Annotated in this window: 170 protein-coding genes, 4 tRNA genes and 3 pseudogenes (1 of these 177 cut by a window edge); 82 read left to right on the top strand and 95 right to left on the bottom strand. The window is 58.0% G+C overall.

Annotation, left to right across the window (positions count from 1 at the left end; translation table 11 throughout):
• Positions 1 to 844: the 3' portion of an ornithine carbamoyltransferase gene (gene argF / locus QWY83_RS12290; protein ID WP_105234216.1), read on the top strand. 83 nt of this gene lie to the left of the window's left edge; the window shows 844 of its 927 coding nt (coding positions 84-927); the start codon falls outside the window, past its left edge; the stop codon is at positions 842 to 844.
• Between the two features lie 72 nt (positions 845 to 916).
• Here the strand turns inward: argF and QWY83_RS12295 are convergent, their stop codons facing one another.
• Positions 917 to 2398, bottom strand: coding sequence for an inorganic phosphate transporter (locus QWY83_RS12295; protein ID WP_249946923.1), 1482 nt, complete (start codon positions 2396 to 2398; stop codon positions 917 to 919).
• An 83-nt stretch (positions 2399 to 2481) separates the two neighbouring features.
• Positions 2482 to 2943 carry an NUDIX hydrolase gene (locus QWY83_RS12300; protein ID WP_249946924.1) on the bottom strand — a complete coding sequence of 154 codons (462 nt, stop codon included), beginning with the start codon at positions 2941 to 2943 and terminating at the stop codon, positions 2482 to 2484.
• A 93-nt stretch (positions 2944 to 3036) separates the two neighbouring features.
• Between QWY83_RS12300 and gnd the strand changes: the two genes are divergently transcribed.
• Both gnd and hrpB read left to right on the top strand, forming a co-directional pair.
• Positions 3037 to 4440 carry an NADP-dependent phosphogluconate dehydrogenase gene (gnd, locus tag QWY83_RS12305; RefSeq protein WP_249946925.1) on the top strand — a complete coding sequence of 468 codons (1404 nt, stop codon included), beginning with the start codon at positions 3037 to 3039 and terminating at the stop codon, positions 4438 to 4440.
• A gap of 88 nt (positions 4441 to 4528) precedes the next feature.
• Positions 4529 to 6934 (top strand): ATP-dependent helicase HrpB, encoded by a 2406-nt coding sequence (gene hrpB / locus QWY83_RS12310; RefSeq protein ID WP_249946926.1) that lies wholly within the window; start codon positions 4529 to 4531, stop codon positions 6932 to 6934.
• Here the strand turns inward: hrpB and QWY83_RS12315 are convergent.
• The 10 genes from QWY83_RS12315 to coxB all read right to left on the bottom strand — a co-directional run bounded on the left by QWY83_RS12315 (position 6931) and on the right by coxB (position 15933).
• Positions 6931 to 8346, bottom strand: a complete 1416-nt coding sequence (locus QWY83_RS12315) for an FAD-binding oxidoreductase (protein WP_249946927.1) — start codon at positions 8344 to 8346, stop codon at positions 6931 to 6933. The two genes, hrpB and QWY83_RS12315, sit on opposite strands and share 4 nt — an antisense overlap.
• Complete coding sequence (locus tag QWY83_RS12320) at positions 8340 to 8930, bottom strand: GNAT family N-acetyltransferase (RefSeq protein WP_249946928.1); 591 nt, start codon at positions 8928 to 8930, stop codon at positions 8340 to 8342. Before QWY83_RS12320 ends, QWY83_RS12315 begins: the two co-directional genes overlap by 7 nt.
• A complete protein-coding gene (locus tag QWY83_RS12325) occupies positions 8930 to 10195 on the bottom strand; it encodes a M16 family metallopeptidase (RefSeq protein WP_249946929.1) in 1266 nt (421 codons plus the stop codon). Before QWY83_RS12325 ends, QWY83_RS12320 begins: the two co-directional genes overlap by 1 nt.
• Positions 10192 to 11580, bottom strand: coding sequence for a threonine synthase (gene thrC, locus QWY83_RS12330; protein ID WP_249946930.1), 1389 nt, complete (start codon positions 11578 to 11580; stop codon positions 10192 to 10194). Before thrC ends, QWY83_RS12325 begins: the two co-directional genes overlap by 4 nt.
• A 3-nt stretch (positions 11581 to 11583) precedes the next feature.
• Positions 11584 to 12264, bottom strand: a complete 681-nt coding sequence (locus tag QWY83_RS12335) for an SURF1 family protein (protein ID WP_249946931.1) — start codon at positions 12262 to 12264, stop codon at positions 11584 to 11586.
• A gap of 94 nt (positions 12265 to 12358) precedes the next feature.
• Entirely contained in the window at positions 12359 to 13165 is an 807-nt protein-coding gene (locus tag QWY83_RS12340) for a cytochrome c oxidase subunit 3 (protein WP_249946932.1), read from the bottom strand.
• Positions 13166 to 13189: 24 nt separating this feature from the next.
• Positions 13190 to 13786 (bottom strand): cytochrome c oxidase assembly protein, encoded by a 597-nt coding sequence (locus tag QWY83_RS12345; RefSeq protein WP_249946933.1) that lies wholly within the window; start codon positions 13784 to 13786, stop codon positions 13190 to 13192.
• Positions 13783 to 14001 carry a cytochrome c oxidase system small membrane protein gene (locus QWY83_RS12350; RefSeq protein ID WP_105234226.1) on the bottom strand — a complete coding sequence of 73 codons (219 nt, stop codon included), beginning with the start codon at positions 13999 to 14001 and terminating at the stop codon, positions 13783 to 13785. The genes QWY83_RS12345 and QWY83_RS12350 overlap by 4 nt, the downstream gene beginning before the upstream one ends.
• The gene (gene cyoE, locus QWY83_RS12355) at positions 14001 to 14933 is read right to left on the bottom strand and encodes a heme o synthase (protein ID WP_105234227.1); all 933 of its coding nucleotides are present in this window, start codon (positions 14931 to 14933) and stop codon (positions 14001 to 14003) included. Before cyoE ends, QWY83_RS12350 begins: the two co-directional genes overlap by 1 nt.
• A gap of 100 nt (positions 14934 to 15033) precedes the next feature.
• A complete protein-coding gene (coxB, locus tag QWY83_RS12360) occupies positions 15034 to 15933 on the bottom strand; it encodes a cytochrome c oxidase subunit II (RefSeq protein WP_249946934.1) in 900 nt (299 codons plus the stop codon).
• 188 nt (positions 15934 to 16121) lie between these two features.
• Here coxB and tldD point away from each other — a divergent pair, with 188 nt between their 5' ends.
• Positions 16122 to 17546, top strand: coding sequence for a metalloprotease TldD (gene tldD / locus QWY83_RS12365; RefSeq protein WP_249946935.1), 1425 nt, complete (start codon positions 16122 to 16124; stop codon positions 17544 to 17546).
• 245 nt (positions 17547 to 17791) lie between these two features.
• Positions 17792 to 18922 (top strand): DNA-processing protein DprA, encoded by a 1131-nt coding sequence (gene dprA, locus QWY83_RS12370; protein WP_249946936.1) that lies wholly within the window; start codon positions 17792 to 17794, stop codon positions 18920 to 18922.
• Here the strand turns inward: dprA and QWY83_RS12375 are convergent.
• Positions 18919 to 19353 carry a hypothetical protein gene (locus QWY83_RS12375; protein WP_249946937.1) on the bottom strand — a complete coding sequence of 145 codons (435 nt, stop codon included), beginning with the start codon at positions 19351 to 19353 and terminating at the stop codon, positions 18919 to 18921. The two genes, dprA and QWY83_RS12375, sit on opposite strands and share 4 nt — an antisense overlap.
• A 158-nt stretch (positions 19354 to 19511) precedes the next feature.
• Between QWY83_RS12375 and topA the strand changes: the two genes are divergently transcribed.
• The 7 genes from topA (at position 19512) to QWY83_RS12410 (ending at position 27683) form a co-directional block, all read left to right on the top strand.
• Positions 19512 to 22100, top strand: coding sequence for a type I DNA topoisomerase (gene topA / locus QWY83_RS12380; RefSeq protein ID WP_249946938.1), 2589 nt, complete (start codon positions 19512 to 19514; stop codon positions 22098 to 22100).
• 147 nt (positions 22101 to 22247) lie between these two features.
• Positions 22248 to 22952 carry a CoA transferase subunit A gene (locus tag QWY83_RS12385; RefSeq protein WP_105234233.1) on the top strand — a complete coding sequence of 235 codons (705 nt, stop codon included), beginning with the start codon at positions 22248 to 22250 and terminating at the stop codon, positions 22950 to 22952.
• Complete coding sequence (locus QWY83_RS12390; RefSeq protein ID WP_249946939.1) at positions 22952 to 23581, top strand: 3-oxoacid CoA-transferase subunit B; 630 nt, start codon at positions 22952 to 22954, stop codon at positions 23579 to 23581. Before QWY83_RS12385 ends, QWY83_RS12390 begins: the two co-directional genes overlap by 1 nt.
• Before the next feature lie 113 nt (positions 23582 to 23694).
• Positions 23695 to 24687, top strand: coding sequence for a lysylphosphatidylglycerol synthase transmembrane domain-containing protein (locus QWY83_RS12395; protein ID WP_249946940.1), 993 nt, complete (start codon positions 23695 to 23697; stop codon positions 24685 to 24687).
• A gap of 4 nt (positions 24688 to 24691) precedes the next feature.
• Positions 24692 to 25981, top strand: a complete 1290-nt coding sequence (locus QWY83_RS12400) for an FAD-binding oxidoreductase (protein ID WP_249946941.1) — start codon at positions 24692 to 24694, stop codon at positions 25979 to 25981.
• Positions 25978 to 27192, top strand: a complete 1215-nt coding sequence (locus QWY83_RS12405) for a tetratricopeptide repeat protein (RefSeq protein ID WP_249946942.1) — start codon at positions 25978 to 25980, stop codon at positions 27190 to 27192. The genes QWY83_RS12400 and QWY83_RS12405 overlap by 4 nt, the downstream gene beginning before the upstream one ends.
• Positions 27192 to 27683 carry a prepilin peptidase gene (locus tag QWY83_RS12410; RefSeq protein ID WP_249946943.1) on the top strand — a complete coding sequence of 164 codons (492 nt, stop codon included), beginning with the start codon at positions 27192 to 27194 and terminating at the stop codon, positions 27681 to 27683. Before QWY83_RS12405 ends, QWY83_RS12410 begins: the two co-directional genes overlap by 1 nt.
• Here the strand turns inward: QWY83_RS12410 and QWY83_RS12415 are convergent, their stop codons facing one another.
• Entirely contained in the window at positions 27684 to 29285 is a 1602-nt protein-coding gene (locus QWY83_RS12415; RefSeq protein WP_249946944.1) for a hypothetical protein, read from the bottom strand.
• Positions 29286 to 29414: 129 nt separating this feature from the next.
• On the opposite strand from QWY83_RS12415, the gene QWY83_RS12420 reads away from it, so the two are divergent.
• Positions 29415 to 30725 (top strand): DUF8689 domain-containing protein, encoded by a 1311-nt coding sequence (locus QWY83_RS12420; protein WP_249946945.1) that lies wholly within the window; start codon positions 29415 to 29417, stop codon positions 30723 to 30725.
• Positions 30726 to 30731: 6 nt separating this feature from the next.
• Here QWY83_RS12420 and QWY83_RS12425 read toward each other — a convergent pair whose 3' ends face one another.
• Positions 30732 to 31262, bottom strand: coding sequence for an adenine phosphoribosyltransferase (locus QWY83_RS12425; protein WP_249946946.1), 531 nt, complete (start codon positions 31260 to 31262; stop codon positions 30732 to 30734).
• Between the two features lie 31 nt (positions 31263 to 31293).
• Positions 31294 to 32163, bottom strand: coding sequence for an S-methyl-5'-thioadenosine phosphorylase (locus QWY83_RS12430; RefSeq protein WP_249946947.1), 870 nt, complete (start codon positions 32161 to 32163; stop codon positions 31294 to 31296).
• Positions 32164 to 32334: 171 nt separating this feature from the next.
• Here QWY83_RS12430 and QWY83_RS12435 point away from each other — a divergent pair, with 171 nt between their 5' ends.
• Both QWY83_RS12435 and QWY83_RS12440 read left to right on the top strand, forming a co-directional pair.
• A complete protein-coding gene (locus tag QWY83_RS12435) occupies positions 32335 to 33948 on the top strand; it encodes a SulP family inorganic anion transporter (RefSeq protein WP_249946948.1) in 1614 nt (537 codons plus the stop codon).
• Between the two features lie 77 nt (positions 33949 to 34025).
• Positions 34026 to 34649, top strand: a complete 624-nt coding sequence (locus QWY83_RS12440) for a YdeI/OmpD-associated family protein (RefSeq protein ID WP_249946949.1) — start codon at positions 34026 to 34028, stop codon at positions 34647 to 34649.
• Between the two features lie 4 nt (positions 34650 to 34653).
• On the opposite strand, the gene QWY83_RS12445 is transcribed toward QWY83_RS12440, so the two are convergent.
• Positions 34654 to 35262 carry a flavin reductase family protein gene (locus QWY83_RS12445; RefSeq protein WP_249946950.1) on the bottom strand — a complete coding sequence of 203 codons (609 nt, stop codon included), beginning with the start codon at positions 35260 to 35262 and terminating at the stop codon, positions 34654 to 34656.
• Between the two features lie 84 nt (positions 35263 to 35346).
• On the opposite strand from QWY83_RS12445, the pseudogene QWY83_RS12450 reads away from it, so the two are divergent.
• Positions 35347 to 35817 (top strand): annotated as a pseudogene (locus QWY83_RS12450) (GNAT family N-acetyltransferase); the annotation flags it as partial.
• Between the two features lie 336 nt (positions 35818 to 36153).
• Positions 36154 to 36663: pseudogene (locus QWY83_RS14235) on the top strand (EcsC family protein); the annotation flags it as partial.
• Here QWY83_RS14235 and ptsP read toward each other — a convergent pair.
• The 5 genes from ptsP to QWY83_RS12480 all read right to left on the bottom strand — a co-directional run bounded on the left by ptsP (position 36664) and on the right by QWY83_RS12480 (position 43460).
• Positions 36664 to 38907: a phosphoenolpyruvate--protein phosphotransferase gene (gene ptsP / locus QWY83_RS12460; protein ID WP_249946951.1), complete on the bottom strand. Its 2244-nt coding sequence runs from the start codon at positions 38905 to 38907 to the stop codon at positions 36664 to 36666.
• A 186-nt stretch (positions 38908 to 39093) separates the two neighbouring features.
• Positions 39094 to 40350 (bottom strand): aspartate kinase, encoded by a 1257-nt coding sequence (locus tag QWY83_RS12465; RefSeq protein ID WP_105234259.1) that lies wholly within the window; start codon positions 40348 to 40350, stop codon positions 39094 to 39096.
• Between the two features lie 111 nt (positions 40351 to 40461).
• Positions 40462 to 40875, bottom strand: coding sequence for a DUF1178 family protein (locus QWY83_RS12470; protein WP_249946952.1), 414 nt, complete (start codon positions 40873 to 40875; stop codon positions 40462 to 40464).
• Positions 40876 to 40945: 70 nt separating this feature from the next.
• Positions 40946 to 43222 (bottom strand): methyl-accepting chemotaxis protein, encoded by a 2277-nt coding sequence (locus QWY83_RS12475; protein WP_249946953.1) that lies wholly within the window; start codon positions 43220 to 43222, stop codon positions 40946 to 40948.
• Between the two features lie 163 nt (positions 43223 to 43385).
• Positions 43386 to 43460 (bottom strand) — tRNA-Thr (locus QWY83_RS12480).
• Positions 43461 to 43550: 90 nt separating this feature from the next.
• Between QWY83_RS12480 and QWY83_RS12485 the strand changes: the two genes are divergently transcribed.
• The 19 genes from QWY83_RS12485 to QWY83_RS12575 all read left to right on the top strand — a co-directional run bounded on the left by QWY83_RS12485 (position 43551) and on the right by QWY83_RS12575 (position 60310).
• Positions 43551 to 43700: a hypothetical protein gene (locus tag QWY83_RS12485; RefSeq protein ID WP_167668764.1), complete on the top strand. Its 150-nt coding sequence runs from the start codon at positions 43551 to 43553 to the stop codon at positions 43698 to 43700.
• Between the two features lie 7 nt (positions 43701 to 43707).
• Entirely contained in the window at positions 43708 to 44976 is a 1269-nt protein-coding gene (gene murA, locus QWY83_RS12490) for a UDP-N-acetylglucosamine 1-carboxyvinyltransferase (RefSeq protein WP_249946954.1), read from the top strand.
• Positions 44973 to 45452: a DUF2948 family protein gene (locus tag QWY83_RS12495; protein WP_249946955.1), complete on the top strand. Its 480-nt coding sequence runs from the start codon at positions 44973 to 44975 to the stop codon at positions 45450 to 45452. Before murA ends, QWY83_RS12495 begins: the two co-directional genes overlap by 4 nt.
• An 82-nt stretch (positions 45453 to 45534) precedes the next feature.
• Complete coding sequence (gene hisD / locus QWY83_RS12500) at positions 45535 to 46839, top strand: histidinol dehydrogenase (protein WP_249946956.1); 1305 nt, start codon at positions 45535 to 45537, stop codon at positions 46837 to 46839.
• Between the two features lie 11 nt (positions 46840 to 46850).
• Positions 46851 to 47330 carry a UPF0262 family protein gene (locus tag QWY83_RS12505; protein WP_249946957.1) on the top strand — a complete coding sequence of 160 codons (480 nt, stop codon included), beginning with the start codon at positions 46851 to 46853 and terminating at the stop codon, positions 47328 to 47330.
• Entirely contained in the window at positions 47275 to 47805 is a 531-nt protein-coding gene (locus QWY83_RS12510) for an arsenate-mycothiol transferase ArsC (RefSeq protein ID WP_290245999.1), read from the top strand. The genes QWY83_RS12505 and QWY83_RS12510 overlap by 56 nt, the downstream gene beginning before the upstream one ends.
• Before the next feature lie 2 nt (positions 47806 to 47807).
• Complete coding sequence (locus QWY83_RS12515; protein WP_249946958.1) at positions 47808 to 48209, top strand: ketosteroid isomerase-related protein; 402 nt, start codon at positions 47808 to 47810, stop codon at positions 48207 to 48209.
• Positions 48206 to 48793, top strand: a complete 588-nt coding sequence (locus QWY83_RS12520; protein ID WP_249946959.1) for a GNAT family N-acetyltransferase — start codon at positions 48206 to 48208, stop codon at positions 48791 to 48793. Before QWY83_RS12515 ends, QWY83_RS12520 begins: the two co-directional genes overlap by 4 nt.
• Positions 48790 to 49668 carry a carbon-nitrogen hydrolase family protein gene (locus QWY83_RS12525; RefSeq protein WP_249946960.1) on the top strand — a complete coding sequence of 293 codons (879 nt, stop codon included), beginning with the start codon at positions 48790 to 48792 and terminating at the stop codon, positions 49666 to 49668. Before QWY83_RS12520 ends, QWY83_RS12525 begins: the two co-directional genes overlap by 4 nt.
• A gap of 83 nt (positions 49669 to 49751) precedes the next feature.
• Positions 49752 to 49970, top strand: coding sequence for a translation initiation factor IF-1 (gene infA, locus QWY83_RS12530; protein ID WP_067550718.1), 219 nt, complete (start codon positions 49752 to 49754; stop codon positions 49968 to 49970).
• A 23-nt stretch (positions 49971 to 49993) separates the two neighbouring features.
• Entirely contained in the window at positions 49994 to 50572 is a 579-nt protein-coding gene (locus QWY83_RS12535; RefSeq protein WP_290246000.1) for a Maf family protein, read from the top strand.
• The gene (locus tag QWY83_RS12540; protein ID WP_105234270.1) at positions 50569 to 51603 is read left to right on the top strand and encodes a ribonuclease E/G; all 1035 of its coding nucleotides are present in this window, start codon (positions 50569 to 50571) and stop codon (positions 51601 to 51603) included. The genes QWY83_RS12535 and QWY83_RS12540 overlap by 4 nt, the downstream gene beginning before the upstream one ends.
• Positions 51603 to 51779, top strand: a complete 177-nt coding sequence (locus QWY83_RS12545) for a DNA gyrase inhibitor YacG (RefSeq protein ID WP_105234271.1) — start codon at positions 51603 to 51605, stop codon at positions 51777 to 51779. The genes QWY83_RS12540 and QWY83_RS12545 overlap by 1 nt, the downstream gene beginning before the upstream one ends.
• A 420-nt stretch (positions 51780 to 52199) precedes the next feature.
• Positions 52200 to 55037, top strand: a complete 2838-nt coding sequence (locus QWY83_RS12550) for a calcium-binding protein (protein WP_249946962.1) — start codon at positions 52200 to 52202, stop codon at positions 55035 to 55037.
• A 133-nt stretch (positions 55038 to 55170) separates the two neighbouring features.
• Positions 55171 to 55245 (top strand) — tRNA-Phe (locus QWY83_RS12555).
• Positions 55246 to 55595: 350 nt separating this feature from the next.
• Positions 55596 to 57206 (top strand): OpgD/OpgG family glucan biosynthesis protein, encoded by a 1611-nt coding sequence (locus tag QWY83_RS12560; RefSeq protein WP_249946963.1) that lies wholly within the window; start codon positions 55596 to 55598, stop codon positions 57204 to 57206.
• Positions 57191 to 57382: a hypothetical protein gene (locus QWY83_RS12565; RefSeq protein ID WP_249946964.1), complete on the top strand. Its 192-nt coding sequence runs from the start codon at positions 57191 to 57193 to the stop codon at positions 57380 to 57382. The genes QWY83_RS12560 and QWY83_RS12565 overlap by 16 nt, the downstream gene beginning before the upstream one ends.
• Positions 57383 to 57385: 3 nt before the next feature.
• On the top strand, positions 57386 to 59173 hold the full coding sequence (gene mdoH / locus QWY83_RS12570) for a glucans biosynthesis glucosyltransferase MdoH (protein ID WP_249946965.1): 1788 nt from the start codon (positions 57386 to 57388) through the stop codon (positions 59171 to 59173).
• 9 nt (positions 59174 to 59182) lie between these two features.
• Positions 59183 to 60310, top strand: coding sequence for an OpgC family protein (locus tag QWY83_RS12575; protein WP_249946966.1), 1128 nt, complete (start codon positions 59183 to 59185; stop codon positions 60308 to 60310).
• On the opposite strand, the gene QWY83_RS12580 is transcribed toward QWY83_RS12575, so the two are convergent.
• A complete protein-coding gene (locus tag QWY83_RS12580) occupies positions 60297 to 60596 on the bottom strand; it encodes a DUF1330 domain-containing protein (protein ID WP_249946967.1) in 300 nt (99 codons plus the stop codon). The genes QWY83_RS12575 and QWY83_RS12580 overlap by 14 nt on opposite strands.
• A complete protein-coding gene (locus tag QWY83_RS12585) occupies positions 60593 to 61252 on the bottom strand; it encodes an arylesterase (RefSeq protein WP_249946968.1) in 660 nt (219 codons plus the stop codon). The genes QWY83_RS12580 and QWY83_RS12585 overlap by 4 nt, the downstream gene beginning before the upstream one ends.
• Positions 61253 to 61271: 19 nt before the next feature.
• On the opposite strand from QWY83_RS12585, the gene QWY83_RS12590 reads away from it, so the two are divergent.
• From QWY83_RS12590 to QWY83_RS12605, 4 genes are all read left to right on the top strand, one after another.
• Positions 61272 to 61952: an ABC transporter ATP-binding protein gene (locus QWY83_RS12590; RefSeq protein ID WP_105234278.1), complete on the top strand. Its 681-nt coding sequence runs from the start codon at positions 61272 to 61274 to the stop codon at positions 61950 to 61952.
• Positions 61949 to 64471: an ABC transporter permease gene (locus QWY83_RS12595; protein ID WP_249946969.1), complete on the top strand. Its 2523-nt coding sequence runs from the start codon at positions 61949 to 61951 to the stop codon at positions 64469 to 64471. Before QWY83_RS12590 ends, QWY83_RS12595 begins: the two co-directional genes overlap by 4 nt.
• Before the next feature lie 93 nt (positions 64472 to 64564).
• Entirely contained in the window at positions 64565 to 64828 is a 264-nt protein-coding gene (locus tag QWY83_RS12600) for a spike base protein, RCAP_Rcc01079 family (RefSeq protein ID WP_249946970.1), read from the top strand.
• A 2-nt stretch (positions 64829 to 64830) separates the two neighbouring features.
• Positions 64831 to 65742, top strand: coding sequence for a phage head spike fiber domain-containing protein (locus QWY83_RS12605; protein WP_249946971.1), 912 nt, complete (start codon positions 64831 to 64833; stop codon positions 65740 to 65742).
• Here QWY83_RS12605 and QWY83_RS12610 read toward each other — a convergent pair.
• The 10 genes and pseudogenes from QWY83_RS12610 to QWY83_RS12655 all read right to left on the bottom strand — a co-directional run bounded on the left by QWY83_RS12610 (position 65726) and on the right by QWY83_RS12655 (position 76310).
• Positions 65726 to 66595: a glycosyltransferase family 2 protein gene (locus tag QWY83_RS12610; RefSeq protein ID WP_249946972.1), complete on the bottom strand. Its 870-nt coding sequence runs from the start codon at positions 66593 to 66595 to the stop codon at positions 65726 to 65728. The genes QWY83_RS12605 and QWY83_RS12610 overlap by 17 nt on opposite strands.
• Positions 66592 to 67911 carry an O-antigen ligase family protein gene (locus tag QWY83_RS12615; protein WP_249946973.1) on the bottom strand — a complete coding sequence of 440 codons (1320 nt, stop codon included), beginning with the start codon at positions 67909 to 67911 and terminating at the stop codon, positions 66592 to 66594. Before QWY83_RS12615 ends, QWY83_RS12610 begins: the two co-directional genes overlap by 4 nt.
• On the bottom strand, positions 67818 to 68774 hold the full coding sequence (locus QWY83_RS12620; RefSeq protein WP_249946974.1) for a sulfotransferase family protein: 957 nt from the start codon (positions 68772 to 68774) through the stop codon (positions 67818 to 67820). The genes QWY83_RS12615 and QWY83_RS12620 overlap by 94 nt, the downstream gene beginning before the upstream one ends.
• The gene (locus QWY83_RS12625) at positions 68774 to 70051 is read right to left on the bottom strand and encodes a lipopolysaccharide biosynthesis protein (protein ID WP_249946975.1); all 1278 of its coding nucleotides are present in this window, start codon (positions 70049 to 70051) and stop codon (positions 68774 to 68776) included. The genes QWY83_RS12620 and QWY83_RS12625 overlap by 1 nt, the downstream gene beginning before the upstream one ends.
• A complete protein-coding gene (locus tag QWY83_RS12630; protein WP_249946976.1) occupies positions 70041 to 70922 on the bottom strand; it encodes a sulfotransferase domain-containing protein in 882 nt (293 codons plus the stop codon). The genes QWY83_RS12625 and QWY83_RS12630 overlap by 11 nt, the downstream gene beginning before the upstream one ends.
• Positions 70919 to 72088 carry a glycosyltransferase gene (locus tag QWY83_RS12635; protein ID WP_249946977.1) on the bottom strand — a complete coding sequence of 390 codons (1170 nt, stop codon included), beginning with the start codon at positions 72086 to 72088 and terminating at the stop codon, positions 70919 to 70921. The genes QWY83_RS12630 and QWY83_RS12635 overlap by 4 nt, the downstream gene beginning before the upstream one ends.
• 2 nt (positions 72089 to 72090) lie before the next feature.
• Positions 72091 to 72843 (bottom strand): WecB/TagA/CpsF family glycosyltransferase, encoded by a 753-nt coding sequence (locus QWY83_RS12640; protein WP_249946978.1) that lies wholly within the window; start codon positions 72841 to 72843, stop codon positions 72091 to 72093.
• Entirely contained in the window at positions 72836 to 73768 is a 933-nt protein-coding gene (fcl, locus tag QWY83_RS12645; protein WP_290246002.1) for a GDP-L-fucose synthase, read from the bottom strand. Before fcl ends, QWY83_RS12640 begins: the two co-directional genes overlap by 8 nt.
• A gap of 1 nt (position 73769) precedes the next feature.
• Complete coding sequence (gene gmd / locus QWY83_RS12650) at positions 73770 to 74888, bottom strand: GDP-mannose 4,6-dehydratase (protein WP_249946979.1); 1119 nt, start codon at positions 74886 to 74888, stop codon at positions 73770 to 73772.
• Between the two features lie 5 nt (positions 74889 to 74893).
• Positions 74894 to 76310: pseudogene (locus tag QWY83_RS12655) on the bottom strand (mannose-1-phosphate guanylyltransferase/mannose-6-phosphate isomerase).
• Between the two features lie 363 nt (positions 76311 to 76673).
• Between QWY83_RS12655 and putA the strand changes: the two are divergent.
• The gene (gene putA, locus QWY83_RS12660; RefSeq protein WP_249946980.1) at positions 76674 to 80075 is read left to right on the top strand and encodes a bifunctional proline dehydrogenase/L-glutamate gamma-semialdehyde dehydrogenase PutA; all 3402 of its coding nucleotides are present in this window, start codon (positions 76674 to 76676) and stop codon (positions 80073 to 80075) included.
• Between the two features lie 35 nt (positions 80076 to 80110).
• Here the strand turns inward: putA and QWY83_RS12665 are convergent, their stop codons facing one another.
• The 3 genes from QWY83_RS12665 to QWY83_RS12675 are packed head-to-tail and all read right to left on the bottom strand — an operon-like array spanning position 80111 to position 83683.
• A complete protein-coding gene (locus QWY83_RS12665; protein WP_249946981.1) occupies positions 80111 to 81274 on the bottom strand; it encodes a nucleotide sugar dehydrogenase in 1164 nt (387 codons plus the stop codon).
• 1 nt (position 81275) lies between these two features.
• Positions 81276 to 82292, bottom strand: coding sequence for a GDP-mannose 4,6-dehydratase (locus tag QWY83_RS12670; RefSeq protein WP_249946982.1), 1017 nt, complete (start codon positions 82290 to 82292; stop codon positions 81276 to 81278).
• A gap of 2 nt (positions 82293 to 82294) precedes the next feature.
• A complete protein-coding gene (locus QWY83_RS12675; RefSeq protein ID WP_249946983.1) occupies positions 82295 to 83683 on the bottom strand; it encodes a phosphomannomutase in 1389 nt (462 codons plus the stop codon).
• A gap of 154 nt (positions 83684 to 83837) precedes the next feature.
• On the opposite strand from QWY83_RS12675, the gene QWY83_RS12680 reads away from it, so the two are divergent.
• Positions 83838 to 84179 (top strand): cupin domain-containing protein, encoded by a 342-nt coding sequence (locus tag QWY83_RS12680; RefSeq protein WP_067550880.1) that lies wholly within the window; start codon positions 83838 to 83840, stop codon positions 84177 to 84179.
• A 12-nt stretch (positions 84180 to 84191) separates the two neighbouring features.
• On the opposite strand, the gene QWY83_RS12685 is transcribed toward QWY83_RS12680, so the two are convergent.
• Positions 84192 to 84267, bottom strand: a tRNA-Ala gene (locus QWY83_RS12685).
• 87 nt (positions 84268 to 84354) lie between these two features.
• Entirely contained in the window at positions 84355 to 84678 is a 324-nt protein-coding gene (locus tag QWY83_RS12690) for a TIGR02300 family protein (RefSeq protein WP_067550694.1), read from the bottom strand.
• A 107-nt stretch (positions 84679 to 84785) separates the two neighbouring features.
• Between QWY83_RS12690 and QWY83_RS12695 the strand changes: the two genes are divergently transcribed.
• Positions 84786 to 85478, top strand: coding sequence for a M48 family metallopeptidase (locus QWY83_RS12695; protein WP_249946984.1), 693 nt, complete (start codon positions 84786 to 84788; stop codon positions 85476 to 85478).
• Between the two features lie 31 nt (positions 85479 to 85509).
• On the top strand, positions 85510 to 86160 hold the full coding sequence (locus QWY83_RS12700) for a GntR family transcriptional regulator (protein ID WP_105234297.1): 651 nt from the start codon (positions 85510 to 85512) through the stop codon (positions 86158 to 86160).
• Here the strand turns inward: QWY83_RS12700 and QWY83_RS12705 are convergent.
• The 9 genes from QWY83_RS12705 to mdh all read right to left on the bottom strand — a co-directional run bounded on the left by QWY83_RS12705 (position 86157) and on the right by mdh (position 97371).
• Positions 86157 to 87038, bottom strand: a complete 882-nt coding sequence (locus tag QWY83_RS12705; protein ID WP_249946985.1) for a tellurite resistance TerB family protein — start codon at positions 87036 to 87038, stop codon at positions 86157 to 86159. The two genes, QWY83_RS12700 and QWY83_RS12705, sit on opposite strands and share 4 nt — an antisense overlap.
• A gap of 126 nt (positions 87039 to 87164) precedes the next feature.
• The gene (lpdA, locus tag QWY83_RS12710; RefSeq protein WP_067550690.1) at positions 87165 to 88553 is read right to left on the bottom strand and encodes a dihydrolipoyl dehydrogenase; all 1389 of its coding nucleotides are present in this window, start codon (positions 88551 to 88553) and stop codon (positions 87165 to 87167) included.
• A 41-nt stretch (positions 88554 to 88594) separates the two neighbouring features.
• A complete protein-coding gene (locus QWY83_RS12715; protein ID WP_249946986.1) occupies positions 88595 to 89008 on the bottom strand; it encodes an MAPEG family protein in 414 nt (137 codons plus the stop codon).
• 102 nt (positions 89009 to 89110) lie between these two features.
• Positions 89111 to 90301 (bottom strand): 2-oxoglutarate dehydrogenase complex dihydrolipoyllysine-residue succinyltransferase, encoded by a 1191-nt coding sequence (gene odhB / locus QWY83_RS12720; RefSeq protein ID WP_249946987.1) that lies wholly within the window; start codon positions 90299 to 90301, stop codon positions 89111 to 89113.
• Between the two features lie 2 nt (positions 90302 to 90303).
• Positions 90304 to 93273, bottom strand: coding sequence for a 2-oxoglutarate dehydrogenase E1 component (locus QWY83_RS12725; RefSeq protein WP_105234301.1), 2970 nt, complete (start codon positions 93271 to 93273; stop codon positions 90304 to 90306).
• Positions 93274 to 93283: 10 nt separating this feature from the next.
• Complete coding sequence (locus tag QWY83_RS12730; protein ID WP_249946988.1) at positions 93284 to 93979, bottom strand: hypothetical protein; 696 nt, start codon at positions 93977 to 93979, stop codon at positions 93284 to 93286.
• A 101-nt stretch (positions 93980 to 94080) separates the two neighbouring features.
• Complete coding sequence (gene sucD / locus QWY83_RS12735) at positions 94081 to 94965, bottom strand: succinate--CoA ligase subunit alpha (protein ID WP_249946989.1); 885 nt, start codon at positions 94963 to 94965, stop codon at positions 94081 to 94083.
• Between the two features lie 4 nt (positions 94966 to 94969).
• A complete protein-coding gene (gene sucC / locus QWY83_RS12740) occupies positions 94970 to 96166 on the bottom strand; it encodes an ADP-forming succinate--CoA ligase subunit beta (RefSeq protein WP_067550685.1) in 1197 nt (398 codons plus the stop codon).
• A 242-nt stretch (positions 96167 to 96408) separates the two neighbouring features.
• Entirely contained in the window at positions 96409 to 97371 is a 963-nt protein-coding gene (gene mdh, locus QWY83_RS12745; protein ID WP_067550684.1) for a malate dehydrogenase, read from the bottom strand.
• 192 nt (positions 97372 to 97563) lie between these two features.
• Here mdh and QWY83_RS12750 point away from each other — a divergent pair, with 192 nt between their 5' ends.
• The 13 genes from QWY83_RS12750 to QWY83_RS12810 all read left to right on the top strand — a co-directional run bounded on the left by QWY83_RS12750 (position 97564) and on the right by QWY83_RS12810 (position 106089).
• Positions 97564 to 98310 carry a sulfite exporter TauE/SafE family protein gene (locus tag QWY83_RS12750; RefSeq protein ID WP_249946990.1) on the top strand — a complete coding sequence of 249 codons (747 nt, stop codon included), beginning with the start codon at positions 97564 to 97566 and terminating at the stop codon, positions 98308 to 98310.
• A gap of 100 nt (positions 98311 to 98410) precedes the next feature.
• Entirely contained in the window at positions 98411 to 99259 is an 849-nt protein-coding gene (locus QWY83_RS12755; RefSeq protein WP_249946991.1) for an HpcH/HpaI aldolase/citrate lyase family protein, read from the top strand.
• 33 nt (positions 99260 to 99292) lie between these two features.
• Positions 99293 to 99838 (top strand): NnrU family protein, encoded by a 546-nt coding sequence (locus tag QWY83_RS12760; RefSeq protein ID WP_249946992.1) that lies wholly within the window; start codon positions 99293 to 99295, stop codon positions 99836 to 99838.
• A 43-nt stretch (positions 99839 to 99881) separates the two neighbouring features.
• A complete protein-coding gene (locus QWY83_RS12765; protein ID WP_249944565.1) occupies positions 99882 to 100085 on the top strand; it encodes a DUF1737 domain-containing protein in 204 nt (67 codons plus the stop codon).
• Positions 100082 to 101110 carry a MaoC family dehydratase gene (locus tag QWY83_RS12770; RefSeq protein WP_249946993.1) on the top strand — a complete coding sequence of 343 codons (1029 nt, stop codon included), beginning with the start codon at positions 100082 to 100084 and terminating at the stop codon, positions 101108 to 101110. The genes QWY83_RS12765 and QWY83_RS12770 overlap by 4 nt, the downstream gene beginning before the upstream one ends.
• A gap of 246 nt (positions 101111 to 101356) precedes the next feature.
• Entirely contained in the window at positions 101357 to 101749 is a 393-nt protein-coding gene (gene sdhC, locus QWY83_RS12775; RefSeq protein WP_105234308.1) for a succinate dehydrogenase, cytochrome b556 subunit, read from the top strand.
• A gap of 10 nt (positions 101750 to 101759) precedes the next feature.
• The gene (sdhD, locus tag QWY83_RS12780) at positions 101760 to 102131 is read left to right on the top strand and encodes a succinate dehydrogenase, hydrophobic membrane anchor protein (protein WP_067550677.1); all 372 of its coding nucleotides are present in this window, start codon (positions 101760 to 101762) and stop codon (positions 102129 to 102131) included.
• Positions 102132 to 102143: 12 nt separating this feature from the next.
• Positions 102144 to 103949: a succinate dehydrogenase flavoprotein subunit gene (sdhA, locus tag QWY83_RS12785; protein WP_067550676.1), complete on the top strand. Its 1806-nt coding sequence runs from the start codon at positions 102144 to 102146 to the stop codon at positions 103947 to 103949.
• The gene (locus tag QWY83_RS12790; RefSeq protein ID WP_249946994.1) at positions 103949 to 104323 is read left to right on the top strand and encodes a hypothetical protein; all 375 of its coding nucleotides are present in this window, start codon (positions 103949 to 103951) and stop codon (positions 104321 to 104323) included. Before sdhA ends, QWY83_RS12790 begins: the two co-directional genes overlap by 1 nt.
• Positions 104308 to 104586, top strand: coding sequence for a hypothetical protein (locus QWY83_RS12795; protein ID WP_249946995.1), 279 nt, complete (start codon positions 104308 to 104310; stop codon positions 104584 to 104586). Before QWY83_RS12790 ends, QWY83_RS12795 begins: the two co-directional genes overlap by 16 nt.
• Before the next feature lie 17 nt (positions 104587 to 104603).
• Positions 104604 to 104954: a hypothetical protein gene (locus QWY83_RS12800; protein WP_105234311.1), complete on the top strand. Its 351-nt coding sequence runs from the start codon at positions 104604 to 104606 to the stop codon at positions 104952 to 104954.
• A 24-nt stretch (positions 104955 to 104978) separates the two neighbouring features.
• Positions 104979 to 105758 (top strand): succinate dehydrogenase iron-sulfur subunit, encoded by a 780-nt coding sequence (locus QWY83_RS12805; RefSeq protein WP_105234312.1) that lies wholly within the window; start codon positions 104979 to 104981, stop codon positions 105756 to 105758.
• Positions 105759 to 105924: 166 nt separating this feature from the next.
• A complete protein-coding gene (locus tag QWY83_RS12810) occupies positions 105925 to 106089 on the top strand; it encodes a hypothetical protein (RefSeq protein WP_249946996.1) in 165 nt (54 codons plus the stop codon).
• A 53-nt stretch (positions 106090 to 106142) separates the two neighbouring features.
• On the opposite strand, the gene QWY83_RS12815 is transcribed toward QWY83_RS12810, so the two are convergent.
• Positions 106143 to 106496, bottom strand: a complete 354-nt coding sequence (locus QWY83_RS12815; RefSeq protein WP_249946997.1) for a DUF6455 family protein — start codon at positions 106494 to 106496, stop codon at positions 106143 to 106145.
• 117 nt (positions 106497 to 106613) lie between these two features.
• On the opposite strand from QWY83_RS12815, the gene QWY83_RS12820 reads away from it, so the two are divergent.
• A complete protein-coding gene (locus QWY83_RS12820; protein WP_249946998.1) occupies positions 106614 to 107459 on the top strand; it encodes an urea carboxylase-associated family protein in 846 nt (281 codons plus the stop codon).
• A 58-nt stretch (positions 107460 to 107517) separates the two neighbouring features.
• Here QWY83_RS12820 and QWY83_RS12825 read toward each other — a convergent pair whose 3' ends face one another.
• The 10 genes from QWY83_RS12825 to trpS form a co-directional block, all read right to left on the bottom strand.
• Positions 107518 to 108318, bottom strand: coding sequence for a purine-nucleoside phosphorylase (locus QWY83_RS12825; RefSeq protein WP_249946999.1), 801 nt, complete (start codon positions 108316 to 108318; stop codon positions 107518 to 107520).
• Complete coding sequence (locus QWY83_RS12830; protein WP_249947000.1) at positions 108302 to 109288, bottom strand: ABC transporter permease; 987 nt, start codon at positions 109286 to 109288, stop codon at positions 108302 to 108304. The genes QWY83_RS12825 and QWY83_RS12830 overlap by 17 nt, the downstream gene beginning before the upstream one ends.
• Positions 109288 to 110382, bottom strand: a complete 1095-nt coding sequence (locus QWY83_RS12835) for an ABC transporter permease (RefSeq protein WP_105234315.1) — start codon at positions 110380 to 110382, stop codon at positions 109288 to 109290. The genes QWY83_RS12830 and QWY83_RS12835 overlap by 1 nt, the downstream gene beginning before the upstream one ends.
• On the bottom strand, positions 110382 to 111920 hold the full coding sequence (locus QWY83_RS12840) for an ABC transporter ATP-binding protein (RefSeq protein ID WP_249947001.1): 1539 nt from the start codon (positions 111918 to 111920) through the stop codon (positions 110382 to 110384). Before QWY83_RS12840 ends, QWY83_RS12835 begins: the two co-directional genes overlap by 1 nt.
• 75 nt (positions 111921 to 111995) lie before the next feature.
• Positions 111996 to 112991, bottom strand: a complete 996-nt coding sequence (locus QWY83_RS12845; RefSeq protein ID WP_249947002.1) for a BMP family lipoprotein — start codon at positions 112989 to 112991, stop codon at positions 111996 to 111998.
• Between the two features lie 157 nt (positions 112992 to 113148).
• Positions 113149 to 113562: a ribosomal protein S18-alanine N-acetyltransferase gene (gene rimI / locus QWY83_RS12850; protein WP_290246004.1), complete on the bottom strand. Its 414-nt coding sequence runs from the start codon at positions 113560 to 113562 to the stop codon at positions 113149 to 113151.
• Positions 113559 to 114155: a tRNA (adenosine(37)-N6)-threonylcarbamoyltransferase complex dimerization subunit type 1 TsaB gene (gene tsaB / locus QWY83_RS12855; protein WP_249947061.1), complete on the bottom strand. Its 597-nt coding sequence runs from the start codon at positions 114153 to 114155 to the stop codon at positions 113559 to 113561. The genes rimI and tsaB overlap by 4 nt, the downstream gene beginning before the upstream one ends.
• Complete coding sequence (locus QWY83_RS12860; protein ID WP_067550664.1) at positions 114148 to 114708, bottom strand: NifU family protein; 561 nt, start codon at positions 114706 to 114708, stop codon at positions 114148 to 114150. Before QWY83_RS12860 ends, tsaB begins: the two co-directional genes overlap by 8 nt.
• A gap of 78 nt (positions 114709 to 114786) precedes the next feature.
• The gene (locus QWY83_RS12865) at positions 114787 to 115242 is read right to left on the bottom strand and encodes a universal stress protein (RefSeq protein WP_067550662.1); all 456 of its coding nucleotides are present in this window, start codon (positions 115240 to 115242) and stop codon (positions 114787 to 114789) included.
• A 250-nt stretch (positions 115243 to 115492) separates the two neighbouring features.
• Positions 115493 to 116518, bottom strand: coding sequence for a tryptophan--tRNA ligase (gene trpS, locus QWY83_RS12870; RefSeq protein WP_249947004.1), 1026 nt, complete (start codon positions 116516 to 116518; stop codon positions 115493 to 115495).
• Between the two features lie 103 nt (positions 116519 to 116621).
• On the opposite strand from trpS, the gene QWY83_RS12875 reads away from it, so the two are divergent.
• The gene (locus QWY83_RS12875) at positions 116622 to 117347 is read left to right on the top strand and encodes a rhomboid family intramembrane serine protease (RefSeq protein ID WP_249947005.1); all 726 of its coding nucleotides are present in this window, start codon (positions 116622 to 116624) and stop codon (positions 117345 to 117347) included.
• Here QWY83_RS12875 and murJ read toward each other — a convergent pair.
• The 4 genes from murJ to QWY83_RS12895 all read right to left on the bottom strand — a co-directional run bounded on the left by murJ (position 117344) and on the right by QWY83_RS12895 (position 123451).
• Positions 117344 to 118885: a murein biosynthesis integral membrane protein MurJ gene (gene murJ, locus QWY83_RS12880; RefSeq protein ID WP_249947006.1), complete on the bottom strand. Its 1542-nt coding sequence runs from the start codon at positions 118883 to 118885 to the stop codon at positions 117344 to 117346. The two genes, QWY83_RS12875 and murJ, sit on opposite strands and share 4 nt — an antisense overlap.
• 66 nt (positions 118886 to 118951) lie before the next feature.
• Positions 118952 to 119482 carry a hypothetical protein gene (locus QWY83_RS12885; RefSeq protein ID WP_249947007.1) on the bottom strand — a complete coding sequence of 177 codons (531 nt, stop codon included), beginning with the start codon at positions 119480 to 119482 and terminating at the stop codon, positions 118952 to 118954.
• Positions 119482 to 122307 carry a [protein-PII] uridylyltransferase gene (locus tag QWY83_RS12890; protein WP_435404530.1) on the bottom strand — a complete coding sequence of 942 codons (2826 nt, stop codon included), beginning with the start codon at positions 122305 to 122307 and terminating at the stop codon, positions 119482 to 119484. The genes QWY83_RS12885 and QWY83_RS12890 overlap by 1 nt, the downstream gene beginning before the upstream one ends.
• On the bottom strand, positions 122267 to 123451 hold the full coding sequence (locus QWY83_RS12895) for a penicillin-binding protein activator (RefSeq protein ID WP_249947008.1): 1185 nt from the start codon (positions 123449 to 123451) through the stop codon (positions 122267 to 122269). The genes QWY83_RS12890 and QWY83_RS12895 overlap by 41 nt, the downstream gene beginning before the upstream one ends.
• A gap of 100 nt (positions 123452 to 123551) precedes the next feature.
• Between QWY83_RS12895 and rsmI the strand changes: the two genes are divergently transcribed.
• The 4 genes from rsmI to QWY83_RS12915 are packed head-to-tail and all read left to right on the top strand — an operon-like array spanning position 123552 to position 126704.
• On the top strand, positions 123552 to 124412 hold the full coding sequence (rsmI, locus tag QWY83_RS12900; RefSeq protein WP_249947009.1) for a 16S rRNA (cytidine(1402)-2'-O)-methyltransferase: 861 nt from the start codon (positions 123552 to 123554) through the stop codon (positions 124410 to 124412).
• Complete coding sequence (locus QWY83_RS12905) at positions 124412 to 124792, top strand: YraN family protein (RefSeq protein ID WP_105234324.1); 381 nt, start codon at positions 124412 to 124414, stop codon at positions 124790 to 124792. The genes rsmI and QWY83_RS12905 overlap by 1 nt, the downstream gene beginning before the upstream one ends.
• A gap of 60 nt (positions 124793 to 124852) precedes the next feature.
• Positions 124853 to 125794 carry a glutathione synthase gene (gene gshB / locus QWY83_RS12910; protein ID WP_249947010.1) on the top strand — a complete coding sequence of 314 codons (942 nt, stop codon included), beginning with the start codon at positions 124853 to 124855 and terminating at the stop codon, positions 125792 to 125794.
• A gap of 1 nt (position 125795) precedes the next feature.
• Positions 125796 to 126704, top strand: a complete 909-nt coding sequence (locus QWY83_RS12915) for an alpha/beta hydrolase fold domain-containing protein (protein ID WP_249947011.1) — start codon at positions 125796 to 125798, stop codon at positions 126702 to 126704.
• On the opposite strand, the gene QWY83_RS12920 is transcribed toward QWY83_RS12915, so the two are convergent.
• From QWY83_RS12920 to cobU, 4 genes are read right to left on the bottom strand one after another with little or no spacing between them, the layout of a single operon-like run.
• Positions 126674 to 128188, bottom strand: a complete 1515-nt coding sequence (locus QWY83_RS12920) for a YifB family Mg chelatase-like AAA ATPase (protein ID WP_249947063.1) — start codon at positions 128186 to 128188, stop codon at positions 126674 to 126676. The genes QWY83_RS12915 and QWY83_RS12920 overlap by 31 nt on opposite strands.
• 55 nt (positions 128189 to 128243) lie before the next feature.
• Complete coding sequence (locus QWY83_RS12925; protein WP_249947012.1) at positions 128244 to 128924, bottom strand: glutathione S-transferase; 681 nt, start codon at positions 128922 to 128924, stop codon at positions 128244 to 128246.
• A gap of 58 nt (positions 128925 to 128982) precedes the next feature.
• Positions 128983 to 129534 (bottom strand): histidine phosphatase family protein, encoded by a 552-nt coding sequence (locus tag QWY83_RS12930; protein ID WP_249947013.1) that lies wholly within the window; start codon positions 129532 to 129534, stop codon positions 128983 to 128985.
• Positions 129531 to 130055: a bifunctional adenosylcobinamide kinase/adenosylcobinamide-phosphate guanylyltransferase gene (gene cobU, locus QWY83_RS12935; RefSeq protein WP_249947014.1), complete on the bottom strand. Its 525-nt coding sequence runs from the start codon at positions 130053 to 130055 to the stop codon at positions 129531 to 129533. The genes QWY83_RS12930 and cobU overlap by 4 nt, the downstream gene beginning before the upstream one ends.
• 83 nt (positions 130056 to 130138) lie before the next feature.
• Between cobU and QWY83_RS12940 the strand changes: the two genes are divergently transcribed.
• From QWY83_RS12940 to QWY83_RS12970, 7 genes are all read left to right on the top strand, one after another.
• Positions 130139 to 131017 (top strand): RNA polymerase factor sigma-32, encoded by an 879-nt coding sequence (locus QWY83_RS12940; protein WP_249947015.1) that lies wholly within the window; start codon positions 130139 to 130141, stop codon positions 131015 to 131017.
• 26 nt (positions 131018 to 131043) lie between these two features.
• Positions 131044 to 131763, top strand: coding sequence for a ChaN family lipoprotein (locus QWY83_RS12945; protein WP_249947016.1), 720 nt, complete (start codon positions 131044 to 131046; stop codon positions 131761 to 131763).
• Positions 131764 to 131819: 56 nt separating this feature from the next.
• Positions 131820 to 133010 carry a bifunctional phosphopantothenoylcysteine decarboxylase/phosphopantothenate--cysteine ligase CoaBC gene (gene coaBC, locus QWY83_RS12950; protein WP_249947017.1) on the top strand — a complete coding sequence of 397 codons (1191 nt, stop codon included), beginning with the start codon at positions 131820 to 131822 and terminating at the stop codon, positions 133008 to 133010.
• Positions 133011 to 133015: 5 nt separating this feature from the next.
• Entirely contained in the window at positions 133016 to 133477 is a 462-nt protein-coding gene (gene dut / locus QWY83_RS12955) for a dUTP diphosphatase (protein WP_249947064.1), read from the top strand.
• Positions 133474 to 134520, top strand: coding sequence for a HesA/MoeB/ThiF family protein (locus QWY83_RS12960; protein WP_249947018.1), 1047 nt, complete (start codon positions 133474 to 133476; stop codon positions 134518 to 134520). Before dut ends, QWY83_RS12960 begins: the two co-directional genes overlap by 4 nt.
• A gap of 66 nt (positions 134521 to 134586) precedes the next feature.
• Entirely contained in the window at positions 134587 to 136608 is a 2022-nt protein-coding gene (locus QWY83_RS12965; RefSeq protein ID WP_249947019.1) for a M3 family metallopeptidase, read from the top strand.
• Positions 136608 to 137702 (top strand): alpha/beta hydrolase, encoded by a 1095-nt coding sequence (locus tag QWY83_RS12970; RefSeq protein WP_249947020.1) that lies wholly within the window; start codon positions 136608 to 136610, stop codon positions 137700 to 137702. The genes QWY83_RS12965 and QWY83_RS12970 overlap by 1 nt, the downstream gene beginning before the upstream one ends.
• Here the strand turns inward: QWY83_RS12970 and QWY83_RS12975 are convergent.
• A complete protein-coding gene (locus tag QWY83_RS12975; protein WP_249947021.1) occupies positions 137699 to 138607 on the bottom strand; it encodes a cation diffusion facilitator family transporter in 909 nt (302 codons plus the stop codon). The genes QWY83_RS12970 and QWY83_RS12975 overlap by 4 nt on opposite strands.
• A 30-nt stretch (positions 138608 to 138637) precedes the next feature.
• The gene (locus tag QWY83_RS12980) at positions 138638 to 139171 is read right to left on the bottom strand and encodes an SH3 domain-containing protein (protein WP_249947022.1); all 534 of its coding nucleotides are present in this window, start codon (positions 139169 to 139171) and stop codon (positions 138638 to 138640) included.
• A 116-nt stretch (positions 139172 to 139287) separates the two neighbouring features.
• Between QWY83_RS12980 and QWY83_RS12985 the strand changes: the two genes are divergently transcribed.
• Positions 139288 to 140274 carry a 2-hydroxyacid dehydrogenase gene (locus QWY83_RS12985; protein ID WP_249947023.1) on the top strand — a complete coding sequence of 329 codons (987 nt, stop codon included), beginning with the start codon at positions 139288 to 139290 and terminating at the stop codon, positions 140272 to 140274.
• Between the two features lie 67 nt (positions 140275 to 140341).
• Positions 140342 to 140803 carry a pyridoxamine 5'-phosphate oxidase family protein gene (locus QWY83_RS12990; protein ID WP_249947024.1) on the top strand — a complete coding sequence of 154 codons (462 nt, stop codon included), beginning with the start codon at positions 140342 to 140344 and terminating at the stop codon, positions 140801 to 140803.
• Here the strand turns inward: QWY83_RS12990 and panB are convergent.
• Positions 140800 to 141612 (bottom strand): 3-methyl-2-oxobutanoate hydroxymethyltransferase, encoded by an 813-nt coding sequence (panB, locus tag QWY83_RS12995; protein ID WP_249947025.1) that lies wholly within the window; start codon positions 141610 to 141612, stop codon positions 140800 to 140802. The two genes, QWY83_RS12990 and panB, sit on opposite strands and share 4 nt — an antisense overlap.
• Complete coding sequence (gene panC, locus QWY83_RS13000) at positions 141609 to 142466, bottom strand: pantoate--beta-alanine ligase (protein WP_249947026.1); 858 nt, start codon at positions 142464 to 142466, stop codon at positions 141609 to 141611. Before panC ends, panB begins: the two co-directional genes overlap by 4 nt.
• Positions 142467 to 142667: 201 nt before the next feature.
• Here panC and QWY83_RS13005 point away from each other — a divergent pair, with 201 nt between their 5' ends.
• Together QWY83_RS13005 and QWY83_RS13010 are read left to right on the top strand one after the other, a co-directional pair.
• Positions 142668 to 143102, top strand: a complete 435-nt coding sequence (locus QWY83_RS13005; protein ID WP_249947027.1) for an EF-hand domain-containing protein — start codon at positions 142668 to 142670, stop codon at positions 143100 to 143102.
• A gap of 158 nt (positions 143103 to 143260) precedes the next feature.
• Positions 143261 to 145765 carry a GcvT family protein gene (locus QWY83_RS13010; RefSeq protein ID WP_249947028.1) on the top strand — a complete coding sequence of 835 codons (2505 nt, stop codon included), beginning with the start codon at positions 143261 to 143263 and terminating at the stop codon, positions 145763 to 145765.
• Positions 145766 to 145822: 57 nt separating this feature from the next.
• On the opposite strand, the gene QWY83_RS13015 is transcribed toward QWY83_RS13010, so the two are convergent.
• The 8 genes from QWY83_RS13015 to xdhA form a co-directional block, all read right to left on the bottom strand.
• Positions 145823 to 146893 (bottom strand): NAD(P)/FAD-dependent oxidoreductase, encoded by a 1071-nt coding sequence (locus tag QWY83_RS13015; RefSeq protein ID WP_249947029.1) that lies wholly within the window; start codon positions 146891 to 146893, stop codon positions 145823 to 145825.
• 99 nt (positions 146894 to 146992) lie between these two features.
• Positions 146993 to 148075: a BMP family ABC transporter substrate-binding protein gene (locus QWY83_RS13020; RefSeq protein ID WP_249947030.1), complete on the bottom strand. Its 1083-nt coding sequence runs from the start codon at positions 148073 to 148075 to the stop codon at positions 146993 to 146995.
• A 55-nt stretch (positions 148076 to 148130) separates the two neighbouring features.
• Positions 148131 to 149036: an ABC transporter permease gene (locus QWY83_RS13025; RefSeq protein ID WP_249947031.1), complete on the bottom strand. Its 906-nt coding sequence runs from the start codon at positions 149034 to 149036 to the stop codon at positions 148131 to 148133.
• Complete coding sequence (locus QWY83_RS13030; RefSeq protein WP_105234348.1) at positions 149036 to 150121, bottom strand: ABC transporter permease; 1086 nt, start codon at positions 150119 to 150121, stop codon at positions 149036 to 149038. Before QWY83_RS13030 ends, QWY83_RS13025 begins: the two co-directional genes overlap by 1 nt.
• Positions 150108 to 151625, bottom strand: a complete 1518-nt coding sequence (locus QWY83_RS13035) for an ABC transporter ATP-binding protein (RefSeq protein WP_249947032.1) — start codon at positions 151623 to 151625, stop codon at positions 150108 to 150110. The genes QWY83_RS13030 and QWY83_RS13035 overlap by 14 nt, the downstream gene beginning before the upstream one ends.
• On the bottom strand, positions 151622 to 152548 hold the full coding sequence (gene xdhC / locus QWY83_RS13040) for a xanthine dehydrogenase accessory protein XdhC (RefSeq protein WP_249947033.1): 927 nt from the start codon (positions 152546 to 152548) through the stop codon (positions 151622 to 151624). The genes QWY83_RS13035 and xdhC overlap by 4 nt, the downstream gene beginning before the upstream one ends.
• Entirely contained in the window at positions 152545 to 154881 is a 2337-nt protein-coding gene (xdhB, locus tag QWY83_RS13045) for a xanthine dehydrogenase molybdopterin binding subunit (RefSeq protein WP_249947034.1), read from the bottom strand. The genes xdhC and xdhB overlap by 4 nt, the downstream gene beginning before the upstream one ends.
• Positions 154878 to 156236: a xanthine dehydrogenase small subunit gene (gene xdhA / locus QWY83_RS13050; protein WP_249947065.1), complete on the bottom strand. Its 1359-nt coding sequence runs from the start codon at positions 156234 to 156236 to the stop codon at positions 154878 to 154880. The genes xdhB and xdhA overlap by 4 nt, the downstream gene beginning before the upstream one ends.
• 229 nt (positions 156237 to 156465) lie before the next feature.
• On the opposite strand from xdhA, the gene dnaE reads away from it, so the two are divergent.
• Positions 156466 to 159966 carry a DNA polymerase III subunit alpha gene (gene dnaE, locus QWY83_RS13055; RefSeq protein ID WP_249947035.1) on the top strand — a complete coding sequence of 1167 codons (3501 nt, stop codon included), beginning with the start codon at positions 156466 to 156468 and terminating at the stop codon, positions 159964 to 159966.
• An 85-nt stretch (positions 159967 to 160051) separates the two neighbouring features.
• A complete protein-coding gene (locus QWY83_RS13060) occupies positions 160052 to 160906 on the top strand; it encodes a hypothetical protein (RefSeq protein ID WP_249947036.1) in 855 nt (284 codons plus the stop codon).
• Here the strand turns inward: QWY83_RS13060 and QWY83_RS13065 are convergent, their stop codons facing one another.
• The gene (locus QWY83_RS13065) at positions 160907 to 161110 is read right to left on the bottom strand and encodes a SlyX family protein (protein ID WP_105234354.1); all 204 of its coding nucleotides are present in this window, start codon (positions 161108 to 161110) and stop codon (positions 160907 to 160909) included.
• Positions 161111 to 161224: 114 nt separating this feature from the next.
• Here QWY83_RS13065 and hisS point away from each other — a divergent pair, with 114 nt between their 5' ends.
• From hisS to hisG, 3 genes are read left to right on the top strand one after another with little or no spacing between them, the layout of a single operon-like run.
• Complete coding sequence (gene hisS, locus QWY83_RS13070; RefSeq protein ID WP_249947037.1) at positions 161225 to 162721, top strand: histidine--tRNA ligase; 1497 nt, start codon at positions 161225 to 161227, stop codon at positions 162719 to 162721.
• Complete coding sequence (locus QWY83_RS13075) at positions 162718 to 163803, top strand: ATP phosphoribosyltransferase regulatory subunit (protein ID WP_249947038.1); 1086 nt, start codon at positions 162718 to 162720, stop codon at positions 163801 to 163803. Before hisS ends, QWY83_RS13075 begins: the two co-directional genes overlap by 4 nt.
• Positions 163800 to 164492 carry an ATP phosphoribosyltransferase gene (hisG, locus tag QWY83_RS13080; protein ID WP_249947039.1) on the top strand — a complete coding sequence of 231 codons (693 nt, stop codon included), beginning with the start codon at positions 163800 to 163802 and terminating at the stop codon, positions 164490 to 164492. The genes QWY83_RS13075 and hisG overlap by 4 nt, the downstream gene beginning before the upstream one ends.
• A gap of 6 nt (positions 164493 to 164498) precedes the next feature.
• Here hisG and QWY83_RS13085 read toward each other — a convergent pair whose 3' ends face one another.
• Positions 164499 to 164930: a DUF1489 family protein gene (locus QWY83_RS13085; RefSeq protein WP_105234358.1), complete on the bottom strand. Its 432-nt coding sequence runs from the start codon at positions 164928 to 164930 to the stop codon at positions 164499 to 164501.
• A gap of 137 nt (positions 164931 to 165067) precedes the next feature.
• Here QWY83_RS13085 and QWY83_RS13090 point away from each other — a divergent pair, with 137 nt between their 5' ends.
• Positions 165068 to 167350, top strand: a complete 2283-nt coding sequence (locus QWY83_RS13090; protein WP_249947040.1) for an adenosylcobalamin-dependent ribonucleoside-diphosphate reductase — start codon at positions 165068 to 165070, stop codon at positions 167348 to 167350.
• 62 nt (positions 167351 to 167412) lie between these two features.
• On the opposite strand, the gene rsgA is transcribed toward QWY83_RS13090, so the two are convergent.
• From rsgA to deoC, 3 genes are all read right to left on the bottom strand, one after another.
• On the bottom strand, positions 167413 to 168447 hold the full coding sequence (rsgA, locus tag QWY83_RS13095; protein ID WP_249947041.1) for a ribosome small subunit-dependent GTPase A: 1035 nt from the start codon (positions 168445 to 168447) through the stop codon (positions 167413 to 167415).
• A gap of 79 nt (positions 168448 to 168526) precedes the next feature.
• Positions 168527 to 170884 (bottom strand): aldehyde dehydrogenase family protein, encoded by a 2358-nt coding sequence (locus QWY83_RS13100; RefSeq protein ID WP_249947042.1) that lies wholly within the window; start codon positions 170882 to 170884, stop codon positions 168527 to 168529.
• 10 nt (positions 170885 to 170894) lie between these two features.
• On the bottom strand, positions 170895 to 171890 hold the full coding sequence (gene deoC / locus QWY83_RS13105) for a deoxyribose-phosphate aldolase (RefSeq protein ID WP_435404534.1): 996 nt from the start codon (positions 171888 to 171890) through the stop codon (positions 170895 to 170897).
• Positions 171891 to 172194: 304 nt separating this feature from the next.
• Between deoC and QWY83_RS13110 the strand changes: the two genes are divergently transcribed.
• A complete protein-coding gene (locus QWY83_RS13110) occupies positions 172195 to 172773 on the top strand; it encodes a YceI family protein (protein ID WP_249947043.1) in 579 nt (192 codons plus the stop codon).
• A 53-nt stretch (positions 172774 to 172826) separates the two neighbouring features.
• On the opposite strand, the gene QWY83_RS13115 is transcribed toward QWY83_RS13110, so the two are convergent.
• From QWY83_RS13115 to QWY83_RS13135, 5 genes are all read right to left on the bottom strand, one after another.
• Positions 172827 to 174005 carry a cytochrome b/b6 domain-containing protein gene (locus tag QWY83_RS13115; RefSeq protein WP_249947044.1) on the bottom strand — a complete coding sequence of 393 codons (1179 nt, stop codon included), beginning with the start codon at positions 174003 to 174005 and terminating at the stop codon, positions 172827 to 172829.
• 256 nt (positions 174006 to 174261) lie between these two features.
• Positions 174262 to 174336 (bottom strand) — tRNA-Gln (locus QWY83_RS13120).
• 204 nt (positions 174337 to 174540) lie between these two features.
• Positions 174541 to 176235 (bottom strand): KpsE/RkpR family capsule polysaccharide export protein, encoded by a 1695-nt coding sequence (locus QWY83_RS13125; protein WP_249947045.1) that lies wholly within the window; start codon positions 176233 to 176235, stop codon positions 174541 to 174543.
• Complete coding sequence (locus QWY83_RS13130) at positions 176210 to 176872, bottom strand: ABC transporter ATP-binding protein (RefSeq protein ID WP_249947046.1); 663 nt, start codon at positions 176870 to 176872, stop codon at positions 176210 to 176212. The genes QWY83_RS13125 and QWY83_RS13130 overlap by 26 nt, the downstream gene beginning before the upstream one ends.
• A gap of 152 nt (positions 176873 to 177024) precedes the next feature.
• The gene (locus tag QWY83_RS13135; protein WP_249947047.1) at positions 177025 to 178284 is read right to left on the bottom strand and encodes a Na+/H+ antiporter NhaA; all 1260 of its coding nucleotides are present in this window, start codon (positions 178282 to 178284) and stop codon (positions 177025 to 177027) included.
• A 284-nt stretch (positions 178285 to 178568) separates the two neighbouring features.
• Here QWY83_RS13135 and QWY83_RS13140 point away from each other — a divergent pair, with 284 nt between their 5' ends.
• On the top strand, positions 178569 to 179351 hold the full coding sequence (locus QWY83_RS13140; protein WP_105236280.1) for an SseB family protein: 783 nt from the start codon (positions 178569 to 178571) through the stop codon (positions 179349 to 179351).
• Here the strand turns inward: QWY83_RS13140 and QWY83_RS13145 are convergent.
• From QWY83_RS13145 to QWY83_RS13170, 6 genes are read right to left on the bottom strand one after another with little or no spacing between them, the layout of a single operon-like run.
• Complete coding sequence (locus QWY83_RS13145; protein WP_249947048.1) at positions 179348 to 180271, bottom strand: 2-hydroxyacid dehydrogenase; 924 nt, start codon at positions 180269 to 180271, stop codon at positions 179348 to 179350. The two genes, QWY83_RS13140 and QWY83_RS13145, sit on opposite strands and share 4 nt — an antisense overlap.
• A complete protein-coding gene (gene rodA, locus QWY83_RS13150; RefSeq protein ID WP_249947049.1) occupies positions 180271 to 181410 on the bottom strand; it encodes a rod shape-determining protein RodA in 1140 nt (379 codons plus the stop codon). Before rodA ends, QWY83_RS13145 begins: the two co-directional genes overlap by 1 nt.
• Before the next feature lies 1 nt (position 181411).
• Complete coding sequence (gene mrdA / locus QWY83_RS13155; RefSeq protein WP_249947050.1) at positions 181412 to 183355, bottom strand: penicillin-binding protein 2; 1944 nt, start codon at positions 183353 to 183355, stop codon at positions 181412 to 181414.
• Positions 183352 to 183891: a rod shape-determining protein MreD gene (locus QWY83_RS13160; RefSeq protein WP_249947051.1), complete on the bottom strand. Its 540-nt coding sequence runs from the start codon at positions 183889 to 183891 to the stop codon at positions 183352 to 183354. Before QWY83_RS13160 ends, mrdA begins: the two co-directional genes overlap by 4 nt.
• Complete coding sequence (gene mreC, locus QWY83_RS13165) at positions 183884 to 184792, bottom strand: rod shape-determining protein MreC (RefSeq protein ID WP_249947052.1); 909 nt, start codon at positions 184790 to 184792, stop codon at positions 183884 to 183886. Before mreC ends, QWY83_RS13160 begins: the two co-directional genes overlap by 8 nt.
• Positions 184793 to 184795: 3 nt before the next feature.
• Positions 184796 to 185833 (bottom strand): rod shape-determining protein, encoded by a 1038-nt coding sequence (locus QWY83_RS13170; RefSeq protein ID WP_067550596.1) that lies wholly within the window; start codon positions 185831 to 185833, stop codon positions 184796 to 184798.
• Between the last annotated feature and the right edge of the window lie 482 nt (positions 185834 to 186315).

Genomic DNA, 186315 nt, shown 5'->3' on the forward strand with positions numbered 1-186315 from the left:
TCGTAACGGACGCCCAAAAGGGTCGGCTGACGACGATAAACCGCTCGACGGTCGCATGGTCGCGCTGATCTTTGAAAAGCCGTCGACCCGTACTCGCGTGTCGTTCGATGTGGGTGTGCGCCAGATGGGCGGTCAAACGATGGTGCTGTCTGGTGCGGATATGCAGTTGGGCCATGGTGAAACGATTGCAGACACCGCGCGGGTTCTGTCGCGCTACGTTGACATGATCATGATCCGCACGTTCGAAGAGCAAACTCTGCTTGAGATGGCGGAATACGCGACCGTGCCTGTGATCAACGGTCTGACCAACCGCACCCACCCCTGCCAGATCATGGCTGACATCCAGACGTTTGAAGAACACCGCGGTTCTATCGCGGGCAAAAAGGTCGTCTGGTCGGGTGACGGCAACAACGTTTGCGCGTCCTTTATCCATGCGGCTGGTCAGTTCGGGTTTGATCTGACCTTCACGGGTCCGTCCTCGCTCGACCCCGAAGCGGTGTTTGTCGAAGAGGCCCGCGCCAAAGGTGCGAACATTGTGATTGAGCGCGATCCGATGAAAGCGGTTGAAGGTGCGGATCTGGTTGTCACCGATACTTGGGTGTCGATGCATGACCCCGTATCTGCACGCGAGCGCCGTCATAACCAGCTGCGGGGCTATCAGGTGAACGAACAGCTGATGGCAGCGGCAAAGCCTGACGCGCTGTTCATGCACTGCTTGCCTGCGCACCGCGATGATGAGGCGACCAGCGCCGTGATGGATGGTCCGCATTCGGTGATCTTTGACGAGGCAGAAAACCGTCTGCACGCACAGAAAGCAGTGATGCGTTGGTGCTTGGGTCTCTGATCTAGTCGTGAGTTCGAAATGAAAAAGGCGGACCTGAGGGTCCGCCTTTTGTGTTTGGTTTGATGGCCTTGATTAGCTGCCAAAGATTCCGTTGAGCACGTAGAACACAACAGCCGACAGGCCAGCCGCTGCGGGCACGGTAATCACCCAAGCCGCGACAATGGTCATAAAGTGGCTACGACGCACCAGTTTACGGCGGCGACGCTCTTCGGGGGCGAGGCGTTTTGCTTCTGGCCTATCGAGGTTCAGCTTACGCGCGCGGCGGCTGTGATCCCATTCGCGATAGAAGCCCACACCGAACACACCACCAACCGCGATGTGGGTCGACGACACAGGCAGACCCAGCCAGCTCGCAACGATCACGGTGATCGCAGCAGAGAGAGCCACACAGTATGCGCGCATCGGGTTCAGTTTCGTGATCTGAGAGCCAACCATGCGAATGAGCTTGGGGCCAAAGGTGACGAGGCCGAACGAAATGCCCAACGCACCGATCACCATAACCCAGATCGGAATGTGCACTTTGCCAGCGATTTCACCGAACTCTTGGGTGTGAACGATTGCGGCCAGCGGACCAACAGCGTTCGCCACGTCGTTCGCACCGTGTGCGAAGGATAGAAGCGCCGCAGAGATGACCAGCGGCAGACCGAACAGCACCTTGAGCGACTTATTACGGTTCTCGAGGCCTTGGGATTTCTTGCGGATGTAAGGCGACGACAGAAGGTATGTCGCAACACCCACAGCCAGACCGATCAGCAGAGCCGGCCCGAGGTCGATGGAGATCAGCTTTTTCAGGCCCTTCACCGCGAGGTAAACCGCAAAGACGCCAGCCATGATGCCGATCAGAACAGGCACCCAACGGCGTGCCGCTGCGATTTTGTCCTCACGATAGATGATGAAGGTTTTGATGAACCACAGGAACAACGCAGCAATCGCGCCGCCCAGCACAGGCGAAATCACCCAGCTCGCCGCAATTTGGCCCATCGACGTCCAGTTCACGGTGGCCAGACCTGCCGCCGCAATACCAGCGCCCATTACGCCGCCAACAACAGAGTGGGTCGTGGACACAGGCGCGCCGATCCAAGTCGCAAGGTTCACCCAGAGTGCGGAGGACACCAGCGCGGCCATCATCGCCCAGATGAACATCATCGAGCTGTCAAAGCCCGCAGGATCGATAATCCCCTTGGAAATCGTCGAGACAACGTCACCACCAGCGAGCAGTGCGCCCGCGCTTTCGCAGAGGGCCGCGATGACAATCGCGCCGCCCATGGTCAGCGCATTCGCGCCCACCGCAGGCCCCATGTTGTTCGCAACGTCGTTCGCCCCGATGTTGAGCGCCATGTAAGCGCCAAAGACCGCAGCAGCCACGACCACAGCCGATCCAGACCCTAGGCCGAACACGAATGCCGCGGCAAAGCCAGCCAGCACCATAAAGGTCAGACCGAGCCCGAAGCCGATCATGGGACGCGACACATAGAGTGTCGCCGTTTCGAGCGTCGAAATCCGGTTAAGATCGCGATCGAGGGTTTTCCAGCTCGACTTGTCTTCTGAGGTCATCAGATTGGCCCGTCATAAAAGTGTTACAATTGGCAAGTCGGGTAAGGATTACCCGATACGATTGCAACCATTTCTTTGCAGCACTATCCGTTAAGGGTTCGCAAAAATTCGGCCATATCGGCGTCTTCAACGAAGTCTGCGGCGCGGTCAAAAGGCACCCATTTGCGCTTGCGCTTGTCCTTCTCGGGAAATTTGTTGGCCAGTTTTTCGACCTCTATCGCGTAGACATAGACGCGGCAGTCCCGCTCTATCCCGTTATCGACCGTCTTTTTCCCGTCATAGGTGCCGACAGGTTCCTTTGCAGCGCGCGCGTTTTTGACGCCCGCCTCTTCCCATGCTTCCTGTAGCGCGGTCTGCGAACCGCTCATCCCGTCGATGGGCCAACCTTTCGGCAGAATCCAACGACCATTGGACGATGTGACCAAAAGCACCTCATCACCAGACTTGGTTTCACGCATGCACAGCGCCGCAATCTGAACCAACGCGGGGCGGTTCAGCATTGGGGACACGACTTCGGTCCAGGCTGTGCGCAAAAAGGGTACCATATATCCGCCTAGGGACGTTTATATTTCGTTGGCTAAGCCTTATCAGAGCACCCAGAGAGAGGCAAACAACGAACCCGAAAAGGACGTTTTTAAATGACTCAACTTGCCAACCTTGGCCTCTATGGTCTCGGAACAATGGGCAGCGCTCTTGCGCTCAATATCCTCGACAACGGATTTGCGCTCCATGTTGCCAACCGTTCCGCCGATGTCACCGCTGAATTTGTTGCCGAAGCGGGCGATCTCGCTGCAAAATTGACCTCGCACGCGAGCCTTGCGGATATGGCGCGTAACATGCCTGCGCCCCGTGCGATCATCTTGATGGTTCCTGCGGGCAATCCCGTCGAATCTTCGATCGAAGAACTTTGTGATCTGCTCGAACCGGGTGACACGATCATCGACGCAGGAAACACCGATTTCCACGACACCCGTCGCCGCACCGCTCTGGTCGAAGGCCGTGGCCTAACCTTTATCGGTATGGGTGTTTCGGGCGGAGAAGAAGGTGCCCGTCATGGTCCGTCGATCATGGTCGGCGGCACACCCCAAGCATGGGCTGGCATCCGCCCCGTCATTGAGGCCATCGCGGCAAAGTTCAACGGCGAGGCTTGTGCCGATCACCTTGGTCCTGATGGTGCAGGGCACTTTGTCAAAACCGTGCACAATGGCATCGAATACGCCGACATGCAGATGATCTCTGAACTCTACGGGATCATGCGCTACGGTCAGGGCATGTCGCCTGCTGAGATCGGCGCACGTTTTGAATCGTGGGACACTGGCGCTCTGCAATCCTATCTGGTGGAAATCACGGGTAAGGTTCTTCAGGCCGTTGATAGCAAAACGGGCGCACCCGCGGTTGACGTGATCCTTGACCGCGCTGGTCAAAAGGGCACAGGCCGCTGGACCCTAATCGAAGCGCTCCGCCTCGGCCAATCCGCCTCCGCTATCGAAGCTGCTGTCGCGGCGCGGTCGTGGTCGTCGGAAAAACAAACCCGCATCGACGGTGAAGCGATCCTTTCGGGCACCCGCACAGCTGTTGACCTGTCAGAGCAAGACTACGCCGATGCGCTCCTTGCGGCACGTATCATCGCCTACGCTCAAGGTTTCCGCCTCTTGGCCGCCGCATCTGAGGAATACAACTGGTCGCTCGACTTCGCTCGTATCTCCGAGATCTGGCGTGCAGGCTGCATCATTCGTTCGGCTCTGCTCGATGATATTTCCGCGGCCTTCCGTGGTGAAATGCCCAAAGGACAGCTGGTCTTTGCGCCTGCCTTTGCGGAACGCTTGAAGGCTACTGTGCCAGCGCTTCGCCGCGTGGTCGCCGCGGCGGTCCTGAACGGCCACCCAGTGCCTGCATGCGCGTCTGCGCTTTCGTTCATCGACACCCTGTCGATGGCACGTGGAACCACCGACCTCATTCAAGCCCAGCGTGACTTCTTTGGTATGCACGGGTTTGAACGCATTGATGGCGGCGCTGGCCACCACGGCCCTTGGTGGGACTGATCGTCCTGCCTTTGTGCTGTAAATATCTCGGGGGTTAGGGGGCAGAGCCCCCTTGCGCCGCGCCAGCGGCGCCCCCTAAACACCTAACATGACACTTCCCATCGACTCCGCCCTGCCTGACCTGATCGACGCGCTTCGCGTCGAAGGCCGCGCCGTGCTACAGGCACCCCCGGGGGCGGGTAAAACCACGCGGGTGCCATTGGCGCTGCTTGAGGCGAATGTCACCGATGGCAAGATCATCATGCTTGAACCGCGTCGTCTTGCAGCCCGCGCAGCGGCCGAACGTTTGGCGGAACAGCTTGGTGAAAAGACGGGCCAGACGGTCGGTTACCGTATGCGCGGCGATAGCAAGGCGGGCAGTAGTATCGAAGTCGTCACCGAAGGTATCCTGACCCGCATGATTCAATCCGATCCTGAGCTTTCGGGTATTGGCGCGATCATCTTTGACGAATTTCACGAACGCAGCCTGAACGCTGACCTTGGCCTCGCGCTGACGTGGGAAATTCGGCAAGCCCTGCGCGACGACCTGATCTTGGTCGTTATGTCCGCGACGCTGGATGCCGAACCCGTCGCGCGGTTGTTGGACAACGCGCCGATGATCACCTCAGAAGGGCGCGCATATCCCGTCGATCTAGTCTATTTGGAACGTCCGCTCGATAAAACCCGCCGTCTTGAAATGGCAACTGCGGACCTGATCGTTGACGCTGTGGCCCAGACCGAAGGTGGGGTTTTGGTGTTCCTTCCTGGTGAGGGCGAAATCCGTCGTACTGAGGCCGCGTTGCAGGGGCGTTTGCCCAAAGGGTGTGAGGTGCGACCGCTCTATGGTGCGCTGCCCTTCGCCCAGCAACGCGCCGCGATCGCACCTGTCTTAAGCGAGAGAAAGGTTGTTCTTTCGACTTCCATCGCAGAAACCTCGCTGACGATTGAGGATATTCGCGTTGTCGTCGATGCGGGTCGTGCGCGGCGGTCGCGCTATGATCCGTCGTCTGGGATGGCGCGGCTTGTCACTGAACGCGTGTCCAAGGCCGAAGCGACCCAGCGTGCAGGCCGTGCGGGCCGCGTCGCTGCGGGCACCTGTTACCGCCTCTGGACCAAAGGCGAAGACGGAGCATTGCAGGCCTTTCCTCCAGCAGAGATCGAAGCGACCGATCTGGCGGGTCTTGCCTTGGAAATGGCGCTGTGGGGCGCGGCTGATCTGCCGTTCCTCACCCCTCCGCCCGAAGGCACCTTGGCCGAGGCGCAGGCGCTCTTGCATCAACTCGGCGCGTTGGACGCTAACGGTCGGATCACCGATCACGGCAGGCTCATCGCCGCGATGCCGTTGCACCCACGGCTCGCCCATATGCTGGCAGTTGCGGGTAAACAAGCAGCGCCCTTAGCCGCGCTTTTGGCGGACCGCGATCCGATGATTGGCGGGCAAACGGACCTCATGTTGCGACTTCGTGCCATCCGAACCGGCGAAGGCAACGTGAACCGCAGCGTGCTGGATCGGATCAAGGTTGAGGCGAAACGCTTTGCCCAAATGGCTGAGGAAAAGCCCACGTTGTCACCCGCAGAGATGGCAGCCTTGGCCTATCCTGATCGTGTCGGCCTACGTCGGTCGGGCGATGCGCCGCGCTATATCCTGTCGGGCGGCAAGGGGGCGGTGATGCCCGATGGCGATGGCCTCGCTGGGCAACGATTGATCGTCGCAACCGACCTCGACGGGAACCCGCGCGAGGCCAAAATCCGTCAGGCCTTGGCCATTTCAGAGAGTGAACTCCGTGGCCTCTTTTCGGATCAGATCGCATGGACGGATGTGTGCGAATGGTCCAAACGGGATCGTCGGGTGAAAACGCGCCGCGTTGAGATGTTTGGCGCGCTCCCCCTCGATGATCGGCAGTGGTCCGAGGCCAGCGAAGACGCGATTGCCCGTGCGATGCTGGACGGCGTGCGTGACCTCGGCTTGCGGTTGGATGGGGCTGCGGCGCGGCTTTGTGCGCGGGTCGAATTGGTGCGTGCGGGCGGCGCTGACTTGCCTGCGATGGACGCTGATAGCCTCATGGCTGGGCTAGAGGATTGGTTGCTGCCGCACCTAAACGGCGTCCGCTCTGCCGAGGATTGGAAGCGGTTCAATCCGCATGACGCCCTGCGCGGCATGCTGTCGTGGGACCAGTTGCAGGTCTTGGATCAGGCGGCCCCATCGCATTTTGAAACGCCGCTGGGGCGAAAGATCCCGATTGATTATGACGGGGAATATCCGCAGATCACCTTGCGTTTGCAGGAAATGTTTGGGGTGACGCGCCATCCGACCGTCGGGAAAACGCCGCTGCGTGTCACGCTGCTCTCGCCGGGTCAAAAGCCTGTGCAGGTTACGATGGATATTCCGGGGTTCTGGGCCAATTCCTATGCCGACGTGCGCAAAGACATGCGCGGCCAATATCCCAAACACCCGTGGCCCGAAGATCCCACAACGGCTGACCCTACCTTGCGGGCCAAACCGCGCGCCCGTTAATCCTGAGCGCGCAGAACCGCACCGGGGTTCATAATGCCCTGCGGATCGAGCGCGTCTTTGATCGCACGCATCATCGAGAGCTTCATCGGGTCGGAGTATTTCTCAAGGTCGTCCACCTTGAGCCGTCCAATCCCGTGTTCTGCACTGACCGAACCGTCGAATTTGTGAACCATGTCGTGGACGGTCGTTTTTATCGCGCCGCGCAGGTTTTCATAATCCGCGCGGGTTCGGCCTTGGGTTGGGAAAACGTTGAAGTGCAGGTTACCGTCGCCCAAATGGCCAAAGCAGTTGATGCGGAAATCACCGACCTGCGCGAGGGCAGCGGTGGCCTCAACGATGTAGTCAGGGATTTTCGACAGCGGCACAGAGATGTCATGCGATGAGATCGACCCGATGCGGCGGTTCGCTTCGGGGATGTTTTCGCGGATTACCCAAAACGCCTGACGCTGGGCCTCGGACTGGGCAATCACGCCGTCACTGACAAGATCGGCCTCGGATGCAGCGACAAACAGCGTCTCAAGCGCCTCTTGTGGCTGGAACCCAGCTGGCAAACCTAGGTCGATGAGGACGAACCATTCTGGCGTCTCGGCAAAGGGTTTCGCGACCTCTGGGCCGACCTCATCCAAAAACGCGATGCCCTGTTTGCTCATCAGTTCAAAGGCAGAGATGCCTTCGCCGATTTGCGCCTGCGCCAGTGCCAATAGGTCGAGAGCCGCCGCAGGCGACGGTACAACCATCAGCGCGGTGCCATGTGTCGCGGGTCGCGGCGACAGTTTCAGCGCGGCACCTGTGATGATGCCAAGGCTCCCCTCGGACCCGATCATCAGGTCGCGCAAGTCATAGCCTGTGTTGTCTTTGCGCAGACGGGTTAGGCCGTTCCAGACCTCTCCGCTCGCCGTTACGACCTCAAGGCCTAGGACCTGAGCGCGAGCGTTTCCGTAACGCAGAACGTTCAACCCGCCTGCGTTGGTGCCAAGCAGCCCGCCAATCCGTGCTGATCCTTCAGAGGCGAGCGAGAGTGGGAACAGGCGTTCTACGCCCTCTGCGGCCGCCTGAACGTCCGCCAAAATGCAGCCCGCGTCGCAGACGAGCACGTTTTCGGTCGGGTAGATGTCACGAATGCGGTTCATCCGCTCAAGGCTGAGGATAACAGGCACGGGGCCGTCTTCCATCAGCTGGCCGCCGACCAAACCAGTGCCGCCAGAGTAGGGGACAATGCCAATCTTATGCGCGGCGCAGAGTTTGACGACCTCAGAGACCTCTGCTGTGCTGGACGGCGCAACAACGACACCCGTCCCCATGAACCGCCCGCGCGGTTCACGCAGGTAGGGGGCCGTATCGTCCTTATTCTGCAGATCAGGGATGGCAGATTTTAGGAGGGAAACAAAAGTATCGTCAGCAGAGTTCAGCATTGGCCTAAATTTGCCTTACCGCGGCGATCCGCGCGGAGGTTTGCGTAAAGGACGTGGTTGCGCCAGCGTCCGTTAATCTCGAGGTAGCTCTGCGCGACGCCTTCGTATTTGTAACCGCAGCTTTCGAGCAGGCGGCGCGAAGGCGTGTTTTGGGGCAAACAGCCCGCTTCGATCCGGCTCAGGTCTAGTTCGACAAAGGCGTAATGCACCAGCGCATCAATCGCTTCGCGCATGTAGCCGTTGCGGGCATAGCGTTGGCCGATCCAATAGCCTGCGGTGCCCGCTTGGGCAGGGCCGCGACGGATATTGTCGAGGGTAATTGCCCCGAGGAGCGCTTGATCCTCACGGCGAATGAGGAACAGCGGAACGGCGGTGCCATTGGCGAGCGACCGTTGGGACCAATACACACGGTTGGTAAAGGCCTTGCGGCTCAGGTGGTCCTTGGACCATTCAGGTTCCCACGGGGTCAGAAACTCGCGGCTCTCTTGCCGAAGGTCCGCCCACTGGCGCCAGTCGCCATGATCTGGCAGCCGCAATGTCATGCGGTCTGTTTCCAGCCTGACCTTGCGACGCCGCCCCAGCATTATGCAACGAGCCTTGATTTCATAGTGTCCAGATCTGGTGCATTTTGACCAGGACCATAGATCGCCATCGCCATCTCTGCCTCACCCGCCATCTTGCCCGCAAACTCGCGAACCTCCTGTACGGATACATTGTCGATCATCGCAACGGTTTCTTCGAGGTCGATGATGCGGCCCTTGGAATAGAGCATATGGACCAGACGTTCGGCACGGTTCGACGGTGTTTCCAGCCCCATCAACAGACCCGCCTTCATTTGCGCACGGGCACGAGCGACTTCGGCTTCGGACATGTCGTCAGCAGCACGCTTCATCTCGTCCATCGTGATTTGCGTCAGTTGGGCGATGTCGTCAGAAGATGTGCCGGCGTAAATCGTCATCATGCCCGTGTCGGCATAGGCGCCTGTTTGAGCAAAGATTGAATAGCAGAGACCACGGTTTTCGCGGATTTCTTGGAACAGACGGCTGGAAATACCGCCGCCCAGAGCCGACGAGTAAATCTGTGCGGTAAAGATGTCCCGACCGAGATAATCTGGACCTTCAAAGCCCAATGTGAAATGGACCTGCTCTAACGCTTTCAACTCGCGCTTTTCGCCGCTGCGGAAGGTGGCTGGAACCACGGTCTGGAGGTTCGGGCGCGATTTCATGCCGCCAAAGATCGCTTCGGCCTGTTTAACGATCGCATCATGGTCCACGGCCCCAGCAGCCGACAGGATCATACGGTCGGGCGCGTAGTGTTCATCCATGAACCCTTGCAGATCATGGTTTTGAAACGCCGACACACGTTCAGACGGACCTAGGATGGTGCGTCCAAGCGGCTGATCGGGATAGGCGGCCTCTTGCAGCCAATCAAAAACGATATCGTCAGGCGTGTCGTAGGACAGACCGATTTCTTGGAGGATCACGCCGCGTTCGACATCCACGTCATGCGGATTGAACACAGGGTTCATCAGAATATCGCCGATAATGTCGAGCCCAAGCGTCACGTCCTCTTCGAGGACGCGCGCGTAATAGGCCGTCATTTCGCGGCTGGTGTAGGCGTTGATATAGCCGCCTACGTCTTCGATCTGTTCGGCAATCTGCAATGCGGTGCGGTTCGTCGTTCCCTTGAATGCCATATGTTCAAGGAAATGCGCGATGCCGTTCTGTTCGATCCGTTCGTGGCGTCCACCTGCCAAAACCCAAACGCCGATAGAGGCGGATTTTAGGCTGGGCATGGCTTCGGTTACGATACGGAAGCCGTTGGATAGTGTGTGAGTGCGGATGGTCAACGCGCGCGACGCTCCCGAATGATAGCTTGCAGGGCGTCCATGTCGTTGGCGACGCGTGTGACCCGTTCATCACGGTCATACAGGTCTGCCATGCGCGGGGGAAGAGGCGGGCGAATGCCGCTCGCTTTTTCCACTGCGTCTGGGAACTTTGCAGGGTGTGCGGTCGCCAGTGTGATCATCGGGGTCGCGCCGAGGAAATCCTCGGCCACTTTCACGCCAACAGCCGAGTGCGGGCAGAGAAGTTCACCCGATGCTTTGATCTGCGCACCGATGGTTTCGAGGGTTTCATCCTCGGATGCGCGGCCAGAGTTGAAGGTGTCCTTGAGCATGTCATAGGCGCCTTGGGAGATGGTGAATTCCCCTTTGTCCTTGAGGTCAGCCATCGCCTGAGCGGTCACAGCACCGTCGCGGCCATAGGCATCGAACAGCGCGCGTTCAAAGTTGGACGAGACCTGAATATCCATCGAAGGGCTGATCGAAGGGGTCACGCCCTCTTTCTTTTGAACGCCAGTTGCCAGTGTGCGGTGCAGGATGTCGTTCTGGTTGGTCGCTACGACCAGACGGTCGATCGGCAGGCCCATCTTCTTAGCGATATAGCCCGCGAAGATGTCACCGAAGTTGCCTGTCGGCACGGTGAAGGACACCTTGCGATGCGGTGCGCCGAGGCTCACTGCGGAGGAGAAGTAGTAAACGACCTGTGCCAGAACGCGACCCCAGTTGATCGAGTTTACACCAGCGAGGTGAACCTCATCGCGGAAATCAAAGTCGTTAAACATGTCCTTCAGCGCGGCCTGACAATCGTCAAAGTCGCCATCAACCGCCAGCGCGTGAACATTCGATTCCGATGGGGTGGTCATCTGACGGCGCTGCACCTCGGATACGCGGCCATGGGGGAACAGGATGAACACATCGACGTTGTCCAGACCACGGAATGCTTCAATTGCGGCAGAGCCTGTATCGCCCGAAGTCGCGCCAACGATAGTGATCCGTTTGCCCGAACGGGCCAGCGCGAATTGCATCATCTGACCGATCAGCTGCATCGCGAAGTCTTTGAACGCGAGGGTCGGGCCGTGGAACAGTTCCAGAAGGAAGTGGTTCGGCGCCAATTGCACCAGCGGTGCGCGGGCGTCGTGACCAAACCCAGCATAGGCTTTTTCGATCAGACCTTTGAACTCTTCGTCGGTGAAGGTGTCGGCCACAAACGGCTTCATCACGGCAAAGGCGATCTCTTCATAGGATTTGCCAGCCAGCGCAGCGATCTCGTCCTTGGTCATCGTTGGGACGGTTTCAGGGACATAGAGGCCGCCATCACGGGCAAGGCCAGTCATCATCGCCTCTTCGAACGTAAGGGCGGGGGCCTGTCCACGGGTCGAGATATAGCGCATCGGTCAGTCCTTCTTAGAATCTTTGGAGGAGCGGTAGAGGAAATACCCAGTCATTACAGCCCAAACAAAGGCCAACAGGAACCAAGTAATTGCATATTCGCGGTGATCATTTTTGATCCCCGCTGTGTTTACGGGAACGATGGTCACACGAGGGTCAGGCGCGGTCGTGGTGCGCAGGGCGACCATCAGGGGCTCGGTCCCCAATGCCTCTGCCATCGCAGCCGTGTCGCGGGCGAACCAGATATTCGCGTTAAGGTCAGGTGCAGGGGAGGTCGCCGCCGCATCGTCAGGCCAGAACAAGTTGCCCGTGATGATCTGTTCGGTCAGCACTGGTGCAATGGATTTTGCGTCCAGCGGCATTACGCCCATGTCGACCATGATTCGACGGTCATCATTAGTGACCCATGCCGAAATCACGCGGTATCCCGTGCCCGCAGCAGAGCCAGACGACAGAACATGCAGCTCTTGGCCGGTTGGCGTGCCCGTCAGCGTCACAGCGATATACTCGCCGTCGGCTTCGGTCGCGGTGGCGGGCAGGGGGATCGCAGGGGCCGCGATGCGGCTCTCCATCTCAGCGAGGAGTTCTTGTTTCCAGTCGAGCCGTTGCATCTGCCATGTGCCGAGCGACAGCAGGACGGCCAAGCCACCCAAACCAAAGGTCAACAAAAAGAGAATTCGACGCATCCGAACGTCCTTTGTAAACGAAACCGCGCGAGGCAGTCCCCGCGCGGTCATTGTCCTGTCATGGGCGGCGGGTCAAGTCCCGCCTGCGCAAACCTTAGGCTTGGCCCCAGATGTAGACTGCTGCGAAGAGGAACAGCCATACAACGTCAACGAAGTGCCAGTACCAAGCGGCTGCTTCGAAGCCGACGTGCGATTCAGGCGAGAAGTGTCCACGAGTTGCACGGATCAAGCAGACGGTAAGGAAGATCGTACCGATGACGACGTGGAAACCGTGGAAGCCAGTTGCCATGAAGAAGGTGTTGTAGAACACGTCACCCGACAGCGACCAGCCCATGTGCACGATCAGTTCGTAGTATTCATATACCTGAAGAATGGTGAAGAATACGCCGAGGATGATACCGATGGTGAGACCCTGAACGAGGTCTTTGCGGTTGTTTTCGTGCACCAGCGCGTGGTGTGCCCAAGTCACAGCAGCACCCGAGCAGAGCAGGATCAGAGTGTTGATCAGCGGCAGGTGGAATGCATCAACTGGAACGATGGACGGCTCTACGTAGGAGGTGCCTGCGTAGGTGAACATCGGGTACATTTGGGTTTTGAAGAACGCCCAGAACCATGCAGCGAAGAACATCACTTCGGACATGATGAACAGGATCACGCCGTAGCGCAGACCAATGCGAACAACCGCGGTGTGGTCGCCAGCTTTGTTCTCTTTCACGGTGTCAGCCCACCATGCGCCTGCGGAGTAGAGCGACGCAACGAGGCCGATCAGGAACATCCAAGGCATGTCGTTTGCCATCCACATGACGGCGCCGAACAGCATGATGAAGGCCGCTACAGCCGAAGTGAACGGCCAGATCGACGGCGGAAGAATGTGGTAGTCGTGGTTCTTAGCGTGAGCCATGTCAGTGTTCCCTGCGGCTGGTCTTTAGTTAAGTTTGGTGTCGGCGGGTGCCGTATCGGACAGTGCTGCCGTATCTTGGTCCGGCAGCGGGATTTCAAAGAATGTATAGCTGAGCGTGATTGTATGCACGTATTTTGCGTCCCGATCGTCAACGATCGCGGGGTCTACAAAAAAGCTCACGGGCATGACCACGGTTTCACCTGGCTGCAAAACCTGTTCGGTAAAGCAGAAACATTCGATCTTATCAAAGAAACCACCTGCCTCGTAGGGGACGACGTTATAGGTCGCCTGACCCGCAACGGGGCGGTTCGAGGTGTTGGTTGCTTCGTAATAGGCAAGAGCGGTTTGGCCGATTTTTACGGTCATTTCGCGCTGAACGGGTTTGAACGACCACGGCAATGATGGATCGGTCGAGCTGTCGAAGCGGATTTTCATCTCGCGGTCGAGGATCACATCGCTTGCGGTTTCGACGACATTGGTCGCGCCTCCAAAGCCAGTGACCTTACAGAACCAGCTGTAAAACGGAACCGACGCCCAAGACAACGCACCCATGACGACCACAACTGTCACCAGCTGGAGCACCGTGCGTTTAGCGCCTTGAATGTTTGGGAATAATTTCACTGACCAGCCTCCGTTGTGGCGGGGGTGTCCATCGGCAGAAGAGCCGGGCGCAAAACGTGGTCGTTGCTTTCGAACTTACGAGCGTCGCCCAGTTCGAGAACCTTCACAACGGTCAGGCCAAAGACCAAGCCAACGAATGCCAGCAGCACGATCAGTAGGCCGTAGTTGCGGCCTTTGCGGCGTGTGTGAAGTTCGTGTTCAACGCGGATAGTCATTAGAAGCCACCGATCCCTTGTGTGCGCAGAGCTGCATCAATCATCAGGGCTGCAAAATGGAGGAACAAATAGGCGAGCGATACTTTGAACGCCGAACGCTCGGCGGCAAAGCTGTCTGCCTCTGCAGCCTCTTCGTCACGGCGCCATACGGCGTAGCATGCCTTGAGGAACCACAGGTTCATGATGATCGCGGTTGCGAGATAAACCCACCCGCCGATCGAAGTGAATACGATAGCCATCGACACAGGGATCAGCGCAATCATGTAACCCATGATGTGGTTGCGGGTGACGCGGCGACCGTGTGTTTCGGTCAGCATAGGCACACCAGCGCGGCCGTAGTCGGATTTAACAAAGATCGCCAGCGACCAGAAGTGCGGCGGGGTCCACATAAAGATCAGCGCGACCATCAGAACCGATTCGATGGTGATGCCACCAGTCGCGACCGCCCAGCCGATCATCGGCGGCAGCGCGCCAGACAGGCCACCGATCACGATGTTCTGCGGTGTCGAGCGTTTCAGCCAGATCGTGTAGACGACGGCATAAAAGAAGATCGTGAACGCCAGCAGACCAGCCGCCAGCCAATTCGACGCCAGACCCAAGAGCACAACCGAAAACCCGCTGAGTGCAAGGCCGATGGCCAATGCTTCTTCGGGCTGAACGCGGCCCGAGGGGATCGGGCGGTTCGAGGTGCGCTTCATGATACGGTCGATGTCAGCATCCCACCACATGTTCAGCGCCGCCGAAGCGCCGCCGCCCACTGCGATGCACAAGATACCAACAAAAGCGATGAAGGGGTGCACAGGCACAGGAGCCACGATCAGACCAACCAGCGCGGTAAACACCACGAGCGACATCACGCGTGGCTTCAGCAAAGCGATGTAATCGCCCATGCTGGCTTCGCGGGTGGTCTCTGGCAAGCTGGCGTCGGTCATTCGCGGCTCTTCTTACGAGGTGCTGGGGTGAAGCGAAGGGCGGGAAATCCCGCCCGTTCGTGTTCTGTAGTCGGCAGGGTCAGGCCCTGCCACTCGGCGATTAGGCCGGGTATTCTTCTTTCGCTGCAGCCAGCCATTCGTCGTAGGCTTCTTGGCTGACAACTTTCAGAGTGATCGGCATGTAAGCGTGGTCTTTGCCGCAGATTTCCGAACATTGACCGAAGTAGATGCCTTCAACTTCAGGTGCGAACCACAGCTGTGCCAGACGACCAGGAACAGCGTCCTGTTTTACGCCCATTGCCGGCAGAGCGAAGGAGTGGATCACGTCCGCGCCAGTCACTTGCATTACGATAGTTGCACCAACCGGAACAACGATTGCGGTATCGGTAGCCAGAGCAAAGAGCGACGGATCGTAGCCGAAATTCTCCATCAGCGCATCCATAGCTTCGTCGCGAACGAACGGAGCGATTTCCGGACCTTCGTAGCCCATCGGAACCGAAGACGGGTGACCGATCATGTAGCTGTCGAACGCAACGCCATCATCAACGTATTCGTAAGACCAGTACCACTGGTTGCCGGTGACTTTGATGGTGATGTCACCTTCAGGGAATTCCTGCTGCTTGAACAGGATCGGCAGCGAGAACGCACCGATGAACACCAGAATAACGATCGGAACAACGGTCCAAGCGATTTCGAGCGGCGAGTTGTGGGTGAAGGTCGCTGGTGTCGGGTTTGCGCGGCGGTTGTAGCGCACAATCACGATAGCCAGCAGAGCCACGACGAACAGGGTGATAACGGTGATGATCGAAAGGATCATACCGTCGAGCCACTGTAGGTCACGTGCGAGTTCGGACGCAGCAGGCTGGAAGCCCATGCCACCTGGTGTCGGCGCACCGATTACTTCAAGTTGTTGGTTCACTTCCTGCGCTTTCGCAGCAACGCCAGCCAGTGCAAGGCCAGCGGCAGCGGAAAGCTTGGAGACAAAATTGGTCAATCGCATCTTTAACCCTGTGCTTTTAGGGGCACTGATGCCCCTCCCCTTAGTGTGGTACCCAAGAGAACAATCTCCGGAATCCCATTGTATCCAGCGTTGCATGTCCCATATCCTGCGACACAACTCAAGAACCACAAGGGCGGCATATTGTCCTTTTTTGACCTATGTCAAAGATAATATCACGAAAGCTAAATATGAAAACCGATCACTTCCGCCCCTTTGAAACCTCTCTGGATCAGGATCAAGCCCTTGTTTTGTTGCGTGAAGCGACTGCTGGGGCCGACGATGGAGAGCTTTTTCTCGAACGGCGTCGTGCGGAAGTTCTGACTTTAGACGATGGTCGCATCAAAACAGCCAGCTACGATTCTTCCGAGGGTTTCGGCCTCCGCGCCGTGCGGGGAGAGACGGCAGGTTACGCGCATTCGACAACAATCGACGAATCTTCGCTGAAAAGAGCGGTCGCGACGGCCCGCCTTGCGGTTGGCGTTGGGGGAGGCACTTTGGCGGTCGGCCCAAAGCCCACCAACGTTAAATTATATAGTGACGTTGATCCCATCGCGCAGGCGACCTTTCCGGCGAAGATCGACGTGCTGAACGAAATTGATGCCTTTGCGCGTGATTTGGATAGTCGGGTAGTCCAAGTGACCGCATCCCTTGCTGCCTCGCTGCAAGAGGTCGTGATTCTGCGGCCCGAGGGCACTATCGTTACCGACATTCGCCCCATGAGCCGCGTAAACGTCTCTGTCATCGTCGAGGATGCGAACGGGCGCCGCGAATCTGGGGGCCACGGTGGTGGTGGCCGCGAAGGGCTGATCGGTCTGATCTCTCGCGATCACTGGGAACCCGCCGTGCGCGAGGCGCTGCGCGTTGCTCTGGTGAACCTAGAGGCCGAAGCAGCCCCTGCGGGCGTGATGGATGTCGTCCTCGGGCCGGGTTGGCCGGGGGTTCTACTCCACGAGGCTGTCGGTCATGGCCTTGAAGGTGATTTTAACCGCAAAGGCACCAGCGCGTTTTCGGGACGTGTTGGCCAGCAGGTCGCGGCCAAAGGCGTCACCGTTCTGGATGACGGCACCATTCCGGGTCGTCGCGGGTCGATCACCGTCGATGACGAAGGTACGCCGTCTGGCAAAAACGTCCTGATCGAGGACGGTATCCTCGTCGGCTACATGCAGGACCGTCAAAACGCGCGATTGATGGGCGTAGAGGCAACAGGAAACGGGCGTCGTGAAAGCTTTGCCCACCTGCCGATGCCGCGCATGACCAACACTTATATGTTAGGTGGCGACGCTGACCCCGCAGCGATCCTCGCCGATCTAAAGGACGGCATTTATGCTGTGGGCTTTGGCGGCGGTCAGGTGGATATCACCAACGGTAAGTTCGTGTTCTCTTGCACCGAAGCCTACCGCGTTAAAAACGGTGTGGTCGGCGCCCCTGTTAAAGGTGCGACCCTGATCGGCGATGGTCCGACCGCGATGGGCCAAATTCGCGCGATTGGTAACGACATGGCCCTAGACCCTGGTATCGGCAACTGCGGTAAGGCAGGTCAATGGGTTCCCGTAGGTGTAGGACAACCAACGCTGATGATCGGCGGCCTAACGGTCGGCGGTGCGTCGTCTTAATGTGCGCGGTCCGAAGTCGAGAAGAGGGGTGTGGGAACGTGCTCATTTCGGTATCGGCGCGCGCGACACCTTTGGTGGGTGTTTTTACGTGGTAGGGCGAATGCCCTCGGTCGTTTTGCCGCTGAAATATTGGATAACTTTGTGCCTGAAATTCCCCGAGGCATTTAGGCCCGAATAATTCCGCTCCATTTACGGCTTCTTAAGGTTGCGAGCGTATTCCGATCCTGCAGCAGATGGAGCACAGGATGACCGGAACCCCACGTTCTTCCACTCACCCCCCACTCCCACCCACCATGGAAGCCGACCGGTTTAACCGTCTCCGTCTGCTGCGATCTCGACGGGTCGGTGTTGCGACATTTCACCGACTGATCGCGGAGCATGGTTCGGCACAGGTTGCGTTAGAGGTTTTGCCAGAAGTCGCGCGCGCGGCAGGTGTCACCGATTACGCGATCTGTCCCGAAGGCGTCATTCATGCCGAACTCAAGGCCGCCCGCGCTGTCAAAGCACGGATGCTGTGCCTCGGCGATCCAGACTATCCCGCGTCACTGGCTACATTAGATGACGCCCCGCCGATCCTCTGGGCGGTTGGCGATACGTCCCTTTTGACCCGCCCGATGGTCGCGCTGGTTGGTGCCCGCAATGCGTCCTCATTGGGCACGCGGATGGCACGGAAACTCGCGGCGGACTTATCGTCGGCAGGCTATGTCGTCGTGTCAGGCCTCGCCCGCGGTGTGGATGCCGCCGCGCATCATGCCGCGATTGAGGCGGGCACCGTTGCCGTATTGGGTGGCGGCGTCGATGTCATCTATCCCAACGAAAACGCCGAACTGTTTCATGCCATCGGCGCCAAAGGTCTGCGCCTGTCCGAACAACCGATTGGCCTGCAACCCCAAGCCCGTCATTTCCCTGCACGCAATCGCATTATCTCTGGCCTCAGTCGCGCCGTTGTCGTGGTTGAAGCGGCTGCGAAGTCGGGCAGTCTGATCACTGCTGAAAACGCTTTGGCCCAAGGGCGAGAGGTCTTTGCCGTTCCGGGGCATCCGTTTGATGGGCGGGCAGGGGGCTGCAACGCGCTGATCCGCGATGGTGCGACGTTGATCCGTGGGGCCGAGGACGTGATCGCGGGTCTGACGCCATTGGTGGAAGAAGCGCCCGAATTGCCTCTCGCCCCGATCCCGCAGCCCCAGCGCAGTTTTGAAGACAGCAAGGCCCTGCACAAGCAAATCTTATCCCGCCTCGGGCCATCGCCAATCGCAGAGGATCAGTTGATCAGGGACATGAAGTCCGCGCCAAACCTAATTGCACCCGCACTGATCGCTCTCGAACTAGACGGGGCGATCCAACGACATGTTGGCGGGCTGTTGTCGCGCCTTTAGTTGCAACCGTAGTCCAACAGGTCGCCCCACCCCGCGCAAATGTCCTTGCGTTGCCACCAAACGTCCGTCGCAAACGCGGCCCAGTCGTAGACCTGCCAGCCCGCTCCGCTGCGTTCATAGAACACATTTATATCTGTGTGGTCGTTCACGCCGAACATGATGTCTTTGGCTGCGGGCGCTCGTGTCAGGTCAATTTGCCCACCGCCCGGTCGCTGTGCCGTCAGCCACGCATAGGCGTGATCGCCTTGAACAAGGAGGTCATGCACCACGAACTCAACAGGTGCGCCAAACACGGACTCCGCATAGGGGCGGGCGGTGTTCATCAGTTCGGATCTGAGGTTAGTTCCACGTTCAGGAGTAAAGACCTGCTCGGCCATCGCGCCAATCGGAAGAGCGACAAGCGCAGCCATCGTGACGAATTTGAAAGTCATCAAAATACCCTCCTAACCAATCAGACCTTAGTTTGAAGTTATTTTGACAGTGTCGCTATGACCTTGATCAAGGGTGAGAAATGGGTGCATTGACATTCCACTGCGATAGCACACATGTTGCCGCGCCATACGCAAAAGCCTTTTCTTACGGAGTTCCCATGCCAGTTGTTGTTGTCGAATCCCCGGCTAAAGCCAAGACAATCAACAAATATCTTGGATCGGACTACACGGTTTTGGCATCCTACGGTCACGTCCGCGACCTGCCTCCGAAAGACGGCTCTGTCGACACCGACGCCAATTTCGAGATGAAATGGGAAGTCGCGAATGACAGCAAAAAGCACGTTAAGGCGATTGCCGACGCGCTCAAGGACGACGACGTTCTTATTCTCGCAACCGACCCTGATCGCGAAGGCGAAGCCATCAGCTGGCACCTGCAAGAGACCCTGACCACGCGTCGCGCGATTAAGAAATCGACGACGGTGAGCCGCGTGACATTCAACGCGATCACCAAGAATGCTGTGACCGAGGCGATGAAAAATCCGCGTCAGGTCGACACCCATCTGGTTGAGGCCTATCTGGCCCGCCGTGCGCTGGACTACCTCGTTGGGTTTAACCTCTCGCCGGTTCTGTGGCGCAAGCTCCCCGGTTCTAAATCGGCAGGCCGCGTGCAGTCCGTATGTCTGCGCCTGATCGTTGAACGCGAGATGGAGATTGAGGCCTTCAATCCCCAAGAATACTGGACAGTTAAGGCTGTTCTTGCGAACCCGCGCGGTCAACAGTTTGAGGCGCGTCTGACATCGTTCGCAGGCAAAAAGCTCGACAAATTCGATATTTCGACGGCTGCGCAGGCTGAACTGGCTGCCGCTGCGATTTCGAGCCGCGATCTGACGGTTCAGTCGGTTGAGGCAAAGCCTGCCAACCGTAACCCGTCCCCGCCGTTCATGACCTCGACGCTCCAGCAGGAAGCCTCGCGTAAGTTCGGTATGGGTGCTCGCCAAGCGATGAGCGCGGCCCAGCGTTTGTATGAGGCAGGTCTGATCACCTACATGCGTACCGACGGTATCGACATGGCACCTGAGGCGGTCATGGCCGCGCGTGATGCGATCAAAGAAAAGTTCGGCGAAAAATACCTGCCGTCCAGCCCGCGCATGTATAAAAACAAGGCGAAAAACGCGCAGGAAGCGCACGAATGTATCCGCCCGACGGATATGTTTATGTCGCCTGAAAAGGTCAAAATCTCGGATGCGGATCAGCAGAAGCTCTACGATCTGATCTATAAACGCACCATTGCGAGCCAGATGGCGGCCGCGCAAATGGAACGCACCACGGTCGATATTGCTTCGGCTGATGGTCAGGTCATCCTGCGTGCCACGGGTCAGGTCGTTCTGTTCGAAGGCTTCATCGCCGTCTACGAAGAAGGTCGCGACGACAGCGTTGTGGATGACGACGACAAACGTCTGCCGCTCCTCGCTGCTGGCGACAAAACCGATAAGAAAGAAGTTCTGCCAGAGCAGCACTTCACCCAGCCGCCGCCGCGCTACACCGAGGCGACTTTGGTTAAGAAGATGGAAGAGCTGGGGATTGGTCGCCCGTCCACTTATGCCTCTATCGTGACCACGATTCAGGACCGCGATTATGTGACCAAGGATAAAGGCCGCCTGATCCCGCAGGACAAAGGCCGTTTGGTCACCGTCTTCCTGTCGAACTACTTTAAAAAGTATGTGGAGTATGACTTCACAGCGAGCCTTGAGAACGAACTCGACGAGGTGTCGGCGGGCGAGGTGGATTACCACGACCTGCTGAAACGTTTCTGGAAGGATTTCTCGGCTGCGATCGCAGAAACGTCCGAACTTCGGATCACCGAGGTGCTCGATAAGATCAACGAGGTTCTCGAACCGCATCTCTTCCCAGCCAAAGAGGACGGCAGCGATCCGCGTGCTTGCCCGAACTGTGGCGCTGGGCGACTGTCCATGCGGACGGCGCGGTCTGGTGGTGCGTTCATCGGCTGTTCGAATTACCCTGAATGCCGCTTTACCCGTCCGTTCGGCCCTCCGGGGATGGAGCAAACGGGTATCGGTCCTGATGGCAAACTGCTAGGTCACGATGATGGCGATCCGATCTCGCTCCGCGATGGTCGATATGGTCCCTATGTACAACGTGGCGAAGCCTCTGAGGATTTCCCGAAGCCCCCGCGTGCAAGTCTGCCCAAAGGCTGGACGACTGACTCAATCGATCTTGATAAGGCGCTGATGCTGCTGAACCTGCCGCGTGAAATCGGCCCGCACCCCGAAGATGGTGTTGTGGTCGAGGCAGGCATCGGTCGCTTTGGTCCGTTTGTGAAACACGGCACGACCTATGCGAACCTCAAAGAGGTCGATGAGGTCTTTGACATCGGTATGAACCGCGCCGTCGAAGTGCTCGCCCTGAAAAAGGCGGGTCGTGGTGGCCGCGAAGCCGCGAAACCGCTCAAAGAACTGGGTGATCACCCAGATGGTGGTGCTATGGCGGTTATGTCGGGGCGTTATGGTCCCTACATCAAATGGGAAAAAGTCAACGCGACCCTGCCCAAAGATGTAGACCCAGAGTCGGTGACGGTCGAACAAGCGATTGAGCTGGTAAACGAAAAAGCCGCGAAGTCTGGCAAGAAACGCAAAGCCCCCGCAAAAAAGGCAGCAGCGAAAAAGCCCGCCGCCAAGAAGGCCTCAGCGAAAAAAGCGCCAGTGAAAAAAGCAGCGAGCGACGAATGACATAGAACGGCGGGCCAAGGCTCGCCGCTTTCTTTTGCAGGTGCAGAAAAAACCACGGGACAGCGGCGATTTTTTCAGTAATCTAACCGCCATGATGAGGGAGGCTCTTTGCCGAGAGTGGCCCATACGGACCCAGAGGGGGAGAGAATGAAGAAGATTTACGGTAGTGCAGCAGAGGCCCTTGATGGGCTTTTGTTTGACGGGATGTTTATCGCGGCGGGTGGTTTCGGCCTGTGCGGTATCCCCGAACTTTTGCTGGACGCGATCAAAGACGCAGGCACCAAGGACCTTACCTTTGCATCGAACAACGCAGGCGTAGATGAGTTCGGGATCGGCATCCTGTTGCAGACCAAACAGGTTAAGAAAATGATCTCGTCCTATGTGGGCGAAAACGCCGAATTCATGCGCCAGTATCTGTCGGGCGAGTTGGAGTTGGAGTTCAACCCGCAAGGTACATTGGCCGAACGTATGCGCGCTGGTGGCGCTGGTATCCCCGGTTTCTACACGAAAACTGGCGTGGGCACCGTGATCGCGGAAGGCAAAGAGCACAAAGACTTCAATGGCCAAACCTACATCTTGGAAGAAGGCATCTTTGCCGACCTCGCCATCGTGAAGGCATGGAAAGCGGATACAACGGGCAACCTGATTTTCCGCAAAACTGCGCGGAACTTTAACGTGCCAGCCGCGACCTGCGGTAAAATCTGCGTCGCAGAGGTCGAAGAAATCGTGCCAGCAGGGACGCTCGATCCAGATGCGATCCACCTGCCGGGCATTTACGTCCATCGCATCATCGAGGGCGCACACGAAAAACGTATCGAACAGCGCACCACCCGCAAGAAGGAGTCCGCATAATGCCGTGGGATCGTAACCAGATGGCGGCGCGGGCCGCGCAAGAACTTCAAGACGGTTGGTATGTGAACCTCGGCATCGGTATCCCGACGCTCGTTGCAAACTACATTCCCGAAGGCGTTGAAGTGACGCTGCAGTCCGAAAACGGGATGCTCGGCATGGGGCCGTTCCCGTTTGAAGGCGAAGAAGACGCTGACCTGATCAACGCAGGTAAACAGACGATCACCGAACTGCCGCACACGGCCTATTTCGACTCGGCGCAGTCGTTTGCAATGATCCGTGGCGGCAAAATCGCGATGGCAATCCTTGGTGCGATGGAAGTGGCAGAGAACGGCGACCTCGCCAACTGGATGATCCCAGGCAAGCTGGTCAAAGGCATGGGCGGCGCGATGGACCTCGTTGCGGGTGTTGGTCGAGTTGTTGTCGTGATGGATCACACCAATAAACATGGTGAATCCAAGGTTCTGAAAGCGTGCACCCTGCCGCTGACGGGCAAGAGCGTGGTTGATCGTATCATCTCGAACCTCGGGGTTCTGGACGTGGTCGAAGGCGGCCTGAAGATCGTCGAACTCGCCGATGGTGTCACCGAAGAAGAGCTTCGGGCCGCGACCGAGGCGACGATTGTAGACTAAGGGAATGGGCGCCTTCGGGCGCCCTTCTTCTTTCGCGTGTGTTAATTGTTTCGAAAATTGCCTTGGGTTTCATAATTCGGCCCCAATCGGTTGCTATTTTGTGACCAATGACAATGAGCAGCACAAATAGATTGCCAGACACAGGCTCTACCACGCACCGCCGTTGGCGCGACATCGCGCTGCTGGCGGGGTTGTTTGGTTTTGTCATTGCAGGTTTGGCTGGGTTGGCTCTTGCGACGGGATGGGAAGAAACGATTGCCCAGTTGTCGCGTCTGTCTTTGCTGCAATTCGTTGTTCTCTTGGGGCTGAGCCTTGTGAACTACGTGTTTCGCGGCAGCCGCTGGCACGTGATGGCGCGTAAAATTGGCCTTCCGACGACATTAGCCCAAGACCTCCGTCACTTCATCGGTGGGTTCGCAATGTCCGTGACCCCCGGTCGGGTTGGCGAGCTGATCCGTATGCGGTGGATCAAGCGTGAAACGGATTGGGCGGTTGAGCGGACCGCGCCGCTGGTGCTGATGGATCGCGCGGGCGATTTGGCCGCAATGGCGATCATTCTGGCGCTGGGCCTGTCCTTTGGCACGGGTGGCATCGCGTTTGGTCTGCCTGTGGCTATCGCCGCGCTGTTGGTCGCATTTATCGCGACGCGTCCACGGCTCCTCGCTGGGGCGGCTGGATTTGCTTACCGACTAACAGGGTTTTTTCCGCGCCTGATGGTGCGCGTGCGGCGTGCGGCAGGTTCGCTTTCTGCGTTTTCCGATCCCAAAACGGTGATCATTACCTTGGCTCTAGGCCTGACGGGCTGGATTGCCGAAGGATATGCGTTCCACCTTCTTCTCGTGTGGATGGGCGCTGATATCGGGTTCTGGATGGCTGTAACGATTTTCACCTTCTCGACCCTCGCGGGCGGGCTGACGGGCGCACCGGGTGGCGTCGGTGGGGCCGAGGCCGCGATGGTCGCGCTCTTGTCGATGCAGGGCGTGCCGCTTGAAACGTCACTGCCCGCGACGGCAATTATTCGTGTGACGACCCTTTGGTTTGCGATTGGGTTGGGGCTATTGGTGTTCCCATTTGCTGAACGACATTCTTTAAAACAGGCACTTTGATACGATGCTTTGGAAGACAACGACTTATTCTGGTTGGGGCCGCGCCCTGACTGCTGATGGCGAACTTGCACGCCCTGAACGTCGGGCTGCGGTCACAGCCCAAGGCCCAGCGATTGGCAACCGCCGCAGTTATGGTGATGCGGCGCTGAACGATAACGGTCGGGCGACGGACATGACGCGGCTGGATCGGATCATCGGATTCGACGGTGACATCGTTCATGTCGAGGCGGGCTGCACCATCGCCAATTTGGCACGGATTTTCGCACCCAAGGGCTATCTGCCCGCCGTGATGCCCGGCACAGGGTTTGCGACAGTCGGTGGATCCATTGGCATGGATGTGCACGGTAAGAACCACCATAACGAAGGATCGTTTGGCCAGCATGTGACTGAAATTACGCTGCTCGGCGCTGATGGGGTGCGGGTCATTACCCCAGCCGATGAGGTGATGTGGAAGGCCACGATTGGCGGTTTGGGGCAAACGGGTGTGATCCTGTCAGCAAAGCTTCGGTTGAAGCCGATCACTGGCGGCCAAATGCGCGTTACCGAACGCCGTGTGCAAAACTGGGACCAGCACATCGAGATGCTGGACGCGAGCACGGCGACCTATTGCGTGGGTTGGATTGATGCAACGGCCAAGGGTGATGCTCTGGGTCGCGGCATCGTCGAAGAGGCTGAGGTTGGCGGCGGTGACTATTCCGCTCCGAAAGGGGCGAAAAAGGTGCCCTTTGATGCGCCGAATTTTGCGCTGTCATCGCCGATCGTAAAGGCCTTCAACGAAGCCTATTACCGCCGTGTCCCAGCTGAGGGTCGCACCGTTGATCGCAGCATTGAGGATTTCTTTTTCCCGCTCGACAAAATCCACGATTGGAACCGTCTCTATGGCAAACGTGGCTTTCACCAGTTCCAATGCGTTGTGCCCTTGGCTCAAGTGGATGCGCTGAAGTCCATGCTGAGCGCGATTGCGTCTTCTGGGCTGGCCTCTCCACTAGCTGTTTTGAAACGCATGGGCGCGGGGCGGGGCGGTTATATGTCCTTCCCGATGGAGGGCTATACGCTCGCCGTTGATTTCCCCGCACGTGATGCGGCTGCTGAACTGATTGCGGAACTAATCAGCCTGACGGATACGGCTGGTGGTCGGGTTTATCTGGCCAAAGATAGCCTCGCATCAGGAACTTTCATCAAATCCATGTATCCAGAACATTCGGAGTGGATGGAGGCTGTGAACGAAGCCGATCCTGATCACCGTTTTGAAACCGACATGACCCGCCGATTGAACCTACGAGGTGCAAAATGACCGATACTTGGATCATCTTGGGCGCGACATCCGCCATCGCCCGCGCCTTTATTCGTAAGCAAGCCGAAGCTGGCGCTGCGTTCATTCTATGCGGACGTGACATCGTTGATATGGAGGCGACCGCTGCGGACGCGACGGTGCGTGGTGCGCCTGAGGCGACTTTCATGCCGATTGATATGCGCGATGCGGCAACCTTTGACGCTGTGATTGAGGCGGCCAAGGGCCTCGAAGGTACGATCAATTGCGCGGTGTTCGTTGGTTCAATGCCCGGTCAGGCCGAAATTGACTCTGATCCGTCCTTGATAGATGGCGTTGTCACCGACAGCTTCACGGGTCCTGCGCGGTTCCTCACCCTGCTGGCTCCTGTGATGGAGGCGCGCGAACAAGGCGTTGTCGTCGGGATCAGCTCTGTTGCGGGTGATCGTGGGCGTTTGAACAATTACGTCTACGGCGCGGCCAAGGCTGGCTTTACGACCTACTTGTACGACGTGATGCTGACCGTCGGCGACCCGAATGAGGCCGTCGCCTATTTCCAACGCGCCAATGCCAATGACCCCGGTCGGATCGATTTCCTGCGCGGTTTGGCAAAGTCACTGGTCCGTGCAGGCCGTCCAGAGGATGCTGTGACCGCTTGGAAAGCTGTGATGGAGCATGCAGAGGTCACATCAGAAGATAAGGTCGGGTATGCCGATGCGTTGATCCGTGCGGATCAATGGTCCGAGGCGGAGAAGGTTCTTGATGCGATCCCGCCGACCTATGAGACGTTTGAGCGGTATCGGCTCGAAGCGATGGTTGCGGATAGCAATCAGGAATGGAACCGCGCCGATAGTTTCTATGAAACCGCCGTGGGCCTGACGACCCGTCCCGCGGGCGCGCTGAACAACTGGGGCTTTTCCAAGCTGACCCGTGGCGATTATGCTGGCGCGGAACGTTTGTTCGCGGATGCGCTGCGTCATGACCCGACGATGTTCACCGCGAAAAATAACCTCGTTCTGGCTCGTGGTGCCCAGCGGAATTACGATCTGCCTGTCATCCAGATGTCGCAGACAGAGCGGGCGCAGCTCTTGCACACGCTTGCGCTGTCGGCTGTTCGTCAGGGTGACGTGACGATGGCCAAGGGCCTGTTGCGCGAAGCGATTGATACCCATCCCCAACACTTCGAAGCGGCTGTTCGGGCGCTTCGGGCGCTAGAAGATAACGTAGTGAACTGATGATCCTAACCGCTTCTCAGGCGCTGTGGCTTTTGCCGCCCGTTTTGCCAATCTGCCTCTATGTCGCGTGGAATGACATGCGGGCGATGAAGATCCCCAACTGGTCTGTCATCGCGTTGGTTGGTGTGTTTGCTGTGTTCGGCCTCATTGCCTTTGGCGTCCAAGACTGGGCGTGGCGCTGGTCGCACCTCGCTGTGATGTTGGTCATTGGGATTGTCGCGAATGCAGCGGGCGCGATGGGGGCAGGGGACGCAAAGTTCATCGCCGCCGCCGCCCCGTTCGTGGCCTTTAGCGACGCGGTGATGGTTATGTATATTCTGGCGGGCTGCACGCTTGCTGGGTTTGTCGTCCACCGCATCGCCCGTCACAGCCCCATTCGCCGCATGGTGCCCGATTGGGAAAGCTGGACAACGGGTAAACGGTTCCCGATGGGATTGCCGCTTGGGACCACGCTGATTTGCTACATCGCGTGGCCCATCGTTTTCGGCTGATTAGCCTTTTTCGAACAACACATAGAGCGGTGTGCGGCGCACTTCGGTGAGGGTTTCGTCCGCGCCTGCCTCAGCGATTTCCGTCAGGATCAGTTCACGGGCTTCGACCGACAGTGGGCAGAGCGGCACGATCAGATACTCGGCATCGGCAAACCCGCTTAGCCCGCCATAATACCAAGGCGCACCGCCCGTGAGCGGTTCGAACCCTCCGTAGAGCCAGAACGAATTCAACAAGTCGGCAGCGAACAGTTTCGCCCCCTGATATCCAGCTTCGGTTAGATCAGCGGATACATCGGTGAAATAGGCCGTGATCCCACTGTCGAGCGCACAAATCCCGAAGGTTTCCCCTTTGAATGAAACGGGTTCGTCACGGCCCGATTGTTCCTGCCATGTCGCGTAGGGCTGGCCTTCGGTATCCAAAGCAACGGTCGCATCAACTCGGATCGCACGGGCGGTCAGGGTATAGAGGTCCGCGTTGTCAGAGGTGCCCGAGATTAGAGGTGTAAAGCGTTCAACATCCGCGTTGAAATGCCGAAACGGGCTGTAGGCGAGGTTCAGGAAGGATGGCGTTGCGAATGCAATCGACATGAGCGCAATGCCTGTGATCGTGGCGCGTTCGTCGCCTTGGTCGGGGCGATGGGCGAGGAGGATGAACGCCATCAGCAACAGCCACTGAGGATCGTTGCCGAAGTTCTGATAGGTCACGTAAATGAACCCAGGTATCAGCAAGAGGAGGCCCATCCCTGCGGCGTTAGCCCCAGCACGGCGAAGGAAAATCACCCCAGCAATCGCGGCGATGGTTCCCCCTTCGTAGGCGGGTGCGGCGAGGATAGAGGTCAAAGGTAGACCCGGCGCGGCGCGATTGGCCGATCCCGCCACGGTCTGCAAATCCGCAATATAGGCCAGCCAGAACCCGATCCCCATCCAAGCGGTGAGGATCGCGACGACACCCAACCCTGTCAGGATCGCGATGCCAAAGGCCCGCAGTTGACCCGTCATCAACAGGGCTATGACGATCACAGGGGCGAAGGCGACGAAGTAGGTCACTTTGATCATCGCCATCACGCTGAGCATCAAACCGATGATGATGCCGTCGAACAGGCTGTTGCGGGCGTATTGCGGCACAAAGAGCGCGGCAGGGATCGCGACATAGGCCGCAGTCCATGCCCAACGATTGTAGTGCATAGAGATTGAGACGCCGCTCTCTGCCTCGCCATGGACGAGGGCGAGGATCAACACCATCACGACAAAACCATAAGGTGCCGCGAGAAGTCGCGGGAAACGCGAGATTGCGACCCAGAAGGTGGGCAACACGAACGCCAAGGCCATGAGGACTTGCGCCCAAAGGACAGACATTCCAATGCCGAACCCGTTTGCCTTGAACAGGGCGATGGGCGCAAAGGCCAAGGCGCCGATGGGGGTCATGAAATCGATATGGGGCAATTGCCCAGCGGCCATACGCGACACGATCTCCACCATGTGGAGCGTGTCACCCTCGTGTTTGCCGAGGTAAAACCCGCCCTTTGCGATGGCCATGCCACCTAAAGCGAGGATCGCTGCCATCAATACGATAAAGACCGAAGTCCGGTTTGCCTGTCTCATGCCCATCTCTTTCAATGGTTTGTCCATTTTTTGGCCACAATACCCCGTCATGTATTTCTCACAAGGATTACAAGCGCCAGTTGACTGGATCAGATCAGGCAGCGCGGCCCATACGACACAGGCACGACGATGAATATGCAAGTGAACGCTGTCATGGCACCACCCGCCCCCAAGTCATTGGAGGGGATGCAACTGCCTATTGTCATGATGCGCGACATCATGATCAAGTCGATGTTCCGCACTAATATGACTATCGTTTCTGACATTGCGCGGGTCATTTGTCTGCCGATCCCAGTGACGCAGGAACTGATCGAAATCGCGCGTTCTCAACGGCTTATCGAAACCCTCGGGATGCTGAGCCCCAATTCGGCGGGCGAGTTGAGCTACCAATTGACCGACGCGGGCAAGGCGCGGGCGTTAGAGGCGCTGACCCAATCGGAATACTACGGCGCCATGCCCGTTCCGATGGCCGTCTATGCCGAACAGGTGAAACGCCAATCGATCCGTAACCTGCAAATGACCCGTGATCGTCTGACTTCGGCGATGGGGCATCTGATCCTACCGCCGAAACTGATCGGCGAATTGGGACCTGCGATTTCTGCGGGCCGTTCGATTCTCATGTATGGCCCTCCGGGGAACGGTAAGTCGTCGATCTCGAACGGGATCAGGGACGCGCTGGGCGATAAGATCTATGTGCCGCGTGCGATTGAATACGCGGGGCAGGTAATCACCGTTTATGACCCCATCGTGCATTCCGCCGCCGAAGAGGATTTGGACGATCCGAACGCGATCCGCCGCACGTCGGGTAAATTCGACACGCGGTATGTCAAATGTGAACGCCCCACGGTTATCACGGGCGGTGAACTGTCGCTCGACATGCTGAACCTCGTTTATAACCCCGTGGCGCGGACCTATCAGGCGCCGCTTCAGCTCAAGGCGACAGGTGGTGTGTTCATCGTTGACGACCTTGGCCGTCAGGAAGACCCACCGCAAAAGCTGGTGAACCGCTGGATCGTTCCGCTTGAGGAAAACCGCGATATTCTGGCGCTGCAATCGGGTGAGAAGTTCGAGGTGCCGTTCGATACACTCGTGATCTTTTCGACCAACTTCCACCCGAACGAAATCTTTGACCAAGCGGCGCTGCGGCGGATTTTCTACAAGATTAAGATCGACGGGCCGAACAAACAGGACTTCCTCAAAATCTTTGCCATGATCGCAAAGAAAAAGGGGATGCCGCTGGATGAGGCGTCATTGGTTCACCTGTTGAAAAACAAATACCCGACGATCGAAAATACCTATGCGAACTACCAACCGGGTTTCTTGATCGACCAGATTATTTCGATCTGCGAATTCGAAGGCCTGCACTATCACATGACCCCTGAACTGGTTGACCGCGCATGGGCCAACCTGTTCGTAAAGGACGAAGTGATCGTGAAATAAGGGGCGTTACGCCCCTTCAAAGTCGCAAATCGTGTGCACGTCGAGGCCCATATCGGTCAAAACCTTGCGCCCGCCAAGTTCGGGAAGGTCGACAACAAAGGCGCAAGATACGACCTGCGCGCCGAGCTGTTCGACCAATTTGATCCCCGCAACGGCGGTGCCACCCGTGGCCAGAAGGTCATCCACAATCAGCACGCGTTCGCCTGCTTCCAGTGCGTCCTCATGGATCTCAACCGTCGCTTCGCCGTATTCGAGTTTGTAATCCTGCGAGAGCGTTTTACCCGGCAGTTTACCCTTTTTCCGCACGGGCACGAACCCAACGCCAAGCTGGTGCGCGACCGCACCGCCGAGGATAAACCCACGCGCCTCAAGCCCGATCACCTTATCGATCTTCTGGCCGACATAGGGCTCTAATAGCTGATCAATCGCCAACCGCAGACCACGCGGATCGCTAAACAGCGTCGTCACGTCACGGAACATAATGCCCTCGTGCGGGAAGTCGGGAATGGTGCGGATGTAATCCTTAACGGTTTTCATATCGGCCTCTGACTGATTGCGCCTTTGGGTATCAACTCAACACGCGGGCCGCAATCGTCCGTAGCTTTTCGACCATCATCGGATCGCGTTTCTCTGGGGCGGTCATGATCGCAAATTCGAGTGCGGTATCGCATCCGCAAGGGCAGGGTGCGCGGTCGGGGCCGAGTTGGGCGGGCAGGCCAGCCACCGTTTCGCGAGCCTTGGCTGAATTGCCGTGCAGCGTGCGGATGATGTCCGAGATTTCGACCGCGCCGTGGTCAGGGTGCCAGCTATCGTAATCGGTGATCATCGCGATAGAGGCATAGCAAAGCTCTGCTTCGCGGGCGAGCTTGGCTTCGGGCATGTTGGTCATGCCGATCACATCGCAGCCCCATTGGCGGTAAAGGTGGCTTTCGGCCATCGTTGAGAACTGGGGCCCCTCCATCGCGAGGTAGGTGCCGCCACGGTGAACAGTCGTGCCTGTCGCACGGGCGGCAGCTTCGGCTGCGTCCATGAGGCGGGAACAGGTCGGGTGCGCGACGCTGACATGTGCCACAAGGCCCGGACCGAAAAAGGTTTTCTCGCGGGCAAAGGTGCGGTCGATGAACTGATCGACGATCACGAAATCACCGGGGGCCATGTCTTCGCGGAAGGACCCGCAGGCCGAGACGCTAAAGACATCTGTCACGCCGAGCATTTTCAGCGCAGCGATATTGGCGCGGTAGTTCACGGTCGATGGGGTCTGAACGTGGCCGCGTCCGTGGCGAGGTAGGAACACCATCTCGATCCCATTGAGAGTGCCTGTCAGCAGATCATCCGACGGCATCCCCCACGGCGTTTCCACCGTCACCCAGTCGCGGTTTTCCAATCCGTCGATGTCGTAAACGCCCGATCCGCCGATGATCCCGATCTTTGTCTGCATGACCCACCTTTTGCAATCTATGGTTGTTATGCTGCCTCGCAGAGTGGCGTTCCGCAAGCCCAAAGCCAGTGCCGCCATCGCAACACATGGGCGCCGAACGCGCGAGCGGGTTCACTTTCAGGCGCTAACAGGTTAGGGCGGCGGCAAGCGAACAGGAATAGGAAAACCAAAATGCCCCGTGCAAGACTGGCGGCTGTGGCCGGAAAACTCGCGATTGCCGATAAGGGCGATCTGACCCCGAACCAGCTCAAGACCGAAGTGCTGTCGGGCCTGACCGTTGCTTTGGCATTGGTGCCCGAAGCGGTCGCCTTTGCTTTCGTGGCGGGGGTTCACCCGTTGGTTGGCCTTTATGCGGCGTTTATCATTGGTTTGGTAACGGCGCTGATCGGTGGCCGTCCGGGTATGATTTCGGGCGCAACGGGTGCGTTGGCTGTAGTGATGGTCGCGCTGGTGGCTGAGCACGGCGTTGAATACCTCTTTGCCACTGTTGTTCTGATGGGGATCATCCAACTGATTGTTGGAGTAATGCATTGGGGCAAGTTCATCCGCCTCGTTCCGCACCCTGTTATGTTGGGCTTTGTGAACGGTCTGGCAATTGTGATCTTCCTTGCGCAGATGAGCCAGTTTCAGGTTCCGGGTAGTGCTGAGGCCGCAGGTCACGGTATGTCGGGTGGTGAATGGCTGTCGGGCATTCAGCTTTACATGATGCTGGGCCTTGTGGCTCTGACGATGGCGATCATCTGGGGTATTCCTAAGGTGACGAACATCATTCCCGCTCCGTTGGCGGGGATCGGCATCACCGCGATCATCGTGATTGCCTTTGGCATCGATGTGCCGCGCGTTGGTGACATGGCAGAGATCAAGGGCGGTCTGCCGATGTTCCATTTCCCGCAGGTGCCGATGACCTTTGAGACGCTCAAAATCATCCTGCCGTATTCTGTCATTCTGGCCGCGATTGGTCTGATCGAGAGCCTCCTGACGCTGAACCTTGTTGGTGAACTCACTGGCAAACGTGGTGGCGCATCGCAGGAGTGTATCGCGCAGGGCACCGCGAACTTTATCGCTGGTTTCTTTGGCACGATGGGCGGTTGCGCGATGATCGGTCAATCGATGATCAACGTGAAATCTGGTGGCCGCACCCGCGTGGCGGCGATCACTGCGGCGCTGTTCCTTTTGGCGTTCATCGTTGTGGCCTCTCCGCTCATTGAACAAATCCCGCTGGCGGCGCTGGTTGGTGTGATGTTCATGGTGGTGATCGGCACCTTTGCGTGGAACTCGTTCAAGATCCTGTTCCGCGTGCCGCTGACGGATGCCTTTGTGATAGTCCTCGTGACAGTTGTGACGGTTTGGACCGACCTCGCGACGGCTGTTGTGGTTGGTGTGATCGTGTCGGCACTGGCCTACGCATGGAACAACGCACGCCGTATCCACGCGAAAACCTATACCACGCCCGAAGGGGCGAAGGTCTATCAGGTCCAAGGCCCACTGTTCTTTGGCTCGACCGATGGCTTTATCGAGTTGTTCGACTTTGCTGGCGACCCGAGCCTTGTGATCGTGGACTTCAACGACAGCCGCGTGGCGGACCAATCTGCGTTGCAGGCGATTGAAACCGTTGCTGCGAAATACGAGCAGGCGGGTAAGAAAATCCAACTGCGTCACCTGAGCCGCGATTGCCACAAGCTTTTGACCAAAGCGGGGCACTTGATGGTCGATAGCGACGATGACCCAGATTACGAGATTGCCGTGGACTATGGTGTCCGCACTGGCATCTTGGGTGGACATTGATTTAGGGGCCTTCGGGCCCCTTTTCATTTCTCAGCGCTGAGGAGTGGATGTATCGTGGTTCCATAGGGGGGGGCGCCATGATGATCACTGACGTTGAGGATTTCTTTACCAAAGGCTGCGGTCGCTGTGCCCGCTTTGAGACGCCAGATTGCTCGACCCAAATTTGGGGCGATGGTGTGCGGCAACTGCGCGAGATATGTTTAAACGCAGGGCTGACAGAAACGGTGAAATGGGGTCATGCCTGTTATACGCATGCTGGCCGAAACATCGTGATCATCGGGGCGTTCCGCGACAATTTCCGTTTGAACTTTTTCAACGCGGGTCTGCTGAAGGACCCTGAGGGTGTTCTGGAAAAGCAGGGTGCAGAGACAAAGACACCCGACATGTTGCGCTTTACCGCGGCTGATCAGGTGGCAGCCAAAGCTGCAATCGCGGCGGCCTATATCGCCGAGGCGATGGGCTACGCAGAGGCGGGCATCAAGGAGAAGAAAACGACGACAGAGTTGGAGCTGCCAGAAGAATTGGCCAATGCTCTCGACGCTGATCCCGAAATGGCCGAAGCCTTTGCCGCACTGACACCGGGGCGGCGGCGCAGCTACGTGATGAACCTAAACGCTGCCAAGCAAACGGCGACTCGCATCAATCGGATCGCCAAGTTTCGAGAGGGTATTCTGGCGGGCAAGGGGCTGAACGAACGTTAGGCGATTATGCCTTATCGTCGGGCCGCGTGAGCGAAAAGACCTCTTTGACGATCGCATAATCGCGGTAGCCAAGGCGGGCGAGCGGCTGGAAACGGGTCACATCGAATACGCCATCGACAAGGCAGTCATCGCGCATGTGCACGCCGATGACCTCACCAAAGATCGCGGTGCTTTCGTCCCCTTCGAGCTTTACGATCTGGGTGAGGCGGCATTCGAGCGAGGCAGGCGCATTGGCGACACGTGCGCAAGCGATCTTGTCACACTCGGCTTTATCAATGCCAGCGAATTCGAACTCATCGACGTCGGCTGCATGGCTGCCCGAGGTCGCATTCATCGCGTCGCGCATCGCGTATTCAACGATGTTCACACAGAAGACACCTGTTTCGCGGATATTGGCGAGGCTGTCCTTGCCGTCGCGATCAACCTTTGTGCCGCTGGAGGAGAACATGACTTGGGGCGGCGTGTAGGCGACGGCGTTAAAGAACGAATATGGGGCCAAATTGTCGACGCCATCCGCGCCACGGCTCGAAATCCAGCCAATCGGACGGGGAGAGACAATCGCGTTGAACGGATTATGCGGCAGGCCGTGGCCATCGGCCGGACGATAGAACATAGTAAAAGGACCCTTATCTGGTTTGCGGCAGAGGTAGCGTCATGCTAGGGCGGCTTCCAGACTTTATGCGGAAAAAAGCTCGGAATGATCCAACTGACTTTGGAAACAGCGCAGGATTGGTGGGAAGTTGAGGCACTGTATGACCTCTGCTTTGCTCCTGGTCGGACGGCACTCTCGTCGTATCGGCTTCGCGATGGTGTTGATCCGATTGCGCAGCTTTGTTTCACCGCACGGGATCAGGACGGAATTCTCGCGGGTGTGATCCGCAACTGGCCTGTCTATGTGGGTGATCGGTTGGCGATCCTCCTCGGTCCTGTGGCCGTTCACCCGACCCGTCAAGGCGAAGGTGTCGGTGGCGCGCTCATGCGTAAGACCCTGAACCGCGCCTTTGACCTGGGATGGTCGCGGGTGATGCTGGTGGGCGATTATCCCTATTACAAACGGTTCGGTTTCTTCCACCTAGAAGGCGTCGAGATGCCGCCGCCGACAAACCCTGACCGCGTTCTGGGCTATAACCTTTGTCCGTCGGCATGGACGGGTGTTACGGGCAAAGTTCTGCCCGCCCCTGATTGTAATCCCGGTGGTCGTCCCCATTTAGAGGACATGATCACGAAAAGCCCGCCTCGACTGATTAACCCGACCAACCCTCTTGATGCTGCTGGGCGTGAGAGGGTGCGGGCCTTAGCGCAGCGTCAGGCATCTGCAAACGGTATGTTGATGCAGGTGATCACCTATGTGGGTGGTCAGGTCGAGGACGGCATGAAAATGCTGCCCGCCGCGTTCCGAACCAAAATCGAAGGGGCCGCGCGCACTGCACTAGAGCGCAGTTTCCATCTGGCCAAAGCATCGCGGCAAGGTCCGTTAGAGCGGGCCGTTGCAGGCGACCGCATGCACAAGGTAATCGGCGCGATTTCAGGCGCATTGGGTGGTGTTGGTGGCGTACCGACCGCGATTGCAGAGATACCTGTTGCGACGACGATTATCTTCCGTGCCGTGCAGGGCGTGGCGCAAACCTATGGTGAAGATATCGACAGCGACGAAACCCGCGCAGAGTGTTTGCGCGTGTTCAGCGCGGGTGGTCCTGATGCCGATGACGACGGGATTGATACGAGTTTCATCGGGGCGCGCGTGGCCCTAACAGGACCTGCAATCCATTCCTTGATCGCGAAGGTTGCCCCTAAATTTGCGGCTGTGTTAACGCAAAAGCTCGCCACGCAAGCGGTACCTGTTCTGGGCGCGGCTGCGGGGGCGGGAACCAATTTGGCCTTTGTGAACTACTACACCGAAATGGCGCATGTTCACTTTGGGCTGCGGCAGTTGGCGCGGGAATTCGACCCCGATCAAGTGATCGAGGCCTTCCATGCGGAAACGGTTAAAGGGCGATCTGTCGCGAAACGCTGATCAGCTCTGCTTGGACAGCCATTCGCCGATCGCCTCGCGGACCGATTGTTCCCCACGGGCGCGGGAATCGGCAATGACGCCGCGTGCTTCGTTCAAGTTCACACGGCGCAGCAGATGTTTCACGGGACCGATCGAGGCTGGTCGCATCGACAGGGTGCGTAGACCAATCGCAGCAAGGCAGACCGCTTCGATCGGGCGGCCAGCATCTTCACCACAAAACGACACGGGTTTGCCTGCCTTGGCACAGCGTTCTACGACCAGTTCGAGGAACGACAAGAAGCTGACGTTTAGCGTGTCATAGCGGCGGCGGACGCGTTCGTTTTCACGGTCAGCGGCAAAGAAGAACTGCTTGAGGTCGTTCCCGCCAATCGACAAGAAATCCACCTCTTCAAAGAAAGCGTCAGGCGCAAAGGCAAGGCTGGGGGTCTCCAGCATCGCGCCCACTTCGATCTTGGACGGCAGCGGGTGGCCTAGGATGCGTTCGCGGTCCAAGGCTTTGTTCATCTCGGCCTTCGCGTCGCGGAATTCCTGTAGCTGCGCCACAAAGGGGAACATAATGGTCAGCGGACGACCGTGTGCAGCGCGGATCAGCGCCTGTAGCTGCATCCGCAAAACCCCCGGTTTGTCGAGGCCCACGCGGATCGCACGCCAGCCCATCGCGGGGTTCGGTTCGTCCTGCGCCTGCATGTAGGGCAGAACCTTGTCCGACCCGATGTCGAGCGTGCGGAACGCAACGCGTTTGTTGTTCGCAGCATCTATGACGCGAGAATAGAGCGCCGAAAGCTCTGCACGTTTCGGCATCTGATTACGGATCAGGAACTGGAGCTCTGTGCGAAATAGCCCCACGCCTTCGGCCCCCGATGAGGGCAGCGACGGTAGGTCGGCCATAAGGCCTGCGTTCATATGCAAGTTCACGGTCGTACCGCAAAGTGCAGTCGCAGGCAGGTCGCGGATCGAAGCGTAGCGTTCTTGGGCCAAGGCTTGCATCGCGATTTTATCGCGGAAAGCGTTGTGCACGTTTTCATCCGGCCGCAGGTGTACGATCCCTTGGTCGCCATCAACGAGGATCGGATCGCCGTTGAGTGCCTCAGCGGTGATGTTTTTTGCGTGAATGACAAGCGGGATCGCCCATGCGCGGGCCACGATGGCCGCGTGCGACCCGACGGAGCCTTCTTCAAGAACGATACCGCGCAGACCCTTGCCGTATTCCAGCAATTCACCCGGCCCGATGTTGCGCGCTACGAGAACGGCATTCTCTGGCATCGCGGCGCCGGTCTCTTTGCCTTGGCCCGTCAGGATGCGGAGCAGGCGGTTCGACAGATCGTCGAGGTCATGTAGACGGTCGCGCAGGTAAGCGTCGCCCGCGCTATTCATCCGACTGCGGGCAAGGGATTGTTCTTTTTCGACGGCAGCTTCGGCAGATAGGCCGCTCTGAACGTCTTCTTCCATGCGGCGCATCCAGCTGCGGGAGTTCGCAAACATGCGATACGCTTCGAGCACCTGAACCTGTTCGGTGTTCACAGTCGTTGTCGTGTTCAGCATGTCATCGACAGAAACACGCAGCGTATCAACGGCTTCGCGCAGGCGTGCCAGTTCGCTGTCGGGGTCATCGGCGACAGGGTTCGTCACAACAACGCGCGGTTCGTGCAGGTAAACGTGGCCGTCGGTTGCGCCTTCTTGACCCGTGGTGCCACGGAACAGAACGGGCTGTTGGTGACGGGCAGTCATGGCCGAACCTTCGCCCACAAATGCGCCCAGCTCTGCCATTTCGGCGAGAACCATTGCGACAACTTCAAGCGCGTAAACCTCGTCTGCGGAAAATTCGCGAGCTTCTCTGGACTGCACGACCAGAACGCCCAAGGCGCTGCCAAGTCGCTGGATCGGCACACCGCAGAAGGACGAATATCGTTCTTCGCCCGTTTCCGGCATATAGCGGAACCCTTTGGCGGCGGGCGCGTCGGCGGTGTTGATTACGCTGCGGGTGCGAGCAACGCGGCCCACCAGACCTTCGCCCAAACGCATCCGTGTTTGGTGGACAGCGGCCGCGTCCAGACCTTCGGTCGCGCAAAGTTCGAGCGTTTCAGAATCACGGAATAGGTAAATCGAGCACACCTGTGTCTGCATCGAGGATGCGATCAGGTGCACGATTTTATCCAGTCGAGCCTGCCCTGCGGCATCCTCGGCCATGGTGTCGCGCAAGCGGCCCAGCAGCTTGCGGCTGTCGCTTTCGATCCTGTGTCCCATCGGTCCATCCGTTTTTGTTACGCCCATCTATAAGCGACCTCTGTAAGGAATGGGAGTGGACAAAAGGTGTCACGGCAAACTCTTGCTATCGCAGCATTTTTTCGCAGCTGCAGCATGGGGTATTTGCACAAGAAAAAGGCCGCCAGTGGAAACCCACGACGGCCCATCGTAAGGATTTAGGCTGGTTTAGCCTTTGTCGAGCTCGAACGCATCGTGGAGCGCTTGAACAGCGAGTTCCATGTATTTGCGGTCGATCAGGACAGAGATTTTGATTTCCGAGGTGGCGATAACTTTGATGTTGATGCCTTCTTTGGACAGGACTTCGAACATCTTAGCAGCCACGCCAGCGTGGGACCGCATGCCGATGCCAACAACCGAAACCTTTGCTACTTCGGTGTCTGCTTCGAGACGGTCAAAGTTGATCAGACCTTTTTCTTTGGCATCGTTCAGCGCCTTTTCTGCACGCATCTTTTGTTCGATGGGGCAGGAGAAGGTCATGTCGGTTACGCCGCCAGCATGGCCCTGATAGTTTTGTTCAGAGATGTTCTGAACGATCATATCGACGTTCACGCCTGCTTCGGACAGGGGCCCAAAGATTGCGGCAGCGATACCCGGTTTGTCCTCGATGGTAACGAGGGTCATTTTCGCTTCTTCGCGGGAATAGGCGACACCGGAAACGACGTTGGATTCCATGATTTGCTCCTCTGCGCAGACCAGCGTGCCTGCGTCATCTGACGGTTCTTCGAACGAGCTCAGCACGCGCAGTTTTACATTGTAGCGCATGGCCAATTCGACCGAACGGGTTTGCAGAACCTTCGCACCAAGCGAGGCCAGTTCCAGCATTTCTTCAAAAGCGATTTTATCGAGCTTACGTGCCTTCGACGTGATGCGCGGGTCGGTGGTGTAGACCCCGTCAACGTCGGTGTAGATGTCACAACGTTCAGCTTCGAATGCAGCGGCAAAGGCAACAGCGGTGGTGTCAGAGCCACCACGGCCAAGGGTGGTGATGCGGCCTTCGGGCGAGATGCCTTGGAAGCCAGCGACCACGGCAACCTTCATGCCCTCGTCGAACTTTTTATTGATGTTCTCGCTTGGGATCTCTTCGATCCGCGCAGCGCCGTGCGCGCTGGTGGTTTTGACCGGAACCTGCCAGCCCTGCCAGCTGCGCGCTGGAATACCCATTTCCTGAAGGCGCAGCGCCATCAGACCTGCGGTGACGTTCTCACCAGAGGAGACAATCGCATCGTATTCACGCGCGTCATAGAGCGGCGAGGTTTCATTCACCCAGCCAACCAGTTCGTTTGTCTTACCCGACATTGCCGAAACGATGACGATTACGTCATAGCCTTTGGCAACCTCGAGAGAGACACGTTTAGCGGCGCGGGCGATGCGGTCGAGGTTGGCGACCGAAGTCCCACCGAATTTCATGACAAGCGTCGGCATGGCTGTCCCTTGCAAAATATCGCGATCCCCTTAGCTGGCATTGCGATAAAGGGCAATTGTCCAAACGTAAGGATGCGTCATTTTTGTAACAAAAGACGGCGGTAAATTGGGCTAGTTCGTCTGTTTGCGCGGGGTGAAAGGGAGGGGCGCAACGGGAATGCCCTCTTCGAGGAGTTTGATCGCCTCTTCGGGCTTCGTTTCGCCGTAGATGTTGCGCTTTGGCGCGTCGCCCTCGTGCATTTTGCGGGCTTCAGACGCAAAGCTCATCCCGACGTAGTCAGAGTTATCTTCGACCTCTTTGCGCAGTTTCGCAATCGCCTCTTCTTCGGGGGATGCTGTCGTGGTCAGCGGACGGTCGTGATCTGTCCGAACTGACGGCGCCATGAGGGATTTGGTCACTTTCGCTGATCCACACTGCGTGCAGGCGACCAGTCCGGAGGAGTGAAGCGTGTCAAACGCCTCTCCGGATTTGAACCAGCTTTCAAAGCTGTGGCCTTGGTCGCACTTCAGTGCGTAGCGGATCATGATGAACCCTCAGTTTCGCGACTATCATTCAGAATTAGCGCGTCTTGATCGTCTGGAAAAGGGGCGCGCGTCAGAAGGTGCCGTAACCGCGTTCGTCGTTGTCGGCGTCAATGACCACGAATGGCGCAGGTTTGGCCGGCGCATTTGCGGTTTCCACTTCTGCCACGGGCGTTGATTCGGATTCTTCGGCGTTGTGGTTTTTCTCAGGAACATATGCGGGTTTAGGGGCTTGTGTTTCCTCAACCTCAACAGGGGTCACGTCGATGGGTTCGATGTGGTCCTCTTTGTCCAGTTTGAACTTGCTGAGTTCTTCCAGAAGCGCCTCGTTGGTCATGGTCAACTGCGTCGCGGTCGATGCGAACGCATCGGCCTGCTGGCTCGTAACGCGTGTGATCCGTGCAATATCGAGGATCGCGTCGTTAATCAGATCAACGCCGCGCGACTGTTCGGCGCTTGCGGCGGAAATCGTGGTTACCAGATCGGACACATGCGCAATGTTTTCCGCGATTTGGTCAAAGGACGCGCGGGTTTCCTCCGAAATAGCAACGCCTTCGCGCACGCGCTCAGAGCTGCCTTCAATCAATTCGCTGGTCTCGCGTGCGGCCTTGGCCGAACGACCTGCGAGGTTGCGCACCTCTTGGGCGACGACAGCAAAACCACGGCCATGCTGACCTGCGCGGGCAGCCTCAACTGCCGCGTTGAGCGCGAGCAGGTTCGTTTGAAACGCGATTTCGTCGATAACTTTGATGATCTTCGCGATGTCTTGGCTCGACGCGTTAATTGCATCCATCGCATCGACCATCCGCGACACCTTGAGCGTGCCCTGTTCAACAACAGCCGAGGTGCTTTCTACGAGTTCCTCAGCCGCTTTGGCCGACTCCGCGTTGGTTTTCACTTGGCTTGCGGTCTGTTCGACCGAGCTGGACAGCTCTTCGACCGCGGAGGATTGGATGTCTGCGTTGTTGGCAAGGGACTGCGCGGCCGTTTCGAGGTCACGCGCAGATAAGGTCAGTTCATCCATACCGTTGCGGAACTTCTTCATCGTATCAGCGATGAACTTGATCAATCGGTCGAACCCGCTGGCCGCCTCGCCCATTTCGTCATCCCGTTCGACGACCATCATACGTTTGGTTAGATCGCGTTCGTCTGCCATACGGCTCATTCGTCGTGATACCCAAATGATCGGGCGCACGGTCGCGCGACCCATCATCCCACTGATGATGCCGACCACGATAATGATGCCGACGACGAGTGCTGCAATGATGTTCGTCAGAGAGGTCGCGTCAGCCAAAATCATGTCGTGGTTTACGGTGATCACGAGGCCGTAGGAGGTATCACCGATCTCAACCGGGCCGTATGACGACATGAGCGACACGCCTTCGGCGCTATCGAATACCATCTGGCCTGTTTCACCATTTATAGCGTTGGCAATGTTGGGAGAATTGCGCGACAGGCGCAGGTGATGACCTTGGCGTAGACCAGAGGGAAGAAGGCCAGACAGGATCACGGCGTTGCCGTCTGGGTTCACAAGAACGATCTGTGCGTCAACGCTCAGGCCGTTTTTTTGGCGCATGGCCTTTTGGATTGGTGTCTCTGGAACAGCAAAAATAAGCGCGCCGAGTGTGTTCCCAAAATCATCAACGACAGGTGCGCCCATGAACGCGTTCACAGCGCCGCCCGACAAATTGTAGATGCCGAATTCCGAAGTCAGGATCGGTGTGCCATCGGAAAAGGCTCCGTTCCCCGTGTTGTGCGTGGTTGTGAGATCCATCGAAAGGAGGTCCCGCGCCATCGCTGCGACATCCGTATTTGCGATTTTTGGGTCAGAGATGTTGAGCGCAAAATCGTCGCGTTTCGCAAAGGTATAAACAATGTTCCCATCAGGATCGACCAAGAGGAGGTCGTCGATCGTCATTTCAGTAGCGACCACGTTGAACCAACGATGTAGGTTCGTGTGGAGCGTCGTATAGTGACTGCCGTCACCTGCGTTCAGCAGTTTTGACCGATCATTCATCAAAATGTTCGGGTTGTTGGTCGTGTAGATGTCGCGGATCGTCGTCAGGTTCGCCTCTAGGCCGTCATTCGCAGATAGCGCCCGCGAGAAACCACGAAGGGCTGAGGCGATAGAGATGTCATCAGCGAGAAGGTGCAGCGCACCGCGATAGCTGTCCATCTGAGCCATAATCGCGTCAGAAATGACCTGTTGGCTGGCTGTCAGGTTTTCAATCGCGGCTTTTTCCATCGTCGCGTTCATGCGGTTCGTTGCCAGAATGCCAACGAAGCTCGCAGAGACTGCACTGAAAAATACGAACGCGAGTGGAAGTTTCCACGAAAGAGACAGTTTCATACCGACCGGCCTATTAACTCATCGACCGATTACACGGCCTTCCACTGTGGGTTACGGCCCAAGGGAAAAAGGTTTTAGGAAAAAATGCCGTTCGAACCTGCGACATCGCGACAAACGGAAAACGACCACGCTCTGGCGTATCTTATTGGAATGTCGAGGGGGATGGTGCTGCAGGGGAGGATTGAACTCCCGACCTCTCCCTTACCAAGGGAGTGCTCTACCACTGAGCTACTGCAGCGTCTTTTCGGTGCGGGGGAATTAGCTGCAAAAGATTCCATACGCAACCCCTCTCTGGACGGTTTTTTTATCAGCGGGTATCAGAAGGGTCATGAGTGAGAAAACAGGCAATAAAATTGGTGATCCTAAGGTGCAAACCCGTGAGGATCGGTTAAAAGCTGCGTTGAAAGCTAATATGGCGAAGCGCAAGGCACAGGCACGTGCGCGCGCGACCGCAACAGATATTTCTGAGGAAGAGTAGGGGCATTATGGATTCGATTCTGGTTACGGGCGGTAAACCGCTGCGCGGTGAAATCGCGATTGCGGGCGCAAAGAACGCCGCGCTGACGCTGATGCCCGCAACTTTGCTCAGTGACGAACCCCTCACGCTGACTAATACGCCGCGCCTGTCTGACATCAAAACGATGACCGCTCTGCTGCAGTCGTTGGGCGCTGAAGTCTCTGCTCTGGCGGATGGTAAGGTCATGGCGATGTCGTCACATGGTCTGAACTCGACCCGCGCGGATTATGAAATCGTTCGTAAAATGCGGGCGTCAAACCTTGTTCTTGGGCCGCTCTTGGCGCGTGAAGGTCATGCGATTGTATCGCTTCCGGGTGGCTGCGCGATTGGCGCGCGTCCGATGGATATTCATATCGCCGCGTTCGAGGCGATGGGCGCGACCATTGATCTAAAAGACGGCTATCTGCACGCAACAACCCAAGGCGGGTTGAAAGGCGGCGTTGTAAAACTGCGCTTTGCCTCTGTTGGTGCGACCGAAAACGTTCTCATGGCCGCGACCTTGGCCAAGGGCACAACGATCATTGAAAACGCAGCGCGTGAGCCAGAGATCGTAGACCTTGCGACCTGTCTACGGGCAATGGGCGCCCAGATCGAAGGCGACGGCACCAGCCGTATCGAAATTCAAGGCGTCGATCGCCTGCACGGTGCAACCCATCCTGTTGTCACCGATCGTATCGAGCTCGGCACCTATATGCTCGCCCCTGTGATTGCGGGTGGTGAGGTCGAATGTCTGGGCGGGAAACTGTCGCTCGTCGAATCATTCGTTGAAAAACTGACCGAGGCGGGAATCACTGTTGAGGAAACCGATCGCGGCCTCAAAGTGCGCTGTGACGGTGGTCGTCCGAAAGCGGTGAATGTTACGACAGAGCCGTTCCCAGGCTTCCCCACCGACCTTCAGGCGCAGATGATGGCGATGCTTTGCTTTGCTGATGGCACATCGGTGCTCGAAGAGAAGATCTTTGAAAACCGCTTTATGCACGCGCCTGAACTGATCCGTATGGGTGCAAAGATCGATGTTCATGGCGGCACCGCGACCGTTCATGGCGTCGATAAGATGAAGGGCGCACCTGTGATGGCAACCGACCTTCGCGCGTCGGTTTCGCTGATCCTCGCGGGTCTGGCCGCGGAAGGTGAGACGCAAGTGAACCGCGTGTACCACCTCGACCGAGGCTACGAGCACGTTGAGGAAAAACTGGGTGCCGTTGGTGCGCAGATCGAAAGGATCAAAGGCCAGTGACCCAAGATGCTCGGTTCGAAGATGGTGCCGACGCACCGCTGCGGCTAAAGGCGCTGGACGCGGACGACCTCGCTGTTGTGTCGTCACTCGTTCAGGATTCGGTGTTTCCATCATCGGAAATGTTTTGGAAATCCAAAGAGCGCCGCTTTGCCCTTCTGTTGAACCGTTTCCGTTGGGAAGATGCGGATAAGGCGCAGACCCGCAATCGCGCCTTTGAACGGGTCCAATCCGTTCTGGCGATTGAGGATGTCACCGCTGTTCGGTCCCAAGGGGTGCCGCGCGGTGATGCGGATACGGTGCTGTCGTTGTTGTCCATTAGCTTTGAAGCGGGCGAAGATGGGACAGGCACTGTTATTCTGACCCTCGCGGGCGATGGCGCCATTGCGCTGTCGGTCGAAGCGCTGGAAGTCGTCCTACGCGATGTCACCCGTCCTTATGTTGCGCCGTCTCATAAGGCTCCGCAGCACCCTGAATAATGGCTTATGCCTAAAATGACGCGGCCCCGATGATTGAAGGGGTCGTGATGGGGCGCTATCAAGCCTCAGAAGGAGACCGCCCATGCCGCATTTTCTGGACACCACTGACGCAGGTTTCGAACAGGACTTTGTAGCCCTGTTGGGGATGAAGCGTGAAGACAGCCCTGATGTGGATGCCGTCGTGGCGGGTATCATCGCCGATGTTCGGGCACGTGGTGACGCGGCTGTTCTGGAACTTACCGCGAAATTCGACCGCATGGAATTGACCGCTGATCAATTGCGGTTCTCGGACGCTGAGATCGAGGCGGAATGTGCAAAGGTTTCGGACGAAGATCGCGCTGCGCTCGAACTCGCGGCGGAACGTATTCGGGCCTATCACGAACGTCAGATGCCTGCAGATGCTCTGTGGGTGGACGAGGTTGGTGCGCAACTTGGCTGGCGCTGGACCGCGGTTGAGGCTGCTGGGCTTTATGTCCCAGGTGGTCTCGCGTCTTATCCGTCGTCCGTTCTGATGAACGCGATCCCTGCCAAAGTAGCGGGCGTCGATCGTTTGGCGATTGTGGTGCCGACACCTGACGGCGTGACGAACCCGCTTGTTTTGCTGGCTGCGCGTATCGCTGGCGTGGACGAGATCTACCGTGTTGGCGGCGCACAAGCGATTGCGGCATTGGCCTATGGCACCGAAACCATCGCGCCCGTGGATAAGATCACAGGGCCGGGCAACGCCTTTGTCGCGGCGGCAAAACGTCGTGTGTTCGGCAAGGTCGGCATTGATATGATCGCTGGCCCGTCCGAAATCCTCGTGATCGCGGATAAAGACAATGATCCCGACTGGATCGCGGTTGATCTGATGTCTCAGGCTGAACACGACGAAAGCGCGCAATCGCTTTTGATTACGGATGACGCTGATTTCGGTCGCGCCGTCGCTGCCGCCGTCCAGAAACGACTCGAGACGCTTGAACGTCGCGAAATCGCTGGCGCAAGCTGGCGTGATTTTGGCGCGGTGATTGTTGTGCGTGACATGGAAGAGGCTGTGCGCCTCTCGGATCGGATCGCGCCCGAACACCTCGAGATTTGCACCGCTGATGCTGAGGCGCTGTCGGAAAAGATTCGCCATGCTGGCGCTATCTTCATCGGTTCCTTCACGCCCGAGGCTATTGGCGACTACATCGGCGGGCCAAACCACGTGCTGCCTACGGCGCGTTCGGCCCGTTTTTCGTCGGGTTTGTCGGTCATGGACTTCGTAAAACGCACCACTTTGTCACGAATGACGCCTGAGGCACTTTTGGCTATTGGCCCCGCGGCGGAACGTCTGGCACAGTCGGAAAGTCTGGAAGCGCACGGATTGTCGGTCCGCGCTCGTCTGGACCGTTTGAACAAGGGATAGGGCATCGCGGAATGTCAAAGATCATTCACATTGAGCTGGACGACAGCAATCTGCCGCCGCCCACACCTGAGGTCGAACAGGAACGCCGCGTGGCGATGTTTGATCTTCTCGAAGAGAACAGCTTTGACCTCGTGTCGCGGGACGACCGTCCTGCGCCTGAGGGGCCGTATAAGCTGTTCCTCTCGGTGCGCGAACGCCGTCTTGTGTTCGAGATTAAGACCGAAGCGAACGACCCCGCAGGTGAATTCCACCTCAGCCTTGGGCCGTTCCGTCAGGTGGTCAAAGATTACTTCATGATCTGCGAAAGCTATTTCGATGCGGTGAAAACCGCTGCGCCGAGCCAGATTGAAACGATCGATATGGCGCGCCGTGGTATCCACAACGAAGGCGCCAACGTTCTGCAAGAACGTCTAGAGGGCAAGGCGGTCGTGGATCATGACACCGCGCGTCGCCTGTTCACTCTCATCTGCGTTCTGCATTTCGGGGGCTGATTTGGACGAGGGCGGTAAGACATATCAGCCTCTCCCGCAGTCGGTTCTGTTCTGCTGCGATCATAATTCGGTCCGGTCGCCTATGGCCGAAGGATTGATGAAGAAATTCTACGGCACGGGATGTTACGTGCAGTCCGTGGGCGTAAAGAGCGATCTCGAAATCGACGGCTTTACCATCGCCGTCTGCCAAGAGGTCGGCGTAGAGCTATCCCGCCACCGTGCGCGGTCTTTTGACGAGCTAAAACAATGGGGCGATGACCTGTCGTCGTTCGACCTTGTTGTTGCGTTGTCGCCTGCGAGCCAACGTCAGGCTCTTGAAATGACGCGGTTTTTCCATCTCGATGTTGAATATTGGCCGATCCTCGATCCGACGGGGTTGGGGACCACACGGGATGAAAAGCTCGAGAGTTATCGCAAAACACGTGACCAGATAATTGCCCGCCTGCATGACAGATGGGGCCCGTCAAAGGAGTGACCATGGACGCCAAAGCCGTTCTTCAACGTTATTTTGATGCTTTCAATGCAGGCGATAAGGCTGGCATGTTGGCTGAGTTGTCGGATGACGTGGCCCACCACGTAAACGAGGGCGAAGTGCGCGTTGGCAAAGAGCTGTTCAGCGCATTTTGTGACCACATGGACCGCTGCTATCGCGAATGTCTGACAGATATCGTGATCTTCGGCTCTGCTGACGGCACCCGCGCCGCGGCTGAATTCACGGTGAACGGCGAATATCTCTCGACCGACGAAGGTCTGCCTGAAGCTACGGGTCAGAAATACGTCCTGCCTGCCGGGTCGTTCATGTCACTGAAAGACGGCAAAATTTGCCGCGTCACTACCTACTACAACCTCGCAGATTGGATCCGTCAGGTCAGCGCATGACACTGACCTATCAGGTTCTAGACGGGGACGCGGTCGCGGCGGCGCTGGATGATCTAGCGCGGCTTCGGATTGATGTGTTTGCCGATTGGCCTTACCTCTATGCAGGGTCGCTCGATTACGAGCGGGACTATGTCGCGACCTATCGCGATGCGCAAAACGCCATTCTGGTCGCAGCCAAGGATGGGGACCGCATCGTTGGCGCGGCAACGGGCACCCCAATGGAAGATCACGCGAGCGATTTCGCGGCGCCCTTTGCGGCGACAGGTATCCCGCTGACCGACATCTTTTACTGCGCCGAATCGGTGTTGCTGGCTGACTATCGGGGGCAGGGCGCTGGACATGTGTTCTTTGACATGCGGGAGGCAAAGGCGAAGGCTCTGGGTCGCCGTTACGTGGCGTTCTGTTCGGTGATGCGGCCAGAGGATCACCCTGCGCGGCCTGCGGACTATCGACCCTTGGATGGGTTTTGGGGGAAACGCGGATACGAAAAACTCGACGGGGTCGTTGCGCGGTTCAAATGGACCGACCACGGTGATGTCGAACAATCGGAAAAGCCGCTTCAATTCTGGATTAAAGCCCTATGAAAATCGCTACTTCTGCCTACCGCCCCGAATGGCACGCGACGTGGTCATCGCTTGAGACGAAGCTGACGGGCTGGGTGTCTGCCGCTGCGGGGCAGGGCGCTGAACTGCTCGTGTTCCCCGAATATGGCGGGTGCGAAGCGGCCCTGATCGGGACCCCAAACGACTGTTCGCCTGCGCAATGGGCGGGGCGAATGGCGGATGCGGCTGAGGATTGGATCGCGCTGCATTCCGATCTGGCAGCGCAGTTTGGCGTTCATATCCTCGCGGGATCGCTCTGCGTTCGGGATGGCGAGCGGATGGTGAATAGGTCTTATTTGCTTGGCCCATCGGGGGATGCGGTGTTTCAGGATAAGCTGATCCTGACACCCTATGAACGCCGTGAAATGCAATTGTCGGTCGGGGAAACGGTAAAGCTGTTCGATACCGCCTTGGGCCGATTGGGTATCTTGATCTGCTATGACAGTGAATTCCCGCTGCAGGCCCGCGCGATGTGCGAAGGTGGCGCGGATATGATCCTGGTGCCCTCCGCGACCGATCTGTCGGCAGGCCAAACACGTGTGCGCCAGTCGTGCCGTGCGCGTGCGATCGAAAATCAATGCCTGATCGTGCAATCGCCCGTTTTGGGTCCTGTGTCGGATTGCGACGTGTTGGATACGGGAACAGGTCGTGCCGCGCTCTTCTGCTCACCCGATCATGGTTTGCCGAGCAATGGGATCATCGCCCAAGGTGACACGGACGAGGCGGCATGGGTTATCGCAGAGGTCGATCCTGCGGCCATCGCGGCCCCTCGGGTTTCGGGGCAGGTCGGCAACTTTAGCCATTGGACCGAACAGGATTCGCGGCTTCAAAACCTCACCTTGGCGACCCTCGCCTGATTTGCGCTTGAATTATTGGTAAATCGGGCGCATTTAACCGCCGTTCCGCTCATGATGGCGGATTTTGCAATTACGGAGATCACATGGCCAAGGAAGAACTGCTCGAATTCCCCGGTGTCGTGAAGGAACTCCTGCCGAACGCGACATTCCTGGTCGAGCTTGAAAACGGCCATACGATCATCGCACACACGGCAGGTAAACTTCGCAAGAACCGCATCCGCGTCCTCGCGGGCGACAAGGTTCAGGTGGAAATGACCCCCTACGACCTGACAAAAGGTCGGATTAACTATCGTTTTCGGTGAGCACGGTTTCACCGACATCCGGTTTGCAGCTTATCTTGGGCTCCGGTTCGCCGCGGCGACTGGAGCTTTTGGCGCAGATCGGGGTAACGCCATTTGCGGTGCGCCCGCCTGACGTGGACGAAGATCCGCGTAAGGGCGAACAGCCGCGCGACTACGTTAATCGTATTGCCGCTGATAAGGCCGCTGCCGTGCCCTGTGGCGCGGACGAGGTTGTGCTCTGCGCCGATACGACGGTTGCGCTGGGTCGCCGCATCATGGGTAAACCTGTGGACGAGGCTGAGGCGGCTGCGTTCCTCTTTGCCCTCTCAGGTCGACGTCACCGCGTGATCACTGCCGTTGCGGTGAAGCGCGGCGATAAGATTTGGCAGACGGATGTTGTCACTACCGTGGCGATGAAGCGTCTCTCTAATCCCGAAGTGAATGCCTACCTCGCCTCTGGCGATTGGAAGGGCAAAGCGGGCGGATATGCGATCCAAGGGCCCGCGGGCGCCTTTACCCCGTGGATCAACGGGTCGTTTACGGGCGTCGTCGGCCTTCCGCTGGCTGAAACAGCTGGTTTGCTGACCGCTGCGGGCTTTCCTTTATACGGAGTAGAACAATGAAGGGACGTTCGATCCTTCTAGACCACGTCGGTGAGCGCGAAGCTGCCGCACTGATGGTAGATGGCAAACTCGAAGATCTGCTGATCGACGATGATAGCCAGCCGCGCCCCGGTGCGATTTTCCGCGCGATCTGTGATCGTCCGCTCAAGGGGCAGGGCGGTATGATGCTGCGCTTGCCTGAGGGTGAGACGGCGTTCCTGCGTCAGAGCAAGGGTCTGCGTCCTGGTCAGCCGATGCTGGTTCAGGTCACGGGCTACACCGAGGCGGGTAAGGCCGTTCCTGTGACCGACCGTGTTCTGTTCAAAAGCCGCTATGCGATCGTCACACCGGGCAAGCCGGGCGTGAACGTCAGCCGTTCCATCGACGACGAAGAAGACCGCGCCCGTATCAGTGCTATTGGCCACGCCGTTATGGAAGGGATCGAACACGGTCTGATCCTGCGGTCGTCCTGCGCTGGTGCCGATGACGACGATATCGCCGAAGACATCGCAGCGATGGCTGATCTGGCGAACGCCGTTCTGAATGACCTTGAAGGCACGGAGCCTGAAGCTCTGACCGAAGGGGATGGTCCGCATGTCCTCGCGTGGCGTGAATGGGTGTCTGCGGCTGAGGTCGTAACCGACGAAGGCTGTTTCGAAGATCACGGCGTCATGGATCAGATCGAAGCGCTGAAATCGCCGTTCATCGATCTGGGCGAGGGCCACATGTATGTCGAAGCGACCCGAGCCTTGGTGGCGGTCGATGTGAATACGGGTGGCGATACCTCGCCTGCTGCGGCGCTCAAGGCGAACTTGGCTGCGAGCCGTATGTTGCCGCGTGCGTTGCGTCTGCGTGGCCTTGGTGGCCAGCTTGCCGTCGATTTCGCGCCGATCTCAAAGGCGCATCGGAAACAGGTCGAACAGTCCTTGCGCGCGTCGTTCCGCAATGATGCCATTGAGACGAGCCTTGTGGGTTGGACGACGATGGGCCTGTTTGAATTGCAGCGCAAACGCGAACGTCTGCCTTTGGCTGCGATCCTGCGGGGGCTGTAATGGCCTGTCCGATTTGCGCGAAAGAGACGGATCAGAAGTACCGCCCGTTCTGTTCCAAGCGGTGCGCGGACATCGATTTGGCTAAGTGGTTGTCGGGTTCTTACGCCATTCCATCTGCCGAACCGATCGATGAGTCAGATATCCCAGAAGATGAAATGCCCCCACTGCGGCATTAGTCGCAATTGGAGAAAAGTGACGAAATAGGCCGTCATTTGGGCGGCCTTTTCATTTTCAGCCGAGGCGAATCGGAAAGCAAACTTCTGATTAAAGTTGTTTTAGATTCTAAAATCGTCATTTTTAGAATTTTAAACAACTTAAAGATGATTTCTGGGTGTATTCGACGGTTTATGTTTGCGCCTGAAGGTGGCAAAATTTTTTATCTCTAAAAATACATGAAGTATACGAATGAATATTTTTGACTCTTATTAAGGGGCAGAAATGTGGAATTTGGTCAGCTCACTCTCCTGTCGTGACCGTTGGTTAGACCTCTGTTTCCTTAAGTATCACTGCTTTTCCCGCGATGATTGAGTTGAGGCGCACAAGCGTCCTCAGAGTTCGGGTGCCGTTCTCTTCATCTCGCATCGGTTGGGTTTGTCGTGGCTATCGTACAGCAAATGATCATCGGAAATGACGGATACGCATCTGACGTATTATCATCCGAGATGTTCGGCATTAATGCGCTGTTTACCAAAGACGGAACCATTGATGGCGGTCAATACGATACTTTTGTCGACCAACTGGGCACGACGTCTTTTCGTTTTCCAGGCGGCACAGTTACCGAAAAACTTTTCGAACCAGATAATGCGACCTCGCAGCAATTCTGGTCTTTGACCGCTCCAGCCAACCTCGAAGATGATTTTGTCACCGCAAAAGAATTCGTCGCTTACGCCGCTGACAAAGGCGCAACAATCGACTGGGTTCTGCCGACCGAGCATTTCTATTCCGCGGCCACTGACGCCGCTGGCAACCATTTGCCAGACGAGGCTGCGGTTGATGGCTTGCTTGCGCACATCGATGCCCTGATCCACGGACTCTACGGCGAGGTCAAACTCGACACCGTCACCATCGGTAACGAATACTGGGTGAACAACGGCGCCCGTGAGACCCCTGCCGAATATGGCAAGATGGTCAACGTGATGGCCAAAAAGCTGGACGATCTGTTTGAACAGTATCGTGTGGAAATTGGTGATCCTGATTGGGTTGCTCCCAAAATTGCGATGCAGACTGCATTGCCTTGGGATCGCGACGATATTCCTCAGATCATCGGTGAGATGGACATGGAGGCCCGTGCCGCCATCGACGTGATCGAAACTCACTACTACCCCGATGACTACGCAGAGATCCAATCCAGCGGCAGCGTCTTTGATCGTCTCGACGACATTGCCTACGCAAAAGGGTTTGGCGACGTTGAATACTACGTTTCGGAATGGAACGTTCAGAACCGCGTCGGCAACGAATTCGGGATGGAGCAGGCGTCGAACATCATCGAAATGTTCGAGGACATGGCGGTTCACGGTGTTGATCAGGCGTCTGTTTGGGGCACGACTTACAAGTCGCTCTACACCCGCCTTGGCCGCATCTATAACGACGCAGACGCACCTGGTGGCACAGCAAGCGAACTGACCCCTGCAGGCGAAGTGATGCGGATGATGTCGCGCAGCCTCGTTGATACGCAGGTGATCGACGTGTCGTATCCGCAGCGGTTCTTTAGCGATATCGGCGACGATACTGCGCAGGATCAGGTGGACATCAATGCTTTTGGCAATGACGAAAAGGTCGTCATCTTCCTCGCATCGCGGTCCGCTGATGGCATCGATATCGAATTGAACGTCGGTGACCTCGTCAGCGATTACGATCATCTGTGGGTTCAGCAGTTGTCGACCATCGATAACCCGTTCTCGAGCACCTTGGACGAAGGCGATCCGCTGTCCTACCTGTCGCGCCCGTTCACCGAAACCTTTATGGGTGACGAAGTGACAGCAAGCGATGGTGACATTCATCTGTCCCTCGACGGTTATGACATCGTTAAGCTGGAATTCTCGATCGGCACTGGCGTTGATATGTGGGGCAACGATGCGAAAGTTGACCGCTACGCCGACTACTCTGACCGTCTGATCGGCACCGACCACGCTGACACTATTGCTGGCAACCTCGGCGATGACACGCTGATGGGCGAAGCTGGCCGTGACACCATTTTCGGTGGCGAAGGCAACGACACCATCGACGGTGGCGCTGGCGATGACACGCTAGTCACGGGTGAAGGCAATGACATCGTCACCACAGGTGAAGGCACAGATACCGTCATCACAGGGGCAGGCGAAAACGACGTCACCATCGAGGGCGAAGGTGCACATCTGTTCATCGACACCACGGGCGATACCGTTGTGACGGGCTTTGATGCGACTGCAGGTCATACGCTCAGCTTCATGGGCGCTTACGAAACCGTTGATGACCTAATGAACGCGGTCTCCATTCAGGACGACGACCTGATCTTCTTGCATGCTGATGGCGGCACCACTGAGCTGCTTGGCGCTGCTGGGCAGTTGGGTGACCTGACCAATTCGCTCGTTGATTTTACCGATCCCGAAGGTGTTGCTGCAACGCTCGACCGGGTTGAGAACATGCGTGGCGATACCGAATTCGCAGACTTCCTGACGACGGCATCGCCCGAGGACGTAGCGGATTACCTGTCGGGTCTTAGCGCAGACGAACTATCGGACCTCTTGGAAACCACCGACGTCAATGCGCTGCTTGAAAACATTCCAGCAGAGAACCTCCCGCTGCTTTTGAATGCCTTCGATCAGGCCGACCTTGATGCGTTCCTCGAGGACGCTGATCCGGTAGCGTTGCTCGATCACCTCGAAAATGCGGGCGATGCAGCTGACGCTATGTTGGCAGCATTCGACCCTGATATTCTCGACGACTACCTGATGCGGATCGCTGACGCGTTCCCGCTTGATGAAAGTGTAGATCTCGAGCTTGATACCAAAGCGTTGCTGGCCGATGAATATGAAGCTAACGCGACTGTCATTCCGTCTGTCGACGAAATCATCCAAGCGATGAACCAGCCGATCGAGGAAGAAGACACCACGCCTTACAGCGGCGAAGACGTGTCCGACATGACCTTGGACGGTGGCGCTGGCTCGTGCTTTGTTGCAACGGCTGCTTACGGCGACACTTACCACCCAGATGTGAACTACCTGCGCCGTGTTCGGGACGAAATCCTCGTTCACAACAGATTCGGTCGGGCCTTTATCTGGACCTACTGGCGCGTTGGTCCGATTCTCGCAAAGATGCTGATGCCGCATCCGCATCTGCGCGGTTTCGCACGTGGTGCTCTGGCTCGGGTGATCGGTTACATGCGTGATCGCGATGTCGTTGCCCGTTACAGCAAAGGCTTCCGCAGTTCCTATCACCTCTCGGGTAGGGGCTAGAAAGAGGAATACCCTCTTTCCGCGAAAATTCGGAAAACAAATTCAAAATCGGTCAAAATGCCTCTGGACACCCCCGCGCTACCTGTCTAGAACGCCGCTACCCAGCGAGGAACAGAGTTTCTTGCTAACCGGTGCCCGGGTAGCTCAGGGGTAGAGCAGTGGATTGAAAATCCTCGTGTCGGTGGTTCAAATCCGCCCCTGGGCACCATTTAAAACCCTCTCAGGCAATTCGATGCGCTCTTTGACAAAGTAGCTGTTTCTGACTTTTAGTCGGCTCCATCGCGTTTCAACTGTTTTGGCCCCTCAAATCGCGCTGACCGCCCATGCACGTGTGGGCTGATCTGCGTTGGCTGCATTGCGGCTATGTTGTGTTTGCAATTGCAGCAACCAGAGGTGCGAAAACCTGCTTATTTCGCAGTCGATTTCAGGCGGTAACACGCTTGTGCCACAGGTTTGTTACATTGCCTCTTGCGGAGAATCTGGGCGAGGCACTAATTGGGAGCTTGAAAAACGCTGGCGACCTTGATTCCGGCAAAACTATTGAGATATAAAACGAAAATGGCCTCCTTGCGCCCGACTGATGCGTCTGTTTCGCGTCGTGATCTCTTGGCTCTTGTTGCTGGGCTTGTTCCTGCAACCATCCTCGGGATGCCTGTTCCTGCAAATGCCCAAGAGGCGGATGCTGTTGAGGGGAATTCTGTTGCTGCTGTGCAGCAATTTTCGTTCGATCTATTGTCCGAACAGATGCGAGAGCTCTCGCGTGGCGTGTATGAACCCCATCCTGTGACCGAAGGTTTCATCGACGGGTTGAATTACGACGGTTATCGAAAAATCCGGTTCAACGACAAGGCGGCGCGTTGGCAGGACAGCGGGTCTGATTTCCGACTCGCAGCGTTTCACATGGGGTGGCTGTTCCCTGAACCCGTTCGCATTTTCGAAGTTGCTGACGGTGTCGCGACCGAAATGGTCTTTTCGACCGATGATTTCGAATATCTAAACGATCTGAAGGACCGCGTTCCCGATCACTATGCTTTGCCTGGTGTGGCTGGGTTCCGTTTGAATGCGCAACTGAATCGCCCCGATAAATGGGATGAAGTCGCCGCGTTCTTGGGGGCGTCCTATTTCCGCGCGTTGGGTCGCGGGTCGGCTTATGGACTGTCGGCGCGAGGTTTGGCGCTCAACACCGGCACCCAAAAGGGAGAAGAATTCCCACGGTTCTCACGATTCTATATGGAGCGTGATCCGAACGGTGGTCCGGCCCTCACGATCTATGCCGCGCTAGAGAGCCCGAGTGTCACGGGTGCGTATCGTTTTGTCATTGAACCGGGCGCTGAAACGCTCATGGATGTGACCTGCCGTCTGTATTTCCGTCAGGACGTGGTCGAATTGGGCATTGCGCCGATGACCTCAATGTTCTTGTTTTCGGAAAAGAACCGTGCGGGCTGGGATGACTATCGTCCGAACGTCCACGACAGCGATGGCCTGCGGATCGAGCGTGCGGATGGCAATGTTATCTGGCGTCCGTTGAACAACCCGCCACGCCTGACGGGTTCGTATTTCAGCGAAATCGCCCCACGTAGTTTTGGCCTGCATCAACGCGACCGCGATTTCGCGAGCTATCAGGACGTTGGTGCGCGGTATGAACGGCGTCCGTCTTTGAACGTGGAGCCAATTGGCGACTGGGGCAAAGGCCATGTTCGGCTCGTTGAAATCCCGTCTGATCTAGAGGCGAATGACAATATCGTTGCCTATTGGATCCCCGAAGATCGCGCTGTTGCTGGCGACCATCGTGAATATTCCTATCGTTTGCGTTGGGGTGATTTGGCCCAAGACGCTGGATCGGATTTGGCTTGGGTGTTTGAAACCCGTTCGGGCCATGGCGGCATTTCGGGTGTCGAAGCCGAAAAGGGCACGCGCAAATTTGTGATCGATTTCAAAGGTGGCCTTATGGCTGCGCTGGATGGCGAGGCAGAGATTGAGCCCGTGCTGAACGCCACAGGCGGCGAAATCTATGGCCATACCCTCGAGAAAATCAGCGGAACGGATATTTGGCGGCTGGTGATCGATGTGCGCGCTAATGCGGACGCCGTCGTAGAGCTTTCCGCCTATGTGAACGGGTTTGACCAACGTCTGACCGAAGTGTGGCTCTATCAATGGATCAACGCATAATGGATCGATCGACAGGACACTTTGCACCCTCGGAAGAGCGTTTGATGAGCGCGGCAGGCACCTTGCCCGACGCGCCGATGGCGATGCCTGAACAAGACCTCTCTGCGCCGATCACAGTCTCGGTTCGGGGCTGGTTGCGGGCCTTGACGCTCTTGCCGTCGCGGGCTGGTCAGTAATCGATGGCACATCCCATGGGGGCAGCCGTTCGGGTGATGATCATCCGAACCATTGTGCTGTTGGCGGCTATTCTAGCGGCCTACGGTGGGTTTTCTCTGTTCTTTGAATTTGGTGCCGCAGACGGGATCGATGTGATGGATTTCGTCCGTTCGGGATTGATTTTCGCGTCGACGTTCTGGCTGGCATGGGGCGCGTTTACTGCGATTGCGGGATTGTTCAGCCAACCCAAACCTCCCGCGCGTCATGCCGGTTATTTCACGGAACGCACCGCCGTTGTCATTCCCGTCTATAACGAAGACCCCGTTGCCACCTATGCCCGCGTCGCGGCGATGATGGCGTCGATTGATCAAACGGGGCATGGCGATCAGTTCCACTTTGCCATTCTGTCGGACACGCGGGATGAAGCGATTGCGGCGCGGGAACGTCATTGGTTTGAGCGTCTGTTGAATGAGACTGATGGAGATGGGCGGCTGTTCTATCGCCGTCGCGTGAAAAACACAGGTCGCAAGGCGGGCAATATCGAGGACTTCATCAAACGCTCTGGGTCTGCCTATGACTTCATGATCATCCTCGACGCGGATAGCCTGATGGAAGGCGATACCATGGTCGAAATGGTGCGCCGTATGATCGCGACACCCGATCTGGGTCTTTTGCAAACACTGCCCAATATCATCCACGCGCGGTCCCGTTTTGGCCGCGTGATGCAGTTTGCGGCGACGTTTTATTCCCCCGTATTTGCCCGCGGCTTGGCCTTGATGCAGGGGCGCACGGGTCCGTTCTGGGGACACAATGCCATCGTGCGCACCCGCGCCTTTGCTCAATGTTGCGCTCTGCCTGAATTGGCGGGGCGTCCTCCGTTTGGCGGGCATATCTTGTCGCATGACTATGTAGAGGCCGCACTTCTGGCCCGCGGTGGGTGGGTTGTGCGGGTCGATGATGATCTGGCCGGTAGTTATGAAGAAGGCCCCGAAAACATTGTCGATTTCGCGAAACGGGATCGCCGTTGGTGCCAAGGCAACCTGCAACACAGTCGCCTTTTGCTGGCCCGTGGTCTGAAACCATGGAGCCGATTTGTCTTTCTCCAAGGTATCCTCGCCTATATCGCGCCCGTCTTTTGGCTGGCGTTTTTGACGGCCTCCATCGCGGCCCCGTTGTTCGCGCCGCCGATTGACTACTTCCCCATCGAAAACTGGCCTTTTCCTGTTTTGCCCGTGTCGCAAGTATCCAAGGCGCTGAGCCTCATGGTCGGTGTCGTAGGGTTGTTGTTCCTGCCCAAGGTGCTGATCGCGATCAAGGCTGGGTTCGATGGACGGGTCGTGGGCTTTGGCGGGATGCTGCGAGCTGCTGCGTCGACATTGGCCGAAGTGGCGCTCTCGACCCTCACTGCACCGATCTTTTTAATGTACCAGACCCGCTCGGTGAGCCAAGTTTTGCGTGGCGCGGACGGCGGTTGGCCCGCGCAGAGCCGTGGTGATGGAAGCCTATCGTTCGGCGATGCGTGGTCCGCGAGCTACTGGATCGTCCTCACGGGCGCCGCCGTCATTGGTGCGGCGCAGATGTTGTCGCCTGCCTTAGTTCCGTGGTTGCTTCCAGTTGCTCTGCCGATGGTGATCTCGCCCTTGTTGATCGCGTGGCTGTCGCGCCCCGGTTTTTCGACTCTCTTTACCACCCCAACAGAAATCGCAGCAGCGCCAATTATGGCGCTACAGGCCGATGTCCTGTCGCGGTGGTCACCATCCGCAAACGCAGAGGCCGATGCCTCTGCCGATGCTGTTCCTTTCGCCGAATAAGGCCCCGTTATGACCCCTGTAAAACAACGCGATCCGCGCCTCGATGTGTTCCGTGGCCTCTGCCTTGTGATGATTTTCATCAACCACGTTCCCGGCAACGTGCTCGAAGCCTTTACCAACCGAAACTTCGGGTTCTCTGACGCGGCCGAAGGGTTTGTGTTCATGTCGGGTGTGGCTGCGGGCCTCGCTTATTCGCTGGATTTCAAAGACAACTCGATGCGGCTTTGGACTGGGCTCGCGCGGTTGTGGCGTCGCGCGTGGACGCTTTATCAGGTGCATATTTTGACGACCTTTGCTGCGGTTGCTGCAGCGGCCTCGGTTGCGCTGTGGATGGGGAATGGTGAGATCCTGTTCATCAACGCGATGAAGCACTTGTGGTATAACCCGCTGGAAACCTCTGTCGGGTTGATCCTGATGACCCACCAGTTTGGCTATGTGAACATTCTGCCGCTTTATCTCGTGCTGCTTTTTGTCTCGCCGATTGCGTTCTATTTCGCGTGGCGTGCGCCGCGGACCGTTCTACTGGTGTCCATCGCGCTGTGGTTCTCGGCGGCGATGTGGCGGATCAATTTGCCGAACTTTCCGATGCAGGGCGGCTGGTTTTTTAACCCGTTCTCATGGCAACTGATCTTTGTGGTCGGCCTGTTGACGGGGGTCTATTACAAACAGGGGAAACGCTTTGTGCCCGTCACATGGTGGCTCTTGTTGCCTGCGATTTTCCTGTTGATCGTTGGCGTGCTCACAGTCCAAGTCCCACCGTTCTCAAAGGTCTTTGGCCAAACGATGTGGCTCGCCAAAGAAACATTCCACCTGCCGTGGTTCATCACCGCGTTCGACAAAACATTCCTCAGCGTCCCGCGCCTCTTGCACATCTTGGCGCTGGCCTATGTGCTGTCTGCCTTTGGCGGTGTGCGTTGGCTCACAGGGACCAAGGCGATGGCGCCTTTCGCGCTCTTGGGCCGTCAGGCGCTGCCTGTGTTCGCCTTGGGATCAGTCCTGTGCATCTGGTTGCAGGGCGTTGGTCGCGTGCTGGGCGATAATGTGTGGACCGATCTGATGCTGGTCGGTGGGGGCCTCGTGGCGCAATTCGCGTTGGCGGCGGCGCGTCAGTATTGGCCGAAACCTACGACGGCATAACGCCTTCAACGATGACCAAGTCCACCTCTGCCCCCGCGTCTCGTTGGGCGACGGTGGATTGGTAGGCCTCGCCGAAATAGCAGGTCTTCGCCGCTTCGAGGGACGGGAACTCCACGACGACTGTCTGGGGCCTCGCGTTCCCTGCGCCCGTGATCTGTTCCCCTGCCAACACACGGATCACACCACCGCCCTCAGCAATTGCGGGTGCGGCGGCCTGACGGTAGGCGGCGTAGAGGTCGGGGTCAGTGACGGTGACATGCGCCACCCAATAGGCTTTGGCGGTCATTGGGTTTGCTCGATCAGTTGCAGGACGTAGGGGCCGATTGCATCGACGATGATCTCGACGCCTTGGGCATTGGGGTGAACACCATCCGATTGGATCAGATCACGCGCAGCGGTCAGGTCGCCATCGGGATAGAGTGCGCTCAGGAAACTGGGATAGAACAGCACCCCGTGCTGCGCCGCGAGGTCGGGGTAGAGTGTGTCAAAGGCCAGTTTATAGTCTGGGCCGTAGTTGTTCGGTGCTTCCATCCCGATCAAGAGAACGGGGACGCCTGCATCCTTTGCGGCGGTCAAAATCCCGTCGATATTGGCGCGGCTCACCTCTGGGGGAATTCCTCGGAGCAGGTCGTTGCCACCTAGTGCTACAATCATCGCATCCACATCGGGCGTTAGGGTCCAGGCAACACGGCTGAGCCCGCCTGCAGTCGTATCCCCAGACACACCTGCGTTCAGCACAGACACATCCGCGCCTTGTTCAATCAACCAGCCCTCTAGCTGCGGAACAAAGCCGTCCTCGGGAATCAGCCCGTAGCCTTGGGTTAGACTATCACCAAGTGCTGCAATCGTAATCGTTTCGGCCTGAACAGCGCCTGTGCCGATCACAATTGCCGCAGCGATGTTGCAGGCACGGCGAAGCGCTCCATATCTATAGGAAAGCATTGAACGGAAAGCCCTCTTTATGACCAAACCAGCGTTGTCCCTTTTAGATGTATCCCTGTCATTGATGGGCAATGCTGGACCAGTGGATATTTTGCACGACATTACGCTGGACGTGGCGCAGGGGGAAACCTTGGGGCTTGTCGGGCCAAGCGGGTCGGGCAAATCATCGCTCCTCATGTTGATGGGCGGGCTAGAGACCGCCACGGGGGGGCGGATCACGGCGCTGGGCACGGATATCACCCGTATGGGCGAAGACCCTCTGGCGCGGTTCCGCAGAGATAATATGGGGGTTGTATTCCAATCCTTCCACCTCATTCCCACAATGACCGCCTTGGAAAACGTCGCGACCCCACTGGAGTTGGCGGGTGTCAGTGATGCCTTTGAACGCGCCGAGGCGGAACTGGCGGCGGTTGGTTTGGCGTCTCGGGCAGACCATTACCCCTCGCAAATGTCGGGTGGTGAACAGCAGCGCGTGGCACTGGCTCGTGCGTCCGTTTCGCGGCCCAAGCTGCTGTTGGCCGACGAACCAACGGGCAATCTGGATGAAACCAACGGCGCTGCGATTATTGACCTGTTGTTTGGGCTTCGTGATCGGCATGGGGCGACGCTTGTGATGGTAACGCACTCGAACGACCTTGCGGCGCGGTGCGATCGCGTGGTGCGCCTTCGGGATGGTCGTATCGACGGGTCCGCCGCATGAGCCTGTCATTATCCTATCGGTTCGCCCGCCGTGAACTGCGCGGTGGTCTGCGGGGGTTCCGCATTTTCCTTGCGTGTCTGGCGCTGGGCGTCATGGCGATTGCCGCTGTTGGCACGGTCCGGTCCTCAATCACCGCAGGGTTAGAGCGTGAAAGCGCGGCACTCTTGGGTGGGGACGCCGAGGTCGGGCTGACCTACCGTTTCGCCTCTGAGGAAGAGCGCGCGTGGATGGAGAGTATCGCGGACACCGTGTCAGAAACGGTCGATTTCCGATCCATGCTCGTTGTGACACGAGACACGGTCGAACGTGGTCTGACGCAGGTCATGGCCGTGGACTCAGCTTACCCCTTGATCGGTTCCGTGACGTTGGACCCTGCGATGCCACTGGATACGGCGCTTGCGGGTGTGGATGGCACGCCTGGTATCGTAGTTGAACGTGTGCTGGCCGAACGGATGGGCGTGGTGACGGGTGACACTGTCCGCCTCGGCACCCAAGATTTCGTGCTCACCGCGATCCTCGCGAAATATCCCGACAACGCGGCTGGTGGGTTTGGGCTTGGGCCGCGGTCGATTGTGTTGACGCGTGACCTCGCGAACTCTGGCCTCTTGGCGGCGGGGACATTGATGGACACGAACTACCGCCTCAAACTGCCTGAGGGAACCGACCTCGCCGCGCTGGAACAGGTGGCCCAAGAGCGTTTCCGTGACACTGGGATGCGGTGGCGCGATAGCCGTGATGGGGCGCGGGGCGTAGAACGCTTTGTCGATCGGCTCGGGTCGTTCTTGGTCTTGGTGGGTTTGTCGGGCTTGGCTGTGGGCGGGGTCGGTGTGTCGGCTGCCGTGCGGTCCTACCTGACGGGCAAGACCGAAGTCATCGCGACCCTGAAAACCCTTGGCGCTACACGTCGGGTGATCTTTCAAACCTACTTTATCCAGATCGGCATTCTGACGTTGTTCGGCGTTGGCTTGGGCATCCTCATGGGGGCTATGATCCCGCTCTTGTTCGCGCCCATGATCGCGGCGCAACTGCCCATCCCTGTTGAATTTGCCGTCTATCCCCGCCCCCTGATCGAAGCGGGCATCTACGGCCTGATCACGGCAGCACTCTTTACCCTCTGGCCGTTGGCGCGATCCGAAGAAGTCCGCGCCGCGACACTGTTCCGCGATGCGAGCGACGCGGGCACGACCCTTCCTGCCGCCCGCTATATCGCGATCACGGCGCTCTTGATTGCGCTGCTCATTGGGTTGGCGATTTGGTTCACGGGCACCGTGCGTTTGACCATCTGGACCGCAGGCGGGATTGCCTTTGCCCTGGGGTTGTTGGTTCTATCGGCCCAAGGCGTCCGCGCCTTAGCCCGCAGGTTCCGCCGTGCCGCGCGGGGGCGTCCGACCCTTCGACTGGCACTGGCTTCCATCGGTGCCAAAGGGGGAGAGGCGACGTCGGTCGTGTTGTCCCTCGGTCTTGGTTTGTCGGTTCTGGCAGCGGTCGGCCAAATCGACGGCAACCTTCGCGCGGCGATCTCGGATGAATTGCCCGATGTCGCGCCTTCCTATTTCTTTGTCGACATCCAGCCCGATCAGATCGACGGATTTCGCGCGCGTTTAGACGCCGATCCAGCGGTCAAAGACTATGAGGCCGCACCGATGCTGCGCGGGATCGTGACCCGCATCAACGGGGTTAAAGCAACGGATGTGGTCGATCACTGGGTTGTTCGTGGTGACCGTGGGCTAACCTATGGCGATACGCCACCCGATGGCACGACCGTGACCGAAGGCACATGGTGGCCTGAGGGTTACGATGGTCCACCGCAGGTCAGCTTTGCCGCCGAAGAAGCTGCTGAGATGGGCCTTACCCTCGGGGATGAGGTGACTGTGAACATTCTTGGTCGTGACATCACCGCGACCATCACCAGCTTCCGCGAAGTGGACTTTAGCAATGCGGGCATGGGCTTTGTCATGACGCTGAACCCCGCGGCCATTGCGGGTGCGCCGCATAGCTGGATCAGCACCGTCTACGCCCAACCCGAAGCTGAGGCAGCGATCCTGCGTGACCTCGCCAATAGCTATCCCAACATAACCGCGATCCGTGTGCGCGATGCTATTGATCAAGTCATGGTCGTTGTCGCGGGCATCGCTGCGGCCACGCGATATGGTGCGCTTGCTACGCTGGTCACGGGGTTCCTCGTGCTAATCGGCGCTGCGGCCTCGGGCGAACGGGCGCGGGTGTTTGAATCGGCGGTCCTGAAAACGCTCGGCGCGGATCGACGGTTGATCCTACGTAGCTTCGCGCTCCGCTCGGTCCTATTGGGATTGGCGGCTGGGGTGGTCGCGTTGATCGCGGGGATCGCTGGCGGTTGGGCCGTGACGACCTTTGTGATGGAGACGAGCTTTGCCCCCATCTGGTCCAACGCCGTGCTGATTGTTCTGGGCGGTATGGGCACCACGTTGTTGGCGGGGCTGGCCTTTGCCCTGCGCCCCTTAGCGGCGAAACCTGCACGGGTGTTGCGTGCCCGCGAATGACCCAGCGTACGGTCGATTGAACAGGGATTAACGCGGCATTGCTATTGTGTCTGTCAACAGGGCGAATTTGCCCGCTGACAGAACGGAGTAACCATGTCGAACCCATTTCAGAACCGCACGTTGTCCCTCTCTGGTCCAGCGCGAGACATCGTGCCAATGACGCCTGCCGATGGTGTCGAATTGGCGGACGTTGCGGTCGCGCTTTACGTCGAAACGGGCGGTGTGCTGGTCGTGAAAACCGTCGCTGACACGCTGCGCACAGTGACGGTTGGTCATAAATCCATCCTCCCCGTGGGGATCAAAGAGGTCCATGCGACGGGAACTACGGCCACGGGCATCCACGGCTATGTGGTATGATCATGCTGGGATTTTCGATCGCTGAATTGGGGCAGCGCCCTGCAATTGCGGGTAATGGTCTTATCGTGCTGTCGTTTCTGACCGAAAGCCTCCCCGCGGGCGTTGCGCTTTCGCGTGCGTCCTCGGGCACGCGTATCAACCCTGCCGGAGCGCTCGAGGTTGTGGGCAATGACCAACCACGTTTCGACTATGATCCCCAAACGCTCGCCCCACGGGGACTGTTGGTTGAACCCGCGTCAACCAACCTTGTCCACGGGTCAGAGCCGAACCTCACCGATTGGGCCGATCTTGTGTCAACATCGACGCCACTATCGCTGAATGCGTTAGGGTATTTTTCTGGTATGTCGGTCGCTGGCAGCGGGGCAAAGTGGCATCGGCTTCAGGCAGATACGGACGGCTGGTCTGCGGGCCAGAACCTCCGTGTGCGTGTCTGGTATATGGCTGGCACGTCGGGCGCGATGTTCCTTTCATTGCGGAACGTGGATGCGGGCGTCGATAGCTCGCTGTCTGGCACAGTCGGCACCTTGGGTGTGCATAGCGCTGCTGCGGGGGCGATTACTGATATCGTCAATGCTGCGCTTGGGGGCGGGGTCTATACCGTGTCCTACACCTTTACCCCGAACGCGGGTAGCACCTCTGGCAAGTTTGGCATTGGGCCGTTTAGCGCGACCGCAGGCGAAACCGTCGTCGCATTGGGTGTTCAGGTCGAGATCGGGACAGGCACGAGCTATGTCCCAACCTCCCGCGCTGCTGAAAGTGTCACGCTCAATGGTTGGAACGGGATATATGACATTGTGCTGACCTATGACGGCGGTGGCGTCGAAACCCGCAACGGAGTGACGGTGGCAACTGGCTATGACCTCGCCCCGACGGCGCGTCGTATTCAGAATGTAACGCTTACGCCGATAGCTTGAACCTAAGGTGGCGGGTGATGAGTTGGACATAGGGAATGGCCCACGCCAACGGCCACAGTAGCCCGCCATGTCGACGCATGAACAACAGCCAATCAGGGGGATAAAGTCCCCGAAAAGAGTTCTGGTGCGCTAGGCGATCCCGCAGGCTCAGGCTGGGGTCGTCGCGCCACCGTTGCGCGGCGGGGTTCGGGTCGCACTGGGCCAAATACCCAGGCGCGAGCCAAACGCTCCCCCCCGCATCGCGCAGCCGCATCCCGTAATCCACATCGCCCCACGCATGGAAAAACCGAGGCTCTAAGTTTCCAACCGCATCAACGGCAGCCTTGCTGACGAGGGCGCAATTGCCTGCCATCGTGGTGACTTCGCACGGATGGTTTTGGTCAGGGCCAACGTGCTGCAATCGTAAAATCGGCCCCTTTCGCCGTTGAAAACCACCATAGGTGAGCTCCCCCGTTTGCGGATCGCAGGTCGATCCAAAGACGGCTGTTTTGTCTTTTCCCTGTTCTGCAAGCAGCCGCGTAGTCTCAAGCAACCGAAGGATCGCATCATTGTTCAGATCAGTGTCATCGTTGAGCCAAAGCATGTAGTCGAACGATTGCTCTAATGCTCCCTCAAACGCCCGCCGCATTCCACCGTTCCAATAGAGATCACCCGTGCCATCAATGACATGCACCTGTGGAAAGGCCCCACGCACCGCATCGCCTGTGCCATCGCTGCTGCCATCATCGACCAGAAACACATTCAGCGCAAACGTCGTCCCAGCGCCGTCTTGTTTGAACAGTGCCTCAAGCGCGGCGAGCGTTTTGGCGCGACGGTTAAAACAGGTTAAAAGGACGGCGATGGTAGGGATCATGGTGCAACGGACCTCGAGTTAAAGGATGAACGCGACAGAACACCCGCCATGACCGCGAACCCCATCCACAAAAAACCACCCATCTTGGGTTGGAGCCAAACGGGGTTAAACGCCATCACAATGACCAGCATCACGACGAGACTGTAGCTAAACAGCGCGACCAGTCGCTCCGAAGTCATGAGTCTGAGGCGGAAGATGCTGAAAACAAACGATAGAACGGGCAGCGCCAGCGCGAGCATCCCGACCGTGCCGCCAAAAGCGAGGAGGTCGAGGAGGTCACTGTGGCTCGGGATGATCAGGTTTTGCCGCTGAACTGGCACGAGCGGGGATCCATGAAACATCGCCCCAAAGACTGGCGCATCGAGGAATTCCTGCCAGCGTATTGCGTAGGTGTAGAGCCTGACTGATCGACTGCCCGACGGCAGGTGATCAACGAACATCGGAAGGCAAGTTAGAAAAATGCCGACACCGATCAGTGCATAAATTATGCTGAGAAATCGCAACACGACAGAGCGGTTCGGGGTTTGGCTCACCCAACGGATCGGGATCAAAAGCAGGATGCCGATGGTGGCAAAGGCCGTCAGGAAGCCCGTGATTTTAAAGGTACAAAACTGCCCCAAAATCAGCGTAGCCATGATGATCACCCTTAGAATAGGGCGATCTGCCAAGCCAATCGCAGCAACAATTGTCGCTACGCCAATGAGGAAAACCTCTTCATGGAAAATATGGTTAATGCCCGACCGCTGTGTCAGAAACGGGCCGACGGTTTGCCAGTAGAATAGCTGCGCCGACATCAGGAGGCCGATGACAATCACAGGCCACGTCAGTTTGCGCATGAACCAATCGAGGTCCTCAGGCACGCTCGCCATCATGCGGATTGGAATATAGCTCAGTGCTGAGAGGGCGAGGCGCAGAAAGCTGTCGGCGGTATTGCCCGTCACATAGCTCGTTGACGCGCCGCCGAGGGTGATCATGGTGATCAAAACAGCAAAGGCGATGTCTTGCCAAATGATGCCCCCGACGGGGCGGAAGCCTTGGGCCAGATAGGCCGCACCGCCGAAAATCGCGATGAGTGCAGGCAGGAACTGAAACGTCAGCGGCAGGCCCAGACCGCTATCCGTCGGGTCCACTGCCATAGCGAGCAAAAACAGAACTGAGGTATAAATCAGCCGCGCCCCAAGTCCGACTGAAGGGGCGTGATCCTGTGTTAGGGCAGCCTGCATCAATCGACCTCCGTCACGGGCTGGCCCGCGAACAGTCGGCGCAATTGTCGCCCGATCAAGGGCAGCACGAACACCGCCCGCAGCATCCCCCATGGCATCAACAACAGGTCCGTGCCGAGATACCTGAAAACACCCGTGCAGGTCTTCAGCTCCGATTTCAGCGTGTCGATATCATAGCCCATCACGGCCAAGCCATCCCGCCCGATCCGATCCAGATACCGCCGCGCCCACCACCGGCGCAGCGGGTTGCAATACATCGCCTTCCATCGATCATCCGCCGCGACCTGCTTCATCCCGCCCGTCGGATCCCCCATGCGCCCCGAGAGCGTGACGTCGGTGTTTTCGCTCGAGTTCGCGCTGGCGATGCCAAGGTGATCACAGACCGCAGCCGTCGCTGCATCGAGGTTCGCGGAGGCTTCCTCGTACCGGATCGTCAGCGCGGAATCGTTGGCCCGTGCAAAGTCGATGAGGCGGGGGAGGGCGATGTCTAAATCCTGTTTGAACCGAAACAGGTTCCATCGACCCTTGCTCCACGTCGTCATCATAGACGCAGCGATGGCCAGCGGATTGCGCCACAAGATGATCACGGGGGCATCAGGGAACAACGCGGTAACGGCTTTGGGTGCCAAAGCGTAGCGCGGCGTTTTATCTAGGAAGAAGAGCGCCTGATCGTCAGGGCAGAGACGGTCATAGATCACCTGCGCTGCGCTGCGCATGGCGTCATTCCAATCGTCCACCCCGTTGGGGAGCGCCGCCGTGAGGTCCTCAATCGCCATGCGATAGGTGGAATACTCATAGGTTGCGACGGCTTCGTCGATCGCGGTGGGTGGGATCAGGCCGAAAAGAAACCACGGCTCTGATAGTGTCGCGATGTTCGGATGCCGCCCCAAGGCCCGCTGCAACATGGTGGACCCAGATCGCGGAAGGGAGAGCAGAAATACCGGTTTCACAGCCATCAGAACAGCTCCTTACCAAAGCGCAGGGTGGGGTATGTCTTGATCCCCATGCGGGTCGCGCAATACCAAACCGCCAGTAGGTTCTGGACGATCACCGTCACGCTGGCCCCAATGGCGACGCCCCATAGTGGATCGATTTGTCCGAGGATGAGTGACACGCTGATGCCCAAGACGCTCGTGACGATCGCAAAGATCATGGCGACCCGCTGCCCGTTTGTGACGGTCATCAACAGCATCGGCGATCCCGTCGTGGCATTGACGGCTTGCCCGACCAAAAGGATGAGGAATGCTGGCCAAGCGGCGGCAAAGGCATCCCCGAAAATGAGGCTTGGGACAGACGGGCCAGCTACTGCCAAACCGCTCATCGCGGTAAGCGAAATTGCCATAATCACCGTCGCTGACTGGCGCAAAAGCCTTTCGAGCGGAACCGTTTCACCGGCCTTCCGGAGATGTGCGATCTGTGGTCCGATGGCCATGTTAACGGCCATGAGCGGCAGCGCCAGCAACCGCATGACGCGCAAGGCAGCCTCGAACAATGCGACCGCTTCCGTGTCGCCCAATGTGCCTGCGATCCACAGGTGTGCCTCTGACAGGGCCGTATTCGCGATGACGATAATCGCGAGCGGCAGGCTGGTTTTAGCCACGGGTGCAAAGTCGATCCCTCGCATTTTCGGCAGCGCCCGCAAGGCAGGGACAAGGCTGGCGAAGGACAACGGAACACAGAGCGCAGCAGCAATCGCCGTGATCCACACGATCTGCGTTAAGTCGGGGGTTTGTCCGAGGAAGAAGGCCAAAGCGCAGGCGATGAACAGCATAAGGTTGAACGAAAACACTTCGTGCAGGCCAAAGTCGATCATACGTCCGAAGGCGCGTAGTGTATGGGCAATGGCTTGGGTTGTTGCGCGGGCGATAATCCAAATAAGCAGGATCGCCATGTAGGGCACGGCCCCGTCTGACATCGGGACTAAAGGCGCGAACAGGATCGCAACGCCGCAAATAACGCTGATCGAGAGGATAAGGAACAGCCCGCTACCCCGTATGACAGGCCAACCACGGTCAGACCCCGACAGCATTGGCACCGTACTTTGGTTAAACCCTCCGAGCGCAATCAAGGCCGCCACTTGAGCAAAGCTCGTCAAAAGAAAATACGTGCCGAGGCTCTCGATGGGCAGAACGCGCGCCAAAAGCACATTGATCCCAAAGCCGAGCACCATGGTGCCGACGCGGGCAATGGCGAGGATCATGCTGCCTTTTATGGCTGTTTTCTCAGTCGTCATATCCCGCCCGTCGCATCAGAGCAGGGTTGAGAGAGGCCTCAACTCGCGCGATTTGGCTTGGCGTCAGCCGATCCCGCCATCCATCGATCCGTCCCCCGCGAAAGGTTGGTGAGGACGGGTCAAAGACTTGGCTCACCTTTGCCCAGAGATCATCGGTCATAGGGAGTTTCAGATGCGCGGCAATGGCCTGAAAACACGCCGATTGTGCGTCGGTGGTGCCGCCCCCTTGGGGTCCAACGAGGTCTTCGAATTTGATGATCAGGGTGCCGACATGTTGGTCCCAATTTAGCACGCTCTCGAACGCGTCATTTAGCGATTTGACAGCCAGTCCTGGCGGATTGGCGTATCCGCCGTAAATGGTGAAATTGACGCGTTCGTCCTCGGTCAGGGTCTCGTAAAAGGGGCGCAAATAATGGTTCCAGTTCCGCGCATCCAAGACATAGGGGATCATCGAGGCCGCCACCGCGCGAGGGTCACGCAGAATGGTGATGGCCTTCGTCTGAGTGACGTCAAAGGCCTCCATTGCGGCGGGGCTGAAAGGCACATGTGCTTTGCCAAAAGAGGTTAGCGGACGGTTTCGGAGCCAGCTTTCGAACACGGAGCGGGGAACGAAATAGGGCGAAAAGACCCCGACGGGAACGTCCGTGGGATGCACGCTCTGATCGCGCTGTCCGTAGCCGCGCAGCCTTCCCCAACGCCCTGCAGTTCGACGGTCGAGGAAGGGTGGCGGTGTGAGACCGATCTTATCTGTCGCCCGTTCGAGAACGGTTCGCCCATTTTCGCGCGCCGCGCCACCCAAGACCATGAGCGCCTTTTCCAGCAGATGCGTCCCGCTCTTGGGGAGCGAATTGATCAGAATGTTCTGTGTCATGCCGCGCCCCCGATCTGTTCGAAGACCGAAAGCAGAGTTTCGCGGAATCGCTCATGGCGGCGGCTGGCCCATTTGGGGTCGATCTCCGTTGGGGTGGAGGTCATCGCTTCGGTCAGGGCCGCCGCAAATTCGACGCCGGTCTGAGCGGCTCGGACATGCGATGGCGCGTCATCGATCCCGCGCAAGGCCAAGGGCGTGACGACCATCGGGACGCCAACCGAAATGCCTTCGATGGTTTTGAGTTGAATGCCCGATCCCATCACCGTCGGGACAGCGAGTGCTCGGCAAGCGCGCATGAACTGCCCCGCGTCGGGAACGCGCCCCAGTTTCTTCACGCGGGGATCGTTGGTTGGCAACGTCTCCGAACCACTGCCCGCAATGGCGACGGTCAGGTTGTTCGGCAGATGGGGTAAGACGTTGGAGAGAAACCACAGGATACCTTGGCGGTTTACGTCCCACTGCCAGCTTCCGATGAGGCCGATGTCATAGGCTTTCGGCTGCACGGGCTGGGTCAGGTCGAACGCTTGTCCAGGCAGGTCGATGACGGTGATCTTGTCGGCGGGGACGCCCAAACGGGCAAGGCCATCGCGGTCCGCGTTGGATAGGGTGACCGTGGCGCTGCATTCGGCCCCCAGAGTCGCCTCTTTGGCCATGAGTAACTGTGCCTCACGGCCATATATCGCTCGTTTTGCCGTCGAACCGTTCTGCGCGATATCATTATAGAGCGAATGTTCCAAATTGTGCGCGATGAACAGTTTGCGAGCGGGCAGGTCGGGTAATTCCGCGACCCAACCCATATGCGCGTGGTCGATGATTAGGACGTCGGCCCCGTCACCCAGCGCGTTTCGCAACGCGCGGACATAGGCGGTGCTTTTGAACTTGGTCTGGGTAAAAGGTGCATGGGTGAGGAACGCCTGTGCCAGCCATATAAAACGGCGCCAACCAGCATCGGCCATCTCGATAAACCACGGCCCAGCAGAATAGACCGATGGATCGGGGGGCAGCGGGCCGCGACCCACCCGTTCATATCCAACGACCCTGACCTCGGCGCCATTGTCGTGCAGAACGTCGATGAATTCCTGCGAACAAATCTCACCGCCATTGGCCCGCTCATCGGGTAGGACGGTGGTGGCGAAAACAACGCGTAACCCTGACAGACTGGACATTGTTATGCTGTCCCTATGTTTGTGGTCAGGACGCGAAACACGAATTTCGGGGCGAGGATGAGATACCGCCGCCACAGCCTGCGAGGTTCCTGAAGCAGTCGGAACGACCATTCCAATCCAACGCGTTGCATCCACTTTGGGGCACGTTCAACGGCACCAGAATGGAAATCGAACGCGGCCCCCACTCCGATCATCGTTGCGTTGATGCGCCCAAGGTGTTCCGCCATCCAGATGTCTTGCTTTGGCGACGAAATCCCGACCCAAACGACGTCGGCACCGCTGTTGTGGATTTGCGCAATGATCCTCGCGTCTTCGGTCGGCGTCAGAGGGCGAAAGGGCGGGCAATAGGTTCCGACGATCTGGGCGCCTTTGGCTGTAAACCTCTGCGCAAGCAACTCAGCGATCCTGTCTTTGCCACCGTAAAAAAAATGTTTCAGGTCATGATAGGCGGGATCGGTGAGTAGTTTTTCCATGAGGTCAGGGCCGCAGGTACGGCTGACCGCATGGCCTTTGATCCGCCCAAGAAGCGCGACAGGTGCGCCATCGGGCACGTTCATCGCCGCGTTTTTCGCAATCGCCAGCAGGTCAGGTGTCTCTGCCATGACCATGAGGCTCGCCACATCGCGGCAGCCGACATAGCGGGACTGCCCACCCTTCCATCCATGAATGCGGTCAGCGGCGGATTGGAGGTTTGTCGCGGTGATTGGCACGCCGAGGACGTCATAGATCACATCGTTTGAAGCGACCCTAGCCATTGGCGATCCAATCCGCGTAGGTCTGCGCGATCCCTTCTTTGAGATCACGCACGTTGTTCCAGCCCAACGCATGCAGGCGGGAACTGTCCATCAGTTTGCGTGGGGTGCCGTCGGGCTTTGTGGTGTCCCACGTCAGGGCCTCGTCATAGCCGACGACCTCTGCGATGGTTTCGGCTAGTTCTTTGATCGTGACCTCAACGCCAGACCCCACGTTGATGTGGTCGTTGCCCGAATAGTTGCGCAGCAGGAACACCAGCGCGTCAGCCAGATCATCACAATGCAGGAACTCGCGAAGCGGAGTGCCCGTGCCCCAAACGACGACCTCTTTGTCGCCACGCTCTTTGGCCTCGTGGAACTTGCGCAATAGCGCAGGAAGGACGTGGCTGGTCGCTAGATCGTAGGTGTCGCCCGGACCGTAGAGGTTCGTGGGCATGGCCGAAATCCAGTCGCGGCCATGTTGTTTGTGGTAGGCTTGAACCAGTTTGAGGCCCGCGATTTTCGCAATCGCATACCATTCGTTCGTCGGCTCCAATACACCCGTGAGGAGGCTGGCCTCTTGGATCGGTTGATCCGCAAACTTTGGGTAAATGCAGGAAGAGCCGAGGAACAGAAGGCGCTCCACATCGGCCTCGTGGGCGGCATGGAGGATGTTCGCCTCGATCATCAGGTTCTCGTAGAGGAAATCCACGGGATAGCTGGCGTTCGCGTGGATGCCGCCGACCTTCGCGGCAGCGAGCACGATTGCGTCGGGTTTTGTCGCTTTCATCCAATCGTGGACGGCCTTTTGGTCCACCAGATCGACTACGTCACGACCTGCGGTGATGACCTTGCAGCCCTCGGACCCCAGACGCCGCACGACCGCGCCGCCGACCATGCCGCGGTGCCCCGCGACCCAGATACGTTTGCCCGTCAGATCGTAGGTCATGTCAGCCCTCCAGTGCTACAGGCAGTTCGAGCCCGTATTCCCTGAGTAGTTGCAGACGCCGCGCGGATTTGTGATCCTCAGCGACCATCTCTGCGCACATCTGTTGGGCGGTGATTTCGGGCACCCAGCCGAGCACTTTCTTGGCCTTGGTCGGATCACCCAATAGCGTTTCAACTTCTGCGGGGCGGAAGTAGCGCGGGTCGATACGCATGATCACGTCACCCACTTTCAGCGCGGGGGCCAAGTCGCCGTTGATCCCTGTCACAGTCGCGACCTCATCGACGCCTTTGCCTGTGAACTCGACCGAAATGCCCAGCTCTGCGGCGGTCCACGTGATGAATTCGCGTACCGAATACTGAACGCCTGTCGCGATCACGAAATCCTCTGGCGTCTCCTGTTGCAGCATCATCCACTGCATCCGCACGTAGTCTTTGGCGTGGCCCCAATCGCGCAGGCTGTCGATGTTGCCCATGTAGAGGCAATCTTCGAGGCCGAGCGCGATATTCGCCAATCCGCGGGTGATCTTGCGGGTCACAAATGTCTCACCACGACGCGGGGATTCATGGTTAAAGAGGATGCCGTTGCAGGCATACATGCCGTAGCTTTCGCGGTAGTTCACGGCGATCCAATAGGCATACATTTTCGCCACCGCGTAGGGCGAACGCGGGTAAAACGGTGTCGTCTCGCGCTGCGGGGTTTCTTGGACGAGGCCGAAGAGTTCAGAGGTCGAGGCCTGATAGAACCGCGTCTTTTTCTCGAGGCCTAGGAAACGGATCGCTTCGAGGATACGCAGCGTGCCCATGGCGTCGACATCCGCAGTATATTCAGGTGCTTCGAACGACACAGCCACATGGGACTGTGCGCCCAAGTTATAGATCTCATCGGGCTCAATATCGCGGATCAGGCGGGTCAGGTTCGACGTGTCCGTCAGATCGCCATAGTGCAGTTTGAAGCGCGCATTGTCGGTGTGTCGATCCTCGTAAATGTGGTCGACGCGCTGGGTGTTAAAGGATGATGCACGGCGTTTGATCCCGTGAACTTCATAGCCTTTAGACAATAGGAATTCCGCTAGGTAACTGCCGTCTTGGCCAGTTACCCCCGTAATAAGAGCTTTTTTCATGAAGGTTAGCCTTTCGCTCCTTGTCCGCGAGCATAGACATCTTCGTATCGAATGATGTCATCTTCACCGAGGTAGGCACCCGTCTGGACCTCGATTAGGACCATCGGGACTTTGCCGGGATTTCTCATGCGATGTACCGCGCCGAGGGGGATGTAGACGGATTCATTTTCCGTCACCAATTGGACCTTGTCGTCGATGGTGACCTCGGCGGTGCCCGTCACGACAATCCAGTGTTCGGCACGGTGGTGGTGGCTCTGCAGGGACAGCGCCGCACCGGGGTGCACATGAATGCGTTTGACCTGAAAACGGTCACTGATGGCGAGGCTTTCGAACCAGCCCCAAGGGCGGTGATCTTTGGGGAAGGTGGTCGCTTGCGTCGAGCCTTTGGCCTTGAGCACGTCGACGGCTTTTTTCACATCTTGGGCGCGGGACATGTCGGCGATCAAAACCGCATCGTTCATCGCGATGGCCATTACGTTTTTCAGGCCGATGCCCACGACCTCTAGTCGGTCGCTGTCAGACCGCAATAGGCTGTCGGCGCAATCAATCGCGAGAGGTGACGACGCCGTTGGTATCCGCGTCGCTTTCCCGCCAGACGGCATCCCAGCCGCCCAAATCGGACCAGCCACCGTCAAAGGGCACGACCGACAGGTTGTCGGCCTTTTCCATAACGGCGTAGTCGATGGAGATGTCTTTGGCACCCGCCCAAGCCTCAGGCCCGAGGCGGCAGAAGCCGAGGTCGACATGACCCGTTTCAATCGCTGCCGTTACGGGGGCCATCAGGTCGGGGGCATGGGTTTCAAAGGCTGCGATGATGTCGCGGGCGCGGAAGAGGAATATACCTGCGTTCCAGAGGAACGACCCCTCGGCCAACATCTGTGCGGCGCGTTGGGCGTCTGGTTTTTCGACAAACCGTTTGAGCGCAACGGGTTGGCCGTCCGATGGGGTCGATAGTTCCAGATAGCCGTAGGCGGTTTCAGGATGGGTCGGGGTGATCCCAAAGGTCACGAGTTGACCGCTGTCAACGGCGCTGAGGCCAGCCTCAATCGCGGCTTTGAACGCCTTGGTATCAGGAATAATGTGGTCAGACGGGGCGACCAGCAGGACCGCATCAGGGTCTTTGCGCGCGACATAGAGGGCCGCGGCGAGGACCGCAGGCGCAGTGTTGCGGCCTTCGGGTTCGATCATAATCGCGCCGGGGTCGATGCCGACCTCTTGCAACTGCTCGGTCACGATGAACCTGAAATCGGAGTTGGTGATTACGATTGGCGCTGCGAAATCGGTGCCTGTCATGCGGAGGGCTGAACCTTGAAACAGGGTTTTGTCACCAACGAGCGGCACGAACTGCTTTGGATAGGACTTACGGGACAACGGCCAGAGCCGTGTGCCAGAACCGCCGCAAAGTATAATCGGTGTAATCATTTTCTATCCAAAAGCGTCGCAATTGGGCCGTGGTAGGGCCGTGGGGTAAATGTAGCAAGTGAACCGAAGTAAGTGCGGGGAAATTCCAAACATTTTCATAAAAATGTGCGGAACCTTCGCAGAGTATTTTGGGAAATGGTTAAAAATTCGAGAAGAAATAAGCAGTGATTTGAAAGACTCGGCGGCCAGATTTCAAATGGGAAAATTCACTGTCATAAGTGGACTGAAAGGGGTCATGATTTGAAAGTTGATAAATTTGCAGGTCAAAAGATTGCAAATTAGCATCAATACAGTCAAAAGACCCATTTCAAAATTCGCGGCAAAACAGGATTATAGCTGAAACTTCCATTCTAGGTGACAGCAATGCCTGCACGGCCCATGACCGCGTTCACACGCTCTATGAAATTCGCTCCCGAAGCTGACCTGCTTCAATCGCTGATCCAGCAGGCCGATTTGTCGGCAGAGACGCGCACCAAAATCTCGGCGCGTGCGGCGGGCTTGGTTCGGAATATCCGCACCTCTGCGGACCCGAGCCTGATGGAGCACTTCCTGTCCGAATACGGATTATCGACCCGCGAGGGCGTCGCGCTTATGTGCTTGGCCGAAGCCATGTTGCGCGTGCCAGATGCGGACACCATCGACGCACTGATCGAGGATAAGATCGCGCCGTCGGATTGGGGTAAACACTTGGGTGAAGCGTCATCGTCGCTGGTGAACGCTTCGACTTGGGCGCTGATGCTGACGGGCCGCGTGCTCGACGATGAAAAGCCGGGGATGGCTGGTGTTCTACGTGGCGCGATCAAACGTCTGGGCGAACCTGTGATCCGCACCGCCGTTGGGCGTGCGATGAAGGAAATGGGACGCCAGTTCGTTCTGGGCGAAACCATCGCAAAGGCGCTCGACCGCGCGGCAAAGCTAGAGGCGCAAGGCTACACCTACAGCTACGATATGCTGGGCGAGGCGGCGCGGACTGCAGAGGATGCCCGCCGTTATGCGATCGCCTATTCCAACGCTATCGATGGGATCGCGGCGTCGTGCACCAAAGGCAGTGTTGAAGCGAACCCTGGGATTTCGATCAAACTCTCCGCGCTTCACCCGCGTTACGAGGTCGCCCACGAGGACCGCGTGATTGCCGAACTGGTGCCCGTGGTTCTGGAACTTGCGCAAAAGGCCAAAGCGGCAGGGATGGGGTTCAACATCGACGCCGAAGAACAGGATCGTCTGGTTCTGTCGCTCAAGGTGATTGAGGCTGTTCTGTCCGACGAAAGCCTCGCGGGTTGGGACGGGTTTGGTGTTGTGGTTCAGGCATACGGTAAGCGGGCAGGGGCGGCGCTGGATTGGCTTTATGAAACCGCAACACGCCTCGACCGTCGGATCATGGTGCGCCTTGTAAAGGGTGCCTATTGGGACACGGAAATGAAACTGGCGCAGGTGCAAGGCCTCGACGGGTTTTCGCTGTTCACCTCGAAGGTTGCGACCGATGTGAGCTATATTTCCAACGCGAAAAAGCTGTTTGATTACACCGATCGCATCTACCCACAGTTCGCGACACATAACGCCCATACCGTTGCCGCTATTCTGGAGATGGCAGAGGGTCGTCCGTTCGAATTCCAGCGCCTTCATGGCATGGGCGAACGTCTGCATGACATCGTGCTCAAGGATACCAAAGGTCGCTGCCGCATTTATGCGCCTGTCGGCGCACATCGTGACCTGCTCGCTTACCTCGTGCGTCGCTTGCTCGAAAACGGTGCGAACTCGTCGTTCGTGCACCAGATCGTGGACGAGGCCGTTTCGCCCGAATTGATCGCGACCGACCCGTTTGAAGCGGTCAAGACAGCGACGGCCCCAACAGGCCTTGTCCTCCCGTCCGAGATTTTCGGCGCTGGTCGCACAAACTCCAAGGGTTGGGATTTGAGCGATGAACAAACGCTGGCAGAGGTCTTTGCCGCGCGCGATGTGGCCTTGCCCAACGCTGGCCCAATCACGGTATCGCCAGCCACAGGCGTGGAGGTTCCCGTGATCAATCCTGCAACGGGTGAAACCATCGCGACCGTGGTCGAGGCTGACAGCGCAACCGTTGAACGCGCCATTGCGGATGCAAAGGTGTGGTATGCGCCTGTTGCTGAACGTGCGGCGGTCTTGCGCAAGGCGGCTGACCTTTACGAGGAAAACTACGGTCTGATCTTTGCGGCCCTTGCCCAAGAGGCAGGCAAGACGTTGCTCGATGCTGTTGGTGAAGTGCGCGAGGCGGTCGATTTCTTGCGTTACTACGCGGATCAGGCCGAAGAGGCAGATCATTTCCCGCGGGGCATCTTTACCGCGATCAGCCCGTGGAACTTCCCCTTGGCGATTTTCACGGGCCAGATCGCGGCAGCGCTGGCTGTCGGGAACGCGGTCTTGGCGAAACCAGCAGAGCAAACGCCTGTTGTTGCCACCATCGCCGTGCGCCTGATGATCGAAGCAGGTGTTCCCGCCTCTGCGCTGCAATTGCTGCCGGGGCAGGGCGGCACAGTTGGTGCTGCGCTGACATCGGACAAACGGATTGCGGGTGTGGTGTTCACAGGCTCGACCGACACGGCGTTGATCATCCGCAAGTCCATGGCGAAGCATATGTCGCCGTCTGCGCCGCTGATCGCGGAAACAGGTGGTCTGAATGCGATGATCGTCGACTCGACCGCGCTGCCTGAACAGGCGGTGCGCGATGTCGTGGCCTCGGCCTTCCAATCGGCGGGTCAGCGGTGTTCCGCCCTGCGCTGCCTCTACATCCAAGAGGACGTCGCCCCGCATGTGATCGACATGATTAAGGGCGCGATGGACGAGCTGGTTGTTGGTAATCCGTGGAGCCTGAACACTGACGTCGGCCCAGTCATCGATCAAGACGCTTATTCAGAAATCGGCGCCTATATCGACGCCGCCAATGGGTCCGTCCTGCATCAACTGCCCGTGCCCAATGCTGGGAACTTCATCGCGCCGACCATGATCAAGTTGAACGGGATCGAAGATCTAGAGCGCGAGATTTTCGGACCAGTGCTGCATGTCGCGACCTTTAAGGGGGCGAACCTGCAAAAGGTGATTGATGCGGTGAACGCAAAGGGCTTTGGCCTGACCTTTGGTCTGCACACCCGCATTGATAATCGCGTCCAAGAAGTCGCGGACGGTATCCATGTCGGGAACCTCTATGTGAACCGTAACCAGATCGGTGCAGTCGTCGGTAGCCAGCCGTTTGGCGGTGAGGGGCTGTCGGGCACTGGGCCAAAAGCTGGCGGTCCGCAGTACCTCTATCGATTTGCGGCACCGAAATCGGCAGCAAAGGGCGCGGATTGGGAAACGGCTGCGGACCTGTCGGATACCCAAGACGCAATCAACGCGGCCAAGTCTAATGGCATCATTCGTCAGATCGAACTCCCCGGTCCAACGGGTGAGGCCAACACGCTCTCTATCCTGCCGCGTGGCCCGATCCTCTGTATGGGTCCAGGGGTAGAGGCTGTAGCGGCACAGGTCGCAGCGGTCGAAGCCTTGGGCGGTGTTGCGATCGCGGTGCAAGGTGAACTGGCGCCCTCTGCCCTCGCCACGCTGAACGGGTTCCACGGTGCGATCTGGTGGGGCAACGGTGCGCGCCCCTATGTGGAGGCACTGGCGCGTCGTAAGGGGCCGATCATTCCGCTGATCACGGATATGCCTGACCTTGGTCATGTGACGCACGAACGGCACCTGTGCATCGACACAACAGCCGCAGGGGGCAACGCGGCCCTGCTCGCTGGATAAACGAAAACGCCCGCCACATTCGGCGGGCGTTTCTCTTAGTCCTCGCCAAAGAGGTCGCGGGTAAAGACCTTATCCGCGACATCCCGAATATCGTCGGTCATGCGGTTGGCGATGATCACATCGCATTGGTCTTTGAAGGCGTTCAGGTCGTGGATAACCTCTGACCCAAAGAAATCAGGCGCGTCGAGGACGGGCTCGTAGACCACGACTTTGATCCCTTTGGCCTTCACCCGTTTCATGATGCCTTGCACCGACGACTGGCGGTAATTGTCCGAGCCCGCTTTCATGACGGGGCGATAGACGCCAACCTGTTTCGGCTTCATCTCAATGATACGGTCAGACAGGTAGTCTTTGCGCGTGCGGTTCGCGTCCACAATCGCAGCAATGAGGTTCTGCGGCACCTCAGAGTAGTTTGCGAGGAGCTGCTTGGTATCCTTGGGCAGACAGTAGCCGCCGTAGCCAAAGGACGGGTTGTTATAGTGGCTGCCGATGCGGGGATCGAGGCTTACGCCTTCGATAACCTGACGGCTGTCCATGCCGCGCGACAGGGCATAGCTGTCGAGTTCGTTAAAGAACGCGACGCGCATGGCGAGGTAGGTATTGGCAAAGAGTTTGATCGCTTCGGCCTCGGACGGGTCGGTGAAAAGAACCTCAACGTCTTTGGTGATTGCCCCTTCAAGCAGAACATCGGCAAAGCGGCGGGCGCGGTCCGAGCGTTCGCCAACGATGATCCGGCTGGGGTGCAGGTTGTCATAGAGGGCGCGGCCTTCGCGCAGGAATTCGGGCGAAAAGATCACTTGATCCGTGTTCAGTTCTTCGCGAACCCGTTCGACAAAGCCCACGGGGATCGTCGATTTAACGACAATCGTTGCCTTGGGGTTCTGTGCAATAACGGCACGGATGATATCCTCGACCGAGGAGGTGTCAAAGTAGTTATTTTGCGGATCATAGTTCGTGGGCGTCGCGACGATCACAAACTCTGCATCGCGGTAGGCATCGGTGCTGGTCGTCGCAGAGAGGCGCAGGTCGCCGCGCGACAGATACTCTTCCATCTCTTTGTCAACGATGGGGCATTTGCCACCGTTCACCATTTGCACGCGGTTTTCCGAAATATCGACTGCGGTCACCTCATTGTTCTGCGACAAAAGCACAGCGTTCGAGAGGCCCACATAGCCCAGTCCTGCAACGGCAATCTTCATCTTAGACCTCGTAGTAATCGCGATACCAATCGACAAAGGCTTGCACCCCGTCGCGGACATTCGTTTGTGGTTTGTAACCCGTCAGCGTCTGCAAAAGCGAGGCATCGGCCCACGTCGCGGGCACGTCGCCCGCCTGCATTGGCATCATGTTGCGGGTTGCGGTTTTGCCTGTCGCCTCTTCGATCGCGGCGATGAAATCGGTCAATTGCACACTGTCAGAGTTGCCAATGTTCACCACGCGCCACGGGGCCACAGGGGAAAGGCTGTCGCCCTCGGGCACCTTGTCCAGACGTTTGGGAACTGCGTCAATCAGTAGGCGGATGCCTTCGACGAGGTCGGTCACATAGGTGAAGTCGCGCTTCATATCGCCGTGGTTATAAACGTCGATCGGATCACCATTCAGAATCGCCTTTGTGAATTTGAACAGTGCCATATCGGGGCGTCCCCACGGGCCGTAGACGGTAAAGAAGCGGAACATCGTAACGGGCAGGTGGTAGAGGTGCGCATAGGAATGTGCCATCGCCTCTGTCGCCTTTTTCGTAGCGGCGTAGAAGGACATCTGATGGTCCGCTTTGACCGTTTCCTGATAAGGCATCACCGTGTTCGCACCATAGGCCGACGAGGTCGAGGCCAGCAGCATGTGTGCGGGTGGATAGGCGCGGGCGGCCTCTAGAATTTCAAAGGTGCCGACGATGTTGCTTTCCAGATAGGCACGCGGATTGTCGATCGAATACCGCACGCCTGCCTGTGCTGCGAGGTGGATGATGACGTCAGGGGTTTCCTCGGCAAAGAGGGACATCATCAGGCCCGGCGCTTCGATATTGTCGTTGATGACGCGGAAATTCGGGTTCTGTAGCAGGATCGACTGGCGGCGCTGTTTCAACGCGACATCGTAGTAGTCCGACAGGTTGTCGATGCCGACAACACGGAACCCATCGTCGAGCAGCTTTTGGCAAAGGTGAAACCCGATAAAGCCCGAAGAGCCCGTTACCAGTGCGGTTCGTTGTTGCGTCGTCATCCTTACAAAACCTCTGCGGCCACGCGGGCCATATATGTCTCAACCAGTTCGACCGCGTCTGCGGCGCTCTGGGATTGTGCGTAAACGCGGAATTCGGGGGCATTGCCCGATGGGCGAAGGTGCACGACCTGACCGTTGTCAAAGTTCACCCGCAGGCCGTCGGTTAGATCAACGCTGTTGATGCTGCCTGAGGGCGCGAAAAAGGTCGCGCGCACGGTTGCATCTTCGATCAGGGACGAGAGGAATACGGCCGCCTTATCGCGGTTGATCTCTTGCACGCGGTCGGCCGCGGTAAAGCATGGCGGAAGTTCGGCAACGCAGTCAGCCAAGGATTTGCCAGCCAAGTTGGCCGAGGCAAGCGGGGCGATAATCGGTAAAAGGCTATCGCGGGTCATAAGCGGGGGCAGCGGGCCTTTGAGGATCGCCTCGAACCCGATCAGGAACCCGCCGTTCGCCTCAAATCCGACCACATGATTGGCCGGGTTCTTTTGCGCCTCTTCCATTGCGGCGATCACATAGGGCGATCCGATACGGGTCAGGTGGACCGATCCAAACTCTGGCAGACGGCGCACCATGTCGTTCGATGACACGGGGGTGCAGATCGTATCCGCAGCAAGCATCAGCGCGGTCATCACGCCCAGCACATCGCCGACAATGACTTGACCGTTTGCATCCGTGACCATCGGGCGGTCTGCATCGCCATCTGTCGACACAATCGCATCGAGCCCATGTTCGCGGCAGAGCGTTTCGAGCATGGTACGCGTCTCGGGATCGACGGCTTCGGTATCGACGGGGATGAATACTTCGGACCGACCAAAGCGCACTACAGTCGCGCCCAAGGCAGTCAGCACATCCGCCATTATGTCACGCGCGACAGAGGAATGTTCATAGACGCCGATGGTCAGCCCAGCGAGGCTCTCAGCGCCAAAAGCGGTCACGTAGCGGGCGATATAGGGGGTAGTCGCGTCGATCTGGTCGAGCGCGCCATTGCCCGCTGCGGGAGCCTGTTTCGCGGCATAGGCTGCACTGATTGCGGCCTCGTCCTCTTTGCTTATCTCACCTGACGGGACGTAGAACTTTAGCCCGTTGCGATCGGCGGGGATGTGGCTGCCTGTTACCATCACGGCTGCCGCGCCTGCGGACATTGCGGCCAAGGCCAGTGCGGGGGTTGGTACTGCACCGCAATCCACCGCACGAATGCCGACGGCACGAGCGGCAGCGATCACTTGGCCCGCGATGTCAGGTGACGATGGTCGCAGGTCCCGACCAACAAAGAGCGCACCGCCATGAGGGCAGACCGACAAAAACGCCTGTACATAGGCTGTTACCAGCTCGGGGGTGAGTTCAGTGACAAGTCCACGCAAGCCACTGGTGCCAAAAGAGGGTGCCATCCGATAGTCCAAGATCAACGTTATAAAATATGGCGCGACCCTAGCGTTCAGGGACGATCATGCAACCTATAACGGCAAGCCACGGGCTTTGTTCAGAAAGATGTGGCAATCACGCATGGGTTCGGATTTGATCGCGGCAAAAGAGGGGACCCCCATGACGCTACTTCAATCCATCACCCAATCCGCCGCTGATCCTGTCGAGAGCCGCCCAGACCCGTCCAAGGTCATCGCAGGCGATCCAGTCTTTACCTCGTGGGACATCGAAGATCGCGACGGTATCTATGCGGGGATTTGGCAGGCGACACCGGGGGTTTGGAAGGTGTCTTATGACGAATGGGAATACTGCCGCATCCTTGCGGGACACTCGATCCTGCGCGGGGATGATGGATCAGAGAAAACCGTTAAAGCGGGCGATAGCTTTATCATCCGACCAGGGTTTTCAGGCACGTGGGAAGTCGTTGAAACAACGGTCAAAGACTACGTGATCAAGGTGTAAAGGGGGGGGATTTGGTGGAGCCTAGCGGGATCGAACCGCTGACCTCCTGCATGCCATGCAGGCGCTCTCCCAGCTGAGCTAAGGCCCCATCAATGTAGGCATTTCTGCCGTGCTGCGCTGATTATGCGCTGGCTCGGGCGGGTGCAAGTGCAAATTTCGCCCGAGCCGGAATTTTTTAGTCTTCGTCGTCGCCTGCAGCAACGTCGCCCAGATCGTCGAACGACACGGTATCGTCGTCGTCTTCGTCGAGCACATCATCGCCCAGATCTACGTCTTCGTCGTCATCATCGTCGAGGATCAGATCATCATCCGCGTCTTCGACCTTCATTTTCTTGGTCTGCGCGTCTTCTGCGTCCGCAATCATGGTGCGGGTTTTCGACGAGTCGATATTGACGACCTCGCCCGTGTAGGGGCTAACGATCGGGTTTTTGTTTAGGTCGTAAAAACGCTTGCCTGTGGTTGGGCAAATCCGTTTTGTTCCCCATTCTTCATTGGGCATGGCTATCCCTTCAATCTGTCACGCTCTTGCGGTGGAATGATGCCACCTGCCATAAGCCATCCATGGTGTCAAAGGCTTTGACACCGGTTTACATCAGGAACAGGCATATGAGCCGTATAACGCTTGCTGGCAACCCCCCGATTTCGGTGAATCTGCGCCGTTCTGCACGTGCGCGGCGAATTTCGCTGCGAATCTCGCGGTTGGATGGTCGCGTGACGCTGACAATGCCGACCCGCGTGGATGAACGCGAAGGAATCGCCTTTGTGCGTGAACGGGAGCTTTGGCTGCGGTCACATCTGGACAAGATGGGAGAAGAGCGCACCGTTGGGATCGACGGAACGGTTCTGTTTCGCGGGGATGAGGTGCCCGTTGTGGGCACCACCGGCAAACGGGTGCGGTTCACGGGCGAGGTGTTGGAGGTGCCCAACGATCCAGATCGGGCAGGGACGCGCGTTCTGGCCTTTTTGAAACATCAGGCCCGCGATGCCTTGGCCGAGGCGTCAGATCGCTATGCAGCCCGTCTGGGGCGCAGCTACGGGCGACTGAGCCTACGGGACACACGGTCGCGCTGGGGGTCGTGCACCTCTGCGGGTGATCTGATGTATAGCTGGCGGTTGATTATGGCCCCTCCAGAGGTGCTCGATTACGTAGCGGCGCATGAGGTCGCGCATTTGGTCGAAATGAACCATTCTCAATCGTTCTGGGATGTCGTGGCCGATATTTACCCCGACTATGAGGACCCCCGTCACTGGCTGAAAACCGAAGGGCAGGTTCTGCATCGGGTGCGGTTCAGCGATTGACGAGCGCAATTTTTGTGATCACAAACGACACATGATACCGTCTAGCCGCCCCACTGATCCCTCTGCCGCTGCCCATGAACGGGTGTATCGCACCTTGCGTATGCAGGTCATGCACGGAGAGATCATGCCGGGGGCTTCGTTGACCCTGCGCGGCATTGGCAAACAGTTCGACGTGTCCATGACCCCCGCCCGCGAGGCCGTCCGTCGGTTGGTCGCGGAAGGCGCGTTGTTCTTGTCCTCATCGGGGCGCGTATCAACGCCAGAACTGTCCAATGAACGGATCGAGGAATTGGCGGCCCTGCGTGCGATGCTTGAACCCGAACTGGCGAGTCGCGCTTTGCCACGTGCGCACTTTGCTCTGATCGAACGGCTTGAGACGATCAATCAGGCGGTCAGTCAGATGGTCGCGCGGCATGATGCGATTGGCTACATCCGCATGAACCTAGAGTTCCACCGCACGCTCTATCTACGGGCACAAGCACCTGCGATGTTGATGATGACGGAGACGGTATGGCTCCAGATGGGGCCAACGATGCGGGCGCTCTATGGGCGTCTAAACCGCAAAGAGCCGCCACCACATCACCGTCTGATCCTATCAGCGCTCAAGGCAGGCGACGAACCAGGGCTGCGGCTTGCCGTGCGGGCCGACGTGACCCAAGGTCTACGGCTCCTTAGGGGTTAGGCTGTCGCGGGCTGACCCGTACCTGCGTGCGCGATTTTCTGGATCAGATCACGCATCACCTGTGCTGAAACCTGCAAGAGGGTCGCGATGCGGGCGATGGCGTCATATTCGACCTGCTCGACCTTACCGTCTGCAAAGGCGATGCGCATTGCGGCCTCCATCACGATATGGCGGTCGTTTTCGCTTAGGTCCGCACCGATGGCCGAAACCGCGTCGCTGTCTTGGGCGGTGTAGTTGAGCATCTCGATGATCTGTTTCGGCGTATAAACGCAACCTGTGAGAGCGCTTAGCGTCTGGGAAATCTGTTTGATCTCGCGTTGGTCATAGTCACCATCGCAGGTCGCGACATAGCACATCGCGGCCAAGGCATGGACGGCGGTTTCGTCGTTATAGCGGGACTTACGCGACCCGCGTTTGCTGGTCATGACCTGCAAACCACCCCTGGAAGCGATGAGTTTCGTGAGCAAGCCAACGCCGATGATGAACGCGATCAGACCATAGAACCCATAGTTGCGCAGTTTGATATCAGCAGGGGTTTCAGGCACAAGCGGCACGTCGGCGGGGATCAGGCCAGCGGCCTTGCCCATGATCATTTGTTGGAGCGTGAGTTCGAAATAGCTATCGGCCTCGCAACGGTTTTCGGCGAGGACATAGCCCTGAACCTCAAAGGTCATTTGGGCCGACAAAAGAACGATGCCTTCACCAAGATAGCAAAGCGACATCGGATTGCCGTTGGGATCAACTTGATCGGTTTCGGCGACGAATTGCAGGCTCTCGCCAAAGCCTGTGTTCGGAATGGAATATCGTTTGGCCTCTGCCTGTGATGGCATAAGGGCTAGGGTCAATAGGACCGAAAACAGGGTTATCATTCCGCGCATATCGCAGGCTCCTCGTTACAACTTGAGGACATTTGTGCCTGTGAATTGGGGCGGAGTTTGGACGGGATCGGGGAATTTCAGGAGCGCAAATGAAAAGGGCGACCCGAGGGCCGCCCTTTGGAAGTCTTAGCTGTGGATCGGGCCGTCGCCGCAAGCCAGTGCCGCCTCGCGGACCGCCTCTGAGTAGGTCGGGTGCGCGTGGCAGGTGCGTGCCAGATCTTCGGCAGCTGCGCCGAATTCCATCGCAACGCAGATCTCGTGGATCAGGTCGCCTGCTGCTGGTCCAATGATGTGCGCACCGAGGATACGGTCAGTTGCCTTGTCCGCGAGGATTTTGACGAAACCGTCGCCCATAAAGACAGCCTTTGCGCGACCGTTGCCCATGAACGAGAACTTGCCGACCTTATATGCGCGACCTTCGGCTTTGAGCTGCTCTTCGGTTTTACCAACCGAAGCGACCTCGGGTGCGGTGTAGATCACGCCCGGGATCACGTCGTAGTTCACGTGACCGGCCTGACCTGCGATAACCTCGGCAACAGCCATGCCTTCGTCTTCGGCTTTGTGCGCCAGCATCGGGCCTTCGATTGCGTCGCCGATGGCGTAAACACCCGGGATGTTGGTCGCGTAGTGGCCATTGGTTGCGATCTGACCGCGCTGGGTCATCTCTACGCCCAGAGCGTCGAGGCCGAGGCCTGCGGTGTAGGGGCGGCGACCTGTGGCGACCAGAACGACTTCGGCGTCGATGCTGTGTTCGCTGTCGTCTTTACGCAGTTTGTAGGTGACGGTGTTCTTGCCTTTGCCTTTGGCAACACCCTGAACCGCAGCGCCCATGACAAAGTTGAGGCCTTGTTTCGCGAGCATCTTTTGGAAGGTCTTCTGAACGTCGCCGTCCATACCTGGGGTGATCACGTCGAGGAATTCCACGACCGTCACATCAGCGCCGAGGCGTTTGTAAACCGATCCGAGTTCGAGGCCGATGACGCCAGCGCCGATTACAACCATCGATTTTGGGATGGATTTCAGCGCCAATGCGCCGGTCGAGGTCACAACGGTTTCCTCGTCAACTTCGATACCCGGTAGGGCAGAAGGTTCGGAGCCTGTTGCGATGATGATGTTCTTCGCCTCATGAATATCGTCGCCGACTTTCACTTTGCCAGCTTCGGGGATAGAGGCCCAACCTTTGATCCAATCAACCTTGTTCTTTTTGAACAGGAACTCGATGCCTTTGGTGTTGCCGTCGATCACGCCTTGTTTGTAATCGAGCATCGCTGCCCAATCGACCTTGGGTTTCGCGACCTTGAGGCCCATTTTGCCAAAGTTCTCTTCGGCTTCGTGCAGCGAGTGCGACGCGTGCAGAAGGGCCTTGGACGGGATGCAGCCTACGTTCAAGCAGGTGCCGCCGAGGGTGTCACGACCTTCGACAACTGCGGTCTTCAGCCCCAGCTGGGCGCAACGGATTGCGCAGACATAGCCACCAGGGCCGGCGCCGATTACGATAACGTCATAGCTGGACATAGCAGTCTCCTGTTCAGTAGCCACAAGTGTGGCAAGCGTAGTCAAAAGAGAATGGCAGATGCAATCATTGCCATTGTTGCGAGAAATCCGACCATCCAAATCAGGCTACGCCAAGGGCGCCAGCCGAAATAGTAAGCCGGAACGTAGAGAACGCGGGCCGCGAGGTAGGTCCAAGCGCAGGCCGCGGAAAATCCGGTTGTTTTGTCCCCCAGCACGACCACAAGGACCGCGATGGTGAACATGATCAGCGCCTCGAAGTGGTTGTTCATGGCGCGGAAGAGGCGGCCCGTTTTGGTGCTGACCATCTCGACTAAGGGTTTGGTCAAACGGTCAGGGTCACGGGGGCTTGTTGTGACACCAGCGCCGAGTTCGAGGTTTGCACGGATCGACATCCAGCCAAACTGTAGGCCTTGCAGCAAAGCGGCATATGCGAGGGCTTCGAGTTCGGGGGTCATGAGTTCAATCGGTGCCTTTTGTTGAGAGGCCGGGGGGCTGTCTGCCCCCCGGACCCCCCGAGAGTTGTTAGTGCAAGGTGAAAGAGGCGGGGCCTCTTTGCCTTACAGGTCCATCAACAGACGGCGCGGATCTTCGAGGGCTTCCTTCACGCGAACGAGGAAGGTTACAGCGCCTTTGCCGTCAACGATGCGGTGATCGTAGGACAGAGCCAGATACATCATCGGGCGGATAACGACCTGACCGTTGATGGCCATCGGACGGTCCTGAATTTTGTGCATGCCGAGGATACCGGACTGCGGGGGGTTCAGGATGGGCGAGGACATCAGCGAGCCGTAGACGCCGCCGTTGGAGATGGTGAAGGTGCCGCCCTGCATTTCGGCCATGGACAGTTTGCCGTCACGTGCACGCGCGCCTTTGTCAGCGATCGCTTTTTCGATGTCAGCAAAGGACATCTGATCCGCGTCGTTGATAACCGGAACAACGAGGCCAGTCGGGGTGCCTGCAGCGATACCCATGTTTACGTAGTTTTTGTAAACGATGTCGGTGCCGTCGATTTCAGCGTTCACTTCCGGCACTTCTTTCAGAGCGTGCACGCAAGCTTTGGTGAAGAAGGACATGAAGCCGAGTTTGACTTTGTGCTTCTTCTCGAACTGGTCTTTGTACTGGTTCCGCAGAGCCATCACTTCGGTCATGTCCACCTCGTTGTAGGTGGTGAGCATGGCGGCGGTGTTTTGCGACTCTTTCAGGCGGCGCGCGATGGTCTGGCGCAGCTTGGTCATTTTTACGCGCTCTTCGCGAGCAGCGTTTGCTTCAGAGCGTGGAGCAGCAGGTGCGGCAGGAGCCGCTGCTTTAGGTGCGTTCAGAGCGTTCAGAACGTCCTCTTTCATCACGCGGCCGTCTTTGCCTGTGCCAGCAACAGAGCCAGCGGCCATGTTGTTTTCAGCCATCAGTTTCTTTGCAGACGGTGCGTCCTCAACATCTTTGCCAGCAGGTGCAGCAGCAGCGGCAGGAGCCGCAGCAGGAGCCGCCGCTTGCGGTGCAGGTGCAGCGCCTTCGCCTTCGTTGATGTGGGCGAGGAGGGCGTCAACGCCAACGGTGTCGCCTTCGTTTGCGACGATATCACCCATCACGCCAGCTGCCGGAGACGGCACTTCGACGGTGACCTTATCGGTTTCCAGCTCGCACAGCATTTCGTCAACGGCGACCGCATCACCCGGTTTTTTGAACCAAGTTGCGACGGTGGCTTCGGTGACGCTTTCGCCCAGAGTGGGCACGCGGACTTCGATGCTCATGGTTATTTTCCTTCGATGGTCAGCGCCTCGTTAACGAGGGCTTCTTGTTGGGCTTTGTGTTGGCTGGCGAGGCCCGTTGCGGGCGATGCCGATGGAGCGCGACCAGCGTAGACTGGACGCTTGTGTTTCGCTTTGATGCGGGTGAGGACCCATTCGATGTTGGGTTCAACAAAGGTCCATGCACCTTGGTTGCGCGGCTCTTCCTGACACCAAACCATTTCGGCGTCTTTAAAGCGCTCAAGCTCTTTCATCATCGACTGTGCTGGGAACGGGTAGAACTGTTCCAGACGCAGGATGTAGACATCGTCGATGCCGCGTGCGTCACGCTCTTCGAGGAGGTCGTAATAGACCTTGCCCGAACACATTACGACACGCTTGATCTTGTCGTCAGAGACGAGGTTCGCTGTCGAACGACCGGTTTTCTTTTCGGTGTCCGCATCGTCCCACAGAACGCGGTGGAACGACGAACCTTCGGCAAAGTCAGCCATATCCGAGACGCAGAGTTTGTGGCGCAGAAGCGATTTCGGCGTCATCAGAACCAGCGGCTTACGGAAGTTGCGGTGCAATTGGCGACGCAGGATGTGGAAGTAGTTCGCTGGGGTCGAGCAGTTTGCAACGATCCAGTTGTCACCACCACAGAGCTGCAAGAAGCGCTCGAGGCGTGCGGAAGAGTGTTCCGGACCTTGGCCTTCGAAGCCGTGCGGCAGGAGCATCACGAGACCCGACATCCGGAGCCACTTCGATTCACCCGAACAGATGAACTGGTCGAACATGATCTGCGCGCCGTTTGCGAAGTCGCCGAACTGGGCTTCCCACATGGTCAGAGCGTTCGGTTCAGCCAGCGAGTAGCCGTATTCGAAGCCCAGAACCGCGTATTCGGACAGCATGGAGTCGATCACTTCGTACTGAGCCTGACCCTCGCGGATGTGGTTCAGCGGGTAGTAACGATCTTCGGTCTGCTGGTCGATGAAGGCCGAGTGACGCTGCGAGAAGGTGCCGCGTGTTGCGTCCTGACCCGACAGACGAACGGGATAGCCTTCGAGCTGGAGCGAACCAAAGGCCAGCGCCTCTGCGGTTGCCCAGTCAAAGCCAGTGCCGCTGTCGAACATCGCCTTTTTCGCTTCGAGCTGGCGACCAACGGTTTTGTGTAGGTTGAAGCCCTCAGGAACGGTAGTCAGAGCCTTACCAACTTCTTTCAGGGTCGCTTCTTTCACCGCGGTTTTGCCACGCTGATATTTGCCCTGTTTCTGACGGTCCATATGCGACCAACGGCCATCGAGCCAGTCAGCCTTGTTCGGTTTGTATTCGCGGCCTGCTTCGAACTCTTCGTTCAGAAGGGCTTGGAACTGGGCCTTCATATCCTCGATCTCGCCTTCGGGGATCAGGCCGTCTTTGACCAGACGCTCTGTGTAAAGCTGGAGCGTGGTTTTGTGCTTTTTGATGCGGTTGTACATCGCCGGGTTGGTGAACATCGGCTCGTCGCCTTCGTTGTGACCAAAGCGGCGGTAGCAGAAGATGTCGATGACAACGTCTTTGTGGAACTTCTGACGGAATTCGGTCGCAACTTTCGCAGCGTGAACAACAGCCTCTGGGTCGTCACCGTTCACGTGGAAAATCGGAGCCTCAACCACCAGTGCGTTGTCGGTCGGATAGGGCGACGAACGCGAGAAGTGCGGCGCAGTGGTGAAACCGATCTGGTTGTTCACAACGATGTGGATGGTGCCGCCGGTGCGGTGACCGCGCAGACCCGACAGGGCGAAACATTCAGCCACGACGCCCTGACCTGCGAATGCAGCGTCACCGTGCAGAAGGATCGGCAGAACCGAGTGACGGGTCTGGTCGTTCATCTGGTCGGTTTTCGCGCGTGCCTTACCCAGAACAACGGGGTTAACCGCCTCAAGGTGGGACGGGTTCGCGGTCAGCGAGAGGTGCACTTCGTTGCCGTCGAACGAACGGTCGGACGATGCGCCGAGGTGGTATTTCACGTCGCCCGAGCCATCAACGTCTTCGGGTTTGAACGAACCACCTTGGAATTCGTTAAAGATCGCGCGGTAAGGTTTGGACATCACGTTTGCCAGAACCGACAGACGACCACGGTGTGGCATACCGATGACGATTTCCTTCACACCCAGCGCGCCCCCGCGCTTGATGATCTGTTCCATCGCTGGGATGAGGCTTTCGCCGCCGTCCAGACCAAAGCGTTTGGTGCCCATGTATTTTACATGGAGGAACTTCTCAAAGCCTTCGGCTTCGACCAGTTTGTTCAGGATCGCCTTACGGCCATTCTGGGTAAAGGTGATCTCTTTGCCGAAACCTTCGATCCGCTCTTTCAGCCAGCCCGCCTGTTCGGGATCGGAGATGTGCATGTATTGCAGGGCAAAGGTGCCGCAATAGGTGCGGCGCACGATTGCCATGATTTCGTTCATGGTCGCAACTTCGAGACCCAGAACGTTGTCGATAAAGATCGGACGATCCATGTCCGCAGGCGTGAAGCCGTAGGATTTCGGATCAAGTTCCGGATGCGGAACGGTGTCGCGCATGCCCAGCGGATCGAGGTCAGCGATCAAGTGGCCACGGATACGATAGGCGCGGATGATCATCAGCGCACGGATCGAGTCCAGAACCGCGAGGCGAACTTGATCTTCGGTGATCGACGCGCCTTTTTCGGCGGCTTTCGCTTTGATCTTGTCCCCAGCCGCTTTGGCGTCTGCAGGCCACTGGCCATCCAGCGCAGCGGTCAGGTCGTCGTTCGGAACCGGCGGCCAGTCATGGCGGGTCCACGATGCACCAGCGGCTTCGGCTTTTGCCTCAGACGGAGTGTCGCCAAGCGATGCGAAGAAATCGCGCCAGCTTTCGTCGACTGCATTTGGGTTGTCAGCATAACGAGCGTAGAGCTGCTCAATATACTCCGCATTGTGGCCTTGCAGGAAGGAAGATGCGTGGAACACGTCGTTCGGGGATTGATCGTTCATAGTTTGAACCTCAGTTCGAGGGGGCGGGAATGGTCAGGCGCGTCAACACAGCGTTCGACGCGGCAAGGGGCGGGACTGGCTCTGTTTCGGGAACCAGTTGAATGACGTAGATAGCGGCTTCGGAGCCGTCCGCTTGAAGGCCCGAAAGGGTCATCATGCGGTAGCCATCGGTTACGGTGACTTCGTGATCGTCGTCTTGATCGGCACCGTCAAAGAAGTTGTCGGTCAGGCGACTGTCAGGGAGTGCGATCGCGCACTCGACCATCAGATCGCCATTGTCGGCACGGTAACCAGCCAGCAAAAGCGTAGCGCCTTCTTGTTCGAGGATCGCACGGCCTTCGGTCAGGGTGTTCGCATCGGGCAGGGCGGTGGACGCACGATAGGCCATGATCCCAGCCCAATCCGACGGCTGTTCGGGCACGTTGATCGGCAAGAACGCATCAGTCAGGCGAGCAATCGCCCCAACGCGGTCAGCCACATCAATCCAACCCTCAGAGGCGAGGCCATCGACGTAGGACACCTTACCATCACGCGTTTCGTAGCACGTGTCGAACGGAGGAGAGAGGCGATCGGGATCGTTCGACGCGCCATAGGCAAAGGCGCTGACGAGGATCAGACCAAGCGCGGCAATCAGCATCACAAACACACGAGGTGCGAGCGTTTCGCGCGAGGTCGAAAAATCGAAAATGGGGCGAAGGCGGCACATATCAGCAGCCTCCGCCAATAGCTTTGCCCGAAAATGCGCGACGAGCGGCCAGCACGAGGCTGACCGCTGCGTTTTGCATATGACGAGCACGCGGGCGCATCTTAGCCCTTGATCGCTTTCAGCACAGCTTCACCGAGCGTTGCAGGGCTGTCTGCAACGATGATGCCTGCCGACTTCATAGCTTCGATCTTGGATTCTGCGTCACCTTTGCCGCCAGCGACGATTGCGCCAGCGTGACCCATGCGACGGCCCGGAGGGGCTGTGCGGCCAGCGATGAAGCCAGCGGTCGGTTTCCAACGGCCTTTTTTGCGCTGCTCAGCGAGGAATTCAGCTGCTTCCTCTTCTGCAGAACCACCGATTTCACCGATCATGATGATCGACTGGGTTTCCGGATCGTCGAGGAACATGTCCAGCACGTCAATGTGCTCTGTGCCTTTGATCGGGTCGCCGCCGATACCAACAGCGGTCGACTGGCCGAGGCCGATGTCCGCAGTCTGTTTCACAGCTTCGTAGGTCAGGGTGCCCGAACGGGACACAACGCCAACCGAACCACGCTTGTGGATGTGACCCGGCATAATGCCGATCTTGCATGCGTCAGGGGTGATGATACCTGGGCAGTTCGGGCCGATCAGGCGCGACTTGGAGTCGATCAGCGCGCGTTTTACCTTCATCATGTCGAGCACCGGAATGCCCTCGGTGATGCAGACGATCAGTTCCATTTCAGCGTCGATCGCTTCGAGGATCGAGTCTGCTGCGAACGGTGGCGGAACGTAGATTACGGTCGCGTTTGCTTCGGTTTTTGCTTTCGCCTCGTGAACCGAGTCAAAAACTGGCAGGCCGAGGTGCTCTTGACCGCCTTTACCGGGGGTCACACCACCAACCATTTTGGTGCCGTATGCGATTGCCTGTTCCGAGTGGAACGTGCCCTGCGAGCCGGTGAAGCCCTGGCAGATCACTTTGGTATTTTCGTTTACAAGGATTGCCATTGTTTTAGCCTTTCACCGCTTTCACGATTTTCTCTGCGCCGTCAGACAGGTTGTCAGCAGCGATAACGTCGAGGCCAGAGTTGTTGATGATCTCTTTGCCTTTTTCGACGTTGGTGCCTTCGAGACGAACAACCAGCGGAACCTTCAGGCCAACTTCTTTAACAGCAGCGATAACGCCCTCTGCGATCACGTCGCAGCGCATGATGCCGCCGAAGATGTTGACGAGGATGCCTTTGACGTTCGGGTCAGAGGTGATGATTTTGAACGCTTCGGTCACTTTCTCTTTGGTCGCGCCGCCACCTACGTCGAGGAAGTTAGCTGGCTCTGCGCCGTAGAGTTTGATGATGTCCATGGTCGCCATAGCGAGACCAGCACCGTTCACCATGCAGCCGATTTCACCGTCGAGAGCGATGTAGTTCAGGTCGAATTTCGACGCTTCCAGCTCTTTCGGGTCTTCTTCGGTGGTGTCGCGCAGTTCTGCGATGTCAGGCTGGCGGTAGATCGCGTTGCCGTCGAAGCCAACTTTGGCGTCCAGCAGTTTCAGGCTGCCCGAACCTTCGAGAACGATGAGCGGGTTGATTTCCAGCATCTCCATGTCTTTCTCGATGAAAGCTTTGTAGAGGATGCCCATCAGCTTAACGCATTCTTTGACCTGAGTGCCCGAGAGGCCCAGAGCGAAAGCGATGCGACGGCCGTGGTAAGGCTGGTAGCCAGTTGCCGGATCAACAGAGAACGAGAGGATCTTCTCAGGGGTCGACGCTGCAACCTCTTCGATGTCCATGCCGCCTTCGGTCGAGCAAACGAACGAAACGCGCGAGGTCTGACGGTCAATCAGCAGTGCGAGGTACAGTTCGCGCTCAATGTCGGAACCGTCTTCGATGTAGATGCGGTTCACCTGTTTGCCAGCCGGACCGGTCTGGTGGGTGACGAGGGTCTTGCCCAGCATCTGTTTTGCCATTTCGGCAGCTTCTTCGACGGAGAAAGCGAGGCGAACGCCACCCTTTTCACCGGCTTCAGGCTCTACGAATTTGCCTTTGCCGCGGCCACCTGCGTGGATTTGCGACTTAACAACCCAGAGCGGGCCGTCGAGTTCGCCAGCTGCAGTTTTCGCATCTTCTGCTTTCAGAACGGGGCGACCGTCGGAGACGGGAGCGCCGTAGCTGCGCAGAAGCGCCTTGGCTTGGTATTCATGAATGTTCATCGAGTGTCCCTCGCTGTGCTTCGGTTTGTACCGTCTAAGCACATGATTACGGTGCAAAGAACGTTTATTTTTAGTGTGAGCGGTAAAATCCGACATTTGTGATCACAGGTTTTAAGGGTGTGATCACAAATGTTGCGTTGCGGCATTCGCCATGCATGTTAAGGCGGATTCGACTGTGAAGAGTCGCAAATAGAAAAAGGGCGGCCCGAAGACCGCCCTGTGCAATTCAGATGTCGTGTCGATTAGGACAGCGACGGGTCGATTGCTTTACATGCTTCGATCAGACCTTTGACCGCATCAACCGACTTGTCGAACATCTCTTGCTCTTCTTTGTTGAGCTTGATGTCGATGACGCGTTCGATGCCGTTGCCGCCGATTACGGTCGGAACGCCAACGTACATACCTTTAACGCCGATTTCGCCGTCACAGTATGCTGCGCAAGGCAGAACGCGCTTCTGGTCTTTGAGGTAAGCTTCAGCCATTTCGATAGCCGAAGTTGCCGGTGCGTAGAATGCGGAGCCAGTTTTCAGCAGGCCAACGATCTCTGCGCCGCCGTCACGGGTGCGCTGAACGATTGCGTCCAGTTTGTCCTGAGTGGTCCAGCCCATCTCTACCAGATCCGGGAGCGGGATACCGCCAACGGTCGAGTAACGAACCGAAGGAACCATGGTGTCGCCGTGGCCGCCGAGAACGAATGCAGTAACGTCTTTCATGGAGACGTTGAATTCGGTCGCGAGGAAGTGGCTGAAACGAGCCGAGTCAAGAACGCCAGCCATGCCGACGACTTTCTTGGTGGGCAGGCCCGAGAACTGCTGCAGAGCCCAAACCATCGCGTCGAGCGGGTTGGTGATGCAGATTACAAATGCGTCCGGTGCGTGGGCTTTGATGCCTTCGCCAACCGATTTCATAACTTTGAGGTTGATGCCCAGCAGGTCGTCACGGGACATGCCCGGTTTGCGGGGAACACCAGCAGTTACGATAACAACGTCTGCGCCAGCGATGTCAGCGTAGTCGTTCGAGCCTTTGAAAGAGCCGTCAAAGCCTTCCGACGGGCCGGATTCAGCGATGTCGAGGGCTTTGCCCTGCGGGGTGCCTTCTGCGATGTCGAAGAGAACAACATCACCGAGTTCCTTGATCGCTGCGAGGTGGGCGAGGGTGCCACCGATCTGGCCAGCGCCGATAAGGGCAATCTTGGGTCGAGCCATTTTTCCGTCCTTGATAGGGGTTGTGGTCGGCGCAAGGGGTAGTCTTTTGGAACGCCGCAATCAAGAGTGCTGCGATGCGGCAAAGGGTTTCGCCTGTTGTTAAAAGGATGTTTGCGCTAAAAATCGGCACACAATGGTATGCCGTGTCCGATTTTCGAAGGGAATCACACGGGTGATTCTAGGGAAAACAGCATGGATGGGACTCTTTTTTGGGTTTTGGCGACTCTTTCGGCGATTTCCGTCGGGATGAGTAAGGGCGGTTTGCCTGTCGTCAGCAACCTCGCCGTTCCGCTGCTTGCCCTCGTTATCGATCCCGTGGTTGCGGCTGGTCTCTTGCTGCCCGTCTATATTGTCTCGGATGTGGTTGGTGTCTGGACCTATCGGCATGAATTTAACAAACGGGTCATCGTGATCATCTGTGCTGGGGCCACTGTTGGGGTCGCGATTGGTGGTTTGACGGCCAGCATCACGCCCAAAGGGTGGGTGACGATCCTCGTGGGTTTGATCGGCTTAGTTTTCGCCCTCAACCTTATTTGGCGCCGTAATCGCGAGGTTCCGGCAAAGGCACCCCATACGCCATCGGGCCTATTTTGGGGCGTCCTGACGGGCTTTACCAGCTTTGTGAGCCACGCAGGTGGGCCGCCCTATCAGGTTTGGGTTCTGCCGCAGAAACTGTCGAAGCTCGCCTTTGCAGGCACGTCGACCATCGCCTTTGCCTACATCAATTGGATTAAGATGATCCCCTACGTGATGCTCGGGCAGGTGAACTTTAGCAGCCTAAAAATTGCGGCGTACCTCATGGTGCCTGCTGCGATCTCTGTTCTGATTGGTGCGCGTTTGGTGCGGATCCTCCCCGATGCGGCGTTTTTCAAAATCGTAACGGGCGCGCTTTTGCTGATTTCGGTAAAGCTGCTGTGGGACGGGTTCGGGCAGATTTAACCGTCTCATCCCAAAGTATCGCTGCGATGCGGCAAAAAGCCTGTTGAATGAATCGAATGAATGAGGTCATCTTTGCGCAACTTTATTGCGAGGAAGAATCATGACCGACCGTCCGTTCCGTTCAGCTCTTTATATCCCTGGCTCGAAAGAGCGTGCTTTGGAAAAGGCGCGGGGGCTTCCTGTCGACGCAATCCTCTTTGACCTTGAGGACGCTGTTGCGCCTGATGAAAAGGTAAATGCACGCCACACTTTGAAAGAGGCGCTTTATCAGGGCGGCTACGGCAACAAATATCGTGTCGTGCGGATTAACGGTCTGGATACCGAATGGGGCAAAGACGACGCTGCTGAAACGCTCGAGATGGAGTGTGATGCGGTTCTGCTGCCCAAGGTGAATTCGACCGCCGATGTTGACGCGCTGGCCGCGATCATCGGGGATAAGAAAATCTGGGCAATGATGGAAACCCCGCTGGGCATCATCAACGCGGCCTCTATCGCAGCACACCCGTCGATCGAAGGGTTCGTGCTAGGGACCAATGACCTCGCCAAAGACCTTAACACCCGCAAAGCTGAACGTCGTGAACCGCTGCTTTATGCGCTGCAAGCTGCGCTATTGGCGGCGAAGGCCTATGGCGTGATCACCATTGATGGCGTCTACAACGCGTTCAAAGATGACGAAGGCCTAAAGGTCGAGTGCGAACAGGGCCGTGACATGGGCTATGACGGCAAATCGCTCATCCACCCTGCACAGGTCGAAATCACCAATGCTGCCTTTGCCCCGACCGAAGCCGAGATTGAACTGGCTCAGCGTCAGATCGCGGCCTTTGAAGAAGCTGAGGCGCAGGGGCTTGGTGTTGCGGTTGTTGATGGCAAGATCGTTGAAAACCTGCATATTGTGACGGCGCGGGCAACTCTTGCCAAAGCTGCGGCAATCGCCGCGTTGGATAGTTAATTCGGGCGGAGCGTTCCGCCCAAAGGGGGCGGAATGATTCTACTGATATTGGGCGTATTGCTATGGAGCGGCGCACATCTCTTCAAACGACTGGCACCCGAACAGCGGGCGGCTATGGGCGACAAGGGGCGCGGTCCGATCGCGATCCTGCTCTTTGTGTCGGTCGGTTTGATGATCGTTGGCTATCGGATGTGGTGGGCCGATCTGGCCTACGCGCCACCCGCGTGGGGCAAACATGCAAACAACACGCTGATGCTGGTGTCGATGTATCTCTTTGCGGCATCGGGCATGAAAACTGCCATCGCGCGCAAGATGCGTCACCCGATGCTGATCGGCGTGATTTTGTGGTCGGTCGCGCACCTTCTCGCCAATGGCGACTGGGCCTCGGTCGTTCTGTTTGGCGGCATGTTGATCTGGGCGGTGGTGTCCATCGTGCTGATCAACGCACAGAACCCCGTTTGGGAAAAACCCGCTCCTGCGCCCAAGGGCAAAGAGATCGGCGCAGCGTTCGGGTCACTCTTGGTCTACGGCGTGATCGCCTATATCCATATCCTGCTGGGCTATATGCCCTTCGGTTAACGCCGCTTCCTATCGGGTCGCGGCCAGCACAGGACGCGACCCAATGATTGCCTATCGTTTTCTCTCCGAGGATGACACCTCGGCTTTCTGCCACAAGGTGACCGAAGCCCTCTCCAAGGGTTGGAGCCTGCATGGCGATCCCACGTATTCCTTTGATGCGGCCCGCGGCGTGATGCGCTGTGGTCAAGCCGTCGTGAAAGACGTGGACGCCGACTATTCCCCAGACATGAAGTTAGGACAGCTATGACCAAAACCAATTCAGGCCGCTTCTTCGAAGACTACAAAGTCGGCGATGTGATCCGTCATGCGGTGCCTCGCACCGTGGCCGAAGGCGAACGCGCACTCTATCACGCGCTCTATCCTGCACGTCACGCGCTGTATTCGTCGGACGCTTTTGCTGCGGATTGCGGTCTGGATGGGTCGCCCTTGGATGATCTGATCGCGTTCCATGTGGTGTTCGGCAAAACCGTGCCTGACGTGTCGCTGAACGCGGTTGCGAACCTTGGTTATGCCGAAGGACGCTGGCTGGTTCCTGTCTATCCGGGCGATACGCTGCGCTCTGAATCCCAAGTGATCGGGGTTAAGGAAAATTCTAACGGGAAAACGGGCGTCGTCTATGTGCGCACGCGCGGGTTCAACCAAAACGACGAGGTTGTGCTGGAGTATGTTCGCTGGGTCATGGTCCGCAAAGGCAACCTCGATGCGCCAGCGCCCGAAGCTGTTCTACCCGACCTGAAAAAGGTTCTGTCGGTTGAGGATCTGGTCGTTCCCGAAGGTCTGACCTTTGACGACTATGACTTTGGCCTCGCTGGTGAAGCACACCGTTGGGGTGATTATGAGATCGGCGAAGTGATCGACCACGTTGATGGTGTGACCATCGAAGAAGCCGAGCACATGATAGCAACGCGTCTGTGGCAGAACACGGCCAAGGTCCACTTTGACCTGACCTTCCGCCCCGAAGGTCGCCTGATCTACGGCGGCCACGTGATTTCGATGGCGCGGGCCTTGTCGTTCAATGGTCTGGCGAACGCGCAGATGATCGTTGGTCTGAACGGTGGCGCTCACGCGAACCCGTGTTTCGCGGGGACAACGGTTAAGGCGTGGTCCGAAGTTCTGGATAAGACAGAGACCGATGTGCCGGGCGTTGGTGCTATTCGCTTGCGGTTGGTTGCGACCAGCGACGGGTCGGTGGGTCAGTTGAAGGGGGAGGATGGTAAATATCTTCCAGGTGTGCTCCTTGACCTCGACTATTGGGCGCTGATGCCGATCTAAAACGCAAAACAGGGGCGTGACGCGAGTCGCGCCTTTGTTTCTTTATAGTTTCTGTCGGGAATTAGTTTTGTGATCACAGGTTAAAATTACGTGATCACAAACCGTTCTGTTAACGCTAAAACAGACATTTTTTGGGGTATCACCCTGATTGGATAGCGTGACAGAGCGGGAATTATACGTCAGAACAGACAGCGATGGCCCGTGTGCGCCTGCGTGCATGGCTGCCCAAATCCAAAGGGGACCCACATGGCTGAAAAATCCAAGGGCGTTGAACGTCCGCTTTCGCCTTTCATGATCGGCCCGTACTACCGGCCACAGTTGACTTCGATGACGTCGATCCTGACGCGCATCACCGGTAACGCACTGATCGTTTCGACGCTTCTGGTCGTTTGGTGGCTGTTCGCCGCTGCGACGTCGGAAAGCTACTTTAACTTTGCAAACGCTATCCTGACCTCGTTCGTGGGTGACGTTGTGATGACCCTCTCGGCGCTGGGCATCTGGTACCACTTCCTCGCTGGTCTGCGTCACCTCTATTTTGATGCGGGTCACGGGATGGACATCCCGACCGCTGAAAAGTTGGGCTGGGCCTGCATCATCGGGTCAGTCGTTCTGACCATCCTGACCATCGTGATCGTGTAAGGAGAACGGGATGCGTTATCTCACCGACCGTAAACGTGCCGTTGGCAAAGGCGCTTCGGGCACTGGCACCGAGCATCACCGCTACATGCAAGTGAGCGCTGTTGGCCTCGCGCTGATCGTGCCGACCTTCCTCTATATTTTTGGCCATGCGCTGGGCAGCGACTATGCGACTGTTCAAGCAACCTTTGCTCGTCCGATCCCTGCGATCCTAACGGGCCTCGTTCTGGTTTTCGGCCTGAAACACTTTAACGCTGGTTTCCAGATGATGATCGAAGACTACGCCCGCGGCACCGCTCGCAAGGCGTCAGTTATTTTCATGACCGCCTTCACTTATGCTCTGATGGCAACGGGCCTGTTCGCGCTCGCGAAGCTGGCTCTGTAAGGAATACGACCGATGGCATCATACGAATACGAAGTTCACGAATACGACGTGGTAGTTGTCGGCGCTGGCGGCGCTGGCCTCCGCGCGACCCTCGGCATGGCCGAACAAGGTCTGCGCACTGCGTGTATCTCTAAAGTTTTCCCGACCCGTTCGCACACTGTTGCGGCGCAGGGCGGTATCGCGGCATCGCTGGGCAACATGGGTCCGGACAGCTGGCAGTGGCACATGTTTGACACTGTTAAGGGCTCTGATTGGCTCGGTGATACCGATGCGATGGAATACCTCGCACGCGAAGCCCCCAAAGCGGTTTACGAGCTGGAGCACTACGGCGTTCCGTTCTCGCGCACCGAAGAAGGCAAAATCTACCAGCGTCCGTTCGGTGGCCACACCACTGAATTCGGTGACGGCCCACCCGTTCAGCGCACCTGTGCTGCGGCTGACCGCACCGGTCACGCGATCCTGCACACGCTCTACGGCCAATCGCTGAAGAACAACGCAGAGTTCTACATCGAATACTTTGCGATCGACCTCATCATGTCCGAAGACGGTCAGTGCACTGGCGTTGTGTGCTGGAAGCTCGACGACGGCACGTTCCACGTCTTCAATGCAAAGATGGTCGTTCTGGCGACGGGTGGCTATGGCCGCGCATACTTCTCGGCGACCTCGGCGCACACCTGTACGGGTGACGGCGGCGGCATGGTGGCTCGCGCTGGTTTGGCTCTGCAGGATATGGAATTCGTTCAGTTCCACCCGACAGGTATCTACGGCTCTGGCTGTCTGATCACCGAAGGTGCACGTGGCGAAGGCGGTTACCTGACCAACTCCGAAGGCGAGCGTTTCATGGAGCGTTATGCGCCCCAGTACAAAGACCTCGCACCGCGTGACTACGTATCCCGTTCCATGACCATGGAAATCCGCGAAGGCCGTGGCGTAGGTAAAGATGGCGATCACATCCACCTGCACCTCAATCACCTTCCTGCGGCGGCTCTGGCAGAACGTCTGCCGGGTATCTCCGAGTCCGCGAAAATCTTTGCTGGTGTTGACGTGACCAAAGAGCCGATCCCGGTTCTGCCGACAGTTCACTACAACATGGGCGGTATTCCGACCAACTATTGGGGCGAAGTGCTGAACCCGACCGCGAAAGACCCGAACGCTGTTGTTCCGGGCCTGATGGCTGTTGGTGAAGCTGGCTGTGCTTCGGTTCACGGTGCAAACCGTCTGGGGTCGAACTCTCTGATCGACCTCGTTGTGTTTGGCCGTGCGGCTGCGATCCGCGCTGGTAAGGTTGTGAACCCAGACAGCGCGAACCCGACCCTGAACCAAGCGTCCATCGACAAAGCGTTCGATCGTTTCGACGGTCTGCGTCACGCGAAGGGCAATATGGCAACTGCGGAACTGCGTCTCGAGATGCAGAAAACCATGCAGTCGGATGCAGCTGTGTTCCGTACCGCTGAAACCATGAAAGAAGGCGTCGAGAAGATGACCGCCATCGCTGCGAAAATGGATGACCTATCGGTCACCGACCGCAGCTTGGTCTGGAACTCTGACCTGATGGAAACGCTCGAGCTGGCGAACCTTATGCCGAACGCTCTGGCAACCATCCATGGCGCTGAGGCACGTAAGGAATCCCGCGGTGCGCACGCACACGAGGACTTCCCGACCCGTGACGACGAAAACTGGCGTGTGCACACCATTTCCCGCGTTGATGGGAACAAGGTGGACCTGACATATCGTCCGGTTGTCGTCGATCCGCTCACCACTGAAGCGGAAGGCGGTATCAGCCTCAAGAAGATCGCGCCGAAAGCACGGACGTTCTAATGCGGTTCGCGTTTGTTGCATTGGCTGTTGTCGCAGGCCCGTTGCTCGCTGGTTGTGGCGAGCAGGTCCTGTCGATGACGCCAGCGACCTCGGTCGCGGAATGCCAAGCGCAATACGACGCGGCCTTGAACCGTCCGAACTATTCGTCGTCTGGCGCTGGTGCCCTGTTTGGCCGTTCGGTTTCGCGGGGTATCCTCGAGGGCGCGTTTAACCAATGTGTTGCGCGTGTTGGCGGGACCGTCTCGGCTACACCCGAAGCGGTCTGGATCGTCGATGCGCCGCAAACGTCGACTGTGCCTGTCGCGTCGTCCACCACCTGTTTGCCAGGTGGGGCGGCCTTGCAAGGGGGGGTAGGATATTGCGTGCTGCGTTGATCCTCGGCCTTCTGGCCTTGTCTGCCTGTGGTCCGATGTCGCCCGAAAAGGCGGCGGAAAGATGCGAAGAGCGGGCGCGTATGGCGCAAGGTCCTACCGGACATCTGACGCTTGGCGTAAACTCGTCCACAGGGGGCTATGTTGGTGGGTCAATCGGGGTTTCGTCCGATTACCTACGCGGTGCCGATCCGATGTTGGTCTACGAACGTTGTGTCGTTGACCTCACTGGACAGGACCCAATCCGACAGCCGGACCTGCGTTAATGAAAAGGATGACAGGCATGAAACGGATTATCGCATTAGGGACCATCGTTGCCGCTCTGGCAGGATGCACCACTGACAACATGGCAGAGATGACGGCAGAGGCAAAAACTGACGCCGCTCGCGCTGTTGTGGTTCCCATTGTGATGAACACCGAACTGCCCGGAGGTCACACGATCCCCGAATCCATCGCCACGGCTATGACCACCTGCATCATCGAGAACTCGACCGATGTAGAACTGACGGCTCTTGCCGCAGCGGCCGTAACCGGACCTACCGCAGACACCAATTACATGGTGTCCAATATTCTCAGCCGTTCCTCCACGACCGCCTGTGCGTCTCGCGCACTAACGGGCGGCGCGGGGGCATGACCTTAATCGCAGGAGCCTAAACCCATGGTTCAACTTACGCTTCCCAAGAACAGCCGCCTCACCGTCGGCAAAACCTGGCCCAAGCCCGAAGGTGCAACGAACCTCCGGTCGTTCCAGATTTACCGCTGGAACCCTGACGACGGGAAAAACCCGCGCATTGATACCTATTTCGTCGATATGGACGATTGTGGTCCGATGGTTCTGGACGGCCTGATCTACATTAAGAACAAGATCGACCCGACCCTGACGTTCCGCCGTTCGTGCCGTGAAGGTATCTGTGGCTCTTGCGCGATGAACATCGACGGGATCAACACGCTGGCCTGTATCTACGGTCTGGATGAGATCAAGGGCGACGTTAAGATCAACCCGCTGCCGCACATGCCAGTGGTCAAGGACCTTATTCCTGACCTCACCCACTTCTACGCACAGCACGCGTCGATCATGCCGTGGCTGGAAACCAAAACCAACCGTCCGGCAAAAGAATGGCGCCAGTCGATCGAAGATCGCAAGAAACTCGACGGTCTGTATGAGTGCGTTATGTGCGCGTCCTGCTCGACCTCCTGCCCGAGCTACTGGTGGAACTCAGACAAATACCTCGGACCTGCTGCGCTGCTCCACGCATATCGCTGGATCATCGACAGCCGTGATGAGGCAACCGGCGAGCGTCTGGACGAGTTGGAAGATCCGTTCAAACTCTACCGCTGCCACACCATCATGAACTGCGCAAAAACCTGTCCGAAGGGTCTTAACCCTGCGAAGGCAATTGCGAGCATCAAGAAGATGTTGGTCGATCGCCAAGGCTAATTGCCAGTGATTGCACGCTAAAGGTGAGGGCCCTGCCATGTGCAGGGCCTTTTACGTTTCTGCCATGCAGCGTAATCATGCTGCATATGCAGAAAGATAAGTTAATATTCGTTCGTATAGTGCTATGATGTGGTCAGGGCGGAGTATCGAGTGATTGGAGCCTATGATGAACATCGCCATTCGAAATCCAGAGGCTGCTGCAAAAATCGTTCTATCGACTGACGCGATGGAGCAGTGGATTGAATATTACACTTACGAAAAACCTACGAAGATCAAAGCTGTGCGGAATTTACCTGTATTGGATCAAATGTTCGCATATTACGACGCATGATCCAGCCATGACTTTAGACTAAAAAGCCCCGGATGATCCGGGGCCTTATTATTTTATCCGTTGCGGTGTGCGCGATAGGTGCTCGCGTTCGGGCAGAAGGCCATATCTTCGGCAGAGGCTCCATTGGCCAGAGCGGATTTGCAGGCGCCGTTTTCGCCGCAATAGGCGCAGCGACGCGCAACTTCGACTTGTTCACCAGAGGCGCGTAGGCTGTCTACCTTGACATCAAAAAGCCCAGCCATCGCTTCCATTCGCTCAACCTGCTCGGCTGGCATGTTTGCGATCTTTCGCATTTCACCACGTGTGAGGTGCAGTTCGTTCACCGCGTTCAAATCTGGGTTAATGGCATCTTGTTCGATGCGCGCCTGTTCACGGACGTGATCAACAATTTTGGATACGTAAGACATTGGGAGGCACTCCAAATTGGGAACTGGGGCCATTTGAATCCAAAGCGGGGGAATAAACTTGATTGGGATCAAATTGGGCGGGATATTGAGGGTCGATCACTCAGATAGGTTCAAAACGTGTCAAATATCCCAGAAGATGCAGAAAAACGGCGCGCTATCGCTCCGGTAATCTGTTACCCGACCGAAACTTTGCCACGCCCAGCGATGGATTTGTATCGCACGGCGCTCGACTCGGCTGTCGAAGGGCCCGTGGTCATCGTGCCGCCCCGCGATGCAGCGACGATCCGCGTGCCTGCTGGGTCGTTCCTGCGCATCGGCTGCCCTGAAGGGCCTCAGGTCGGTGATTTGAACCTGTTTAACGCGCAGAATCTGGACGAGCGGTTCTATTCTGGGAAAACGCGCGCACTCCACGGTACGCATGTGACCGAAGGCGACCAGCTCTGGTCCTGTTTCCCCTATCTGCGTCCCATTGCGACCGTCGTAGTGGACAGCCTTGCATGGTATGGCGCGGATGAATTTGGTGGGCGTGTGCATGACGTGATCGGCACGCGGTGCGACCCCTACACGGGCCGTGCCTTGGGCGGGGATCACTACCATTACTGCTGTCATTCAAACCTGACGCGTGCCCTAGCAGACGATCAGGGCGTGAGCCTGACCGAGGCCGAACCGCGTGTGCACGATGTGCTGAACGTGTTCATGTGCACAGGCTTTACCCGCGATACGGGCCAGTATTTCATGAAGGCCAGCCCTGTGCGCAAAGGCGACCACCTCGATCTCTTTGCGGAGGTCGATCTGCTGGCCGTGCTGAGTGCATGCCCTGGTGGGGATTGTGGATCGGAGCATTCGTCCGATACAGCGGCCTGTTACCCCCTCTCAATGCAGGTTTTGACGCCAGCTGATGGGGCATTGGAGGGATGGGTGCCGCCGCAGGTCAATTCCTATGATCGGTCCCACGGTCGGTAAGGGTCGCGTGGGGGCGCTGCCCCCACACCCCCGAGATATTTAAAGCACAAAGGCTGGATCAAAGGTCGCGCAGGAAACGGCGGAGGACTTTTTCCAGTTTGGCGGCGCCAAGAGGGGCCATCGCCTTGGTATGTTCGTGGCTGATCGCCTCATCGCTCATGCCTGCGGCCATATTGGTGATGGTCGAGATGGCCGCAGCACGAAGGCCGAGGAAGCGCGCGAGGATGACCTCGGGCACGGTGGACATGCCAACGGCGTCAGCGCCCAGGGTGCGGATCGCACGGATTTCGGCGGGTGTTTCAAACGAAGGGCCAGAATACCATGCATAGATGCCCTGATGCAGGCTGACCTCTTCGTAGGCGGCTGCAAAGAGGAGCTTTTCACGTAAGTCAGGCTCGTAGGCGTCCATCATCGGAACAAAGCGTTTGTCCGAGGGTTCACCGATCAGCGGATTGAGGCCAGAGAAATTGATATGATCCGTCAGCGCCATGATCGAGCCCGTCGGCATATCGGGGCGGAGCGACCCTGCGGCATTGGTCGCGATGACCGTATCAGCGCCGAGTTCGCAGAGGACCTCTAGCGGGATGCGCATTTCATCGGGTTTGCCGCGTTCGTAATAGTGCGCCCGACCACCAAAGACCGCGACGCGCACGCCTTCGAGCGTGCCGATCACGAGGTTTGGGTTGTGGCCCGACACGCCCGCGTGGGGGAACCCCGGTAGTTCGGAGTAGGGGATCGCCACGCCTTCGACCGCGCCAGCGAGGTGGCCTAGGCCAGAGCCGAGGATTAGCCCCAGTTTGACGGGTTCTTTGCCTGCGTGATCGCGGATGATTTTCAGTAGTTTAGCGTTCTTTGACATAGGCTTCTCCGCCCGCGCGCGGCGGGATAGCTTTGCCGACGAAACCAGCAAGCACGATAACGGTTAGGACGTAGGGCAGGGCGTCGAGGACTTGGGTCTGGACGCGGATACCAATGGCCCGTTCGAGGATATCAGGGCGAATGGCGAGGGCCTGCAGGTAGCCAAAGAGCATCGTTGCACCCAAGGCCTGCCACGGACGCCATTTCGCAAAGATCAGCGCGGCGAGGGCGATGTAGCCACGTCCAGCGGTCATCTCACGGACAAAGCCCGCCTGAAGCCCAGTGGACAGGTAAGCGCCCGCAAGTCCGCAGAGCACGCCGCAGATAATCACAGCCGAATAGCGCATGCGATAAACAGAGATACCTGCCGTATCCACCGCGCCCGGATTTTCGCCAACAGCACGGAGGCGCAGGCCGAAGCGGGTGCGATAAAGGGTCCACCAGACGAAGGGCACGATCAGGATGCAGAGGTAAACGATGATCGTGTGACCCGACAGAAGTTCGGAATAGACCTTCATCGGGAGGTCAGCTTTGGCGATGTCGCGGATGCGGGTCAATGCGCCTGGGAATTGGATCGATTCAAAACGGGCTGCACCCGAAAGTGAGGGCGTGCGGCCACCTTCGCCGAACCATGCTTGGGCCGCGACGACGGTGATGCCAGAAGCGAAGAAGTTGATCGCAACGCCAGAAATCAGCTGGTTTCCACGGAAGGTGATCGAGGCGAGCCCGTGCAGGAGCGACAAGATCACCGAGGCCAAAACACCAGCGATGAGGCCCAGCCAAACGCTGCCTGTGGTGAAGGATACGCCAGCCGCGAGGAAGGCCGCGATCAGCATTTTCCCCTCAAGGCCAATGTCGAAAATCCCTGCCCGTTCAGAGTAGAGACCCGCAAGGCAAGCCAGCAGCAACGGTACGCCGAGGCGCACAGTGCCGTCCAGAACCGCAATGTCGAAAAACGCGAGAAGGTCCATCAGTTTGCCCCCTTACGGCCAAATGCCACGAAGAGTTTTTCGATCGGCATGCGCACCATATTGTCGAGCGCGCCTGTGAATAGGATGACGAGTGCTTGGATCACGGTGACCATTTCGCGCGGGATGCGTAGTTCGGCCGACAGCTCTGCGCCGCCTTGGTAGAGGATGCCGAATAGGATCGCGGCGATCAGGATGCCAACGGGGTGGTTGCGGCCCATTAGGGCAACCGCGATGCCGATGAAACCCGCGCCCTCAACCGCGTTGAGAACCAGACGTTCCGCTTCGCCCATGACGTTGTTGATGGCCATCATGCCCGCCAGACCGCCAGAAATGAGCATTGCGATCATGATGATCTTTGTCGGTTTAATGCCCGCATATTTTGCAGCTGTTTCGCTTTGCCCAAAGGCGCGGGTTTCATAGCCGAGCTTGGTTTTCCAAATCAGCGCCCAAACGAACACGCAGGCCAGAAGCGCGATGATCAGGGCAAAGTTCGCAGGGCCACGGTCAGAGAAACTGATGCCAACCGCGCCGAGGATGGCCGAGAGGTTTGGCAGATGCATCGCCTCAGCAAACGATGGGGTTGCGGGTTCCATGCCGCCGGCCTTGATCGGGCCATTCAGGAGGAAGTTCAGCAGCGGGTAGGCCATGTAGTTGAACATGATCGTGGTGATCACGATGTGGCTACCGCGTTTTGCTTGAAGGTAGGCAGGAATTGCCGCCCAAGCCGCGCCAAAGACCGCCGCAGCAACGCCGCCGCCAATCAGTGCGAGTGTCCAATGCGGCCAAGGGATGTAGAGGCAAGCGAGCGCTGCACCGAGGCCGCCGATATAGGCCTGACCTTCTCCGCCGATGTTGAACATGCGTGCGTGATAGGCAACCGCCACGGCAAGGCCCGTGAAGATAAAGTTGGTCGCGTAGTAGAGCGTGTAGGACACATTCGCGCTATTGCCCAACGCGCCTTTGACCATGATGCCGAGCGCATCAATCGGGTTGTGCCCGATCGCCAAAATCACGATGGCAGAGATGATCGCGGCCAAGACCAGCGACAATACAGGGACAAGGACCACATCGGCCCAGTTCGGCATCTTTTGCATCAGGCGGCATCCCCTTGAACACCAGCCATTAGCAGGCCGAGTTCCTGAACATTGGTGTCTTGCGGCAGGCGTTCGCCCATGATCCGTCCGTCAAACATCACAGCGATCCGATCAGAGAGCGACATGATCTCGTCCAGCTCGACTGACACGAGGAGGATCGCTTTGCCTTGGTCGCGTAAGGCGACGATTTGTTTATGAATGAATTCGATTGCGCCGATGTCGACGCCACGGGTTGGCTGACCGATCAGAAGCACATCTGGATTGCGTTCGATCTCACGCGCCACAACGATTTTTTGTTGGTTGCCACCAGAAAAGTTCTTGGCGGCCAAAAGCGGGTTGGGTGGGCGGACGTCAAAACGTTCCATCTTTTCGGCGGTATCTGCCTTGATTGCAGCGTGATCCATAAACAGCGCGTTTTTCTGGTAACGCGGATCGCTGTGGTAGCCGAATGCCGTGTTTTCCCAAGCGGAGAAGTTCATCACCAGACCTTCGCGCTGACGATCCTCTGGCACGTGGGCGATGCCACGTTTGCGGCGGCTTTGTCCGTCGGAGTATTTCCCGGTTAGGTCAATTGGTTGGCCGTTCACTGTGATGGTGCCAGTGCCCTTTTCGTAGCCGCCCAGCACTTCGAGCAGTTCGGACTGACCGTTCCCCGCAACGCCCGCGATGCCGAGGATTTCCCCGGCGCGGATGTTGAACGATACGTTTTTGACACGATGGACGCCCTGCGCGTCGGTGATGTTTAGGTTCTGCACGTCCAGGATCACGTCACCCGGTTTTGCAGGGACCTTATCTACCTGAAGCAGAACCTTGCGGCCGACCATCAGCTCAGCCAACTGGGCGGGATCGGTCTCAGCGGTTTTGACGGTCGCGGTCATTTCCCCGCGACGCATGACCGAAACCGTGTCTGTAATCTCCATGATTTCCCGCAGCTTATGGGTAATCAGAATGATCGTTTTGCCCTCTTCACGAAGACGGCCAAGGATACGGAATAGTTGGTCCGCCTCAGCAGGGGTCAGAACGCCCGTCGGTTCGTCGAGGATCAGAATGTCGGCCTGACGGTAGAGCGCCTTGAGGATCTCAACACGTTGCTGCATCCCGACGCCGATCTCTTCGATAATCGCATCTGGGTCCACGTGGAGTTCGTATTCTTCGGACAGCTGCTTTAGCTCTTTGCGCGCTTTGGTCAGCGACGGGCGCAGCAAAAAACCGTCCTCAACGCCCAAGATGACGTTTTCGAGGACGGTGAAATTCTCAACCAGTTTAAAGTGCTGGAACACCATCCCGATACCTGCCGCAATTGCCGCTTGACTGTCTGGGATGTCGGTCTTTTGCCCGTTGATGAATACCTCGCCCGCGTCCGCCTTGTAGAACCCATAAAGAATCGACATGAGCGTGGATTTCCCCGCGCCGTTTTCCCCAATGATCCCATGGATCGTGCCGGGCATAACGCGAATGGAAATGTCTTTGTTTGCCTGAACTGGCCCAAAGGCCTTGGAAATTCCGACGAGTTCGATGGCAGGTGCGGGTGCGGTCATTCTCTGTCCCTCGGGCAGATAGAAAAGCCGCGCCGGATAATAACGGCGCGGCCCAATATGCGTGGATCGTTCGACTTAGAAGTCGAGGACTGGGCAGGTTTCGTCCGACATGTAGTCGTGAACAACCAGCTCGCCCGATGCGATCTGAGCCGATGCCGCGTCAACAGCGGCTTTCATTTCGTCGGTGATCAGGTCAGCGTTGTTTTCGTCGAGCGCATAACCAACGCCACCGTTCGACAGACCCATCACGTTGAAGCCTGCCTCGAGGTCAGCGCCTGCTTTGAAGGCGTCATAAACTGCGTTATCAACGCGCTTCATCATCGAGGTCAGAACCGAACCCGGGTGCATGTAGTTCTGGTTGGAGTCGACGCCGATCGAATAGACGCCTTGGTCCGCTGCTGTTTGCAGAACGCCAACGCCAGTGCCGCCAGCCGCAGCGTAGATCACGTCAGCGCCTTGGCTGATCTGTGCGAGGGTGAGTTCCGAACCTTTTACCGGATCGTTCCATGCAGCAGGGGTGGTGCCGGTCATGTTTGCGATGACGGTCGCGTCAGGGTTCACAGCCAGCGCGCCTTGAGCGTAGCCACATGCGAATTTGCGGATGAGCGGGATGTCCATGCCGCCGATAAAGCCAACAGTGCCGTCCTCAGACGCCATCGCAGCCAGCATGCCAACGAGGTACGAACCTTCGTGTTCGTTGAACACAACCGACTGAACGTTCGGCGCATCAACAACCATGTCGATGATCGAGAACTTCAGGTCAGGGTATTCAGGTGCAACAGCTGCGAGTGGGGTTGCCCAAGAGAAGCCAGCCATGACAATCGGGTTGTTGCCGTCTTCGGCAAAACGACGGATCGCCTGTTCACGCTGTGCGTCCGAGGTGATTTCGAATTCAGCAAAGCTGCCGCCGGTTTCTTCGGCCCAGCGGGTTGCGCCGCCGAATGCTGCTTCGTTGAAGGATTTGTCGAATTTGCCGCCAAGGTCAAAAATGATTGCCGGATCGGCCAGCGCAGCGCCTGCGGACAGAGCAAGGGCAGCAGATGCGCCGAGGAATTTTGTGACGAGGGTCATTTAGTATCTCCCAACTGGTTTTGCCCCGGAGCCGCAGCGGCCCGCGTGGGCGGACATCTCTCGTGTCTGCTGGAATTAGGGCTGTTTACGCTCTGGGGGTCAACCGGATTCTAACGTCACTTGGTGTCGCTTTGATCAGATGATCAATAATTTAGCGTTATGAGAGCGGTAATTGGAGCAAAAGCGCATCAATCCGCGCACCTTCGGGTGTTCTGTAGTAATCTTTACGAAATCCCGAATCGACAAAACCGACAGAGCGGTAAAGCCCGATGGCTGTTGCGTTATTCGCTGCAACCTCAAGAAACATATTTTCTGCGCCGCGCTCTTTTGCCGTGTGGAGTGCGAGTTCCAGCAGTCCGCGCCCTTCGCCAGTGCCGCGCGCAGAAGGTGCCACGCAGATCGTCAATAGTTCCGCCTCGTCCAGAACAACGCGGATCACGGCAAAACCGTTCTCTGACGTGATACATGTCGTAAACCTGTCGTCCATCATCCCCCGGAGTTCATCCGCTGACCACGGTCGTGGCGTCGAAAAACACTCCGCGTGAATTTGGGCGAGCGCGTCGGCGTTCACGGAAGGATCACCGGTGCAGGGTCGCGCGGGGGGGCTGCATCCGCCGCCCGCACATAGAGCGGCGCAGGGCGTGGTTGGGTCTGGCCCAAACGCCCTGCCGCGACGCGGGCAATGTTTGCAACGTGATCGGCGGCACTCAGCACAGGCGCGATAGGCCCATCGATGGGATGATCCGCAACTACGATCATTTCGGGCGCTTGTGGACCATCAACGGTGAAATGCTGGAGGTATGCGCTGCCCCGTGGGGCGTCGATCAGTGCTGTGATGGGGAGGGGCAGGCCATGCGTCAGCGCCTCAAACCCATTCACCCCAATCGCGGGGATCGATAGGCCGAGGGCCAGACCACGCGCCGCTGACACGGAAATGCGGATGCCCGTAAAATTACCAGGCCCAGTGCCGACACCGATCGCATCCAGATCGGACCACGTGAGCCCCGCGTCTGACAGAACCTCGGTCAACATCGGCATCAAATGCTCTGCCTGACCCTTGGCCATTTCGTCGATGCGGGTGGTGATCGTGTCACCCTGTAACAAAGCGGCGGCGCAATGCGCCGCCGATGTATCAAATGCCAGTATCGTTGGTGACTTAGGCAGCAACGGGGCGCACCTCGAGCACTTCGGGAATGTAGTGGCGCAGCAGGTTCTCAATGCCCATTTTCAGGGTCAGGGTCGAAGACGGGCACCCCGCGCAGGCACCCTGCATGTGCAGGTAAACGATGCCGCGATCAAAGCCATGGAACGTGATGTCGCCGCCGTCTTGAGCCACCGCAGGACGCACACGGGTGTCGAGCAGTTCTTTGATCTGATTGACGATATCGGTGTCTTCTTCGCTATGGTTGTCCGCGTGACCGCCAGAGCCTTCGCCGCTCATCACAGCAGCGCCAGATTGGAAATGCTCCATGATCGCGCCAAGGATCGCTGGCTTGATATGGTCCCATTCAACGCTGTCGGATTTGGTCACGGTCACAAAGTCAGTGCCAAAGAACACACCGCTTACGCCGTCGATTCCGAAAATACGGGAAGCAAGCGGGGATTGAGCAGCCGCGTCAGCGGTCGGGAAATCGGCGGTGCCAACTTCGAGAACGGCCTGACCAGGCAGGAATTTCAGTGTCGCCGGGTTCGGCGTGGATTCGGTCTGGATAAACATGGAAGCCAACCTTTTCTGTCGGACTTACATATCTGCCCTCAGGGCATCGAAGTCAAGGTTTAGAATGGTTCTAAACTCTTATGTGATCGCTTCGAGCTTTTCTTTGCTCAAATCACCGGGCACGACGGTGATCGGAATCGGCAGGCTCCCAGATTGGCGCGAAAGCTGCGTCACCAATGGGCCCGGTCCCTTTTTGTCATTCCCCGCGCCGAGGACGAGAACGCCGATGGATTGGTCCTCTTCGATCACCGACAAGATTTCGGTCACGGCTTCGCCTTCGCGGATGATCAGCTCGGGATCGACGCCCTGTTTGTCGCGCATCCATTTCGCAAAGACCTCAAAATGGGCGACAATCCGTTCGCGCGCTTCTTCGCGCATGATCTCGCCCACACCGATCCAGTGATTGAATTCTTCGGGTGCGATGATCGACAGGATCGCAACCCCTGCGCCTGTATGAGAGGCACGCATCGCGGCAAAGCGCATCGCGTTCAAGCATTCACGGCTATCGTCCAAAACGACAAGAAACTTACGCATCGGGTCCCCCTTTGGCGGGATATTGACGCAATGGCTGGGGCGAGGCAACGACTATCGCTGATCCAGATAAGAGGCGCGTCCAGCTGGGGAGAACTGGACGCGCGCAACTTTACCGACTGGGACGTGTCGGTTGACACCATGCGGCCAGGACAAATGACGCACGGTTGAACTCAGGATGGGGTGAGTTCGATTCAATAATGTGACGTTGGGTCAACGTTGATGTCGCCGTAGCGACACCAACTGTGGGTTGTTACCCGCGCAAAAGACCGACGATATCGTAGGTCTGTTTCAGGATCGGCTGCGCGATTTCGCGTGCGCGATCAGCACCGCGGGTCAAAATGCGGTCGATTTCTGCGGGATCGTCCATCAGGCGTTTCATCTCGGTCGAAATCGGCGCGAGCTTTTCAACGGCCAAATCAGCAAGGGCAGGTTTGAACTTGCCCCAACCTTCGCCACCGAACTCTGCAATCACTTGTTCGTTGGTTTGGTCGTTCAGTGCAGCGTAGATGTTAACCAAGTTCCGCGCCTCTGGGCGATCTGCCAGACCTTCGACGGTTTCTGGCAGAGCCTCGGCATCGCTTTTGGCTTTCTTGAACTTCTTCGCGATGGTGTCGGCATCATCGGTCATGTTGATGCGTTCCATATCGCTCTCGCCCGACTTGGACATCTTTTTCGACCCGTCGCGCAGGTTCATGACGCGCATGGCGGGGCCTTCGATGACGGGGGTGGTTTCAGGGAAGAAATCCACCTTGAAGTCGTGGTTGAACTTTTTCGCGATGTCGCGGGTCAGTTCGACGTGCTGCTTTTGGTCCTCGCCCACGGGAACGTGGGTCGCGTGGTAGAGCAGGATGTCAGCCGCCATCAGCGACGGATAGGCATAAAGGCCAAGCGACGCTTTTTCCGCGTCTTTGCCCGAACCCGCCTTGTCCTTGAACTGGGTCATGCGGTTCATCCAGCCGACGCGGGCCACACAGTTGAAAATCCAGCCGAGCTCGGCATGGCCAGACACTTGAGCCTGATTGAAGAGGATCGACTGTTCAGGATCGATCCCAGAGGCGAGGTAGCCAGCAGCCACTTCGCGTGTCGCATTTGCCAATTCTTTGGGGTCTTGCCAGACGGTGATCGCGTGGAGGTCCACCACGCAATAGATCGTCTCGAACTGGCCGCCCTGCATATCTACAAACCGCTTGATCGCGCCGAGATAGTTGCCAAGGGTCAACCCGCCCGAGGGTTTGATGCCAGAGAACACACGCGGTGTGAATTTGGTATCGGTCATCGTCAAACCTTCCGGGGCTGGATTAAAAGTCGGCGAAGGCTTACCGAGGGGGGCAAGTCCCGTCAATGCGAAGCGGGCAGATAGAGGCAAGGAAGACAGAGATATGGAACGCGAAAGCCTGTTGAACGACATTCCGAACACCGCTGCTGTGCTGGCGTTGTTGATCGCTGGCGTGGAAATCCTGATGCAACTGGCGGGGTCGGGGGTCTTAGCGGGGGCGGCTGGGATCGGTTGGCGGGCGGATACGGTCACCGATTTCGGGTTCTTCCCCGCCGTTCAACACGAGATGTTTGCGCGTGGCCTGTTCGTTCCTGAATTCCTCTGGCGTTACGTGACCTATCCATTCATCCATTCGGGTTTCACCCACGCATTTTTCGCCATGGCGATCGTATTGGCCTTGGGCAAATTTGTCGGCGAACGCTGGCACTGGGCGTCGATGCTGTCGGTGTTCGTCGTTCCCAGCATCGTGGCCGCGATGGTGTTTGGCCTTGTGGCCCCTGAAAACTGGCCGCTCTATGGCGCCTATCCTCCGATCTACGGGCTGATCGGCGCGTTTTCCTACATGATGTGGATGCGGCTCGGTCAAACGGGACAAAACCGTTGGCGGGCGTTTTCCATGATCGGCATGCTTTTGATCATTCAGGTCATGTGGGGCCTGATGCTCAAGATTTTTGCCGTTTTGGGCATGGGTGGAGATGCCACGCCGATGGTGTTCTACGTTGGCGTGGCCGATATGGCTGGGTTCTTTGCGGGGCTTTTGTTGTCGCCGCTCGTTGGTCCGGGCGGATGGGCAGCATTCGTCAACCGCATCCGCCAGCGCAGCGATTAACCACGTTTCATCGCGCGTTTGAACTCTGACAGTTTGAACGCGCCGATCATTTGGCCGCTGATGAAATAGGCGGCCATGCCGATCCCGATTAGCACAAAGAGCGCGAGATACCGCCAGAGCGGCAGGCCAAGCGCAGGCGTCAGCACCACGGCAGCGCCCCAAAGCACAACGCCCATCATCACCGACGCTAGGCAAATCCGCCCAAAACGGCTCTTGAACCGATCGTCAAAGGTGGCGGCTTCGCCCATGTTGCGGGACTTTACCCAGAGGAAAACGACAGTCGCCCAGCCAGACAAGGTGGTGCCAATGGCCGCTGCGATAAAGCCGATGTAGGGCATCAGGCCAATCGCGACGGTGGCATTCACGATCAGGGATACCAGCGCGATATAGAACGGACGGCGGGTGTCTTCGCGTGCAAAGAACAACGGCTGCAGCGCCTTTTGCATCACGAACCCGGGCAGGCCGAGGCCATAGACCGCCACCGCAATCGCCGTTGCCATCGTGTCATCGGTGCCAAACGCGCCGCGTTGGTAGAGCACTTGAACCAGCGGGATCGGGATCACCATCAAAGCGACCGCCGCAGGGATCGTCAGCGCCAGAGACATCTCGCACGCGCGGTTGAACGCATCACGCCCGCCTTCGGTGTCACCAGCGCGCAAACGACGGGATAGGTCGGGCAAAAGAACCACGCCAATCGCGATGCCGACGACGCCCAAGGGCAGTTGATAGAGCCGGTCCGCATAAGACAGCCACGCCACAGCGCCGTCGTAGAAACTCGCGACCTGACGACCGACCAGCAGGTTGATCTGCACCACACCACCCGCCAGCGCTGCAGGGGCAGCGATAATGGCGAGCCGCTTTAGGTCTGGCGTCATCTTGGGACGGCTGAATGTCAGCGTAAATCCCGCCTTCTTTGCAGCAACCCAAACCAGTGCCATTTGCCCGATCCCAGCAAAGGGAACGGTCCACGCCAATGTGTCCCCAATCGGCCACCCCATGATGGTCGCGAGGATCATCGCACTGACGAAAAAAATGTTCAGGAATACGGGCGCGGCGGCGGCAGCGGTGAACCGACCGATAGAGTTCAAAACACCCGACAACAGTGCGGCGAGGGAAATGAACAGGATATAGGGGAATGCGATCCGACCGTAGAGAACCGCGAGGTCAAACCGCTCGTCCCCTTGAAACCCAGAGGCCATCGCCAGCACGAGCCACGGCATCGCGACCATCGCAATCACGGTAAAGACGATCAGAACGCTCGCCAGACCTGTAAACGCGTCATTGGCAAACTTCGCCGCGTCCTCGTCGCCTTCGACCTTTTTGGAGAACATCGGCACAAAGGCCATGTTGAACGCCCCTTCGGCAAAGAACCGACGGAACACGTTGGGCAGGGAAAACGCGATCAGAAACGCCTCAGCCACGGGGCCTGTGCCCAGATAGGCCGCGATCATAATGTCCCGCGCGAACCCCAAAACACGAGAGAGCAGGGTCCACAGTCCAACCGTCAGAAAGCCAGAAACAAGGCGAATGGGTTTCATTTAGAAGTCCAAAAGTAAAATTCCCCGCCTTCTAGCATGAATGCCGATTGGAATGTCAGGCCAATCTTAGTGAGGAATGACAATCTTAATCTCGGTGCGCACGAGCGACCAGTTTTCGACAATAGCGGTGAGGTCGGTGGGGCGCTCAACTCGGCTTATCATAATGCCCCAGCGCCTCGGGTCGTTGAGACTGTACTGGGCCCAAAATTTGAATAGATCGAAGCTATCTAGTTCCGCTTTCGGGTCGAAGGTGAGTTGCGGAAACGCCTTTGCCAGATAGTCCGCAACTGCCAATTCGAATTGTTCTCGGTCCTCATTATTAAAAAGGTTTTCACCCTCGAACACAGCGCAGCGCGAGTGCTGAACCTCTGCAAAGGTTTTCGACGCGCCGTCCCAGATCATCTCAGGCGGTGCTTTACCTTCGAACGCCTCTCGTGCAGCCTCGGATACGAAATTCCCATCATATGCGGATCGGCAGACACGATCAAAATGCGCGATCATGGCCTCGACGCGATGTGCGCTTTGATACGCAGATCGCGCCACCATCCCGATCGCTAGCCCCACGGCGACTACCGCGAGGGTTTTCGCATATCGCATCAGCTTACCTTCGCCCGCTCCACGCCCTGAACGATTGCTTCGCGCAATTTCTTCTCAAGCGCTTGCCTACGGCTCTCTTGGTGGAATTTCAGGCCGAACATATCTTTGACGTAGAAGGTATCGACAACCTGTTCGCCGTAGGTCGCGATCACGGCAGAAGCGATGTAGACGTTGTTCGCAGCAAGCGTGCGTGTGAGGTCGTGTAAGAGGCCCGCGCGGTCACGGGTATCCACCTCGATGATCGTGTAGAGGTCCGATCCTTCGTTATCAAAGGTGATATGGGTCTGAACGCGGAAGGCCTGCTCGCGCTTCTTGATCTTGTCTTTGTCCTTGAGCGCCTCGCGGGTGATTACCTCACCTTTGAGGGTGCGTTCGATCATCTGGCGCAGGCGCGGCATGCGAGCCTTTTCATAGGGATGCCCCTCGGCATCCTGAATCCAGAAAATCGCGGTCGCATAGCCGTCTTTGGACGTATAGGTGCGCGCATCCACAACGTTCGCCCCAACAAGTGCCAGCGCACCTGTCATGCGGCTGAACAGACCTGGATGGTCGGCCATTGCGAAACAAGCGCGCGTCGCGTCACGATCGTGGTCCAGCTCCATATCGATGCGGATTTCCACATCCGAAATGTCGTGCAGCAGTTTCGCAAAGATAACTTGAGCCGAGGCGGGCAGGCCCTGCCAATAGGGACCATAGTGACGCCCGAGTTCCGTGCGAACATCCTTGGCATCCCAATCGGTCAATGCCTCGCGCAGCGCTTTCTTGGCTTCGTTTTCGCGGGCGTCGCGGTTGATTTCTTCCATCCCGCTTTCCAGCGCGATTTTGGTCAACTGGTGAAGATCACGCAGAAGCATGGCCTTCCAGTTGTTCCACGTTCCCGGACCAACGCCGCGAATATCGCAAACGGTCAGAACGGTCAGCAGGTCGAGCCGTTTGACCGACTTCACCGCCTTTGCGAAATCGCGCACGGTGCGCGGCTCTGACAGGTCCCGCTTTTGCGCGGTGTCGGACATCAAGAGGTGATACCGAACGAGCCATTCGACAGTCTCGGACTCCTCTTTGGTCAGACCCAGACGCGGACAGATCTTGCGGGCCATCTGTGCGCCGAGGATCGAGTGATCTTCGGGACGACCCTTGCCGATGTCATGGAGCAGAAGCGCGACATAGATAACCTTGCGGTTCACGCCTTCCTTCAGGATGCCAGAGGCGACGGGCAGTTCTTCGACCAGTTCCCCGCGTTCGATCTGCGCGAGGTGGCTGATACATTGGATGATGTGCTCGTCCACGGTGTAGCTGTGATACATGTTGAATTGCATCATTGCGACGATCGGTGCGAACTCGGGTAGGAAGGCGGCCAGAACGCCCAGTTCGTTCATCCGACGCAACGCCCGTTCGGGGTTCCCGTGTTTCAGCATAAGGTCGAGGAAGATGCGGATCGCCTCTTTGTCGTCGCGCACGCTGTCGTCGATCAAATCAAGGTTCGCCGCCAACAGGCGCATGGCCTCTGGGTGCAGCAAGGTGCCGGTGCGGAGCGCTTCTTCAAAGATGCGCAGCATGTTCACCTTATCGGCAAAAAATGCCTTTTCATCCGCGACCGTCAGGCGGTTCTGTTTGATCGCATAAGGCGGACGTGCCTTGCGACGGCGGGTCAGCAGCCGCTGCAACATCGGCTCTGGTTTTGCGTGCTGGGCCTCTAGCGCGGTCAAAAAGATGCGGGTCAATTCACCCACGCGCGTGGCGTGGCGGAAATAATCCTGCATAAAGTGCTCAACGCCCCGCCGACCTGCGCTGTCGTGGTATCCCATGCGCGATGCCACTTCGACCTGCAGGTCAAAGGTTAACTGATCCATCGCCCGCGCGGAAATCAAATGCAGGTGGCATCGGACAGCCCAGAGGAATTCCTCGGCCTGAAGGAAGGTCGTATATTCCTCAGGAGTAAATACGCCGCGATCCACCAGTTCTGCCGTGGTCTGCACCTTGTTCACGTATTTCGCGATCCAGAACAATGACTGCAAATCGCGAAGGCCGCCTTTGCCCTCTTTGACGTTTGGCTCAACCACATATCGCTGACCGCCCTGCTTGCGGTGGCGTTCAGCGCGTTCTTCTAGCTTGGCTTCAACGAAATCGGTGGCCGTGGTGGAAAACAGTTCGCTCCAGAGTTTGTCGTTGAGCGACTTTGCGAGATCTTCGTCACCGTCGAGGAACCGAAACTCCACCAGCGAGGTGCGGATGGTGTAATCCTCGCGGGCAAGCCTGAGACAGTCCTTGATCGTGCGGCTCGCGTGGCCGACCTTCAGCCGCAAATCCCACAGCATATAGAGCATGGATTCAATCAAGCTCTCCGCCCAAGGGGTGATCTTGTAGGGCGTGACGAACAGCAGATCGACGTCCGAATGAGGCGCCATTTCACCCCGTCCGTAGCCACCCACCGCAACAATAGCGAGCCGTTCTCCATCGGTGGGAGAGTTCAGCTTGTGCAGCCGAGTGCGCGCGACGTCATAGACGGTCTTCACCAGATAGTCGGTGAGCATCGTGTAGGACCGCGTCACTGGACGGGCGTCAAATGGGCGTTCCACGAATGCAGCCTCAATTGCAGCCACGCCTTTTTTGCGGGCCGCGATCAGGACGTCAACCACCGCCTTACGGATCGCCATCGCGTCCGTGAGGTCAGCCAATTTCGCGTCGATCTCTGCCTGAACGGCAAGTTCGTCAAAGATGTCTACCGCAGCGCAAATCAGCCCTATGGCAGAGGTTTCATCGGGGGCCTGAGTGAGGAGGGTCGGCTCAGAAGCCGAGTCCCGCAAAGCTTCTTGGGGCAGGTTCAAGGATTACCACCTGATTATTCTGAATTTGAGCGATCGCAAGCGCACGCTGGTTTGTGCCGTTGGGCAGCAGGCGGAACACGCCCTGTGTGCCTTGGAACCCTTGCGATTGAGTGAGGCCAGCAACCGAAAGGGCTTCGGGGTTGCCTTGGGCAAGGAGCGCGCCGATGGCGGCGATCCCGTCAAAGGCCAGACCTGCTAGCGGATGTGGATTTTGCCCATAGGCCGCGGCGTAACGCGATTCAAAGAGGGAAATCATCTGCGTGTCAGGTATCGCGAAAATACCACCCTGAAGACCCGGCAGAGCAAGCGCCTGAGGGGTCACATCCCAACGGGTCAGGCCGATGTATTGGGTGACAGTTGGATCAATTCCTTGTTCTGGCAGTGCAGTTGCGATCAGCGGTAGGTCAGCATTGACGCCGCCTGTCAAAAAGACCGCCTGCGATCCCGAGCTGCGGATCGAATTGGCAATCGGGCCAGCCGCCGAAATAATACCCTGCTGGGTCATCGGGTAGCTCTGCACGCTGCCCACAGTTTTGCCACCGTTGCGAACCGCATTGGCAATCGCATCACGGCCAACGGCGCCTTGAAGGTCGTCGCCGTGTACGATGCTGAAATTCTGGATACCTTTGGTACCCGCATAGGACACGAGACGGTTTGCGGTGTTGTCAAAGGTCGGCCCGAGGACAAACACGTTGTTGCCTGCGATGGACGAGTTGTTCGAAAACGCCAGAACGTTCACGCCACGATTGGCAACCGCGATACCCGCCGCGTTCGCCGCTTCGGCGTAAAGGGGCCCGAGGATGATCTTCGCGCCATCATTCACGGCCTGCGTCGCAACAGTCGCCGCCTGTTCAGGTGACGCGCCCGTGTTGTAGACGCGCAGGTCAATTTGCACGCCCTGAAGGTCCGCAATGGCCATCCGCGCCGCATTCTCGAGGTTCGATGCAAGGAAGCTATCCGATTCGACGCCTGACCCACCGGGCACCAAAAGCGCCACTGTGACAGGTTTTGTCGGATCGACACGCATTCCACCACCCACTCCGTTCGAGACGGGGATCGGCTCACAGGCAGCAACCCAAGCGATGGAAAACAAAACGAAAATCCGTGCGGCCACCTGTTTGGCGGTGCGAGCAAATGCGAACATGAATATCTTACTCCTCTTGCATCGGGCGCCATGGATACGGCAGACCGATAGGACAAATCTCCTGGGCGTATCATAGGCCCCACAACCAGAGGGTCCAGCGATGAATCACCGCAACACGCCGTTAACCGCAGGTCTGTATCTGGTGGCAACACCTATCGGCTCTGCCCGCGATATCACTCTGCGATCGCTCGATATTTTGGCCTCCTGTGACCTGATCGTGGCCGAGGATACCCGAACCGCCCGTAAATTGCTCGATATCCATGGCGTGCCGCTCAACGGTCGGCGCATGATCGCCTATCATGACCACTCTGGTGACAACTCTGTCCAAGGCATCGTAAAGCTCATCGCCGAAGGAAAATCGGTAGCCTATGTATCCGAGGCTGGAACGCCTCTCGTCGCTGACCCAGGGTTCGAACTGGGCCGCGAAGTCATCGCCCAAGGCCTAACCGTGACCGCAGCCCCCGGTGCCTCGGCCGTATTGGCAGCGCTGACTGTCTCTGGTCTGCCGACCGATCGGTTCATGTTCGCGGGGTTCCTGCCCGCCGCGCGCGCCCAACGCCAAACCGAAATCGCCGCGTTGCGGGACATGCCGTTAACCATGATTTTTTATGAGAGTCCGAAACGGATTCAAGAAATGTTAGAAGATTTGAGGGAGATTCTGGGGGGATCGCGGGATGTCGCGGTCTGTCGGGAACTGACCAAAAAGTTTGAAGAAGTGACGCGCGGCACGCTGGATGAGGTGATCGACGTCTACGATGGGCGCAGCGTCAAAGGTGAATTGGTGGTTCTGGTCGGACGGGCTGGTGCCACCGATGTTGAAGAGATGGATGTGGAAACGGCTTTGCGTCAGGCAATGGAAACCATGCGCGTTAAAGATGCCGCTACAGCGGTGGCGGGCGCGCTGGGCCTACCGAAACGGCAGGTTTACCAAATTGCGCTGGGCCTTTCGAAGGAGGACTAATGGGCGTGGCTCTGCGGAAATCGGAACGTGGTCAGCGGGCGTATCATGCGGGCCTTGCCGCCGAAGGGATCGTCGAACGGGACTATTTGCGTCGCGGGCAGACCATTGCAGCGCGGCGGTGGCGCGGTCGGTATGGCGAAATTGATCTGATTTGTCGTGACGGGGATCGGATCGTTTTTGTCGAGGTTAAACAGAGCAAATCCCACGATCAGGCGGTGTCGCACATCACCCGTCGGCAAATGCAACGGATCTGCGCTAGTGCCACGGATTATGTGACAGGCGAACCCAAGGGGCAGCTGACACCAATGCGAATTGATGTGGCGTTGGTTGATGGAACTGGTGCGATAAAGGTGATCGAGAACGCATCAATGATGTGGTAGCCATTGAAGGGCGGGACGGTCTGCGCCATGTATGTGTCAACAGATACGAAAGGCCCAACCATGTCTCTAAAAGTTGCCATTCAAATGGACCCGATCGGTGCGATCAATATCGATGGGGACAGCACCTTCCGTCTCGCAGAAGAGGCACAGGCGCGGGGCCATTCGTTATTTTACTACACGCCTGACAAACTCGCTTGGCAAGAAGGGCGGGTAACAGCGCGTGGTTGGTCGTTGACGGTTCAACGGGTGAAGGGCGATCATTTTACCTTGGGCGAAGAGCAAGAGGTCGATTTGTCGGACTTCGACGTGGTCTGGCTGCGTCAGGACCCTCCGTTCGATATGGGGTATATCACCACGACCCATCTTTTGGACATGATCCACCCCAAAACACTGGTCGTGAATGATCCGTTTTGGGTGCGCAATTATCCAGAGAAGCTCTTGGTCCTGCAGTTCCCAGAACTGACACCGCCGACCGCGATTGCGCGTGACCTGCAAACGCTACGTAATTTCCGTGAAAAGCACGGCGATATCATTCTCAAGCCGCTCTACGGGAATGGCGGCGCGGGCGTGTTCAAGCTTTCTGCTGGCGACGGCAACCTTGCGTCGCTTTGGGAAATGTTCACGGGCATCAACAATGAGCCTTTGATCGTGCAGAAATTCCTGCCGGCCGTGTCGAAGGGGGATAAGCGCGTAATCCTTGTCGATGGTGAACCTGTCGGCGCGATCAACCGCGTTCCGCAAAAAGGTGAGACACGGTCGAACATGCATGTCGGCGGACGCGCTGAGAAGGTTGAACTGACCGACCGTGATCGCGAAATTTGCGCCGCCATCGGTCCGCTACTAAAAGAAAAGGGTCAGGTCTTTGTCGGTATCGACGTGATCGGCGATTGGTTGACCGAGATTAACGTGACCTCGCCGACGGGCATTCAAGAACTCGAGCGGTTCGATGGCGTGAATATCGCCGAGAAGGTTTGGCAGGCGATCGAGGCGCGGAGAGCCTAATATGTCGGTTCGACTGTGGCTTTACACGGCGATCAGCCGCCGGATCGTAAAGCCACTGTTCCGTCTATCCGACGACCCCATTCGCGACGCAGCAAAGCTGGACCGTTTGGGCGCTTTGGCGGGGCAATATGTGCCATATTCCCTTCGGTTAGAGCGCAGCCTTGGTGGGCGGTCGGCAAATTGGGTGTCGGGGCGCGGTGCCGACGGCGAACGCCTGATCCTCTATTTTCATGGCGGCGGGTATTTCGCGGGATCGGCGGACACACACGGCCCCATCATGGCGCGGTTGTCACACTATGCGGGCGTGCCCGTCGTCATGCCCAAATACCGACTTTCCTCTGCTGCGCCGTTCCCAGCGGCATTCGACGACGCAATTGCCGCTTGGGATGACCTCGTGGCGCGCGGCTATGACCCCAGCAAAATCGTCATTGGCGGGGACAGCGCAGGCGGTGGGCTAGCCTTGGCTCTTTTGTCGGTGCTCTGCGAGAGAGGCGAACGCTCTGCGGGGATCTTTACCATGTCGCCTTGGACGGATTTGACCCTTTCGGGAGCGTCCGTGGCCCAAAACGCAGCGGCTGATGCGATTATTCCAGCCGATTGGATGGGCGAGGCTGCGCGTATGTATCACGCCGAAACGTCCTCCGATGATCCAAGGATTTCGCCGCTTTTCGCGAATTTCGATGCCCCGCCACCTGCGTTCTTCCAAGTCGGCAGTCCCGAAGTTCTCGCCGATGATACATATCGGATGGCAGAGGTGTTACGGGCTGCGGGCGGAGAGGTTGAGGTTCAGACATGGCACGATGCGCCGCATGTTTGGCATCTGGGTGAATATTGGGTGCCAGAGGCGCGTGCCGCCCTTCGTGATATTGCCAATTTTGTTCAGACCTCTTTCGAGAGGGCGAGCCGATAGCTGACCGCTTCGGCGATATGCGGGTGTCGCACGGAGGACGATCCGTCAAGGTCTGCAATCGTCCGCGCAACCCTTAGGACTCGGTGGTAGCCTCGTGCCGTCAGTCCGAATTTTTCCGCCACTCGGGTTAGAAGGTCGCGCCCCTCTGCATCGGGCGTAGCGACCTCTTCGAGGATCGCGCCTTCGGCCTCAGCGTTGGTGCGTAACCCGTCAATCCCTTGATACCTTTGGGTTTGTAGGTTTCGCGCCGATTGCACGCGTGCCGCGACACTGGCCGAACTTTCGCCCGTCGCGGGCAGGTCGAGATCGGTGAAGGATACAGGCGGTACCTCGACGCGCAGGTCGAACCGATCCATCAGCGGGCCAGAAATTCGCGCGAGGTAATCGGCTCCGCAGGCAGGTGCCCGTGAACAGGCGCGGGCGGGATCTGACATAAACCCGCATTTGCACGGGTTGGCCGCCGCGACCAGCATGAACCGACAGGGATAGCGGATATGGGCGTTGGCACGGGCCACGACGACCTCGCCCGTCTCAATGGGCTGGCGGAGCGTTTCGAGTACTTGGCGGTTAAACTCTGGAAACTCATCCATGAACAAAACGCCATTGTGGGCGAGGCTGATTTCGCCGGGTTTCGCACCTTTCCCGCCGCCAACAATCGCGGGCATGGAGGCCGTGTGGTGCGGTTCGCGGAATGGTCGCGTGCGGCTGATCCCACCTTCGTCCAAGAGACCAGAGAGCGAATGGATCATCGATGTCTCTAACGCCTCGGCTGCCGTGAGGGGCGGCAGTATCCCCGGAATGCGGGCCGAGAGCATGGATTTTCCTGATCCAGGTGGGCCGAGAAGAAATAGGTGGTGCCGTCCTGCCGCAGCGATTTCCAATGCCCGCTTGGCGCGTTCCTGCCCCTTCACATCGCGCAAATCGCGGGCCGTTGGGGCGTGGCTGACCTCACCGGGGAGGGCAGGGGGCAAAACCGCCTTGCCCGTGTAGTGACGGATCACGTCGAGCAGAGTTTTGGCCCCGAACACAGGTGTCGCGCCGACCCATGCGGCCTCTGCGGCTGATGCCGTCGGGCATAGCAGAACACGGTCCTCTTCGGCAGCGGCGAGAGCGGCGGGCAGCGTGCCGATCACAGGCACCAGCGTCCCGTCGAGCGACAATTCCCCGAGCGCGACCGTTTCTAAAGCCTTGTCTTTTGGAACGATCTCGAGCGCGGCAAGCAATGCCAGCGCGATGGGAAGGTCGAAATGCGACCCTTCTTTCGGCATGTCGGCAGGGGACATGTTGACGGTGATTTTGCACGACGGCAGGGCGATCGACATCGCCTCTAATGCGGCGCGAATGCGTTCGCGGGCCTCTGACACGGCCTTGTCTGGCAGACCCACGATGGAAAACGACGGCAAACCCGCCATGGTGGCGCATTGCACCTCGACCATGCGGGCCTCGATCCCTTCGAACGCAACTGTGTAGGTCGATGCGACCATGAAAAACCCCGTTAACCAACTCATTCTGGTTAACGGGGCAGGCGTTTAAGTTTGGTTAAAACGGCCAGTCTTTGCGCGGAAGGTTCATTTCATAGGGGAAGGTCTCGTGATTTTCCTTCAACGCTTCAGCCCGCCAGCGCAGGAACGCGGGATCGTTGAGGTGATTTTCCACATAGGCCTTGGCGGCGTCCGATACGGGCAGACCGTAGCCCGTGATCCGCATCGCAACAGGGGCGTAGAACACATCGGCGAGCGAATATTCACCGAACAGCCACGGACCCTTTGCCCCATGACGTTCGCGGGCCATGGCCCAAAGGTATTCGATCCGCTCAAGGTTCTTCAGAACGGGTTCAGGAGCGACAAAGCCGTCCCACACGTGGCTGATCTGCATGTTACAGACATCGCGCAACGCGCCAAATCCCGAATGCATTTCGCAGACCAAGTTGCGGGCCAATGCGCGTGCCGCAGGATCGGTTGGCCATAGCCCCGCATCGGGGTGCCGTTCGGCCAGCGTCTCTGCCATCGATAGGCTGTCGGACAGGATATAGCCCTCGGGCGTTTTCGCGGCAGGCACGGTGCGTGCTGGGGCCAGTTCGGCCATGTCTTGGGCCAATGTGCCCGCGTACAGCCCCATCATATGTTCACGATAGGGCAGTCCGAATTTTTCAAACATAAGCCAGCCACGGAGGGACCAGCTGCTAAAAAGGCGATCGCCAATATAAAGATCATACATCATGAGTGGATGCTAAGTCGGGTCGCGTGACAACGCTATCGCTGTTTTGTGCGTGCCATCATCACGGTTTGTGATTGATCCGTTCTGCTGACCACGGAGCGGTCGTGATCTCGGTCACAGAGAGGTTGTCGATCCGATGGCCGAATGCCTCGTAGGGGGTGATCGACAGGGCGCGTTGGACTTGGGTCAGGATCATCCCGAAGTGCCCCACCACGATCAGATCTGGCAGGCCGAGCGCGAGATAACCATCGATGGCTGTGCTAACCCGCGCAGCGACCGCGTTCCAGCTTTCTCCATTCGGGGGCGCAATATTACCTGGCGTTTCCCAATAGGCGCGCATCAGCGGATCATCCGAAAACGTCGCCATTTCCCAATCGCCAAAGTGAATTTCTCGCAAAGCAGCGTCATGGGGCAACCGAGGGCGATGGGCTTGGATCGCATCCGCGGTGCTGACCGCGCGGGATAAGTCAGACGATACAACGGGCGCATCGGGCAGGTGATCCGACAGGCGGGCGATGGCATCAACATCGGACAGATCAGCGGGCAGATCTGTCCAGCCCACCATCGCCTTCGCATGGGTGGGCCCATGCCGAACGAGCCAGAGCCGCGTCATTTCAACACCATCGGCAACCCAGCCGCCACAAACACCACATGATCCGCCGCCGCAGCGATCTGCTGGTTCATTGCGCCGTGGAGATTGCGGAACCGCCGCCCCATGCTCGTCTCTGGCACAATGCCAAGACCCAGCTCGTTTGACACCACCACAACAGGGGCAGGGCAACGGCGGCAGGCTTCGATAAATTCGGGGATCATGGCGTCAATATCCGCCTCCCCCAGCATCAGATTCGTCAGCCAAAGCGTCGCGCAATCGATCAGAACCACGCCGCTCGCGCTCACATTATCGAGAGCCTTTGACATGTTTATTGGTTCTTCGATGGTCGTCCAGCCATCTCCGCGCTGCACTTTGTGCTGCTCCACCTTGGCGCGCATTTCGTCGTCATAAACCTGCGAAGTCGCAATGTAGAAGCGTTCTAAGCCAGATTCAAAAATCAACTTTTCCGCGTATTTGGACTTACCCGAGGCCGCGCCACCGAACACAAGTGTTAGTTTTTGTAAGGTGAGTTGTGCAGGCATCTGTGATCCATTTCGCAGTGTTGTGCGTAAGCATTGGTAACGATGACAGAAGTCACACACAACAGCTGGCGGGAGATGAGATTATGGCTCTGGATACCACGTCTAACTTTAACATGACACGCCGCGCGATGAACGCGGAGCTTTTGGATGCTGAAACCGAAGCTCAACTGGCCTACGCGTGGCGCGATCACCGCGATGAAGAAGCGCTCCACCGTTTGACCACCGCCTACATGCGGTTGGCGATCTCGATGGCGGGGAAATTCCGCCGGTATGGTGCGCCAATGCCGGACCTGATCCAAGAGGCCAGCCTTGGCCTGATGAAAGCCGCTGAAAAATTTGATCCCGACCGTGGAGTTCGTTTTTCGACCTATGCTGTTTGGTGGATCAAAGCTTCGATCCAAGATTTCGTGATGCGCAACTGGTCGATGGTTCGCACAGGATCGACCAGCAGCCAGAAATCCCTGTTCTTTAACATGCGCCGCGTTCAGGCCCGTCTCGAACGCGAAGCCACCGCCGAAGGGATCACCCTCAGCAAGGGCGATCTGCACCTCGCGATTGCGACCGAGCTTGGCGTGCCGGTGCATGACGTCGAGATGATGGATGGCCGTCTTTCGGGATCTGACTTCTCGCTCGATGCGACGCAATCGTCCGAAGATGAGGGGCGGTCATGGGTTGATACGCTCGTCGATGACAGCGAGCAGGCGGCGGAACGGGTCGAGGCCTCGCACGATCAGGAAACCCTGCGTCAATGGCTGACGACTGCGCTGATGGCACTGAACGATCGTGAACGCTTCATCGTGCGCGAACGCAAACTGCGGGACGAGCCGCGCACGTTGGAGAGCCTCGGTGACGAACTTGGCCTGTCCAAAGAGCGTATTCGCCAGCTAGAGGCCGCGGCGTTCAACAAAATGCGCAAGAGCCTTGAAGGTCAGTCGAAGGAAGTGTTGAACTTCCTCGCATGAGAACTGCCCTTGCCCTGATGTTATGGATGGCTGCGCCTGCCATGGCGCAAGACATCCATATCTTGGGCGAGGTGCATGACAATCCCCTGCATCATATCGAACAAGCCAACCAAATCGCAGCCATCGCGCCCTCTGCGATCGTTTTCGAAATGCTGACGCCTGATCAGGCGGCAGTGGTGAACTCCAGCGATCGCCACGATCCCAACCTCGGCGCGATCATCGGGTGGGAAGAGGCGGGCTGGCCTGATTTCGCTATCTACGCGCCGATCTTTGCGGCGAGCGATGCGCCTGTTTATGGTGCGGCGCTCCCTCGGGACACAGTGATCGCGGCGATAAGATCGTCGGCCGCTGAGGTCTTTGGCGAGGGCGCGGAACGCTATGGCCTTACCATGCTGTCCGACGATCTGCGTGCCGTGATGGAGGCCGAACAGGCACAAGCCCATTGCGATGCTCTACCCGCGGAAATGCTCCCAGGAATGGTAGAGGCGCAGCGGCTTCGTGACGCTCATTTTGCCCGTGTGACCTTAACGGCCTATGACGAAACTGGTGGACCTGTGGTTCTGATCACGGGCAACGGACATGCCCGCATCGACCGCGCCGTGCCATCCTACATCGCCCGCGTTCGACCAGAGTTGTCGGTTCATGCGCTGGGCTTGCTGGAAGCAGCCGAGGATGACGCGCCCTTTGACACCGTGATCGTCACTGCCCCCGCAGAACGTGACGACCCATGTGCGGCGTTCCAGTGATTGTTCTTTTCGTTGCCGCTGGTTAGGGTTCCACCAATCGTTCAAAGGGGGCCGTGATGCTGGCTGGCAAACATATCCTACTGATCATCGGCGGCGGCATTGCAGCCTTTAAGTCGCTCGATCTGATCCGGCGTCTGCGCGAACAAGGGGCAGAGGTCACGCCCGTGCTGACCAAAGCAGGGGCAGAGTTCGTGACCCCGCTCTCCGTATCTGGCCTTGCCGCTCGCAAAGTCTATCAGGATTTGTTCGATCTGACCGATGAGGCCGAGATGGGTCATATCGAATTGTCCCGCGCTGCGGACCTCGTTGTTGTGGCCCCTGCAACGGCCGACCTCTTGGCGAAAATGGCGGGCGGTCACGCCAATGATCTGGCGTCGACGCTGTTGATGGCGACCGACAAACCTGTGCTGGTCGCCCCCTCAATGAACGTGCGGATGTGGGAACACGCCGCCACCCAGCGCAATGTCGCGACGCTCAAGGGCGATGGCATGCTGTTCGTTGGCCCGACCGAAGGCAACATGGCATGTGGCGAGTTTGGCTTTGGCCGCTTGGCTGAAGTGCCAGAGATCATCGCCGCCATTGACGCGGCTCTCTCTGACGGACCGCTCAAGGGTAAGCGTATCCTCGTGACCTCAGGCCCCACGCACGAACCCATCGACCCCGTGCGCTACATCGCCAATCGGTCGTCAGGTGCCCAAGGCACGGCTGTGGCGCGCGCATTGGCGCAATTAGGTGCAGATGTTGTATTTGTGACAGGTCCAGCCGATGTGCCGCCGCCTGCGGGCGTAAATGTCGTGAAAGTGCAAACCGCCGCGCAGATGCTAGAGGCTGTTCTGGCCGCTTTGCCCGTCGATGTGGCGGTGTTTGCGGCGGCTGTGGCGGATTGGCGGGTTGCCTCAGCCTCTGGGTCGAAGATCAAAAAAGTGAACGGCGCACTGCCCGTTTTGGAGTTCGCAGAGAACCCCGATATCCTCGCAACCGTGAGCCAGATGACCGATGGCCGCCCGCCTTTGGTCGTTGGGTTTGCCGCTGAAACAGACGACGTGATCGCCCACGCAACGGCCAAGCGGGCCCGCAAAGGGTGCGATTGGATCGTGGCCAATGATGTGTCTCCTGAGACGGGGATCATGGGGGGCACCGAGAACGCCGTGACGCTAATCACTGAAACTTCCGCCGAAGATTGGCCGCGCATGGGCAAGGACGCCGTTGCGCAACGGCTCGCTCAGCGGATCGCGGAGGCGCTATGACCACCATGCCGAATATTGTGATCGAATGGCTCGACGGGGCTGATACCGACATCGCGTTGCCATCCTACGAAACGGCGGGGGCGGCGGGTGCGGACGTGCGGGCAAACTTTGCCCCGAATGGGCGCGAAGGCGTCACCATCGAGGCGGGCGCTCGAGCGCTCATCCCCTGCGGGTTTCGGATGGAAATCCCCGCTGGCTATGAGGTGCAGGTGCGTCCACGCTCCGGCCTCGCACTCAAACACGGTATCACATTGCCGAATACGCCGGGCACCATCGACAGCGACTATCGCGGGCCTGTTGGGGTGATCATCCTCAACGCGGGGACCGAACCATTCCACATCGCCCACGGTGACCGCATCGCTCAGTTTGTGGTCGCACCTGTGGTTCAGGGGCAGTTCACGCTCGGCTCTGGCCTGTCCACAACGGCGCGTGGCGAAGGCGGCTTTGGCTCGACGGGGTGTAAATGATCACCGTTTTTGCGATGATTTCTGTCATGTGGGGCATTGGTTGGGCGATGAAAGTTCCCCACCGTGTGCGTTGGGGCATGACGGGCGTTCTGATGGCGGCGGTGCTTTTGGCGAACATCGTTTTGCCCGCTGGTAATCCATTGCGCCAAGCGACTGGTGGCGATGCGCGTCTTTGGGCGCTCATCATCGGCGCGGGTGTTGTGATCTATATTTACCGCCTCGGCCTCGGTTGGATTAAAACCAAGGTCGCCGCTAAGGAACCAGTTGTCACCACCCCGACCAAGACATTTTCGGACAGCGAACTCGATCGCTACGCCCGCCACATGATGCTTCGTGAAATCGGTGGGACGGGGCAGAAACGGTTGAAGCAAGCGAAGGTGCTGGTGATCGGCGCAGGGGGCCTCGGGTCGCCCGCGTTGATGTATCTCGCTGCGGCGGGGGTCGGCACAATCGGTGTCGTGGATGATGACACCGTCGATAACTCCAACCTCCAACGCCAAGTGATCCACACCGATGCCCGTATCGGCCAGCCGAAGGTGCATTCTGCCGCAACGGCGATCAAAGCACTGAACCCGTGGATCGAAGTGCGTCCCTATGCGCGGCGATTGGACGAGGACACGGCAGAGGCTCTGTTCGCCGAATATGATCTGATCCTCGACGGAACCGATAACTTTGCCACGCGCTACATGGTGAACCGCATCGCGGTCAAATTGGGGAAACCGCTGATTGCCGCTGCGATGACGCAATGGGAAGGTCAAATTTCGGTCTACGATCCCGCAAATGGTGGCCCCTGTTTCCAATGCGTCTTTCCAGAGGCTCCAGCCGCAGGGTTGGTTCCGTCTTGCGCAGAGGCGGGCGTTCTCGGCCCTCTCCCGGGGGTGATAGGGTCGTTGATGGCGGCAGAAGCGGTCAAGCTGATCACAGGCGCGGGCGAAACTCTGCGCGGTCGGTTGATGATGTATGATGCACTCTACGCTGATAGCCGCATGATGAAGACCAAATCGCGGGCAGATTGCCCCGTTTGCGGAACATCCCACGACTAGCGTGTGAATGGCTCTGGCGGTTCCCCTTGGACGGACCTAGACTCTGCCCAAGTATAGGAGAACCCGATGACAAACCCGCTGCTAAACGATTGGTCCACCCCCTTTGGCTTGCCGCCCTTTGACGCGATTTCCGACGATGACTTCGCGCCTGCGGTTGATGCTGCCTTGGCCGAGGCGCGGGCGAATTATGCAGCGATTGTGTCTGAGCCAGAGATCACCTTTGCCAATACGGTTGAGGCGATGGAGCGCACGACAGCCACGCTCGACCGTGTGATGGGGGCGTTTTACGCGCTCGCTGGTGCCGATGCGAACCCCGCGCGCGAGGCATTGATGCGGGAATTTGCGCCGAAAATGTCGGCCTTCTGGTCCGAAGTCACCACCAACGAGGCGCTCTTTGCCCGCGTGGAAACCCTATGGGAGCAGCGGGACGATTTGGGTCTGAACGACGAACAGGCGCGTCTGCTCTATCTGTCGTATCGTGGGTTTGTCCGCGCAGGGTCCAAGCTCAAGGGCGCAGAGGCCGACCGTCTGACCGAAGTGAAATCGCGTCTCTCTGTTTTGGGCACGCAGTTCACCCAGAACCTTTTGGCCGACGAACGGTCGTGGTTCATGCCGCTGGCTGAAACCGACCTGAACGGACTGCCTGACTATGTGGTGTCGGCCCTGCGCGCCGCTGGCAAAGACAAGGGCCAGAACGGCCCCGTCGTTACCCTGTCCCGCTCTGTCATCGTGCCGTTCTTGCAAACCTGCCCGAACCGCGATCTGCGCCGCAAATCCTATGAGGCTTGGACCGCTCGTGGCGCCAATGGTGGCGAAACGGATAACCGTGCGATTGCGGCCGAAATTCTGGCCCTCCGGTCTGAACGCGCCAAACTGCTCGGCTACGAGGACTTCGCCCATTACAAACTCGAAACCGAAATGGCGGGCACGCCTGACGCGGTGCGCGGTTTGTTGATGGATGTCTGGGGCCCCGCGAAATCCCGCGCCGAAGCGGATGCGCAAATTCTCGAAAACATGCTCCACAATGACGGTCACCAAGGCCCGCTCGAGGCATGGGACTGGCACTATTATTCCGCCATTCGTCGCAAGGCCGAGCATGATCTCGATGAGGCCGATGTCAAACCATATTTCCAACTCGACCGCATGATTGATGCCGCCTTTGCCTGCGCCAATCGCCTGTTCGGCCTAGAGTTCAAACCGACAGAAGGGCCGCAGTATCATCCCGACGTGCGTCTGTTCGAGGTGACACGCAATGGCGAACATATCGCGCTCTTTATGGGCGACTACTTTGCCCGTGGGTCCAAACGCTCTGGCGCGTGGTGTTCCGCGATGCGCAGTCAGAATAAACTCGACGGTGATGTGCGCCCCATTGTGATCAACGTTTGCAACTTTGCCAAACCAGCTGAGGGGCAGCCCGCGCTGTTGTCCTATGACGATGCCCGCACCCTATTCCACGAATTCGGCCACGCGCTGCACCAAATGCTGTCGAATGTGACCTACGATTCCATGTCGGGCACATCCGTAGCCCGCGATTTCGTCGAACTGCCCAGCCAACTTTATGAACACTGGCTCGACGTGCCAGAGGTGCTGGCCGAATTTGCGGTCAACGCGGCAGGAGAGTCGATGCCTGCGGAACTTCTGCAAAAGGTGCTGGGCGCTGCGACCTATGACATGGGATTCCAGACGGTCGAATATGTGGCTTCTGCCATTGTGGACCTCGAATTCCACCTCGGCACCCCGCCCGCTGATCCGATGCAGAAACAGGCCGAAGTGCTAGAGGCTATCGGCATGCCCCGTGCGATCCGTATGCGCCACGCCACCCCGCATTTCGCCCACGTGTTCAGCGGCGACGGCTATTCCAGCGGCTACTACAGCTACATGTGGTCCGAGGTCATGGATGCCGATGCGTTTGCCGCGTTCGAGGAAAAAGGCGATGCCTTTGACCCTGAAACCGCTAAAGCGCTTGAGGCGCATATCCTCTCGGTCGGGGGAACTGTGGATGCGGCAGAACTTTACACCCGTTTCCGTGGACGGCTTCCGGGTGTTGAAGCGCTGCTTCAAGGCCGTGGTTTGCTCGAAGTCGCGTGATGCTCCGCCGCATTTGGCTCAGTTTTGTAATGCTCTGCCTCGTCGCGGCCTGTTCAGGTCGCCCGGGGCCAGAGGTGCTGACCCCGATCCCCGACGTTGCGGACGGGGCCAAGGTGATCCGTATCTACGCGGTCACCACACGCACAGCGGACGAGGCGCCACTGCTTGGGTTCGACAACACGCCGAGCTTTGAACTCGCCTATCGCTATTACGATATTTCGGTGCCGCCGCACCGTCGGGCAGGGCAGGTGACATGGCCCAGCCGTACGCCCGATCCGTCCAAGCAATTCGTTGTCGTCGACAGCGGAATTATGGAGCGGCCAGATTTCCTGAGCGAGGTCATCGCCCGCAACCGATCCAATGGGTCTGGTGAGGTCGGTATTTTTGTCCACGGCTTTAACCAGCGGTATCAAGAGGCGCTGTTCCGCCTTGCCCAATTGACTGCGGATGCGGGCGGTAACAACGCACCGATCCTCTTTGCATGGCCGTCGAACGGGCGACCGCTCGAATATATCGGCGACCGTCAGGCCGCGATTTTCTCGCGCGAGCCGTTGGCCGAACTGATGGACGATATCGTTAAACGGAACGGTAAAACGTTGATCTTTGCCCACTCCATGGGTGGTTTCCTCACGATGGAGGCGATGCGGACGCTCAAGCTCGAAGGCAAGCAATCGACATTGGATAAGTTGTCGGTGGTTCTCGCTGCGCCCGATGTCGATCTGTTCCTCTTCCGTCGCCAGATGGAGGTCATCGGCGAAATGCGCGAACCCTTGTCAGTCCTCGTGTCACCTGATGATCGCGCCTTATTGCTGTCATCCCGCGTTGGCGGCGGTCGGCCTCGGCTCGGGGCATTGGACGTGAGCGATCCAGAGGTGGCCTCGGTCGCTGAGGATTTTAACATTCGGATTATCGACGTGAGTTCCGTGGAATCTGATCCGCTGCGTCATAGCCGCTACATCAACCTCGCCACGCTCTATACCGCCCTCGAAGGGCAGGCGAGCGGACGCACCGACCTCGCGACGGCAGGGACATTCGTGTTCGATGCGATTGGTCAGGGGCTTTTGCTGCCTGTGAACGTGCTAACGCGGAATTAGGAATAGCGCGCGTCGTCGGGGTGGGGTTCGACCCCGACGGGGTCCTTGTGGATCAGAACGTCTGCATTGGTGTGCTTTGCAACAATGGCACGACGAAGCGCGGCACCGATGCTATGCGCCTCTTCCAGCGTCTGCGATCCGTCCAATTCGATATGAAGGTTCACGAAAACGCGGCTCCCTGCTTGGCGGGTTTTGAGGTCGTGAAACCCGTGAACCCCGTCGAAGTTACCCGCGATGTCCGCGATAGAGGCGATGATTTCGTCATCTGCTGCACGGTCCATTAGGGCGTCCCATGCGCCTTTGCCGATCTTTAGCGCGCCGTGGAACATGATCAACGCCGCGACGATCGCCACAGCGCTATCCACCCAGCCCCAGCCGAAATTCGCATTGAGCCAAAGCGCCACAATCGCGCCAATCCCAGGGATCAAATCGCCAATGTAATGGAGGCTATCGGCGGCGACCACGCGGCTCCCTGTTTTGCGGGCGACGTAGCGCTGCCATGCGACCAGCATCAGGGTCAGCACGATCGACAGCGCCATCACGACAACGCCTGCTGACTCCGAGGAGATATGAGCCGAGTCAGGTTGGGACAATCGCAACACCGCAGCGCCCAAAATGGCGGCGGCAGAGACGATGATGAAAAGGGACTGACCCAGCGCGGCGAGGTCTTCGGCAGAGGTATGCCCAAAGGTGTGATCGTCGTCTGCGGGTTTGGCTGCATAGGCGATAGCCGCCAAGCCACCCATCGACATCAACAAATCCAACGCACTGTCCGCCAGCGTTGCCGCAATGGACAACGCCCCTGTCGCCCAGAGCGCCCACATCTTTGCAAGCACCAGCGTAATCGCGACGATGACTGAAAACACACCCGCAGAGAGGTTCAGCTTGTTACCAGAAGTCGTCATGCGGGCCCCCCTTGCGTTAGGCCGTCCTGTTTAGTCGAGCACTTCGTCCGCGCCAACACCCCAAATCGCCGATTTCGGTGCCCAGCCTTTATAACCAGCGGTGCTCAACTGGCACCAGTTCAGGGTGCATTCTTCGATCCGCGCGACGACGCCCGCTTCGAGGATCGCTTCTTGGGGGCTGGATTCGTCTTGGCGTGCGTAGAGCGGCTGCATGTCGGTGTCGATGATCACCGTCCGCACGCCAGACAGCATGATATAGTGGACCCAACCGCCCAATCCGTCACGATCGACCACACGACGCCAGTTTTCATATTCGGCAGTCACCTGCAGCGGCATGTCGCGGCGCGCAAAGACCCAATCGATGCGGTGAGAGGTTGATGGCCCACGGCGCACGTTGGCCTCATTCGCCTTGAGCGACACAAAACGGGGCAAAGGCAAACCCGTCACGGGACCCGTGCGAAGCTCTGTCTGATCCTCTGCGGTTTCGTTTTTTTCTGCGATGGCAGGCAAAACACCACCGATGAGTGCGATAACCACCGTAAGGGACCGCAGAAAAGAACGCATCTTACCACCTGTTTGCCTGTTTAGACGCGATGGGCGTTTGGCCGCTCTTGTATCGCGTCGATCATACGGGCAATCTGCCACTAAGAACGCCTGAAGGAAAGTCACGGAGGGGGCAAATGGCCGGTAAACAACTGAGTGTTGTCGTCACGCGACGGTTGCCCGATGTCGTTGAGACCCGCATGAAAGAGCTATTCGATGCGCGTCTGCGGGATGACGATACCCGCATGACCCGTGAAGAGCTCTTGGCCTTGGTCCCTCAGGCGGATGTTCTGGTCCCCACATTGACTGATAAGATCGACGCAGACGTCATGGATGCCTCCAACGGTCGGCTGCGTTTGATTGCGAACTATGGGGCAGGGGTCGATCATATCGATGTTGAGGCGGCCCGTGATCGTGGGATTATGGTCACGAACACGCCGGGCGTGATGACCGAAGATACCGCAGATATGACGATGGCGCTGATCCTCTCGGTCGTGCGCCGCATCCCCGAAGGCATGACCAAAATGCAAGAAGGGGATTGGACGGGCTGGTCACCGACGGCCATGCTTGGCGGTCGGATTGCGGGACGGAAACTCGGTATCCTCGGAATGGGGCGGATCGGGCAGGCGGTGGCCCGCCGGGCTGCGGCTTTTGGTATGTCAGTGCATTACCACAACCGTCGCCGTCTGCGTCCGGAAACGGAACAGGCGCTGAATGCGACGTGGTGGGATAGCCTCGACCAGATGGTCGCGCGGATGGACATCATCTCGATCAACTGTCCGCATACGCCGGGGACGTTCCATTTGATGAACGCCCGCCGTCTGAAACTGATGAAGCCGTCAGCGGTGATTGTGAACACGTCGCGCGGTGAAGTGATCGACGAAAACGCGCTGACACGGATGCTGCGCACGGGTGAAATCGCGGGCGCTGGCCTCGATGTGTTTGAACACGGGACCGAAGTGAACCCACGTCTGCGTAAGCTGCCGAATGTGGTGCTCTTGCCGCATATGGGGTCGGCCACGGTTGAGGGGCGTATCGAGATGGGCGAGCGGGTGATCCTTAACGCGCATACCTTTGCCGATGGGCACCGTCCGCCGGATCAGGTTCTTCCGTGGATGGTGTAACCTCTCTTTACCTACCGTGAATTTGGATTAGCTTCGTTGAACATGGTCCTTTGAGAGGAGGAGCACGATGTTCACCGGAGAAGTGCGTCAGGCTGTCGATCGGTCTGTCCTATGTTGGCTCGCCACCGTTGATGCGGACGGCCAGCCTAACGTCAGCCCCAAAGAAATATTCTGCGCCATCGATGACGTGACCTTGCTGATCGCAGAGATCGCAAGTCCGATATCACGCCGAAATATCGCCGAAAATTCAAAGGTCTGCGTCAGCTTTATCGATGTGTTCCGCCAAAAGGGCTACAAGGTCGTTGGGGACGCGCGGTTGATCCTGCCCGAGGAGCCAGAGTTCGACGCCATCGGCGGCCCGATCAAAGCGATGATCGGAACAGCGTTCCCATTGCGCGGGTTGATCCGTGTGGATGCCGTCCGCGTGTCACCCATAGTAGCGCCCAGCTACCAGCACTACCCCGATAGAACCGAGGCAGAGCAGGTGCGGCAGGCGTTCAAGACCTATGGCGTGAGAGCCGTGGATTAACGGTAAACCTCGTCCTCGGTCGGGAAGGCACGGGATTTCACGTCCTCTGCATAGCGTCGCACCGAATCTTCGATCATCGGGCCGAGCTGGCCGTAGACCTTAACGAACTTTGGCGTCCACGGGTTCAGACCCAGCATATCTTCGAGCACTAGGATCTGCCCGTCACAATCAGCCGAAGCGCCAATGCCGATGGTCGGAATATCGATTTGTTTGGTGATCTTCGCGGCGAGCGGCTCGACCATGCCTTCCAGCACGACGGCAAATGCACCAGCCTCGGTCACAGCGCGGGCGTCCTCTTCGTGGAGCGGCCAGCTGTCTTCCTCACGGCCTTGGGTTTTGAACCCGCCCATGACATGCGACGACTGCGGTGTGAGGCCGATATGCGCCATCACGGGAATGCCGCGCTCAATGAGGAACCGAATGGTCTCTGCCATCCGTTTGCCGCCCTCAAGTTTCACCGCGCCACAGCCTGTCTCTTTCATGATTTTGGCCGCATTGCGGAATGCCATGTTCGGGCTTTCCTCATAGGTGCCAAAGGGCATATCCACGACGATCAGCGCCCGTTTGGTGCCGCGCACAACAGCCTTGCCGTGCATGATCATCAGATCAAGAGGCACGCCCACCGTCGATTCCATCCCATGCATCACCATGCCAAGGCTATCGCCCACCAGAATGAAATCTGCGAACTTATCGACGATCGCCGCTGTATGCGCGTGATACGAGGTCAGCGACACAATCGGCTCACCGCCTTTGCGACGTGCGATTTGCGGCACGGTGATACGGCGGATGGTTTCAGTTTGGGTGCTCATAGGGTGATCTCCCTCTGGTCAATAAGCAGGACAGGGTCGTCTACGGGGCCAAAAGCGGCCGAAATCATGATCCCGATGGTGCCCGATGGGCGACCGGAAACGGGGGCGAGCGTGAGGGCCTGCACGATGTCCACATGCGGATCGCGGGCCCGAGGTTCGGTTTCGATGGTATCACGGATCGTCTGGGCAATCGCCTCTACCGTCGCGCCAGTTCGGGCGGCGGTTTCTGCGGCGATCAACGAACGGTTCAGGACAACGGCGGCGCTGCGATCTTCTGGCGTGAGACGGACGTTGCGGGACGACATGGCCAGCCCATCTGCCTCGCGCACGGTGGGGACACCGCAGACCTCTGTCGGGACATCCAGATCACGCGCCATGCGGCGGATGACCTGCAATTGCTGGTAGTCCTTTTCGCCAAAATAGGCCCGATCCGCGCCGACGATATTGAAGAGTTTTGTCACCACCGTGCAGACCCCGCGATAGTGACCAGGGCGCACCAGCCCGTGCAGCATATTGGCGAGCTTTGTCGTCTCAACGATGGTTTCGGCCCCATCAGGATACATGATTTCGACCGTCGGCATAAAGACGGCAGCTACGCCCGCAGCCTCGAGCATCGCGCAATCGGCCTCTTCGGTGCGGGGGTATTTGTCGAGGTCAGCTTGCTGTCCGAACTGCGTCGGGTTCACGAAAATCGATGTAATCACGGCGTCGTTTTCAGCCTTCGCCGCAGCGACCAATGACATGTGTCCAGCGTGCAGCGCACCCATCGTCGGAACAAAGCCAACGGTCTGCCCAGATAGGCGCAAATCACGAACGACAGCGCGGACCTCTGCAATGGTTCGACAGATAATCATGTCCCCTCCCAAGGTGTGCTGCGAATGTGTAGCCCCCCTGCCGAACTGCGGCAAGCGGCGGAGAGGGGGAATAACGCTAACGGTGACCCAAGGTCGGACAGTTATTCACTTTTCCTGCGACAACCTGTCCGTGTTTAGGGGCTAGTAATCCCGAATTAAAAACTCCAAATATAAAACATAACAAAATCAGGATATGATAATATGAAAGCCGCAACCCTTGGATTTGTCCTTTTCGCTGGAACAGCAACCGCCGCATTCGCCCAAGGGCCGATGGCAGAGTTCATGAACGAATGGGATGTGGACGCATCTGGCGCTGTCACCATCGAAGATTTCCATGCCCGTCGCGGTGATCAGTTTTACATGTTCGACCTGAACGAAGACGGCAGCATCGACGCCGAAGAACAAGCCAACATGGACGCAACTGTCGCCTCTGCGATGGAAGCAAATCACGGTGGTGGTCATGGTGCGGGTGGTCCGGGGGCGAAAATTCACGCAACGATGACAGCCGAATATGCCGATACCAACGGCGATGGCGCGATCAGCGCAGAGGAGTGGACCGCTGCGACCGAACGCCTCTTTGCAGAACTCGACACCTCGGGTGATGGCGAACTTTCACCCGCAGATTTTGGTCACTGAGTTACTTCCCTTTGTCAGTGATCGACGCGCCGTTCCTGTGATCAGGGGCGGCGCTTTGTTTTCGGGCTGTCGGTTTTGGACAGTCGTATGTCGTCTGGTTCCGTTATGGCCTGCGAGTTTCGGGCAAAAGTGACGCCAAGTCCAAATGGAGTCGCCAAATGAAAACCCATGTTCGTGCCCTAGTCGTCGGCGGTGGTGCCGTCGGTACCTCGATTGCTTACCACCTTGCCAAAGCTGGCTGGGAAGATGTCATGCTCTTGGAGCGTGACGAACTGACCTCAGGCTCGACATGGCACGCTGCCGGTCTGCTGCCGCTGTTCAACATGTCGTTTGCGACGACTCACATCCACAAATACTCGGTAGATTTCTATAAATCGCTTGAGGCGGAAACTGGCCTGAACGCTGGTTTCTCGATCTGCGGCAACCTGCGTATGGCCCAGACCCAAGAGCGTATGGACGAATACATGCTCTATTCGTCTGTTGCGGAAACCGCAGACGTTTACCACGAATTCCTCACCCCGAATGAGATCAAAGAGCGGTGGCCGCTGGTCCGCACTGACGACCTCAAGGGCGCGCTGTTCCACCCGCAAGACGGTTACATCAACCCTGCTGACGTCACCATGGCGATGGCAAAGGGTGCCCGTCAGCGCGGCGTGATCATCGAACGTAAGTGGCAGGTTGACGGCTACAAATGGACCGGCGACCACTGGGAAGTAACGGTCACCAAAATGGGTGAGCGCGGCGGCAACCTCGTTGCGACCGAAGAAACCACAGTGATCCACGCAGATCACGTTGTGACCGCAACGGGCAACCACGCACAGCGCACTGCGAAACTCTTGGGCATCAAAATCCCTGCGATCCCTGTTGAACACCAGTTCATCGTGACCGAGCCCGATCCGGCGCTGGTTGAATACCGTGCAAACGGTGGTGCAGAGCACCCAGTTCTGCGTGACGCTGACGCGAAATGGTATGTCCGCGAAGAGCGCGGCGGCTGGATCCTCGGCCCATATGAGCGCGGCGCACCTGCACGTTTCCAATACGGCGTTCCAGATAGCTTCCGTGCGGACCTCTTCCCGCTCGACCTTGAGCGTATCGAAGAAGAATACATGGCGATGATCCACCGTATTCCGACCTCCGAGACTGTTGGTCTCAAGGACGACTTCAACGGTCCGATCTGCTACACGCCGGATGGCAACCCGCTCGTTGGTCCAGCTCCGGGTCTGCGCAACATGTGGCTGGCTGAAGGTTTCTCCTTCGGTATCACTGCTGCAGGCGGCACCGGCTACTACCTCGCTCAGATGATGGTAAACGGCGAAGCCGAGATCGACATGGCGTCGCTCGACCCGAAACGCTACGGCTCGTGGATGACCACCGATTACGCGGTGAAAAAGAACGAAGAGTGCTACGAGCACGTCTTTATTCTCCACCATCCAGACGAAGAGCGCGAAGCTGCACGTCCGCTGCGCACCTCGCCTGTCTACGACCGCCAGAAAAAGCTCGGCGCGCAGTTTGGCCAAGTCAACGGATGGGAACGCCCGAACTACTACGGCCCTGTTGATGCACCGTCGTCGTTTGATCACGACAGCCGCAGCTTCCGCCGTGGCACTTGGTGGGAATACGCAGTTGCCGAAGCCAAGGCCGTTCGCGAAACCGCTGGTCTTATCGACGCAACCGCATTCACCAAACACATCGTCAAAGGCCCAGGTGCGACGGCGTTCCTCGATTGGTTCACCACCAACAAACTGCCGAAGGTTGGTCGTATCAACCTGACCTACGCACTAACCGAAGCTGGCACCACCCGCACCGAATACACCATCGTTCGTCTGTCTGAGGACGAATACTATCTGGTGTCCGCAGGTGCATGGACCGACTACGATGCGGACTACCTGAAGAAATGCATCGAAGACAAAGAAGCCGAGTTTGGCCGTATCGAGATGCAGAACGTGACCACTCAGTGGGGCGTGTTCGCAATCGCAGGTCCGAAGTCGCGCGACATCCTGAAAGAAGTCATCAAAGACGTCGATCCAGATACCGCGCTGTCGAACAAACGCTTCCCTTGGCTGTCGGCTTGTCAGATCGAACTGGGCATGTGCCCTGTGAATGCGATCCGCGTCGCTTACACGGGTGAGCTGGGTTGGGAACTTCACCACCCGATCGAAATGCAGAACTATCTGTGGGACCTTCTGATGCCTGCAATGGAGAAGCATGGCGGTAAATTGGTTGGTGCCCGTGCACAGAACTGGCTCCGTCAGGAGAAATCCTACCGCGCATTCGGCACCGAACTGGGCCGTGATGCGACCCCGATCGAAGCTGACCTGCCCCGCTTTGTTGACCTTGGTAAAGAGTTCAACGGCAAAGCAGCGATGGAAAAAATCGGCGTTCGCTCGAAATGCGTCACTCTGCTGATCGACGGTCCGGCTGATGCTGATCCGTGGGGTAAAGAAGCGCTGCGCGATCTGGACGGCAACTACGCTGGTCGTCTGACCTCGGGCGGTTATTCGGTGGCCTTCGGCAAACAAATCGGCATGGGCTATGTGAAGCCTGCGCTGGCCGAAGTTGGCACGAAGCTCAAGGTTAAGATCATGGGCGAGCTGTGGGATGCGACAATCGTCGAGGACAGCCCCTACGATCCGACAAACGCAAATATCCGCATCGACGGATAACGAAAAAAGGGCGGTCCAAATGGCCGCCCTTTCAATTTGTTGACAGTTGTCAACTAGTTAACGGAATCTTACTGGTGATAGGGCAGGGATGTGTTCCGCCCCGATGATGGGATCGCGACCTGTCACGAGGGCTTCGACCAGATCACGGACGGCAGGGGCGGTGATGAACCCATAGCCACCTTGCCCGCCGCACCAAAAGAACGTCTCGTCCAGGGGGTCAGGCCCCACGACCAAAACGCGGTCTGGCGAGAAGGTCCGCAGACCCGCCCAGTTTGCGATCAGGCGCGTGACCTCCATTGTGACGTTTTCTTCGAACCGCGCGAGCCCTTCGGCGAGGACCATATCGTCGGCCCATGCGTCATGGGGTTCGGTCGGGTCTTCTTCGGCAGGTGACACGATCAGGGCACCGGCGTCGGGTTTCATATACCAACCCTCGCCCGCACCAAAGATCATCGGCCATGTCGCTGGGTCCATGCCATCGGGGGCAGGGATGCGGGCCATCGAACGGCGAAGCGGGGTGAAACCAATTGTGGCAAGGCCCGCCATTTCCGCGATCTTATCGACCCAAGCGCCAGCGGCGTTGACGATGTGTTTCGCGGTGAACTCGGTCCCGCCTGCGGTCACTGACCAGCCGTCAGCGGTGCGGGTGATTGCGGTGACAGGATGGCGGGTGAGGACTTGGCCACCGTTGGCGCGGATGTCCTTTGCGTAGGTTTGCATCAACAGATCGGTGTCGATGTCATAGACGGCCTCGAGGTAAGCAGCCCGCGTGATCGCATCAGTGTCGAGGATCGGGCAGAGGGCCTTGGCTTCGTCCAATGTGACCTCAGTGAGGCCCATGTGGGCGACGTCCTCTTCGAAGTCGGCTTCTTGCCCTGCAAGGCTGACAACCATCACACCACGGGGGGACAGAGTGCCCGCGTCCTTTAGCCCGTCATAAGACGCACGGCCCAAGGCTTGAACGGCGGGTTTGCCGTAGCTCGGTTCATAGAGCGCGGCAGAGCGGCCAGAGGTGTGGTGGCCCAATGTGTCTTCGGCCTCTAGCAGAACGACCGATCCGTGAGGCGCTAAACCTGCGCCCGCAGATAGCCCTGCAATGCCGCCGCCAATAACCAGATAGTCGATCATCAAACTCTCCTGCCGTTGTCGGATGCGACCCTGCCACGGAGTGCTGGAACGAAAAAGGGGGCGCCTGAGCGCCCCCTCAAATTCAGGAAAATCGCCTGATTAGGACGGGATATCGCCTTCGATTCCTTCGACGAAGAAGAACATACCAGCCAAATCGCCGTCATTGGCGATCTCGCCTTCAGCGAGCCAAGCCGAACCGTCTTGTTTGTTGATCGGGCCAGTGAACGGGTGGTAGGTGCCCGCTGCGATCGCGTCGCGCATGGCTTCTGCTTCTGCTTTGGCTTCTGCCGGAACAGCGTCAGAGATTTCACCGATGCCGACCATGCCAGCGCCGATACCGTCCCAAGTGTTCACGGACGACCATGTGCCGTCGATGACGGCCTGAACGCGCTCGATGTAGTAGGGCGACCAGTTGTCGATGATCGACGAGATGCGTGGCATCGGGCCGTATTCAGCCATGTCAGCAGCCTGACCGAAGGTGTAAACGCCGCCAGCTTCTTTTGCAGCCTGATGCGGTGCGGTGGAGTCGGTGTGCTGAAGAACAACGTCACAGCCCTGTTCGATCAGAGCTTTTGCAGCGTCTGCTTCTTTCGCAGGGTTCAGCCATTCGAAGATCCAGATGACTTTGAATTCGACGTCAGGGTTAACCTTCTTCGCGTGCAGGTAAGCCGAGTTGATACCGCGGATAACTTCTGGAATCGGAACCGACGCGATGTAGCCGATTTTGTTCGACTTGGTGACGCGACCAGCGAGGGTGCCTTGGATCGCGCGGCCTTCGTAGAAACGAGCCGAGTAAACGGACACGTTGTCAGCTTGCTTGTAGCCAGTTGCGTGTTCGAATTTCACATCAGGGAAGTTCGCGGCGACGTTGATGGTCGGGTCCATGAAGCCGAACGAGGTGGTAAAGATGATGTCCGCACCGCCGAGAGCCATCTGTGTGATAGCGCGCTCTGCGTCAGGGCCTTCTGGGACGTTCTCTTGGTAAACGAAGTCTACCGCGTCGCCGAAGTGGTGAACCATTTCCATAGCGGAGTGGTGGTGGTGCTGTGTCCAGCCGCCGTCATTGATCGGGCCGACGTAGATAAAGCCAACTTTGGTTTTGTCCTGCGCGCGAGCCGGAAGGCCGAGTGCTGCAGCCATTGCTGCACCAGCACCAGTAGCAAGGAGCGTTCTGCGTTTCATATTGTATTCTCCCAATTGGACCAGAGAGCAGACTCTGGCGGTTAGTTTTCGTCCCTCAGGTCGAGGGGTGGAAAGATTTGCCCAGCGATGCGGGCGCACGTCCTGCGCGGATCATCACGAGGACGACGATAGTCGCGAGGTATGGTGCCATCGACAGATATTCTACAGGAATTTTCAAGCCCTCAGCCTGCAAGTTAAGCTGAAGGACAGTCACACCGCCAAAAAGATAGGCACCTGCGATCAAACGCCACGGCTTCCAGCTGGCAAAGACGACGATGGCGAGCGCGATCCAGCCCGCACCAGCGGTGATACCGTCGATCCACTGGGGCACGCGCACGAGGCTGATGTAGGCGCCCGCGAGGCCCGCACAGGCGCCGCCGAACATGATGGCGAGGACGCGGACGGCGCGAACGTTATATCCCAGCGCATGGGCGGCATCGTGGTTTTCGCCAACGGCACGCAGGATCAGACCTGCGCGAGAGTATTTGAGAAAGGCCCAGACGCCGGCGACGATGGCGACGCTGAGGTAGACCATCACATCGTGCTGGAACAGGATCGGGCCGATCACAGGAATATCAGCGAGCAGCGGGATGTGAAGCTTGGAAACGGTGAGGTCGGGTGAGCCTTTCGAGCCTTGACCGATCAGCGATGACAGGCCCAGACCGAACATCGTCAGGCCCAGCCCCGTTGCCACCTGATTGGTCAGCAGGAACTGGGTCAACACGGCAAAGATCAGCGACAAAGCCGCGCCCGCCGCTGCAGCGCCGACGAAACCGAGGTAGGGGTTCCCGCTGGAATGGCCCGCGATATAGCCGCAGACCGCGCCGACGATCATCATGCCCTCAACGCCGAGGTTCAGGACGCCAGAGCGTTCGACGACCAATTCGCCAATTGCGGCCAAGAGGATCGGGGTCGACGCAACCATCAGCGCCGCAAGTAGGAGGATCGGGTTGATATCCATTAGCGCACCTCTGCCTTGCCGATTTTGAAACGGTAGTTGGTCAGAACGTCCACGGCCAAGAGGCAGAACAGCAGCATCCCTTGGAACGTCAGGATCGCGGCTGAGGGGAGGTTCAGTTGTGCTTCGGCGGCTTGGCCCCCGATATAGGTCAGCGCCATCAACAGCCCTGCGAGCAGGATGCCGATGGGGTTCAGACGACCGAGGAAGGCCACGATAATCGCGGTAAAGCCATAGTAGGACGGGAACGACCCGAGGATTTGACCCGAGGGGCCAGCGACCTCGAACAAACCTGCAAGGCCTGCCATTGCGCCAGAAAGGCCGAGGCAGACAATGATCAGCTTGTTCGCGTTCACGCCAGCAAAGCCAGCCGCACGGGGGCTTTGCCCTGCGAGGCGGACGTTAAAGCCGAATTGGTGACGGGTGAACATGACATAGGCCACGACCACGGCAAAGACGGCGGTCAATGCGCCCCAGTGGAAACCCGTCCCGCTGATCAGGTCGAGGTTTGCGGCGGCGGGATATTGGCGCAGGTTGCGGCTGCCCGGCATGCCGTAGCCTTCGGGGTTGCGTAAAAGGCCTATTGAGAAGGCCTTGATCAACACTTCGGCCACATAGACCAGCATGAGCGATACAAGGATTTCGTTGGTTTTGAAAAACACACGAAGGAGCGCGGGGATCATCGCCCAGAGGAACCCACCCAAGGCCCCCGCGACAATCATCAGCGGGAACAGAACCCAGCGGGTGTCATAAGGGTAGACCGCCAGCGCCACGCCAGCGCCGCAGATTGCACCGATGATGTATTGGCCCTCGGCACCGATGTTCCAGATGCCTGCACGGAATCCGAACGATAGGCCCACGGCGATCAGCACAAGGGGTGCTGCCTTTTTCACCACCTCGGGGCGGTAGAAATGCGCGAACTGGCCAAAGACCGGGTCCCAGAAGATGGTTTTGATCGCGATGACGGGGTCTTTGCCCAATATCGCGAAGAGCCCCATCCCGAGGATGATGGTCAGCACCACAGCGAGGAGTGGCGCGCCATAGGACCAGTTTTTCGACGGCTGTGGCCGTTTCTCAAGCCTCAACATGAGCGGCCTCCATATCATGTGCGCCACCGAGCATTAGACCGATCCTCTCCATCGTGAGGCCAGCGGTAGGCACGGCGGGGGACAGGGTGCCTTCGTTCAGGGCAGCAAAACGGTCAGCGATTTCCAAAATCTCATCGAGGTCTTGGGAGATAACGACCACCGCAGAGCCTTCGCCCGCGAGGTCCAAGAGCGCCTGACGGATCGCAGCGGCGGCAGAGGCATCAACGCCCCATGTCGGCTGGTTCACGACCAGAACGCGCGGCTTTTGTAGAATTTCCCGCCCGATCACGAATTTCTGGAGGTTGCCGCCAGAGAGTGCACGGGCAGCCGTTTCTGGACCAGGGGTCCGCACGTCAAAGCCTTCGATTACAGAGAGGGCAAAGTCGCGGGCGCTCGGCCAATCAAGGAAGCCGTTTTTCGAAAGGCCTAGCCGCGTTTTCGCGGTCATGAGCGCGTTTTCTGTGAGCGTCATATCGGGGGCAGCGGCGTGACCGTTGCGTTCCTCGGGCGCGGCGCAGAGGCCGATTTTGCGGCGGGTGTTAGGGTCGAGGTCGCCAATGGCCTGACCGTCGAGCGCCACCATCGCAGCGTCGACAGGCATTTCACCAGAGAGCGCCGCGACGAGTTCGTCCTGACCGTTGCCTGCAACACCACCGATGCCGAGGACTTCACCTGATTTCACAGAAACGCAGACGTTTTTCAGGGCGGTGCCGAATTGATGCGGGGCGGGGGCGGTCAGGCCCTCGATCACCAGAACATCGTCGCCCAGTGCTTCGCCATCGCGTTTCGGCGTCATCAGCGTGGTGCCGACCATCAGTTCCGCCATATCGCGGCTGGTGGTTTCGCGGGGATCGCAGGTGCCGACGACCTTGCCCAGACGCAGAACGGTCGCGTGTTCGCAGAGCGCACGGATTTCTTCGAGCTTGTGCGAGATGTAGAGGATCGACGTTCCCTCGGACGCCAAAAGGCGGAGAGTGCCAAAGAGAATCTCTACCTCCTGAGGGGTCAGAACGCTGGTCGGTTCGTCCATGATCAGGAGTTTCGGGTCTTGGAGCAGGCAGCGAATGATCTCGACCCGCTGACGTTCACCCGCCGACAGATCACCGACGATGCGGTCGGGCGACAGGGGCAGGCCGTAGTTTTCCGATACCTCGCGGATGCGCTGGGCGAGCTCGCGTTGTTTCGGCGGATTCTCCATACCGAGGGCGATGTTTTCCGCGACGGTCAATGCATCAAACAGGGAAAAATGCTGGAAAACCATAGCGATACCAGCGGCGCGTGCGGCGCGGGGATCAGTTGGGGTAAAGGGCGCACCCTCTAGCGTCATGGTGCCAGCATCGGGGCGAACGAGGCCGTAGATCGTTTTGACGAGCGTCGATTTGCCCGCGCCATTCTCACCGAGGAGCGCGTGGATTTGGCCTTTGCCAATGGCAAAACTGATGTCGCTGTTGGCGACGACGCCTGGATAGGCTTTGGTCAATCCCTGTAGGTCGAGAAGCGTCACGTTGTCCCCGTTTCTTTGTCTTGGTCGCTATCTGCCCGCGCAAGCAGGCGTGTGGCAACCCCCAAGGCAATCGCCTGTGGGTGTTTTCCTAACGTCGGATCGCCTATTGGGCAGGCAATGCGCGAAATTTGTGCAGGTGAATGACCCAATGATGTCAGTCTGTTACGGAAGCGTGCCCATTTTGTGGCCGACCCGATGAGCCCAAGCGCAGAAAATCCGCGCGACAAAAGCGCATGGCATAGGTCGAGGTCGATTTGGTGACTGTGGGTCAGGATGATGTGCTCTGCCGATTTTGGGGCGTGGGCGGCTAGGACGGGTGGTTCTGCTGCGATGACCTCTGTCACGCCTGCGGGGATTGTGTAGGGGAACCGATCACGCGCAATGTCGATCCACGTGATCGACAGGTCGGGCAGCGGCGCGAGGACATTGACCAGCGCTCGTCCAACATGGCCAGCGCCCCAGACCCAGAGGTCACGAGTTTGGACAGGGGCGGTTTCAATCAGCCAGCCGTCGATGATCAGGGGCACCAGTTGTGGTGGCATGGTGGTCAGCCGATTGGCGATTTTCGCGGGCAACGTCGATGCGGGGCGAAGGGGTCGCGCGTAGGGCAAGCTGCTGGGGAGCGACTGCGCGTCAAAAACCTCAGTCACCAAGGTCACGGAACCCCCGCAGCATTGCCCCAGTTCAGGGCCAAGCGGGTAAGTCCGTTCGCTGATCCCGCCGCGCCCGATCATAGCGCGGGCGTCGCGCACCGCGTCCCATTCCAGCCGACCACCGCCGATGGTGCCGTCTTGCCTATCTTGCCAAACGACCATCGAGGTTCCTGCCTCACGCGGCACCGACCCCGCCGTGCGTGTCACGAGCACGCGGGCAAAGGGGCCACGCTCTGCGCAGTTGCGCAGATATGTCAGGTCGAACGTCACGCCTGCACCCGTTTCACGGCCATGAGGATACGCTCTGGTGTGGCGGGAGCGTCGAGGTCGGGATAGCGATCCCCGCAGGCGGCAACAGCATCCGAGAGCGCAAGGAAGGCCGAGATGCCCAGCATGAACGGCGGTTCACCCACGGCTTTGGACCTGTAGATCGTGGCTTCGGGGTTTTCGCCGTCGACGAGGTCTACGTTGAACACAGGCGGGCGGTCGGAACAGGCAGGGATTTTGTAGGTCGAGGGCGCGTGGGTGCGCAGCCGACCATGGTCATCCCAAACCAGTTCTTCGGTGGTGAGCCAACCTGCACCTTGGACATAGCCGCCCTCGACTTGGCCCTTGTCCAGCGCGGGGTTCAGCGATGCGCCGACATCGTGCAGAACGTCCGCCCGCAGGATACGGTTTTCACCTGTCAGCGTGTCGATGACGACTTCGGTCACAGAGGCACCGTGGGCAAAGTAAAAGAACGGTCGCCCTTTGCCAGCCTCGCGGTCCCACGAGAGGTCGGGGGTTTTGTAGAACCCTGTGGCGGATAGTCCGACGCGGGCCTGATAGCACCGCATCGCGGCCTCAGCGAAGGTGATGGAGTGGCCGCCCCACGTGACCATACCGTCCGCGAATGTGACGGACGCGCCTTGGCCCAAGAACTCTGCCATGCGGGTGCGGATGGCATCGCAGGCGGCGAGGACCGCCATGCCGTTGAGGTCGGACCCAGAGGAGGCAGCGGTGGCCGAGGTGTTGGGCACCTTCGCGGTATCGGTCGCGGTGATTTTGACGGTTTCCGTTGAGACGCCAAACCGCGCGGCGGCGACTTGGGCAATTTTCTGGAACAACCCCTGACCCATCTCTGTCCCGCCGTGGTTCAGCATGATGGAGCCGTCTTGGTAGACGTGGACCAATGCGCCCGCTTGGTTCAAGTGGGTGAGGGTGAAGGAGATGCCGAACTTCACTGGGCTAAACGCGATGCCACGTTTCAGGATAGGAGAGTTCGCATTCCACGCGGCGATCTGCGCCTTGCGGTTTTTATAGTCGGACGTTTCGAGCAGCCGTTCCGTCATGGAGTGGAGGAGAAAATCTTTGACCTCCATCCCATAGGGCGTGGTGTTCGGCTCTGGCCGATGGGTTTCGGGTGAAAACTCGGCCCCAAAGGGTTTGCCTGTGCCAATCGCTTTGGCTTCGGCCCCTTTGGCTGGGGCGTAGTAATTCAGGCGGCGCACATCTACGGGGTCCATGTCGAGGTCATGGGCGATGTGGTCCATCACGCGTTCAATGCCCAGAACACCCTGCGGACCACCAAAGCCACGAAACGCAGTTGCGGACTGCATATTGGTTTTCAGGCGATAGGATGTGATGGTCGCGTGAGGCAGCAGATAGGCGTTGTCTGAATGGAGCATCGCACGGTCAGCGACTGGTCCCGTTAAATCCTGTGCCCAACCACCGCGGGTGATCTGGGTGAAGGCGATCCCTTTGATCCGACCCTTGTCGTCAAAGCCGACCTCATAGCCGATCCGAAAATCATGGCGTTTGCCCGTGATCACCATATCGTCGTCGCGGTCGTAGCGCATTTTACAAGCGCGGCCTGATAGACGGGCTGCAACGGCTGTGGCAACGGCGAGCGCGTTGCCTTGGCTTTCTTTGCCGCCAAAGCCGCCGCCCATACGACGACATTCCACGCGGACCGCATGCATCGGCACGCCCAGCGCGTCGGCGACCTTGTGTTGGATTTCGGTCGGGTGCTGGGTCGAACTGTGAACGACCATGTCCCCGTTATCTTGGGGGAGGGCGAGGGCCGCTTGACCCTCAAGGTAGAAATGTTCCTGCCCACCCATGTCGAACTGACCAGTCAGGCGGCGGGGGGCATTTTCAATCGCGGCCTTCGCATCGCCCTTGGACCACGTGCGCGGCCCACCTTCAAAGAAGCTACCAGCCGCCATCGCGTCTTCGACCGAGAGGATCGGTTTTTCTTCTGCGATTTCGATTTTTGCGAGACGGGCCGCTTTGCGGGCGTTCAGGTGGCTATCGGCGACGACCATGAAAATCGGTTGGCCGACGTAGTGAACCTGACCAACAGCGAGCAAGGGTTCGTCATGGATCGACGGGCTGACATCGTTTGAAAACGGCAGGTCATCAGCGGTGAGGACGGTGACGACACCTGTGGCTGATTTAACGGCTGAAAGGTCGAGCGAGGTGATCGTTCCGCGTGCTTTGGGCGACTGACCAAAGGCAATATGCAAGCAATCACGCGGTGTGGGGATGTCGTCGATATACCGCGCAGAGCCAGTGACATGGAGCGGACCGCTATCGTGGGGGAGGGGTTGGCGAACGGTCATACCTCTACCTCCAACACGTTTGTGGGTAGGCCAAAAGACTGCGCGAAATAACGGCGCAGCATGCCTCTGGCGGCCTCTAGTCGGTAGGCGGCGGAGGCGCGCATATCGGACATTGGGCTGTAATCGATGGCAAGCGCATCGCAGGCGGCGTCCAATGTGGCCTCGGTCCACGGTTGCCCGATCAGTGTAGACATCGTCGCGCTGGCCAGTTTCGGCGTTCCCGCCATCCCGCCAAAGGCGATGCGTGCGGCTGTTACGGTGCCATCGGTGACGGTGATGTTAAAGCAACCGCAGACGGCAGAGATGTCTTGGTTGAACCGTTTAGAGAGCTTGTAACACCGCAGGTCTGGGGCGGATTTCGGGATCGTTACGGCCTCGACGAATTCGCCAGCTGCGCGGTCCTGTTTGCCGTAGTCGATAAAGAAGTCTTCGATGGGCAGGTCGCGGCGGGTGTCGCCTTTGCGCAGGTGCAGTGTTGCGCCCAGCGCGATGAGGGCAGGCGGGTTGTCACCGATCGGCGACCCGTTGGCGATATTGCCGCCGATTGTGGCGGCGTTGCGGACCTGTTCGGACCCATAGCGGCGGATCATTTCTGCGTAGCTGGGGTGGTGTTCGGCCACGAGGGCGCGAACATCTGTCATTGATACACCGGCGCCGAAGCGGATCGCGGTGTCAGTGACCTCTATGGTTTTCAGGTCGTCGCATTGATTGAGGAAAATCACCTGATCCAGATCGCGGAGCTGTTTGGTCACCCACAGCCCCACATCCGTTGCCCCCGCCACGAGCGTCGCGTCAGGATTGGCGAGGTAAAGCGCGGCGAGGTCGTCGCTGGTTTTCGGCGCAGGGCCTGACGGCTTCTGTGCTGCGACCCATTCTGCGTCCTGTTTCAACCATTCTGGCAGGGCGGCACCCTCGGCGGAACGGGCGGCGCGGATGATTGGGGCATAGCCTGTGCAGCGGCAGAGGTTGCCCGCAAGAACGGTGTCGTGATCGGTGCGACCTTGGGCGTGGCCCGCGACCATGGAAGCGACAAACCCCGGTGTGCAGAACCCGCATTGGCTGCCATGTTGATCAACCAAAGCCTGCTGAACGGCGTGCAGGCCGTCTTTACCGATGCCCTCGACCGTGCGGACAGCTTTGCCGTTTAGTTGGGGCAGGAACAGGATACAGGCGTTCAGGGCACGCACAGAGGTGCCATCCTGCACGACGACCGTGCAGGCACCACAATCGCCTTCGTTACAGCCTTCTTTGGTTCCTGAGAGACTGCGATCTTCGCGCAGCCAATCGAGTAGGGTCCGTGTCGCGGGTTGCGAGACAAGGACTGTCTCTCCGTTGAGAAGAAACGATACCTCCATAGGGTCTTGACCTGCCGCCTTACCAAAGGTCCAGAGAATGTCATTGGGCATCGATGCGGCGTAGAGGCCCACTCTCTTTATCCCTCTGATCAAAGCGATGCTTTCCGCAGTTGGCAAGAATTTTGTGTCGAAACCTGCCGTCCTTTGCGTCAGTTGCCCAAAAAATGCGCGGTGAAATTGCGTGCATTTGATGCTTTTACATCCCCAACGCTGGCCATATCCTAGCCACATGACCAGCCAGCCACGATTCATCCATCTTCGCGTTCACACGGAATATTCGCTCCTTGAAGGGGCGGTGCGGGTGAAGAAACTGTCGGGCATGGCGGCGGATATGAACATGCCCGCGGTCGCTGTGACAGATACCAATAACATGTTCTGCGCGTTGGAGTTTTCCGAATACGCCAGCGGTGCAGGTATCCAGCCGATTATCGGCTGTCAGGTCGATCTGGCTTATACCACGCCCGAACCGGGAAAGCGTCCCGATGATCCAGCGCCGATTGTGCTGCTGGCCCAGTCAGAGCGCGGGTATGAAAACCTGATGAAACTGAACAGCGTTCTCTATGTGGACGCTGGTGGGCGGTTGCCGCAGGTCGAGGTCGCGGACCTTGAACGATATTCCGAAGGGCTGATTTGTTTGTCTGGTGGACCTGATGGTCCGATTGGGCGTCTTTTGCGGGCAGGTCAGCGTGGGAAGGCTGAGGCGTTGCTGTCGCAAATGAAAGAGATTTACCCCGATCGGCTGTATGTCGAACTCCAGCGCCACCCCCAAGAGGACGGCCTCCCCGAGGCAGAGCAATTGTCAGAGCGCGGTCATATTGAAATGGCCTATGCGATGGAATTGCCGCTCGTCGCGACCAACGATGTCTATTTCCCGAAGCCCGACATTTACGAAGCCCATGACGCGCTGATCTGTATCGCCCAGGGGGCTTATGTCGATCAGGCCGAACCGCGTCGGCGCCTGACCCCGCAGCACTATTTCAAATCGCCCGAAGAGATGGCGACCCTCTTTGCCGATCTTCCCGAGGCACTGGAAAACACGGTCGAGATCGCGAAACGCTGTGCGTTCAAGGCCTACAAACGCAACCCGATCTTGCCGAAGTTTGCCGATGATGAGGTCGTTGAACTGCGTCGTCAGGCCAATGAGGGTTTGCAGGCACGATTGGCGGTTATTCCTCATGCGGTGACGGTTGAAGAATACCAAGCGCGGCTCGATTTCGAGTTGGATATCATCGAGGGGATGGGGTTCCCTGGCTACTTCCTGATTGTTGCGGACTTTATCAAGTGGTCCAAGGATAACGGCATCCCCGTCGGTCCGGGCCGTGGTTCGGGTGCGGGCTCTCTTGTGGCTTATGCGCTGACGATCACCGACCTTGATCCGCTGCGCTACAGCCTTCTGTTCGAACGCTTCCTCAACCCCGAACGTGTGTCGATGCCTGACTTCGACATCGACTTCTGCATGGACCGTCGCGAAGAAACGATCCGTTATGTGCAGCAGAAATACGGTCGTGACAAAGTCGGGCAGATCATCACCTTTGGTGCGCTTCTGTCTAAGGCTGCAGTGCGCGACGTTGGGCGGGTTTTGCAGATGCCCTACGGGCAGGTGGATCGTCTGTCCAAGATGATCCCTGTCGAGGGTGTGAAACCTGTCAGCATTGAACAGGCCCTGATCCAAGAAGAACGTCTGCGCGAAGAAGCCCGCAACGAAGAAGTCGTTGATCGGCTTTTGACCTACGGGACCAAAATCGAAGGCCTGTTGCGGAACGCATCGACCCACGCGGCAGGTGTCGTGATCGGGGACCGTCCGTTGGATGCCTTGGTGCCGCTCTATCAGGATCCGCGCTCTGACATGCCTGCGACCCAGTTCAACATGAAATGGGTTGAACAGGCGGGCCTCGTAAAGTTCGACTTCTTGGGCCTAAAGACCCTGACCGTCATTCAGTCTGCGATGGATTTGATCTTTAAATCGGGTCGCCCGCTTCATGTCGCGGCGGATGGCACGCAGCTTTATGAACCTGCCGAAGGGGCAAAGAACGAGATCAACGCAATCCCGCTTGAGGATGAAAAGACCTACAAGCTCTATTCGGCGGCGAAAACGGTTGCGGTGTTCCAGGTGGAATCCACGGGCATGATGGACGCCCTGAAACGGATGAAGCCGACCTGTATCGAGGACATTGTTGCGCTTGTGGCGCTCTATCGTCCGGGTCCGATGGAGAACATTCCCGTTTATTGCGATGTGAAACACGGTCGCAAAGAACTCGAGTCGATCCACCCGACCATTGACCACATCCTCGCCGAAACGCAGGGCATCATCGTTTATCAGGAACAGGTGATGCAGATCGCGCAGGTCATGGCGGGTTACTCGCTTGGCGGCGCGGACTTGCTTCGCCGTGCGATGGGTAAAAAGATCAAAGAGGCGATGGACGCCGAACGCCCGAAATTCGAAGAGGGCGCGGCGAAGAACGGTGTCGACAAAAAGAAGGCATCGGAAGTTTTCGACCTTCTCGAAAAATTCGCGAACTACGGCTTTAACAAATCCCACGCGGCGGCCTATGCGGTGGTGTCTTATCAGACAGCATGGCTCAAGGCGAACCATCCGGTCGAGTTTATGGCCGGTGTGATGAACTGCGATATTCACCTGACCGACAAGCTGTCGATCTATTTCCAAGAGGTGAAAAAGGGGCTTGGGATCGATTACATCCCGCCCTGCGTGAACCGCAGTCTCGCGACGTTTGACGTGGTCGATCAAAAACTCGTCTATGCGCTGGGTGCGTTGAAAAACGTCGGCGCGGATGCAATGCGGCTGGTGGTCGAGGGACGCGGTGATAAACCCTTTGCGACGCTGTTTGATTTCGCGCGGCGGTGTGACCTGAAGCGGATCGGGAAACGTCCGTTGGAAATGCTCGCACGGGCAGGGGCGTTCGATCAGTTGGACAGCAACCGCAAGCGGGTCTTTGACAGCCTAGAGGCCTTGGTCGGTTATTCGGCCGCTATTCAGGATCAAAAGACATCGAACCAAGTGTCGCTCTTTGGTGAGGCGGGCGACGATCTGCCAGAGCCACGATTGGCGAATACGCCCGACTGGCTGCCTGCGGTGCGACTGGCCGAAGAATATAAGGCGATTGGTTTTTATCTGTCGGGTCACCCGCTGGATGACTACATGACGGCGCTGAAACGCAATCAGGTTCTGTCGCTCGACGATGTCATGGCGAAGGCTGAACACGGTGCCTGCGTTGTCAAAATGGCGGGTCACGTGGCGGGGCGTCAGGAACGTAAATCCGCACGAGGCAATCGTTTTGCCTTTGCGCAATTGTCCGATCCGACGGGGGCTTATGAGGTCACGATTTTCTCGGATACGCTGGATGTGTGCCGCGATCATTTGGAGACGGGCAATAAGGTCGTTCTGACGGTCGAGGCGACGATGGAGTCCGATCAGCTGAAGCTTTTGGCGCGGTCGATTGTGCCGATTGATACGGTGGTTTCTGATCTGACATCGTCGGCGTTGCGGGTCTATGTGAACGAACCTCAGGCGGTGTCGGCGATTTCGACCGTGCTTGAGGGTGCAAAGACGCAAAAACTGCGTGGTGCCCGTGGGCCTGTGATCTTAACGCTGATGACCTCGGGTGACCTTGCCGAAATTGACATCGATCTGAGCGAAGATTTCCCGATCAACCCAGAGATCAAAGGTGCCTTGCGGTCCTTGGATGGGGTCATGGATGTGGTCGAGGCCTAGGCGCACTTTTGCCCGCGGCTAAGGTCGCGGGTGGACCATCGGGGGTATCGTGTTAAAACGCGGGACCACTCGGAAGGGACCCGCCATGTTGAACCGCCTTTTTGCTATCGCCTCTGTCGGGCTGTTGGCGGGCTGTATGTCCCCGCTGGATAAGGTGGGTCGTCTGGATGAGGTCGAACTGGCCACCGATGCGCCCGAGGCAGCAATTGCCGCTGAAGCTGATGTCACAGTCGCCGAAGATATCGAGGAAAAACGCGGGTTTTTCGGGCGGATATTTGCGGGCAATGCTGATGCACCTGACGAGGCTGTTGTGGTGGATGACACCCCAGAGGCCGAAGTCGAATTGGCCGCGGTTGAAGTAACTGAGCCAGTCGATGACCTTGATCCCGAAACTCCTGCGGCTCGTGGCGGTTTCTTTGGCCGCATGTTCGCGCGGAATTCGGATGAGGCTGAAGCACCAGCAGAGCCAGCCGATGCGGTGCCGATCGGGACGTTCCTTCCATATGGTGTGATCGCGCCTGTCTGCGGGATTGCGACCTCTGACATGGGGCAGAAGGTGGAATCGGTCGCGGGTTACACGGTTTATGACGCGGGCGGAGACACGTCGGTTCCGCGCACGCATTACATCACAGGTTTTGCGGATGGCTGCGCACGGCAGGTGACGGCGGCGGTTGTGATGTTCGGCGATGTGGGCACGCATGAAATGGTGCGTTACCTGACACCTGAATCGACGCTCCCCTATACGGACACCGACAGCACCTATGAGGCGATCAAATCATCGGTTTGCCGCGTCGGGCATGGCAAACCTTGCGGCGCGCAACTGGACGCGCTGGGTCGGAATACTGTGTTTATGACGGTGTATGAGACCTTCGGGACCAATCCCGAATGGACCAATATCCTGCTGCATAACGGTGATGTCGCCGCAATCGACGAACACTGATTACCAGTGAGGCGGACGTTGATCGGCCAGAGGGACGCCGTCGCCTGAGGCGGCTTCGCGTTCGGCCTCACGCTCCATCAGCAGGCCAACGCGGCGCATCACGAGAGCAAGTTCGCGTTCCTGACGGGCCACAACATCCGACAGATCGTCGACGGTGCGGGTCAGGTGAGCGATTTTTTCTTCGAGGTCGGTAATATTTGTCATATCGCCGAGATAGCACGTCTGATGTGACCCCGCCAGTAACCTGCAACCTTCGCGTTGCCCTTAGGCCATTGGCGGGTTAAACGCAGACCCGATAGCCGACCCTCGAGGAATAAGATGGCCAAGGTAAAGAAACAGCCCCGCCCAAAGGCAGAAACGCCCAAAGGTTTCCGTGATTACTTCGGTGCAGAAGTCACCGAGCGGAGCCATATGCTCGGTCAGATTGCCGAAGTGTATCATCGCTACGGGTTTGAGGCGCTGGAAACCTCGGCTGTTGAGACCGTTGAGGCGCTTGGTAAATTCTTGCCTGACGTGGATCGCCCAAACGAGGGTGTGTTCGCATGGCAAGAGGATGAAAAGGACTGGGTCGCGCTGCGCTATGACCTGACCGCGCCGTTGGCGCGTGTGGCCGCGCAATATCGCAATGACCTGCCGTCGCCCTATCGCCGTTATGCGATGGGTCCCGTTTGGCGCAATGAAAAGCCGGGTCCGGGTCGGTTCCGTCAGTTTTATCAGTGCGATGCGGATACCGTTGGATCGCCGACCGTTGCCGCAGACGCAGAGATTTGCGCGATGCTGTCCGACACGCTGGAAACCGTGGGTATTCCGCGTGGTGACTACATCGTGCGCGTGAATAACCGCAAAGTTCTGAACGGCGTGATGGAAGTCGCAGGCGTTTTGGACCCGACCGATCCCGATAAGTTCGTTGATGAACGTGGCATCGTTTTGCGCGCCATCGATAAGTTCGACAAATTCGGCGAGGAGGGCGTGCGCCTTCTGATCGGCAAAGGCCGAATGGATGACTCTGGCGACTTTACCAAGGGTGCTGGTCTGTCGGACGAACAGGCCGATATCGTCATGGGCTTTATGAATGCACGTCGCGAAAGCGGTGCTGCAACGGCTGCGCGTCTGCGCGAGTTGGTTGGCGCGTCCGTCGTCGGCAACGACGGTGTGAACGAGCTTGAGTATATGGCAGAGCTTTTGGATGCGCAGGGCTATGGATCGGATCGTATCCTGATCGACCCGTCGGTGGTGCGTGGCCTAGGTTACTACACTGGTCCTGTGTTCGAGGCTGAACTGACCTTTGAAATCCTCGACGAAAAAGGACGTCCGCGTCAGTTCGGGTCCGTATCTGGCGGTGGTCGTTACGATGACCTCGTGAAAAGGTTCACGGGTCAAGAAGTCCCTGCAACGGGTGTCTCCATCGGTGTTGATCGCTTGCTGGCAGCGCTGCGCGCCAAAGGGCGGATGAGCAATGAGGCCATCGGTCCCGTTGTTGTGACCGTGATGGATAAGGACCGCATGGCGGATTATCAGGCGATGGTCGCGGAACTGCGCAACGCGGGTATTCGGTCCGAAGTTTATCTGGGTAACCCCAAGAACTTTGGCAACCAGCTGAAATACGCGGACAAACGCAGTTCTCCGATCGCTGTGATCGAGGGTGGTTCTGAAAAAGAGAACGGCGTTGTGCAGATCAAGGACCTGATCCTTGGTGCGCAGATTGCGCAGAACGCAACGCTCGACGAATGGAAAGAACGCCCGAGCCAGTACGAAGTGCCGCGTGGTGATCTGGTGGCGAAAGTGCGTGAGATTTTGGAAAGCCAGAAGAAATGACAGGCTTGATCCAAGCAAACGCCGAAGCGCGCCGTATTCGTGCGCTGTTTGAGGCGCAGGGCGCGCAGGTCGTTGAGACGGATATCCTCCAGCCCGCTGAGACCCTGTTGGACCTCTACGGCGAAGACATCCGTGCCCGCGCCTATGTGACTTACGACGGGTTGCGCGGTGAGATGATGCTGCGCCCTGACTTTACGGTTCCTGTGGTGCAGTGGCACATGGAAACCAATGCCGAACCTGCCCGCTATACCTATTCGGGCAAAGTGTTCCGTATGCAGGAAGACGATACATCGCGACCGAACGAATATGTTCAGGTTGGCTATGAGGTCTTTGACGGCAAGGCGCCCAATCATGCGGACGCTGAGGTCTTTACCCTGATTTCCAAAGCGCTTGAGGGTTTGCCTGTCCGCGCTGCGACAGGCGATCTGGGAATTTTGATGGCTGCGGTGCGTGGGCTTTCGACGACGGATGCCCGCAAGGCTGCTCTTTTGCGTCATATCTGGCGTCCGCGTCGGTTCCGTGCGCTTCTCGATCGGTTTGGTGGAAAAACCCCTGTGCCCGCGTCGCGCACTGCGCTGTTGGCCAGCGCTGATCCGTTCAAAGGGATCGACACCAGCCACGGCGTTCGGACCCGTGCCGAGGTTGAGGCCCGCATAGAAGCGCTCCGCGAAGATGCAGCGGCGGCTCCGATTGCGTCGGAACAGATTGCTCTGCTGGACGAAATCCTGAGCCTGCGGGAAACATCCCCGAATGTTCTGAGCCACCTGCGCGATATCGCGGTCGATATGCCGTCGATTGGTCCTGCGGTTCAGCGGTTTAGCCAACGGCTTGAGGCGCTGTCGAAGGCAGGGATCAACGTTGATGCCCTCGATTTCGAAGGCAACTTTGGTCGGACCACTCTCGAATATTACGACGGGTTCGTGTTTGGCTTTTATGCGGATAAACGCCCTGATCTGCCACCTGTGGCGTCGGGTGGGCGGTATGATGCGCTGACCCATGTTCTGGGTCGTGGCCGTGCCGTGCCTGCGGTCGGCGGGGTGATCCGTCCTGAACTCGTTCTCGCGCTGAGGGATACGCTATGACGATCAAGCTCGGTGTGCCGTCCAAAGGGCGGTTGATGGATAAGACCTTTGACTGGTTCGAAGAGCGTGGACTGACGCTCAAGAAAACAGGGTCGGAACGTGAATATTCTGGTGCGGTCGAGGGCATCGACGGCGTTGAGCTGGTGCTCTTGTCAGCGGGCGAAATTCCGCGTGAATTGACCGCTGGGCGTATCCACTTGGGCGTCACAGGATCGGACCTCGTTCGGGAAAAAGTGCCGAGCTGGGAAACCCGTGTCACGGAACTGGCGGGCATGGGATTCGGTGGCGCTGATCTGATCATCGCGGTTCCGACCTCGTGGGTCGATGTAGAGACGCTCGACGATCTCGATGCTGCGGCGGCTCAGTTCCGTCGGACCCATGGGTATCGTTTGCGGATCGCGACCAAATATCACCGCCTCGTGCGGGAATTCCTGCGTGAACACGGCGTTGCCGATTATCAGTTGGTCGACAGCCAAGGCGCGACCGAAGGCACCGTTCGCAATGAAACCGCCGAAGCCGTGGCGGACATCACGTCGACGGGTGAAACGCTGCGGGCGAATAACCTAAAGATCCTGTCGGATTCGCTAGTTCACTCGTCACAGGCGACTTTGTTCAAATCGCGCTCTGCGGATTGGTCGAATGAAGATCGCTTGGTTCTTTCGCAGCTCGAAGACCTACTGGGTATCTAAGCGGTCCTACCGAACACCAATTTCGGCCAGTGCGGCAGAGAGGGACGGGGGCAGATCGGCCTCGCCCTCTTTGGCGCGGCCCAGATCGGCGGGGGCGTCCTCGGGTTTTAGATAGCGCCAGCCTTGGAACGCACGTTTCTGGGTGGGTTCAACGCGGACCAGTTCGGGATCAAGCACGATCGCGCAGCGGCGGATGCCGTCGTGCCCAGTGACCTCATCCAAACGCAGAATCGTTTGGCGGCAGAGGATCACCCCTTTAATCACCCAATAGATCGATCCGCCGTTCAGAACCTCGTCCTCACGTTTCGGCCACATGCGAGTCACATGGCGCGGCAATCCGTCAGAGGTCCGTGCAGCAACGGTTTTCTGCCAATCAGCAAGGTCTGAAACGCCTTCTGTGCCGACCGATAGCTTGATTAAGTGGGTGAATTTGGTCATAACTTATGGTCTCCGAAGCGTAGTTAGATAGAGCAAATAAACCTGTGGGCAAGGCAATATTTTGTGTTGCCTCACGGGTGTCATCACAATATCTATGCGGTCCAGCCACTTATGAATGCCGACAGAGGATTGACCGAATGACTCGTTTCGCCGCCCCAATTGCCGAACAAATCTGGGATATGAAGTACCGTTTCAAGGATGCCGACGGCAAACCTTTGGATGGCACTGTTGAAGATTCGTGGCGTCGAATTGCGCGTGCTTTGGCGGCTGTCGAAAAAGACCCCAAAAAATGGGAAGATAAGTTCTACGGCGCTCTGGAAGATTTCAAATACCTGCCTGCTGGCCGCATCACCGCTGGTGCGGGCACCGCGCGCTCGGTTACTCTGTTCAACTGCTTTGTTATGGGCACTGTGCCAGATTCGATGGGCGGCATTTTCGACATGCTCAAAGAAGCGGCGCTGACCATGCAGCAGGGTGGCGGCATCGGCTACGACTTCTCGACGATTCGTCCCAAAGGCGCGCTGGTCAAAGGTGTGGCGGCTGATGCGTCTGGTCCGCTGTCGTTCATGGATGTTTGGGATGCGATGTGCCGCACCATCATGTCCGCGGGTTCGCGCCGTGGTGCGATGATGGCGACGATGCGCTGCGACCACCCTGATATCGAACAGTTCATCACTGCGAAATCCGACCCTGCACGTCTGCGCATGTTCAACATGTCGGTTCTCGTCACCGATCCGTTCATGGAAGCGGTTAAGGCGGATAAATCGTGGGAACTGATCTACGACGGTAAGGTCTACAAGACCGTCAACGCGCGTGATCTGTGGAACACCATCATGCAGTCGACCTACGATTACGCTGAACCCGGCGTGATCTTTATCGACCGCATCAATGAGATGAATAACCTATCCTACTGCGAAACCATCGCAGCGACGAACCCCTGTGGTGAACAGCCGCTGCCGCCGTATGGCGCATGTCTGCTCGGTTCGATCAACATGGCGCGTCTGGTTGAGAACGCGTTCGAAAAAGACGCTCGTTTGAATGTTGAGCAGCTCGACGACCTTGTGGCGACCGCTGTGCGCATGATGGACAACGTTGTGGATGCGTCGCGCTTCCCACTTGAGGCGCAGGCCCAAGAAGCGGCGGCAAAGCGTCGTATCGGTCTGGGCGTAACGGGTCTGGCTGACGCGCTGCTGATGGTCGGTCTGGAATACGGCACCGAAGAAGCCGCCGCGCAAACCGAAGCATGGATGAAACAGATCGCTCGTGCGTCCTACCTCGCATCTGTTGAACTGGCCAAAGAGAAGGGCGCGTTCCCGCTCTTTGACAAAGACAAATACCTCGCGTCTGGTTCGCTCAAGATCATGGATCAGGACGTGAAAGACGCCATCGCAGAGCATGGTATCCGCAACGCGCTGCTGACCTCGATCGCGCCGACAGGCACCATCTCGCTCTATGCTGGTAACGTATCGTCGGGCATCGAACCTGTGTTTGCTTACGCTTACACTCGCAAGGTTCTGCAAAAAGACGGTTCGCGCACCGAAGAAGAAGTCGTCGATTACGCGGTCAAACTCTACCGCGATAAATTCGGCGCAGACGCAGAACTGCCGAGCTATTTTGTGAACGCTCAGACGCTCGCGCCTCTGGCTCACGTGCGGATGCAGGCGGCTGCGCAGAAATGGATCGACTCGTCGATTTCGAAAACCATCAACTGCCCCGAAGACATCGACTTTGACTCGTTCAAAGAAGTCTACATGGAAGCTTACGAGACAGGCTGTAAGGGCTGCACCACCTACCGTCCAAACGACGTGACGGGTTCCGTTCTGTCGGTGTCTGAATCGTCGGACAAAACTCCGTCCGAGGCGCCAGAGACCACTTCGACCGATGCGGAAGTCATCTACATGTCCGAGCCGCTGGACCGTCCTGCTGCGCTGGAAGGTAACACCTACAAGGTCAAATGGCCGGATAGCGAGCATGCGATCTATATCACCGTCAATGACGTTGTGATCGCAGGCCACCGCCGTCCGTTCGAGGTCTTCATTAACTCCAAAAACATGGAACACTTTGCATGGACCGTTGCACTGACCCGCATGGTGTCAGCTGTGTTCCGTCGCGGTGGTGATGTGTCCTTTGTGGTCGAAGAGCTGAAGGCTGTATTCGACCCACGTGGTGGCGCATGGATGAAGGGCAAATACGTTCCGTCGATCCTCGCGGCGATCGGTGGTGTGCTGGAACAGCACATGGTGGCGATTGGCTTTATCGAAGGCGAAGGCAAGCACCTCAAGGTCGATCCCCAAGCCGAAGTTATGGTCGTCGGCGAAGCCCCGCGCGGCAAACCCTGCCCATCCTGCGGTGAATACGGCATGAAGATGGAAAGCGGCTGCGCCTCGTGCACGTCGTGCGGATATTCCAAGTGCGGCTGATCTGCGCTATGTAGAAATAACGAAAGGGCGGCTGTAAGAGCCGCCCTTTTTCGTTGTGCTGACTACCGCCTGCGCCCCGACGGTTTGGTGACCTTTTTTCCGCGCGGGCCAGTTTGGACAGGCGTGTTGCTGCGGTTTTCATCTTGGAGCTTGTGCCAGCGGTCTAGGCGCGCCGCGTCGATTTCGCCGCGGGCGACGGCGGCTTGGACGGCGCAGCCTGGTTCGTGGGCGTGGGTGCAATTGCGGAAGCGGCAATTGTCGGCTTGCTCTACGATTTCGGCAAAGAGCACGTCGAGGCCGACAGACAGATCGCTGACGTGCAGGGTGCGCATGCCCGGAGTGTCGATCACCCAGCCGCCGCCCTCAATGGAATGGAGCGACCGCGAGGTCGTTGTATGGCGTCCCTTGGCATCGGATTCGCGGATGCCACCCGTGGCTTGGGCCTCATCAGGGGCTTTATTAGCGAGGGTGTTCAAGAGCGTCGATTTGCCAACGCCAGATGATCCGATCAGGGCAACCGTTTGGCCCGCACCGCACCACGGCGCGAGGACTTTGGCTGCTTCAGGGGATTTGCCGTTGACGGTGACAACGGTCAGGTCGCGTTGGATGGCTGCGGCCTCGGTCTTGTATCGGTCGAGTTCGGTGGTTTGGTCGGCCTTTGTCAGAACGATGACGGGGGTTGTACCTGCTTCGTTCGAAAGGGCCAGATACCGCTCTAACCGCGCTGGGTTAAAGTCGTCGTTGCAGGAGGTGACGATAAACAGCGTGTCCACGTTTGCGGCGATCAGCTGGTGATCGCGGCCCCCTTCGGTGCGGCGTTGAAGTAGGGAATGACGGTCAAGGCGACGCACCAAAAGCGAGGTATCAGGTTCGACCAAGACCCAATCGCCGACCGCGAAATCAGTCGTTCGGACATTGTGGCCCAGAACCAGACGTGTGGAATCCCGCCCTGTCGTAGCGGTCATTCGGCTGCGGTGGACGGTCGCGACGCGCATTGGCACGAGGCTAGCCTCGTCGTCGGACACTTGGTCGACATAAAACGAGGTCCACCCAAGGGCGGTCAAACGATCAGACTGAGGTTCAGATGCAATAGTCACGGGCACTGCATGGCTAGAATTGCCGAGTGTTGCAAGTGTTTGGTGCAGCCCCATTGATCAAAGGGCTGCACCTGTGGGGTTATTCGCCGTAGGGCACCCAGATATTTTTGACTTGGGTCGCACGGGCGAGGAATTTGCGCCCTTGCCCTGCAGGTGATGCGAAATCACGGGTGCCTGCGACTTCGGTCCACGTTTGTTTGAGGTTGCCGGTCGAGGCCTTTTCGACCATGGCGCAGCCGTCGGCCGTTCCGAAATACCACATCGCGGCGACTTCATCGTGTTGGGCAAGCGTTTTGGAGAGTTCCTCACGCGGGCCAGTGACGATGTTGACGACGCCAGCGGGTACGTCAGAGGTTTCGAGGATCTGGTAGAAATCTGTCGCGACAAGTGGTTGCGTCTGCGATGGCACGGCGACCACGGCGTTGCCAGTTGCGATGGCGGGCAACACGGTTGAGATAAACCCGAGCAGTGGATGACGGTCGGGGCAAGCGATCCCGATGACCCCCAAGGGTTCATTCATTGCCAATGTGACCATGCGCGACTGTGTTGAGTGAACCGCGCCGTCGAATTTATCGGCCTGAGCCGCATACCAGAAACAACGGCGAATTGCGGCCTCGACCTCTGCCTGTGCGGTGCCTTTGTTGGCACCGAAGGACTGGAGGCGGTCCGCGAATTCACCCGCGCGGGCGGAGAGGTTTTCACCGATGTAATAGAGGACCTGCGCCCGATTGTGGCCTGTCGCCTTGCCCCAGCCAGAGGCTTTGGCGGCGGCCTCAACGGCGTTACGGATGTCCTTGCGGCTGCCAAGAGGGGCGAGGCCAACGGGGCTTTTCGGGCCAGATACGGTGTAGGAATAGCCGCTGTCCGGGCGTGCTTGTTTCCCACCGATGTAGAGCTTGGCTGTGCGGTCAATTTCGGCGGTCGTCGATAGGCCAACGGCTGCGTCCAATGCGGCGGGTGCGGGTTCCGCTTTGCCTGATTTGACCGACGCGGGTTTAAGGTAGGATAGCATCCCCTCGCGCCCCCCTTCGCGGCCAAACCCGCTTTCGCGGTAGCCGCCAAAGCCAGCTGCCGCGTCAAAGATGTTTGTCGCATTGATCCAGACAACGCCCGCTTTGACCTTCGACGTGATATCGAGGCAGAGATTGATGTTCTCCGACCAGATCGACGCCGCGAGGCCGTAGCGCGTGTTGTTCGCCAATGCGATGGCATCATCGACCGTGCGGAAGGTGGTGAGCGTGACCACGGGGCCAAAGATTTCTTCCTCCCACAGGATCGACGCGGGTTCGACATCGGTCGCGAGGGTCGGGGGGTAGAAACAGCCCTGCGGTGCGGCGATCTGGTGTAGAACAGCACCTGCGTCTTGACCCATTTGGACTAAATCGCGAATGCGGTCTGCCTGAACGGGATGCACAATCGCGCCGACATCTGTGTTTTTGTCGAGCGGATCACCAACGCGCAGCTTTGCCATGCGGGTTTTCAAAAGGGCCGTAAAGCGCGGGGCAACGGCCTCTGCCACGAGGATGCGGGAGCCTGCACAGCAGACCTGACCTTGGTTAAACCAGATGGCATCGACGACGCCTTCGACGGCAGCATCGAGGTCGGCATCGGCAAAGACGATAAACGGGGATTTACCGCCAAGCTCGAGGGTCAGCGCCTTGCCCGATCCAGCGATCTGGTCACGTATGATGCGGCCAACTTCGGTCGATCCCGTAAAGGCAACCTTTTGGATGTCCTTATGGCCGACAATGGCAGCACCCGTCGCGCCATCACCTGTCACGATGTTCAGCACGCCTTTGGGCAGGCCGCATTCGGCGGCAATCTGGGCAAAGGCCAGCGCAGTTAGCGGCGTGTATTCGGCGGGTTTCAGAACGACGGTGTTCCCTGCGGCCAAGGCAGGCGCGATTTTCCATGCGAGCATCAGCAGTGGGAAGTTCCACGGGATTACCTGACCGCAAACGCCAACGGCATCCATGTTCGGGAATTCGTCTGCCAGAATTTCAGCCCAGCCCGCATGGTGGTAGAAATGACGAGCGACCAGCGGGATGTCGATATCGCGGCTTTCGCGGATCGGTTTGCCGTTGTCGATGGTTTCCAAGACGGAGAGGAACCGTGCGTGTTGCTGGATGTGACGTGCCAAGGCGTAGAGGTGTTTGGCGCGTTCATGGCCCGACAGTTTCGCCCACTTTGGTTGGGCCTTGTTCGCGGCGGCAACGGCCTTGTCCACGTCGGCACTGGTGCCTTGGGTCACGTGGGCAATGACATCACCCGTTGCGGGGTCGGTCACGGCAAAGGTTTCGCCTACGGGCGTAAACGCGCCATCAATGAAATGGCCAAAGCCAGCCTTATGAGCGTCGAGCCATTTGCGAACGATGGATGCGTCCTCTGGAGCAGTGCCGTAGTCGAGGTCGGAAAGCAGCGGTGTAATATCGGTCATCTGAACTCTCTTACGCGGTGGCGTGGCGGTTGGCGGCGGAATAGCGGCCTGTGACGAAGTGTTCGATCTGGCGTTCAATGTCGCCCAGCATGGAGGACGCGCCAAAGCGGAACAGATCAGGGTTTAGCCAGTCGCGGCCCATTTCCTCTTTCATTAGGATTTGCCATGCGATGGCTTCTTTGGCGGATTTGATGCCGCCCGCAGGTTTGAACCCGATTTTGAACCCAGTCTCGGCGCCGTAGTCGCGAAGCGCGCGCACCATAGTGAGTGAGACGGGCAGGGTGGCGTTCACGCCCTCTTTGCCAGTGGAGGTCTTAATGAAATCGGCACCCGCCTGCATCGCGACCATCGAGGCCGCATAGACATTGCGGAGCGTGCGCAGTTCACCCGTGGCAAGGATCGCCTTCATATGTGCAGGACCGCAGGCCTCACGCATCGCGGCGATTTCGTCATAGAGTTCCGACCAGTTTTCTTTGAGCGCGAGTTCGCGGGAAATCACGATGTCGATTTCCTCGGCGCCTTCTTCGACCGCATAACGGATTTCAGCTAGGCGGAGGTTTAGCGGCGTGAGACCCGCAGGAAAACCAGTGGCGACGGAGGCAACAGGGATACCCGTGCCAGCGAGCGCCTCAACCGCGTGACGCACCATCGTGGGGTAGACACAGACAGCGCCTGTCGTCAGGCGCATGCCTTCCATCCCTATGGCGGTCTTAAGCTGGGGGGACAATGGCTGGGCGGCCTTTGCACACAACCTGCGCACACGTTCGCGCGTATCGTCACCAGCGAGGGTCGTCAGGTCGATCATGCGGATCGCATTCACGAGCCATGCAGCTTGATGCGCTTTCTTGACCGACCGGCGCGTCGTGAGGGACGCTGCGCGGCGTTCTGTGGCGCTCAGGTTGACGGCGTGTCCGTCGAACATGGACACATCGAGAGGGCAGCCCGCGTTTCGGTTGAACGCATGGGCCGTTTCGGTCGTTGCGGGCACTTGATGCGCGGCCTGCATGGTGGTGGCGCCTTGGCGGGCGTCTACAGTCATAGAAAGCTCCAAAACCTCTGGGCAATGTCAGGATGGTAGCCTGAATTGCGCGATGCATCCACAGGACAGACCAGACCACACGCGAAATTAAAAGTATTTTTTGATCGAAGAGTAAAATGTCGTTGGCCTGCCCTTACGTCATTAGCAAGTCACTTTGGCGCGACGGGCTGTTCGCCAAAACACAGACCCTGTTCCGCCACTGTGAATTGCCGAACCAAATGTTTCGGTTAAGTGTCCAGATCAGTCCTCACACAACTCAAGAGAGTGTATTATGAAAAAGTTCCTCCTTACGTCTGCTGCGGTCTTTGGCCTTGCCACTGCTGTGGCTGCAGAGCCTGTAAATTACGTTCTGGACGCATCGCACAGCCAGATCGTTTTCTCCTATAACCACCTCGGCTTCTCGACCACGACTGGCATGTTCTCTGGCTTTGACGGCGCGATCTCGTTCGACGCAGAAAACCCTGCGGCATCGTCTGTGACCGTAGAAGTCAAAGCTGACAGCCTGATCACTGGCTGGAACGAGCGCGACGCACACTTCCTGTCTGACGATTTCTTTGGCGCGGGCGCTGCTCCGCTGATCACCTTTGCCTCGACTGGCATCGAAGTGACTGGCGAAAACACCGGCCTCATCACTGGCGACCTGACCGTGAACGGTATCACCAAATCAGTCGTTCTGGACGCAACCATGACCCAGATGGGCGACCATCCGATGGCGAACCTACCGTGGGTTGGTTTCAACGCGACCACTACTGTTCTGCGTTCTGACTTTGATATGGGAATGTTCGCGCCTTACGTCAGCGACGAAGTGGCAATCGAGATTTCGATCGAAGCCATGGTTCCGGCTGAATAATCCGAACCAAAGTGAATGCGAAAGCCGCCGGAGCGATCCGGCGGCTTTTTTGTTTAGCGGGTTCGCGTCACGGTGAGGGCCACATCGACCATGACGCCAAAGCCAACCGTCGATTCATCCGTGTAGCCAGACCCCATCCCGAAATCGCGGCGATCCAGCGATGCTGTGCCTGTCATTGATGCGGCATCACCGTCGCGGTCGAGCGTGAAGTCCAGAACCACAGGGACGGTTTGACCGACCAGCGTTAGCGTCCCGCTCGCACGATGAGAGGCTCCTTCGATCTGTTCGATCTCAGCCGCAAAGACGGCAGTGGTATAGCTGGAGGTGTCAAAGAACTCCGCTCCTTTTGCTTGATCAGTGACCGTCCCGAGGGTGAGCGATGTGGTGTCAATAATGACCTCAACCTCACCGGACCCCGTGTCGTCATACAGGATCGATGCCGTCCAAGCGCCGAACTGGCCTGTCACAGGCGCCCCCATTTGAGCGACCGTAAACGTCAAAGTCCCGCTCTCTACCTGCCAATTTGCATCTGACGCAGTTTCGACAGCAATCGTTGTCGAGCCGTGCTCATGAGCAGGTTGGGTCAAAATAGGCACTGCAATGATGGCGGCCCAGAGGATCGCTGCGGGAACCATCGGAGCCAAATGGCTGCCTGATGATGCCTGCGAACCTGCAACCTTGCCTTTTGTCATCCGGGCCAGAGTGTCATCTCGGTCGATAATCGCGTGTTTCAGCGCACCTGCGATATGCGCGCCGACGGTAAGGTAGATGACAATCGCGGACAGCCCGTGAATGGACCCTGCAATATGGGCGACGGATTCGGACTTTGGAACGAACGGGAGGTCTTGCCCAAACGGCCACCAAATTGGCGCAAAGCCCGTCTCGGCCGAGTGCATAACCCAACCAGACAAAGGCATCACGAAAATCGCACCATAGAGCGCCCAATGTACGACTTCGGCCACAAAGGTTTCGGCTTTGCGTTCGGGATGCAAGGGTACGGGCTTGGGCTGGGTGAGGGCCCAGATTACGCGCAGGACTGCGAGGAGCAGAACCGCAATGCCGATGGTTTTATGAGTGGAATACAGGGTTTGCAGGAACCCCGCGGTCTCTGCGTTGCGTTCAATCGCATCCCCGATCAACCCCAGCCCAATGTCGGTAATGATTAAAAGGGCGATAGACCAATGAAAAAAACGGGCCAGCGCCCCGTAGCTACTAGACGTGTTGGAAACCATGATGTGAACGATCTGTTGGAATAAGATGCGCGCAGGTTATCGTATTCGCCCGATTAAATCTTCGCACCGCTTTCCACAGGGTCTGTGCAAAATGATCGAAAGTGGGGCAGCTGCCGTGCTGCTAGGATCAAGTCATAGAATCCTGATCACAAGAAAAGGTGTATTTGACGCATGTGTCGCGCCAAAGTGCGGCTGAAAAACGGCTGCGGACTCGCAGTGCCAATTTCTTATAGGTGTCAGTGACTTAGGAGGAAACTGGCTGGGGTGGTAGGATTCGAACCTACGGTGCGCGGTACCAAAAACCGGTGCCTTACCACTTGGCTACACCCCAGCAGCGAGGGGGGTATTACAAGCTGCTGCGGGGCGGTTCAAGGGGGGAGCGGCAAAAAACTGTTACTCTTTATGCATTCTTTTTAGGCCGTTGGAAAACAGGGGTGTTCGTGCGTGTTTTCGAGCCTTTGGTGACACGCTCAATACGAAAACGTCCCGCCGAAGGGGCGGGACGTTCGTGGTCAGAGCGAGTCGGACACAGAATCTACGACGAAACCTGTTCGCGGAGGATCGAAGCCGTCAGCGAGAACATCAGGTAAATCCCTGCAAAGATCAGGAAGGAGACCAAGGTGTTCTCAAAGGCTTTGGGGTAGGTCGGATCATCGGGCGCGATCGGCACAACGCCGAGGGACAGATAGCGCACCTGACGGTTGGCCTCGAGCCGTGCCGTTTCCATCATGGTGAGGGCTTGCTGCACCAATGCGATCTGGAACTGGTAATTTTCTTCGGCGGCACGCAGTTCCGTTGTTTTGGACGCAAGTGAATTCCCGGAGCCTGTTGTTTCGGTCAACTGGAGACGCAAGTCTTCGATTGAGGTTTCAAGGCTCGCGATTTCGCTGTTTACGGCGTTTACGCGCGCTTCGTTCGGGCGGGCGACGGACTGCAAGGAGGCGAGTTCGAGGATCTTATCCTGCCGTCTGGTCTGAAGCTGCCCGATCTGGTTCATGACGAGCTGCGCCTCGCTATCGGGGCTGAAGGTTTCGAGGTCTTCCTGAATGGTCAGGAGTGCCTCAAGCGCTTCTTTGCGGCGGGCCTCGGCCTCTTCATAGCTGGCGTTTGCACCGGACATCTGGTCCTCGCGCATGCGCTGCGTCAGTTGGTCGACCTGTTCCTCGGCGTAGGAAATAAGCGCCTCAGAGAAACGCTGGCTGGTCTGCGGGTCGGCCGCGACCATCTCCATCTTAACGATGCCCTCGGTCGGGTCATAGCCGATGGTCAAGAGGCGCTGATACAGCTTGTAGGCGGCCTCGTTGCTGGCGTCTGGGTCAAGGCGCTGAATCGGGTCGATGTGATCTTGGCTAAAGTGGGCTTTGAATCCCTCTTCCTCGTCTAGGCGGACCATCGCGGCGCGGGACGTGAGGTAGGATTGCACGGCAATCGCATCTGCCTGAGTGGCGAGCGACGTGCCTTGGAACAGGCCAGAGAGGCCACCAGCGGCACCGCCTGCGGGTTGGGACTGCTGGATCACGAATTCAGACTTCGTCGCATACATCGGGGTCGCGATGACGAAGTAATAATAGCCCGCCAGCAGCGTCGGCAGCAGGACAAAGATCGCGAGCCGCGAGAAGAGCGACACCAACCGTTGGCGGCGGCGGCGAATAAGGTCCTGCTGGATGCGCATAATCTCGCTGGCGCGACGCTCTGCAGCGGCAGCGGGATCAGGTGCGGTCAGGGCGCGTCCCTGTTGAATGGTCTGCGGCAGTTGCATTTTGCCACCAGCCGCGAGAGCGGTTCCCGTGGGAGGCTTCGTACCGCCCCCATTCCCGCCACCGTTCGGCGCGACGAGTTCGAGAATGCTCGACCGTTCAAAGGGATCAATGCCGTTTTGGCGCAATTGGCGGACGGCATCGAAATCGGAGGTTACGGCAAGGCCGTGTTTCTGCGCCACGCGCCGCGCCATGCGCAACTGACGACCTGTGAGGCCCTCTTTGCGGATCGTGTCAATCTCTGCTTCGGCAGAGGCGACAGCGGGGCTGTCGATATTGGCATCAACGGGCGGCGTCGGCTGCTCTTGCGCCTGTTCAGGTTGCGGGGCGCGTGCCTGTTGTGGGCGCTGCACTTGCGGACGCGGCTGTGGCTGCTGCGGTGGCGTTGGGCGGGCCGCTTGCGGTTTGTCGTCGGTTGCCTTGGGATCGGTGGTCCGCAGGCGGAATTTACTGGCCTTGGGTTTCATAGTCATAAAGCTGTTTTGCCTCTTCCAAGGTATCGAACATATGTAGGTGACCGTCCATTAAGACGGCTGCCGATTTGGCGAACCGTTCTAGCGTGGCGGCTTGGTGGGACACGATGACCACCGTTGTTGTTTCCAACCGTTCTCTTAATATTTCGCCCGCTTTGCGGTTAAATTCTTGGTCGGTTGTCGAAGGCATACCTTCGTCGATCAGATACATATCAAAATCGAGCGCCAACATCAGCGCAAAAGACAACCGTGCGCGCATACCTTGGCTGTAGGTGCCAACGGGCATGTCAAAGTATTCTTTGATGTCGCAGAGCCAGCGGCAGAAGGCTTCGATGTAGTCGGGGTCGAGCCCGTAGAGACGCGCGATGCAGCGGGTGTTCTCTTTGCCCGTGTGGCGCGTGACGAGGCCGCCCATAAAGCCCAGCGGGAATGAAATGCGGCACTTGCGGTGGATTTCACCCTCATCGGGTTTTTCCAAGCCAGACATCATGTTGATCAGCGTGGTTTTACCCGTGCCGTTCGGTGCCAAAATGCCAAGAGAGTTGCCGAGTTCCACACGAAACGACGCGCGATCAAGGATGACCTTGCGCTGTTTTCCTGTCCAAAAGGACTTGCTCACGTTTACGAATTCAAGCATCGCGATCCGCTCTGCCCTGCTCGGGCGCCCATTGTTGGGTCATGGTTGTGCCAAACTGTTTGGCAATTTTCCCCTCATTATGTCGGATCGGAGAGGAAAAATACAATGATTTCGCGGCCCGCCTCAAATTGTGAAGGCGGGCCGCGATGAGGTTAGTTTACTTTTTGAACGCGGGTCAGTTTGCCAGCGACGATCGAAATTGCGGCAGCAAAGAAGCTGAACAGCGCGCCCATTTTAGCGGCGTCCTGAACTGGGCCAGCATCGAAGGCAACCGAGGCCACGAACAGAGCCACGGTAAAGCCAATCGCAGCCACACAGCCGACGACAAACAGGTCGATGATCCGCATGCCTTCGGGCAGGCCGAGGCGAAGCGGTTTCGCCGCAATCCAGCCCATGATCATCACGCCGAGGGGTTTGCCGATCAGCAGACCAGCAAGCACGAGCCAAGTCGGTTCAGAGATCGATTTGAACTCCACACCAGCGTTCAAGAGGCCGAAGAACAGCAGGATGATTTCAACCGGATACTTCAACGCGTGTTCGATGTCGTTGAGCAGGTCATGCAGGTGGGTTTCGGCTTCGGAGAAGATACCAAAAGCGCGGTCTGCATGAGGAATCGTCGGAACGATCGGCAGGAGGCCAAGCGCAGGGTGGATGCCCGACTCTTGGAAACCATACCAGCTCAGAGCTGCCGCAATCGCGTAGGGCCAGAACGACAGTTTTTTACGCACCCAAGTGGAGTTAGGGCGGGCTTGATTACCGCGGTCCAGATAGCGCGGCAGCCAGTTTGCGAGGACAAAGACCGCGATGGCAGCGCCGAACGAGAGCAGCAGCCAAACCGGGGCCAGATCGCCCGATGGGTAGAAGATCGCGAGGATCAACAGGCCAACCGCATCGTCCGCGATTGCCAAAAGAAGCAGGAAGCGAACAGCAGGGTGGCCAGCGCCGAACACCAGACGACCAACGAGGTACGAAAACGCGATGTCGGTTGCGGTTGGGATCGCCCAACCTTTGGACACGGCATCATAGGTTTCAGAGCCGAGGAATGCTGCGAGGCCGAGGTAAACAGCCACCGGACCAAGCACGCCGCCAGCGGTCGCGATCAGCGGAGTTGCCGCTTTTTTACCACGCAGCGAGCCGTTTTCGAGGATAATCGCTTCCCAGACTTCCTTTGCCGCGATGGCAAAGAACAGCGCCATAAGGACGTCATTGACCAGATAGTGGAGCGTCAGCGTGCGTGTGACATGGCCGTGGCCGTCATCATGCAGGTGACCGATAAAGAAGTCGTCGATGAGGACGAATTCGACAAAATGGTGATAGCTTTCGGGGTTCGTGTTCGCCCATGCGAGAGCGGCAAGCGCCCCGATGATTAGCAGGAGCGAGTATTGCGTAAGAAAGTTCCAGACGCGGTACATGCAGCTTTCCTCGTTATTTAGATGACGTGCGATTACCGTAACTTGACGTCAATCACAACGATGCGGTGTAGCTCTATACCGCCTTTGGCCCCTGTTGTGTCCATTTGCGCTAAGGCTTTTCGGCAAATCTGAGCAATTGCGGCCATAATGGTGAAAATTATCGGTTTGCCTAGTTTGTATCGTGGAATTTGCCCTATTCGCCGCAGCCGACCCTTGCCCTTGGGCACGCGGCGCAATAGGCCAAAACCCGAGATGCGGACCGCAAACTGACGAGGTGTTCCATGATGACAGAGCTTGATACTGCCCACGCTGCGATGGATGCCGATCCCGACAATGATGCGGCGCGTCTGCGGTTTTACGAGCGCCTTGCCGATACCGAGATGTTCCTTTTGCTGGCGTCAGAGCCAGAAGGGGATGACGATATAAACCCCGAAGTGATCGAAGCCGACGATGTACAATATGTCCTCGTTTTTGATCGCGAAGAACGTCTTGCTGATTTCGCCGAGCGTGCTGCGAGCTATGCGGCTGTGTCGGGGCGCGGTCTTGCGCAGATGTTGGTCGGGCAGGGTGTCGGCATGGGGGTGAACCTTGGTCAGCCGTCGTCGATCCTGATCCCGCCTGCGGCGATCGACTGGCTGATCGAAACGCTGGGAAATGCACCAGAAGAAGCTCAAGCGCGTCCTGTTGAAATCACCGCGCCCAAAGGGTTGCCCGAGTCTGTCGTGACAGGTTTGGATCGTAAACTCGCGACGGCTGGGGGATTGGCCGAGGTCGCATATCTTTCGGGCGTGACCTATGACACCGGCGCACGTGGTCATATCCTGACTTATGTGGGCGCTGTCGAAGGTGCAGAACCTGCCTTGGCCCGTGCCGTTGCCGAAGCGCTGACGTTTTCGGGTGTGGACGCTGGTATGATCGACGTGACCTTTGTGCCTGCGGATAGCGATTTCGTCGCGCGACTGGAACGCGTTGGCTTGCGGTTTGATTTACCGAAGCCAGAGGTTCCACAAGCCATCCCGGGTTCTAACCCCGGTATGGATCCAGCGCGTCCGCCAAAACTGCGTTAATAGCCGCGGGTCCGATCGACGAGGTTTAGCAGTGGCTCGCCTGCTTCGGCACGGCGCAGGTTTTCGGCGATTTGTTCAACGGCCGTTTCGGGCCGTGTTTCGCTAGCGATATGGGGCGTGACTGTGACATTGGGGTGCGCCCAATAGGCGTGATCTGCGGGGAGCGGTTCGACACGGAACACATCCAACGTGGCGTGTCCGATTTGCCCAGAATTGAGTGCGGCCAGTAGCGCCTCATCATCGATTAGCGCCCCCCGACCGGGATTGATCACAAAGGCGCCTTTGGCCATTGCGGCCATTGCGTCCGCGTTCAGGATGTTTTCGGTCTGCGATGTGAGAGGCAGCAGGAGAACCGCGATCTGCGCGTCCTTGAGCGCCTCAGCGGGTGACCCCGATAGGCAGCGTACACCGTCGATGGATTTTGGTGTTCTGCTCCATCCTGTGATGGGAAACCCAAGCTGCACCAATGCCTTAGCGCAGGCTGCACCTAGTTCACCTAAGCCAAGAATCGTGACAGGCCGATCCTTTGACAGCGGCGGTGCCACGGGCGCCCATTCGCCGTTTTGGTTTTTGATCTGCTGATCCATACCCAGATGGTGACGCAAAACATGGCCTATCACCCATTCGATCATGCCTTGGGTCAATCCAGTATCGACCAATCGGCACAGCGGCTGAGACAGGGTGGCATTGGGGGCGATTGTTTCGACGCCTGCCCAAAGGCTTAATACCGCTTTGCAGCGCGTGAAGGGTGTAAAGTCAGTCAGCGTCGGATTGGGCGCGAAGATGATGTAGTCGACCTGTTCGGCGGGAATATCCGTGCCAAGGTTGATGGCGATCCCTTTGGTCGCGCAGGCCTCGATCAGCAGATCGTGGTATGTGTCCCAAAGCTGCGGGCGGGCGGAAAAGAGAACGTTGATCATTATCGTGCCTTATGGACGTGCGCGCTTTGGATGAGGCCAAAACCGACCAAGAGCACTAACATTGCCGAACCACCGTAGCTGACCATCGGCAAAGGCACACCTACGACCGGCGCCATGCCCATCACCATCGACATATTCACCGCGAAATAGAGGAAGAACGTCATCGTGATGCCCAAGGTCAGCAACGATCCGAACCTGTCGCGGTTTTGAAGGGCCGAGAAAATGCAGATCAATATCAGCGCAACGTAGAGGGTTAAGAGGGTCGTCGCCCCGATGAAGCCAAACTCTTCTGCCAAGGTGGTAAAGATAAAGTCGGTATGCTTTTCAGGCAGGAAGTTCAGGCGCGATTGTGTGCCTTGCATGAACCCGCGACCTGTCCACCCGCCGGAGCCAAGCGCAATCTTTGCCTGAGTGATGTGATAGCCGGCGCCCAGCGGATCACTGGATGGGTCGAGGAAGGTCTCAATTCGGCGGTATTGGTAGTCTTTTAGCAATTGCCACGACTGACCTTTGGACACCATCACAGCCCAAACCACGCCGACCCCACTCGCGATAACGCCTGCGAAATAGGCCCAGTGGACGCCCGCAAGGAACATGATCGTGCCGCCGCCAATCATCACGAGAAGTGCTGTCCCAAGGTCGGGCTGTTTCAACACCAGCGCCGTGGGGATCATGATGATCATCACGGGTATAAAGACCCAAAGAGGGTGGGATTTGCGGTTCAGTGGCAGCCAGTCGTAATAGGAAGCGAGGAACATCACGACGGTGATCTTTGCCAGTTCCGACGGTTGAAGAACCATAAAGCCGAGGTTGATCCAGCGCTGGGCCCCCATGCGGACTTCGCCGAAAAGCTCAACTGCGATCAAGAGAAGGACAGAAACGATATAGCCGACCGCAGAGACGTTTCGCCAAAACCAGATCGGGATCATTGCGATCCCCAACATCACCGCCATACCCAAGGCAAAGCGTTTCAGTTGCGGTTCGAGCCATGGATTTATGGAACCGCCAGCGACGGAATAGAGCATAATGAAGCCCGCGCTTGAGATTGCGCAGAGCAACAGAATGATCGGCCAGTTTAGAAATAGGAGCTTTCTGAACCCCGTCGGAACCGATTTGACGTTATATTCGAGGTAGCTCATGTCAGGCCCTATCGTTGCCTTGAATGGCCCCCGGTTGAACGCGGTTTTGGATGGCGCGTTGCTGTTCCGAAATGCGACCTCGCACGTTTGACGGATATGCCTCTAATGGGGGCTGCCCTTCGTAGAGGGCTTGAAGCATCACATCGCGCGCAATTGGCGCAGCGGCAGCAGACCCGCCGCCACCGTGTTCGACAACGACCGCAACCGCGTATTTGGGATCATCCACGGGGGCAAAGCCCACAAACAGCGCGTGGTCGCGGCGTTCCCATGGTAGGTCGGCGTTGCTCGTCACGCCACGCGCACGTTCTTCTGCGGTAATGCGGCGCACCTGACTGGTGCCCGTCTTTCCGCCCATGCGTTTATCCGACACGTTGATCCGCGACCCATAGGCCGTGCCACGGTTGTTGTTTGACACCGCATCCATCGCAGCGCGAATACGGCGGAGGTAGTTTTCGTTGAGGCCAATGGTGTCGTCGCTCTGCTTTGGCGTCTCGACACCGTCTATCGTGTGGATCAGGCGCGGTGTGATGGTGCGTCCTGTCGCAATCCGTGCGGACATAATCGCCAGCTGAAGCGGCGAAGCGAGGACATAGCCCTGACCGATCGACGCGTTGACCGTGTCGCCAATTCGCCAATCCTCACCGCGAACGGTGGCTTTCCATTCTTTGTCAGGAGCAAGCCCTTCGGCCACTGCCGACAAGGGGAGGTCATGACGAACGCCGAGGCCAAACCGCCGTGCCATCGCCGAAATTTTATCAATGCCGACGCGCTGTGAGACCTCGTAATAGTAGCAGTCACAGGACTGTTTGAGGCTGTCATGTAAGTTGACGTTGCCGTGTCCGCCACTTTTCCAGCAGTGGAAACGGTTGCCAGAGACTTCGGTGTAGCCACGGCAAAGGATCGTTTCTTCGGGGTCCAACACGCCGTCTTCGAGTGCTGCAAGCGCGGTGATCATCTTGAATGTGGAACCCGGCGGGTAGGTGCCTTGCACGGCTTTGGCCGCGAGAGGGCGGAACGGATTTTCGTTCAACGCGTTCCATTCGGCCACAGAGATACCGCGCACAAAAAGGTTCGGATCGAACGATGGCGATGACACGACAGCGCGCAGATCACCGTTTTCAAGGTCGATGACAACGGCACCTGCGGATTCGCCCTCTAGGCGGGCTTCGACGTAGGTTTGCAAGGCGCTGTCGATGGTCAACTGAAGGTCCGCACCGGGCTGACCCTCTTCGCGTGACAGTTCGCGCATAACGCGGCCGATGGCATTCACCTCGATTTGGCGGGTGCCAGCCGATCCACGCAGGACTTCTTCCATCTTTGCTTCGACGCCCGTTTTACCGATTTGGAATTTGGGTATCTGGAGGAGAGGATCGGGGTTTTCGATGCGGCTGAGGTCGTAATCCGAAACAGGACCCACGTAGCCAATCACATGGGCGAGGTCAGCGCCTTGGGAATAATAGCGGCTCAGGCCAACCTCGGTCGTAACACCGGGTAGGGCAGGGGCGTTTACGGTGACGCGGGTGATATCGTCCCACGTCAGGCGGTCGGCGATAGTGACGGGCACAAAGGCAGATCGGTTGCTCATCTCTTTGAGAGCTTCTGCACGCGCAGTGTCGGACAATGGGATGAGCTGTGACAGACGGTCTAGCACTTCTTCGACGTCGCCCGCATCCTCGCGGGTCATCGTGATGCGGTAGTTCTGTTCGTTCCCTGCGAGCAACACGCCATGGCGGTCATAGATCAAACCGCGAGCGGGAGGTAAGAGCTTGATGTTAATGCGGTTTTCATCGGCCAGTAGGCGGAATGTCTCTGCCTGTTCGATCTGCATGGACCGTAGTTTCAACGCCAACAAACCTGCTGTCGCAAGCTGCAACCCACCCACGACCAAAGTGCGGCGGCCAATGCCCCGCTGGCTCTGCGCAGTGTCCTTTGGTGGGCGTTTCACAGGCGTCTCCCCAAATCGTCAACTTCGCCCATCGCGGGACGGCTAATCCCGAAAGCGAGGTAAGATAAGAGCACCACAACAGGATAAACCAAAATCGTGATGGTCAGTTGGGTTAATGTCAGCATCAACGGGGCTTGCTGCAAGAGTAAGATGGTCAAAATAACGCGATAGCCCACGTAGAGGCCCACGAGCGTTCCTGTGACGAGCAGCCATTCAAACGGAAAGGCCAAGGCTCGCAGGTCGGCGGCACGATTGCGCAAAATCTCGGTGCTGATCACGATCAATGCGGCCCAAAGCCCCGGTGGGCGGTCGAGCAGGATATCGGCGCTGAAATGAACCAGCGCGATCAAGGCAACAGGGGTCAGGTCTGGACGCCGGATCACCCATGCCAGAGTGAAGGCCACCAGAATATCAGGTGCCGCGATGCGGTCAGGCACCATGTTCAGAGGCAAAATCTGGGCGAAGAGAAATGTGAACGACAGACCGACAAAAAGGGCGCGTCCAGCCCAACGACGTGTTGCCTGGACCTCAGCCATCTGAGGGCGCTTCCGTGGTTTCGGGCGATGCCGCTTCTGCGGCATTAGGGGCCAAAAGATTGCCTGGGTCGTCGATGCGTTCCCGTGGCTGGCTGCGCAGCACACGCAGGAATTCGAGCCGTTCGTAGTCCGCCGATAGACGCACCCGAAGTCGGTTATCGGTGCCGAGGGCAACTTGACCAATCAGCAGGTCGGCAGGGAATACGCCGCCATCCCCAGAGGAAACGACGCGATCGCCGGGGCGAACTTGATCTGGGGCCTCAAGGAATTCGATGGGCGGGTTACGGGTGTTGTCGCCCATCAGGATCGCCCGCTGACCAGAGCCTTGGATGATGATCGGAACGCGGCTTGATGTATCGGTCAGCAACAGGACGCGCGAGGTTTCTTGACCCACACCAGAGATGCGGCCAACGAGCCCGATCCCATCCATCACGGCCCAACCGTCGGTGATCCCGTCCCGCGCCCCGACGTTCAAAAGTACGGACTGTCTGAACGGCGAACCGCTGTCCGCTAATACGATACCCGTGATGTAAGTTAGCTGCGGGTCGAGTTGGACGTTGTTCAAATCCAACAGCTTTGCGTTCTCTTGTTCAAGCTGCAGCGCCGCTTCGCGCCATGCTTTCATCTGCTGCAGTTCGCGCCGCAAATCTGCGTTCTGTTCAACAAGACGTTGATAGGATTGGAAATCAGATATGATGCGGGTCAACCCAGTGACGGGGGTCATCACCCAATCCATCGGAGGAATAACACGGTCAAGCACGGCAGAGCGGAACCGCTCAACGCGCGGACTATCAATCCGCCATACCAAAAAGATCGCGAGGAAAAGGATAACCAGCACGGCCACCAACAGCCGCCGAAGCGGAGCTGAATAGGTATCTTCGCGCTGGTTCTCCCGTGCCACGGCTTAGCTGTCGTAGTCGATCACGTGGCGGAGTTGTTTTTCGTACTCCAGCGCCTTGCCGGTGCCCAAAGCCACGCAGTTCAGCGATTCATCTGCGACCGAAATGGCCAGACCAGTTTGTTCGCGCAGAGCGAGGTCCAACTGACCCAACAGTGCGCCACCACCCGTGAGCATCACACCACGGTCCACAATATCTGCTGCCAGATCGGGCGGCGTTGCTTCGAGTGCGGTCATAACCGCTTCGGTGATTTGCTGAACGGGTTCAGCAAGAGCCTCAGCAACCTGCGCTTGGCTGATCTCGGTTTCTTTCGGAACGCCATTCAGCAGGTCACGACCGCGAATGTGCATAGAGGTTCCACGACCGTCGTCAGGCATACGTGCTGTGCCGATGGAGGTCTTAATGCGTTCAGCCGTCGCTTCACCTATCAAGAGGTTATGCTGGCGACGCAGGTAGTTGATGATCGCTTCGTCCATGCGGTCACCGCCGACACGTACTGAACGTGCGTAAACGATGTCACCCAAGGACAGAACCGCAACCTCGGTCGTGCCGCCGCCGATATCGACGACCATGTTACCAGTCGGATCGGTGATCGGCATGCCTGCACCAATAGCCGCTGCAATAGGTTCTGCGATCAGACCAGCGCGACGTGCGCCAGCAGAGAGAACCGATTGACGGATCGCGCGCTTCTCAACGGGTGTCGCCCCGTGAGGAACACAGACGATGATCTTTGGCTTTGAGAAGGTCGTGCGCTTGTGAACTTTGCGGATGAAATGTTTGATCATTTCTTCTGCAGTGTCGAAGTCCGCGATAACACCATCGCGCATCGGACGGATTGCTTCGATCGAACCAGGAGTACGGCCCAGCATCAGCTTTGCATCTTCGCCAACTGCGAGAACCTTCTTCACGCCGTCTTTGACGTGGTAGGCGACCACCGAAGGTTCCGACAGGACGATGCCCTTGCCTTTTACGTAAACAAGAGTGTTCGCCGTGCCGAGGTCAATGGCCATATCTGACGAAAACAAACCTCCGAAACTAGCCATATGCCGTCTTCCCGTAATTAAAATGCATGAAGCCAAGCGAGTCTCTGCAGGGCCGACCGCTTTATAGGGGCGAAGCGCTCTATGCGAAAGAGGGTGTCCACCTCCCACAAGCGCGATTCTGCTTGCCTGAGACTCGGGTGGGGTAGGGCGATTCAGAGAGACGCCGAAATACAGAGTTCTGAGGGGGCATATATATAAAGTATAAGGGGACGGAAAATTGGGCCTGAAATTGGCGGGATTCGGGGCGTTTTTCCGGGCGAAGAGCGGCAGTCGAATAAAAGTGCTCGCCTAAGCGTCTTAAAAATAAGGGGCTTCGATAAAAATTACAAAGAAAGTGCGTTTTCTGTAAAAAACCGCTTGCGGCTTCTTAGTGATAACCTTAGAACCCCCTTCACCGGCGGCGCTGAGGCGCGGTTGGGGCGGACGGAACGGTCGGAAGGCTGGGAAGTTTGGAAAAAATTAGAGGTATTTCGGGCGAGGCG

It is taken from the genome of Marivivens donghaensis (assembly GCF_030410045.1).
GTDB lineage: Bacteria > Pseudomonadota > Alphaproteobacteria > Rhodobacterales > Rhodobacteraceae > Marivivens > Marivivens donghaensis.

Excerpts from the sequence above, each read along its gene's own strand:
- QWY83_RS12295 (WP_249946923.1), bottom strand. The coding sequence starts at position 2,398 with ATGACCTCAGAAGACAAGTCGAGCTGGAAAACCCTCGATCGCGATCTT.
- QWY83_RS12300 (WP_249946924.1), bottom strand. The coding sequence starts at position 2,943 with ATGGTACCCTTTTTGCGCACAGCCTGGACCGAAGTCGTGTCCCCAATG.
- gnd (WP_249946925.1), top strand. The coding sequence starts at position 3,037 with ATGACTCAACTTGCCAACCTTGGCCTCTATGGTCTCGGAACAATGGGC.
- hrpB (WP_249946926.1), top strand. The coding sequence starts at position 4,529 with ATGACACTTCCCATCGACTCCGCCCTGCCTGACCTGATCGACGCGCTT.
- QWY83_RS12315 (WP_249946927.1), bottom strand. The coding sequence starts at position 8,346 with ATGCTGAACTCTGCTGACGATACTTTTGTTTCCCTCCTAAAATCTGCC.
- QWY83_RS12320 (WP_249946928.1), bottom strand. The coding sequence starts at position 8,930 with ATGCTGGGGCGGCGTCGCAAGGTCAGGCTGGAAACAGACCGCATGACA.
- thrC (WP_249946930.1), bottom strand. The coding sequence starts at position 11,580 with ATGCGCTATATCTCGACCCGTGGACAGGCCCCCGCCCTTACGTTCGAA.
- QWY83_RS12335 (WP_249946931.1), bottom strand. The coding sequence starts at position 12,264 with ATGCGTCGAATTCTCTTTTTGTTGACCTTTGGTTTGGGTGGCTTGGCC.
- QWY83_RS12340 (WP_249946932.1), bottom strand. The coding sequence starts at position 13,165 with ATGGCTCACGCTAAGAACCACGACTACCACATTCTTCCGCCGTCGATC.
- QWY83_RS12350 (WP_105234226.1), bottom strand. The coding sequence starts at position 14,001 with ATGACTATCCGCGTTGAACACGAACTTCACACACGCCGCAAAGGCCGC.
- cyoE (WP_105234227.1), bottom strand. The coding sequence starts at position 14,933 with ATGACCGACGCCAGCTTGCCAGAGACCACCCGCGAAGCCAGCATGGGC.
- coxB (WP_249946934.1), bottom strand. The coding sequence starts at position 15,933 with ATGCGATTGACCAATTTTGTCTCCAAGCTTTCCGCTGCCGCTGGCCTT.
- tldD (WP_249946935.1), top strand. The coding sequence starts at position 16,122 with ATGAAAACCGATCACTTCCGCCCCTTTGAAACCTCTCTGGATCAGGAT.
- dprA (WP_249946936.1), top strand. The coding sequence starts at position 17,792 with ATGACCGGAACCCCACGTTCTTCCACTCACCCCCCACTCCCACCCACC.
- QWY83_RS12375 (WP_249946937.1), bottom strand. The coding sequence starts at position 19,353 with ATGACTTTCAAATTCGTCACGATGGCTGCGCTTGTCGCTCTTCCGATT.
- topA (WP_249946938.1), top strand. The coding sequence starts at position 19,512 with ATGCCAGTTGTTGTTGTCGAATCCCCGGCTAAAGCCAAGACAATCAAC.
- QWY83_RS12385 (WP_105234233.1), top strand. The coding sequence starts at position 22,248 with ATGAAGAAGATTTACGGTAGTGCAGCAGAGGCCCTTGATGGGCTTTTG.
- QWY83_RS12390 (WP_249946939.1), top strand. The coding sequence starts at position 22,952 with ATGCCGTGGGATCGTAACCAGATGGCGGCGCGGGCCGCGCAAGAACTT.
- QWY83_RS12395 (WP_249946940.1), top strand. The coding sequence starts at position 23,695 with ATGAGCAGCACAAATAGATTGCCAGACACAGGCTCTACCACGCACCGC.
- QWY83_RS12400 (WP_249946941.1), top strand. The coding sequence starts at position 24,692 with ATGCTTTGGAAGACAACGACTTATTCTGGTTGGGGCCGCGCCCTGACT.
- QWY83_RS12405 (WP_249946942.1), top strand. The coding sequence starts at position 25,978 with ATGACCGATACTTGGATCATCTTGGGCGCGACATCCGCCATCGCCCGC.
- QWY83_RS12410 (WP_249946943.1), top strand. The coding sequence starts at position 27,192 with ATGATCCTAACCGCTTCTCAGGCGCTGTGGCTTTTGCCGCCCGTTTTG.
- QWY83_RS12415 (WP_249946944.1), bottom strand. The coding sequence starts at position 29,285 with ATGAGACAGGCAAACCGGACTTCGGTCTTTATCGTATTGATGGCAGCG.
- QWY83_RS12420 (WP_249946945.1), top strand. The coding sequence starts at position 29,415 with ATGAATATGCAAGTGAACGCTGTCATGGCACCACCCGCCCCCAAGTCA.
- QWY83_RS12425 (WP_249946946.1), bottom strand. The coding sequence starts at position 31,262 with ATGAAAACCGTTAAGGATTACATCCGCACCATTCCCGACTTCCCGCAC.
- QWY83_RS12430 (WP_249946947.1), bottom strand. The coding sequence starts at position 32,163 with ATGCAGACAAAGATCGGGATCATCGGCGGATCGGGCGTTTACGACATC.
- QWY83_RS12435 (WP_249946948.1), top strand. The coding sequence starts at position 32,335 with ATGCCCCGTGCAAGACTGGCGGCTGTGGCCGGAAAACTCGCGATTGCC.
- QWY83_RS12440 (WP_249946949.1), top strand. The coding sequence starts at position 34,026 with ATGATGATCACTGACGTTGAGGATTTCTTTACCAAAGGCTGCGGTCGC.
- QWY83_RS12445 (WP_249946950.1), bottom strand. The coding sequence starts at position 35,262 with ATGTTCTATCGTCCGGCCGATGGCCACGGCCTGCCGCATAATCCGTTC.
- ptsP (WP_249946951.1), bottom strand. The coding sequence starts at position 38,907 with ATGGGACACAGGATCGAAAGCGACAGCCGCAAGCTGCTGGGCCGCTTG.
- QWY83_RS12465 (WP_105234259.1), bottom strand. The coding sequence starts at position 40,350 with ATGCCGACGCTTGTCATGAAATTCGGTGGGACTTCGGTCGCCAACCTC.
- QWY83_RS12470 (WP_249946952.1), bottom strand. The coding sequence starts at position 40,875 with ATGATCCGCTACGCACTGAAGTGCGACCAAGGCCACAGCTTTGAAAGC.
- QWY83_RS12475 (WP_249946953.1), bottom strand. The coding sequence starts at position 43,222 with ATGAAACTGTCTCTTTCGTGGAAACTTCCACTCGCGTTCGTATTTTTC.
- QWY83_RS12485 (WP_167668764.1), top strand. The coding sequence starts at position 43,551 with ATGAGTGAGAAAACAGGCAATAAAATTGGTGATCCTAAGGTGCAAACC.
- murA (WP_249946954.1), top strand. The coding sequence starts at position 43,708 with ATGGATTCGATTCTGGTTACGGGCGGTAAACCGCTGCGCGGTGAAATC.
- hisD (WP_249946956.1), top strand. The coding sequence starts at position 45,535 with ATGCCGCATTTTCTGGACACCACTGACGCAGGTTTCGAACAGGACTTT.
- QWY83_RS12505 (WP_249946957.1), top strand. The coding sequence starts at position 46,851 with ATGTCAAAGATCATTCACATTGAGCTGGACGACAGCAATCTGCCGCCG.
- QWY83_RS12510 (WP_290245999.1), top strand. The coding sequence starts at position 47,275 with ATGACACCGCGCGTCGCCTGTTCACTCTCATCTGCGTTCTGCATTTCG.
- QWY83_RS12515 (WP_249946958.1), top strand. The coding sequence starts at position 47,808 with ATGGACGCCAAAGCCGTTCTTCAACGTTATTTTGATGCTTTCAATGCA.
- QWY83_RS12520 (WP_249946959.1), top strand. The coding sequence starts at position 48,206 with ATGACACTGACCTATCAGGTTCTAGACGGGGACGCGGTCGCGGCGGCG.
- QWY83_RS12525 (WP_249946960.1), top strand. The coding sequence starts at position 48,790 with ATGAAAATCGCTACTTCTGCCTACCGCCCCGAATGGCACGCGACGTGG.
- infA (WP_067550718.1), top strand. The coding sequence starts at position 49,752 with ATGGCCAAGGAAGAACTGCTCGAATTCCCCGGTGTCGTGAAGGAACTC.
- QWY83_RS12540 (WP_105234270.1), top strand. The coding sequence starts at position 50,569 with ATGAAGGGACGTTCGATCCTTCTAGACCACGTCGGTGAGCGCGAAGCT.
- QWY83_RS12545 (WP_105234271.1), top strand. The coding sequence starts at position 51,603 with ATGGCCTGTCCGATTTGCGCGAAAGAGACGGATCAGAAGTACCGCCCG.
- QWY83_RS12560 (WP_249946963.1), top strand. The coding sequence starts at position 55,596 with ATGGCCTCCTTGCGCCCGACTGATGCGTCTGTTTCGCGTCGTGATCTC.
- QWY83_RS12565 (WP_249946964.1), top strand. The coding sequence starts at position 57,191 with ATGGATCAACGCATAATGGATCGATCGACAGGACACTTTGCACCCTCG.
- mdoH (WP_249946965.1), top strand. The coding sequence starts at position 57,386 with ATGGCACATCCCATGGGGGCAGCCGTTCGGGTGATGATCATCCGAACC.
- QWY83_RS12575 (WP_249946966.1), top strand. The coding sequence starts at position 59,183 with ATGACCCCTGTAAAACAACGCGATCCGCGCCTCGATGTGTTCCGTGGC.
- QWY83_RS12580 (WP_249946967.1), bottom strand. The coding sequence starts at position 60,596 with ATGACCGCCAAAGCCTATTGGGTGGCGCATGTCACCGTCACTGACCCC.
- QWY83_RS12585 (WP_249946968.1), bottom strand. The coding sequence starts at position 61,252 with ATGCTTTCCTATAGATATGGAGCGCTTCGCCGTGCCTGCAACATCGCT.
- QWY83_RS12590 (WP_105234278.1), top strand. The coding sequence starts at position 61,272 with ATGACCAAACCAGCGTTGTCCCTTTTAGATGTATCCCTGTCATTGATG.
- QWY83_RS12595 (WP_249946969.1), top strand. The coding sequence starts at position 61,949 with ATGAGCCTGTCATTATCCTATCGGTTCGCCCGCCGTGAACTGCGCGGT.
- QWY83_RS12600 (WP_249946970.1), top strand. The coding sequence starts at position 64,565 with ATGTCGAACCCATTTCAGAACCGCACGTTGTCCCTCTCTGGTCCAGCG.
- QWY83_RS12605 (WP_249946971.1), top strand. The coding sequence starts at position 64,831 with ATGCTGGGATTTTCGATCGCTGAATTGGGGCAGCGCCCTGCAATTGCG.
- QWY83_RS12610 (WP_249946972.1), bottom strand. The coding sequence starts at position 66,595 with ATGATCCCTACCATCGCCGTCCTTTTAACCTGTTTTAACCGTCGCGCC.
- QWY83_RS12615 (WP_249946973.1), bottom strand. The coding sequence starts at position 67,911 with ATGGGGGATGCTGCGGGCGGTGTTCGTGCTGCCCTTGATCGGGCGACA.
- QWY83_RS12620 (WP_249946974.1), bottom strand. The coding sequence starts at position 68,774 with ATGGCTGTGAAACCGGTATTTCTGCTCTCCCTTCCGCGATCTGGGTCC.
- QWY83_RS12625 (WP_249946975.1), bottom strand. The coding sequence starts at position 70,051 with ATGACGACTGAGAAAACAGCCATAAAAGGCAGCATGATCCTCGCCATT.
- QWY83_RS12630 (WP_249946976.1), bottom strand. The coding sequence starts at position 70,922 with ATGACACAGAACATTCTGATCAATTCGCTCCCCAAGAGCGGGACGCAT.
- QWY83_RS12635 (WP_249946977.1), bottom strand. The coding sequence starts at position 72,088 with ATGTCCAGTCTGTCAGGGTTACGCGTTGTTTTCGCCACCACCGTCCTA.
- QWY83_RS12640 (WP_249946978.1), bottom strand. The coding sequence starts at position 72,843 with ATGGCTAGGGTCGCTTCAAACGATGTGATCTATGACGTCCTCGGCGTG.
- fcl (WP_290246002.1), bottom strand. The coding sequence starts at position 73,768 with ATGACCTACGATCTGACGGGCAAACGTATCTGGGTCGCGGGGCACCGC.
- gmd (WP_249946979.1), bottom strand. The coding sequence starts at position 74,888 with ATGAAAAAAGCTCTTATTACGGGGGTAACTGGCCAAGACGGCAGTTAC.
- putA (WP_249946980.1), top strand. The coding sequence starts at position 76,674 with ATGCCTGCACGGCCCATGACCGCGTTCACACGCTCTATGAAATTCGCT.
- QWY83_RS12665 (WP_249946981.1), bottom strand. The coding sequence starts at position 81,274 with ATGAAGATTGCCGTTGCAGGACTGGGCTATGTGGGCCTCTCGAACGCT.
- QWY83_RS12670 (WP_249946982.1), bottom strand. The coding sequence starts at position 82,292 with ATGACGACGCAACAACGAACCGCACTGGTAACGGGCTCTTCGGGCTTT.
- QWY83_RS12675 (WP_249946983.1), bottom strand. The coding sequence starts at position 83,683 with ATGGCACCCTCTTTTGGCACCAGTGGCTTGCGTGGACTTGTCACTGAA.
- QWY83_RS12680 (WP_067550880.1), top strand. The coding sequence starts at position 83,838 with ATGACGCTACTTCAATCCATCACCCAATCCGCCGCTGATCCTGTCGAG.
- QWY83_RS12690 (WP_067550694.1), bottom strand. The coding sequence starts at position 84,678 with ATGCCCAATGAAGAATGGGGAACAAAACGGATTTGCCCAACCACAGGC.
- QWY83_RS12695 (WP_249946984.1), top strand. The coding sequence starts at position 84,786 with ATGAGCCGTATAACGCTTGCTGGCAACCCCCCGATTTCGGTGAATCTG.
- QWY83_RS12700 (WP_105234297.1), top strand. The coding sequence starts at position 85,510 with ATGATACCGTCTAGCCGCCCCACTGATCCCTCTGCCGCTGCCCATGAA.
- QWY83_RS12705 (WP_249946985.1), bottom strand. The coding sequence starts at position 87,038 with ATGCGCGGAATGATAACCCTGTTTTCGGTCCTATTGACCCTAGCCCTT.
- lpdA (WP_067550690.1), bottom strand. The coding sequence starts at position 88,553 with ATGTCCAGCTATGACGTTATCGTAATCGGCGCCGGCCCTGGTGGCTAT.
- QWY83_RS12715 (WP_249946986.1), bottom strand. The coding sequence starts at position 89,008 with ATGACCCCCGAACTCGAAGCCCTCGCATATGCCGCTTTGCTGCAAGGC.
- odhB (WP_249946987.1), bottom strand. The coding sequence starts at position 90,301 with ATGAGCATCGAAGTCCGCGTGCCCACTCTGGGCGAAAGCGTCACCGAA.
- QWY83_RS12725 (WP_105234301.1), bottom strand. The coding sequence starts at position 93,273 with ATGAACGATCAATCCCCGAACGACGTGTTCCACGCATCTTCCTTCCTG.
- QWY83_RS12730 (WP_249946988.1), bottom strand. The coding sequence starts at position 93,979 with ATGTGCCGCCTTCGCCCCATTTTCGATTTTTCGACCTCGCGCGAAACG.
- sucD (WP_249946989.1), bottom strand. The coding sequence starts at position 94,965 with ATGGCAATCCTTGTAAACGAAAATACCAAAGTGATCTGCCAGGGCTTC.
- sucC (WP_067550685.1), bottom strand. The coding sequence starts at position 96,166 with ATGAACATTCATGAATACCAAGCCAAGGCGCTTCTGCGCAGCTACGGC.
- mdh (WP_067550684.1), bottom strand. The coding sequence starts at position 97,371 with ATGGCTCGACCCAAGATTGCCCTTATCGGCGCTGGCCAGATCGGTGGC.
- QWY83_RS12750 (WP_249946990.1), top strand. The coding sequence starts at position 97,564 with ATGGATGGGACTCTTTTTTGGGTTTTGGCGACTCTTTCGGCGATTTCC.
- QWY83_RS12755 (WP_249946991.1), top strand. The coding sequence starts at position 98,411 with ATGACCGACCGTCCGTTCCGTTCAGCTCTTTATATCCCTGGCTCGAAA.
- QWY83_RS12760 (WP_249946992.1), top strand. The coding sequence starts at position 99,293 with ATGATTCTACTGATATTGGGCGTATTGCTATGGAGCGGCGCACATCTC.
- QWY83_RS12765 (WP_249944565.1), top strand. The coding sequence starts at position 99,882 with ATGATTGCCTATCGTTTTCTCTCCGAGGATGACACCTCGGCTTTCTGC.
- QWY83_RS12770 (WP_249946993.1), top strand. The coding sequence starts at position 100,082 with ATGACCAAAACCAATTCAGGCCGCTTCTTCGAAGACTACAAAGTCGGC.
- sdhC (WP_105234308.1), top strand. The coding sequence starts at position 101,357 with ATGGCTGAAAAATCCAAGGGCGTTGAACGTCCGCTTTCGCCTTTCATG.
- sdhD (WP_067550677.1), top strand. The coding sequence starts at position 101,760 with ATGCGTTATCTCACCGACCGTAAACGTGCCGTTGGCAAAGGCGCTTCG.
- sdhA (WP_067550676.1), top strand. The coding sequence starts at position 102,144 with ATGGCATCATACGAATACGAAGTTCACGAATACGACGTGGTAGTTGTC.
- QWY83_RS12790 (WP_249946994.1), top strand. The coding sequence starts at position 103,949 with ATGCGGTTCGCGTTTGTTGCATTGGCTGTTGTCGCAGGCCCGTTGCTC.
- QWY83_RS12800 (WP_105234311.1), top strand. The coding sequence starts at position 104,604 with ATGAAACGGATTATCGCATTAGGGACCATCGTTGCCGCTCTGGCAGGA.
- QWY83_RS12805 (WP_105234312.1), top strand. The coding sequence starts at position 104,979 with ATGGTTCAACTTACGCTTCCCAAGAACAGCCGCCTCACCGTCGGCAAA.
- QWY83_RS12810 (WP_249946996.1), top strand. The coding sequence starts at position 105,925 with ATGAACATCGCCATTCGAAATCCAGAGGCTGCTGCAAAAATCGTTCTA.
- QWY83_RS12815 (WP_249946997.1), bottom strand. The coding sequence starts at position 106,496 with ATGTCTTACGTATCCAAAATTGTTGATCACGTCCGTGAACAGGCGCGC.
- QWY83_RS12825 (WP_249946999.1), bottom strand. The coding sequence starts at position 108,318 with ATGTCAAAGAACGCTAAACTACTGAAAATCATCCGCGATCACGCAGGC.
- QWY83_RS12830 (WP_249947000.1), bottom strand. The coding sequence starts at position 109,288 with ATGGACCTTCTCGCGTTTTTCGACATTGCGGTTCTGGACGGCACTGTG.
- QWY83_RS12835 (WP_105234315.1), bottom strand. The coding sequence starts at position 110,382 with ATGCAAAAGATGCCGAACTGGGCCGATGTGGTCCTTGTCCCTGTATTG.
- QWY83_RS12840 (WP_249947001.1), bottom strand. The coding sequence starts at position 111,920 with ATGACCGCACCCGCACCTGCCATCGAACTCGTCGGAATTTCCAAGGCC.
- QWY83_RS12845 (WP_249947002.1), bottom strand. The coding sequence starts at position 112,991 with ATGACCCTCGTCACAAAATTCCTCGGCGCATCTGCTGCCCTTGCTCTG.
- QWY83_RS12860 (WP_067550664.1), bottom strand. The coding sequence starts at position 114,708 with ATGTTTATCCAGACCGAATCCACGCCGAACCCGGCGACACTGAAATTC.
- QWY83_RS12865 (WP_067550662.1), bottom strand. The coding sequence starts at position 115,242 with ATGCGTAAGTTTCTTGTCGTTTTGGACGATAGCCGTGAATGCTTGAAC.
- trpS (WP_249947004.1), bottom strand. The coding sequence starts at position 116,518 with ATGACCGATACCAAATTCACACCGCGTGTGTTCTCTGGCATCAAACCC.
- QWY83_RS12875 (WP_249947005.1), top strand. The coding sequence starts at position 116,622 with ATGGAACGCGAAAGCCTGTTGAACGACATTCCGAACACCGCTGCTGTG.
- murJ (WP_249947006.1), bottom strand. The coding sequence starts at position 118,885 with ATGAAACCCATTCGCCTTGTTTCTGGCTTTCTGACGGTTGGACTGTGG.
- QWY83_RS12885 (WP_249947007.1), bottom strand. The coding sequence starts at position 119,482 with ATGCGATATGCGAAAACCCTCGCGGTAGTCGCCGTGGGGCTAGCGATC.
- QWY83_RS12895 (WP_249947008.1), bottom strand. The coding sequence starts at position 123,451 with ATGTTCGCATTTGCTCGCACCGCCAAACAGGTGGCCGCACGGATTTTC.
- rsmI (WP_249947009.1), top strand. The coding sequence starts at position 123,552 with ATGAATCACCGCAACACGCCGTTAACCGCAGGTCTGTATCTGGTGGCA.
- QWY83_RS12905 (WP_105234324.1), top strand. The coding sequence starts at position 124,412 with ATGGGCGTGGCTCTGCGGAAATCGGAACGTGGTCAGCGGGCGTATCAT.
- gshB (WP_249947010.1), top strand. The coding sequence starts at position 124,853 with ATGTCTCTAAAAGTTGCCATTCAAATGGACCCGATCGGTGCGATCAAT.
- QWY83_RS12915 (WP_249947011.1), top strand. The coding sequence starts at position 125,796 with ATGTCGGTTCGACTGTGGCTTTACACGGCGATCAGCCGCCGGATCGTA.
- QWY83_RS12920 (WP_249947063.1), bottom strand. The coding sequence starts at position 128,188 with ATGGTCGCATCGACCTACACAGTTGCGTTCGAAGGGATCGAGGCCCGC.
- QWY83_RS12925 (WP_249947012.1), bottom strand. The coding sequence starts at position 128,924 with ATGATGTATGATCTTTATATTGGCGATCGCCTTTTTAGCAGCTGGTCC.
- QWY83_RS12930 (WP_249947013.1), bottom strand. The coding sequence starts at position 129,534 with ATGACGCGGCTCTGGCTCGTTCGGCATGGGCCCACCCATGCGAAGGCG.
- cobU (WP_249947014.1), bottom strand. The coding sequence starts at position 130,055 with ATGCCTGCACAACTCACCTTACAAAAACTAACACTTGTGTTCGGTGGC.
- QWY83_RS12940 (WP_249947015.1), top strand. The coding sequence starts at position 130,139 with ATGGCTCTGGATACCACGTCTAACTTTAACATGACACGCCGCGCGATG.
- QWY83_RS12945 (WP_249947016.1), top strand. The coding sequence starts at position 131,044 with ATGGCTGCGCCTGCCATGGCGCAAGACATCCATATCTTGGGCGAGGTG.
- coaBC (WP_249947017.1), top strand. The coding sequence starts at position 131,820 with ATGCTGGCTGGCAAACATATCCTACTGATCATCGGCGGCGGCATTGCA.
- dut (WP_249947064.1), top strand. The coding sequence starts at position 133,016 with ATGCCGAATATTGTGATCGAATGGCTCGACGGGGCTGATACCGACATC.
- QWY83_RS12960 (WP_249947018.1), top strand. The coding sequence starts at position 133,474 with ATGATCACCGTTTTTGCGATGATTTCTGTCATGTGGGGCATTGGTTGG.
- QWY83_RS12965 (WP_249947019.1), top strand. The coding sequence starts at position 134,587 with ATGACAAACCCGCTGCTAAACGATTGGTCCACCCCCTTTGGCTTGCCG.
- QWY83_RS12970 (WP_249947020.1), top strand. The coding sequence starts at position 136,608 with ATGCTCCGCCGCATTTGGCTCAGTTTTGTAATGCTCTGCCTCGTCGCG.
- QWY83_RS12975 (WP_249947021.1), bottom strand. The coding sequence starts at position 138,607 with ATGACGACTTCTGGTAACAAGCTGAACCTCTCTGCGGGTGTGTTTTCA.
- QWY83_RS12980 (WP_249947022.1), bottom strand. The coding sequence starts at position 139,171 with ATGCGTTCTTTTCTGCGGTCCCTTACGGTGGTTATCGCACTCATCGGT.
- QWY83_RS12985 (WP_249947023.1), top strand. The coding sequence starts at position 139,288 with ATGGCCGGTAAACAACTGAGTGTTGTCGTCACGCGACGGTTGCCCGAT.
- QWY83_RS12990 (WP_249947024.1), top strand. The coding sequence starts at position 140,342 with ATGTTCACCGGAGAAGTGCGTCAGGCTGTCGATCGGTCTGTCCTATGT.
- panB (WP_249947025.1), bottom strand. The coding sequence starts at position 141,612 with ATGAGCACCCAAACTGAAACCATCCGCCGTATCACCGTGCCGCAAATC.
- panC (WP_249947026.1), bottom strand. The coding sequence starts at position 142,466 with ATGATTATCTGTCGAACCATTGCAGAGGTCCGCGCTGTCGTTCGTGAT.
- QWY83_RS13005 (WP_249947027.1), top strand. The coding sequence starts at position 142,668 with ATGAAAGCCGCAACCCTTGGATTTGTCCTTTTCGCTGGAACAGCAACC.
- QWY83_RS13010 (WP_249947028.1), top strand. The coding sequence starts at position 143,261 with ATGAAAACCCATGTTCGTGCCCTAGTCGTCGGCGGTGGTGCCGTCGGT.
- QWY83_RS13015 (WP_249947029.1), bottom strand. The coding sequence starts at position 146,893 with ATGATCGACTATCTGGTTATTGGCGGCGGCATTGCAGGGCTATCTGCG.
- QWY83_RS13020 (WP_249947030.1), bottom strand. The coding sequence starts at position 148,075 with ATGAAACGCAGAACGCTCCTTGCTACTGGTGCTGGTGCAGCAATGGCT.
- QWY83_RS13025 (WP_249947031.1), bottom strand. The coding sequence starts at position 149,036 with ATGGATATCAACCCGATCCTCCTACTTGCGGCGCTGATGGTTGCGTCG.
- QWY83_RS13030 (WP_105234348.1), bottom strand. The coding sequence starts at position 150,121 with ATGTTGAGGCTTGAGAAACGGCCACAGCCGTCGAAAAACTGGTCCTAT.
- xdhB (WP_249947034.1), bottom strand. The coding sequence starts at position 154,881 with ATGACCGTTCGCCAACCCCTCCCCCACGATAGCGGTCCGCTCCATGTC.
- xdhA (WP_249947065.1), bottom strand. The coding sequence starts at position 156,236 with ATGGAGGTATCGTTTCTTCTCAACGGAGAGACAGTCCTTGTCTCGCAA.
- dnaE (WP_249947035.1), top strand. The coding sequence starts at position 156,466 with ATGACCAGCCAGCCACGATTCATCCATCTTCGCGTTCACACGGAATAT.
- QWY83_RS13060 (WP_249947036.1), top strand. The coding sequence starts at position 160,052 with ATGTTGAACCGCCTTTTTGCTATCGCCTCTGTCGGGCTGTTGGCGGGC.
- QWY83_RS13065 (WP_105234354.1), bottom strand. The coding sequence starts at position 161,110 with ATGACAAATATTACCGACCTCGAAGAAAAAATCGCTCACCTGACCCGC.
- hisS (WP_249947037.1), top strand. The coding sequence starts at position 161,225 with ATGGCCAAGGTAAAGAAACAGCCCCGCCCAAAGGCAGAAACGCCCAAA.
- QWY83_RS13075 (WP_249947038.1), top strand. The coding sequence starts at position 162,718 with ATGACAGGCTTGATCCAAGCAAACGCCGAAGCGCGCCGTATTCGTGCG.
- hisG (WP_249947039.1), top strand. The coding sequence starts at position 163,800 with ATGACGATCAAGCTCGGTGTGCCGTCCAAAGGGCGGTTGATGGATAAG.
- QWY83_RS13085 (WP_105234358.1), bottom strand. The coding sequence starts at position 164,930 with ATGACCAAATTCACCCACTTAATCAAGCTATCGGTCGGCACAGAAGGC.
- QWY83_RS13090 (WP_249947040.1), top strand. The coding sequence starts at position 165,068 with ATGACTCGTTTCGCCGCCCCAATTGCCGAACAAATCTGGGATATGAAG.
- QWY83_RS13100 (WP_249947042.1), bottom strand. The coding sequence starts at position 170,884 with ATGACCGATATTACACCGCTGCTTTCCGACCTCGACTACGGCACTGCT.
- deoC (WP_435404534.1), bottom strand. The coding sequence starts at position 171,890 with ATGCAGGCCGCGCATCAAGTGCCCGCAACGACCGAAACGGCCCATGCG.
- QWY83_RS13110 (WP_249947043.1), top strand. The coding sequence starts at position 172,195 with ATGAAAAAGTTCCTCCTTACGTCTGCTGCGGTCTTTGGCCTTGCCACT.
- QWY83_RS13115 (WP_249947044.1), bottom strand. The coding sequence starts at position 174,005 with ATGGTTTCCAACACGTCTAGTAGCTACGGGGCGCTGGCCCGTTTTTTT.
- QWY83_RS13125 (WP_249947045.1), bottom strand. The coding sequence starts at position 176,235 with ATGACTATGAAACCCAAGGCCAGTAAATTCCGCCTGCGGACCACCGAT.
- QWY83_RS13130 (WP_249947046.1), bottom strand. The coding sequence starts at position 176,872 with ATGCTTGAATTCGTAAACGTGAGCAAGTCCTTTTGGACAGGAAAACAG.
- QWY83_RS13135 (WP_249947047.1), bottom strand. The coding sequence starts at position 178,284 with ATGTACCGCGTCTGGAACTTTCTTACGCAATACTCGCTCCTGCTAATC.
- QWY83_RS13140 (WP_105236280.1), top strand. The coding sequence starts at position 178,569 with ATGACAGAGCTTGATACTGCCCACGCTGCGATGGATGCCGATCCCGAC.
- QWY83_RS13145 (WP_249947048.1), bottom strand. The coding sequence starts at position 180,271 with ATGATCAACGTTCTCTTTTCCGCCCGCCCGCAGCTTTGGGACACATAC.
- rodA (WP_249947049.1), bottom strand. The coding sequence starts at position 181,410 with ATGAGCTACCTCGAATATAACGTCAAATCGGTTCCGACGGGGTTCAGA.
- QWY83_RS13160 (WP_249947051.1), bottom strand. The coding sequence starts at position 183,891 with ATGGCTGAGGTCCAGGCAACACGTCGTTGGGCTGGACGCGCCCTTTTT.
- QWY83_RS13170 (WP_067550596.1), bottom strand. The coding sequence starts at position 185,833 with ATGGCTAGTTTCGGAGGTTTGTTTTCGTCAGATATGGCCATTGACCTC.